The 165,457-nt window shown below is 74.7% G+C and carries 110 protein-coding genes, 1 tRNA gene, 1 pseudogene and 1 riboswitch; of the genes and pseudogenes, 44 read left to right on the top strand and 68 right to left on the bottom strand.

Annotated elements, in window-relative coordinates; translation table 11 throughout:
* Positions 1 to 165: 165 nt before the first annotated feature.
* The gene (locus tag ACZ4UB_RS11130) at positions 166 to 1,560 is read right to left on the bottom strand and encodes a DUF1996 domain-containing protein (protein ID WP_468069803.1); all 1,395 of its coding nucleotides are present in this window, start codon (positions 1,558 to 1,560) and stop codon (positions 166 to 168) included.
* Positions 1,561 to 1,574: 14 nt separating this feature from the next.
* Positions 1,575 to 2,303, bottom strand: a complete 729-nt coding sequence (locus tag ACZ4UB_RS11125; protein WP_468069801.1) for a DUF4142 domain-containing protein — start codon at positions 2,301 to 2,303, stop codon at positions 1,575 to 1,577.
* Between the two features lie 273 nt (positions 2,304 to 2,576).
* Here ACZ4UB_RS11125 and ACZ4UB_RS11120 point away from each other — a divergent pair, with 273 nt between their 5' ends.
* The gene (locus tag ACZ4UB_RS11120; protein ID WP_468069800.1) at positions 2,577 to 3,209 is read left to right on the top strand and encodes a hypothetical protein; all 633 of its coding nucleotides are present in this window, start codon (positions 2,577 to 2,579) and stop codon (positions 3,207 to 3,209) included.
* A 79-nt stretch (positions 3,210 to 3,288) separates the two neighbouring features.
* Positions 3,289 to 3,963, top strand: coding sequence for a DUF6445 family protein (locus ACZ4UB_RS11115; RefSeq protein WP_468069799.1), 675 nt, complete (start codon positions 3,289 to 3,291; stop codon positions 3,961 to 3,963).
* A 49-nt stretch (positions 3,964 to 4,012) separates the two neighbouring features.
* Here the strand turns inward: ACZ4UB_RS11115 and ACZ4UB_RS11110 are convergent, their stop codons facing one another.
* Together ACZ4UB_RS11110 and ACZ4UB_RS11105 are read right to left on the bottom strand one after the other, a co-directional pair.
* Positions 4,013 to 6,283 carry a HelD family protein gene (locus ACZ4UB_RS11110; RefSeq protein WP_468069798.1) on the bottom strand — a complete coding sequence of 757 codons (2,271 nt, stop codon included), beginning with the start codon at positions 6,281 to 6,283 and terminating at the stop codon, positions 4,013 to 4,015.
* 180 nt (positions 6,284 to 6,463) lie between these two features.
* The gene (locus tag ACZ4UB_RS11105) at positions 6,464 to 6,898 is read right to left on the bottom strand and encodes an SH3 domain-containing protein (RefSeq protein ID WP_468069796.1); all 435 of its coding nucleotides are present in this window, start codon (positions 6,896 to 6,898) and stop codon (positions 6,464 to 6,466) included.
* A gap of 194 nt (positions 6,899 to 7,092) precedes the next feature.
* Between ACZ4UB_RS11105 and ACZ4UB_RS11100 the strand changes: the two genes are divergently transcribed.
* A complete protein-coding gene (locus ACZ4UB_RS11100; RefSeq protein ID WP_468069794.1) occupies positions 7,093 to 8,799 on the top strand; it encodes an aspartate:alanine exchanger family transporter in 1,707 nt (568 codons plus the stop codon).
* A 15-nt stretch (positions 8,800 to 8,814) separates the two neighbouring features.
* Here the strand turns inward: ACZ4UB_RS11100 and ACZ4UB_RS11095 are convergent, their stop codons facing one another.
* Positions 8,815 to 10,080: a Gfo/Idh/MocA family protein gene (locus ACZ4UB_RS11095; protein WP_468069793.1), complete on the bottom strand. Its 1,266-nt coding sequence runs from the start codon at positions 10,078 to 10,080 to the stop codon at positions 8,815 to 8,817.
* Between the two features lie 442 nt (positions 10,081 to 10,522).
* Between ACZ4UB_RS11095 and ACZ4UB_RS11090 the strand changes: the two genes are divergently transcribed.
* Complete coding sequence (locus ACZ4UB_RS11090) at positions 10,523 to 11,215, top strand: NADPH-dependent FMN reductase (RefSeq protein WP_468069950.1); 693 nt, start codon at positions 10,523 to 10,525, stop codon at positions 11,213 to 11,215.
* Positions 11,216 to 11,499: 284 nt separating this feature from the next.
* Positions 11,500 to 14,928, top strand: coding sequence for an endo-alpha-N-acetylgalactosaminidase family protein (locus ACZ4UB_RS11085; RefSeq protein ID WP_468069791.1), 3,429 nt, complete (start codon positions 11,500 to 11,502; stop codon positions 14,926 to 14,928).
* A gap of 18 nt (positions 14,929 to 14,946) precedes the next feature.
* Here the strand turns inward: ACZ4UB_RS11085 and ACZ4UB_RS11080 are convergent, their stop codons facing one another.
* The 3 genes from ACZ4UB_RS11080 to ACZ4UB_RS11070 all read right to left on the bottom strand — a co-directional run bounded on the left by ACZ4UB_RS11080 (position 14,947) and on the right by ACZ4UB_RS11070 (position 17,971).
* Entirely contained in the window at positions 14,947 to 15,825 is an 879-nt protein-coding gene (locus ACZ4UB_RS11080; protein ID WP_468069790.1) for a helix-turn-helix domain-containing protein, read from the bottom strand.
* An 83-nt stretch (positions 15,826 to 15,908) separates the two neighbouring features.
* Positions 15,909 to 16,874, bottom strand: coding sequence for an isopenicillin N synthase family dioxygenase (locus ACZ4UB_RS11075; RefSeq protein ID WP_468069789.1), 966 nt, complete (start codon positions 16,872 to 16,874; stop codon positions 15,909 to 15,911).
* A gap of 59 nt (positions 16,875 to 16,933) precedes the next feature.
* On the bottom strand, positions 16,934 to 17,971 hold the full coding sequence (locus ACZ4UB_RS11070; protein ID WP_468069788.1) for a PHP domain-containing protein: 1,038 nt from the start codon (positions 17,969 to 17,971) through the stop codon (positions 16,934 to 16,936).
* 148 nt (positions 17,972 to 18,119) lie between these two features.
* Here ACZ4UB_RS11070 and ACZ4UB_RS11065 point away from each other — a divergent pair, with 148 nt between their 5' ends.
* On the top strand, positions 18,120 to 18,491 hold the full coding sequence (locus ACZ4UB_RS11065) for a cupin domain-containing protein (protein ID WP_468069786.1): 372 nt from the start codon (positions 18,120 to 18,122) through the stop codon (positions 18,489 to 18,491).
* Here the strand turns inward: ACZ4UB_RS11065 and ACZ4UB_RS11060 are convergent.
* Positions 18,473 to 18,895, bottom strand: coding sequence for a PaaI family thioesterase (locus ACZ4UB_RS11060; protein ID WP_468069784.1), 423 nt, complete (start codon positions 18,893 to 18,895; stop codon positions 18,473 to 18,475). The two genes, ACZ4UB_RS11065 and ACZ4UB_RS11060, sit on opposite strands and share 19 nt — an antisense overlap.
* A gap of 58 nt (positions 18,896 to 18,953) precedes the next feature.
* A complete protein-coding gene (locus ACZ4UB_RS11055) occupies positions 18,954 to 20,969 on the bottom strand; it encodes an NADPH-dependent 2,4-dienoyl-CoA reductase (RefSeq protein WP_468069782.1) in 2,016 nt (671 codons plus the stop codon).
* 179 nt (positions 20,970 to 21,148) lie between these two features.
* Here ACZ4UB_RS11055 and ACZ4UB_RS11050 point away from each other — a divergent pair, with 179 nt between their 5' ends.
* The gene (locus ACZ4UB_RS11050) at positions 21,149 to 22,267 is read left to right on the top strand and encodes a L,D-transpeptidase (protein ID WP_468069781.1); all 1,119 of its coding nucleotides are present in this window, start codon (positions 21,149 to 21,151) and stop codon (positions 22,265 to 22,267) included.
* Positions 22,268 to 22,363: 96 nt separating this feature from the next.
* Here ACZ4UB_RS11050 and ACZ4UB_RS11045 read toward each other — a convergent pair whose 3' ends face one another.
* The 7 genes and pseudogenes from ACZ4UB_RS11045 to ACZ4UB_RS11015 form a co-directional block, all read right to left on the bottom strand.
* Complete coding sequence (locus tag ACZ4UB_RS11045) at positions 22,364 to 25,390, bottom strand: alpha-mannosidase (protein ID WP_468069780.1); 3,027 nt, start codon at positions 25,388 to 25,390, stop codon at positions 22,364 to 22,366.
* 65 nt (positions 25,391 to 25,455) lie between these two features.
* Positions 25,456 to 26,400, bottom strand: a complete 945-nt coding sequence (locus tag ACZ4UB_RS11040; protein WP_468069779.1) for a carbohydrate ABC transporter permease — start codon at positions 26,398 to 26,400, stop codon at positions 25,456 to 25,458.
* On the bottom strand, positions 26,397 to 27,356 hold the full coding sequence (locus ACZ4UB_RS11035) for a carbohydrate ABC transporter permease (RefSeq protein ID WP_468069777.1): 960 nt from the start codon (positions 27,354 to 27,356) through the stop codon (positions 26,397 to 26,399). Before ACZ4UB_RS11035 ends, ACZ4UB_RS11040 begins: the two co-directional genes overlap by 4 nt.
* 32 nt (positions 27,357 to 27,388) lie before the next feature.
* Entirely contained in the window at positions 27,389 to 28,687 is a 1,299-nt protein-coding gene (locus tag ACZ4UB_RS11030) for an ABC transporter substrate-binding protein (protein WP_468069775.1), read from the bottom strand.
* Between the two features lie 383 nt (positions 28,688 to 29,070).
* Positions 29,071 to 29,991 carry a serine/threonine dehydratase gene (locus tag ACZ4UB_RS11025; protein WP_468069774.1) on the bottom strand — a complete coding sequence of 307 codons (921 nt, stop codon included), beginning with the start codon at positions 29,989 to 29,991 and terminating at the stop codon, positions 29,071 to 29,073.
* A gap of 101 nt (positions 29,992 to 30,092) precedes the next feature.
* Positions 30,093 to 30,740, bottom strand: a complete 648-nt coding sequence (locus tag ACZ4UB_RS11020) for a TetR/AcrR family transcriptional regulator (protein ID WP_468069772.1) — start codon at positions 30,738 to 30,740, stop codon at positions 30,093 to 30,095.
* Positions 30,741 to 30,782: 42 nt separating this feature from the next.
* Positions 30,783 to 31,214, bottom strand: a pseudogene (locus tag ACZ4UB_RS11015) (LysR substrate-binding domain-containing protein); the annotation flags it as partial.
* Positions 31,215 to 31,497: 283 nt separating this feature from the next.
* Here ACZ4UB_RS11015 and ACZ4UB_RS11010 point away from each other — a divergent pair.
* The 9 genes from ACZ4UB_RS11010 to ACZ4UB_RS10970 all read left to right on the top strand — a co-directional run bounded on the left by ACZ4UB_RS11010 (position 31,498) and on the right by ACZ4UB_RS10970 (position 40,883).
* Positions 31,498 to 33,204, top strand: coding sequence for a ricin-type beta-trefoil lectin domain protein (locus ACZ4UB_RS11010; protein WP_468069771.1), 1,707 nt, complete (start codon positions 31,498 to 31,500; stop codon positions 33,202 to 33,204).
* A gap of 276 nt (positions 33,205 to 33,480) precedes the next feature.
* Entirely contained in the window at positions 33,481 to 33,801 is a 321-nt protein-coding gene (locus tag ACZ4UB_RS11005; RefSeq protein ID WP_467957669.1) for a hypothetical protein, read from the top strand.
* Complete coding sequence (locus ACZ4UB_RS11000) at positions 33,794 to 34,825, top strand: polyprenyl synthetase family protein (RefSeq protein WP_468069770.1); 1,032 nt, start codon at positions 33,794 to 33,796, stop codon at positions 34,823 to 34,825. Before ACZ4UB_RS11005 ends, ACZ4UB_RS11000 begins: the two co-directional genes overlap by 8 nt.
* 82 nt (positions 34,826 to 34,907) lie before the next feature.
* Complete coding sequence (locus tag ACZ4UB_RS10995; RefSeq protein ID WP_468069769.1) at positions 34,908 to 36,098, top strand: oxygenase MpaB family protein; 1,191 nt, start codon at positions 34,908 to 34,910, stop codon at positions 36,096 to 36,098.
* 71 nt (positions 36,099 to 36,169) lie between these two features.
* Entirely contained in the window at positions 36,170 to 36,742 is a 573-nt protein-coding gene (sigK, locus tag ACZ4UB_RS10990) for an ECF RNA polymerase sigma factor SigK (protein WP_468069768.1), read from the top strand.
* Positions 36,739 to 37,536 (top strand): anti-sigma factor, encoded by a 798-nt coding sequence (locus ACZ4UB_RS10985; protein WP_468069767.1) that lies wholly within the window; start codon positions 36,739 to 36,741, stop codon positions 37,534 to 37,536. Before sigK ends, ACZ4UB_RS10985 begins: the two co-directional genes overlap by 4 nt.
* A 53-nt stretch (positions 37,537 to 37,589) precedes the next feature.
* Complete coding sequence (locus ACZ4UB_RS10980) at positions 37,590 to 39,194, top strand: molybdopterin-dependent oxidoreductase (RefSeq protein ID WP_468069765.1); 1,605 nt, start codon at positions 37,590 to 37,592, stop codon at positions 39,192 to 39,194.
* Positions 39,195 to 39,333: 139 nt separating this feature from the next.
* Positions 39,334 to 40,401, top strand: coding sequence for an alpha/beta hydrolase (locus ACZ4UB_RS10975; protein ID WP_468069764.1), 1,068 nt, complete (start codon positions 39,334 to 39,336; stop codon positions 40,399 to 40,401).
* A 131-nt stretch (positions 40,402 to 40,532) separates the two neighbouring features.
* The gene (locus tag ACZ4UB_RS10970; RefSeq protein WP_468069762.1) at positions 40,533 to 40,883 is read left to right on the top strand and encodes a hypothetical protein; all 351 of its coding nucleotides are present in this window, start codon (positions 40,533 to 40,535) and stop codon (positions 40,881 to 40,883) included.
* 66 nt (positions 40,884 to 40,949) lie between these two features.
* Here ACZ4UB_RS10970 and ACZ4UB_RS10965 read toward each other — a convergent pair whose 3' ends face one another.
* Both ACZ4UB_RS10965 and ACZ4UB_RS10960 read right to left on the bottom strand, forming a co-directional pair.
* Complete coding sequence (locus tag ACZ4UB_RS10965; RefSeq protein ID WP_468069760.1) at positions 40,950 to 42,176, bottom strand: putative Ig domain-containing protein; 1,227 nt, start codon at positions 42,174 to 42,176, stop codon at positions 40,950 to 40,952.
* A 109-nt stretch (positions 42,177 to 42,285) separates the two neighbouring features.
* On the bottom strand, positions 42,286 to 43,179 hold the full coding sequence (locus ACZ4UB_RS10960; RefSeq protein WP_468069759.1) for a LysR family transcriptional regulator: 894 nt from the start codon (positions 43,177 to 43,179) through the stop codon (positions 42,286 to 42,288).
* Between the two features lie 630 nt (positions 43,180 to 43,809).
* On the opposite strand from ACZ4UB_RS10960, the gene ACZ4UB_RS10955 reads away from it, so the two are divergent.
* The 9 genes from ACZ4UB_RS10955 to ACZ4UB_RS10915 are packed head-to-tail and all read left to right on the top strand — an operon-like array spanning position 43,810 to position 63,406.
* Complete coding sequence (locus ACZ4UB_RS10955; RefSeq protein ID WP_468069758.1) at positions 43,810 to 50,727, top strand: SDR family NAD(P)-dependent oxidoreductase; 6,918 nt, start codon at positions 43,810 to 43,812, stop codon at positions 50,725 to 50,727.
* A gap of 43 nt (positions 50,728 to 50,770) precedes the next feature.
* Positions 50,771 to 55,423 carry a beta-ketoacyl synthase N-terminal-like domain-containing protein gene (locus ACZ4UB_RS10950; protein ID WP_468069949.1) on the top strand — a complete coding sequence of 1,551 codons (4,653 nt, stop codon included), beginning with the start codon at positions 50,771 to 50,773 and terminating at the stop codon, positions 55,421 to 55,423.
* Positions 55,413 to 55,808: an acyl carrier protein gene (locus tag ACZ4UB_RS10945; RefSeq protein WP_468069757.1), complete on the top strand. Its 396-nt coding sequence runs from the start codon at positions 55,413 to 55,415 to the stop codon at positions 55,806 to 55,808. The genes ACZ4UB_RS10950 and ACZ4UB_RS10945 overlap by 11 nt, the downstream gene beginning before the upstream one ends.
* Positions 55,809 to 55,815: 7 nt before the next feature.
* Positions 55,816 to 56,637: an alpha/beta fold hydrolase gene (locus ACZ4UB_RS10940; RefSeq protein ID WP_468069755.1), complete on the top strand. Its 822-nt coding sequence runs from the start codon at positions 55,816 to 55,818 to the stop codon at positions 56,635 to 56,637.
* On the top strand, positions 56,634 to 57,899 hold the full coding sequence (locus tag ACZ4UB_RS10935) for a glycosyltransferase (protein WP_468069754.1): 1,266 nt from the start codon (positions 56,634 to 56,636) through the stop codon (positions 57,897 to 57,899). The genes ACZ4UB_RS10940 and ACZ4UB_RS10935 overlap by 4 nt, the downstream gene beginning before the upstream one ends.
* Complete coding sequence (locus ACZ4UB_RS10930) at positions 57,896 to 59,815, top strand: methyltransferase domain-containing protein (RefSeq protein ID WP_468069753.1); 1,920 nt, start codon at positions 57,896 to 57,898, stop codon at positions 59,813 to 59,815. Before ACZ4UB_RS10935 ends, ACZ4UB_RS10930 begins: the two co-directional genes overlap by 4 nt.
* Positions 59,812 to 60,732: a galactokinase gene (locus ACZ4UB_RS10925; protein WP_468069752.1), complete on the top strand. Its 921-nt coding sequence runs from the start codon at positions 59,812 to 59,814 to the stop codon at positions 60,730 to 60,732. The genes ACZ4UB_RS10930 and ACZ4UB_RS10925 overlap by 4 nt, the downstream gene beginning before the upstream one ends.
* Before the next feature lie 53 nt (positions 60,733 to 60,785).
* Complete coding sequence (locus ACZ4UB_RS10920) at positions 60,786 to 62,075, top strand: alkaline phosphatase family protein (protein WP_468069750.1); 1,290 nt, start codon at positions 60,786 to 60,788, stop codon at positions 62,073 to 62,075.
* Between the two features lie 11 nt (positions 62,076 to 62,086).
* Positions 62,087 to 63,406, top strand: coding sequence for an MFS transporter (locus tag ACZ4UB_RS10915; RefSeq protein WP_468069748.1), 1,320 nt, complete (start codon positions 62,087 to 62,089; stop codon positions 63,404 to 63,406).
* Here ACZ4UB_RS10915 and ACZ4UB_RS10910 read toward each other — a convergent pair.
* Positions 63,391 to 64,170 (bottom strand): hypothetical protein, encoded by a 780-nt coding sequence (locus ACZ4UB_RS10910; protein ID WP_468069746.1) that lies wholly within the window; start codon positions 64,168 to 64,170, stop codon positions 63,391 to 63,393. The two genes, ACZ4UB_RS10915 and ACZ4UB_RS10910, sit on opposite strands and share 16 nt — an antisense overlap.
* Positions 64,171 to 64,289: 119 nt before the next feature.
* Between ACZ4UB_RS10910 and ACZ4UB_RS10905 the strand changes: the two genes are divergently transcribed.
* From ACZ4UB_RS10905 to ACZ4UB_RS10895, 3 genes are all read left to right on the top strand, one after another.
* Positions 64,290 to 64,733: a MarR family winged helix-turn-helix transcriptional regulator gene (locus ACZ4UB_RS10905; protein WP_468069744.1), complete on the top strand. Its 444-nt coding sequence runs from the start codon at positions 64,290 to 64,292 to the stop codon at positions 64,731 to 64,733.
* Positions 64,734 to 64,797: 64 nt separating this feature from the next.
* Entirely contained in the window at positions 64,798 to 65,373 is a 576-nt protein-coding gene (locus ACZ4UB_RS10900) for a hydrolase (RefSeq protein ID WP_468069742.1), read from the top strand.
* Positions 65,374 to 65,450: 77 nt separating this feature from the next.
* A complete protein-coding gene (locus ACZ4UB_RS10895) occupies positions 65,451 to 66,386 on the top strand; it encodes an SDR family oxidoreductase (protein WP_468069741.1) in 936 nt (311 codons plus the stop codon).
* Between the two features lie 10 nt (positions 66,387 to 66,396).
* Here the strand turns inward: ACZ4UB_RS10895 and ACZ4UB_RS10890 are convergent, their stop codons facing one another.
* Both ACZ4UB_RS10890 and ACZ4UB_RS10885 read right to left on the bottom strand, forming a co-directional pair.
* Positions 66,397 to 67,449: an enoyl-CoA hydratase/isomerase family protein gene (locus ACZ4UB_RS10890; RefSeq protein WP_468069740.1), complete on the bottom strand. Its 1,053-nt coding sequence runs from the start codon at positions 67,447 to 67,449 to the stop codon at positions 66,397 to 66,399.
* A 115-nt stretch (positions 67,450 to 67,564) separates the two neighbouring features.
* Positions 67,565 to 67,921: a hypothetical protein gene (locus ACZ4UB_RS10885; RefSeq protein ID WP_468069739.1), complete on the bottom strand. Its 357-nt coding sequence runs from the start codon at positions 67,919 to 67,921 to the stop codon at positions 67,565 to 67,567.
* A gap of 339 nt (positions 67,922 to 68,260) precedes the next feature.
* On the opposite strand from ACZ4UB_RS10885, the gene ACZ4UB_RS10880 reads away from it, so the two are divergent.
* Positions 68,261 to 69,814 carry an alpha/beta fold hydrolase gene (locus ACZ4UB_RS10880; RefSeq protein WP_468069738.1) on the top strand — a complete coding sequence of 518 codons (1,554 nt, stop codon included), beginning with the start codon at positions 68,261 to 68,263 and terminating at the stop codon, positions 69,812 to 69,814.
* Positions 69,815 to 69,854: 40 nt separating this feature from the next.
* On the opposite strand, the gene ACZ4UB_RS10875 is transcribed toward ACZ4UB_RS10880, so the two are convergent.
* The 4 genes from ACZ4UB_RS10875 to ACZ4UB_RS10860 form a co-directional block, all read right to left on the bottom strand.
* Positions 69,855 to 70,646 (bottom strand): N-acetyltransferase, encoded by a 792-nt coding sequence (locus ACZ4UB_RS10875; protein ID WP_468069737.1) that lies wholly within the window; start codon positions 70,644 to 70,646, stop codon positions 69,855 to 69,857.
* 160 nt (positions 70,647 to 70,806) lie between these two features.
* The gene (locus ACZ4UB_RS10870) at positions 70,807 to 70,929 is read right to left on the bottom strand and encodes an ALQxL family class IV lanthipeptide (protein WP_467957720.1); all 123 of its coding nucleotides are present in this window, start codon (positions 70,927 to 70,929) and stop codon (positions 70,807 to 70,809) included.
* Between the two features lie 73 nt (positions 70,930 to 71,002).
* Positions 71,003 to 73,882, bottom strand: coding sequence for a class IV lanthionine synthetase LanL (lanL, locus tag ACZ4UB_RS10865; protein WP_468069736.1), 2,880 nt, complete (start codon positions 73,880 to 73,882; stop codon positions 71,003 to 71,005).
* Between the two features lie 74 nt (positions 73,883 to 73,956).
* Complete coding sequence (locus tag ACZ4UB_RS10860) at positions 73,957 to 74,148, bottom strand: hypothetical protein (protein ID WP_468069735.1); 192 nt, start codon at positions 74,146 to 74,148, stop codon at positions 73,957 to 73,959.
* A 325-nt stretch (positions 74,149 to 74,473) separates the two neighbouring features.
* Here ACZ4UB_RS10860 and ACZ4UB_RS10855 point away from each other — a divergent pair, with 325 nt between their 5' ends.
* Positions 74,474 to 75,421: a helix-turn-helix transcriptional regulator gene (locus ACZ4UB_RS10855; RefSeq protein WP_468069734.1), complete on the top strand. Its 948-nt coding sequence runs from the start codon at positions 74,474 to 74,476 to the stop codon at positions 75,419 to 75,421.
* A 39-nt stretch (positions 75,422 to 75,460) separates the two neighbouring features.
* Here the strand turns inward: ACZ4UB_RS10855 and ACZ4UB_RS10850 are convergent, their stop codons facing one another.
* From ACZ4UB_RS10850 to ACZ4UB_RS10750, 21 genes are all read right to left on the bottom strand, one after another.
* Positions 75,461 to 76,363, bottom strand: coding sequence for a hypothetical protein (locus tag ACZ4UB_RS10850; RefSeq protein WP_468069733.1), 903 nt, complete (start codon positions 76,361 to 76,363; stop codon positions 75,461 to 75,463).
* Between the two features lie 119 nt (positions 76,364 to 76,482).
* Positions 76,483 to 77,442: a GNAT family N-acetyltransferase gene (locus ACZ4UB_RS10845; protein WP_468069732.1), complete on the bottom strand. Its 960-nt coding sequence runs from the start codon at positions 77,440 to 77,442 to the stop codon at positions 76,483 to 76,485.
* A gap of 116 nt (positions 77,443 to 77,558) precedes the next feature.
* A complete protein-coding gene (locus tag ACZ4UB_RS10840; protein ID WP_468069730.1) occupies positions 77,559 to 78,965 on the bottom strand; it encodes an MFS transporter in 1,407 nt (468 codons plus the stop codon).
* 271 nt (positions 78,966 to 79,236) lie between these two features.
* Entirely contained in the window at positions 79,237 to 89,745 is a 10,509-nt protein-coding gene (locus tag ACZ4UB_RS10835; RefSeq protein ID WP_468069729.1) for a non-ribosomal peptide synthetase, read from the bottom strand.
* 100 nt (positions 89,746 to 89,845) lie between these two features.
* Entirely contained in the window at positions 89,846 to 90,877 is a 1,032-nt protein-coding gene (gene gntD / locus ACZ4UB_RS10830; RefSeq protein WP_467965431.1) for a guanitoxin biosynthesis L-enduracididine beta-hydroxylase GntD, read from the bottom strand.
* Positions 90,878 to 90,933: 56 nt separating this feature from the next.
* Positions 90,934 to 92,043, bottom strand: coding sequence for a capreomycidine synthase (vioD, locus tag ACZ4UB_RS10825; RefSeq protein ID WP_468069728.1), 1,110 nt, complete (start codon positions 92,041 to 92,043; stop codon positions 90,934 to 90,936).
* Positions 92,044 to 92,175: 132 nt separating this feature from the next.
* A complete protein-coding gene (locus ACZ4UB_RS10820; protein ID WP_468069726.1) occupies positions 92,176 to 98,586 on the bottom strand; it encodes an amino acid adenylation domain-containing protein in 6,411 nt (2,136 codons plus the stop codon).
* A 77-nt stretch (positions 98,587 to 98,663) separates the two neighbouring features.
* Positions 98,664 to 103,232, bottom strand: coding sequence for a non-ribosomal peptide synthetase (locus ACZ4UB_RS10815; protein WP_468069725.1), 4,569 nt, complete (start codon positions 103,230 to 103,232; stop codon positions 98,664 to 98,666).
* A gap of 36 nt (positions 103,233 to 103,268) precedes the next feature.
* Entirely contained in the window at positions 103,269 to 104,633 is a 1,365-nt protein-coding gene (locus ACZ4UB_RS10810; protein ID WP_468069723.1) for a serine hydroxymethyltransferase, read from the bottom strand.
* Positions 104,630 to 107,971: a non-ribosomal peptide synthetase gene (locus ACZ4UB_RS10805; protein WP_468069722.1), complete on the bottom strand. Its 3,342-nt coding sequence runs from the start codon at positions 107,969 to 107,971 to the stop codon at positions 104,630 to 104,632. The genes ACZ4UB_RS10810 and ACZ4UB_RS10805 overlap by 4 nt, the downstream gene beginning before the upstream one ends.
* Positions 107,968 to 109,323, bottom strand: coding sequence for a cysteate synthase (locus tag ACZ4UB_RS10800; protein WP_468069721.1), 1,356 nt, complete (start codon positions 109,321 to 109,323; stop codon positions 107,968 to 107,970). The genes ACZ4UB_RS10805 and ACZ4UB_RS10800 overlap by 4 nt, the downstream gene beginning before the upstream one ends.
* On the bottom strand, positions 109,320 to 114,701 hold the full coding sequence (locus tag ACZ4UB_RS10795) for an amino acid adenylation domain-containing protein (RefSeq protein ID WP_468069719.1): 5,382 nt from the start codon (positions 114,699 to 114,701) through the stop codon (positions 109,320 to 109,322). The genes ACZ4UB_RS10800 and ACZ4UB_RS10795 overlap by 4 nt, the downstream gene beginning before the upstream one ends.
* 96 nt (positions 114,702 to 114,797) lie before the next feature.
* Positions 114,798 to 115,034 carry an MbtH family protein gene (locus ACZ4UB_RS10790; protein ID WP_467965447.1) on the bottom strand — a complete coding sequence of 79 codons (237 nt, stop codon included), beginning with the start codon at positions 115,032 to 115,034 and terminating at the stop codon, positions 114,798 to 114,800.
* Between the two features lie 229 nt (positions 115,035 to 115,263).
* A complete protein-coding gene (locus ACZ4UB_RS10785) occupies positions 115,264 to 116,523 on the bottom strand; it encodes a tryptophan 2,3-dioxygenase (protein WP_468069717.1) in 1,260 nt (419 codons plus the stop codon).
* A gap of 244 nt (positions 116,524 to 116,767) precedes the next feature.
* Complete coding sequence (locus ACZ4UB_RS10780) at positions 116,768 to 117,793, bottom strand: TauD/TfdA family dioxygenase (protein ID WP_468069948.1); 1,026 nt, start codon at positions 117,791 to 117,793, stop codon at positions 116,768 to 116,770.
* A gap of 30 nt (positions 117,794 to 117,823) precedes the next feature.
* On the bottom strand, positions 117,824 to 118,093 hold the full coding sequence (locus ACZ4UB_RS10775; protein ID WP_467965451.1) for a phosphopantetheine-binding protein: 270 nt from the start codon (positions 118,091 to 118,093) through the stop codon (positions 117,824 to 117,826).
* A 5-nt stretch (positions 118,094 to 118,098) separates the two neighbouring features.
* A complete protein-coding gene (locus ACZ4UB_RS10770) occupies positions 118,099 to 119,523 on the bottom strand; it encodes a type III PLP-dependent enzyme domain-containing protein (protein WP_468069716.1) in 1,425 nt (474 codons plus the stop codon).
* Positions 119,513 to 121,075: an AMP-binding protein gene (locus tag ACZ4UB_RS10765; protein ID WP_468069715.1), complete on the bottom strand. Its 1,563-nt coding sequence runs from the start codon at positions 121,073 to 121,075 to the stop codon at positions 119,513 to 119,515. The genes ACZ4UB_RS10770 and ACZ4UB_RS10765 overlap by 11 nt, the downstream gene beginning before the upstream one ends.
* On the bottom strand, positions 121,072 to 122,130 hold the full coding sequence (locus tag ACZ4UB_RS10760; protein WP_468069714.1) for a ketoacyl-ACP synthase III family protein: 1,059 nt from the start codon (positions 122,128 to 122,130) through the stop codon (positions 121,072 to 121,074). Before ACZ4UB_RS10760 ends, ACZ4UB_RS10765 begins: the two co-directional genes overlap by 4 nt.
* A gap of 394 nt (positions 122,131 to 122,524) precedes the next feature.
* On the bottom strand, positions 122,525 to 125,281 hold the full coding sequence (locus ACZ4UB_RS10755) for a penicillin acylase family protein (protein ID WP_468069713.1): 2,757 nt from the start codon (positions 125,279 to 125,281) through the stop codon (positions 122,525 to 122,527).
* Between the two features lie 199 nt (positions 125,282 to 125,480).
* Positions 125,481 to 126,461: an AfsR/SARP family transcriptional regulator gene (locus ACZ4UB_RS10750; RefSeq protein ID WP_468069712.1), complete on the bottom strand. Its 981-nt coding sequence runs from the start codon at positions 126,459 to 126,461 to the stop codon at positions 125,481 to 125,483.
* A gap of 357 nt (positions 126,462 to 126,818) precedes the next feature.
* On the opposite strand from ACZ4UB_RS10750, the gene ACZ4UB_RS10745 reads away from it, so the two are divergent.
* Positions 126,819 to 126,998 carry a hypothetical protein gene (locus ACZ4UB_RS10745; RefSeq protein ID WP_468069710.1) on the top strand — a complete coding sequence of 60 codons (180 nt, stop codon included), beginning with the start codon at positions 126,819 to 126,821 and terminating at the stop codon, positions 126,996 to 126,998.
* 82 nt (positions 126,999 to 127,080) lie between these two features.
* On the opposite strand, the gene ACZ4UB_RS10740 is transcribed toward ACZ4UB_RS10745, so the two are convergent.
* Positions 127,081 to 130,089: an AfsR/SARP family transcriptional regulator gene (locus ACZ4UB_RS10740; RefSeq protein ID WP_468069709.1), complete on the bottom strand. Its 3,009-nt coding sequence runs from the start codon at positions 130,087 to 130,089 to the stop codon at positions 127,081 to 127,083.
* Between the two features lie 323 nt (positions 130,090 to 130,412).
* A tRNA-Pro gene (locus tag ACZ4UB_RS10735) sits at positions 130,413 to 130,486 on the bottom strand.
* A 107-nt stretch (positions 130,487 to 130,593) separates the two neighbouring features.
* On the opposite strand from ACZ4UB_RS10735, the gene ACZ4UB_RS10730 reads away from it, so the two are divergent.
* Positions 130,594 to 131,070, top strand: coding sequence for a DUF309 domain-containing protein (locus ACZ4UB_RS10730; RefSeq protein ID WP_468069708.1), 477 nt, complete (start codon positions 130,594 to 130,596; stop codon positions 131,068 to 131,070).
* A 555-nt stretch (positions 131,071 to 131,625) separates the two neighbouring features.
* On the opposite strand, the gene ACZ4UB_RS10725 is transcribed toward ACZ4UB_RS10730, so the two are convergent.
* From ACZ4UB_RS10725 to ACZ4UB_RS10710, 4 genes are read right to left on the bottom strand one after another with little or no spacing between them, the layout of a single operon-like run.
* Positions 131,626 to 132,018, bottom strand: a complete 393-nt coding sequence (locus ACZ4UB_RS10725; protein WP_354380973.1) for a VOC family protein — start codon at positions 132,016 to 132,018, stop codon at positions 131,626 to 131,628.
* A 5-nt stretch (positions 132,019 to 132,023) separates the two neighbouring features.
* Positions 132,024 to 132,656: a LutC/YkgG family protein gene (locus tag ACZ4UB_RS10720; RefSeq protein ID WP_468069706.1), complete on the bottom strand. Its 633-nt coding sequence runs from the start codon at positions 132,654 to 132,656 to the stop codon at positions 132,024 to 132,026.
* Complete coding sequence (locus ACZ4UB_RS10715) at positions 132,653 to 134,173, bottom strand: lactate utilization protein B (protein ID WP_468069947.1); 1,521 nt, start codon at positions 134,171 to 134,173, stop codon at positions 132,653 to 132,655. Before ACZ4UB_RS10715 ends, ACZ4UB_RS10720 begins: the two co-directional genes overlap by 4 nt.
* 35 nt (positions 134,174 to 134,208) lie before the next feature.
* Positions 134,209 to 134,964, bottom strand: coding sequence for a (Fe-S)-binding protein (locus ACZ4UB_RS10710; RefSeq protein ID WP_468069704.1), 756 nt, complete (start codon positions 134,962 to 134,964; stop codon positions 134,209 to 134,211).
* A 33-nt stretch (positions 134,965 to 134,997) separates the two neighbouring features.
* On the opposite strand from ACZ4UB_RS10710, the gene cobF reads away from it, so the two are divergent.
* Entirely contained in the window at positions 134,998 to 135,750 is a 753-nt protein-coding gene (cobF, locus tag ACZ4UB_RS10705) for a precorrin-6A synthase (deacetylating) (RefSeq protein WP_385784913.1), read from the top strand.
* Positions 135,751 to 135,811: 61 nt separating this feature from the next.
* On the opposite strand, the gene ACZ4UB_RS10700 is transcribed toward cobF, so the two are convergent.
* From ACZ4UB_RS10700 to ACZ4UB_RS10685, 4 genes are all read right to left on the bottom strand, one after another.
* Complete coding sequence (locus ACZ4UB_RS10700; protein ID WP_468069703.1) at positions 135,812 to 136,963, bottom strand: aminotransferase class V-fold PLP-dependent enzyme; 1,152 nt, start codon at positions 136,961 to 136,963, stop codon at positions 135,812 to 135,814.
* Between the two features lie 93 nt (positions 136,964 to 137,056).
* Positions 137,057 to 137,656 carry an anaerobic ribonucleoside-triphosphate reductase activating protein gene (locus ACZ4UB_RS10695; RefSeq protein ID WP_468069702.1) on the bottom strand — a complete coding sequence of 200 codons (600 nt, stop codon included), beginning with the start codon at positions 137,654 to 137,656 and terminating at the stop codon, positions 137,057 to 137,059.
* Positions 137,653 to 139,488: a ribonucleoside triphosphate reductase gene (locus tag ACZ4UB_RS10690; RefSeq protein WP_468069701.1), complete on the bottom strand. Its 1,836-nt coding sequence runs from the start codon at positions 139,486 to 139,488 to the stop codon at positions 137,653 to 137,655. Before ACZ4UB_RS10690 ends, ACZ4UB_RS10695 begins: the two co-directional genes overlap by 4 nt.
* Positions 139,489 to 139,517: 29 nt before the next feature.
* Positions 139,518 to 139,700, bottom strand: a riboswitch (cobalamin riboswitch).
* A gap of 89 nt (positions 139,701 to 139,789) precedes the next feature.
* Positions 139,790 to 141,463 (bottom strand): glycoside hydrolase family 71 protein, encoded by a 1,674-nt coding sequence (locus tag ACZ4UB_RS10685; RefSeq protein ID WP_468069700.1) that lies wholly within the window; start codon positions 141,461 to 141,463, stop codon positions 139,790 to 139,792.
* Positions 141,464 to 141,748: 285 nt separating this feature from the next.
* On the opposite strand from ACZ4UB_RS10685, the gene ACZ4UB_RS10680 reads away from it, so the two are divergent.
* Positions 141,749 to 142,225, top strand: a complete 477-nt coding sequence (locus ACZ4UB_RS10680) for a hypothetical protein (RefSeq protein WP_468069698.1) — start codon at positions 141,749 to 141,751, stop codon at positions 142,223 to 142,225.
* Between the two features lie 26 nt (positions 142,226 to 142,251).
* Here ACZ4UB_RS10680 and ACZ4UB_RS10675 read toward each other — a convergent pair whose 3' ends face one another.
* The 3 genes from ACZ4UB_RS10675 to ACZ4UB_RS10665 form a co-directional block, all read right to left on the bottom strand.
* On the bottom strand, positions 142,252 to 142,818 hold the full coding sequence (locus ACZ4UB_RS10675; RefSeq protein ID WP_468069697.1) for a GNAT family N-acetyltransferase: 567 nt from the start codon (positions 142,816 to 142,818) through the stop codon (positions 142,252 to 142,254).
* Positions 142,819 to 142,942: 124 nt separating this feature from the next.
* Entirely contained in the window at positions 142,943 to 145,162 is a 2,220-nt protein-coding gene (locus tag ACZ4UB_RS10670) for an NADP-dependent isocitrate dehydrogenase (protein ID WP_468069695.1), read from the bottom strand.
* 227 nt (positions 145,163 to 145,389) lie between these two features.
* Positions 145,390 to 145,740 carry a DUF805 domain-containing protein gene (locus tag ACZ4UB_RS10665; RefSeq protein ID WP_354380961.1) on the bottom strand — a complete coding sequence of 117 codons (351 nt, stop codon included), beginning with the start codon at positions 145,738 to 145,740 and terminating at the stop codon, positions 145,390 to 145,392.
* Between the two features lie 169 nt (positions 145,741 to 145,909).
* On the opposite strand from ACZ4UB_RS10665, the gene ACZ4UB_RS10660 reads away from it, so the two are divergent.
* Positions 145,910 to 146,974, top strand: a complete 1,065-nt coding sequence (locus ACZ4UB_RS10660; protein ID WP_468069694.1) for an NAD-dependent epimerase/dehydratase family protein — start codon at positions 145,910 to 145,912, stop codon at positions 146,972 to 146,974.
* A 261-nt stretch (positions 146,975 to 147,235) separates the two neighbouring features.
* Here ACZ4UB_RS10660 and ACZ4UB_RS10655 read toward each other — a convergent pair whose 3' ends face one another.
* Together ACZ4UB_RS10655 and ACZ4UB_RS10650 are read right to left on the bottom strand one after the other, a co-directional pair.
* Positions 147,236 to 148,366, bottom strand: coding sequence for a sensor histidine kinase (locus tag ACZ4UB_RS10655; protein ID WP_468069693.1), 1,131 nt, complete (start codon positions 148,364 to 148,366; stop codon positions 147,236 to 147,238).
* Positions 148,363 to 149,091 (bottom strand): response regulator transcription factor, encoded by a 729-nt coding sequence (locus tag ACZ4UB_RS10650; RefSeq protein ID WP_468069692.1) that lies wholly within the window; start codon positions 149,089 to 149,091, stop codon positions 148,363 to 148,365. Before ACZ4UB_RS10650 ends, ACZ4UB_RS10655 begins: the two co-directional genes overlap by 4 nt.
* Positions 149,092 to 149,205: 114 nt before the next feature.
* Between ACZ4UB_RS10650 and ACZ4UB_RS10645 the strand changes: the two genes are divergently transcribed.
* From ACZ4UB_RS10645 to ACZ4UB_RS10630, 4 genes are all read left to right on the top strand, one after another.
* Positions 149,206 to 149,955, top strand: coding sequence for a glycosyltransferase family 2 protein (locus tag ACZ4UB_RS10645; RefSeq protein ID WP_468069691.1), 750 nt, complete (start codon positions 149,206 to 149,208; stop codon positions 149,953 to 149,955).
* Entirely contained in the window at positions 149,952 to 150,632 is a 681-nt protein-coding gene (locus tag ACZ4UB_RS10640; RefSeq protein ID WP_468069689.1) for a TIGR04282 family arsenosugar biosynthesis glycosyltransferase, read from the top strand. Before ACZ4UB_RS10645 ends, ACZ4UB_RS10640 begins: the two co-directional genes overlap by 4 nt.
* A complete protein-coding gene (locus ACZ4UB_RS10635; protein ID WP_468069687.1) occupies positions 150,629 to 151,351 on the top strand; it encodes a class I SAM-dependent methyltransferase in 723 nt (240 codons plus the stop codon). The genes ACZ4UB_RS10640 and ACZ4UB_RS10635 overlap by 4 nt, the downstream gene beginning before the upstream one ends.
* 72 nt (positions 151,352 to 151,423) lie before the next feature.
* A complete protein-coding gene (locus ACZ4UB_RS10630; RefSeq protein ID WP_468069686.1) occupies positions 151,424 to 153,091 on the top strand; it encodes a GMC oxidoreductase in 1,668 nt (555 codons plus the stop codon).
* Between the two features lie 115 nt (positions 153,092 to 153,206).
* Here ACZ4UB_RS10630 and ACZ4UB_RS10625 read toward each other — a convergent pair whose 3' ends face one another.
* The 4 genes from ACZ4UB_RS10625 to ACZ4UB_RS10610 form a co-directional block, all read right to left on the bottom strand.
* Positions 153,207 to 153,686: a carboxymuconolactone decarboxylase family protein gene (locus ACZ4UB_RS10625; RefSeq protein WP_468069946.1), complete on the bottom strand. Its 480-nt coding sequence runs from the start codon at positions 153,684 to 153,686 to the stop codon at positions 153,207 to 153,209.
* Between the two features lie 68 nt (positions 153,687 to 153,754).
* Positions 153,755 to 154,834, bottom strand: a complete 1,080-nt coding sequence (locus tag ACZ4UB_RS10620) for an NAD(P)H-dependent amine dehydrogenase family protein (protein WP_468069685.1) — start codon at positions 154,832 to 154,834, stop codon at positions 153,755 to 153,757.
* A gap of 65 nt (positions 154,835 to 154,899) precedes the next feature.
* Positions 154,900 to 155,409 (bottom strand): hypothetical protein, encoded by a 510-nt coding sequence (locus ACZ4UB_RS10615; protein ID WP_468069684.1) that lies wholly within the window; start codon positions 155,407 to 155,409, stop codon positions 154,900 to 154,902.
* Positions 155,409 to 156,569 carry a molybdopterin-dependent oxidoreductase gene (locus ACZ4UB_RS10610; protein WP_468069682.1) on the bottom strand — a complete coding sequence of 387 codons (1,161 nt, stop codon included), beginning with the start codon at positions 156,567 to 156,569 and terminating at the stop codon, positions 155,409 to 155,411. The genes ACZ4UB_RS10615 and ACZ4UB_RS10610 overlap by 1 nt, the downstream gene beginning before the upstream one ends.
* Positions 156,570 to 156,681: 112 nt before the next feature.
* Between ACZ4UB_RS10610 and ACZ4UB_RS10605 the strand changes: the two genes are divergently transcribed.
* Entirely contained in the window at positions 156,682 to 158,181 is a 1,500-nt protein-coding gene (locus ACZ4UB_RS10605) for a glycosyltransferase 87 family protein (protein WP_468069680.1), read from the top strand.
* Here ACZ4UB_RS10605 and ACZ4UB_RS10600 read toward each other — a convergent pair.
* Positions 158,103 to 159,185, bottom strand: coding sequence for a magnesium and cobalt transport protein CorA (locus ACZ4UB_RS10600; protein ID WP_468069945.1), 1,083 nt, complete (start codon positions 159,183 to 159,185; stop codon positions 158,103 to 158,105). The genes ACZ4UB_RS10605 and ACZ4UB_RS10600 overlap by 79 nt on opposite strands.
* Before the next feature lie 201 nt (positions 159,186 to 159,386).
* On the opposite strand from ACZ4UB_RS10600, the gene ACZ4UB_RS10595 reads away from it, so the two are divergent.
* Together ACZ4UB_RS10595 and ACZ4UB_RS10590 are read left to right on the top strand one after the other, a co-directional pair.
* Positions 159,387 to 159,866, top strand: a complete 480-nt coding sequence (locus tag ACZ4UB_RS10595; protein ID WP_468069679.1) for a peroxiredoxin — start codon at positions 159,387 to 159,389, stop codon at positions 159,864 to 159,866.
* A gap of 131 nt (positions 159,867 to 159,997) precedes the next feature.
* Positions 159,998 to 161,845: a serine/threonine-protein kinase gene (locus ACZ4UB_RS10590; RefSeq protein ID WP_468069677.1), complete on the top strand. Its 1,848-nt coding sequence runs from the start codon at positions 159,998 to 160,000 to the stop codon at positions 161,843 to 161,845.
* A gap of 14 nt (positions 161,846 to 161,859) precedes the next feature.
* On the opposite strand, the gene ACZ4UB_RS10585 is transcribed toward ACZ4UB_RS10590, so the two are convergent.
* Complete coding sequence (locus tag ACZ4UB_RS10585) at positions 161,860 to 163,383, bottom strand: MFS transporter (protein ID WP_468069676.1); 1,524 nt, start codon at positions 163,381 to 163,383, stop codon at positions 161,860 to 161,862.
* A 212-nt stretch (positions 163,384 to 163,595) separates the two neighbouring features.
* Here ACZ4UB_RS10585 and ACZ4UB_RS10580 point away from each other — a divergent pair, with 212 nt between their 5' ends.
* Both ACZ4UB_RS10580 and ACZ4UB_RS10575 read left to right on the top strand, forming a co-directional pair.
* On the top strand, positions 163,596 to 164,768 hold the full coding sequence (locus tag ACZ4UB_RS10580) for a copper resistance D family protein (RefSeq protein ID WP_468069675.1): 1,173 nt from the start codon (positions 163,596 to 163,598) through the stop codon (positions 164,766 to 164,768).
* A 166-nt stretch (positions 164,769 to 164,934) separates the two neighbouring features.
* On the top strand, positions 164,935 to 165,351 hold the full coding sequence (locus ACZ4UB_RS10575; RefSeq protein WP_468069674.1) for a TOBE domain-containing protein: 417 nt from the start codon (positions 164,935 to 164,937) through the stop codon (positions 165,349 to 165,351).
* Positions 165,352 to 165,457: the final 106 nt, after the last annotated feature.

The following is a 165,457-nucleotide window of genomic DNA, read 5'->3' as shown; positions in this document are numbered from 1 at the left end:
CGGCCCTCCCCCCCCCCCCCCCCCCCCCCCCCCCCCCCCTCCCCCCCCCCCCCCCCCCACCCCCCCCCCCCCCCCCCCCCGGAGCCGTACTCGCGACGGCGCTGGGGAGGTGGAGGGGGACGCCGCCCCGAGGGTCTGGTGCCCCCGGGACCCGGGGGCCGGGCGTCACCGGCAGGAGCGCCCGTCGTTGATACAGCGCACCGCGTTCGCCATGAGCCCGTTCGACATCACGTTGATGAAGTCGCCGTGGTCGGTGACCGGCTTGTGCAGCTGCTCCGGGAAGCTGTCCACCGCGAACCGCGAGCCGGCCGGCACCCCGTAGACGATCCGCTGGACCAGCTGCGGGATCGCCTTGAACCCCGCGGGGCAGGACCCGTTCGCCGCGGCGAAGGCCACGTGGGTGCGGTGGTTGGCGCTGTCGGTGTTGCGGCCGTCCCAGCAGCTCTGGAAGGTGAAGGTCCGCACGACGTCGCTGCCCTTGGGGCAGATCGGGTACTTGTCCTTGAGCTGGCGGTTCTCGAATCCGGTGCAGCTCCAGGACGCGTTGGCGTTGGCGACGCCGTTGGTGAAGGCCTTGGCGTCACCGGTGATGATCCGCAGGAACCGCGGCATGGCCGTGACCTTGGCGGCCGGGCTGCCCTTGAAGTCGGTCGTCACCTGCTTCGGCTTCAAGATCGTGCCCACATTGGCGTCCTGGCCGCCACCGGGCGCCTGCGCGTCGCGTTCCGCGCGGCCGTCGCGCAGCCGCAGCACCGGCCAGTAGTAGGTGGACTGGTCGCCGTTGGTACAGGTGGTCCCGGCCGCGGCCAGGCTCTGGTTGGTCGAGAAGGCGTCCGTGGTCTTGTTGCCGACGTAGTCGTGCATGTGGTGGGCGCCGTTGCCGACACCGGGCGCGACGATCACGTTGTCGGGGTTCAGGTGGCGGTTCTCGTTGCGGCCGCAGTTCACGGCGAGGGACCCCGTCGAGGCGCGGGAGGAGGGGGCGGGGGTGCGCACGTTCGGACGGACGGTGTTGATCGCGACGAAGTCGCCGCGCGCCGGGCCCCCGCTCCCCGCACCGCCCTTGCGGGCCGCGTCCTGGGCGCCGTCTCCGGCGGCCGCGGCGGCCTTGGGCTCGTCCGCCGGGTCCGCGGCCTCGGCCTGCTTCATCACGCAGGATCCGAGCGCCTCCAGCCCTTCGGGACGGGCGGAGGCCCGGCCGAGCGCGTCGGTGAGCCGGCCGATGGTCGCAGCGCGCTGCTGCTTCAGCGTGCCGAGCAGGGCGTCGCCGCGGGCGCGGCCCGAGGCCAGCTTCGTGTAGGCGTCGGCGACCTGGGCGTCGAGCTGTGCGAGGTTGTCGTCGACCTCGGCGCGGGCCTGCTCGGGGACGGTGCGCAGCTTGTCGCCGACGTCGGGGCAGTCGATGGTGGCGGTCACCGGGGCGCTGCGGGTCGCGTCCTGGCCCGCGGAGGCCTGCTGGGTGACGATCACGACTCCCCCGCCGCCCAGGGCGAGGGCGGCGGCGAGGGCGAGGGCCTTGTGCGTCGGCCTCAGACGGCGTTTGTGGCCGTTCTTGCTCATGCGATCACTTCACTTCACTTCGTCGGTCGGGGGACCTGGGAGGGGGAAGGGGTGGGGGCGGGGGTGGCATCGGCGAGCCCGTCGAAATCGACCAGCCCGCTGGCTTCGAGGACCGAGATGTGGTCCAGCACCGTGGTGTTGGCGTCCGTGGCCAGCTGGCGGACCATGGAGTTGCGGGTCTGCGCGCGGATCTGGGCCACCAGGGCGAAGACCTTGCCGTGCGCCCGACGCAGCAGCTGGACGAAGAGCCGTTCGTACTCCGCGCCCTGGGCGCGGTCCAGTTGGCCGAGCCAGCCCTGCTGCTGGTCGCTGGGGCGGTCGGGCAGGTCGATTCCGAGGGCCTCGCCCACCTCCAGGACGCGGCGGTCGAGTTCGGTGTGGCCTTCGACCAGGTGCTCCCCGGCGGTGCGCACGGCGGGCCGGGTGCCGCGCTGTTGGGCCTGGCGTCCCGCGGGCAGTTCCCAGAGTCCGGCGAGCCGCACCTTGCGGACGAAGTCCCGGTCCTGGGGGCTCAGTGGGCCGAAGGCCGTGCTCAGGGTCCCGGCGCCGTCGTCGTCCGCGGCCGGCGCTTTGGCGGCCGCGGCCGCGGCCGCCGTGGCGGCGTTCTTCCCGCCGAACTTCTGCACCGGGATCAGCAGGGCGACCAGGGTGAAGGCGAGGGCTCCGATGACCACGCCCGTGCCGATCACCTGGCGCGAAGCGCGCGACATGCCGGCGAGGGACGAGCGGCGGAATGACAGCACTGTGCCTCCTTGTGCGGGTCCGGGAAGCCGCGCCGTGTCTGCCCGCGGCGCGGTGCTCCCGGGTGCCAAGGGACGCTAGGCGAGTTGGGGGGCCGCGAAGGAAGGGCCATCACGAACGGACAAAGATCCGGGCGGCCCCCCGGGCGGATGGTACGGTTCCGCCCGGCCGTCCCCGGATCGCCCGGGCAATCCACCCGTTCGCAACTCCTGTGTCACGAGGCGTGGTTGAGTGGCATCGAGCCATGTGGAAGCCCTCGTGACAGGAGACGCGCGATGCGCCGGTACGGACCCGCCCGCCCCGCCCTCACGGCCCTGACGACCCTCGCGCTCGCCCTCGTCGTGACGGGCTGCAGCGGTGACGACGGCGCGTCGAAGGAGGTCTCGCAGGAGGGCAAGGGGGGCTATCCGTGGGTGGCCACCGACGAGATCTGCAACGCCCTGCCCTACGAGAGGCTGACCGACCTCCTCGGCGCCCGCGAGGAGGTCGCCGATCGGGCCAAACGGACCAAGGGCGGCTCCCCCGGCTTCACCTGCACCCAACCGCTGGTGGAGCGCGGCGGGGTCGCGTACGGGGGCGTGAAGGTCGAGGTGGGGTTCAGCTTCACGGAGGGCGTCGACTTCGCCAAGCAGGTCTTCGCCACCGGCCGCAAGAACACCCCCACCACCGTGCCGGACGGCCATCTGGTGGACGTCCCGGGCGTCGGCCGGGAGGCCATCCGGTTCGGCTACGACAAGCCGACCGACCTGCACCAGGTCCGGGAACTCCAGCTCAGGGACAGCAACTTGCTGCTGACCGTGGTGCTCACCGCGGACGCCCGCCAGCAGCCGACGCCCGAGAGCCTGGGGAAGCTGGACGCGGCCGTCGACTCCTTCGCCCGGGGCGTCCTCGACGCCGTCGCGAAATGACCGTACATGAACAACCCTTGACGCAAGGTTGACGCTCCCTTCGACCGCCCCGGCCGCCCCGGCCGTTACGGTCCCTCCCATGTCCACACGACCGACCGCCCTCCCGGTCCTCCCCTACCGCAAGCCCACCCGGGGCCGCGACTACTGGGTCCTGGACGACGTGCTCCCCGACCCGGACGCGGTCCGGGAGCGGGCGCTGGCCAGGGACGACTGGACCGAGGGGTACCCCCACAAGCCCGAGAGCTGGCCCGGGCTGCGCGTCATGCCGGGGCTGGACCCGGGCGAGCTGGAGCGGGTGGAGCGCCTGGTCCGCAAGGCGACCGGCGCCCGCGAGCTCTGGGCCGAACGGCCCGCCGGCGGCGGCACCTTCAACCACAACTGCGTGCAGGTCGTCGGCGCGGGCGAGTGCGAGCCCCGCCCGCACACCGACTCGCGCAGCCTGTGCCGCTACGCCGCCGTGCTGTACCTCAACCCCCGCGTGCCCAAGGGGTGCGGGACCAGCTTCTACCGCCAGAGCCTGCCCGGCGGGGTGCTCGGCGGCAACCAGGTGATCGCCCCGCACAACACCCTGGTCGACGCCCTGGGCACGCGGTTCGTCGCGCCGGACTCCTTCGTCCCCGACGTCGAGGTCCCGCACCGCGCCAACCGGCTGCTGCTCTACTCGGCGAACATGATCCACAGCGCCACCGACTACTGCGGCACCACCCTGGAGGACAAGCGGATGACCGCCGTCTTCTTCTGGAAGGCGACCTGACCCCGCCGCCCGCACGGGTGCGGGCGGCGACGGTCACCACGAGGGCGTCTCAGCCCAGCCCGGCCGGGAGCCGGCCCGTGTGCAGCACGCCCACCGCCTGCGTGGCGCGCGTCAGCGCCACGTACAGGTCGCTGGACGACAGGTCCGCGGGCTCGACCACGACGACCGTGTCGAACTCCAGCCCCTTGGCCTGGCGCGGGTCGAGCAGGACGACCGGCCGGGTCAGGTCCGGCTCCTCCCCCAGCTGTACGTCCACGTCCGTGGCGGCCAACGCCGCCGCCAGCGCCGCGTGCAGCGGCCGGGGCGCGATCACCGCGAGCCTGCCCCGCGCCCCGCGGTGCTCGGCGACGGCTCCGGCGACCGCACCCGGCAGGTCGTCGGCCTCCCGGACCCAGGGCGCGACCCCGGTGGAGCGCACCGAGCGGGGCGGTTCGAAGTCGGGGTGGTGGGCCCGCAGCACGGCCGCCGCGAGCTCCATCACCTCGGCGGGCGTACGGTAGTTGACCCCGAGCCGGGCCAACTCCCAGCGCTCGCCGACGTACGGCTCCAGGATCCGCTCCCAGGAGCCGCAGCCGGCCTCGTCGCCCGTCTGCGCCGGGTCGCCGACCAGGGTCATCGAGCGGGTGGGGCAGCGGCGCATCAGCAACCGCCAGGCCATTTCGGACAGTTCCTGGGCCTCGTCGACGATGACGTGTCCGAAGGCCCAGGTCCGGTCGGCCGCGGCGCGCTCGGCCGCACTGCGGTGGTCCTCCTCCTCCTGGCGCTCGGCCATCCGCTCGGCGTCGATGAGGTCGTGGGCCGCGAGGAACTCGCTCTCCTCGTCCTCGAACTCGTAGGACTCCGAGCCCTGCGAGAGGTCGAGCACGCCCTGCGCGTACGCGACGCGCCGCTGGCGGTCGCGCTCCTCGGCGGCGCGCAGCGCGCTGTCGTCGGTGCCGAGCAGCTCGGCGGCCTCGTCCAGCAGCGCGACGTCCGCCGGGGTCCACGCGCCGTCGGTGCGCCGGACCAGGTCGGCCTCCTCGGGTGCCAGGTGCGTGGGATCGGCGAGGAAGTCGGTGATCAGCCGCTCCGGGGTGAGGGAGGGCCACAGGACGTCGATGGCGGCGTGCACCGCGCCGCTGGTCGCGATCTCCTTGCCCAGTTGGGCGATGTCGTCGGGGCCGAGCAGGTTGGGGCCGCCGTAGGGGTCGGCGCCGAGCCGGTCGGCGAGCTGCTCGGTGAGCGCGTCGATGATCCGGAAGGCGAAGTAGGGGCGGGCGAGGTTGTGCGGCAGGCCGGTGGCGCGGGCCCGGTCGCGGGCCTCGTGCGCCATCGTGCGGTGCAGCAGCAGGGTCCCGTAGTCGTCGTGGTCGATCTCCAGCGCGGCCTCGGGGACGGTGTCCGTGTCCTCGCCGAGCCCCGCGGGCACGTGCTCCGGCAGCGTCTGGCGGTCGCTGACGACCCGGGCCAGTACGTCGGCCATCGCGGCGCGGCCCTTGACGGCCGCGGCGCCGGGCCGGTCGGTGGCGGTGGCGTGCACCCCGGGGAAGAGCTCGCCGAGGGTGGCGAGCAGCACGCCCGTCTCCCCCAGGGCGGGCAGCACCTGGCCGATGTAGCCGAGGAACGCGGGCCCCGGGCCGACGATCAGGACCCCGCGCTTGGCGAGCAGCTCGCGGTGCGCGTAGAGCAGGTACGCCGCGCGGTGCAGGGCGACGGCCGTCTTGCCGGTGCCGGGGCCGCCCTCGACGACCAGCACTCCGCGGTGCGGCGAGCGGATGATGCGGTCCTGCGCGGCCTGGATGGTGCGCACGATGTCGTGCATGCGGCCGGTGCGGGCGGCGTCGAGCGCGGCGAGCAGTACGGCGTCCGCGTCGGCGCCCTCGTGACCGGTGCGCTCGGCGTCGGTGAGGTCGAGGATCTCGTCGTGCAGGGCGGTGACCCGCCGGCCGCGGGTGGTCAGGTGGCGCCGCCGGCGCAGCCCCATGGGGTGGTGGCCGGTGGCGAGGTAGAAGGGGCGCGCCACCTCGGCCCGCCAGTCCAGGACGAGGGGGGTGCGGTCCGCGTCGTCCTGGCGGATTCCGATGCGGCCGATGTGGTGGTCACGGCCGTCGGAAAACTCCAGTCGGCCGAAACACAGGCCGTTCTCGCCCGCGTTCAGGGCGGAGAGCAGCCCGGATTGTTCGGCGACCATGACGTCGCGCTCCAAGCGGGCCTGGAAACCGGTCCCGATGTCGCGCAGGGCGCCCCGTACGGTGCGTTCGGCCTGTTCGCGCAGGTCGTCGAGGCGGTCGTACAGCTCAGTGATGAATTGCTGCTCATTCTCGAATTCCGCGGTTGACAATTCCACTCCCGACGCGATACAGTGTTCCCATAAGCTTGTTCATGGCTTCCGCATGCCCCTTGAGGCCGGGAAGTCGTGAATCATCAAATATACGCAGAGAAATACCCCGGTCGTCAATCCGACCGGGGTATTTCTCTTATGCGGAACCCAGACGCTTCAGGCCTTCGGGGGCGCGAACGCTCAGAGCCGGCACCACTTCACCGGGGTCAGGTCCTTGACGTAGCGCGCGGCGACCCACGCCTCCACCTCGGTGTCGAGGCGGTACCAGAGGTGGTTGCCCCCGACCTTCTCGCCGCGCTCCTTGCAGAGGATCTCCAGCTTCTGGTGCGGGTACACCCGGCCCAGGTCGCGCGAGTGGGTGGTCGGCCCGCTGCGGACGGTCAGCGGGCCCTTCGAGACGACCTTGCCGAGCGCGTACTCGTACTGCGGGTCCTTCTCGGGCTTCGGCACGGCGCCCGGGTGACGCGCCGCCCACTGCTCGTTGGACATGATCTGCGTCGCCGGACCCTCGTCCGCCACCGCGGTGCCCGCACCGCTCAGACCGAGCAACAGAGCGCCCGCGGCGAGGGCGAGGACCGTCCTGGTGGGCTTCGACGTGATCGAGGTGATCGACATGTGCGGCTCCCGTGCGAAGACTTGCGGCGACCCGTCCGGTCGCCCGGGACGACTATGGCCCCGCTCCCCCGCCGGCCCCGGGCCGCCGCGCGCGTCCGATCGGGTGGACCCGGCCGGCGGGCGGGGCTCCGAAGCGGCCGCGGCCGCGGGGCACACGGAGGATGGGCGGACGCGGACCGGGGAGGCGGACGTCCATGGACTGGCTGCGCGCGCACGTCTTCGAGCCGTACCCGGAGCTCCTGGTCTTCCTCACCGTCGCCGTCGGCTTCCAGATCGGCCGGATCCGCTACCGGACCTTCGCGGTCGGGGCGGTGACCGGCTGCCTGGTCGCCGGGCTGCTCATCGGTTCGCGGACCCACGTGGAGATCACCGGACCGATCAAGTCCGTCTTCTTCCTGATGTTCCTCTTCGCCCTCGGCTACGACGTGGGGCCGAAGTTCTTCCGCTCCCTGCGCAAGGACGCCGCCCCGCAGGTCCTGCTCACCGTCGTCGTCTGCGTCAGCGGCCTCGCCGTCTGCTGGGGCCTGGCCCACCTGCTCGGCTACGGGCCCGGGCTGGCCGCCGGGCTGCTGGGCGGGGCCCTCACCCAGTCCTCCGTCATCGGGGTCGCCGCCGACACCATCGGCCAGCTGCCGGGCCTGGACACCGCCGCGGCACAGGAGCAGGCGCACCTCGTCGCCGTCGCCTACGCCGTCACCTATCCGCTGGGCACCGTACTGCCCGCGATCCTGCTGCCCACCGTGTTCCCGCGGCTGCTGCGCCGGGACCTGGCCGTCGAGAGCGCGCTGCTCGGCGCCGAGCTCGAGAGCAGTGGGCCGGATCCGGACCTGGACGCCGGCAAGGGCTACTACCAGCACGTGCTGCGCGCCTACGACGTGGACGTGGAGGGGTTCGCGGGCCGCGGCATCGGCGAGTTCGAGGCGGAGCAGCGGGAGTTGGACCGGCGGATCTACATCACCCGGGTGCGGCGGGACGGGAAGGTCATCGACCACGACCCGCTGACCCTGCTGCGGCTCGGGGACACCGTCGCGGTGAGCGCCGTGCGCGGGGACCTGGTGGCCTTCGACGCACGGACGCACATCGGCATGGAGTCCGACGACATGGAGCTGCTGGGCTACCGGACGGAGACCCTGCACATCGTGCTCACCGACCGCGCCTACGAGGGCACCACGATCCGGACCCTGCGCCACGCGCACTTCATGACCGGGGTGTTCATCGTCAGCCAGGAGCGCGCGGGGGCCGAGCTGCCGATGGGGCGGGGCAACGCGCTGCGCCGCGGTGACACGCTGGTGATCACCGGACCGCAGCCACTCGTGGAGACGGCCGCCGCGCACCTGGGTACGGCGGTGCCGACCACCTTCGCGACCGACATGGTGTGGATCGCCAGCGGGCTGTTCATCGGCGGGTGCATCGGGATTCCGGCCCTGCACGCGGCGGGCGCCCCGCTGTCGCTGTCCACCTCGACCGGGGCCCTGTTGATGGGGCTGGTCTTCGGTCACGTCCGCAGCAAGCGGCCGACGTACGGGAACCTGCCGTCGGCGGCGCAGTGGCTGCTCGGCACGCTGGGGCTGTGCATGTTCGTGACCATCGTCGGGCTCAACGCCGGACCGAGCTTCGTGAGCGGGCTGGTCCGGGCGGGGTGGCCGCTGCTGGTCGGCGGGGCGGTGGCGACCTCGGTGCCGCTGCTGGTCGGGTTCCTCTTCGGCCACTTCGTGCAGCGCATGCCGCTCCCGCTGCTGATGGGCGCGCTGTCCGGGGCGCAGACCACGACGGCGGCGATCGGCGCGCTGAACGAGCGGGCGCGCAGCCAGATCCCGGGGCTGGGGTGCACCGTCCCGTACGCGCTCGGCAACGTGCTGCTGACCCTGTGGGGGTCGGCCGTCGTGCTGCTGACGGGCTGAGCCGCGCGGGCGCGCTCACCGCGGTACGTCGACGGGCGCGCCGAGGGCGCGGGCGCGCTCGGCGGCCCACACCAGGCGGTGCGTGGCCAGGCTGGTGCGGGGTCCGGAGAGCAGCAGGTCCGCGTCGCCGGTCGCCACCGCGGCCAGGAACGCCTCGGTCAGGGCCAGGTCCCCGCCGCCGTGGCCGCCCTGCGGCGCCCCTCCGTCCGGTGCGACCAGCTCCTCGCGGCCGGTGCGGAAGTCGGTGACGCGCAGGGTGGCGCCGTCGCCCTCGATGTGGCCGTGGGTGCCGAAGAGCCGGGTGCGGCGGTCGCTCATGGGCGTGAAGGCGCTGACGGTGAAGGTGGCGGTGGCGCCGTCGTCGAATTCCATCGCGACGACCTGGTGGTCGGCCGCGTCGTTGTCACAGGCGTACACGCAGCGGCCGTACGGCCCGGTGCGCAGTGCTTCGCGCACGGCGGCCCCGGTCGGTTCGGGCGTCACCGCGGACAGCGGCCAGAACTCGCGGCGCGGATCCCCGAGGCAGTCGAGGTAGAGGCGGGGCGCGGAGTAGGGGCAGTCGGGCTCGACGGAGCAGTCGGTGCAGCGGGCCGCGGCGCCGGGCGGGGCGCCCTCGGGCCGGAAGTGGGTGCGGCGGCCGTAGGACATGACGGTCGCCGGTACCCGGCCGAAGAGGTGCACGAGCCAGTCGAGGTCGTGGCAGGCCTTGGTGAGCAGGAGGGGGCCCGAGGTGTCGGAGCGGCGCCAGTTGCCCCGGACGAAGGAGTGCGCGAAGTGCCACCAGCCGACGGGCTCCAGGTGCTCGGCGCCGACGAGGCGGCCGATCCGGCCTTCGTCGAGGAGGGCCTTGAGGGTGCGGGTGTAGGGCGTGTAGCGCAGCACGTGGCAGACGGCGAGGAGGACGCCGTGGCGCTCCGCGGCGACGGCGATCCGTTCGGCCTCGGGCTCCTCGGCGGCCATCGGCTTCTCCACCAGGAGGTGGTGGCCGGTGGCCGCCAGGGCGACGGCGGGGGCGGTGTGCATCCGGTCCTGGGTGGCGATGATCGCGGCGTCGGCGTGGCGGCCGGCGGCGGCCAGGTCCTGCCAGTGGGGGTGGACGCGGTCGGGCGGGACGCCGAACTCGGCCGCGGCGGCGGCGCGGCGGGTGGGGTCGGGCTCCGCGAGGGTGGTGACGCGGCCGGCGCCGGTCGCGTGCGCGTGCCGGGCGTAGGTCAGGCCGCGCAGGCCTGCGCCGACCAGGGCCAGGGTCACTGGCGTGGGGTGGGGGTGCGTGGTCGTCATGCGGGGCTCCTGTGTCGGGGGTACGGGGTGGTCGGCTGCGGGGTGGTCGGGCCGGTGCGGCTCGTGGGGCCTCCGGCGGCGCCTCAAACGCCGGCGGGGCTGGAATCGCGGCGGCCCGAGGGGGCTGCGGTGGCGGGGCGTTCGGGCCGGTGCGGCCCATGGGGCCTCCGGCGGCGGGGCTGGAATCGCGGCGGCCCGAGGGGGCTGCGGTGGTGGGGTGGTCGGGCCGGTGCGGCTCGTGGGGCCTCCGGCTGCGCCTCAAACGCCGGCGGGGCTGATTCGCGGGGCATGGGGGTGCTCTGCCCTGGGTGGGGGGTGCTGAAGCGTGGGGTCGGCGCGGTGGGGGTCTGGGGTGGGGGCGTCGCCGTATTGTCGGCGCGGGGAGGGTCCGGGGTCGTCCGGCCACGGGATCACGCAGCGGCAAGGAGCAGCAGTGGCGCCGATCGAGCCCTCCACCTTCCCCAAGGACCCCGGCGGTCCCGAGGTCCTGGGCCGCGAGCCCCTGCACGTGTTCGTGCTGTCCGGCTCCTCCCGCACGGGCTCGGTCAACGCCCGCCTCGCGGCGCTGGTCGCGCAGCTCGTCGTGCGCGCGGGCGCGACCGCGGACCTCGCGCACATCGGTGACTTCCTGATGCCCCCGTACGACGGGGACGACGAGGCCGACCAGGGTCCGCCCGCCGCTGCCGGCGCGCTGCGCGACCGGCTGGACGCGTCCCAGGCCCTGGTGATCGCGTCCCCGGAGTACAACGCGTCGGTGCCCGGGGTGCTGAAGAACGCGGTCGACTGGGTCTCGCGGCTGCGCCCGCAGCCCTTCAAGGACAAGCAGGCCCTGCTGGTCTCGGCCTCCCCGTCGCTGGTCGGCGGCAACCGCGGCCTGTGGGCGCTGCGCGTCCCGCTGGAGCACCTCGGGGCGCGGGTGTACCCGGACATGTTCAGCCTGGCCATGGCCCACCAGGCGTTCGGCGAGGACGGCGCGCTGACCGACGCGGGGCTGGGCGAGCGGCTCGCCTCGACGGTGGACTCGTTCCTCGCCCTGGTCGAGGCCGACACGCGCTACCTGGGCCTCCAGCGCCGCTGGTACGAGTTCCTGGGCGACCGCAGCGACGCGACGATCACGGCCCGCGCGCAGGACTAGGTCCTGTCGTCAAAGTGCCGTCGTCGCCCGAAGGGCCGCCCCGCGGCGTCTGGTGCGTGCTCTCGCCGTGCCGGGCGGAAGCCCGCGTACTGGACGTACTTGGCTTTCGCCCGGTGCGGCGCGAGCACGTGCCAGGCGTCGCGAGGCAGACGGCACTTTGACGACAGGGCCTAGGGCGCGCCGGCGCCGTAAGTCCATGACGGGACGCGGGTTTGTCCATGGGCCTGCCGCGGCGGCGGTCCGCAAGCTGACGTGATCAGCGAGCGCCGACTCCCGGAGGTCCGATGCGCACCCCCCTCTGGCCGGCCGCAGCCGCGGTGGCCGGCCTCGTCGCCACCCTGGTCGTGGCCGTGCCCACCGCGATGGCGGCGACGCCCGTGACCCTGACCTCGCCCGAGCTGTCCGTGAGCGTGGACCCCGCCTTCCCGCGGGTGATCAGTTACACCCGACGGGCGACGGGTGACGTGCTGAACGGCAACGAGGACCCGCTCTCCACGGTGGTGGTCAACGGGACCACCTACACCCCGACGGTGACCTCCACCGCGGGGGCGTCGGGGATCGACTACGTCATGTCGTTCTCCGGCGTCACCGTCACGTCCTCGCTGTCGGTGACCGGTTCGGTGGTGGACTTCAAGGTCACCTCGATCCAGGACACGGCCGCGCTGCGCGTGCGCAGTTTCTCGATACCCGACCACACCCTCGTCAGCGTGCGCAGCGACCAGCCGGGCGCCGCCCTGTCCACGGCCTCGATGCACACGGCCACCACCGGTACGGGCGACGCCTTCACCCCGGTCACGGCGAGCACGCCGGTGGACGCGGCCGCCAGGACGGTGATGTACGGGCTGGTGAACACCGGGAAGCTGGCCGCCGCCATGGACACCAACGCCCAGTACGACCAGCCGTCCGGCGCCACCGCCCGCGAGAACGGGCGGATCAGCGAGCGGGTCACCGACAAGGGGTCCTACCGTCGGGCGGGCCTGTGGAGCGGGGACTGGTTGTACCGGCCGAGCGGCGCTCCGCTCGACGATCCCGAGCCGCTGCCGTACGCGCGCGTGGCGATCACCGCCGACCGCAACGCGGACGCGGTGGTGGACTGGCAGGACGCGGCGATCGCCTACCGGGACGTCTGGACCCCGCCGACGGGGTGGCAGCAGACCGCGGACCGGGTGGTGCAGCGGATCCCGTTCAACTTCGCCTCGGCGGCCACCCATCCCTTCTCGCAGACGCTCGACGAGACCAAGCGGGTGGCCAGGGCCACCGACGGCCTCGGCCAGTTCGTGCTGCTCAAGGGGTACGCGTCGGAGGGGCACGACTCGGCGCACATGGACTACAAGAACATCGGGTCGAAGCTGGGCGGCGCCGCCGGGCTCAACTCCCTGATCACGGCCGGGCACGCCTACAACGCCGACTTCGGCGTGCACATCAACGCGACCGAGGAGTACCCGGTCTCGGCCACCTTCGACCCGGCGCACCAGAGCGGCGGGCTCGGCTGGGACTGGCTGGACCAGTCGTACTACGTGGACACCCGCAAGGACGGCCAGTCGGGCGACCGGTTGAAGCGCCTCCAGGACCTCAAGGCCGCCGCTCCCGGGCTGGACTTCCTCTACGTGGACGTCTGGTACGGCGACGGGTACGTGTCGCGGAAGCTGGAGCGGGAGATCGGTTCGCTCGGCTACCAGTTGGCCACGGAGTTCCCCAACACGCTGACCGAGCAGTCCCTGTGGCACCACTGGGCGACGGACGTCGACTACGGCGGAAGCGACCTCAAGGGCATCAACTCGACCATCACCCGCTTCATCGCGAACCACGCCAAGGACGACTGGATCGCCCGCGATCCGCTGCTCGGCGGCGCCGAGGTCACCGCCTACGAGGGTTGGCAGGGCAAGAAGGACTACACCGCCTTCCTGAACACGACCTTCGCCACCAACCTGCCGACGAAGTACCTCCAGGAATCGCCGATCGTGAAGTGGACGGCCGACACGGTCACCCTCGCGAACGGCACCTCGGTCACGAAGGCCGGCGGCTCCCGGAAGATCACCACGGCCGGCCGCACGGTCCTGGACGGCTCCGCGTACCTGCTGCCGCGCGACGGGAAGCTCTACCACTGGAACGACAAGGCCGCCGCGACGACCTGGACCCTGCCGGCGGGCTGGAGCGCGCCCAAGCTGTACCAACTGACCGATTCGGGCCGCCGGTTCGTCAAGGACCTGCCGGTCACGGGAGGCCGGGTGACCATCGACGCCGCGGCCCGCACCCCGTACGTCGTCACCGACGGGGCCGCCCCGGCGCAGGGCGACCCGCAGTGGGGCGAGGGCGCCCCGGTCAAGGACCCCTCCTTCTACTCCGGCGACCTGGCCGCCTGGAACGTCACCGGGGCCGGCGCCGCGGTGACGCGCAACGCCCAGGGGCAGAACGAGCTGACCCTGGCCGCGGGCACCGCGCCCACCGTGTCGCAGCAGCTCACCGGCCTGGCCCCGGGGACCTACGCCGCCTCGGTGTGGGTGTCCACCCCCACCGGGCGGGCCGCCACCTTGAAGGTGTCCCCCACCGGGGGCGCGGCCGCCTCCGTGTACGCCGACTCCTCGCCGCTGGTGAACAACCTCGGCGGCAGCGAGAAGAACGGCACGAGGATGCAGCGGATGAAGGTGTTCTTCGACGTGCCGGCGGGCCAGTCCACCGCGACCCTCCAGCTGTCGGCCGCCTCGGGTGCGGGCACCGTCGTCCTGGACGACGTCCGCGTGGTGCGCGGTGCGCGGACCCCGCTCGCCGGGCACTGGTTCACCGAGGACTTCGAGAACGTCGACGCGGGCTGGGGGCCCTTCGCCTTCGGTGGCGCGGGCGGCTCGGCGACCGACCCGCGCACGCACCTCGCGCAGCGCAACGCCCCCTACACACAGGCGGGTTGGAACGGGAAGCTGGTCGACGACGTGATCGGCGGCCAGAATTCGCTCAAGTCGCACGAGGAGCGCACCGGCCTGGTCTACCGCACGCTGCCGCAGACCCTGCGGCTGGTTCCGGGGCGCTCGTACAAGGTGAGCTTCGCCTACGAGAACGGCTTCGCGGGCGACTACCAGTTCGTCACCGGTGCCGGGAGCACGGAGAGCGCCACCGCGCTGGGCCAGGCCCGGACCGCGACCACCTTCACCAAGACCTTCACGGCCGGGGCGGACGCCTGGATCGGGATCCGCAAGGTCAGCGCCGAGGACTCGCACAACGAGGCCGACTTCGTGCTCGACGACCTGGCGGTGGACGACCTGGGGCCCGCGGGCGGCGGTGAACTCCTGGTGCCGCAGGCGCAGATGAGCGTGAAGGCGGTGGACAGCGAGGAGACGGCGGGCGAGAACGGCCGGGCGGTCAACGTCCTCGACGGGGACCCGGCCTCGATCTGGCACACCCAGTGGTACCGGGCCACCGCGCCGATGCCGCACGAGATCGTCCTGGACCTGGGCGCGACGTACGCCGTCTCGGCGCTGCACGTGCTGCCGCGACAGTCCCAGAGCAACGGCCGGATCGCCGACTACCAGGTCCTCACCTCCCCCGACGGGGTCAACTGGACCGCGGCGGCCGCCGGGACCTTCCCCGACACCACGGCGCAACAGGACGTGGGCTTCGCACCCCGCTCCGCGCGCTACGTCAAGCTCAGGGCGACGCGGGAGGTCGCGGGCAACCCCTGGACCTCGGTCGCCGAGCTGAACGTCGGCTACGCGCCGTGAGTCCCGGGCCCGGTCGGTTCAGCGGACCTGGCCCGGCAGCGACTGCTGCTCGCGGAAGCGGCCGGGGGCCACTCCCACCCGGCGGCTGAACAGGCGGCTGAAGTAGGCCGCGTCCTCGTAGCCGACCCGCCGGGCGACCCCGGCGACCGGCAGGTCGGTGCGGGCGAGGAGTTCCTTGGCGCGGCTCAGCCGGATCCCGAGGAGGTACTCCTTGACCCCCTCGCCGGTGCTGCGCCGCACCGCGCCGCGCAGTTCGTGCAGCCCCATCCCCAGGCGCGCGGCGTGCTCCGCCACCGAGATCGGCAGGAGCGCGTCGCGCGCGAGGGTGTCCATCACGGCGTCCCCGTGCCGGGAGACCTCCGCCCGGGCGTAGCGCAGGGCGACGAAGAGGCCGTGGACGGCGGCCGCGGCCTCCACGTCGAGCAGCGGGCCGCCGCGCCGGGCCGCCCGGACGATCCCGTCGATGACGTGGCGCACCTCGGCCGTCTCGGTCAGCGGGACCACCGGCCGGTCCGGGGTGATGTAGCCGAGGTCGGTGTACGCCTCGACGCTGCGGCCCGCGAAGTCGACGAAGCCCTCGTCCCAGCCGGTGCCGGGGTCGGGCCCGTAGTGGTGCACGACCCCGGGCATCAGCCACAGCAGGGCGGGCGCGACCACCTCCTGCGGCGCCCTGCCGCCGTGGCTGAACCAGCCGCGGCCCGCCGTGACGACCACGGCGACGTGGTGGTCGAGGACCCGTGGCCCGACGACGGGCAGCGCGCCCCGCTGGAGGCCGACGCCGAGGCAGACCAGGCCGAGGCGGCGGTGGTTGGCGGTGGGGGCGAAGTACCGCATCCAGCTGCTGTAGGGCGGCGGATCGGACGGCGCCGGCGTGAGTTCGGGCGTGGGGGCGGACATCTGCGGATTGTGATCCACGACCGTGCGCGCCCTCAAGGGGTCCGCTCCCGCCACCGACGCGGGACCGGCGGGGCCCGACCGGGTCAGGTGACGGTGATCGCGTCGAGTTTCGCGCGCAAGTAGTGGTGGGAGTCGACCGGTTCGTGGACCACCCGGCCGGTGGGGGCGGGCAGGGATTCCACCCGGGTGTGCGGGTCGCACTCGTAGAAGTAGACGAGGGAGACCAGCTCCTCCGCGGGCGCCTCGGCGGGCGGCGGCAGCACGCGGTGGCGGCCCGCGCGCCAGCGGTCTCCGGTCCAGCGGGCCATCAGGTCACCGATGTTGACGGTGAGGGCGGCCGGGTCCCAGGGCGCGTCCTGCCAGCCGCCCGCGTCGGTGTGGATCTGGAGCCCGCCCGCGCCCCGTTCGCGGTCCAGGACGGTCACGGTGCCGAAGTCGGTGTGCGCGCCGATGCGGAACTGGCCCGGCAGGGGCGGTCCGGTGTGCTCGGCGCCCGGGTACCAGTTGACGTTGAAGCCCCAGGTGGGGTGGCCCGTGTGGCGGGTGAAGAGGTCCGGGGCGGCGCCGAGGGCGAGTGCGAGCAGTTCCAGCAGTTCGTCGCAGAGGGCGCGCATCCGGCCGAGGTACTCCGTGACCAGGGCGTGCAGTTCGGGGACTTCCGCGGGCCAGACGTTGGGGCGGAACCACTCGGCGTCCACGGCCGGTCGGCCGGTGGGTTCGTCGGCCGCCCAGGACCAGGACTCCTTGAGGTCGGGCGGGGAGGGGGCGCCCTCGGCGTAGCTGTTGGCCTCGGCGCCGGGACCGAGCCAGCCGCGATCGCCCACGGCCACGGCGTAGGGCTGCTTGGCGGTGGCGGGCAACCGGAAGAAGGTGCGGGCGGCCGCGCGGATCCGGGCGGGCAGGGCGGGGTCGATGCCGTGCCCGGTGATCAGCAGGAAGCCGGCCTCCTGGAGCGCCCGGTCGACGCGACCCGCGGTACGGGCGCGGGCGTCCGGGCCGTCGGAGCGCCAGGGGCCGAGGTCGATCACGGGGACGGGCGAACGCGTCATCTGCGGCCTGCTTTCCGGTCGGTGCCCGGGTCCGGTCGGTGCCGGGCGACGGGAGGGCGTCACGGGGGACGGCGGGTGCGGGTCCATGTTCGCAAGCCTTGTGCCGTCCAGGTGTTGACGACGCGCTCGGCGCTCACCCCGCATTCCACGGCCCGTTCGCAGCCGAGCGGCTGCCAGTCCAGCTGGCCGGGCGCGTGGGCGTCGGTGTCGATCGCGAAGAGCGTGCCGGCGGACACGGCGCGGCGCAGCAGTCCGCGGGGCGGGTCCAGGCGTTCCGGCCGGCTGTTGATCTCCACGGCGGTGCCGGATTCGGCGCAGGCGGCGAAGACGGCGTCCGCGTCGAAGGTGGACTCGGGGCGGGTCCGGCCCGTCACCAGGCGTCCGGTGCAGTGGCCGAGGACGTCGACGAGGGGGTTGCGGACGGCCGCGAGGAGGCGCCGGGTCATGGCGGCCGATTCCATCCGGAGCTGGGAGTGCACGGAGGCGACGACGAGGTCGAGGGCGTCCAGCAGCTCCGGTTCCTGGTCCAGGCTCCCGTCGGCGAGGATGTCGCACTCGATGCCGGTGAGGAGTTCGAACGGCGCCCAGGTGGCGTTGAGTTCGGCCACCACCGCCAGCTGCTCGCGCAACCGCTCCGGGGAGAGTCCGCGGGCGACGGTCAGCCGCGGCGAGTGGTCGGTGAGGACCGCCCACGCGTGGCCGATCTCCGCGGCGGCCCGCCCCATGTCCTCGATGGGGCTGCCGCCGTCGGACCATTCGGAGTGCAGGTGGCAGTCGCCGCGCAGGGCGGCGCGCAGGGCCGCGGCCGCGGGGCTGGGCGGCGGTTCGCCCTCGGGATGGGCGGCGATCTCGTCCTCCAGCGTCCGGAGGTAGGCGGGGACCGTTCCGGCGAGGGCCTCCTCGATGACCCGGGCGGTCTTGGGCCCGATGCCCTTGACCGCCTCCAGGGTGCCCGCGGCGGCCCGCTCGGCCGTCTCCCGCGGGCCCATCGTGGTGAGGGTCGCGGCGGCGCCGCGGAAGGCGCGCACCCGGTAGGTGGGGGCCTGTGCGCGCTCCAGCAGGAACGCGATCCGGCTCAGCGCCGCCACCGGGTCCATGCCCCACCTCCTGCTCGCCGTGCGGGAGCCCGTACCCCCAGAGCCCGTACCCCCCCCCCAGTCTGGCAAGGCACGCGCGGTGGAGCACCCCGACCGCGCGTAGGCTGGGACGTGGACTCGGGTGCGTTCCGCCGGGAGGCGGTGGATCATGACCGGACTGGTGTCCCGGAGCTTTGACTCCGCGGACGAGACGAGGCCGTTCGAGGACGGCAAGGGCAGGCTCGACCTGCTGCAGACGGACGGCGGCCCGGTGGGCCGCGCCGTGTTCGAGCCCGGCTGGCGCTGGTCGCAGCACGTCAAGCCACTGGCGGGCACGGAGAGCTGCGAGTCGGCGCACACCGGCTACATCGTGAGCGGCCGCATGAACATCGCGATGGACAGCGGTGAGAGCGGCGAGGTCGGCCCGGGCGATTTCATTCAGATCGCGCCCGGGCACGATGCCTGGGTGCTGGGTGACGAGCCGTGCGTGGCCTTGGACTGGACGGGTTACGGAAACTACGCTCAGCCCAGCAGCGCGTAGACCGTGGAGGCGGTCGCCGCGGGTTCCGTGGCGCCCTCGGGGGTCATGGTGACGTCCGCGAAGGCCATCCGCTTGCCGAGCTTGGTGACGCGGACGCTGACCAGGACGTCCGCGCCGACCACCGGGCGCTGGAAGGTGCTGGACTGCTGGACCGTGGTCATCGGGCCGTAGGCGCCGCGCGCCGCGGAGATGGCGATGACGGTGGCGGTGTCGGCCGCGGCCATCAGGGCTTGGCCGCTGAGGCCGCCGCCGTCCCGGGCGAGCCGCTCCGACCAGGGCAGGCGCAGCACGGTCCGGGCCGGGCCGGTCTCCTGGACGACGAGGCCGAGGTCGAGCACCCAGGGCGCGAAGTTCTCGGCGAGGATCTTCTCGCCGTCGGCCGGGGTGAGGGGTGTCTGTGTCACAGGGTGATTGTGGCGGCCGGGACCGGCCGCCACAACACCCGGGTGGGCGGGCGAACCGTCAGAGCGTGGCGGCGAGTTCGGTGCCCTGGCGGATGGCGCGCTTGGCGTCGAGTTCGGCGGCCACGTCGGCGCCGCCGATGAGGTGGGCGTCGACGCCGGCCGCGATCAGCTCGTCGAACAGGCCCCGGCGCGGCTCCTGTCCGGTGCACAGGACCACGGTGTCGGCGGGGATCAGGCGCTGTTCGCCGCCGACGGTGATGTGCAGGCCCTCGTCGTCGATGCGGTCGTAGGCGGCTCCGGCCACCGAGACGACGCCGCGGTGCTTGAGTTCGGCGCGGTGGATCCACCCGGTGGTGGTGCCGAGGCCGGCGCCGACCTTGGTCTCCTTGCGCTGGAGCAGGTGGACCTGGCGCGGGGAGGCCGGGCGGTCGGGGGCGGCGAGCCCGCCGGGGCCGCTGTACGTCGTGTCCACGCCCCAGTGCCGGAAGTAGACGGCGGGGTCCTGGCCGGCGCCCTCGCCGCTGTCGGTGAGGTACTCGGCGACGTCGAAGCCGATGCCGCCCGCGCCGACGACGGCGACGCGCTCGCCGACGGGCGCGCCGTCGCGCAGCACGTCGAGGTAGCTGACGACCGAGGGGTGGTCCACGCCCTCGATGTCGGGGGTGCGGGGGGTGACGCCGGTGGCGACGACGACCTCGTCGTATCCGCCCAGGGCGGCGACGTCGGCGCGGGTGTCGAGGCGGACCTCGACGGCGAGGCGCTCCAGCTGGGTGGCGTAGTAGCGGATGGTCTCCTCGAACTCCTCCTTGCCCGGGATGCGGCGGGCGATGTCGAGCTGGCCGCCGATGTGGCCGGAGGCCTCGTAGAGGGTGACGGCGTGGCCGCGCTCGGCCGCGGAGACGGCGCAGGCGAGTCCGGCCGGCCCGGCGCCGACGACGGCGACGCGCTTCTTCGACCGGGTCGGGGAGAGGACCAGCTCGGTCTCGTGGCAGGCGCGCGGGTTGACCAGGCAGCTGGTGATCTTGCCGCTGAAGGTGTGGTCGAGGCAGGCCTGGTTGCAGCCGATGCAGGTGTTGATGTCCTCGGGGCGTCCGGCGGCGGCCTTGGCGACGAACGCGGCGTCGGCGAGGAAGGGGCGGGCCAGCGAGACCAGGTCGGCGCGGCCGTCGGCGAGCACCTCCTCGGCGATCTCGGGGGTGTTGATGCGGTTGCTGGTGACCAGCGGCACCGAGACCGCGCCCATCAGCCGCTTGGTGACCCAGGTGTAGGCGGCGCGCGGGACGGAGGTGGCGATGGTGGGGATGCGGGCCTCGTGCCAGCCGATGCCGGTGTTGATGATGGTGGCGCCGGCCGCCTCGATCTCCTTGGCGAGCTGGACGACCTCGTCGAGGGTGGAGCCGCCGGGGATCAGGTCCAGCATGGAGAGCCGGTAGATCAGGATGAACTCCGCGCCGACGGCCTCGCGGGCGCGGCGGACGATCTCCAGCGGGAAGCGGACGCGGTTCTCGTAGGAACCGCCCCAGCGGTCGGTGCGCCGGTTGGTGGCGGCAGCGGTGAACTCATTGATCAGGTAGCCCTCGGAGCCCATGATCTCGACGCCGTCGTAGCCCGCGAGCTGCGCGAGGCGGGCGGCGCGGACGAAGTCCTCGACGGTCTCCTCGACCTCGTCCTCGCTCAGCTCGTTCGGGACGAAGGGGCTGATGGGGGCCTGGAGGGCGCTGGGGGCGACCAGGTCGGCGTGGTAGGCGTAGCGGCCGAAGTGGAGGATCTGCATCGCGATCTTCCCGCCTTCGGCGTGCACCGCGTCGGTGATCACCCGGTGCTCGGCGGCCTCGGCCTCGGTGGTGAGGCGGGCGCCGCCCTCGAAGGGGCGGCCCTTGTCGTTGGGGGCTATGCCGCCGGTGACGATGAGGCCCGCGCCGCCGCGGGCGCGCTCGGCGTAGAAGGCGGCGAGGCGCTCGAAGCCGCGCTCGTGCTCCTCCAGGCCGGTGTGCATCGAGCCCATGATCACGCGGTTCGGCAGGGTGGTGAAGCCGAGGTCCAGCGGGCTCATCAGGTGCGGGTACTGGCTCATGCGGGGGCGCCTCCTCGCGCGGGGGTGATGACCCTGTTGTAGCGAGCCGCAGGACCTTTTGCAACTAGGTGCATAACAACGCCGGGGGGTCGTACGTCCCGACATCGCGGGCCTTTCGGCCCCGCCCGGTGGGACTTGTGGCGGACCTCACGCCCCAAGGAATGGCAAAAAATGAGGGAATGCCCGCTCTTCCAGCCCCCGGCGCCGGCCACCGCGGCCCCGCCCACAGCCCCGCCGACAGCCCGGCCGACAGCCCGGCCCGCACCCGCTCCCGCGGGCTGCGCACCGCCGTCGCGGCCACCGCCACCGTCCTCACCGCCGCGCTGATCGGCTCCTGCGGCGCCGAGCGGTCGGACAGCGACCGCATCGCGGAGAAGGCCGCCGCGGCCGCCGACACCGGCTCGACGCCGCCCTCCCCCACGGCGCCCCCCGACCCCACCCGGGCGCCCGCTCCCCCGGCCCAGCTGCTCCCCGGCGCGGCGAGGACGGTACGGCCCTCACTGGCCCCCGAGAACGGCGAGACCGTGGGCGTCGGACAGCCGGTCTCCCTGGTCTTCAAGGGGCAGCGGGTGGACCCCGCGCTGCGCGCGGGCATCGAGGGCCGGATGCGGCTCACCACCTCCACCGCGGTGGTGGGCGCCTGGCACTGGGCCGAGGCCAAGGGGGACACCCACCTGCACTTCCGGCCCCGGGAGTACTGGCCCGCGGGGACGAAGGTCTCGCTGAAGGCGCCGTTGCAGGGGGTGCGGCTCGACGCGCGCACCGCCGCGTCCGGGGACCGCACGCTGGACTTCACCGTCGGGGCCTCGATGGTCAACAAGGTCGACCTCGCGGCGCACACCCTGACCGTGGTCAAGGACGGTACGCCGCTGCGCACGATCCCGGTCAGCGGCGGCGAGGCGAAGTACCGGACCCGCGAGGGCGTCAAGACCATCCTCAGCAAGGACGGCACCGTGCTGATGGACTCGCGCACCATCGGCATCCCGCGCGAACACCCGGACGGCTTCTACGGGCGCTACGAGTGGAGCATGCGCGAGACGATCAGCGGCGAGTACGTCCACGCGGCGCCCGACAACGCCGGGTCCTTCGGCCGCGCCAACGTCAGCCACGGCTGCGTCGGCATGTCGACCGCCGACGCGAAGTGGCTCTACGGGCAGAGCCGCAAGGGGGACGTCGTCGAGGTCACCGGCACCACGGGCAAGCCGATGGACCACTTCGGCAACGGCTACGGCGACTGGAACCTCGACTGGGACGCCTGGTTGGAGGGCAGCGCCCTGGGCGCCTTCAAGACGACCTGAGGCCCCGCCGGGCCCCGCCCCGATCGGGTGTCGAGGAGGCGGGGGGCGGCGGGGCGGGGCTGCGGGGCGGGGCGGCGCAGCCCCGGCCGGTGCGGTTCAGGCCCGGCGCAGGCGGACCGTGAGGATCTGGAACGGGCGCAGCGCGAGGGTGACCGCGCCGCCCGGCCCCGGCCCGGTGACCGCCGCGGACCCGGGCAGCGGGCGCTCCAGCAGATCGCTCTCGACCGCGGCCGAGACGGCGAAGCCCGGGGTCAAGATGGCCCGCGCGCGACCGCCGCGGGACTCGTAGAGACGGACGATCACGTCGCCGCCGCGGTCCTCGGCCAGCTTGACCGCCTCGACGACCACCGCGTCGTCGTCCACCACGACCAGCGGGGCCACCGGGGCCGCGCCCGTACGGGTGCGCTCGGGCAGGTTCAGCCAGTGCCCCTCGCGCACCGCGTCCCCGACCGCCGCGCCCGGGGCGAGCGAGTAGCGCAGCGTGTGCTCGCCCTGGTCGGTCTCCGGGTCGGGGTAGCGCGGTGCGCGCAGCAGGGACAGCCGGACCGTGGTGGTCTGGCCGCCGTCCGCGCGCACGTCACGGGTGACGTCGTGGCCGTAGGTGGAGTCGTTGAGGAGGGCGACGCCCCAGCCGGGCTCCTCCGCGTGGATCCAGCGGTGGGCGCAGATCTCGAACTTCGCCGCCTCCCATGAGGTGTTGGTGTGGGTGGCCCGGTAGACGTGCCCGAACTGGGTTTCGGAGGCGGTGCGTTCGGCCTTCACGTCGAGCGGGAAGGCGACCTTGAGGAACTTCTCGGTCTCGTGCCAGTCCACCTCGGTGACGATGTCGACGGTCTTGGCACCGGCCCGCAGGGTCAGGGACTGGACCGCCTTCGAGGCGCCGAAGGAGCGCGTGACCCGGACCGTCACGGCCCGCGGCGTATCCTCGCGCAGCTCCATCGAGTCCAGGTCGACGAGGTCGGTGACGTTGTTGCGGTAGAAGGCGTCGATGTCCCAGGCGTCCCACATGTTGGGGAAGTCGGGGTGGATCTGGAGCAGGTTCGCGGCCGCGCCCGGCGCCAGCGACTCGCGGCCCGCCTCGACGTCGTACGCCGAGACGATCAGTCCCCGGGCGTCGACGGCGACCCGCAACCGCCCGTTGTCGAGGACGTGGCCGCCGCCCTCCCGGTCGCGTGCGCTCACCGGCGCGGGCGCCTCGACGGCGGGCGCGGCGCCGCCGGCCGGGACGCCGCCCCGGGCGTGCGGGGCGCAGTTGAAGACCAGCTCGGCGCTCCCCTCGCCGGCCAGGGCGCGCTGGGCCGCGTCGGTGATCGCCTCCAGTTCCGCCCGTACCTTCGCGTAGGTCGCGCGGGCCTCGCGGTGCACCCAGGCGATGGAGGACCCGGGCAGGATGTCGTGGAACTGGTGGAGCAGCACGACCTTCCAGATCCGCTCCAGGTCCGCGTGCGGGTAGGCGAATCCGGGGACCCGGACGGCGGCGGTGGCCGCCCACAACTCCGCCTCGCGCAGCAGGGATTCGCTGCGCCGGTTGCCCTGCTTGGTCTTGGCCTGCGAGGTGTAGGTGCCGCGGTGCAGTTCCAGGTACAGCTCGCCGGCCCAGACGGGCGCGTCCGCGTACTCGGCGTGCGCCTTCTCGAAGAAGGCGTCGGGGCGCTCGATCTCGACCCGGGGCGAGCCCTCCAGATCGCGCTGGCGCCGGGCGCGGGCGAGCTGTTCGCGGGTGGGGCCGCCGCCGCCGTCGCCCCAGCCGAAGGGCGCCAGGGAGCGGGAACCGCGGCCCTTCTCCTGGTAGTTGCGGGCGGCGTGGGCCAACTGCTCCCCGCCCAGGTCGCTGTTGTAGGTGTCGACGGGCGGGAAGTGCGTGAAGACGCGGGTGCCGTCGATGCCCTCCCACCAGAAGGTGTGGTGGGGGAACTTGTTCACCTGGGACCAGGAGATCTTCTGGGTCAGGAACCACTTCGAGCCGGAGAGCTTGACGATCTGCGGCATGGCCGCGGTGTAGCCGAAGGAGTCGGGCAGCCAGACGTTCTGGGTCTCGATGCCGAACTCGTCCAGGAAGAACTTCTTCCCGTAGAGGAACTGCCGCGCCATGGCTTCGCCGCCGACCATGTTGGTGTCGGACTCCACCCACATGCCGCCGACGGGCACGAACTGACCGTCCGCGATCTTCTTCTTGATCCGCTCGAAGAGTTCGGGCCGGTGGGTCTTGATCCAGTCGAGTTGCTGGGCCTGCGACATCGCGAAGAGGAACTCGGGGTGCTCGTCCATCAGGCCGAGCATGTTGGAGGTGGTCCGGGAGACCTTGCGGACGGTCTCGCGCAGCGGCCACAGCCATGCCGAGTCGATGTGCGCGTGCCCGATCGCGCTGATCCGGTGCGCCGAGGCGTTGGCGGGGGCGGCGAGGACCCGGGCGAGCCGGGCGCGGGCGGCGCCCGCGGAGCCGGGGACGTCGGCGAGGTCGACGGCGTCCAGGGCGGCGTCGATGGCGCGCAGGATCTCGTACCGGCGGGCGTCGCCCTCGGAGAGCTCCACCATCAGGTGGTGGAGGACTTCGAGGTCCTGGACCAGCTCCCAGACCTCCGTCTCGAAGACGGCGAGGTCCATCCGGGCGAGCCGGTAGAGGGGTTGGTCGCCGCTGGTCCGCAGGTCGCCCTCGTAGGTGACGCTGTGGTCGACCAGGACGGGGTTGGAGGCTCCCTCCACGTACCACTCGACGCGCTCGCCGCCCTCGGCGCGGTCGGCGAAGCGCACCCAGTCGTTGTAGGGGTTGAGCGCCTTGACCTCGGCGCCGTCCGCCGTGTGGACCAGGCCCTCGCACTGGAAGCCGGGCATCATCCGGTCGAATCCGAGGTCGAGCACGGCCTCGACGGTGCGCCCGGCCCATTCGGCCGGGACCGTCCCGGTGAGCCGGAACCAGGTGGTGCCCCAGGCCGGCCCCCACGCGTCCCCGACCGCGCAGGGCCCGTACGGCGCGGCCAGCCCCTCGGCCACGGGGACGGGCTCGCCCGGGGCCTCCCAGCGCTCCACGGTCAGCGGGACGGAGCGGGAGCGGACGGCGGGCTTGATGCGCTCCTTGAGGACGCGGCGGAGGCGGTGTTCGGTGATGCTGCGGTCGTCGTGCATGACGGCTGCTCCAGGTGAGGGGGGGGCGGCGGTGGTGTGGGAGGGGCGCGGTGGTGGGGCGCCGCTCAGGTCTTGACGGCTCCCTCGCCGACGCCCTTGAAGAAGAAGCGCTGGAGGGCGAAGAAGAGCAGCATCATCGGGATGAGCGCGGCCATCGCACCGGCCGCGATGATCCGCTGGTCGTTGACGGTGGTGGCGCCGGCCAGGGACTTCAGGCCGAGTTGGAGGGTGTAGTGGTCGCTGTTGGTGAGGACCAACAGGGGCCACAGGAAGTCGTCCCAGGCACCCATGAAACTGGTGATGCAGACGACGGCGAGCGCGCCCTTGGCGGCGGGGAGGAAGACCCGGGTGAAGCGGGTCCATTCGTTGGCGCCGTCCAGGACGGCGGCTTCCTCGACCTCCTTGGGCACGGAGAGGAAGGACGCCCGCATGATCATGATGTTCAGGACGGAGACCGCGCCGGGCAGCCAGACCCCGACGAGGGTGTCCACCAGACCCATCTCGCGGACCGTGAGGAACATCGAGATCATCACGGACTCGAAGGGGAACATCAAGGTCGCCACGAGCACCGTGAAGACGGCCTTGCGGCCCTTCCAGCCGGCCCGGGAGAGGGCGTAGCCGCCCATCGCCGCGAAGAGCATGTTCGAGGTGATCGCGAGGACCGCGACGGTGAGCGTGTTGCCGACGTACTGCAGGAGCGGGAAGGAGTCCGCGACCCGGACGTAGTTGTCGAGCGTGGGCTGCGAGGGCAGGACGCCGTCGTACACGTTCTCGGTGCGGCCGCGGATCGAGGTGAGGAACTGCCAGACGATCGGGCCGAGCATGACGACGAGCATCAGGACCAGCGTCAGGTAGCGGGCGGTCAGGCCGAGCAGGTGACGGGTCCGGTCGCGGCCGACGCGCTTGACGGCTTTGACGCGCCCGGCGCGCGGGGGACGCCCGGCGCGCCCGGTGCGTTCGGGGCGCTCGGCGGGCTCGGCGCTCCTGAGGGGGGCCGGGGCGGCGCTCAACTCTCGTCTCCCTTCGACAGACGGCGGCCCAGCAGGCTGAAGACCAGCGTCAGGAGGAACAACAGGATGGAGATGGCGGCCGCGTAGCCGGTCTCGCCGGAGAACCCGAGGCCCACCTGCCGGATGAGGAAGGGCAGGGTGCGGGCGCCGCCGCCGGGACCGCCGCTCTCGCCGCCGAGGATGTAGATCTCGGTGAAGACGCGCAGCGCGGAGATCGCGGAGAGCGTGCCGACCAGCAGCATCATGGGCTTCACCTGGGGGACGGTGATGCTGAAGAAGCGCCGGACCGCCCCCGCGCCGTCGATCGCGGCCGCCTCGTAGAGGGAGGTGGAGACGTTCCCCAGGGCCGCGAGGTAGAAGACCATGTAGTAGCCGAGGCCCTTCCACACGGTCACGATCATCGCGGAGACCAGCAGCATGGTGCTGTCGGTCAGGAACGGGATCGGCCCGGATATCACGCCGATCTCCTGGAAGACCGTGTTGACCAGGCCGTCGCTGCGCAGCACCCACTGCCAGATCAGGCCGACGACCACGGCCGAGGCGATCACCGGGGTGTAGAAGGCCGACCGGAAGAAGCCGATGCCGGGGATCTTCGTCTGGACCAGGACGGCGAGGGCGAGCGGCAGGAGGACGAGGCAGGGGACGACGACCACGAGGTACAGCACGCTGTTGCCCGTGGCGACCCAGAAGTCGGGGTCGGCGAAGGCCCGGCCGTAGTTGTCGAAGCCGACGAAGGAGCCGCCGCGCAGGATCTGGGCGTCCGTGAAGGAGAGGATCACGGTGTTGACGAAGGGCCAGAGGCTGAAGAGCACGACCATGACCAGGCCGGGGGCGAGGAAGAGGTACGGGGTCCACCACGCGCGGTGGCCGAGGCCCGGGTCGGCGCCGGCGTCCGCTCTCGCCCTCTTGCGCGGCCGGGCCGGCCCCCGCGTCCGCGTCGCCGGCGGCGTCGGCATCGGCGGCGTCCCCGTCGTCCGCGTTGGCGCCGTCATTTGCGTGCCGTCTTGGCCAGCAGCGCGTTGGCTTCCTCCTGCGCCTTCTTCACCGCGGTACGGGCGTCCTGCTCCCCGTTGATCGCCTTCTGCACCTCGCGGACCACGGCGTCGCCGACCTGGTTGGTCCACTGGACGGGCGTGTTGGCGTCGAGCTGGGCGGTCTTCAGGGATTCGGCGCCGATCGCGCGGGCCGTCGTCTCGGCGTCCGTGCCGTCGCCCCGGTCCGAGAAGTACGGGTCGGCGAGCCCCTTGGCGTTGGACGGGTAGATGGTGGCGTTCTTCGAGAAGGCGACCTGGTTGGGCCCGTTGGTGACCCACTTGGCGAACTCGGTCGCCGCGTCGAGGTGCTCGGTGTCCTTCTTGATGCCGAGGGACTGGGCGTAGATGCCGATGTGGCCGAGGGTGCCGGTCACCGTCCCGGCGACCTGGGTGTGCGCGTAGACCTGCGGGGAGTTCTGCTTGACGTCCTTGATGAAACCCGGGGAGCCGGGGCCGAAGACCAACTTGCCCGCGCCGTAGAGCTGGTTGATGTCGTCCGACTTCAGCAGGGACTCCTTGGGCATCGCCCCCTTGGCGTACAGGTCCTTCATCCGCTCCACCCAGGCGACGGCCTTGTCCGTGTCGAAGACGAAGGCGTCCTGCTTCTCGCTCAGGATCGGGACGCCCATCTTCTGCCAGTCGCCGGGCAGTCGGCCCTTGGGGTCGGCCATGAAGGCGGAGTACTGACCGCCCGACGTCGTGGCTATCTTCTCCGCGTAGTCGAAGAACTGCTCGACGGTCGTGGGTGGCTTGGCCGGATCCAGTCCGGCCTTGACGAAGAGGTCCTTGTTGTAGGTGAGGATCTCGGGCGTCACGTACCAGGGGTAGGCGAACACGCCGTCGCCCTTGCCCGGGAGTTTGAACTGCTCCCAGGCGCCCGGCACGTAGTCCTTGGCCACCTCGCCGTCGAGCTTCGCCACGTCGGCGAGCATCCCGCGGTCGCCGAGGAGCTGGAAGGAGTCGGTGGACAGGTTCACCACGTCCGGGAGGGCCCCGGCCTGGGCGTCCGCGACGAGCTTCTCGTTGTACCCGTCGCCCGGGACGTCCTCCCACTTGACCTTGGCGTCCGGGTACTTCTTCTCGAAGGCGTCGATGACGCCTTGGACGTACCCCGTGAACTTCGGCTTCAACTGGAGGGTCCGGAAGGTGATCTCACCGGCCACCTTGCCCGTCTTCTCCGCCTCCTTCACGTCCGCCCCGCCGCTCAGGCCGCACCCGGAGAGGGCGCCGGCCAGAGCCACGGCAATGGCCATACGGGTCAGGTTCGATCGGGTCATCGTCGCCGCCTTCGGGGAGTCCCGGCCTCGCTGCCGGTGAGCGATGCCCACGGTCGTCCGAAATCAAGATCGCGTCAATGTGCCCAAGGTCCCGAAGGCCGGATGTCAGCACATCCCGAATCATGACGACCCGGTCCCATACAACGCGAAAGTCCCGCAATCAATAGGGCACTGACCTGGACTGATGCGCTTTAGTTGGCAAGCTCCTCACCGTGGTATCGATTCGATAACGAACCTGTCCCGGCGTCAGCACCGGACGCCTTTAGGACAGTTCCGGGAGGGTTGCACTAATGCGCTTTACCTACCCACCCGCAAAACCGCTTTACCGTCGTGGTCCTGCGCGACCACGACGGGTGCCGTCAGAGGTCCCCGGGGTCGGTGTTCGCCCCGCACAGGACGACGGCGACCCGCTCGCCCGGCGGGTCCGGCAGGACGCGCAGCGCCGCGAGCGCGGTCGCCGCGCCCGCTTCGACCACGATCCGGTGTTCCTCCCACAGGGCCCGGCGGGCGGCGGTGATCCCCGCGTCGGGGACCAGGACGGAGGTGACGTCCGGGTGCCGGGCCGCGGCCAAGGCGTCCACGGAGGCGCGCGTGGCGCCCAGCGAGTCGGCGGCCACCGACTCCACGGGCACGTCCACCACGTGACCCGCCGTCAGGGCGGCGTTCAGGGCACGGGAGTTCTCCGGTTCGGCCGCGATCACCCGTACGCCGTGCTCGCGCGCGGCGGTGGCGACCCCGGCGAAGAGCCCGCCGCCGCCGACCGCGACGACCACCGCGTCCAACCCCGGCAGGGCGGCCCGGATCTCGTCGAGGAGGGTGCCCGCGCCCGCCGCGATGAGCGGGTGGTCGTAGGCGTGGCTGCTCAGCGCGCCGGTGGCCGCGGCGAACTCCTGGCAGGCGGCCAGCGCTTCGGCGTACCGGTCGCCGACGAGCCGGACCTCGGCCCCGTAGCCGCGCAACCGCTCGACCTTGACGCGCGGGGCCGTCTCCGGGAGGAAGACGGTGGCCCGTACGCCCTGGGCCCGGGCCGCCCAGGCGCAGGCCAGGCCGGCGTTGCCGCCGGAGGCTATGGTCACGCCGGCCTCCGGCAGGGTGCCCGCGGCGGCGTGGGCGGCGAGGAAGTTGCGGGCGCCGCGCGCCTTGAAGGAGCCCGTGTGCTGGAGGTACTCCAGGGCGAACCAGAGCCCTTCGGCCGCGGGGACGACGGCGGCGGGGCGGACGGCCCCGGCGATCCGGTCCGCGGCGGCCCGGACGGCGGCGTAGTCGAGCTGCGATTCCATGCGGGTGGCGCTCCGATCAGGTGGGACCGTTCAGGGTGGAGCCGTGCGAGGTGTACGAGCCGTGCGGGGCGGGCGGGGCGGGCGGGTGTTGCCGTCGCGGCCTACGGGCGGCGGGTGGGGTCCGCCGCCTCGATGAGCTGGCGCAGGGCGCCGTAGTACACCTCGTGGTCGGTGAGCGGGGGCAGTACGTCGGCCACCGCGCCGCTCAGCGCGGGGAAGCGGGCCGGGTCGAGGGCGGCCAGCGCGGCCCGGGACGCCTGGGTCGCCCCGACCGGGTCGCGGTGGTCGACGAAGGCGGCGCTGCCGAGGGTCAGCAGGTACATCCGGCGGTAGCAGGTCATCGCCTCGGCGGCGGTCATGCCGGCCGCGATGCTGTCGGCGATGGCCGGTTCGACCAGCCGGGCCAGCAACTGCCGGCCCAGCCACGGGCGGCCGCCGCGCAGCACGAGCAGCCCCGGATGGGCGGTGAGCAGTTGGTAGAAGCGGGTGAAGCGCAGCTCGGCGGCCTCGGCCCAGCCGGTCCCCTCCGGCACTTGCGGCAGCTGGCCCGCGAGGTGTTCGGTGCACAGGTCGAGCAGGCCCGCGAGGTCGTTGCAGCGGCGCTGGACCGTGGCGTGCGAGACGCCGAGCCGGTCGCCGAGGGCGCGGAAGCTCAGGGCCGCCGGCCCCTCGTCGTCGAGGATCCGCAGCGCGGCCACGGCGATGGCATCGGGTGTGGCGCGGTCCAGGGCCATCGATCGTCTCGGCATGAGATACACCGTAACATACGTCGTATCCCACTACGCGGGCTCCTACCCCGGGACGGACCCGACCGGAAGGTCGCGGAGATCGAGGTCGAGGTCGAGGTCGAGGAGGTCGACGAAGGCGGTCGCGGCGGGCGAGCGGCCGGCGCGGCTCCGGACCAGGTACTCGACGCGGGTCGGCGCATCGGTGACCTCGACGGACGTGACGCCGGCGAGCTGGGCCGCGTAGGCCGCGGGGAGCAGGGCGATGCCCAGGCCCTGGCCGACCAACCGGGCCAGGACGTCCGCGTTGGTGACCTCGAAGGCGACATCGCGGGTGAGGCCGGCGGCCGCGAACGCCTGGTCGGACTGGACGCGTCCGGCCGTCCCGGCCGGCAGGTCGACGAACACCTCGCGGGAGAGCCCGCACAGGTCGGCCTTCGGTTCCTGGGCGAGGGGGCGGTCCGGGGCGACGACGGCGACGAGCCGCCCCCGGGCGAGTCCAACTCCTGGGCTTCGGGGCCGCGCTCGCCGCGCTCGCCGCGGGACAGCCGCCCGTGCCCGCCCGCGCGCCGAGGCCCGCCCCGGCCCGCGGTCGCGGCCGGGCCTGATCGCGGGCGCCCCGGACACCCGGCGCCGGCGGGACCCCGGGCACTTTGGGGATCTACACCCATATTGCTGGTAATCCACCTTCACACATCGACATATGTTGACACTGGGTAGCCACCCCGCTGCACTGGGCGCACGACAGCCCCTGTCGTACGCCCCACGTCAAGGAGTCTCCGTGCCGCCTCGCCTGCGTGCGTCGCTCCCCTGTCTCATCGCGGCCGCCCTGCTCGCGCTCCCGCTCGCGTCCGGTCCCGCCGCGGCCGAGCCCACCGCGACCTGGGACACCCCGCTCGCGCTCACTCCGCCCATGGGGTGGAACAACTGGGCGCACTACATGTGCGCCATCGACGAGAAGACCGTCGTCGCCAACGCCGACGCCCTCGTCAGGACCGGACTCGCCGCCAAGGGCTACGACACGGTCACCGTCGACGACTGCTGGATGACCAAGGCCCGGGACGAGAACGGCGACCTGGTCACCGACCGGGCCAAGTTCCCGCACGGCATGGCCTGGCTCGGCGAGTACCTGCACGGCAAGGGACTCAAGTTCGGCATCTACGAGGACGCCGGGTACCTCACCTGCGAGCGCTACCCCGGCAGCGGCACGCCCAACGGCGGTGGCCGGGACCACTTCGCGCAGGACGCCGAGTTGTTCGCGTCCTGGAAGGTCGACTACGTGAAGATGGACGGCTGCAACCTCTACGTGCCGCCCGGCACGACGAAGGAACAGGCCTACCGCGACGCCTACGCGGCGGCCGCCCGCGCCCTCAGGGCCAGCGGCCGCGCCATGGTGCTCTCCGCCTCCGCCCCGGCCTACTTCCAGAAGGGCGAGTGGGGCAGCGCCGACTGGCACAAGGTGCTCGGCTGGGTCGGCGAGAGCGGGCAGCTGTGGCGCGAGGGCAAGGACATCCAGGTCTACAAGCCCGCCGCGCCGACCGCCTCGCGCTGGGCCTCGGTCCTCGGCAACTACGGCTACAACCGCTGGCTGGACCGCTACGCGAGCCCCGGCAACTGGAACGACCCGGACTTCCTGCTCGCCGGGGCGCCCGGCCTGACCGACGCGGAGGGGCGCAGCCAGGTGGCCCTGTGGGCCATGATGGCGGCGCCGTTCATCCTCTCCTCGGACGTGTCGCAGCTGACGCGGGGCGGACTCGAAGCCCTCGGCAACGAGCGGCTGATCGAGCTGGACCAGGACCCGATGGGCCGTCAGGGCGCCGTCGTGGCCTCCAGCGGCGGGTACGACGTCCTGGTGCGGCCGCTGGAGGGCGGTGACCGCGCCGTCGCCGTGCTCAACCGCTCGGGCAGTGCGCGGGAGGTGTCGCTGCCGCTCGCCGACCTCGGGCTCGCCGACCGCGGGATCGCCCGCTGCACGGTGTCCGCGCGCGACCTGTGGTCGGGCGCGCGGGGGGACGTGGTGCACGGCCTGACCGCCACGGTCGACGCGCACGACACGGCGCTCTGGCGGCTCACCCCGAGCGCCGGCTGCGCCGATCCCCTGCCCACCGGGCAGATCACCGGCGACGGCGCGCGGTGCCTGGACGGGATGAACACGGTGGGCACGGACGCGGTCGTCCTGTCCGCCTGCACCGGCGCCGACGACCAGCGCTGGGTGCTGCGCCAGGACGCGACCGTGCGGCTCGGGGGCAAGTGCCTGACCGCGACGAGCGCCGACGGGCCGGTGACGCTGGACGCCTGCCCGGCCGGGGACACCGGGACGACGGCGCGCAGCAGCCGGCACTGGATGGCACAGCGCGACGGCTCGCTGGTCGAGAGCGGCACCGGCAAGTGCCTCCAGGCACCGGGCGCGGCCGACGCCACCGGGCAGCTGCGGCTGGCCGACTGCGTCGACCACCGGATCGACCAGACCTGGGCGTTGCCGGTCTGACCCGGGCGTTGCCGGTCCGAATCCGGCACGCCGGCGCCATTCGCCTACACCACCACCACTGTGGTGATCCGGTCATACGGTGATCATCACCCTCCCGTGGGAATCTCGGAACCCGTGCGGGGGAGAGGGGCGCATCCGGTTGGCCCCGCGGGCGGCCGTACGGGTTCACTGGCACGGAAGCGATCAGGGGCGGTCGTCGGACACATCCGGCGGCCGCCCCTTGTGACGCCCGTGCATCCCACTACGCCACCATCTGGCCACAGGAGTGAACGCATCATGTCCGAGACCGAGCAGGAGCGGACGGCGCCGACGGATCCGGCCGCCGACGGGGTCCGGGGGCCCGCGGCGGCCCTGGAACTGCTGACCTTCCTCGCCGCCGGAGTCGCCGACCTGGCGCTCGACCAGTTACGCCAGTCCAGCGAGCGGGCCCAGGACGTGATGCGCCGCTCCGATCTGCGCGAGCTGCTCACCGACGGCGTCGTCGAGCTGCGCAAGCGCGGCGAGTTGGCCACGCAGCGCGCGACCACGGGCTCCGAGAACTACTTGGAGACCATGGCCCGCCGGGCCGCCGAGCGGGCCGGTCACCCGCGTGCATGACCAGACCGGCTTCAAGGTGCGCATCGACGAGGTGCTCGGCCGGCTCGCCGACGAGGAGGAGGCCGCGCTCCTCGGGCTGAACGTCGAACTCTCGCCGCTCTCGGAGCAGTTGCGCCGCGCCTTGGCCCGGGGCAAGCGGATCCGGGCCGCGTTCCTGTACTGGGGGTGGCGGGCGGCGGGGCAGCCCGACTGCGAAGGCGTGATCCGGGCCGCGGCGGCGATGGAGCTGGTGCACGCCGCGGCCTGCACCCACGACGACATCATCGACGACAGCAGGATGCGGCACGGCCAACTCACCGCGCACGCCGCCTTCGCCGCGTCCGGACAGCGGTCCACCGCCCTCGCGATGATCCTCGGCGATCTCCTGATGGGGTACGCGGGGCACGTCTTCACCTCGTGCGGACTCCCCGGCGCCTACCTCGCCCGCACCGGACCGCTCTGGTCGGCCCTGCTGCGCGAGACGATGGCGGGCGAGTTCCTGGAGGTCCTGCGCACCGACGCGCCCGCCCGCCCGCTCCAGGTCGCCGAATCCCTGGAGGTGGCCCGGTACAAGACGGCCAAGTACACGGTGGAACGGCCGCTGCACCTGGGCGCCACGCTCGCGGGCGGATCGCGGGCCCTGCTGGACGCCTTCTCGGCCTACGGGCTCCCCCTCGGCGAGGCGTTCCAGCTGCGCGACGACCTGCTCGGCACCTTCGGCGACCCGGCCGAGACCGGCAAGTCGAACCTGGACGACCTGCGGGACGGCAAACCGACCGCGCTGCTCGCCCTCACGGCGGCGGCCGTCGCCGAGGACGACCGCAGACTGCTCGCCAAGCTCGTCGGCAATCCCGCCCTCGGCGAGGAAGAGGCGGCGAGCGTGCGGGAGTTGATGGAGCGCTGCGGCGCCCGGCACCAGGTCGAGTCGATGATCGCCGAACGCATCGCCCGGGCCGTGGGCGCGCTGGACGCCGTACCGATGCCCGCCGAGGCCCGCTCCGCGCTGCGCGGACTGGCCGACGCGGCGGCGCTGCGGACGATCTGACCCCGGCCCGCGGATCCGGCGTCCCCGCGCGTCCCGCCCCGCCCCATCCCCCGTACCGAAGAGAAGGACTCAAAGGACTCACGTGAACGCGAACACCACCGCTCCACCCCGCGCCCGTTACGACGACGCCGTCCTCGACGCCCTGCGCGAGCAGGGGGACCCGCTCGCCGACGAGACCGTCGCCGCGATGTTCGAGCGCAAGGAGGTGGGGGACCTCAACACGCTGATGCGCTTCTTCTCCACCACCGGGGACAAGCTGCCCGAGAAGCTCCCGGCCGCCGCCGCAGCGTACTTCGAGGCGACCGCCATGCCGCCCAGCTGGGTGGACTGGGACGTCATGGAGCAGGCGCGGCTGTTCTTCATGGACAACGCGGCCCACATCAACACCGGCCTGTCCTTCGCGGCGATGCCCGCCACCTACGCGATCCCCCGGCTGTCGCGGCTGCTGTCCTCGACGCACTCGCTCTCCTACCCCTCCCGGCGGATGGCGAACACGGGCCAGTTCGTCACCTACCTCATGCAGACCAACTCCTTCGCCGAGGGGAGCAAGTTCATCCCGGCCGCCCAGAAGGTGCGGCTGCTGCACGCGGCGATCCGCCACCACCTGCGCAGCGGCGGCCACTGGGACGTCGCCCGGGACGGCCTGCCCATCTGCCAGGAGGACATGATCGGGGGTCAGATCTGCTTCTCGATCCTGGTCCTGGACGCCATGCACCGGCTCGGGGTGCACATGAGCGAGGACGGCGCCGACGCCTACTTCTACGCCTGGCGGGTCGTGGCGTACATGCTCGGCTGCGACATGGCGTCCGTCCCGGAGAACCTCACCGAGGCCCGCGCCTACTGCGACCTGTACCTGCTGCGCAACCTCGGCCCCTCCCCCGAGGGCGTCGCGCTCAACGCCCAGCTGATGCGGATGTACGAGGACGTGGTGCCGGGCACCCTCTTCGACCCGATGGTGCCGGCCACCATCCGGTTCCTGGTCGGGGACACCATCGCCGACTGGTTGGAGATCCCGCGCAGCGGCTGGGACACGGCGGCGAAGGCCGTGCCCGTCGTCCTCGGACTGCTGGAGACCATCGAGGACAGCAGCCCGTACGCGGAGTGGGCGCTCGACAAGGCGGGCTCCCTGCTCGCCGGCTTCGAACTGACCTCGCTGACCCGGGGCCGCGTCATGCACCACGCGATCCCGGCGGAGCTGAAGACCGAGTACGACGTGCGGCCGCCGCGCACCGGCCGCTGGGTCCCGCCGCCGCCGACCTCCGTCGGCCTGTAGCGGGCGACTCCCGGCCGATCGCCGGGCGGCGTCGACGGGTACGGCCCGCCAGGCGGTGGCAGGATCGCCCCGTGGAAGACGCGCTGCGTTGCGACGGGGCCCTGTCCGCCCTCCTCGGCCGGGTCGCCGAGGGGGACGAGGCCGCCTTCGTCTCGCTCTACGAGGCGGTCGGCGGCTCCGTCCTGGGCCTGGCGCGCGCGGTGCTGCGCGACCGGGCCCAGGCCGAGGAAGTGGCCCAGGAGGTGCTGGTCGAGGTCTGGCGCACCGCCGGGCGCTACCGCGGCGACCGGGGCGGCGCGATGGCCTGGATCCTTACGATGGCCCACCACCGGGCCGTGGACCGGGTCCGCTCCGCGCAGGCCGCCGCCGACCGGGACCGCCGGGCGGCCCGCCTGGAGGCCGCGCTGCCGGCCTTCGACGAGGTCAGCGAGGCGGTGGAGGACCGGCTGGAGCGGGACCGGGTGCGCCGCTGCCTGGCCGCGCTCACCGAGTTGCAGCGCCAGTCGATCGCCCTGGCCTACTACCGCGGGCTCACCTGCCGCGAGGTGTCCGACGCGCTGTCGGTGCCCTTGGGTACCGTCAAGACACGGCTGCGCGACGGACTGCTGCGGCTGCGGGGCTGCCTGGGGGTGAGCGGGGAATGAGCACGGACGGAACCGCCTCGGGCCGCGCGGACGCGGCCGGGCACGCGGACCCGCACGGGGCGACCGGCGCGTACGTCCTGCACGCGCTCGACCCGGTGGAGCGCGCCGCCTTCGAGGCGCACCTGGAGACCTGCCCGAGCTGCGGGCGAGAGGTGCGGGAGCTGTCCGGGGCGGCGGCCCGGCTCGCCCTCGCGGTCGCCGTCCCCCCGCCCCCGGAGCTGCGCGACGCCGTGCTGGAGCGCATCCGGGCCGAGGGTCCCCCCGTACGGACCCCCGCACCCGGACCCGCGCACCGCGCGCCCGGCCGATCGGGCAGGTGGACCCGGTGGGCGCTGGCCGCGTGCCTCGCGGCGGCGGCCGGGCTCGGCGGGCTGGCGCTGTGGCAGTACCAGCGGGCGGACGACGCCGCGCGGGCGGCCCGGACCGCGCGGGCCCGGGCCGCCGACCTGGTCGGGATCCTGTCCGCACCGGACGCCCGGCTGGCCACGGGCCGGCTCGCCACCGGCGGCGCCACCGGGACGGTGGTGCTCTCGCGGGAGCGGGACCGGGCGGCCTTCGTCGCCGCGGGCATGGTGGCCCCGCCCGCGGGCCGGGTCTACCAGCTGTGGTTCGCCGATCCGGCCGGGTCGATGCGCCCGGCGGGGTTGATGGACCCGGCCCGGCCCGACGCCCCGGCCCTGCTGGCGGGCCCGGTGGGCGCGGCCACGGGGATCGGTGTCACCCTGGAACCGGCGGGCGGTTCGCCCGCCCCGACCTCGCCGCCCCTGATGGTGCTGGCCTTCCCCACCGCCTGAGCGGTCGTCGGGTGTGCGGCGGTCGCACCGAACCGGGCGGGCGGTGGCTCCGAATGACCCGTGTGAAGGCGGTCGGACAGCGACGGCAACGCGTCTACGGCGCCCTCGGCGGTGTGGTCGCCGGCTGCGCGGGCCTGAGCCTGTCGGAACTGGCCGCGGCGGCCGTGCGACCCGAATCGGGCCCGGTCACCGCGGTCGGGGGCGCGCTGGTCGACCGCACTCCGGCCGCCGTCAAGGACTGGGCGGTCCGCCAGTTCGGCACCGCGGACAAGACGGTGCTGCTGCTGGGGGTGCTCGTGGTCCTGGCGCTGGTGGCCGCCGCGGCCGGGGTCCTCGCGCTGCGGCGGCGCGCCGCCGGGGTCGCCCTCGTGTGCGGCTTCGCCGCCGTCGGGGCGGTGGCCGCGCTGAGCCGACCCGAGGCGACCTGGCAGGACGCGCTGCCTTCGCTGGCGGGCGGGGCCGGCGCGATGGGGGCGCTGTACCTGCTGACCGGCGCGCTGACCGCGCCGCCGGGCGCCCCGCGGGCGCCCGGCTCCGGCGCGGACGGGGAGCCGGCGCGGGGACCGGACCGGCGGGGCTTCGGCCGGATCGCCGCCGCCGCGCTGGCCGGGTCCGCCGCGGCCGGGTACGCGGGCCGGCGGCTGACCGCCCACGGCTCGGCCGGCGCGACCGCCTCCCGGGCCGGGCTGCGGCTGCCGCCGCCCGCACGGCCCGCGCCGCCGGTGCCGGCCGGCGCCGACGTGGGCGTCCCCGGGGTGTCGGCGTTCCTCACCCCCGTGGCCGACTTCTACCGGGTGGACACCGCCCTGGTGGTCCCCCGGATCGACGCGGACGGCTGGCGGCTGGACGTCCACGGGGACGGGGTCACCCGGCCCCTCAGCCTCGACCTGCGGGAGCTGCTGGCCCGACCGCTGGTCGAGCACGACGTCACGCTCACGTGCGTGTCCAACGAGGTCGGCGGACCGTACGCGGGAAACGCCCGCTGGCTCGGCGTGCGCCTCGCCGACCTGCTGCGCGAGGCCGGGGTCCGGCCGCCCTCCCGGGGCGGGCCGGCCGACCAGCTAGTGGCCCGTTCCGTGGACGGGATGACCCTCGGCACCCCCGTCGAGACCGTCATGGACGGCCGGGAGGCCTTGCTGGCCGTCGGGATGAACGGCGCGCCGCTCCCCTTCCGGCACGGGTTCCCCGTGCGGATGGTCGTACCGGGCCTGTACGGGTACGTCTCGGCCTGCAAGTGGCTGCGCGAGCTGTGGCTGACCACCTTCGACGCCTACGACGCGTACTGGGTGCGCCGCTCCTGGGCGGCCCGGGCCCCGGTCAAGACCCAGTCGCGCATCGACACCCCGCGCCCCTCGGCCGAGCCCCGCGCGGGCCGGGTGCCGGTGGCCGGGGTGGCGTGGGCGCAGCACCGCGGGATCGCGCGGGTCGAGGTGCGGGTCGACGGCGGAGCGTGGCAGGAGGCCCGGCTCGGGGCCGAGGACGGCACCGACACCTGGCGCCAGTGGGTGTGGGAGTGGCCGGCCGCCGCCGGCCGCCACACCGTGGAGGTCCGCGCGACGGACGGGACGGGCGCCGTCCAGCCGGGGCTGCGCTCCGACACCGTCCCGGACGGGGCGACCGGCTGGCACGCGGTGACGGTCCGGGTGCGCCCCGCCTGAGCGCTGTCCGCACCCCGCGGACGACCACCCGGCTCCCGCGCGCCCGCCGCGCCGGGGGCGCCCGCCCGTCGTAGATTGGCGGGACAGGGGCGTCGCACCGGGGCCGGCGGGCGCGTCACGCACGTCAGGAGCCGATGCCGTGGAGCTGACCAGCACGTCGTTCCTCGTCACGCTGGTCGTCGTCACGGCGCTCGCGATGCTGGCCGCGCTGGTGCTGTGGAACCGCGTCCCCGGCCCGGCCTGGGTGCGGTGGCCCGCGCGGTTGCTGATGCTGGGGCTCTGCCAGCTGACCGCCATCTGCGTGGTGGCCACCTGGATCAACGGCAGCTACGGGCTCTACGCCTCCTGGGACGACCTGCTCGGCACCGAGAACGGCCAGGGCTCCTCCGTGATGACCGGGCCGCCGCCGGGGCGCGCCAGGTTCACCCTGGGCGGGGACGGCACCCGCAGCACGTACTTCCGGGGCAGCCATTCCAAGCTCGCCGGTCAGGTGATCGTGTGGACTCCCCCGGAGTACGACGCCCCCGGCGCGGAGAAGACCCGCTTCCCGGTGCTGACGCTGCTGCACGGGTACCCCGGATCGCCCCGGTCCTGGCTGGAGCTGGGGTCCATGCCGGGCGCGCTGGAACAGCTGGTGCAGCTCGGCGCGGCGCACCCCTTCATCCTGGTGATGCCGGAGATCTACCCGGGCGGGGTGAACACGGACTGTAGCGACACCCCGGGGCACGAGGTCGCCACCTGGCTCGCGGATGACGTCCCGGAGCTGGTCGCGCGCAACTTCCGGACCCTGCCCGAGCCCAAGGGGTGGGGCCTGATGGGCGTCTCGACGGGCGCGTTCTGCGCCGCGAAGCTGCCCTTGCAGTATCCGAAGGTCTTCGCGGCGGGCGTCGCGCTGGACCCGGACCCGCTGACCGGGGACGCGGAGGTGCTCGCGGACCCCGTGCTGCGGGAGCGCAACAGCCCGATGTGGCTCGTACGGCACGCGCGGAAGGCGGACGTCGGGCTCTTTCTCGCCACCTCGGCGCAGGACAAGGACAGTCCGCCGCAGCAGCTGGACGTCTTCGTCAAGGCGGCGGCGGGCACCGGTGTCCGGGTCAAGACACTGGTCCGCCCGGAGGGCGGTCACAACTTCCAGACCTGGGCCGGGATGTATCCGGACGCCCTCGGCTGGCTGAGCACGGAGCTCTCCCCGCCGGGCGGTGGTTGAACCGCGGTTCGACGATCGCCGGAACTGATCGCTGCACTTGTTCCAACTCCCTTGATACCCGATCCCGTTCGGTTAGCGTTCTGCCGCGGCTGCCGCCCGGCGGCCGAACGTCGAAACGGGAGACCCCCCACATGTCGTTCATACGCAAGGCCGCCGTCGTGGCCGCTTCCATGATCGCCGCCTCGGCGGCCGCCGTGATGCCGGCGAGCGCCGCGGGCCCCGGCCAGGTGTCGGTCATCACGCCCGCCAACGCGGCGGCCGCGGGATGCGAGGTGCAGATCGCCTCCAACCAGCACTTCGCGCAGACCAGGTGTTACGACGTGAGTGGAGCGAACTACTACGCCGTCCGGGTCACGGTCTGCGACGGGCGGGCCTGCGCCGAGCGCACGGGCCCCTGGAGGAAGATGAACAGCGGGGATTGGTCCACCCTCTCGGACAACGCCACCTGGATCCTGAACGGCAGCACCGTGTTCGGCAACTAGCGCCCGGATCCATCGGCCGCGGCACCGGGATTCCGGCGGATCCCGGTGCCGCGGCCGCGTTCCGCCTCAGAACCAGGTGACGGTGAGGGGGAAGGTGGTGGTGGCGCTGGTGGGGGTGGTGTCGGTGGCGGTGACGGTGATCCGGGTGGTTCCGCTGCTCCAGGGCTTGCCGGTGATGCGGCCGGTGGCGGCGTCGAGGGTGAGGCCGAGGGGCAGGCCCGTGGCGCTCCAACGGATCGGGGCGCGGCCGCCGGTGGCGGTCAGTTGGAGGGTGCAGGTCTGGTTGAACTTGCAGGTCTGCGGGCCGGGGTCGGTGACCTTGAGGTCACCCGAGGTCGGGGTGGGGGTCGGCGTCGGCGTCGGGGTCGGCGTGGCGGCGCAGCCCGGGGCGGCTTCGGGCGGGAGCGGGACGCGCCAGATCTGGGGATCGTTCTCCGAACCCACGAGCAGGGTCGAGCAGTCGGCGTACGTCACGGTCTCGCCCTGCGACTGCGCGGGGAGCGGGACGTCCGCGAGCTTGGCCCCCGAGGAGGCGTCGTACACGGAGGCGGTGTTGGCGCCCAACGGCCCGCCGCTGCGCAGTGCGTAGGTGGTGCCGGAGGGTGAGAACGCGCCATCCGTGGCGAACACGGGGCCGGGCCGTACGGGGGTGAGGGTGTTCACCTGACCGGGCCGGGGCGGCAGGGGCGCCTTGTACAACTGGCCCGCGGCTCCGATGAGTTTGCTGGCGACGTACAACTGCCCGGTGAGCGGGTCGGCCAGCAGGGACTCCGCGTCGTGCTTGCCGTCGGAGTAGGCGAAGCGATAACTGACCGGTGTGACGGCGGCGTTCACGAGTTGGTCGGGTTCGGGGAAGCTGTGGACGGTGATCTCCGCCCGGCCGGCGAAGTTGTCCCCGATGTCACCGACGAGGAGCACGGTGGCGCCCGTCGCGTCCTTGCCGAGGGCCAGGGCCTCCCAGTCGGTGTTGGGCACCCCGGAGACGGTCAAGGTGGCCTTGAGCTGCCCGGTGGCCGTGGAGCAGTCGACGGCGAAGACCTGGTTGGTGTTCCCGCTGTCGTTGACGGCGTAGAGGATGCCGGGGTGCTTGTGGCTGGCGGCGAGGCCGCTCAGTTCGGTGAGCCCGCCCGGCATGGCGCACTTCTTCTCGGGCGCGGACGCCGGCGCCGCGGCGGGGGCGGCGGACGGGACGGGGCGGTCGCCGCCGGCCGCCCGGGCCACTGCGGGCAGGGCCGTCGCGAGGGCCGCCGTCACCAGCGCGGCCACCCAGGGGGAGGTGAGGAGTCGAGGCATGCGCACAATGTGACGGCCCGTCATCCAGTGGACCAGGGCGGTCCGCCCCCTGTTTGAGCATGGTTCGATGCCGGGCGGGCATGGCGCGCCCGGGTGCGCGGACCCGGGGTCAGCGGGCCGGCTCCCGGACCGGCGCGTTGTGTCGCGCGTGCGCGATGAACGCGCGGGCCGCCCGGCTGAGCGGCCGCCGCGCGTGCGCGATGCTGACGGGCCGCAGCAGCGGCGGCGTGAAGGACCGGACCTCGGCCCGGTGCCCGAAGGCCCGCGCCACCACGTCCCGGTACCAGATCAGGGAGCCGCGCCCGTCCGTCACGCCGGTCACCCAGGCCAGCCGCTCGTCGACCTCCAGGCAGGGCACGGGACGGACGCCGAGGCAGCTGAACATGGCCTCCATCTCGGTGCGCCGGCCCGTCCCCGGCGACGGCAGGACCATCTCCAGCCCGTCGAGCACCCGGAACGGCAGCGGATCGGGGAGTCGGGAGCCCTGCGGGGAGATCAGGACCACCTCGCGCTCCTGGATGTGGTGGGTCGTCAGCTCCTTGTCCACCGGCAGGTCGACCAGGGCCAGCTCGGCCCGCCCTTCGAGGAGTTCCCGGGTCAGCACCTCGCGGCTGTCGTACTGCTGGAGCCGCACGTCGATGCCCGGATGCCGTTCGGTGAAGGCGGGGACCAGGTCGGCGGCCAGGTCCAGGGCCAGCGTGGGGGTGGCGACGACGACGAGGGTGGCCCGGGCGCCGCCGGTGGTGGCGGCGCCGATGTCGTCGATCGCTTCGACGGCGTCGAGCACGGTCCGGGCGAGCCGCACGACCCGGGCCCCTTCGGGAGTGAGGTCCACCCCCCGCCCCCGGCGGGCCAGCAACTCCACTCCCAGGTCCCGTTCCATGGCCTGGACGGCCCGGGAGAGCGCGGACTGGGCGACGAAGACCGAGGCCGCGGCGCTGGTGATGGAACGGCAGTCCGCGACGGCGACCAAGTAGCGAAGCTGCGCGAGTGTGGGGGTCATGACCGGACGGTAACCGCGCGATGACCCAGGTGTAAGGGGATGCGGGGTGAACAACTTCCCGCCCCCGGGCGGCTGTCATGCCCGGTCGGCGACAAGACGTACCGCCACGGCATGACTCGCTCCGGGCCGGCGGGCCGAACCGCGCACCGCCGGGTCCCGCCCCCCCGCGGACGAACCTGCAGGCCAGCCCGCTGCCAGCGGCCGGATCCGGGCCCGCCGGCGGGCTCCGGCGCGGCGGTCCGGAAATCGACGGGTGCGAAAGCCCCTCCTCCGCATGCCCGTTGACAGTGCAGGACGCCGACCGCACGATGCATCGCGGCGTCAGGGAATGCGACCACCGTTCAAGCCCGCCGGGTCCGTGGCGGGTCGCCCGCAACCGCGTACGTCCGAACCCCGTACGTCCGCACCGCGGACACCCGAACCGCGGACGCCCGAACCGTGGCCGGCACGGCCCGCCCCGTGCCCCGCCACCCCGGTGGCCCCGGTCCGTGACCCCGGTCCGTGTCGCCGTCCGGGCGTCCCGGCCGCCCGATGCCGAACGCACTGCCGCGCCGCGTCACTCCAGCATCACCACGCACCGCGACATGTCACACAGCACTGATTCTGCCCCCCACCGGAAGAGGAACGCCCGTGACCCCCCAGGCCGCTCCGTCCGCCGCCACCCGTGACCTGGTGGTCGCGCTCAGCCCCTTCGAGGAGCCCAACCAGCGGATCGTGACCGCCGCCGAGCGGGCCGGGGCGCTCGGCCTCCTCGACCTCGGCCGGGACCCCGCCGCGGCCCGGCGCGCCTTCACCGAGCTGGCCCGGCTGCTGGGTCGCCCGTACGGGGTCCGGGTGCCCCACGGCTGCCCGCTCGGCCCCGCCGACCTGCCCGCCGAGGTGGACACCGTGCTGCTGGCGGACCCGCGGACGGCGCCGGACCACTGGGCCGGGGCCGGGCGGCGGGTCTGGGCGGAGGTCACCGGACGCGACGAGGCCGTCGCCGCGGTCGCCGCGGGGGCGGTCGCGCTCGTGGCCCGGGGGCACGAATCGGGCGGCCGGGTCGGCGACTCCACCACCTTCGTACTGCTCCAGCAACTGCTCGGCGACCCGCGGATCGCGGTGCCCGTACTGGCCTGCGGCGGGATCGGCCCGCACACCGCGGCCGCCGCCGTCGCGGGCGGGGCCGCCGGGGTGGTGCTCGACGCGCAACTCGCCCTGACCACCGAGGGCGAGGCCGCGCTGCCCGCCGAAGTGGGCGACGCGCTGCGGGGGATGGACGCCTCGCAGACCAGGCTCACCGACGGCCACCGGGTGTACGCGCGACCCGACCTGCCGCTGCCCGAGGGGCCTGCCGCGCTCCTGCTCGGGGCCCGCGACCTCGCGCGGCAGCTGCTGCCCGTCGGCCAGGACGGAGCCTTCGCCGCCCGGCTCGCGGCGCGCCACCGCACCACGGGCGGGGTGCTCCAGGCCGTCCGGACCACCGTCGTGGAGCGGCCGGGGGCGGCGGCGCGCTGCGCTCCCCTGCGCCCGCGCCCCGACCGCCCCCACCTCCCCGTCGCCCAGGGGCCGATGACCCGGGTCAGCGACCAGGCGACCTTCGCCGAGGCCGTGGCGGACGGGGGCGGGGTGCCGTACCTGGCGCTCGCGGTGATGCCGGGCGCGGACGTGCGTCGGCTGCTGGCCGAGACCGCCGACCGGCTGGCCGGTCGCCCCTGGGGGGTCGGGCTGCTCGGCTTCGCCCCGCCCGAGCTGCGCCGGGAGCAACTGGCCGCGGTGGCCGACGTACGCCCCCCGTACGCGATCGTCGCCGGCGGCAGTCCGGCGCAGGCCGCGCCCCTGGAGGCGGCGGGGATCGCCACCCACCTGCACGTGCCCTCGCCCGCGCTGCTGGAGCGCTACCTCGCCGAGGGCGCGCGGCGCTTCGTCTTCGAGGGGCTGGAGTGCGGCGGGCACGTGGGGCCGCGCGCCTCCTTCCCGCTGTGGGAGGAGCAGGTGGAGCTGCTGCTCGCGGACGGCGAACCGGGCTCCCTGGACGTGCTGTTCGCGGGCGGCATCCATGACGCCCGGTCCGCGGCGATGGCGGCCGCCGCCGCGGCGCCGCTCGTGGAGCGCGGCGCCCGGTTCGGGGTGCTGATGGGCACGGCGTACCTGTTCACCGAGGAGGCCGTCGCGGCGGGCGCGGTCCTGCCCGGTTTCCAGCGGGCCGCCCTGGAGTGCACGGACACCGTCCTGCTGCACACCGCGCCGGGACACGCCACGCGCTGCGCGCCCACCCCGTACGCCGGGGCCTTCGCGAGCACCCGGGGGCGCCTGGAGCGGGAGGGGGTCGAGCCGCGCCGGATGTGGGAGGAGCTGGAACGGCTCAACCTCGGGCGGCTGCGGATCGCCAGCAAGGGGCTGGGGCACCCGGTGGGCGGGACGGCTCCGGAGCCGGTCGGCGAGGAACGACAGCGGGCCGAGGGCCTGTTCATGCTCGGCCAGGCGGCGACGCTGCGCAGCGGCACCACGACGGTGGCCGCGCTGCACCGCGAGGTGACCACGGGCGCCTCGGAGTTGCTCCAGGAGCGGGCCCGGGACTTCGCGCGGGCCGCGGAGTCGGGCGGGGACGACGGGGCGGGCGATCCGCTGGACATCGCGATCGTGGGCATGGCCTGCGCCTATCCGGGCGCGCCCGACCTCGACGCCTACTGGGCCCAGGTCCTCGCCGGGACGGACGCGGTGACGGAGGTCCCGGCCGGGCGTTGGGACCCGGAGCTGTACTACGACGCCGACCCCGCCCGGGCCGGGGAGCGCACGCCGTCCCGCTGGGGCGGGTTCCTGCCGGCGCTGCCCTTCGACGCGCTCGCGCACGGCATCGCGCCCTCCTCCCTGTCCGGGATCGAGCCGGTGCAGCTGCTGGCCCTGGAGATCTCCGCCCGGGCCCTGGCGGACGCGGGCTACGGCGCGGGGCGCGCCTTCGACCGTGCGCGCACCTCGGTGGTCTTCGGCGCGGAGGCCGGTACGGAGCTGGCGGGGGCCTACGGGTTGCGCGCCCTGCACCCCGCGTACCTGGGCGCGCTGCCGCCCGCGCTGGACGAGCAGCTGCCGCGGCTGACGGAGGACTCCTTCCCGGGCGTCCTCGCCAACGTGATCGCGGGGCGGGTCGCGAACCGGCTCGACCTCGGAGGCGCGAACTGCACGGTCGACGCCGCCTGCGCCTCCTCGCTCGCCGCCCTCGACCTCGCTTGCCGCCAACTGCGGGACGGGGACAGCGAGATGGTGCTGTGCGGCGGGGCGGACGTGCACAACGGGATCAACGACTACCTGATGTTCGCCTCCGTGCGGGCGCTCTCCCCCGGCGGGCGCTGCCGGCCCTTCGACGCGGGCGCCGACGGGATCGCGCTCGGCGAGGGCGTCGGCGCGCTGGTGCTCAAGCGGCTGGCGGACGCGGAGCGGGACGGCGACCGGGTGTACGCCGTGATCAAGTCGGTGGGCGCGTCCAGCGACGGCCGCTCCCTCGGCCTGACCGCGCCCCGCCCGGAGGGGCAGCGCCGGGCCCTGGAGCGGGCCTACGCGCGGGCCGGCGTCACCCCGGCCGAGGTGGGGCTCGTGGAGGCGCACGGCACCGGCACGGTGGTGGGCGACAGTACCGAACTGACCGTGCTCAGCGAGGTGTTCGCCGACGCGGGAGCGCGGGCCGGCGGGTGCACCCTGGGGTCGGTCAAATCGCAGATCGGGCACACCAAGTGCGCGGCGGGGCTGGCCGGGCTGATCAAGGCCGCCTGGGCGGTGCACACGGGCGTGCGGCCGCCGACCGCGCTCCTGAGCACGCCGAACCCGGCCTGGCAGGGCGCGTCGAGCCCGTTCCGCTTCGACACCGAGGCCCGGCCGTGGCCGGTGCCGGTGGGGCGGCGGTTCGCGGGGGTCAGCGCCTTCGGCTTCGGGGGAACCAACTACCACGCGGTGCTGGCCGGTTACGCGGGGGCGCGGGAGCCGCGGCACGCGGTGGCGGCCTGGCCCGTGGAGCTGTTCTGCTTCCGGGGCGCGGACCGCCGGGCCGCCGGGCGGGCGATGGCCGCCCTCGCCGCCCGGCTGGAGGAGAACGAGGGCGCCGGGCGGCCGTGGGCGCTGCGGGACCTGGCGGCGGAGGCGGCGCGCGGCTCCGGTCCGGTGCGGGTGGCCGTGCTCGCGAGCGGGCCGCGGGAGCTGGCGGACCGGCTGGAGCGGGCGCGCGCCTTCGCCTCGGGCGAGGGGGTGTACGTCCGGCCGGAGGGGGCCGACCCCGGGCGGGTCGCCTTCCTCTTCCCCGGCCAGGGCAGTCAGCGGCCGGGCATGCTGGGCGACCTCTTCGTGGCGTTCCCGGCGCTGCGCGGGCTGCTGGACCGGGCTCCCGCGGCGGTCACGTCGGCGATGTTCCCGCCGACCGCCTTCACCGGGCCCGAGCGCACCGGCCTGCGGGACGCGGTGACCGACACCCGGATCGCACAGCCCGCCCTCGGGCTGGCCGGGGCGGCGGCGCACCTGCTGCTCGCGGAGTTCGGCGTACGGCCCGACTGCGTGGCGGGGCACTCGTACGGCGAAGTGACGGCCCTGTGGGCGGCCGGCGCCTACGACACGGACGGCCTGTTGCGACTGAGCGCGCGCCGGGCCCGGGCGATCCTCGACGCGGCCGGGGCTGATCCCGGGGCGATGGCCGCCGTGACGGGCGCGCCCGAGGAGGTCCGGGCGATCGCGGAGCGGGCGGGCTGCGTGGTGGCCAACCACAACGCGCCCCGCCAGTGCGTGGTGTCGGGCCCGACGGCCGCGGTGGACACGGCGGTGCGGGAGCTGCGGGGCGCCGGGCTCTCGGCCCAACCGCTGCCGGTGGCCTGCGCCTTCCACAGCCCGGTGGTCGCCGGGGCGGCCGACGCCCTCGCCGCCGAACTGGCCGCCGTGGAGGTGGCCGACCCCGTCGTGCCGGTCTGGTCGAACGCCACCGCGCGCCCGTATCCGCCGGGGGCCGACGCGGTGCGGGAGGAGCTGGCGCGTCAAGTGGCCCGTCCCGTGCGGTTCGTGGAGCAGATCGAGGCGATGTACGCGTCGGGCGTGCGGACCTTCGTGGAGGCCGGGCCCGGGCGGGTGCTCAGCGCTCTGGTGGAGAAGATCCTCGGTCCCGAACGGCCGTGCGCGGTCGTCCCGTTGGAGGTGCCGGGCGAGCCCGGACTGGTCCGGCTGGTGACCGCGCTGGCGGAGCTCGTCGCCGCGGGCGTACCGGTGGCGCCGGAGGCGCTGTGGCGGGGGCGGACCGCCGCCCTGCCGGAGCGGGCTCCGCGCCGGCCGGGCTGGCTGGTGGACGGCCACCTGGTCCGCACCGCCGACGGCGAACCGGTGGCGGGCGGCCTGCGGCCGGCGCGCCGGGTGACTCCTGCCCCGGCGGTCGAGGTGCCCGGGCCGGCGGGGAGCGACGCCGGCGCCCGGGAAGCGGCGGTACTGGCGTACCTGGACGGCACCCGGGAACTGGTCGCGGCCCAGCGGGACGTGCTGCTCGGCTTCCTGGGCGCGGGGGCCAGTGCCAGTGCGGGCGCGGGCTCGGCTACCGGCGCGGTGGTCCCCGCGGCCCGGGCCGCCACCACCACCGCACCGGAAGTCGTGGCCGCCGCGGCCGTGCCGACGGCCGTGGCGGACCGGGCCGCCCCCGCCGTCGTGACGGCCGCCGAGGTGATGGAGGTGGTCCTCGACATCGTCCACCGGCGGACCGGCTACCCGCTGGACATGCTGGACCCGGAACTCGACCTGGAGGCGGACCTGTCCGTGGACTCCATCAAGCGCGTCGAGATCATCGGCGCCCTGGCCGACCGGATCGGACTCCCCCGCACCGCCGACGGCTCGGCGGAGTCCGCGGTGGAGGAGCTGGCCCGGATCAAGACCCTGCGCGGCATCGTGGAATGGATCACGACCCGCCGGGCCGCGGACCCCGACCCGGCACCGACCGGGGAGGGCGGCCCCGCCCGGGGCGCACCGCAGGAGCGGTCGACGCGGACCCAGGACCGACCGCCGGAGCCCGTACGGGACCGGGTCCGCGTGCGACGGATGACGCCGGCCGTGGTGCCCGCCGAGCCGACCCGGCCCGCGGGCGACGACCTGACCGGACAGCGCTACGGCATCGTCGGAGACGGCCAGGGCGTGGCCCTGGCGCTGACCGCCCTCCTGCGCGCCCGCGGCGCGGAGGTCCACGGCCTGCCCGACCGCCCGGAGGCACCGGCCTCGGTGACCCCGACGGGTGGGTCGGACGGGCCGGGCGGCTTCGACGGGCTGGTGGATCTCAGTGCCTTGCGGGGCGGGGCCGAGGCGGTGCTGCCCGGGAGGTTCGCGGCGATCCGGCGGGCGCTGATCGGCGGGGTGCCGCGGCTGTTGTTGGTCAGCGGGGGCGGGGGGAGGTTCGGGCACCGCGCGGGCGGCGGCGCCGATCCGACCCCCGGGGCGGGGCTGCACGGCTTCGCGCGCAGTGCGGCCCTGGAGTACCCCGGCGTGCTGCTGCGCGCGGTGGACGTCGACCCGAAGGACCGGCCCGACCGGCTCGCGGCCCGGTTGCTCGCCGAACTCGACGTCCCCGGCGGTCCGGTGTCCGTGGGGTACGGCACCGACGGGGTCCGGGTGTGCCTGCGCACGGTCCCGGCGGACGTCGACCCCGCCACCGATCCCGACCGGTTGCCGCTGGGCCCGGACCACGTGGTGCTGTTGACCGGCGGCGCCCGCGGGATCACGGCGCGCGCGGCCCTCGCGCTGGCCCGTACCACCGGCTGCCACGTCGAGCTGCTCGGGCGCAGCGCCGAACCGGGGTCCGAGGAGGCCGCGTTCGCCCAGGCGCACGACCGGGTCGCGCTCCGCGCGGCGCTGATCTCCGCCGGGCTGCGCAGGCCCGCCGAGATCGAGGCGGCCGCCTCGCGCATCCTCGCCGAGCGCGAGATCCGCGCCACGCTGCGCGCCCTCGCCGGGTGCGCCGCCTCGGTGCGCTACCACCGCGCGGACGTCACCGACGAGAGCGCGGTGCGGGCCGTCGTGGCCGACGTACGAGCCCGGCACGGCCGGCTCGACGGCATCGTCCACGGCGCCGGCAGGCTGCGCGACGCGCTGCTGGCCGACAAGGATCCGGCCGCCTTCGCCGAGGTGTTCACGACGAAGGTGGCCGGGGCCCGGCACCTGGCGGCCGCGGCCGCCGAGCACGGCTCGACCCCGCCCCCCTCGTTCCTCGTCCTGTTCGCCAGTGTCGCCGGCGCCTTCGGCAGCCGCGGCCAGTGCGACTACGCCGCCGCGAACGACGCCCTGGACGGCTTCGCGCACGCCTGGGCGGACACCTTCCCCGGCCGGGTGCTGGCGATCGACTGGGGGCCGTGGGCCGCCGAGTCGGGCGGCATGGTCACGCCCGAGCTGGAGCGCGACTACGCCCGGCGCGGCATCCCGCTGATCGGCCCGCAGGAGGGGGCACGGGCCTTCCTCGCCGAGGTCGCGCGCCTCACCGCGCCGGCCGGACGGGCGGACGCGGAGCGGGAGGCGCAGGTGGTCCTGATGGCCGCCGCGGAGCCGGACGGGGTGGCCGGCCGTGACTGACCCGCGCCGCGGACCCCGCCCGACGGACGCCGCGATCGTCGGCATGGGCGCCGTCTTCCCCGGCTCCGCCGACCTGTCCGCCTACCGCCGCAACCTGTTCGCCGGTACGGACGCCATCGGCGACGTGCCCCCGGACCGCTGGGACCCGGAGGTCTACTACGACCCGTCGGGTGCCGAGGGGCCCGCGGTCGGCGACCGGTTCTACTGCCGCCGGGGCGGCTTCGTGGACGGGCTGGCGACCTTCGACCCGACCCGGTTCGGCATCATGCCGGCAGCCGTCGAGGGCGCCGAGCCCGACCAGTTGCTCGCCCTGCACGCGACGGCCGAGGCGATCGCGGACGCGGGCGGGGACGACCGGCTGCCCGCCGACCGGTCCCGGATCGGGATGGTGCTCGGGCGCGGCGGCTTCATGGGGGTCGCCACCGCCCGGCTCGACCAACGCGTGCGCACCGCCCACCAGTTGGCGCAGACCCTGCGCGAGCTGGCGCCCGATCTCGGTGAGCGGCGGATCGCCGAGGTGCGCGCCGCCTTCCAGGACGCCCTGGGCCCGGAGCGCCCGGACGCCTCCATCGGGCTCGTGCCGAGCTTCACCGCGGCGCGGACGGCGAACCGGCTGGACTTCCGCGGCCCCGCCTACACCCTGGACGCCGCCTGCGCCTCCTCGCTGCTGGCGGTGGACCAGGCCGTGGCGCTGTTGGCGGGCGGGCGGTGCGACCTGGTGGTCGCGGGCGCCGCCCACCACTGCCACATCGCCACGCTGTGGAGCGTGTTCACCCAGCTGCGCGCGCTCAGCCCGAGCGAGCGGATCCGCCCCTTCGACCGCCGGGCGGACGGCACCCTGCTGTCGGAGGGCACCGGGGTGGTCGTGCTCAAGCGGCTCGCGGACGCGGAGCGGGACGGCGACCGGATCTACGCCGTGGTCCGCGGCACCGGGGTGGCCGGGGACGGCCGGGCGGCGAGCCTGATGAGCCCCCTGGTCGAGGGGCAGGTACGGGCGTTGGAGCGGGCCTGGCGGGAGGCCGGCCTGGACCCGCTGGCCGCCGACGCGCTCGGCCTGCTGGAGGCGCACGGCACCGGCACCCCGGTGGGGGACGCCGCGGAAATCGACACGCTGGCCCGGGTGTTCGGACCGCCCGGGGCCGGGCGCCGGCCGGTGGGGCTCGGCTCGGTGAAGTCGATGCTCGGGCACACGATGCAGTCCTCGGGCATGGCGGGCCTGATCAAGGCGGCGCTCGCGGTGCACGAGGGGGTGCTGCCGCCGACCCTGCACCTGGAGGAGCCGCACGAGGCCCTCGCGCGCACCCGGATGCGCCCGGTGACGGCGGCCGAGCCGTGGGAGCGGGGCGCGGCGCCCCGGCGGGCGGGCGTGAACGCCTTCGGCTTCGGCGGGATCAACGCGCACGTGGTGCTGGAGGAGGCGCCGGGGGCGGCGGCCACCCGGCGCGCGGTTCCCGGGCGCCGGTTCCTGCCGCTCGGCGCGGGCCCCGCCGCGGGGGGATCGGCCGGCCGGGGGTCGGCGGACGCCCCGGCCGCCGGTGACCGCGGCGGGCGGGACGGCGTACTCCTGCTGGGCGCGGGCACCCCGGAGCGGCTGGCGGAGCTGCTCGCGGCGGCGACCCGGTCCGGCCCGGCCCCGGACGGGGCCGCGGGACGGGCCGCGGGCCCGGCTGCGGGCTGGGATGCGGGCCCGGCTGCGGACGCCGGCGCGGACCAGGGGGGTCCGTACCGCCTCGCCGTGCTCGGGCCGACCCCGCAGCGGCTCGCGCTGGCCGCGAAGGTGCTGGCGCGGGGTCGGGCCTGGCGCGGTCGCGGGGACGTGTGGTTCACCCCCGAGCCGCTGCTGGCCGGGGCCCGCGACGGCGCGCCCCGCGGCCGGGTGGCCTTCCTCTTCCCGGGCCTGGAACCGGAGTTCACGCCCGTCCTCGACGACGTGGCGGACCGCTTCGCGCTGGAGCGGCCCCGGCTCGGCCGGGGCGGCGAACTGATCGAACGGGCCCTCGACGCCCTCGCCACCGGCCGCTTCTTCGCCCGCGTACTGCCGGAACTGGGCATCGAGGCCGATGTGTTGGCGGGTCACAGCCTGGGCGAATGGGCGGCGATGGTGGCCGCCGGGATGTATCCGCAGCGGGCGGTGGACGACTTCCTCGGCTCGCTGCGGCCCGGCTCGCTCACCGTCCCCGACCTCGTGTACGCCGCCCTCGGCTGCGGGGCGCAGCGGGCCGGGGCGGCCCTGCGCGGTGCGGACCGGGTGGTGGTCAGCCACGACAACTGCCCGCACCAGTCGGTGATCTGCGGTGAACCGGCGCAGGTCGCCGCGGTGCTGGAGCGACTGGCCCGGGAAGGGGTGCTCGGTCAGGAGCTGCCGTTCCGGTCCGGTTTCCACACCCCGATGTGGGAGCGGTACCTCGGCCAGGTGCGTGCCGCCTTCGACCGGCTCCCGGTGACGCCCGCCACCGTGCCGGTGTGGTCGGCGACCACCGGGGCCCCCTTCCCGCACGCGCCGGGCGAGGTGCGCGAGTTGGTGGTGCGACACCTCTTGGAACCGGTCGATTTCCGGACCCTGACCCTGCGGCTGTACGAGGAGGCGGGCGTGCGGGCCTTCGTGGCCATGGGCCCCGGCAGCCTGCCCGGGTTCGTGGAGGACACCCTGCGCGACCGGCCCCACCTGGCGGTCGCTACCTCGGCCCCGCGGCTGACGGGCACGGCGGCGCTGCGCCGCACGGCCGCCGCGCTCTGGGCGGAGGGCTTGTCCCCGCGCTGGGAACGACTCGCCGAGCCGGCGACGGAGCCACGCGGGGAACGGCCCGCTCCGCCACCCGCCACCGCGCGGGCGGCGCCGCTGGACCTCGGTTCGCCGCTGGTCCGGCTCGGCGGCTCGGCCCGCGGGCTACTGGCCCCGGTGGCCGGCGCGGGGGCCGCCCGCGCGGCGGACCCGGCCCCGCCCGGGCCCGTGCGCCCCTCGACGGATCCGACACCCGCCCCGGCCCTGCTGTCCGCCCTGGACGCGGTCCTCGACGAGGCCCGCGCCGCCGCCCGGTCGGTCACCGAGGCCTGGCGCCCACCGGCGCCCGGGCCGCAGCCGCAGCCGGCCGCCTCCCTCACGCTCTCCCTGGAGACACTGCCGTACGTCCGGGACCACTGCGTCTACGAGCAGCCCGCCGGCTGGCCCGAGGACTCCGACCGCTTCCCCGTCGTTCCCATGACCACCATGCTGGAGCTCGCGGCCGACGCCGCCCTGCGCACCGCGCCCGCCGGCAGCGTGGTGCTCGGCTACGAGGACGTGCGGGCCCTGCGCTGGCTGGCCGTCGAGCCCGCCGTCCGGATCGAGGTCGGCGTGCGCTCGGACGGGCCCGGCCGGGTCCGCGTCACCCTCGGCGACGGCGCCGTGCTGACCGTGCTGCTCGGCACGCGGTACGACGGCCCGCCCGCCCCGCGGGAGTCCGGCGGGCCCCGGCCGCTCACCGGCGAGCAGCCGGCCCCGGTGAGCGCGCGGGCGCTCTACCGCGACCGGTGGATGTTCCACGGGCCGGGGTTCGCCGGGGTGCACGAGGTCGGTGCGGTGGCCGCGGACGGCATCCGGGGCGTGCTGCGCGCGCTCCCCGCCCCCGGTGCGTTGCTCGACGCCGCCGGACAGCTCTTCGGTCACTGGATGCAACTGCGCCTCCCGGTGGACCGGTTGGTCTTCCCCGCCACCATCGAGCGGATCCGCTTCTACGGCCCCCCGCCCGCCCCCGGCACGCTCGTCGAGGCGGTCGCCCGGGTCCGTGAGGTCCGCGACCTGACCGTGCTCGGCGACGTCGAGCTGCGCTGCCCGCCCCCCGACGCCGCGGGCGGCCGGGCCGGGGGCGCGACCCGCGGCGCCCTGTGGGCCCGGATCGAGGGGTGGACGTACCGCCGCTTCGCCGCCGACGAGCGGGTGTGGCCGATGAAGTTCACCCCGGAGGTATGTGGGATCGGCGAACCCCAGCCCGGCGGCTGGTGCGCGGCCCGGCGTCGCTGGACCGACCCCGCCTCGCGGGAACTGGTCATGCGCCGCTACCTCGGCGCGGCCGAACGCGCCGTCTACGAGGGGCTCGCGCCGCGGGCCCGCGCCCCCTGGCTGCTGGGGCGGATCGCCGCCAAGGACGCGCTGCGCCAGCTCTTGTGGGACGGCGGGGCGGGTCCCGTGTTCCCGGTCGAGGTGCCCGTCGGCAACGACACGCGCGGGCGGCCGGTGCCCGGGGGCCCGCTCGCCGCCGGAGTGCACCTCTCGCTCGCGCACAAGGACCGGCTCGCCGTCGCCCTCGCGCACCCCACCGGCCCCGTCGGCATCGACGTGGAGACGGTGAGCACCGACCCCGCCGCCCTGCTCCGGATCGCGTTCGGGCCCGAAGAGGAGTCGCTGGCGCGGCAGTTGGCGGATCGGGACGGCGTCGGTGCGGATAGCGCGCTCACCGCGCTGTGGTGCGCCAAGGAGGCCGCGGCCAAGGCGGCGGGCACCGGGCTGGCCGGCCGGCCACGCGCGTGGCGGGTGACCTCGCTGGAGCCCGACGGGCTGCGGGTGCTGGCCCCGGACGGGCGCGCCCGGCTCGTACGGACCGCGGTACTGCCCGCCCCGAGCGGCCCGCCCCTCGATCACATCGTGGCGTGGACCGCGCCCCCGACCGGATCCCCCCGTCCCCCCGCCCACCCTACGGAGTTCAGCCATGGCATCTGACGCCCCCGTCCCCGGCCACACCCTCCCTCCCGCTCCCGGTCACGCATCCGGCGCGGCCCGTGCCCACGCCCAGATCCTCGCCGAGATCACCGGCATGCTCGTGGAGATCGTCGGCGACGAGTTCCTGCTGGCGGAAGAGGTCTCGATGGGCACCACCTTCAACGACGACCTGGCCCTGGAGAGCATCGAGTTCGTCGCCCTCGCCGAGCAGCTCCACGAGCGCTACGGCGCCGACGTCGACCTGATGGGCTTCCTCGCCGAGAAGGACATGGAGGCCATCCTCGCCATGTCCCTGGGCGACCTCGTCACACACATCGGCCGCGTCGCGCACCGCTCGCCCGCCGGATCCGGCGGAGCCGCCGCGCGCCCCGTCACGGCCGGCTGAGGCCGCCGTGGCACACGTCCTCGCCGACGCCGTCGACTTCCACGTTCAGCGACTGCCCGCCGCCGCGGGCGCCGACGCCGCGGACCGGCCCGTGGTCGTCTTCCTGCACGGGCTGGTCGTCGACAACCTCTCCTCCTTCTACTGCCCGCTCGCCGTGCCCGTCGCCCGCTCCGGCCACGAGGTGGTCCTCTACGACCTGCGCGGCCACGGCCGCACCGGGCGGCCGCCCTCGGGGTACGACAGCGGTACGGCCGTGCGCGACCTGGTCGCCCTGCTCGGCGCCCTCGGTCTGGCGCACCGATCCGTCCACCTGGTCGGCAACAGTTACGGCGGCACGCTCGCCGTGCACGCCGCGCTCGCCCGGCCCGACCTCGTCGCGGGTCTCACCCTGCTCGAACCGCCACTGAGCGGCGCCTGGGTGGAGAACATGGTGGACACGCTGTCGGCCGCCGCGCTGAGCCTGGAGGACAGCGCGGTGCCCGCCCAACTGCGCGCGCTGCGGCTGCGCAAGGCGGCCGCCCTGACCTCGATCGCCGATGGACTCCTCAACCGCACCACGCTGATCGACGACGTCGCGGCGGGGCGGGTGTTCACCCCGGCCGACTACGCGCGGCTGCGCTGCCCGGTGCTCGCGGTCTGCGGCGAGCACTCCGAACTGGTGCCGGGAGTACTGGAGTTGGCCGAACACGCGACGGGCCCCTGCCGCGTGGAGATCCTGCCGGGCCTCGGGCACGACGTGCTCAAGGAGAGCAGCGGGGCCCTGCGCAAGTCCGTACTCGCCCACCTCGACGAGGTCGCGGCGCTCCGGACGGGAGCGCTGGTCCGATGAGGGTGCTCTTCGTGGTCCCGCCGCTGGCGGGGCACGTCAATCCGACGGCCGCCGTCGGCGCGGAGCTCGCGGCCCGCGGGCACGAGGTCGCCTGGACGGGGCCGGGCGCGGCACTGGCCGCCCTGTTGCCCGAGCGCGCCCGCGTCCTGCCCGCCGGGGACGCGGCCGCGTCCGGGTCGGGCTCCGCGGGCGGTGGCGGGTACGCCGATCTGCACGAGCGCTGGCGCGACCTGCGCGGGGTCGGCGCGCTGCGCTTCCTCTGGGAGGAGGCCCTGGTGCCGTTGGCCCGGGCGATGGCGCCGGGGGTGGAGCGGGCGGTCCGCGACTTCCGGCCGGACCTGCTGGTCGCCGATCAACAGGCCCTGGCCGGGCCGGTGGTGGCGCGCCGCCTGGGCGTGCCCTGGGTCACCTCGGCCAGTACGTCGGCCGAGTTCGCCCGCCCCTTCGAGGGGTTCCCGCGGGTCGGGGAGTGGGTGGCGCGGCAGATCGCGGGCCTGCTGGCCGAGGTGGGGGCCGACCCCGCGACGGGCGGGGGCGCCCGCGGCGGCGACGGGGCGGCGGGCTGGGACCCGCGCTTCTCGGACCGGCTCGTCCTGGTCTTCTCCACACCGGAACTCATCGGCGCGCAGGGCGGTTTCCCCGGCCACTACGCGTTCGTCGGGCCGGCCTTCGGGGCGCGCCCGGCCGGGCCCGACTTCCCCTGGCGGCGACTCGATCCGGACCGGCGGCGCGTCCTGGTGTCCCTCGGGACGCTCAACGGCGCGGCGGGCGCCCGCTTCTACGCCGCCGTGCTGGGCGCGGCCGAACGGCTGGGCGACTCGGTGCAGCTGGTCCTGGCCGCGCCCGCCGAGCTGGTGGGGCGGCTGCCCGGGCAGCCGCGGCCACACGCTCCCGGCGGGGCGCCACCGTTCGACACCGTGCTGCTCCAGGAGCGCGTGCCGCAGCTGGAGTTGCTGCCGCACCTGGACGCGGTGGTCTGCCACGCGGGCCACAACACCGTGTGCGAGGCCCTCGCGCACGGGCTGCCCCTGGTGGTCGCGCCGATCCGGGACGACCAGCCGATCGTGGCCCGCCAGGTCACCGACGCGGGCGCCGGGGTGCGGGTGCGGTTCGGCCGGGCCCGGGCCGAAGAGGTGCGCGACGCGCTGACGGCCGTGCTGGACGAACCCGGCCCCCGCCGGGCCGCCCGACGCATCCAGGCCTCCTTCGCCGCGGCGGGCGGAGCCGCCGCCGCGGCCGACCGGTTGGAGAAGACGCTGTGAAGCCGATCGTCACGCCCCGCTCCGCGGCCCGCGCGCCCTGGGCCCCCGTGCTGCTGATCGCGGCCCTCGGCGCGGGCACCGTGCGCGCCCGCCGCCGGCTCGGATCCCTCCCCGTCCTGGCCGGCGGCCCGGCCGCGGTCGGGGTGCCGCGGCCCGCCGGGTGGCGGCTGTTCACGGCGCGCGGGGTCGAGCCCGACTCCGCCACCTTCCTCAGCGCCTGCGCCCACGCCGAGCGGGAGGGGCTGCGCGTCCTGGACCTGCTCCCGGCCGACCTGGGCGCCGAATCCGCCCTGGGCCTCCTACGGCTGGTGGACCCGGCCGGGTACCGGGGCGACCGGCTCGCCCAGGGGCGCGGGGCCGGCTACGCCGTCCTGGTCGCCGAGGAGGTGCTCGCCCGGGCCGGGCTCGACCTCGACCCGGCGGCGGGGACCGACCCGGCACGGCTGGTCGCCCTCGTCCGCACGCTGAAGGAGTACGCCCCGGACGCCACCTCGATGGCGGTCGCCCCGGGCCTGTCCTGCGGTCCGGGGCCACGGCGGGCCGGCGCCGCCGAGCTGCGCGCCCACGGGCTGGCGCCGGGACCGCTGGCCGCGGCGCAGTTCGCCGGGCTGGCCCTGCTCGCCTGGGCGTCGCTGCGCCGGGGTCCGTGGGGCAAGGTGGCGGCGGGGCTGTACTGGCTCCAGCCCTACGCCGTCCTGGGCGGCCCGGCCGGACCCCTGCGGCCCGCCGCGCTGGCCCGGGACACCGCCGCCCGTCCCCTGCGCTCGCTCGACGCCGCCCTGCGCACCGCCCTCGCCGCCGCGACCACCGGCGAGGCCGACGCGCACGGGATCCGGGACGCCGACCACCACGCCCGCAGCGACCACTACGGGCGCGAACTCGCCGCCGGGACCGACCGGTTCCTCGAAGCGCGCCGCGCCGACTGCCCCTGGTGCGGGTCGGGGCGGCTCACCGTCCGGGTCACGGTGCCCGACCTGCTCCAGGGCAAGCCGGGCCGGTTCGTCCTGGAGCAGTGCGGGGACTGCGGTCACGTCTTCCAGAATCCCCGACTCACCCCGGAGGGGCTGGAGTTCTACTACCGGGACTTCTACGACGGCCGGGGCGGCGAGGGCGCGGGCACGGTCTTCGGCAGCATGGGAGGCACCTACCGGGACCGCGCCGACATGCTGCGCCCGCACGTCGGGCCGGCCGGTCCCGGCTCCTGGCTCGACGTCGGCACCGGGCACGGCCACTTCTGCAACGCGGCGCGGTCCGTCTGGCCGCGGACCCGGTTCGACGGGCTGGACATGGGTGACGGGGTCCGCGAGGCGGAGCGCCGCGGGTGGGTGGACGTCGGGTTCCAGGGCCAGTTCCCGGAGTTCGCGGCGAAACTGGCGGGCCAGTACGAGGTGGTCAGCATGTACCACTACCTGGAGCACACCCGGGACCCCTACGCCGAGCTGGACACCGCCCGCGATGTCCTCGCGCCCGGCGGGCACCTGGCCATCGAACTGCCGGACCCCACCTCCCGGATGGCACGGCTGCTCGGCCCGGCCTGGCTGCCCTGGTTCCAGCCCCAGCACCAGCACCTGATCCCGGCGGCGAACCTGCGCGGGGCACTGGCCGAGCGGGGGTTCACCGTGCTGGCCGAGGAGCACGGGCCGGCGCACCAGGGCAACGACTTCCTGGGCGTGGTGGCGCTCACGGTGACCCGGCTCGCCCCGGATCCCGACAGCCCCTGGTCGCCGGCCGTCCCACGGGGCCGCCGGGCCCTGCGCCACGTGGTCCGGGCGGCCGCGCTGCCCTGCTTCGCCGGCGCGGCGGTGCTCGACGCGGTCCGCAGCGCCGCCGCCCGCCGCGGCGACGGCGGCAACGCCTACCGGATGCTGGCGCGCAAGGACCACCCCGCGCCCGACGCCCCGGGAGCCGGGCGATGACCGGCGTGGCGGGCGGGCCGGACCTGGCCCGCAGCGCCACCGCCGACCCGCTGTTCCGCCTCGTCGCCTACGCCCTGGAGGCGGCGCACGGCAGGCCGCCCACCGCCGTGTGGAGCGCCCCGCACGCCTTCCGTCTCGGTGCGTCGGGACTGGTCGCGGCGGCCGGGTGGCCGGTGGCCGCCGCGGCGGCGCCCCGCGAGGACGGCGTCGTACGGCTCAGCTCACTGAGCCATCCCGCGCACGGCTGCGATCTGCCACTGGCCCTGTCGGGGGCACCGGCCACCGCTCCGGCCTGGGCCGAGCGGCCCTACGCCCTGCTGCGGGCCCTGGCCCTCGCGGGGTACGGGCGCGGCGGGACCGACCTGCACGTGCAGGGCTCGCTCACGGCGGCCGCCGGCCTGGCCGTCGCGGAACCGGCGGACTGCGCGGTCGCGCTGGCGGTGGCCGACGCGCACCTGCGGGCCGACCCGACCGCGGAGCCGCCGCGGGCGGGCCTCGGCCGGCTGCTGGCGCGGGCGCTGCCGGACGGGGACGACGCGCTGCGCCGGGCCGTGCTCTTCGCCCGGCCGGGCCACGCCCTGCGGCCCGCCGCCGGGCCGGACGCCGACGGGCCCCCGCGCCACGTCGCCTTCGACCCCGCCGGGTCGGGGAGCCGGCTGGTGCTGGTCGCCCTGCGCGGGGCGCCCGCCGATCGGGCGGCGGACCGGGACCGGGCCGCGGCCGGCGCGCGGCGGGCCGGGGCCCTGGACGTCTGGCAGCCGGGCGCCCGCCCGGGGCGGGCGGTGCTGCTGCGGCTGCCCGAGGAGCGCGTGGCGCACGTACGGGCGGCGGTGGCGGCGGAGTTCCGCGCGCGCGACCGGCCCGCGCCGCGGTTCCTGAACATCGCCGTGGCCGGTGCGGCCCGGCGCGAGGAATGACCGGAGCACGAGAGTCGCCCGTCGCCACCACCACTCACGAAGGAGACCCGTCCATGCCCGAAACCGTCACCACCCCCAGACGTTCACCGAGCGTCGTGCCCCGACCCGGGGTCCGGACCTCGCGGGCCCGCTGGTCCGGGCTCGGCGCGGCGCTCGCCGCGCTCGGCCTGCTCGGAGCGTTCACCGTGGCCAACTCACAGGCCGCCGAGGTGGGTTCCGCCGCCGCTGCCGCGCTCCCCGCCTACGACCACGTGGTGGTCGTCGTCTTCGAGAACAAGCAGTACGGCGACATCATCGGCAACTCCGGCGCGCCCTACATCAACCAGCTGGCGAACGGCGGCGCGAGCCTGACCGGCATGAAGGCGCTGACCCACCCCAGCCAACCGAACTACTTCAACCTCTTCTCCGGGGCCACCCAGGGCATCACCGGCGACGGCTGCTACACCGCGCAGTCCATGACCGCGGCCAATCTGGGCCAGGAGGTCATCGCGGCGGGGAAGACCTTCGCGACGTACAACGAGGACCTGCCCGCCGAGGGGTCCACCACCTGTTCGAGCGGGAAGTACGCGCAGAAGCACAACCCGTGGTTCGCGTTCAAGAACGTACCGCTGAACACCGGGAAGACCTGGGCCCAGTTCCCCAAGGGGAACTACGGCGCGCTGCCGCGGCTGTCCTTCGTCGTGCCCAACCTGTGCAACGACATGCACGACTGCGCGGTCGGTACGGGCGACACCTGGACGAAGAACGGGCTGGACGGCTACGCGCAGTGGGCGAAGGCCAACAACAGCCTGCTGGTGCTGACCTGGGACGAGGACAACTACCTCGGCTCGAACCAGATCGCGACCGTCTTCTACGGCGCCCAGGTGAAGGCGGGCCGGTACGCCACCGCCTACAGCCACCACCACCTCCTGCGCACCCTGGAGGACCTGGCGGGGAGCACCACCCACGCGGGGAACTCCGCCAACGTCCAGCCGATCAGCGAGGTCTTCGCGGCGGGCACCGACCCCACGCCCACGCCGACCCCGACGCCGACTCCCACCCCGACCCCTTCCCCTACCCCGACCCCCACCCCGACCTCGGGTGACCTCAAGGTCACCGACCCCGGCCCGCAGACCTGCAAGTTCAACCAGACCTGCACCCTCCAACTGACCGCCACCGGCGGCCGCGCCCCGATCCGCTGGAGCGCCACCGGCCTGCCCCTCGGCCTCACCCTCGACACCACCACCGGCCGCATCACCGGCAAACCCTGGAGCAGCGGAACCACCCGGATCACCGCCACCGCCACCGACACCACCCCCACCAGCGCCACCACCACCTTCCCCCTCACCGTCAACTGGTTCTAGGGAGCCCCCGCGTGTACCTGTCGACCGGCCGCGCCGCGGACGCCGCCCGGGGCCTGCCCGCACCCGCGGCGACCCGGCGGCGGCCCGTGCCCGCCACCGTCCTCGCGCTCGGTCTGGTCAGCATGGTCACGGACGTCTCCGCGGAGATGGTCACCGCCGTCCTGCCGCTGTACCTGGTGGCCGGGCTCGGCATGTCCCCGCTGGCCTTCGGCGCCCTGGACGGCCTGAACCAGGGCGCCACCGCCCTGTTCCGGCTGGCCGGGGGCCGGATCGCCGACCGCACCCGGCGCCGCAAGCTCGTCGCGGGCGCCGGGTACGCCCTCTCCGCCCTGTGCAAGGCGGCCCTGCTCGCCGTCACCACCCCGTGGCAGGTGGCGGCGGTGCTGGCCGCCGACCGCACGGGCAAGGGGGTGCGCACGGCTCCGCGCGACGCGCTGATCTCGCTGTCCTGTGCGCCGCGGGAACAGGGCCGGGCCTTCGGCGTGCACCGGGCCATGGACACCGCGGGGGCGCTGCTCGGGCCACTGGTGGCGTTCGGGGTGCTGTGGCTGGCCGCGGACGGCTACGGGGCCGTCTTCACCGTCAGTTTCTGCGCCGCCGCGCTGGGCGTCGTCCTGCTCGCGCTGTTCGTGCGCGAGAGCCCGGATCCGGCGCCGCGGCTCCCCGCCGGCGCTCCCCCGGCCGCGCTGCGGAGCCTGCTGCGGATCCCGGGGCTGCGCCGCCTGTGCGCCGCGGCCGCCCTGCTCGGCCTGTTCACGGTCGGCGACGCCTTCGTGTACCTCCTGCTCCAGCGCCGCCTCGAACTCCCCTACACCTCCTTCCCCTTGCTCGCGGCGGGTACCGCGGTCGCCTTCCTGCTCGGCGCGCTGCCGATGGGGCGCCTCGCCGACCGCGTCGGGCGCCACCGGGTCTTCCTCGGCGGGCACGTGCTGCTGGCGGGGGCCTGTCTGCTCCTGCTCGCGCCCGCGCCGGCGGGGTCACCGGTCGCCGTGGCCGCGCTCGTCGCGGGCGTGCTCGCGCTGGTCGGCCTGTTCTACGCGGCGACCGACGGCGTGCTCATGGCCGCCGCGGGCCCCCTCCTGCCGGAGGAGGCCCGTACCACCGGGCTCGCGGCGCTCCAGACCGTGCAGGCCCTGGCGCGCTTCGCGGGATCCCTGCTCTTCGGCGGGGTCTGGACCCTGTGGGGACCCGGCCCCGCCGTCGCCGCGGCGGCCGCCGCCCTCCTGCTGTCCGTGGTCGCGCTCGGCACCCTCGCCGCGCTCCCCCGCCCCCGCTCGGGGCCCCGCGGGGCGCCCGGCTCCGGCTCCGGCCCCGGTCAGCGTCCGACGTAGAGCCGGGAGTGGTACCAGCCCTCGCTCTCCTTGCCCGTCGGGTCCTCGCCGAGCGCCGTGACGGTATCGACCGCGCGCCGCTGCTCGCCCTCGTCCGTGAAGCGACGTTGCGGGTAGGTCGCGTCGCTGCGCTCGACGCTCAGCCCGTGCTCCTCCAGCCGGGCGACGACGCCCCCGAAGTCGCAGGTGCGCAGCACGAAGGCGGCCACCGGCACTGGGTGGCCGACGGCGGAGAGAAGCCGGCCGAAGGTCCGCTCGGTGAGGAAGGCGACCCCGCCGGTGACGGTGATCAGACCGACCCCACCGGCGGCCCGGCTCAACTCCTCGCCCGGCTCGCCCCTCTCCAGGTCCTCGCAGTAGCCCTCGTCGAGGAGCCCGACGGCGAGCGCGTACGCCACGGCGGGCCGCGACACGTCGATGCCGATGGATCCGACGGCTTCGGGCAGCCGTCGGGAGGCGTAGAACTCGCGGTCCCACTCGATGAGTTCGCCGGTGCTGAGCTCGGCGGCCTTGGTGGAGGTGTAGCGCTGGTAGAGCTCGTCGAGGGTCACGTCGTGGTTGACCAGTGCCGCGTTGATCCCGTAGGAGCAACAGATGTCGAGCATCACCCGTTCCTGTGGCGGTAGTTCACCGATCAGTTCTCGAAAGACCCGTTGCCCGTGGTGCGGCGCGCGGTAGTCGTACGGGCCCAGTTGGGCGAAGTACCCGCGCGGGTCCGGCAGTCCGTAGACCTCGTCGAAGCTCGTCATGTCCGATGCCGTCATGGCCGCAGGTCTATCCGGCGCACGCCGGGCGCGGAAAGACAGCCGTTCCGGCCACCCGACCGGCATGCGATCGACAGGCAAACTTGTCAGTTTACCTGTCGATCACCTACGGTTGCGGCATGGCTGACGAACAGCGGGAGCCGCGGGAACTGCGGGAGACCGCCGAGGACCTCCAGCTCGCCGTGCGCATGGTGGTGCGTCAGATGCGGGTCGCCGCCTCCGAAGGCTTGTCGTTGTCGCAGGTGGCGGCGCTCAAACAGCTCGACCGTCACGGCCCCGCGACCGCCGCCGAGCTGGCCCGGGCCGAACGGATCCGACCGCAGTCGATGATCGCCACGGTCAATGCGCTGCGCGCGGCCGGCTACGTCGAGCGCAGCGCCGACCCCACCGACGGACGGCGGCAGATCATCGCGCTGACCGAGAGCGGCCGTGACACCGTCCGTGAGCGCGGGAAAGCCGGGTACGAACGCCTCGCCGAACTGCTGGCCGAGCGCCTCAGCGAAGCCGAGCGCGCGACCCTGCGCGAGGCGATCGGCCTGCTCAAACGGCTCGCCGAAGGCTGAGCGCCGTCGGCCACCCGATCGATCCCCGACCGATCCCCGACCACGAGAAGGAACCGAGATCCTCATGAGCGACCTGTTGCTGGACGCGCACACCGCCCTCGTCCTGATCGACCTCCAGCAGGGCATCCTGGCCCTGCCGACCGCACGCCCCGGCGACGAGGTCCTCGCCAAGTCCGTCGAACTCGCCCGGGCCTTCCGCGCCCAGCGGCTCCCGGTGGTCCTGGTCAACGTCGCCTGGTCCGCCGACGGCGGCGATCTGCCGGTCGCCGCGACCGACCGGCCCGGTCCGCTCGCCGCCCCGCCCGCCGCCTTCAGCGAGATCTCGCCCGCGCTCGCCGCCGAGGGCGACATCCGCATCACCAAGCGCCACTGGGGCGCCTTCACCGGCACCGAGCTGGACCTCCAACTGCGCCGTCGCGGGATCACCCGGATCGTCCTCGCGGGCATCTCCACCAGCATCGGTGTCGAATCCACGGCCCGCGCGGCCTGGGAGAACAGCTACGCCGTGGTCTTCGCCGAGGACGCCACCACCGACACGGACGCGGACTCGCACGCGCATTCCTTCGGCAAGATCTTCCCGCGCCTGGGCCGGGTCAGCTCCACCGCCGAGATCATCGAGGCCCTCGGCGCCGGCGCCTGAGGCTCCGTACGCGCCCCCTGCCCTTCGCGCGGCCGAGCCGGCCGCCCGGCGGCGGCGCGGCGCCGTAGGCTCCCGGCATGACGCAATCACTGGCATCGGTGCCCGGGTCGCTGGCGGGAAGGGTCGCCCTCGTCGCGGGGGCGACCCGGGGCGCGGGTCGTGGCATCGCCGTGGAACTGGGCGCGCGCGGCGCCACCGTGTACGTGACGGGGCGCAGCACCCGGGGCAGGCGTTCGGAGTACGACCGGCCCGAGACCATCGAGGAGACCGCCGAGCTGGTCACGGCGGCCGGTGGGAAGGGCATCGCGATCGTCGCGGACCACCTGGTGCCCGAGCAGGTCGAGGCGGTGGTCGGCCGGATCGACGCCGAGCAGGGCCGCCTCGACGTGCTCGTCAACGACATCTGGGGCGCGGAGCGGCTCTTCGAGTGGGAGAGCCCGGTGTGGGAGCACGATCTGGACAAGGGGCTGCGGCTGCTGCGGCTCGCGGTCGAGACCCACGCCGTCACCAGCCACTTCGCGGTGCCGTTGCTGCTGCGCGAGCCGGGCGGCCTGGTGGTGGAGATGACGGACGGCACGACGGAGTACAACGCGAGCCGCTACCGGGTCTCCTTCTTCTACGACCTGGCCAAGTCGTCCGTGCTGCGGATGGCGTTCGCGCTCGGGCACGAGCTGGGGCCGCGCGGGGCGAGCGCGGTGGCGCTCACCCCGGGCTGGATGCGCTCGGAGATCATGCTCGACGCCTTCGAGGTGACGGAGGCGAACTGGCGGGACGCCCTGGCGAAACAGCCCCACTTCGCGATCTCGGAGACCCCGTCGTACGTGGGCCGGGCGGTGGCGGCGCTGGCCGGCGACCCCGAGCGGGCGCGCTGGAACGGACAGTCGCTCTCCAGCGGCCAGTTGGCCGGGGTGTACGGCTTCACGGACCTCGACGGGAGCCGCCCCGACGCCTGGCGGTACATGGTCGAGGTACAGGACCCGGGGCGCCCGGCCGACGTCACCGGCTACCGCTGATCGGTACGGCTCACTCCGCGTCCAGGCGCAGTTCGCGGTCGGCGCCGAGCGGGGCGAAGTACCGCTCCACCTCCGCGTCGGACACCCCGGCCAGCTCGGCCGGGGACCAGCGGGGCGTGCGGTCCTTGTCGATGACCTGGGCCCGGATGCCCTCCACCAGGTCGGGCGAGCGCAGGGCGGCGGCGGACACGCGGAACTCCTGCTCCAGCACCCGCTCCAGCGAGCCGAGGGCGCGGGCCCGGCGGACGGCCGCCAGGGTGACCTTGAGCGCGGTCGGGGACTTGGCCAGGATCGTCTCGGCGGTCTGCTTCGCCTCCGGGTCGCCGTGCCGGGACAGCCGCTCGACGATCGCCTCGACCGTGTCCGCGGCGTAGCAGTGGTCGATCCACTCCCGCTGCCGCGCCAGTTCGCCCTCCGGGGCGGGGACGGCGTACCGGGGCAGTACGTCGGCCACGGGCGCGGCGGCGAGGGCCTCGGCCATCTCCGGCAAGAGGCGGGCGGGCACGAAGTGGTCGGCGAGCCCGCACAGCAGCGCGTCGGCCGCGCCGACCGCCGCGCCGGTGAGCGCGAGGTGGGTGCCCAGTTCTCCCGGGGCCCGGGCCAGCAGGTGGGTACCGCCGACGTCGGGGACGAAGCCGATGCCGGTCTCGGGCATGGCCACGCGCGAGCGTTCGGTGACGATGCGGACGCTGCCGTGGGCGGAGATCCCGACCCCGCCGCCCATCACGATGCCGTCCATGAGGGCGACGTACGGCTTGGGGTAGCGGGCGATCCGGGCGTTGAGCCGGTACTCGTCGCGCCAGAAGTCGAGCGAGGCCGTGCCGCCCGCGCGGGCGTCGGCGTGGATCGCCCGGATGTCGCCGCCCGCGCACAGGCCGCGCTCCCCCGCGCCGACGACGAGGATCTGGGTGACCCGCGGGTCGTGCTCCCAGGCGGTGAGCGCGGCGGAGATCCGCAGCACCATGGGGCGGGTGAGGGAGTTGAGGGCTCCGGGTCGGTTGAGGGTGATCCGGCCGGTGCGGCCCTCGGTGGTCACCAGGACCGTGTCGTCCCCGTCGCTCATCGGCGTTCCTTCCCTCATGATCCGGACCGACATTATGTCCGGAACGGGAACGGGAACGGGAGCCGGCCCCGCCCCCGCCGCGGGCGGGCGACGGTGGGAGCGGGGCCGGAGCGGGTCAGCTCGGGCGGCCGTGGAAGTACACGGAGCGGACCTTCAGGTTCTCGGTGGCCGGCTTGCCGTGGGCGCGCAGGTTCCACTGCGGGCCGGTGCAGTCGGCGCCCTTGAAGACGGTCACCAGCTCGTCCGTGGCGTTGTGCGGCGTGTGGCCCGCCTCGACCCACTCGCTGCCGACGTAGGGCAGGTTGACGCACTCCTCGCTGCGCGGGTCGTGCAGGGCGACGGTCAGCACCTGGTCGCGGTCGTCGGTGAAGGTGTAGCTGAAGTCGCCGGTCGCGGCGAAGGCTGAGCCCGGGACGGCAAGGGCGAGCACCAGCCCGGCCAGGCCGGCGGTGACGGCGCTGCGAAGCTTCACTGAAGGTCTCCTCAAGATCGGCGAGGGGTCACAGCGGACCGTATGTCGACGCCCAGCGGCGAATCGGTTCTTCCCGCGCCGACCGCCCCGGGTTCCACCGGGACGGGTGAAACCGCACGGCGACGACGGGTGGCGCACCGTCCCGGGCGGCCCGAGCTGGTAGTCCGGGAGGCACCACCCCCCTGGTCACCCCACCAACCGCCGCCGGATTCCGGCCGATTGTCCAGATCCGAGCTCGTCCGCACGGTGGATACGGACCGACGCTCCGGGATGATTCGCCCGCTCGGCCCGTCCGCGAAGGTGGCAGGGAACCGACTCCTCCGAAAGGAACGGCTCCTCGTGCGCACCCCACGCATCGCGCCCCTGCTCGCCGCCGCCGGACTCCTCGCCACCACCGTCCCGCTCCTGTCCGCGACCGGAGCGAGCGCCGCCGACCTGCCGCCCGCCCCTCTCGCCTGGCACCGCTGCGCCGCGGACCGCCCGGCCGCCTACGAGTGCGCCACCCTCAAGGTCCCGCTCGACCACGCGCGTCCCAGGGGCCCGTCCCTCGACCTCGCGATCTCCCGGGTCAGGAGCGAGAAGCCCGCCGCGCGGCGCGGCGTCCTGCTGATCAACCCGGGCGGACCGGGCGATTCCGGGCTGGGTCTGCCGCTGGACCTGCACGAGGTCCTGCCCCGGGAGGCCCGCGACCAGTACGACCTGATCGGCTTCGACCCGCGCGGCGTCGGGGCGAGCAGCCCGGTCACCTGCGGGCTGGGCGTCGCCGAGCAGGTCATCGACCGGCCGTACCACCCGGAGACCTTCGCCTCCGACGTCGCCTGGGCGCGTACGGTCGCCGACAAGTGCCGGGAGAAGGCGGGGGCGGTCCTGCCGTACCTCACCACCCGCAACACCGCCCGCGACATGGACGCGATCCGCTCGGCGCTGGGCGAGCGGAAGATCTCCTACCTGGGGTACTCGTACGGGACCTACCTCGGCGCGGTGTACACGCAGCTCTTCCCGGCCCGCACCGACCGCTTCGTCCTGGACAGCGGGGTGGACCCGCAGCGCGTGTGGCGGGGCGCGCTGCGGACCTGGGCGACCGAGGCCGAGCCCGCCTTCGCCCGGTGGACCCGGTGGACGGCCGAGCGCGACGCCGCGTACCACTTGGGCGCATCGCCGGCCGCGGTCTCCCGGACGTTCTGGGACCTGGTGGCGCGGGCCGACCGCGACCCCATCGAGTTCCAGGGCGAGAGGCTGACCGGTGACACGATCCGGTCCGCCCGCGCGCTGTTCTTCTCCCCGGCGCGGGCGGCCCCCCTGGTCGCCGCGGTCAAGGCGGCGGCCGACGGGACGCCGCCGCCCGCGTCCGTCCCCTCCCTGCGGGACGCGCTCGCCGGCGCGCGGTCGGCGGCGGGCGAGCCGGCCTCCGACAACGGCATCTCCGTCTTCTGGTCGGTGATCTGCGGGGACGGCGGCAGTTGGCCGCGCGACCCCGAGCAGTACCGGCGCGACGCGGTCCGGGACAAGGCCGCGTACCCGCTGTACGGCGACTTCTCGTCCAACATCAAGCCGTGCGCCTTCTGGCAGCGGCCCCGGGAGGCCGTGACCCCGATGCGGACCCGGGCGAACGTGCTGACCGTGCAGAACGAGTGGGACTCCCAGACCCCGCTGGTCAGCGGCGAGGGGCTGCACCGGGCGTTGAAGGGCTCGCGGATGGCGCTGGCGCTGGGCGGCGAGGGCCACGGCGTGTACCTGGCCGATCCCGACTCCTGCGTGACCGCGACCGTGACCGGTTACCTGGCCACGGGCCGGCTCCCGGCCCAGGACGTCCGCTGCCGGGCCACCACGCCGCCGCGGGACGGGCGTCGGGCCGCGCCGCTGCCCCCGCTGCCGGCCACGGACCGCTTCTGACCCCGGGCGGGGTGGGACCCGTACGCGGGTCGGTGGCGCGTCAGGTGCCGTCGGCCGCAGCGGGTCCCGCGCCGTGCCGGATCCACACGTTGGGCTCGACGTAGACCGCGTACCCGTGCGCGGCGTCGCAGCGCAGCGGGACGAGCGCGCCGGGCACCTCCACCGCGCCGTCCGCTTCGAGGGGGAGGCCGGTCCAGGTGCGCCACTGGTCCAAGGAGCCGCTGACCGTCATCGACGCCGGGGCGATCCGTTCGATGACGCCGCCCGCGCGCACGTGCACGCGCAGCCACGGGTCCTGCGGCAGTCCGTCCTCGCGCACGAGCCGTACGTACTGCGCCATGGGCAGGTGCGGCCGCAGGTGTTTGGCGGTCGGGCGGACCGGGGCGAGGAAGTCCCGGTGGCCCTGGGCCCCGGCCGCGCCGCGCAGGGCCGCCAGCATGCGGTAGGAGAGTCCGCGGCCGAGGTACGCGCGGTCCACGGTGATCTCCAGCGCGCTGGCCGCGGTCACGGCGGCGCCGCCGCGCCGGTCGCGCATCGCCCACACCAGGACCCGGTCCCACCCCTGGTCCGGCATCTCCTCACGCCCGTCCGACGCCGCGTCGAAGGGCACGCCGAAACCCCGGGCCACGACGCGGTCGCCGTCGGTGGCCACGACGCAGTACTGCGGGAACTCGGCGGGAACCCGGCTCAGCAGGGCTCCGGCGACCGGCTCGTGCGGGATGAAAGCGGGCCAGTCGTCGGCGATCTCGTAGAGCCGGTCGGTCAGTTCCGGGCGCTCGGCGAGGGTGCTGATCTCCAGGCCGTCGGCGGGGGAGGTTTCATGGGGTGTCACCTGTCGAACCTGTCACAGCCGCATGATCTTGGCCAGCGGATTCCTCCGCGCCTCGGGAGGGCGGCAGCGGACCGTACGGCACCGAGGAGGGGACCAGCCCCCCGGGCTGGTCCCCTCCTTGTGCGCGGGCTCGGGGCCCGCCCTTCAGTCGTTACCGACTTCAGCAGCCGCTGAAGTGGATGCGGCAGGCGGTGATGAGCGCGGCCGCGTGCTCCTCGCCCAGGTCCTCGGTGGCCAGGTCGGCGGGGAGGACCTGCAGGGCGTCGATGTCGTGCTCCATCATGAGGGGCTCCTTCTGTTGGGAGGTGTACCGGTCCGTACGGACCGGCTACCGGTGGCCGGCGGCCACCGGAAGTTCAGAGGTGGGTGCGCGCACCCTCGGGCAGCCAGGCGCGCGGCCCGCCGGAGCGCATCCGCAGCAGCAGCGAGAGGCTCCCGGCCAATCCGGTGGCGTACTCGGCGAGCACGCCCTTGCGGTTGTCGTCGGGCACCAGCAGCCGGCCGTCGCGCAGGACCGCCTGCGCCGCCAGGTGTTCGACCAGCAGTTCCGCGCCCGCCCGGTGCTCCTCGTCGCCCGTCAGCTCGGCGGCGTCGAGCAGGAACTCGGCGTTGCCGGCCAGCCCGTGGCACGCGGCGGGCGAGTCCCCGAACCGCCCGGCCCGCACCGCGAGGGCCGCGCCCTCGACCAGGTCGCGGGTGACGTCGTCGGTCCCGCCGGTCGCCGACCAGAGCCGGACCAGGAAGGTGGCGACCCCGGAGGAGCCGTTGCACCAGTGCCGGGCGAGGTCGGGCGATCCGGCGAGGTGCCGGGCCCGGTCCACCGGCCACATGGTGCCGGCCGGCCCCTTGCGGGCGGCGGTCGTCACGGTGGTCCCCGCCTCGACGGCCGCCTTCAGGAAGCGGTCCTCACCGGTGGCTTCGGCGGCGAGGAGCAGGAAGGTGGCGACTCCGGCGACGCCGTGGGCGAAGCCGTAGTGCCAGGCTCCCGCCAGCCCGGAGTCGAAGTCCTCCGGCACCGGCCAGAAGACGCCCTCGGGGGTGTGCCGGGCCGCGGTGAGCAGTGCCTCGGCGACCTGGGCGGTCCGCTCCAGGAAGCGCGGGTCGCCGGTGGTGCGCCAGAAGTGCAGCTGGGCCAGGCCGGATCCGGCGGCGCCGTGGCAGACGTCGGGATTGGGCCACTCGACGGGCAGCTTGAGGGCGAGCGCGGACGCCCGTCCGGCCAGGGCCGGGTCGTCCAGCGCCTCCGCGGCGTCGAGCAGCGCCCAGGCCGTGCCGGAGCGGCCGAAGTGCAGGCCGGGGAGGATCCAGGGCAGTGCCTCCTGCCGGTCGGCCGTCCACAGCGCGGCGGTGCGCAGCCCCTCGCGCAGGGTCTCCCGGGTGAGGGCGCCCGGCCCGTCCGGCGCACCGGCGAAGTGGTCGTCCCAGCCGTTCAGGGCCCGGGCGAGTACGGCCACCCCACCGGCCGAGCCGTGTTGCACGGCGACCGGGTCGCAGGTCACGCCGAAGGTGTCGGAGGGCCAGAGCCGGTCGGCGTCCTGCGGGCCGGCGGTGGCCAGGAGGTGGGCGACGCCGTCGCGCACCAGGCGGGCCCGGACGTCCTCGACGGGGGCGCCGGCAGGTGAGCCGCCGCGCACCCCGGCCGGGCGCGCGCCGGGCCGGTCCGCCGGGCGGAACGCACGGGCGGCCTCCAGCGTCCAGCGCGCGCCGGGCTCGTCCCGCATCAGGCCGAGGACCAGCGGGGCGAAGCGGCGCACTGCGCTCTGTTCCCGGGCGAGCAACTCCACGAGGTGGGCGAGGCGTTCCTCGTCGGGCCGGGCGTCCGCCGCGGGGCGGTCCGTCGCGAACAGCGGGTCGGCTCCGCTCAGCGCGTGCAGGACGGTCGCGCCCAGGGCGTACAGGTCGACGGCGGGGCCCATCGCGGGCGCCACCTGGGGGGCGGCGCGCAGTTCGGGGGCGGTGTAGCCGGGGGTGGCCCCCAGGACCCAGCGCTCGCCCTCGCGGGCCGCCATCTCCAGGTCGATCAGCACGAGCCGGCCGTCCGGGGTGACCATGACGTTGTTCGGGTTGAAGTCGTGCAGGGTGACGCCCAGTTCGTGGGCGGCGGCGACCAGTTCGATCAGCTGCCGGACCAGCGCGTCGGCCGTGGCCCCGTCCGGGCAGGCCGCGCCGGTCTGCACCAGGCGCTCGGCGACCGTGCGGCGCAGCGTGGCGCCGGGGACGGTCCCCGCCGCCAGGAACACGCTGCCCTGCTGCTCGAACACCTCGGCCAGCCGCGGGACCCGGTCCGGGAAGGCCTTGCCGAACCGCTCCAACAGGGTCGCCTCCCGGCGCAGCAGGTCCCGTACGTCGAGCCCCTCCAGGCCGGCGGCCACGTGGGGCCGGGCCTGCTTGACGACGACCTGCGCACCGGTCTCGGTGTCCTCGGCCCGGTACACGCCGCCCTTGTTGGAGTGTTGGATGGCGCCGCGCACCAGGTACCGGCCGCCGAGCAGGACCGGCTTGGCGGTGGCGGCGCTGCGGACGGGGGCCGCCGTACGCTCGGGGAAGGGGTCGCCCGCCCAAGCGGGCGGGCTGAACCAGGCGTTGCGCTCATCGGCCACCCGGCGCCCCTCGGGGTCGGTCAGGAGGGTGGCGAAGCAGCCGTCGGCGGTGAGTTCCTGGACTCCGGCGAAGACCCCGAAGCGGTAGGAGACCTGACTGTCCGGCAGGTAGCGGCGGTCGGAGAGGACAGCGGGACCGGGCAACCCCAGGGTGGCGCGGTGGAGTTCCTCGGCGAGTACGCGGAACTGGTCGTCGTCCGAGGGGTACACGGTGATGAACTTGCCGCCCCCGCCCCGCGCGAAGCGCCCCGACACCAGGGCCGCGACCCGGGCCGGCGTTCCGGCGAACTTGAAGGCGGCGCGGTGGGCCACCAGCACCTCGGCGGCGCGGGCCAGGGCCAGCGGCGCGGCGAGCGGGGTGGCCGAGACGTGCAGCTTCCACCCCTGGGTGCGCCGGACCGGCGCGCCCGGCATCACGTGGCACCAGAACTCGCCCGGGGTCACGGTCCAGTCGACCGTCTCCGCACCCTCGCCGTCGGACCCCGCCGAACCACCCTCACCCCGCCGCGCCCGCGCCGCGGACCGGGCGATCACGGCGCGCACCAGGTCGGGCAGGAGCGCGAGGTCCGCCGGACTCTCGACCCCTTCTCGGGGCCCGTGTCCGGACCGGGAGGGGGTCACAGGCAGGGATGACACGTTCTGGGGCCTTTCACTTCGGGTCGGACGGGACGGGGGGACGAAGGCTCCTGCCCGGTTCTCACGCGAGGTACCTAGTGCTGCGGCGCGATGTAGCCGTCGCCCCAACTGGTGTCCAGGGGCGTGGCCGCGAGCGTGTTCACCACGGCGGATCCGTCCTGGTGCCCCGCGGCGCCGGGTCCGAGCCCGTCGCCCACGGTGAGCGCGGACGCACCGCACGCCAGCAGGACCGTGAGGGCGAGGAAGCATCGGCTGGCTGCGGGCATGGTGCGACTCCTGAGTCGGGAGGTGGGTGCATGGGCCGCGAACACCACCGGTGGGGGATTCGCCATGCGATGTCCGCCTGAGGGGGTTTGTGTGGCGGACACCCGAATCTCCTCATGCCACGCCCCGCGGGTCCAGCGCTCCGATCTGGCAATACCCTGCAGGGCACGGAAGTAGCAGGGCCGCATAGGGGGTATGAGCATCGATACCGGGACAGAATTCATCGACTTGCCGCGACTGGACGCGGCTGCCGTGGCCGTTTTCGAACACGTCCTGGCTCGGGGGGCCCTCCCGCGGCACCCGCTCGACGTCCCCTCTGACCTCGGCTTGAGCACGGAGGAGGCGGAGCGGGCGTGCCACACCCTGCTCCGGCTGAGGCTCCTGCGCACGGTTCCGGGAAGCCCCGACGAGCTGATGGCGGTCAGTCCGGACGCCGCCGCGGCGGAGGCGGTCGGGCCGCTGGAGGCGCGGCTCGCGCGCAGCGCCGCGCACGCCCAGTCCGTCCGGGACGACCTGCGGTCCCTGATGCCGCGCTACCGGGCGACCCGGCACGAGCAGGCCCGCCGCGAGGGCATCGACTCGCTGCCCGACCTGGCCGCCGTATCGGCCCTGCTCGCCCAGCACTCGGCGCGGTGCCGGGAGGAGGTCTTCACCATCCAGCCGGGCGGCGGGCGGCCGCCGCACCGGCTCGGCGACGCCATCGAGCGGGACCTGGCGATGCTCGACCGGGGCGTGCGCATGCGCACGCTCTACCAGCACCCGGCCCGCTCCAACCTGGCCACCCAGGGGTACGTGGAGACGCTCACCGCGGCCGGCGCGGAGTACCGCACGGCCGCCGAACTGCCCGACCGGGCGATCGTGTTCGACCGCAGCGTGGCCTTCCTGCCCCGGCGCTCGGACGGCGGGAGCGGCGAGGGGGCCGTCTTGGTCCGCGACCCCGACGTGGTGGCCTACCTGTGCCGGGTCTTCGAGCAGCACTGGTCCGCCGCGGACCCCTTCCTGGGCAGCAGCGGAGCCGCGTACAAGGAGGTCGGTCACAGCCTGCGGCGGACCCTGGTGCGGCTGCTGGTGGAGGGCGCCAAGGACGAGGTGATCGCACGGCGGATGGGCATGTCGCTGCGCACCTGCCGCCGCCACATCGCGGAGCTGCTGGAGGAGTTGGGCGCCGAGAGCCGCTTCCAGGGCGGCGCGCTGGCCGAACGGGCGGGCCTGGCCGCGCCGGACGCGCCCGCCGCGGAAGCCGGGGCCCAGGAGGTCCTCGTCCCGGACGCCTGACCTGCCGCGCGGGCGGCGCTCCGGCCGGCGCCGGCGGTGCTACTTCGCCGACAGCACGATCCGGACCAGGTACGGCAGCACCTCGGTGACCCGGTCGTCGTGGTCCAGCAGCACCGCGACCGGGCTGTGGCCCTCGGAGCGCAGGGCGTCCAACGGGCTCGACCACTGGGCGCAGGGGGCCGGGCCGGGGGCGTCGTCCTCGCGCTCCCGGCCGACGGCGGGGAAGGCCCGCGGGACCGGGTGGCCGGCCTCGTGGGCCCGGCGGCGCGACAGCGCGCGCTCCACCGCGGTACGGGCCGCGTCGGCCAGGGTCGCGCCCGTCGCGATGACGGTCTCGCACGCGTCCCCGCGGTGCTCGCCCCCGGGGCGCGGGGCGAGCGCGACGGCGCAGGCGGGCAGGGAGAGCAGTTCGGTCAGGTCGTGCGCGACGGGCTCCCCCGCGGCGTGCGCCTCGCGCAGCAGCGCGCGGGGCACCTCGACTCCCCCGTCGCCGAGGCGCAGCCGGGGCACCCGGGTCCCGGGGGCCTCCAGGCGGCGCGCGAGGAGGGCCGCGCAGTGCTGGGCGAGACCTTCTTCGAGCGCGCCCACCCAGGTCAGTCCCGCCGCGACGCCCACCGGGGAGCCGGACCCGGCGACGCGTACCCGGCGCAGCCCGCCCGTGGCCAGATCGAGGCCCCAGGCCGTGGGGTGCGCGGACCCGGCGGGGCCGGCGGCCGCCGGGTGCGTCGCCGCGCGGGCGGCGAGGTGGCCCAGTACCGCCTCGATGTCCGTGGTGGCGGCGTCGACCGTGCCGGGCAACAGTTCCGGAGCCCGCTCCAGCACCGTGCGCGCGCCGACCGCCGGGCCGCCGGCCCGGGACAGGAAGGCGGCCCGGGCCTCGGCTTCGGTCGCGGCGGCGGCCTGGGCCGCGGGCCGGTCGGCGGTCAACTCTTCGGTGCTCATCTTCGGTCGTCCCTCTCCACGGCGTTCTTCACGGGGCCCATGGAAGCGAGGGAGGATATTCACCGGATAGACGCACGATCTCGGCCACCCGCTCGCACGGCGGCGGCCGGGCCCGCGTCTCAGTGCGCGGACAGCACCAGGCGGCGGGCGTCGTTGCGGTAGCCCACCCGCTCGAAGGCCGCGGCCATCGGCACGTTCGTCAGGTCGGTGTCGGCCCGGACCTTCTCCGGATCGGTTTCGACCACCAGGATCCGGGTGATCTCGGCGAGGATCTCGTCGGCGTACCCACGCCCCCGGTGCTCGGGGACCACGCCCAGGTATCCGACCACCGGGAAGGCGTGGTTGCGGGAGGGGAGACCGAAGCCGACGGGCTCGCCCGCGGGCGTACGGGCCACCCGCCACCAGGAGCGCTCCCCCGGCATGGTGTCGCGGTAGAACGCGACGTCCCCGCGGGCCTGGGCCTCCGCGCCCATGCTCGCGGCCTCCTTCGTGGAGTCCGTGTCCAGACTGTCCGTCAGGACCCGGCGGAACAGGTCGACGAAGACCTCGTCGTCGGGCTCGGCGGCGAAGACCAGGCGCCCGCGGGGCTCCGGAAGACCGGACCGCGGCGTCCATTCGTAGCGCAGCCGCTCCAGCGACACCGGGAGCCCCGCCCGCCGGGCCGCTTCCCGACGCCAGGTCACGGCCTCCACCACGTCCGGCCGTTCGCGCCAGTCCCCCGGGAGCGAGAGGTGGTAGTCGGGCGCGGCCTCCGCACCGGCGGCGGCGTAGGCCGTGTGCGCCGCGGCGAGCAACTCAGCCGCCAGTGCGGTGCGTTCGACGGTGGACCCGGTCGGCTCGGGGACGAAGAGGCCGTCCAGGGCGTTCGGCAGGGCGTCGTCCGGGCCGCCCCACCACACCGCGAGGGCGAGCGGTGCGCCGCCCGCGCCGTCTTCGGCCAGCCAGGTCCATTCGGGGCGGTACTCCCCCGCGGCGAGCCGGGTCGTGTACGTGTCGGCGGTCATCCCGCCCGCCGCGTCGGTGACGATGAGCGGGAGGAGGCGGTCGAGGTCGCTGGCGTGGGTGGGGCGGAAGATCACAGTGGCTCCGGATCGGTGTGAGGCAGAGGTGAGGGAGATCGGTGGAGGAGGATCGCCGACCCCGAGCGTAGGCGGATCGGGCCCTCGGGACGGGGCGGCGGGCCAGCCGGAGGCGCTCAGGGGCGGGCCGCAGGGCCCGTGGCGACCGGGGGACCGGCCCCGTCCGACGCGCCGTCCGGCGCGGTGGGTGACGGGCCCCGCGCGGCTGACGCGGTCCCGGTGGGTTTCGCGCCCTCGTCCGGTGGCGCCGGCAGGGCGGTGATGGTGTGGCGGCGCCCGATCAGGGCGGTGAGGGCCAGGATCAGTCCGGTACAGCAGAGGAGCAGGGCGCTGCCGCGGTCGCGGGTCGAGCCGAGCAGCCGGCCCAGCGTGGCGGCGAGCGGTCCGCCGGGGTCCACCAAGGGGCCGAAGACCTGTGAGGCGAGCGGTCCGGCCACCAAGTAGCCGAGCAGGATGCCACCTTGGGTGAACATGCGGCGCAGGGCGAAGACCCGCCCCTGGGCCTCGGCGGCCACCGCGGACTGCCAGAGCACCTGCGCACAGCTGCTCACCACCGGTAGGCCGAGGAAGAAGGTGAAGGCAGCCGCCGCCAAGGGGACGGGGCGCGGGAAGAACCCGGCTTGGAGCACCGCGAGGCCGCTCACGAGGGTGGCCGCGGTGACCCAGGCCAACGGCCGGCGCGGGGTTCCCCAGATGGACATGGCGATGCTGCTGATCGCGAGGCCGAGCCCGCCTGCGGTGCTGACCATGGCCACCGCGGCGTTCTGGTCCGCCTCGGGGGTGGCCGCCAGGACCAGGGGGAGCAGCAGGGCGGTGGCGGTGGCCTCGGCCGCGTTGAGGACCGTGACCAGGCGGAGCAGGTACTTCAGTCCGGGTTGACTGGTGAGCAGCCGGCGTCCTTCGGTCAACTCCGCGCGCCAGCCCGGGCCTTCCTCGTGCGGGCCGGCGCGTTTCGGTGAGCCGGGCGGTTCGGGGAAGCGTGCGACCAACAGGGTGAGCACTCCCAGCGCGAAGGAGATGACGTCGACCACCAGGACGGCGCGGAGCCCGCCCGCGCCGAGGAGTACGGCGGCGAGCATCGGACCCAACAACTGGGCTCCGGCCAGGGCGGTTTGGGTCATCGCGCTGGCCCGGCCGCGCTGTTCGGGTCGGACCATGCCGGTGACGGCGGCGGCGAGCGCGGGCCATTGGAAGGCCGCGCAACAGGATTCGACGACGATCACCGCGTACACCTGCCAGACGGCGAGGTGCCCGGTCGCCTGGGCGGTGGCCAGGGCCACCGCACCGAGCATGGCCACCGCGTCGGCGCAGAGCAGGACGATGCGGCGCCGGTGCCGGTCCACCAGCACCCCGGCGACCGGGGCGGCCAGCATCCCCGGGGCGAAGGCGAGCAACAGGCCGGTGGCGAACTGCGTGACGGAGCCGGTCTGTTGGTAGATCCACAGGCCGAGGGCGAAGCCGGAGATGCTGGACCCGAGTGCGGTGACCAGGCGGCCCGCCCAGACGAGCGCGAAGGTGGTCATGGCAGGCCCACCAGGGGCGGGGCGAGGGACAGGGGCAGGGGCACGGGTGAGCTCCGTTCGGAGGCCGCGGCGGGACGGGACGTCATGGGGCCGGGCGGGAGGGGCGTTACCGAGGGCCGGGCAGGGGAAGGCACGTCCGGGCAGGACGAAGCGGGACACGGCGGGGCGCGGCAGAGCAGGACGAGACAGGGCGGGGTGGGGTGGCACGCCCGGCGCCGGTGCGTCGGACACCGGACACCGGGCGCCGGACGCGTCACCCCCGGACGGCGGGTCAGCGCAGGTGGGCGGCGAGCACCGGGCCGATCTGGGCGAGGGCCTCGGGGGTGGTGAAGCGGCTGTGCGGGACGTCCAGCGGGTGGTTCTCCACCGGGCCGTCCACGTGCGCGGCCCACAGCTCGGCCAGCGGGGTGCCGTCGGCGCCCCGGCCCGGCAGGGCTTCGAAGAAGAGCACGGGACCCCGGTAGCGGCCCGGCTCCTCGCCCTGGGCCAGCGCGATGTTGTTGGCCGTCACCCGCACCAGCCGACCCAGCGCCGCCGGGTCCAGGCCGCCCAGCACGCTGCCGCGCTCCCGCAGCAGCTCCAGCACGGCCGTGGCGCCGGGCAGACCGTCGCCCAGGGCCTCCTCGCCGTCCGCCGGGGCGGGGGCGGCGAGGACGTCCAGCTCGTCGAGGTCGAGTCCGTCCAGCGCGAGGGAGAGGATCTCCTGGGCGCTGGGCCGGCCGGCGTGCCGGAAGCGGCCCGTCGGGTGCGAGTCGAGCATCGCCAGCAGCGCGACCTCCTCGCCCGCCTCCTGGAGCTGGCGCGCCAGCTCGTGCGCGACGGTACCGCCGAAGGACCAGCCGAGCAGGTGGTACGGACCCTCCGGCTGGACCTCGCGGATCAGCCGCAGGTAGTCGGCCGCCATCTCCGGTACGGAGCCGGGCAGTTCGCCCGTCCCGTCGAGACCCCGGGCCTGGAGGGCGAAGAGCGGCCGGTCGCGGTCCAGGTGGCGGGCCAGGCCCGAGTAGCACCAGCCGAGTCCGCCGCCGGGGTGCACGGCGAAGAGCGGGGCGCGGGTGCCGCCGGTGCGCAGCGGCAGCAACTGCCCCAGGCCGTCGGAGGATCCGCCGGCGCCGTCGGCGCCGATCCGCTCGGCCAGCAGGGCGACGGTGGGGGTCTCGAAGAGGGCCCGCAGGCCGATCTCGACGCCGAGTTCCTCACGGACCCGGGCGGTGAGGCGGGCGGCGAGCAGGGAGTGGCCGCCGAGGTCGAAGAAGTTGTCGTCGATGCCGACGTGGTCGACGGCGAGGGTGGTGGCGAAGAGGCCGCAGAGGACTTCCTCGCGCGGGGTGCGCGGGGCCCTGGTGGAGGCGGCGGTCGTGGTGGGGGCGGGCAGGGCCCGGCGGTCGAGCTTGCCGTTGGGGGTCAGCGGCAGGGTGTCGAGCAGGACCACGGCGGAGGGCACCAGGTAGGCCGGCAGGTGCGCGGCGGCGTACGCCCGCAGCTCGGCCGGATCCGGGACCGCGCCCGCGTCGGTGGCGGGGACGAGATAGGCGACCAGGCGCTGATCGCCCGGGTTGTCCTCGCGCAGCAGCACCGCCGCCTGCGCGATGTCCCCGCGGCCCGTGAAGTGCGCCTCGATCTCGGCCGGTTCGATCCGGAAACCGCGCAGCTTGATCTGGTCGTCGGTCCGGCCCAGGAACTCCAGCCGCCCCTCGCCCCGCTCATCGGCCTGCCAACGCCCCAGGTCACCCGTGCGGTACATCCGCGCACCCGGCTCACCGAAGGGATCCGGCAGGAACCGCTCCGCCGTCAACCCCGGACGCCCCAGATAGCCCCGGGTCACCAGGTCGCCGGCGATGAAGAGCTCGCCGCCGACCCCGACCGGAAGCGCCCGGAAGGACTCGTCCAGCACGTACATCCGGGTGTTCCAGATCGGGCGCCCGATGGTGATCACGCCGGAGGGCGCGGTGTCACCGGGCTCGATGCGGAACTCGGTGCAGCCCACCGTGGTCTCGGTCGGTCCGTACTCGTTGATCACGGTGGCGCCGGGGTGGTGGCGCCGCCACTCGTCCAGCACCTCGCCCATCAGCGATTCCCCGCCGAGCACGAGCTGCTCGCTGGGCGAGAAGCGCTCGGGCAGCGCGGTCAGCAGGGCCAGGTGGCTCGGCGTGGCCTTGACGAAGGTCGGGCGCTCCCACTCCCCCGCCGTGGCCGCGCGCTCGTCCAGCTCGATGAGCTGTACGGCGCCCCCACTGGTCAGCGGGGCGAAGAGGCCGGTCACGGTGAGGTCGAAGGAGACCGGCGAGTGGACCAGGGCCCGGCCGGCGACGCCGGCGTACGCCTCACGGGCCCAGGCGAGGTAGGCGTCCAGGGAGTGGTGCTCGACCACGACGCCCTTGGGGCGTCCGGTGGAGCCCGAGGTGTAGATCACGTAGGCCGGGTTGCGCAGCGACAGCGGGGCGGACCGGTCCTCGTCGGTGAGGTCGTGCGCGGGCAGGGCTGCCAGCGCGGCGGCCGTGTCCGGCGCGTCGAGCAGCAGGAGCGGGTGCTCGGTGACGGGCAGCTGTTCGGCCGCCCCGACGGTGGTGAGGACGCACAGCGGTCGGGCGTCGGCCAGGGTGTAGGCGATCCGCTCGCCGGGGTGGGTGAGGTCGATCGGCAGGTACGCCGCCCCGGACTTGAGCACCGCCAGTACGGAGACCAGGGTCTCCACCGAGCGCGGCACGGCCAGCGCGACCAGGCGCTCCGGCCCCGCCCCCCGGGCCACCAGGTGGCGGGCCAGGCGGTTGGCGGCGGTGTCGAGCTGGGCGTAGCTGAGGGTGCCGCTCTCGCAGACGACGGCGGTGGCGTCGGGGGTCCGGGCGACCTGGGCGGCGAACAGCTCCGGCAGGGTGCGGCCGGGGAGGGCGCGCGAGGGGCCGTTCCAGTCGGTGAAGAGGGCCCGGCGCTCGTGCTCGGCGAGCAGGTCGATGTCGTGGAGGCGGGTGTCGGGGTGTTCGGCGGCGGCGCGCAGGATGCGCTGGAACTGGTCCGCCAGCCGGGCGATGGTGGCCGGCTCGAAGAGGTCGGTCGCGTACTCGATGGTCACCGTCAGACCGGCCGCGGCGCCCTCGGCGTCGTGGTGCTCGGTCACCGTGAACGACAGGTCGAACTTGGCCGCGCCCTCGGACGCGACGTCGCTCTCGCCCTGGTCGTCGGCGGTCCCGGTGGCGCTGTTGAAGGTGAGGACGGTCTGGAAGAGGGGGTGCCGGTGCGGGGCGCGGCCCGGGTTCAGGGCCTCGACCAGCCGCTCGAAGGGCAGGTCCTGGTGCGAGAGCGCCGCGAGGTTCGCCTCACGCGTGCGCCCCACCAACTCGGTGTGCGTCGGATTGCCGCTCGTGTCCGTGCGCAGCACCAGCGTGTTCACGAAGAACCCGATCAGACCATCCAGATCACGGTGTCCGCGCCCGGCCGTCGGCGTACCGATCGGCACGTCCACACCCGCGCCGTTGCGGGTCAACAACACCGCCAGAGCCGCGTGCACCGCGTGGAACACGGTCGCCCGCTCACCCCGCGCGTGCGCCGCCAGCTTCCCGTGCACCGCACGATCCGTGAAACCGGTGTGCACCCGCGCCCGGAGCGAGGGACGCGCCGGACGGGAGCGATCCACCGGAAGCGCGATCTCCTCCGGCAATCCCGCCAACGCGCCGCTCCAGAAGGCCAACTGCTCGTTCAGCACCGTTCCCGGCACCTGCGGATCCCCCAGGTGACGGTGCTGCCACAGCGCGAAGTCCGCGTACTGCACCGGCAACGGCGACCACCCAGGAGCCTCACCCCGCACCCGGGCCCGATACGCGTCCGTCACGTCCCGCGTCAACGGACCCATCGACAACCCGTCACCCGCGATGTGGTGCAGCACCACCACCAACACGTGCTCCCGCGCACCCAGGACGAACAACGCGGCACGCATCGGGAGCTCGCTCGACAGGTCGAACGGCCGCGCCGAGAGCTCCGCGATCCGCTCCCGCGCACCCGCCTCGTCCGTCGCCACCACGTCCAAGGGCACCAGGCCCGCACCCGCCGGCAACACCACCTGGCACGGCTCGCCGTCCGACTCCGGGAACACCGTCCGCAGGGTCTCGTGCCGCTCCACCACGTCGTCCAGCGCGGCCTGCAACGCCACCGCGTCCACCGCCTCCGCCAACCGCAGCACCACCGGGATGTTGTACGAGGCCCGCTCGGTCTCCTCCATCCGGTTGAGGAACCAGAGCCGGGCCTGTGCGTAGGAGAGCGGGACGGTTTCCGGGCGGGGCTCGACGCGTGCCAGCGGCGGCAGCGCGGTGGCGGCGTCGGCGTCACCGATCAGCTCGGCCAGCCCGGCCACCGTCGGCGCCTCGAACACGTCGCGGACACCCACCTCGGCCCCGAACTCGCCCCGCACCGCGGCCACCAACCGCATCGCCAGCAGGGAGTGGCCGCCGAGGTCGAAGAAGTTGTCGTCGATGCCGACGTGGTCGACGGCGAGGGTGGTGGCGAAGAGGCCGCAGAGGACTTCCTCGCGCGGGGTGCGCGGGGCCCTGGTGGAGGCGGCGGTCGTGGTGGGGGCGGGCAGGGCCCGGCGGTCGAGCTTGCCGTTGGGGGTCAGCGGCAGGGTGTCCAGCAGGACCACGGCGGAGGGCACCAGGTAGGCCGGCAGGTGCGCGGCGGCGTACGCCCGCAGCTCGGCCGGATCCGGGACGGCGCCCGCGTCGGTGGCGGGGACGAGATAGGCGACCAGGCGCTGATCGCCCGGGTTGTCCTCGCGCAGCAGCACCGCCGCCTGCGCGATGTCCCCGCGGCCCGTGAAGTGCGCCTCGATCTCGGCCGGTTCGATCCGGAAACCGCGCAGCTTGATCTGGTCGTCGGTCCGGCCCAGGAACTCCAGCCGCCCCTCGCCCCGCTCATCGGCCTGCCAACGCCCCAGGTCACCCGTGCGGTACATCCGCGCACCCGGCTCACCGAAGGGATCCGGCAGGAACCGCTCCGCCGTCAACCCCGGACGCCCCAGATAGCCCCGGGCGAGTCCGGCGCCGGCGATGTACAGCTCGCCCGGCGCGCCGGGCGGTGCCTGCCGCAGGGTCGGGTCCAGCACCTGGACGCGCATGTTGTCCAGCGGTCGGCCGATCGGCACGGTGGCGCCGAGCGGGTCCCCGGCGGTGATCGAGTGCCGGGTCGCGAAGACGGTGGTCTCGGTCGGGCCGTAGCCGTCGACCACCCGCAGCCCGGGGTGAAGGGAGAGCACGCGGCGCACGGCGGCGGCCGGGACCACGTCGCCTCCGGTCATCACCTCGCGCACGCCGGCCAGGCTCTGCGGTGCGTCCTCGGCGAGCAGCCGGAAGAGGCCCGCGGTCAGCCAGAGCGCCGTGACCCGGTGCTCGGCGACCAGTCGCCCGATCCGCTCGGCGTCCAGTTCACCGGCGGGCGCGACGACGACCTGCCCGCCGCTCAGCAGCGGCACCCACAACTCGTAGGTGGAGGCGTCGAAGGCCTGCGGGGAGTGGAACAGCACCCGCTCGTGGTGGCCGTGCCGCTGCCACCAGCGGTCGGCGGCCAGCGCGGCGACGTCCGCGTGGGTGACGGCGACGCCCTTGGGGGTGCCGGTGGATCCGGAGGTGTACATGACGTAGGCGAGGCGCTCGGGCTGGACGGCGGGAACGGAACGGGCGGGGGCCTCCGGCAGCGGGGCGCTGACGTCCACGACCCGCATCCCGGCCGCGGCCAGGGCGCGTACGAAGGGCAGGTCGCGGGTGGTCGCGTCCACGAGCAGCAGGTCGGCGCCGGTGTCCGCGAGCACGAAGGCCATCCGCTCGTCGGGCCAGCTCTCGGACAGCGGTACGTACGCGCTGCCCGCCCGCACCACGGCGAGCGTGCTGACCACGAGCTCCGCCGAGCGCTGCAGGAGCAGGGCGACCCGGCGTTCCGCACCCGCCCCGAGGGCGGTCAGGTGGCGGGCCAGCCGGTCGGTGGCCGTGTCGAGCCGGGCGTAGCTGAGGGTGCCGCTCGCGCTGACGACGGCGGTGGCGTCGGGGGTGCGGGCGACCTGGGCGGCGAACAGCTCCGGCAGGGCGGCGGCGGGCAGCGGGTGCACGTCTCCGGTGGCCAGGGCGGCCAGTTCGGCGCGGCCCTCCTCGCCCAGCAGGTCGATGTCGTGGAGGCGGGTGTCGGGGTGTTCGGCGGCGGCGCGCAGGATCCGCTGGAACTGGTCCGCCAGTCGGGCGATGGTGGCCGCCTCGAAGAGGTCGGTCGCGTACTCGATGGTCACCGTCAGACCGGCCGCGGCGCCCTCGGCGTCGTGGTGCTCGGTCACCGTGAACGACAGGTCGAACTTGGCCGCGCTCTCGAAGTCGGCCTGCTCGACGGAGTCCGCGACCGCGTCGTCCGTCGCGCCGTTGAAGGTGAGGACGGTCTGGAAGAGGGGGTGCCGGTGCGGGGCGCGCGCCGGGTTCAGGGCCTCGACCAGCCGCTCGAAGGGCAGGTCCTGGTGCGAGAGCGCCCCGAGATTCACCTCGCGCGCCCGCCCCAGCAACTCGCCCAGTGACGGGTTGCCGCTCGTGTCCGTCCGCAGCACCAGCGTGTTCACGAAGAACCCGATCAGACCGTCCACCTCGCGGTGTCCGCGCCCGGCCGTCGGCGTACCGATCGGCACGTCCGTCCCCGCGCCGTTGCGGGTCAACAGCACCGCCAGCGCCGCGTGCACCGCGTGGAACACGGTCGCCCGCTCGCCCCGCGCACGCGCCGCCAGCTTCCCGTGCACCACACCGTCCACGAATCCGGAGTGCACCCGCGCCCGATGCGAGGGACGCACCGGCCGCGAACGATCCACCGGAAGGGCGATCTCCTCCGGCAGCCCCGCCAACTCCGCCTCCCAGTACGCCAACTGCTCGTGCAGCACCGTGCCCGGAACGTCCGGGTCCCCCAGCTCGCGGTGCTGCCACAGCGCGAAGTCCGCGTACTGCACCGGCAACGGCGACCACCCAGGAGCCTCACCCCGCACCCGGGCCGCGTACGCGAAGGTCAGGTCCTGCGTCAACGGACGCATCGACAGCCCGTCACCCGCGATGTGGTGCAGGACCACCACCAACAGGTGCTCCTGCGGGGCGAGCGCGAACAACGCGGCGCGCACCGGGAGTTCGGACGACAGGTCGAAGGGCAGCGCCGACAGTTCGGCGATCCGCTCGCGCGCACCCGCCTCGTCCGTGGCCACCACGTCCAAGGGCACCAGCCCGGCGGCCGCCGGCAGCACCACCTGGCACGGCTCGCCACCCGACTCCGGGAACACCGTCCGCAGGGTCTCGTGCCGCTCCACCACGTCGTCCAGCGCGGCCTGCAACGCCACCGCGTCCACCGCCCGCGCCAACCGCAGCACCACGGGCATCGCGTAGGCGCTGGCCTCGCCCTCCAGGGTGTTGAGGAAGCGGAGTCGACGCTGGGCGAAGGAGAGCGGCAGGACCTCCGGGCGCTCCGCCCGGACGAGGGGCGCCAGGGCGGTGGCGGAGCCGGCCCCACCGATCAGCTCGGCCAGCCGGACCACCGTCGGCGCCTCGAACACGTCACGGACACCCACCTCGGCCCCCAACTCCGCGCGCACCGCGGCCACCAACCGCATCGCCAGCAGCGAATGCCCGCCGATGTCGAAGAAGCTCTCGTCGATCCCCGGCTCGCGCTCGGTGCCCAGCACCTCGGCGAAGATCCGGCACAGGGCGGCCTCGCGCTCGTCGCGCGGGGGACGCCCGGCGGCGGCCTCCTGGCGTGCGGGGGCGGGCAGGGCGCGGCGGTCCAGCTTGTTGTGCGCGGTGAGCGGCAGCGCGTCGAGGACGACCAGCGCGGACGGCACCATGTAGCCGGGCAGCGCCTTCGACAACTCGGCGCGCAGCGCTGCTGGTTCGAGGGCGATGCCGGGCTGCGGGACGACGTAGCCGACGAGCTGGCGGTCGCCCGGCCGGTCCTCGCGGACCACCGCGGCCGACGCGGCCACGGGCGCCAGGGCGGCCAGCGCCGCCTCCACCTCGCCCAGCTCGATCCGGAAGCCGCGGATCTTGACCTGGTCGTCCAGCCGGCCGAGGAACTCGATCTCGCCCTGCGGCAGTCGGCGGGTCAGGTCGCCGGTCCGGTACATCCGGGCGCCGGGGGCGCCGGCCGGGTCGGGCACGAACCGCTCGGCGGTCAGGCCCGGGCGGCCCAGGTAGCCGCGGGTGACCTGGGCGCCGCCGATGAAGAGCTCGCCCGGCACTCCGACCGGGACCGGCTCGCCCCGCTCGTCCAGTACGTACGCCCGGACGTTGCCCAGCGGCCGGCCGATCGGCACGGTCGGGGAGCCGGCGAGTTCGGCGGCGCGCGGGCGGTGGGTGGTCACGCCGACCGTCGTCTCGGTGGGCCCGTAGTGGTTGAGGACCGCGCACTCGGCCCGCTCCAGCAGTTCGCCCACGAAGGCGCTGGTCGAGCCCTCGCCGCCGAGGATCAGGCCGCGCCGGGGCAGGACCCGGTGGGCGCCGCCCGGACCCTCCAGCGCCGCGAGGTGGGAGGGGCTGATCTTCAGGTAGTCGATCGCGTGCTCGGCGAAGTAGGCGGCCAGCAGCCGGCCGTCGGAGGCGGTGTCGGCGTCCACCATGTGCAGCGTGCCGCCGCCCAGGAGCGCGGAGGCCAGGACCGTGACGCAGGAGTCGAAGGTGAACGGCTGGACCATCGCGTATCCGGCGGGCTCCAGGCCCAGCGCGGACCCGACCGCGGTGTGGTAGTTGAGCACCTGGCGGTGCTCCACGACCACGCCCTTGGGCCGACCGGTGGAACCGGAGGTGAAGAGCACGTAGGCGGCCTGGCCGGGGTCCACGGCCACCGCGGGGGCGGTGTCGGGGGCCGCGTCGAGGGTCAGTTCCTCCACCACGACCGCACGCACGCCCGGGGGGAGCCGGTCGGCGAGGGCGCGCCGGGTGATCACCACGGGTGCGGCGGTGTCGGCGAGCATCATCGCCATCCGCTCCTGCGGCTGGGCCGGGTCGACCGGCACGTAGCAGCCGCCCGCCTTGAGCACGGCGAGCAGGGCGACGACCGTCCGGGCACCGCGTTCGAGGCAGATGCCGACGGGGGTCTCGGCGGTGACGCCGAGGCCGGTCAGGTGGTGGGCGAGGCGGTTGGCCAGCCGGTCCAGTTCGCGGTAGGTGTGGGTGGCGTCGGCTCCGACCACCGCGACGGCGTGCGGGGTGCGGGCGGCCTGTTCGGCGAAGCGTCCGTGGAAGGTCCCGGCGGGCACGTCGAGGGCGGTGGCGTTCCAGGTGTCGAGCAGCAGCGTGCGCTCGTCCTCGGCCAGGAGCGGGAGGTGGGCGACCGGGCGGTGCGGGTCGGCGCAGACCTCGCGCAGCAGGGTGGCGTAGTGGTCGAGCAGTCGCCGGGCGGAGCGCTCCTCGTAGCGGTCGGCGCGGTGGACGAGGGTCAGCGTCAGCGTGTCGCCGGTCTCCGAGACGGTGAAGGTCACATCCCGCTTGGCGTCGGCCGGGCCGGTCCCGTCCAGCGGGCGCAGGACCAGTTCACCGGCGTCGGCGGTGTCCGGGGCGGCCTGCGGGGCGCCCTGGTCGAGTACGAGCATGGTGCGCGCCAGTCCGTCCGGCGAGCCGGCCCGCAGCTCGGCGGCCAGCTGCTCGAAGGGGACTTCCTGGTGCTGGAAGTCGCGTCGGGTGGCTTCGGCGGCCCGGTCCAGCACCGCGGCGAAGGTCGGCCGGCCGGAGAGGTCGCCGCGCAGCAGCAGGGTGTTGACGAAGCAGCCGATCAGCCCTTCCAGTTCGCTGCGCCCGCGCCCGCCGACCGGGGTGGCGATCACCGGGTCGGCGCCGCCGCCGTAGCGGTGCAGGAGGACCTGGAGGGCTGCCAGGGACACCGTGAAGAGGGTGGTGCGGTGCCGGGCGGCCAGGTCGCGCAGGCCGGTCGCGACCTCGGCGGACAGCTCCAGGGTGTGCGTTCCGGCCGCGGCGGCGCCCTCGGGGCGGCCCGTGGCGGTGGCGCGCGGCGGGGTGTCCGTCAGGCCGGCCAGCCGCTGTCGCCAGTAGCCGAGGCTCTCCTGGTGGGCGGCTCCGTCGAGGCGGCCGCGCTGCCAGGTGGCGAAGTCGGCGTACTGCACGGGCAGCGGGGGCAGCGCCGCGGCGGCCGCGTCCGCCAGCCGGTAGGCCGCCCCGGCCTCGGCGAGGAGCACGTTCACCGACCAGGCGTCGGCGGCGATGTGGTGGATCGTCAGGAGCAGGACGTGCTCCTGCTCGCCGGTGCGCAGCAGCGCGGCCCGCAGCAGCGGTCCGGCCGCCAGGTCGAAGGGGGTGTTCGCCTCCTCGGTGAGCCGGGCGCGCACCCGCGCCTCCCGCTCGTCCGCCGTCAGGGCCCGCAGGTCCGTCACCGGGAGGACGAACCCGGCCGCCCGGTGCACGTGTTGGACGGGCAGGCCGTCGGCGCCGGGGGCGAAGGTGGTGCGCAGCACCTCGTGCCGGTCGATCACCGTGGCGAAGGCCCGGGCGAGGCGTTCGACGTCGAGGGGGCCGGTGCAGGTCAGCGCCATCGGCACGTTGTACGCGGCCGATCGCGGGGCGAGCTGCTGGGCCAGCCAGATCTGCTCCTGGGTGAGGGAGAGCGGCGCCGGCGCCCCTTCGGGGCGGCGCGGCACACCCGTGGGCGCCGCCGGGCGGCCGGCCGACCGCTCGCGCAGACGGGCCTCCAGCCGGGCCCGCAGCTCGGGCGACAGCTCGGCGATGCGGCGGGCGGTGTCGGCGGTGGTGACGTCGGCGGCGATCTGGGTGGTGCTCACGGTTCTCTCCCCGGAGAAGGTCAGGCGGGCCCTCGGGCCCCTCGGGCCGTGGGTGGTGTGTGGAGTGCTGTCGGCGGCGGACGGGGCCGGCGGGTCCCGGTCAGAACAGGACGCGGGAGGCGGCGGTGGCCCGCGCGTCGCGGGACTTGCGCAGGTCGCGGGCGACGTTGACGCGCTTGAGCCAGCGGTCGGTGCCGTCGAAGCGGGCCGCGAAGGAGCTGCGTCCGTGCACGGCGCGGTAGTTGTCGACGAAGACGATCTCGCCGGTGGCGAGCGCCGCGCCGCCGAGGCGGCGGTCGATCTCGTCGGAGAGCCGCTGGAGGGCGCCGCGGGCCTGCGGGTCCAGCCGGTCCAGGTCCATGAAGTACGGGTCCAGGCACAGGTACGGGTCGGTCTCCGAGCCGAACAGCACGGGGACCGGCGCCGCGTCGTCGCGCATCTGCTTCAGGCGCTCGTAGGCCGCGTCCAGCAGCCGCGTACCGCCCTCCAGGGGGCGGCCGGGGCCGGCGTCGAGCATCTGCAGGTGCGAGTTGTCGGGCAGCATGTAGAAGCGCGGTTCGGCCAGCACCCGCCGGTCCTCGGCGGAGATCTCCAGGTCCTGGACCCCGACGAAGGTGGTCGGCACCCGGTCCGGGTTGCGCAGGCAGAGCAGGCCCACGTAGTCGCCCCGGTAGGGGTGGAAGGCGTCCTCGACGTGCCAGAAGATGGTCTGGTTGCTGCCGGTGCCGATCTGCTCGTCCTCGTGGCCCTTGACCGGCAGGACGTCGTGCACCAGGTAGCCGTCCTGCTGGGTGGCCCAGGCCACCGGTTCGCCGAGCAGCGCCCCGCACAGCAGCAGGAAGATCTCCTCGCGCAGTGCCGGGGAGACCCCGGTGCGGTGCTGCCAGTGCGCGGGCGTGGCGCCGATGCGGTCCTGGTCGACGCGGTAGCCGGAGACCACGCAGGCTCCGGCGGGCTCGTGCAGTCGGAAGTCGGTCAGGAAGCGGCGCAGTGCGAGCGGCAACCGGTGGGACTGGAGGGTCAGTTCGTCCTGGAGCGCCTGGTCCTCGACGCTGTCGTGGCGCTCGGCGAGTTCGTCGAGGAGGGCGCTGATCGCGTCGGCGTCGACGGGGTCGAGCGTGAGGGCGTGCATGGGGTGGGTCACCTCGGGAATCGGGTCTGCGGAGTGCGGGTGCGGGTGCGGGGTGCTCAGCGCGGGTCGGGCAGCAGGGCGGCGAGCCGGTCGAGTCCGGCGGTCAGCTCGTCGGCGGGTCCGCCGAAGCCGAGTCGGATGTGCCGCGGCGCGCCGAAGCAGGCGCCGGGGACGACCAGCACGCCGTGCTCGCGGTCGAGCCGGTCGGCGAAGGCGCTCACGTCGGCCACGGTGGTCAGCTCGGGGAAGGCGGTGACCCCGCCGGCCGGGAGGTCGGCGCGGACCCGGTCGCGGTGCGCGGCCAGCCAGTCGGCCAGCACGGCCCGGTTGGCGGTGGCCTGGGCGAGGCGGGGGCGCATCAGGTCGTCGGCGTGCCGGACGGCGTGCGTGGCCACCGCTTCGACGAGCGGCGACAGGGCCAGGCTGGTGTAGTCGCGACGGCGCACGCAGCCCGCCAGGACCTCCGGCGCGGCCAGGGCCCAGCCGACCCGTAGGCCCGGGAGTCCGTAGGCCTTGGAGAGGGTGCCGAAGGAGATCGCCCGGGGGTAGCGGGCGGTCGGGTCGGGCAGCGGCCGGCGGTCGTACACCAGGTGCTGGAAGGCGTTGTCCCAGGCGAGCCAGGTGTCGTGGCGGGCGCAGGTCTCGATGATCGCGGCCTGCTGGTCCTCGGTGACGGTGGCGCCGGTCGGGTTGTGCGGGAAGTTGACCACGACCATGGCGGTGTCCGGGCCGATCAGGGAGAGGAGTTCGTCCTCGTTGGTGACCACGCCGTCCTCGGTGCGCATCGCCCAGGGCACGAGCCGGCAGCCCAGCGAGGCGGCCACCTCGACCAGCGCGTGGTAGGCGGGGGTCTGCACCACGACCTCGTCGCCGGCCTTGAGCAGGGCGTGCATGACCAGGTAGATGGCCTCGCTGGAGCCCTGCGTGGCGATCACCGAGCCGGGGTCGGTGCCGTGCCGCTCGGCGAGCGCGGCGCGCAGCGGCTCCCCGCCCAGCGAGTGGCTGTCGCGGAACATGATCCCGCCGAGGGAGGCGGCGGTGGTCCCGGCCAGGGCGAGCACCTGGTCGACGGTGTAGTTCTCGACGCCGCTGCTGCTGATGTCGTAGGTGGTGGTGAAGTACCGCTCGCGGAGCCAGTCCTCCAGCAGGGCCGGGGCGATGGGCATGGGTTCCTCCAGTGGCCGGAGCGGCCGGGGTCGCGGGGCTCCGGGGTGGGTGGGGCGGGGCGGGGCCGCCCGGCGGGTGGGCGGCCCCGGACGGGGCGGGTGGTGCGGGTGGTGCGGTGGGTGCTGCTGGGCTCAAGCGGTGGGGAGGCCTTCCTCGGCCTCCAGCTCGGCGAGCAGCCGCAGCAGCTCCTCCGGGTCGCTCTCCTCGGCCTGGAGCTGGACGACCCGAAGGGCCAACTCGGCCACGGTGGGGGCCTCGTAGAAGACCCGCAGGGGCACCTCGACCCGGCAGGTCTCGCGGACCCGGGCGGCGAAGCGGGCGGCCAGCAGCGAGTGCAGGCCCAGGTCGAAGAGGTCGTCGTGGACGCCGACGGCCGGCAGGCCGAGCAGTTCTCCGGCCAGCTCCGCGATCTCCGTCTCCATGGGGGTGCGCGGGGCCACCGCGGCGGCGCCGGTCAGCTCGGCCCGGCCGGGCCGGGGCAGCGCGCCGCGGTCGAGCTTGCCGTTGCCGTTCAGCGGCAGCTCGGGCAGCAGCACGATCGAGGCCGGTACCAGGTACTCGGGCAGCCGCTCGCGCAGCGCGGCGCGCAGCTCGAAGACGTCCGGTGCGGTGCCGGGGGCGGCCACCACGTAGCCGACCAGGCGCTTCTCGCCCGGCTCGTCCTCGCGGACCACCACCGCGGCGGCGCCGACCTCGGGCCGTTCGGCGAGCCGCGCCTCCACCTCGCCGGGCTCGATCCGGTGTCCGCGGATCTTCACCTGCTGGTCCGCGCGGCCGATGAACTCCACGGCTCCGTCGGCCCGGTGGCGGGCCAGGTCGCCGGTGCGGTAGAGCCGGGATCCGGGCGGGCCGTACGGGTCCGGGACGAAGCGTTCGGCGGTCAGGCCGGGGCGGCCCAGGTAGCCGCGGGCCAGGCCGGCGCCGCCCAGGTGGAGTTCGCCCGGTGAGCCGATCGGTACCGGCGCCGCGGCCGGGTCCAGCAGGTAGACGGTGGTGTTGGCCAGCGGGTGCCCGATCGGCAGTCCGTCGCCGTCCACCGCCTCGGCGCCGACGTGCAGGGTGGTCGAGGTGCAGGTGACCTCGGTCAGCCCGTACACGTGCACCAGCTCCACCCCGAGCCGCTGCCAGGCGGCGAGCCGGTCCCGGCGCACCCGCTCGCCGCCCATCGCGACGAACCGCAGGTCGGCGGGGAGCGCGGCGCCGGTGCGCTCCAGCTCGGCGGCCCAGTCGTGCCAGTAGGCGGTGGTCAGTTCCAGGCCGGTGATCCGGTGCTCGGCCAGGTAGCCGGTCAGGTCCACGCCGGCGGCCAGCAGCCGCGCACCGGGCAGCACCACGGTGGCACCGGCGGCCAGCGCCGGGAAGAGCTCCTCCAGCAGCACGTCGAAGCCGGTGGAGGCCAGTTGCAGGAAGCGGTCGCCGGGGGCCAGGCGGAACTCCTCGGCCATGGCGAGGGTGAAGTTGACCAGGCCCTCGTGGGTGAACATCGAGCCCTTGGGGGCGCCGGTGGTGCCGGAGGTGAAGAAGACGCAGGCCAGCGTGGCGGGTTCGGTCACGGCGCCGGTCGCCGGCGCGCTCCCGCCCGGCGCGGCCGGCGCCTCGATCGGTGCCACCGGGACGGTGTCCAGGAGGGCGCCGCGGGCGTCGCCGTCGCTCAGCACCAGCTGGGCGCCGGACAGGTCCAGCAGCAGCCGCAGCCGCTCCTCGGGCAGGGACGGGTCGAGCGTGGTGAACGCCGCGCCCGCCTTCAGGACTCCGAGCAGGGCGGTGACCAGCCGGGGCGTCGGGGCCGCGTGGACGGCGACGACGCTCTCCGCTCCGATGCCGAGGTCGCGCAGTCGGGCGGCGCACCGCTCGGCGTCGGCCTCCAGCTCGGCGTAGCTGGTCGTACGGCCCTCGTGCTCCAGTGCGGGGGCGTCGGGGGTCCGGGCGGCGGCGGCCGCCACCAGGTCGTGCAGGCCGCCGGTGGGCAGCGGGCGGGCGGTGGCGTTCCAGTCGGTGAGCGCCGTGCGGCGCTCCTCGGCGTCCAGCAGCGGGAGTCGGGACAGGGCGGTGCCTGGGGCGTCGGCGGCGGCCTCCAGCAGCAGGCCGAAGCGGTGGGCCAGGCGGGCGATGCTCGGCGCGTCGAAGAGGTCCGTCGCGTACTCCACCGTGAAGGCGGTGGCCCCGTCGCGCTCCGCGGCGGTGAACATCAGGTCCATCAGGCAGGAGCCGGTCTGCGCCTCCACGGGCTCGACGCGCAGGCCCTCGAACCCGGCCCGCGGCGGGCGGGCGCTCTGCAGGGTCAGCATGGTCTGGAACACCGGGTGCCGGGCGGGGTCGCGCTCGGCGCCGACGGTGTCCAGCACCCGCTCGAAGGGGACGTCCTGGCCGTCGAAGTCGGCGAGGACGCGGTCGCGGGTGCGCTCCAGCAGCTCGGCGAAGGCGGGGTCGCCGGACAGGTCGCCGCGCAGCGCGAGACTGTTGACGAAGCAGCCGACCAGGCCGTCCAGTTCGCGCTGGCCGCGGCCCGCGACGGGGGTGCCGACGACCACGTCGGCGGCGCCGGAGAGCCGCCCCAGCAGGGTCTGGTAGCCGGCGAGCAGCACCATGAACAGGGTGGCGCCGTGCCGGGCGCCGAGGGCGCGCAGCCGTTCGGTCAGCTCGGCGGACAGCGTGAACTCGTGGACCGCGCCGGCCAGGCTCGGGGTGGCCGGGCGGGGCCGGTCGGTGGGCAGTTCCAGGACCGGCAGCGGTCCGGCGAGCCGGCCGCGCCAGTGCTCCAGCTGCGCGTCCCAGCGGCCCTCGGCGGCCCGGTCGGCCTGCCAGCGGGCGTAGTCGGCGTACTGGACGGGCAGCGGCGCCAGGGCGTGGCCGTCGTAGAGCGCGGCCAGGTCCTCGACCAGGACGCCCATCGACCAGCCGTCGAGCGCGATGTGGTGGATCACCAGGACCAGCAGGTGCTCGGTCGGGCCGGTGCGCAGCAGCAGGGCGCGCAGCGGTGCTTCGGCCGCGAGGTCGAAGGGGCGGGTGACGAAGGCGTCGACCAGGTCGGTGACCCGCTCGCCGGCGGCGATCTCGCGGACGGTCAGCGGGGCCTCGCCGGGCGGCAGGACCCGCTGGACGGGGGCGCCGTCGCTCTCCCGCACGACCGTGCGCAGCACCTCGTGCCGGGCCATCAGGGCACGCAGGGCGGCGGCCAGGGCCACCGGGTCCAGCGGGCCGTCGATCCGTACCGCGGTGGGCACGTGGTAGGCCGGGTTGCCGGGGGCGAAGCGGTCGAAGAGCCACATCCGCTGCTGGGCGAAGGAGAGCGGCAGGGGGCGGGAGCGGTCCGCCGGGGTGACCGGCGGCAGCGGGGCCGGGGCGGGGTCGCCCTCGGCGGAGCGCAGCCGTCCGATCAGCTCGGCCTGCGCGGCCACCGTGGGGGCGGCGAAGACCTCGCGCAGCCGCACCTCGACGGCGAACTCGGCGCGCAGCGCGCTGACCAGCCGGTTGGCCAGCAGCGAGTGGCCGCCGAGGGCGAAGAAGTCGTCCAGCACGCCGACCTCGGGCAGCTCCAGCAGCCGCTGCCAGATCGCGGCGACGGCGGCCTCGTCGGGGGTGCGGGGGGCGAGGCGGTCCGCGGTGTCGGGCGCCGCCGTCGGCGCGGGCAGCGCGGTCCGGTCCACCTTGCCGTTGGGCGAGAGCGGCAGGGCCGCCAGCTCGGTCCACAGCGCGGGGACCAGGTGGGCCGGGAGCCGCTCGCGCAGCCAGGCGGCCAGCTCGGCCCCGCTCGCGGGGGCGGTGTCCGGTCGGGCCGCGGGCACCCAGTAGGCGGCCAGGCGGCGCTCGCCCGGTCCGCTGCCGCGGGCGACCACGACCGCGTCGGCCACGGCGGGGTGTCCGAGCAGGACGGCGCTCACCTCGCCCGGCTCGACCCGGAAGCCGCGGATCTTGACCTGGTTGTCGGAGCGGCCGAGCAGTTCCAGCTCGCCGTCGGCCCGGCGGCGGGCGAGGTCGCCGGTGCGGTAGAGGCGCTCGCCCGGGACCCGGCCGTGCGGGTGCGGCACGAAGCGCTCGGCGGTCAGGCCGGGGCGGCCCAGGTAGCCGCGGGCCAGGCCCTCGCCCGCCACGCACAGCTCGCCGGGGACGCCGACCGGGACGGGCCGCAGCAGGGCGTCCAGCACCAGCAGCCGCTGGTTGAGCAGCGGGCGGCCGTAGTGCACCGGCCCGGCTCCGGCCTCCTCGGGGACCAGGTACTCGTTGTTGCAGAAGGCGGCTTCGGCCACGCCGGCCGAGTTGACCACCCGGCAGCCGGGGGCGGCGGCGCGCAGTCGCGGGGGCAGCGCGGGCGGCAGGACGTCCCCGCCGATCATCGCGGTGCGCAGGCTCTCCAGGTCCAGGCCGTGCTCCTCGGCGGCGGCCAGCATGGCCTCGGTGCCGGCGGGTCCCATCGACCACACGGTCACCCGGTGCCGGGCGACCAGCTCGGCCCAGTGCCGCGGGTCGCGGTTCGCGCCCTGCGCGGGGAAGACGGCGGTGGCTCCGACGACGAGGGGGGCCAGGCAGTCGTGCACGGCCGGGTCGAAGCTCGGCGAGTGCAGCGCGATCATCCGGTCCCCGGGGCCGAAGCCGTGCGAACGGGCCAGTCCGGCGAAGGTGTTGACGATGGCGCGGTGGGTGACGGCGACGCCCTTGGGGCGTCCGGTGGAGCCGGAGGTGTACACGAGGTAGGCGAGGTTGGTCTCGCCCGCCGTCGTCGACTCCCCCACCGGTGCGCCGGGTTCGTCGGCGTGACGACCGAACTCGGGTCCGTCGTCGGCGATGTCGTCCAGGAGCAGCACCGGGGTGCCGGTGGGCAGCACGCCGGCGGTGGACCGGTGGGCCAGCACCACGGCCGGGGCCGCGTCGGCGAGCATGTAGGCCAGCCGGTCGGCCGGGTAGGAGGGGTCGAGCCCGAGGAAGGCGCCGCCCGCGCGCAGGGTGCCCAGCATGGCGGCGCTGAGTCCCGCCCCGCGCTCCAGGCAGAGCGCCACGGGCACGTCGGGGCCGACGCCGGCCGCCCGCAGCCGGTGGGCGATCCGCGCGGCCCACGCGTCCAGGGCCCGGTAGGACAGGGCGCCGGCCGCGTCGATGACCGCGGCCGCGTCGGGGGTCCGGGCCGCCTGGCGGGCGAAGAGCTGGTCCACGCGCAGCCCGGCGGGCAGCTCGCCGTCGGTGTCGTTCCAGGTGTGCAGTTCCCGCTCCAGCTCGGCCGCGGTGAGCATCGGCAGTTCGGACAGCCGGGTGCCGGGCGCACGGACGGCGGCGCCGAGCAGGGTGGTCCAGTGGCCGAGCAGGCGGACCACCGAGGGTGCGTCGAACAGGTCGAGGGCGAACTCGGCGAAGCCGGTGAAGCAGCCGTCCTCTTCGGTGAGTTGGAGGTCGAGGTCCATGTGCGCGCTGTCGCGGGTGACGGGCACCGTCTCGACGGCCAGGCCGGTGAGTTCGGGGGTGGTGGCGGGGGCGTTCTGGAGCACGAAGCCGACCTGGGCCAGCGGGTTGCGCGACAGGTCGCGGCTGGGCGCCAGCTCCTCGACCAGCCGGTCGAAGGGCAGCTCCTGGTGGTCGAAGGCGTCCAGCGCGGTGCCGCGCACCCGCTCGACGAGTTCGGTGTAGGTGGGGTCGCCGGCCAGCGAGGTGCGCAGCAGCACCGTGTTGACCAGAGAGCCGACGAGCAGTTCGGCGCCCGGCGCCCGGGTGGCGGGCCCGGTGGCCACGACCACCTCAGTGGAGCCCGCGTGCCGGGCCAGTACGGCCTGGAAGGCGGCGAGCAGCACCATGAAGGGGGTGGCGCCCGCGCTCTTGGCCAGGTCGCGCACGGCCCGGGAGGCGGCCGCGTCGAGCCGCACCGGCACGCTCGCACCGCGGAAGCTGCGCACCGGCGGTCGGGGCCGGTCGGTGGGGAGCTCCAACGCTTCGGGGGTGCCGGCGAGTTGAGCGCGCCAGTAGCCGAGGAGCCGGTCGCCGAGGTCGCCGTCGAGGAGGGCCTGGCGGCCGGCGACGTGGTCGGCGTAGCGCACCGGCAGCTCGGGCAGCCGCGGATCCCGCCGCTCGGCCCGGGCGGCGTAGGCCTCGGAGAGTTCGGACATCAGCAGGCCGAAGGACCAGCGGTCCACCACGATGTGGTGCAGGACCACGACGAGCAGGTGCTCCGCGGGCCCGAGGGTGATCAGTTCGGCCCGCATCAGCGGCCCCTTGGCCAGGTCGAAGGGCTGCTCGGCGAGCCGGCCGGCCAGCGCGCGGACCTCGTCCTCGCCCGCTCCGGTGGCCTCCGTCAGACCCAGCTCGAAGGCGCGGCGCGGCAGGACCAGCTGGACGGGGGCGCCGTCGCGGGCCGGGAACACCGTGCGCAGGGCCTCGTGCCGGTCGACGAGGAGCTGGAAGGCCTGGCGCAGGTGCTCGGTGTCCAGCGGTCCGCGCAGCCGCAGGGCGGCGGCGGTGTTGTAGACGCCGCTGGGCCCTTCCAGCCGGTCGACCAGCCAGAACCGGCGCTGGGCGGCGGAGGTCGCGAGCACCTCGACGGTGCGGGGGGTGGTGGCCACGGGGTGCTCCTGCACGGGGGTGGGGTCGGGGTTCGGGGCGGACGCGGGGTCCGTTGCGCGGGTCAGGTCGGGGGCGCTCACAGCTCCCCGCCCATCAGCGCGGCCAGTTCCTCGGCGGACAGGTCGTCGAAGCCGGCGTCGGCGGCCGGTACGGCCTCGCGCACCGGTGCGACCGGCTCGGCGGGGACGTCGGCGACCGGGGCGCGGCGCACCGTCTCGGCGTACTCGCCGAGGACCGGCGCCTCGAAGAGCGCCCGTACGGTCAGCTCGCGGCCCAGTGCCTCGCGGACGGCGGCGGTCACCTGGACGGCGAGCAGCGAGTGGCCGCCGAGGTCGAAGAAGTCGTCGGCGAGGCCGATCCGGGCAACGCCGAGGACGGCGCTCCAGATCTCGGCGAGGGCCCGTTCGGTGTCGTCGCGCGGGGCGAGCAGGGTGGAGGACCCGGTGGACCAGTCCGGTGCGGGGAGCGCGGCCCGGTCGAGCTTGCCGTTGGCCGTCAGCGGGAGCCCGTCCAGGGTGACGAAGGCCTCCGGAACCATGTACTCCGGCAGTCGTTCCCGCAGGTGGGTGCGGAGCCGGGGGACCAGGCCGCGGGCGGCGCGGCCGCGGTGCGGGTCGTTGGCCCAGTGCGGCCACGGCAGGCCCGCGCTGTCCCCGGCGGGCGCCGCGGCGCTCTCCGGGGCGGTCCCGGCGGGGCGGAAGGCGGCGTCGAAGCGGCCGAGCGGGTCGCCGGCCGCCCAGCTCAGGTCGACGGCGAGACCGAGCGCGTCGGCCAGCTCGCGCAGTTCCTGCGGGTCGAGGGCGGTGGGGTCCTCGGCCGTGGCCTCGCTCTCGCCCTCGGCCGTGCCGGTGATGCGGGCGGCGGTACGGGCGTCCGCGTGCACCCGGGCGTTGGGGATGCCGGTGACCACGAGCGGGGAGCCGTCCAGCAGGGCCCGCGGGTCGCCGCCGGTCCACGCCACCGTGCGGGCCGGGGCGGTGGGTTCGGGCGCGGTGTCCAGGTGCAGCACCACGTCGTAGCGGTAGCGGGTCATCTCGTTGGGGTCGCGGCCGGGCTTGAGCGTCACCTCGACGCGGCCGATCCGCGGGATCTCCCGGCGCAGCGCCTCGAAGAAGCGCGGGTCCAGGAGCAGCTCGTCCTCCTGCCGCACGGCGAGGCGCACCTGGCGGGCCAACTCCGACTCGGCGGCCCCGGCGGGCAGGCCCGGCCGCAGGACCGAGACCTGGAAGGCGTCGAGGAGGGCCAGGTGGCGCACGTCGCCGACCACGATGCGCCCGCCCGGGGCGAGCACGGCGGCGGCCTTGGTGAGCACCTCGACCAGGTAGCCGGCGCTCGGCAGGTACTGCGCCACCGAGTTGACGATCACGGTGTCGAACCGCTCGTCCGCGAGGTCGTCCACCTCGTGCCCGGCCCGGCGCAGCAGCCGTACGTGCTCCCAGTCCGCGGGGAGGTGGCGGCGGACGTGGGCGACCGCGGTCTCGGAGAGGTCCAGGCCCGTGTACTGCTCGCAGGCGCCCGCCAGCCGGAAGAGGAGCAGGCCGGTGCCGCTGCCGATCTCCAGGACCCGGCGCGGGCCGGTGCGGCGGACCAGCTCGACGGTGTCCTCGACCCAGCGCCGCATCTCCTCGGCGGGGATCGGCTCGCCGGTGTAACTGCTGCTCCAGCCGCGGATGTTGAAGGTGGGGTCGGCGCCGCCGACCTGCTCGTACTGGTCGTATGCGGTGTCGAAGACCGTGCGCCACTGGGCGACCTGGGCGGTGTCGGCCGCGCGGACCTCGTCCCGCTCCGGCCGCGCTGCCGCCTCCTGGTCGGGGACCAGGTAGGCGACGAGTCCGGTGGCGCCGTCCGGGGCCCGGCTGGGCAGCACGGCGACGTGCCGTACGTCCGGGTGGGCGCCCAGCTCGGCTTCGATCTCGCCGAGTTCGACCCGGTGGCCGCGGACCTTGACCTGCTGGTCGATGCGTCCCAGGTACTCCAGCGTGCCGTCGGGCAGCCGCCGGGCCAGGTCGCCGCTGCGGTACAGGCGCGCGCCGTCGCCGAGCGGGGAGGGGACGAAGCGTTCGGCGGTCAGGCCGGGGCGGCCGAGGTAGCCGCGGGCCAGGCCCGGCCCCCCGACGCACAGCTCGCCGGGGACCCCGGGCGGCACGGGCTCGCCGCGCCGGTCCAGCAGGTGCACCGCGAGGTCGGCGAGCGGGCGGCCGATCACGCTGCCGGGGGCGGTCAGGTCGGCCGCGCCGAGGGTGTGCGCGGTGACGTGCACGGTGGTCTCGGTGATGCCGTACATGTTCACCAGGCGCGGTCCGTCGGGGTGCCGGGCGGCCCAGTCGCGCAGCGTGCCCGGTTCCAGGGCCTCGCCGCCGAACACCACGTGCCGCAGTGCGAGCGGGCCGGTGTCGCGGGCGCCGGCCGCGGCGTCGGCGTCCGCGAACTGGCGGAAGGCGGTGGGCGTCTGGCTGAGCACGGTGACGCCTTCGGCGCGCACCAGAGCGTGGCAGGCGGCGGGGGTGCGGCGGGCCTCCTGCGGCACCACGGCGATCCGGCCGCCGTGCAGCAGCGCGCCCCAGATCTCCCAGACCGAGAAGTCGAAGGCGGCCGAGTGGTAGAGGGACCAGACGTCGTCCGGGCCGAAGGACACGTCCCCGGCGGCCGCGTCGAACAGCCGCAGCACGTTGGCGTGGGTGAGCAGCGCGCCCTTGGGCCGGCCGGTGGTGCCGGAGGTGTAGATCACGTACGCGAGGTGGTCCGGACCCAGCGGGGCCGGCTCCAGCGACTGCGCGGAGGGCGGCTGGTCGACGTCCAGGGTCGGGATGCCGTCGGCGAGCGCGGCGTGCTCCGGGTCGGCGACCAGGGCCGCGGCGCCGCAGTCGCCGAGGGTGAAGGCCAGTCGGTCGGCCGGGTGGCGCGGGTCGAGCGGGACGTAGGCGGCGCCGCTCTTGAGGATGCCGAGGATCCCGGTGACCAGGCGCACCGACGGTTCGACGCAGATCGCCACGCGGCTCTCCGGGCCCGCCCCCAGCTCGCGCAGCCGGCGGGCCAGCGCGTCCGAGCGGCGGTCCAGCTCGGCGTAGGTCAGCCGCTCCTCGCCGCAGCCGACCGCGATCGCGTCGGGTCGCAGCCGGGCCTGGGCGGCGAAGGCCGCGGGCAGGCTGGCGGGCTGCGCCGCGGCGGTCCGCCGGGCCGCTCCGGCACCGAGCTCGGCGCGGCGCTCGGCGGCGGTCAGCAGCGCCAGCGCGTCCAGGCGGGTGTCCGGGGCGTCGACCGCGGCCGCCAGCAGGCACAGCCACTGGTCGATGAACCGGCGCACGGTGGCCTCGTCGTACAGCTCGGTGCTGTAGTCGGCCAGGCCGGTCAGGCCCTCGGGGGTTTCGGTGACCTGGAGGTGCAGGTCGAACTTGGCGGTGCCGGTGTCCACCGCGGCCACGTCCATCCGCAGCCCGGGCAGCTCGATCCGGGTCTCCGGGGTGTTCTGGAGGACCAGCAGCAGGTTGGCGAAGGGGGTGCGGCCGCCCGCGTCGCGGTCCGGGCGGGTCTCCTCGACGATCCGCTCGAAGGGCACGTCCTGGTGGGCGTAGGCGGCGAGCGCCGACTCCCGTACCCGGGCGGTCAGTTCGCGGAAGGTCGGGTTGCCGGACAGGTCCGCGCGCAGCGGCAGCATGTTGACGAAGAAGCCGATCAGGCCCTCGGTCTGGGGGTGGTTGCGGTTGGCGATCGGCGAGCCGATGACCAGGTCCTCCTGCCCGCTCCAGCGGTGGGCCACGGCCGTGAAGCCGGCGAGCAGGACCATGTAGAGGGTGGCGTCGTGCTCGCGGGCGAGCGCGGTCAGCCGGGTGGCCAGGTCACCGTCCAGCCGCCACGGGAAGCAGGCGCCCGCGAAGCCCTGGCGGGCGGTGCGCGGTCGGTCGGTGGGCAGGTCCACGGTGCTGGGCGCGCCCGCCAGTCGCTCGCGCCAGTGGGCCAGTTGGTTCTCCAGCGTCGCGCCGGAGCGCTCGTGCTGCCAGAGCGCGAAGTCGGCGTACTGTACGGGCAGTTCGGGCAGTTCGACGGCGTCCGCCCGGTAGTGGTGGGCCAGTTCGCGCACCAGGACGTCCAGCGACCAGCCGTCCGCCACGATGTGGTGGACGGTGAGCACCAGGACGTGCTCCTCCTCGGCCAGCCGGACCAGCACGGCCCTCAGCAGCGGACCGGTGGCCAGGTCGAAGGGGCGGCGGCTCTCCCGCTCGGTCAGCTCGGCGAGCGCGTCCCGCCGCGCGTCCCCGGTCAGCTCGGACAGGTCGGTGAGCGGCAGCGCGATCCCGGCCGGGGCGAGGACGACCTGCTCGGGGCGGCCGTCCTCGACCCGGAAGGTGGTGCGCAGCGCCTCGTGCCGGGCCACCACCCGGCCCAGGGCCCCCTCGAGCGCGGCGGCGTCCAGCCGTCCGGTCAGCCGGACGGTGCAGGCGATGCTGTAGAGCGGGCTCGGACCGGCGAACTGCTCGACGAACCAGAGGCGCTGCTGGGCGAAGGACAGCGGCAGCCGGGCCCCTTCGGGGCGCCGGGCGATCAGGTCGGCGGCGCCGGCGCGGGCGATGCCCTGCTGCTGGAGCAGCTTGGCGAGCAGCCGGCGCTTGTCGGAGGAGAGCGCGGTGCGCTGGGGTGACTGGCTCATTGGGTGGTCCCGGGAGGGTCGGTGGCGGGAAGTGGGTCAGGCCGGCAGGTGGTGCGGCAGCGGGAACTCCCGGCAGAGCCGGGTGACTTCGCCCCGCACCTCGGCGCGCACGGCGTCGTCGAGGGTGAACTCGCGCTCGCCGTGGGGCACCACGGCGGTGAGCACCCGGTCGATCAGCGCGGCGCAGCGGCGCATCTCGACGGGGCCCATGGCCCGCAGCGCGAGGGTGTTGGTGCCGAAGCGGATGCCGCTGGTGATCCGGGGGCCGTGGGGGTCGTCCGGTATCCGGTTGCGGTTGACGACGATCCCGCAGTCGGCCAGCGCGGATTCGGCGATCGCGCCGGTCAGGCCGCGGGGGCCGAGGTTCAGGAGCACCATGTGGTTGTCGGTGCCGCCGGTGACCAGGGTGTGGCCGAGCCCGGTGAAGGCGTCCGCGAGTTCGCGGGCGTCGCAGACCACGCGCTCGGCGAGGGCGCGGAACTCCGGCTGGGCGGCGATGTCGAAGGCGCGGGCCTTGGCCGCGACCGCGCCCAGGTCCGGGGTGCCCTGGAGGAAGGGGAAGGTGCCGTGCGAGATGGCCTGGGCCAGGGTGCGCCGGGTGCCGGGCACGGGCAGGTCGGCGTCGCGGCCGAGCAGGATCAGGCCGCCGCGGGGCCCGTACAGCTGCTTGTAGGTGCTGGTGGTGGTGGCGTGCGCGTGGTCCACCGGGCTGGGGTGCAGTCCGGCCGCGACCAGGCCGGCTATGTGGGAGATGTCGGCGAGCAGGAAGGCGCCGACCTCGTCGGCGATCTGCCGGAACCGGGGGAAGTCCACGGTGCGCGGGTAGGCGCTGGCGCCGCAGACGATCACCTTGGGGCGGTGCTCCCGGGCCAGTGCGGCGACCTGCTCGTAGTCGAGCATGCCGTCGGCGTCGGTGCCGTAGCCGACCGCGTGGAAGAAGCGGCCCGAGACCGAGGCCGGGGAGCCGTGGGTGAGGTGCCCGCCGGCGCTCAGCTCCATGCCGAGCAGGGTGTCGCCCGGCTTCATCAGGGTGCACAGGACGATCTGGTTGGCGGTGCTGCCCGAGTGCGGCTGTACGTTGGCGTACCGGGCCCCGAACAGCGAGCGGGCCCGGGCCACCGCCAACCGCTCGACCTCGTCGACCAGTTCGCAGCCGGCGTGGTAGCGGGCGCCGGGGTAGCCCTCGGTGGTGACGTTGGAGATGCTCGCTCCGGCGCAGGCCAGGACCGAGGGGTCGGCGCTGCTGGAGGCGGCCACCATGGCCAGGGTGTCGTTCTGCCGTGCGTGTTCGCGCTCCAGCAGGTCGCTGAGCAGCGGGTCGGCGGCGGCCAGGCGCTGCGCGCCGAGGCCCGCGTAGTCGGCGAGGACCCCGGTGCCCGCGGTCGTGGTGGTGGTGCTCATGCCATGCTCTCCTCGTGTTCGGCGAGCAGCCCGAGGGCCTCCTCGTCGGTCATCTCCAGCAGTCCGGCCGCGATGTGGGCCACGGCCGCGACGTCCGTTCCGCCCTCGTGGCCCCGGGCGACGAGGCGCCGCGCCTGCTCGGCGAGGGTGGACGCCTCGAAGAGGTCGCGCAGGGGCAGTTCGACGCCGAAGGTCTCCAGCAGCGCCGAGGCGAGCCGGGTGGCGAGCAGCGAGTGGCCGCCGAGCGCGAAGAAGTCGTCCTCGGCGCCGACCCGGTCGGTGTCCAGTAGCTCGGCCCAGAGCGCGGCGAGCACCAGTTCGACGTCGTCGCGGGGGGCCACGTACGCGGCGCTCGCGCGCTCGGCCAGGCCGTCGGGCTCGGGCAGCGCGCTACGGTCCACCTTGCCGTTGGGCGACAGGGGCAGCGCGTCCAGCGTGACGAAGGCGGTCGGGACCATGTGCTCGGGCAGCTCCGCGCCCAGCAGCGCGCGCAGTGCGGCGGCCGACGGGACCGCGGCGGCGTCCCCGGCGGGCACCAGGTAGCCGATCAGGCGCCGGTCCTCACCGCTGCCGTGGGCGCTGACCACGGCCCGGTCGATGTCGGGGTGGCGGCGCAACACGGCCTCGATCTCGCCGAGTTCGATGCGCAGGCCGCGCAGTTTGACCTGGTGGTCGAGGCGCCCGATCAGTTCGATCACCCCGTCGGCGCGGGTGCGGGCGAGGTCGCCGGTGCGGTACAGCCGCGCTCCGCTCGGCACCGGGCCGGTGCCGGCGCCCGGGTGCGGGCGGTAGCGGTCGGCGGTCAGGGCGGGGCGGTTCAGGTAGCCGCGGGTCAATCCGGTGCCGGCGAGGCAGAGTTCGCCCGGCACCCCGATCGGCGCCGGTGCCAGACCGGGGGTCAGGACGACGGCCTGCTGGTTCACCATGGGGCGGCCGTAGGGGATGCTCGTCCACGCCGGGTCGGTTTCGATCACCGGGTAGGTGATCGAGTGGATGGACGCCTCGGTGGCGCCGCCGAGCGCGATGAAGGCCAGGTCCGGCGCGAGGCGGCGCAGCCGCGCGGGCAGCCCCACCGGGATCCAGTCGCCGCCGAAGAAGGCCGCCTTGAGCCGGGGCAGTCGGACCCCCCGCTCCTCCCCCGCCCGGACGAAGGCGTCCGCCAGGGCCGGGGCCGAGTTCCACACCGTCACCTTGTGCCGGCGCACCAGGTCCACCCAGTGGTGCGGGTCGCGGGCCCGGTCCGGGTGCGGCATGACGACCGCGCCGCCGGCCGCCAGGATGCCGAGCGTCTCGTAGACGAACATGTCGAAGCTGGGGGACGACAGGCCGAGCACCCGGTCGCCGGCCTCGATGCCGTAGGTGTCGTTGAGGTCGAGCAGGTTGTTGACCACGCCGCGGTGCGGGACGGCGATCCCCTTGGGGGTGCCGGTGGAGCCCGAGGTGTAGATGACGTAGGCGAGGTGGTCCGGGGCCAGCGCGGCCGGGCGCCGCCGGGTGTCGGGCCACTGCTCGGCGTCCTCCACCTCCAGCACCTCGGCCCCGACGGCCGGCAGCAGCTCGGCCAGGGCCCGCTCGGTGAGGACCACCGGCGGGGCCGCGTCCCGGAGCATGAAGGCCAGGCGCTGCGCCGGGTAGGCCGGGTCCAGCGGCAGGTAGGCGCCGCCCGCCTTCAGCACGCCGAGCACGGCCGCCACCAGCGCGGGGCCCTTGGACAGGCAGAGTCCGACGGTGGTGTCCGGGCCCACGCCCAGCTCGGTCAGGCGTCCGGCGATCCGCTCGGCGAGCGCGTCGAGCCCGGCGTAGGTCAGCTCGCCGCCGGGGCCGACGACGGCCGCTGCCTGCGGGTCCGCGGCCTCGCGCCGCTCGAAGAGCTCGTGCAGCAGGGCTCCGCCCTGCGGGTAGGCGTGGGCCGTGTCGTTCCACTCCACCAGGGCCTGGTGCCGCTCGGCCGGGGTGAGGACCGGGAGCGCCGTCAGCCGGGTGCCGGGCTCGGCGACCGCGGCGGCCAGCAGGGTCTGCCAGTGGCCGATCAGGCGGTGGACCGTGGCCGCGTCGAACAGGTCGCTCGCGAACTCGACGGTACCGGTGAACGCGCCGTCCACCTCGCGCAGTTGGAGGTTGAGGTCGGTCTGCGCGCCGCCGCGCGGAACTTCCCGCACGGTGACCGAGAGGCCGGGCAGTTCCGGCGGCGCCAGCGGCGCGTTCTGCACCAGCAGCAGCGACTGCACCAGCGGGTTGTGGCTGAGCGCGGGGGCCGCCGGCCGCTCCGGGAGCATCCGCTCGAAGGGCAGCTCCTGGTGCTCGAAGGCGCCCAGCGCGGCCGCACGGACGCGGCCCAGCAGCTCCTCGAAGGTCGGGTCACCGGCCAGCGAGGTGCGCAGCGGCAGGATGTTGATGAAGCAGCCGATCAGCGTCTCGGCCTCGGGCGGGCGCACCGCCGCGCCGGTGCCGACGACGATGTCCTCGCTGCCGCTGTGCAGGGCCAGTACCGCTTGGAAGGCGGCCAGCAGCGCCATGAAGGGGGTCACCCCGGCCCGCCGGCACAGGGCCCGCACCCCGGCGGACAGCTCTGCCGGGACCTCCACCGCGAGCGTGTCCCCGCGCAGCGACTGCACGGCCGGGCGGGGCCGGTCGCCGGGAAGTTCCAGCAGGTCGGGGGCGCCGGCGAGCGCCCGGTGCCAGTAGGCCAGGCCCGTCTCGTCGACGGCGGCCCGCGCCTCGGCCTCCCAGACGGCGAAGTCGCCGTACTGGATCGGCAGTTCGGGCAGCTCGCCGGCGCGGCCGGCGTAGCCCTGGGCCAGTTCGGCCAGCAGGATGCCGATCGACCACATGTCGGCCACGAGGTGGTGCACGGTGATCGCCAGCACGTGGCGCTCCGGCGCCAGCCGGTGCAGGGTCGCGCGCAGCAGCGGGCCGCGGGTCAGGTCGAAGGGGCGTGCGGCGTCGGCGGCCAGTACGCGCTCCAGCTCGGCGTCCGCGGTCTCCCGCCGCTCCAGGGCGAACGTGGCTCGCTCGTCGACCAGTTGGACCAGTTCGCCGTCCGCCTGCTCGAAGCAGGTGCGCAGCGACTCGTGCCGGTGGACCAGCCCGGTCAGCGCGCCCTCCAGGGCGGCCGTCTCGAGGGGGCCGTCCAGGTGCAGGGCGAAGGGCAGGTGGTAGGCGCTGGTCCCGGGGATCAGCCGCTCCACCAGCCAGATCCGGCGCTGGGCCGAGGTGGCGGGAAAGGCGAACTGTTGCATGGTCTGCTCTGCTTTCTGCCGACCGGAGGGGACGGGGACGACGTCAGGGGGGATCTCGGGATCGGGAAGGTGCTCGGCGGCGCGGGGCGGGGTCGTCATGCGCCGGTCACCAGGTAGGCGGCGGCCTCGGCGCCCAGCCCGGCCGGTATCCGCAGGTCGGGCTGGACCGGGACCGGCGGGTGGGTGCGCGCGCGGCGGGCCCGGCCGCCGCCGGTCACGTGCAGCAGTACGGTCTCCTCGGGCCGGATCCGGCCGGCGGCGACCGCCCGGCACAGCCCGGACACGGCGACCGCCGCGGCGGGTTCGATGTCGATGCCTTCGGCCGCCGCGAACAGCCGCCCGGCGGCCGCCGCTTCGGCGTTGTCCACCGCCAACAGCTCGCCGCCGCTCTCGGTGACGATCTCGCGCACCCCGCCCGCCACCGCGTACGGCGGCTTGCGCGTGGTCAGCTCCGGGGCGTGTACGGCGGCCACCGCGGCCCGCACCTCGGGGCCGTCGCCGATGACCGGCGCGTCCAGTCCCTCTTCCCACGCCCGGACCATCGGCGCGAAGGGCGCGTTCTGGCAGAGCGTCAGCCGCGGCAGTCCGCCCGCCGCGGCGCCCGGGCGCCGGGCCGCCGGGAAGCCGGCCGCCAGCAGCCGCCGGGCCGCCTGGTGGGCGGCGATCGCGCCGGCCCCGCTGCCCACCGCTTGCACGTAGTGGTCCGGCAGGCGACCGATGGTCTCGGCGGCGGCGAGCAGCGCGGTCCCCAGGCCGTCGCGGCGGGCCACGTTGCGGGTGCCGCCCTCGGCCTGGTATCCGGGCCGGGCGCAGATCGCGTCGGCCAGGTCGATCGCGTCGGTGTAGTCGCCCGCGACGGTCACCAGGCGGACGCAGTCGGCGCGTTCGCCCGCGGCGCCGAGCGCGGGCAGCGCCGCCTCCGGCACCACGAGCAGGCAGTCCACGCGCTGCCGCGAGCAGGCCCGCAGGAAGGCCGCGGCGGTGTTCCCGGCCGAGGCGACGACCAGGACCGGCGGGCGCTCGGGCAGCCGGGCCAGCACCACCTGCGCCTCCAGCTCCTTGAAGCTGCCGGTCTCCAGCGCCGCGCCGCGCTCGGGCCAGTAGCCGCTGAAGGCGACCCACAGCTCGGGCAGTCCCAGCTCGCGGCCCAGGGCCTCGGCCCGGTAGGTGGCGCCGATGGCGCCCTCGGGCAGCTCCCGGCCGGCGGTCGGCAGCCAGCAGGCGTAGCGGAACGGGCCGGTGCCGGGCCCGGGGGTGAACGGGCGGGCGTACTCGGTGGCGAGCAGGCCGGGCCGGTGCGCCTCGGCGCAGTCCAGCCGCAGGCCGTCGTCCTCGTGGCTCTCGCGGCAGACCGGACATCGCAGCAGGTACGAGCGGTCCACCGGGGAGCCGCCGGGGCCGGCGTGCGGCCGCTCGGCCCGCTCGGCCGGAAGGAAGGGGACGGAGGTCATCGCGCTTCCCCCTCGGCGACCGCGCCGGTGAGCACCGGGCGCAGCGCGCCGTCGGCACCGCGGCTGACGGCGTAGCGGCCGCGGTCCACCCGAACCGGCGCCGGCCGCGTCGCCGGGACGGACCCGGGGCCGCGGTCCGCGGCTTCTTCGACCAGGGCGGCCACGGCGGCCACGGTGGGCCGGTCGAAGAGCAGGTGCAGGGCCGGCGCGGCGCCGAACTCGGCCCGCAGGCGCTCGGCGAAGCGGGCCAGCAGCAGCGAGTGCGCGCCGCGGTCGAAGAGGTCCTCGTGGCGTCCGATCCGCTCGGCTCCGAGCAGTTCGGCGAGCATCGCGGCGATCCGCCGCTCGGTCGCCCCGACCGGCTCCTCCACGTCGCCCGACGGGCGGGCGGTCTCCGGCTCGGGCAGGGCCCGCCGGTCCACCTTGGCGTTCGCGGTCAGCGGGAGTTCGTCCAGCGTCACCAGCAGCGAGGGGACCGCGTAGCCGGGCAGGGTGCGCCGCAGTTCCTCGCGCAGTGCGGCGGGGGTCGCGGGGGTGCCGTGCTGTTCCAGGTAGCCGACCAGCCGGGCCCGCGCGCCCTCGCCGTCCACGACGACCGCGGCGCGGCGCACCGCGGGCAGCCGCTCCAACGCGGTCTCGATCTCGCCGAGTTCGATGCGGTGCCCGTGCAGCTTGATCTGGGTGTCGGAGCGGCCGACGAAGAGCAGCTCGCCGCCGGGGCCGCGCCGCACGAGGTCGCCGGTGCGGTAGAGCCGGGCGCCCGGGACCGCGCCGAAGGCGTCGGGGACGAAGCGTTCCGCGGTCAGGCCGGGGCGGGCCAGGTAGCCGTGGGCCAGGCCGTCGCCGCCGATCAACAGCTCGCCGGTGACCCCGTCCGGGACCGGCTGGAGGAGCGGATCGACCAGGTAGAGCCGGGTGTTGGCGACCGGGGTGCCCAGGGGCAGTTCCCCGTCGGCCGCGGTCAGTTCACCGCGCGCCGACCACACCGTGGTCTCGGTCGGCCCGTAGACCTGCCAGAGCCGTGCGCCGCGGGCCAGCAGCTGCGCGGCCTGCTCCACGGGCAGCCGCTCGCCGCCGCACAGCGCCGTCAGCCCGGGGGTGCCCGCCCAGCCGGCGTCGAGCAGCAACTGCCAGGTGACCGGGGTGGCCTGGAGGTGGCTGATCCCACCGGTCTCCAGGCAGGCCCGCAGCCGGGAGCCGTCGCCCGCCGTGGCCGTGTCGGCCAGGTGCACGGTCGCGCCGTGGACCAGCGGCAGGAAGTACTCCAGCGCGGCGATGTCGAAGGCCGGGGTGGTGACGGAGAGCCAGCCCGCGCCGGGGGCGAGCCCGAGGTCGCGCTGGAAGGAGGACAGCAGGTTCGCCAGGGCCCGGTGCGGGACCACCACGCCCTTGGGGCGACCGGTCGAGCCGGAGGTGTGCAGGACGTACGCCGGCGACTGCGGCGCGATCGTGGTGTCGGCGTCGCGCTCCGCCTCGGCGATGGTGTCGAGCGCCAGCAGGGTCCAGTCCCCGGCGGGCACCCGGTCGGCGGGCAGGTCGCTCAGCACCGCCGCGGCCGCGCCGTCGGCGAGCACCAGAGCCAGCCGGTCGGCCGGGTGACCCGGGTCGAGCGGCAGGTAGGCCGCGCCGGACTTGAGCACGCCGAGCAGGGCGGCGAGCAGCCGCGGGGTTCGCGGCAGCAGGACGGCCACCGTGCGGCCGGGGCCGATGCCCAGGGTGCGCAGCCGGGCGGCGACGCCGTCGGCCAGCCGGTCCAGGGTCCGGTAGTCCAGCTCCTCGCCGCCCTCGGGGCCGGCGGCGCGGACCGCCACGGCGTGCGGGGTGCGGGCGGCCTGGGCCTCGAAGCGGCGCACCACCCCGTCGGCGGGGTCGTAGGCGAGGGCGGTGTCGTTGCCCGCGGCGAGGACGGCGGCCCGCTCGGCCGGAGCCAGCAGGGGCAGTTCGCCCGCCGGGCGGCCGGCGTCGGCCGCGATCTCCGCCAGCAGGGTGGTGAAGTGGGCGGCGAAGCGCCGGGCGGTCGCCGGCAGGTAGCGGTCGGTGTCGTAGCGGACCGCGCCGGCCAGGCCGCCCGCCGCCTCGCCCAGGGTCAGTTGGAGGTCGAACTGGCTGCCGCCGACCGGCAGCGCCAGCGTCGAGCAGTCCATGGCGCCGAGGGCGAAGGGCACGCCGCCCTGACCGGTGGCCATCGCCACCAGGGCCTCGGCGTGCTCGCCGGGCGCCTGCTGGAGGCTGAACAGGCTGCGCACCAGCGGGCGGCCGCCCTGGTCGCGGTCCGGGCGGATCAGCTCGACCAGTGCCGGGAAGGGCACCTCGGCGCCGTCCAGCGCGAGCCGGGCGCTCTCCCGCACCCGGGCCAGCAGGGCCGTGAACGGCTCGGCGGCCTCGATCCGGACGCGCAGCGGCACGGTGTTGACCAGGCTGCCGACCGTACGGGCGAAGGCGGCGTCGTCCCGGCCGTGCGTCGGGGTGCCGACGACCACGTCCTGCTCGCCGGTGCTGCGGGCCAGCAGGAGCTGGAAGGCCGCCAGCAGCACCGTGTACAGGGTGCTGCCCTCGCGCCGGGCCAGTGCGGTCAGCGCCTCGGTGGTGGCGGCGTCCACCTCCAGCGGCAGCGCGGCGCCGCGCATCCGCTGGCGCCGGGGCGGCGTCAGGTCGGCGGGGAGGGAGGTGCCGGCGCGGACCCCGGCCAGGGCCGTGCGCCAGCCGTCCAGGCGGCGCTGCCCGGCCGCGGTGTCGACCAGGGCGATCTGGCGACGGGCGTGCGCCGCGAAGGGGGCGGCCGGAGCGGCGGCCACAGCCGGGTCGCCGACGGCCAGTTCGTCCAGCAGCAGGGACAGCGACCACAGGTCGGCCACCAGGTGGTGGGCGGTCAGGACCAGGTGGTGACCACCCTCGGCCCCGCTGAAGAGCCGGGCCCGCAGCAGCGGTCCGACCTCCAGGTCGAAGGGCTGCTCGGCGGCCTCGGTCAGGCGGGCTGCCAGCTCGGTCGCGCTCCAGCCGGAGGCGTCGACCCGCTCGAAGGCGGGCGGAAGTTCGGCGTGCACCCGCTGGACGGGTCCGGAGTCGGTCCGGGGGAAGGTGCTGCGCAGCACCGCGTGCCGCCGGGTCAGGCCGGCCAGGGCGTCGCTCAGGGCGGTCGGGTCGAGCGCGCCGTGCACGCGGAAGGCGGTGGAGACCAGGTAGGCGGGGCTCTCCGGGGCGACCTGGTGCAGCAGCCACAGGGCGGCCTGGTTCGGCGAGAGCGGGTGGTCCCCGGGCTCGGTGGGGGCGGTGGGCTCCTGCGCGCCGGCCGGTCCGGACGCGGCGCCCGCTTCCTCGAAGCGCTCGGCGAGCAGGGCGGCCAGTCCGGCCAGGTCCAGCGCGAGCGCCTCGGTCAGCGTCAGGTCCACGCCCAGGGCGGTGTGCAGTTCGTGCCGCAGCCGGACCGCGCCGAGCGAGTCCAGACCCAGTTCGGCGAGCCGGTGCTCGGGGGCGAGGTCCGCCGCGTCCAGTCCGAGCCGGGCCGCGAGCAGGGAGCGCAGGGCGGCCAGCAGCACCGCGGGGCGTTCGGCCGGCTCGGCGCCGCGCAGCGCGGCGGCGTCCAGGGTGGACGCCCGCTCCACGGAGGCGCCCTGCGGGCGGCCGCTGTGGGCCAGCGCGGTGAGGTCGCCCTCGCGGTAGGAGGCGGCGCACACGTGGCGCTGCACCTTGCCGCTGGAGGTGCGCGGCAGCGTCGCGGCGCGGATCAGCACCACCGCGGCCGGTCGTATCCCGTGCGCCTCCGCGACGGCCTCGCGCACCGCGCGGGCCAGCGCCGTCAGGTCACCGTCCTGGTGGTCCCGGGACACTTCCTGGACGATCACCAGCTCGGCGGTGCCGGCCAGTTCGACCTGGACGGCGGCGCCGCAGTTGGCGCGCAGCGCGGGGTGGACGGCGGACACGCTCTGTTCGATGTCCTGCGGGTAGTGGTTGCGGCCGCGGACGATGATCAGGTCCTTGAGGCGGCCGGTGACGTACAGCTCGCCCTCGTGGAGCAGGCCGAGGTCGCCGGTGCGCAGGAAGGCGGGGTCCTCGTCGGTGGCCCCGGCGTGGGCGAGGCGGGCGCCGAAGGTGGCCGCGGTGTGCTCGGGCCGGTTCCAGTAGCCCTGGGCCACGCTCGGACCGGCGAGCCAGATCTCGCCGATCTCCCCGGCGGGCAGCACCCGTCGGGTGACCGGGTCGACGATCTCCAGCCGCTGCGAATCGTCCGGGCGGCCGCTGCTGACCAGCTCGGTGGTCGCCCCGGTCGCCCCGGTGGCGGCCTCGGTGACCGGCTCGTCCGCCGCCCCGCCGGTTCCGGCGAGCAGGGCGTTCGGGGCCGAGAAGCGGGCCGGGGCCGTGCCGTGCGGCTTGCAGGAGACGATCAGGGTGGCCTCGGCCAGCCCGTAGCAGGGGGTGAAGGCCTCGGCCCGGAAGCCCGCCGGGGCGTACGCCTCGGCGAACCGCCGGAAGGTCTCGGCGCGCACCGGTTCGGCGCCGTTGAACGCCACTTCCCAGCTGCTCAGGTCGAGTCCGGCCAGCACCTCGGGGGTGGCCAGGTCGGCGCACAGGTCGTAGGCGAAGTTGGGGCCGCCGCTGACCGTGGCCCCGCTGCGGCTGATCTCGCGCAGCCAGCGCAGCGGGTCCTGGGCGAAGGAGGTGGGGGACATCAGCGAGCAGGAGCCCTGGTAGTACAGCGGCTGGAGCATGCCGCCGATGAGTCCCATGTCGTGGAAGAGCGGCAGCCAGGACATGCCGCGGGTGGCGCCGGTGGTGCGGAAGGCGCGCTGGATCAGGGCCGAGTTGTGCAGCAGGTTCCCGTGCGTCAGGACCACGCCGCGCGGCGCCGAGGTGGAGCCGGAGGTGTACTGGAGGAAGGCGACGGTGTCGGGGCCGACCCGCGGGTGGTGCCACTCCCCCGCTTCCTCTTCCGGCACCCGGTCGGTCGCCAGCAGGCGCAGTACGTCCATCACCGCGCCGTCCGGGTCGTCGGGCAGCAGCCGGTCGCGGACGGCGGCGGTGGTCAGCGCCACCGTCGCCCCGCAGTCCGCGACGATGTCGACGAGCCGCTCCAGGGAGCGCGGCCGACGGTTGGGCGGGTAGACCGGCACCGCGACGGCCCGGGCGTACAGGCACCCGATGAAGGAGACGACGTAGTCCAGACCCGGCGGCTGGAGCAGCAGGACCGGGCGGTCGGTCAGACCGAGGCGCTGCAACCGGGCGGCGACGGCGCGGGCCCGCCGGTCGAGCTGTCCGTAGCTGAGCCGCTCGACCGGTGCGTCCTCCTTTCCGGAGAACTCGAAGGCCGTGCGGTCCGGATCGGCCGCCGCGGTGGCGGAGATGGCCGAGATCCAGTCCTGATGCTCAAGTCGCGGGTCCACGCGTTGTTCCCTCACCGTTCGGTGTCCGATGCCCTGTTCCTGCTGCCGCCGTCGGCGACCGTTCGCCCTCGGGCGACGCTCGTGCTCAGCCCGTGCTCAGCCGGCGGTCGCCGGCGCGGCGGCCTCGGCGGCCTGCCGCTCCATGGCGACGCGCAGGCTCAGCGGCCGCATGTCGGTCCACACCTCGTCGATGTGGGCCAGGCACTGGGCCTTCTCGCCCTGCGGGCCCTCGGCGCGCCACCCGGCCGGCAGTTCCCGGTCGGCCGGCCAGATCGAGTACTGCTCCTCGTCGTTGACGACGACCTGGTAGACGGTGCTGTCCTCGCTGCTCATCACTGCGCTCCGATTTCGCTGGTGGGTTGGTGTCGGCGGGCCCGTGCAGCCGCCCGGTGCGGTGCTGACCGTGCGGGCCGGCCGTTCTGTCTTCGATGCTGTCGCCCGGCCCTGATCGGGATCTGGGCCCGCCCTGGCCGGGCGCGGACGTTCTTCCGGCGGCTCCCGGGCGCCGGTCCGGCGCCCGGCCGGCGGTGCGGTGACCGGTGCCCGGCGGCTCACTGACGGCTCACTGAACGCCGACTGAAGGCCGCGCGGCTGGGCCGAGGGCGGGGAAGAGTCGGGCCTCGGCCGCGTCGCGGAGGTAGGAGGCTCCGGCGGTGCCGCCGGTCCCGCGCACCTTGCCGATCACCTTCATCGTGATGCCCCAGTGGGTCCGCTTCATCGCCCCCCAGGAATCGTCCAACTCCCGCATAGTGGTGAGCAGTTCACCCTCGGCGAGCGGACCGCGCAGCAGGGCGCGGTGCAGCTCCGGCGAGGACCGCTCGACGGTCCGGTAGGCGGTGGACTGCACCGCGCTGCGGCCGTCGGTGTTGGCGCGGATCACCGCGAAGGCGTCCTTGGGCATGGTGGTCAGCACCCGGAACACCCCGGAGGTCCCGGTGACCTGTCGCGTCGCGTCCGTCAACAGCTCCCGGGCCAGGTCGGCCCGGCCGGTGGCCACCGCGTCGGTGGCGGCCCCTATGGACCGGGCGACGGCCGCGAAGACCGCCTCGAAGACCTGGATGATCCGGATGAACATCTGCTCGTCGTGGCAGCGGGTGGTCGGGGTCAGCGTCAGTTCCACCGCCCGCAGCACGTCGGCAGGCAGCGCGTCCCGCGCCGCCGCGACCGCGTCGGCGCAGGCCCGTACCAGCTCGGCCGGATCGTCCGGCGCCGCCTGCGGCCCGGCGGCGTCCGCGCGGCCGGTCGGGAGCCCGGCCGCGGCCGTGAGGGCGCGCAGGGCGGCCCGGGTACGGGCCCGCCCGGCCGGGGCTCCGACCAGCGTGGCGGCCTCGACGGCGACCACGTCGGCCAGCAGGGCGGTGATCACCTGCTCCGTGCGGGCGCAGGAGCCCGACGCGGCCAGCGAGGTGTAGACCGGGGTGCCGAGGTAGCTGTCGTAGTCGCCCTGCGCCCCGTCCACCACCTGCGGCAGCCAGTCCGCGAGCAGCCGCGCGGCGACCCCGCCCGGCGCCGCCGGTACGACGGCGCGCAGTGCGTCCAGCAGCTCCGCCCCGACCTCGTTCTTGCCGACGGCCCGGTAGTGGCCGAGGACCGCGCGGTAGGGGAAGCGGGCGGCGTCCCGGCCGTCGGCTTGCCAGTGCGCGAGTGCGCGCAGCGCGCGGTGCGGGTCCAGATCGGCCGGGTCGGGCCGGGCGGCGGCCAGGCTGGGGCCGCCGACACCGGGCGCCCGGGTCGGGTCCACGGCCGGTGCGGGGGCCGGGGCGGTGGCGGGAGCGGTGGAGACGGCCCCGGCGGCGGGGGCCGGGGAGAGGGCGGTGGTCACGGGTGGCTCCGATCGGTGGACGGCCGGGCCGGGAACGGCCCGGTGGGCGGCGGCTGCGGGGCAGCGGCCTGCCGGTGGGTGCGTGGGCGCCGCGCACGGCATCGCCGTACGGGCGCGGGGGCATGCGGGCGCACGGGCGTACGGGCGTACGGGTGCGGCGGCGTACGGGCGTACGCGGGCGTGACGGCGCAGCCTGGCCGGGGCCCAGGAAGGGCCGCCCCGGCCAGGCTGCGGAGGTGGTGGATCAGGCGGGGTGCGCGGTGTGTCCGGTCGGGTCGGCCAGCACGTAGCCGTCGCCCGCCCGGTGGGCGCGCGAGCGGCGCAGGTCGGCGAGGACGAAGGTGCGCTGGAGCCAGCGGTCGGTGCCGTCGAAGCGCGGGCTGAAGGCGGTGCGCCCGTGCACGGTGATCCGGTTGTCGACGACGGCGAGGTCGCCGGGCTCCAGCCGGGCGGTCCTGGCGGTGCGTTCGAAGAGGAGTTGGAGCTCGGCCAGCGCGGCCGCGGCCCGTTCGGTGAGCGGTTCGGTGGCCGCCATGTCCACGCGCAGGTCCGGGTCCTCGTACGCCCCGGTGAGCACCGCGTGCGGTGCGGCGGGGCCGTCGCTGCCGCCGAAGGACGGCGGCGGCGCGGTGCGGAACTCCGGTCGGTGCAGCGCCGATCGGGTCTGCGCGTCCAGCAGCGGCAGTACCTCGCGCACGCAGGAGGTCCGCAGTCCGGCCAGCCCCTCCGGGTCGGCGCGCAGGCACAGCAGCATGACGAAGTCCGGCCGGTGCGGGTGGAAGGCGTTCTCGTTGTGGAAGGTGAGCAGCACGGAGCCCGCGTTGCCCTGGAACTCCTCGCGTCCCGGCACCGGGACGACGTCCTGCACGAGGGCTCCGGTCTTCTCGGGCCGGAAGGCGGCGGGGTCGCCGAGCCCGCAGGCGACGAGCATCAGCACCGACGCCGGTACGGTCGCGCCGCGCTGCACCGAGCCGTCGCTCAGCGGCGTGGCGCCGAGCTCGGACCCGGCGACCGGCAGCCCGCGCACGAGCAGGGCGCCGCCGGGTCCGGGCGCCCGGCGGAAGGCCCGCAGGGCCCGGCGCAGACGGGTCGGCAGTTCCTCCCAGTGCTCACGGGCCGAGTCCACCCAGGCGGGGTCGTCGACCAGGGTGCCTTCCGGCCGGTCGCGGAGCAGTGCGGCGACCCGTGCGGTGGCGGCCGTCTCGGCCCCGGTGAGCACCAGGTCCGGTGCTGATATTTCGATGTCCAGTGATACCGGCACGGATGCCAGCCTTTCTCTCAGCGGTGGTGTGCGTGCCGGTCAGCGCGGTACGGCCGGGTCCAGCCGCCCGGAGACGACCTCCCACAGGCTGCCGACGGTCTCGAAGGCCTCGGGGCCCAACTCCTCGTCCGGGATGGACACCTGATAGGCCTCCTCCAGCCGCACCAGCAGCTCGACGATGGCCATCGAGTCCAGCCCGGCGCCGCGCAGCCCGGCCTCGGCGGACAGCGGCCGCTCCTCGGCGAGCCGCGGCAGCAGCTCGGCCAGGACGTCCTCGTACCGGCCGTCCCAAAGGGGTGGTGTGGTCATGCTGTTCAGCTCCTTGCGGTGTGACCGACGAGGTCGCGTCGGTCGTTCTGGTGGTGGTCGTCCTGGTCGCGGTCGTTCTGGTCGCGGTCGGGGCGACCGTGGTCCGGCCGGTCGGGTTCGGTCAGCGGCCGGCGGGTCAGGGTCAGCCGGTCGGCGCTGACCACGCGGCCGTCCCGGACGGTGATCTCCGCCGGGGCCGGGCGGCCGAGGAAGCCGAGCAGGCTCGCGGTGGCCCCGTACGCGCCGACGTTCGGCACGGCCAGCAGGGCGCCGGGCCGCGGCACGACGGCCTCGGCGGCCCGGCTGATCACGTCGGCGGGGGTGCACAGCGGCCCCACCAGGGCCACCCGGCGGGTCGCGGGGCCTTCCGCCGCCGGGTCGGCGTCCGGGTCGGGGTCGGCGTCCGGGTCGGTGAGGTGCAGCGGTTCGGCGCGCAGCGAGGGCAGTCGGCCCACCCCCGAGAGGCCGCCCAGGTGGTTGATCCCGCTGTCCAGCACGCCGTAGGTGGTGCCGCGGCTCTCCTTCACCTCGGTGACGGTGCAGACCAGGCGTCCGCTGTCGCCGACGAGGTAGCGGCCGGACTCGAAGGCCAGCTCCAACCGCCCCCGCCAACCGGGCAGGTGCTCGTCCAGCGCGGCCTCCAGCGGTGCGCGCAGCACGTCGTAGCGCGGTCGCTCGCCCGGCGCCGCGTACGGGCAGGCGAAGCCGCCGCCGAGGTCGAGCATCCGCAGCGGACGGCCCCAGTGGGCCTCCAGCGCGGCGGCGGTGCGGATCGAGGCGACGGCCTCCGCGAGCAGCCCCTGCGGGTCGACGGCATTGGTCAGCGGGAAGAAGTGCAGCCCCCACAACTCGGTGCTCTCGACCGTGAGTTCCGCGAGGTCGGGCAGACCGTCCGCGATGTCGTGGCCGAACTGCGAGGCGCCGCCGGTCATCCGCAGGCCCACGCCCGCTCCGGCGCCCGAGCCGTTGATCCGCAGCAGGCAGCGCGCCGTCACGCCCCGGGCGCGGGCGGCGGCGCCGACCCGGCGCAGGTCCGCGGGCGACTCGACCGAGAAGGTGCGCACACCCGCGGCCAGGGCCTCGCCCAGCTCGGCGGCGGTCTTGCCCGGGCCGCCGTAGAGGCAGTCGGCTCCGTCGAATCCCGCGGCCAGGGCGGCGGCGAGTTCGCCGGTGGAGCAGATCTCCGGGCGGCAGCCGGCCAGCCGCAGGGTGCGGACCAGCTCGGGGTGCGGGTTCGCCTTGAGGGAGTAGTACAGGTGGGAGCGCTCGGGCAGGGCGGCGCGCAGGTCCGCCGCGGCCCGCTCGACCCGGGTCAGGTCGTACACGTACAGCGGGCTGCCGTAGCGCAGCGCCAGCTCGGCGGCCAACAGGTCCTCGGCACGCGGTGGCGTGGTGGTGGGTGGGGTCGTCGCGGGTGGGTCAGTGCGCATCGCTCTCCAGCGCCTTCCGGTCGGTCTTGCCGTTGGGGGTGAGGGGCATCCGGGCGACGACCCGGCAGTCGGCGGGCACCTTCGCCGCCTCCAGTCGTTCTTCGAGCCCCTCGATCACCCGGCGCGCGGTGAGCCCGTCCGCGCCGGTGACGACCAGGCGCAGGTCGAGCCCGTCCCGGGGCGGCAGCGCAGCGGCGGCCCGTACGCCGGGCACGTCCAGCGCGGCCGCCTCGATCTCCGTGGTGCTCATGCGGACGCCGCGCCTCTTGAACTGGTCGTCGACGCGCCCGCTGATGTAGAGGTGGCCGTCCGCGTCCAGTCGGCCGTGGTCACCGGTGTGCAGGCGGGTCCGCCCGGTGCGCGGGTCCGGTCGGTAGCGGCCGGCGGTCGATCCGGGCGCGTTCCAGTACCCGGTCATCACGTGCGGGCCGCCGACGACGATCTCGCCGACCTCGCCCGGCGGGAGGGGTCGGCCCCGCCCGTCGAGCACCTCGACCGTGGTGCCGTCCAGGGGCAGGCCCACCGACCCGGGGCGTTCGCGGTCGACGTCCGGTTCCGCGATGGTGACCCGCTTGCACTCGGTGATGCCGTACATCGCCACCACGGCCGCACCCGGGAAGCCGGAGCGCAGCGCCTCGATGGTGGAACCGGGCAGTGCTGCGCCGGTGTTGGTGAACAGGCGGACGTGCTCCGGCGGCGCGCCGCGGGCCGCGAGGCGGCACAGCATCTCGGCGAGCGAGGGCACCACCGGCACCACGGTGGCCCGGTGCGCGCGCAGCAGCGTCAGGACGCGGACCGGCGCGGCGGCGTCCGCCAGCACCACCTCGGAGCCGCCGATCGCGGCCAGCAGGAGCTGGTAGAGCCCGTAGTCGAAGGAGAGCGGCAGCGAGGCGAGCACGACGTCCCGCGGTCCGTAGTCGAGCCGACGGGCGATCGCGCGGGCGGCGAAGACCACTTGGCGGTGGGTGCAGACCACGCCCTTGGGGGCGGAGGTGCTGCCGGAGGTGTAGATCAGTTGGGCGATCGCGTCGACCGTCGGCCGGCCGGCGGGCGCGCGGGCCGCCCCGCCCTCGGGTTCCGCGTCCGGGGCGGGGCCCCGCAGGAGTGCGTCGGGCGTGGCCGTACGGGCGCCGCTGGCGGCGACCGCCGCGCGGACCGGTTCCGTCTCGGCGGGGTCGAGCACGACCACCGCGGGAGCAGCGTCCGTCAGCACCCCGCTCAGCACGAAGGGCTTCAACTCCGGGTTCAGCGGCACCGCGACGGCGCCGGCGCGCAGGACGCCGTAGTACAGCGCGACGAACTCCCGCCGGTTGCCGAGCCGCAGGACCACCCGGTCGCCGGGCACGACGCCGGCCCCGTCGCGCAGCCGGGCGGCCACCGTGCGGCTGGCCGCGGCCAGTTCGGCGTAGCTCCAGGCGCCGGAGGCGTCGCGGACGGCGGTCGCGGCGGGACGAGCGGCCGCCGCGGCGTCGAGCAGGTCGACGACGAGCGCGGCGTCGTCCGGATCGGGGGCGGGGGCGTCGGCGCGCGTCCCGAGGACGGTGGCGCTCATACGGACCAGCCCGAGGGGTCGGTGATCTCGACGACCGCGCTGGTGCAGCTGTAGCCGGTGCCGCCGCCGACCAGCAACACGCGGTCGCCCGCGCCGACTTCGCCGGTCTCCAGCAGTTCGTTCAGTCCGGCGAAGTGGTCGCCCGCGCCCAGGTGGCCGACCTCGCGGCAGAACTCCCAGTTGGAGTACTTCTCCTCGATGCCCAGCTGGTGTTCCAACTGCCAGGTCAGCCGCTGGTGTCCGGTGGCGTTGAGCACCACCCGGTCGATCCGGTCGATCGGCGTGTCGGCATCGGCCAGCGCGGCCCGGATCGAGTCGGCCGCGACCTCGGCGGTGCGCAGCGTCGCCGCCCGCATGTTGCGGTGTGCGCGGAAGTACTCCTCGGCGCGCGCCCCCAGGTCGACCGGCCGGGGCTCGTCCTGCGGCCCGGACCGGAAGCCGGCGCCCCGGGCCAGGCCCTCCAGCGAGTTGTCCACCCGGGTCGCGGTGGCCAGCAGGCGGGCGGTCGCCGCTTCGGGCGAGGAGGTCAGCACCAGCGCGGTGCCGCCGTCGCCGTAGACCATGCCCCGTTCGGCCCGCCACCGGTCGAAGGCCGGGGGCGCGAAGCGGTCGGCCGTGGTCAGCAGCACGGCTTCGTCCTCGCCGACCGGGCGCGAGCGCAGCTGGCGGGCGGCCAGCTCCAGCCCGGCCAGGCCCGCGTTGCACTGCTGCAAGAGGTCGAAGGCGGGCACGGCCGACCCGACCGCGTGCTGCGCGACGTAGGCCGCGGACGGCCACAACTGCGCTCCTTGGAACCACAGGTAGCTGTGGAACACGGCGGCGACCCGCTCCGCGGCCGGGCCCGAGCGGCGCAGCGCGGTGCGGGCCGCGCGGACCGCCATTTCCGGTGCCGACAGGTCGTCCGGCCCGTCCGCCGCGGCCGAGCTGACCGAGTGGATCTGGTTCACGGCGTGTTCCGCGGCGTCGTACGCGCCCGTCGCGACCGCCTCGGCGGCGTTCGTGCGGTCGGCCAGCCAGACACCCGTGCCTGCCAGGTACACCTGCTCCCAGCGCATGTCTCTCCGATCTCCGGCCCCGCGGCAGGGCGCCCGGGGCGACTGTCGGTCCCGATGCTTCCGCCCGCCGCCTGCCGCACGGTTGCCCCGCACTGACGGCCCGGTCGGCGTCGCCCTGACCGCGCACCGGCCGCGTACTGGCCGGGCATTGACCGCGTGCTGACCGCGTGCTGACCGCGTACTGGCCGTGGGCCGACCGTGTGCCGACCTCGCGCTGGTCGGGCACGGGCGAGGGAGTGAAGGGGTACCGGCGCGGCGCCGGTCGCGCGCTGACGGGCCGCTGACGCACGACGGGCCGTCGACGGTGACACCGCCGACGGCCCGCGTGTGCCGGACCGGAGTCCGACGGAAGCCCTGCTGATCCGCTACTGAAGCCCTACTGAATCCCGGCGCCCTACGAGGGGGCGACCGCGGGGGTGAGGCGCAGGCGGTCGCGCGCCGCCGCGTCCACGGCCGCCGCTCCGTAGGGCCACGGCAGGCTGCCGCCCTCGGCCCACCGGCCGATCTGGTCGGTGTAGGTGTCCGCCCCGGCGTGGCCCGACGCACCGGTCAGGTTGATCCAGCGGGAGCGCTCGAAGTCCGCGAGGTCCACCACCATCCGCATCGACGGCACCCAGATCACCTCGAAGCCCTTCTGCGGGTCCCAGCCGTTGGCCAGCACCGAGTCGGTACCGCCGCCCACGCCGACCGGGTCGGCGTTCAGCAGCCACTGGAGCGGCGCCGGACCGCCGGCGCCCAGGGTCGGGTTCTCCAGCGTCAGGGTGTGCAGGGCCCCCCACTTCCACTTCTTCGGATCGGCGCCGAGCCGCCCCCGCAGCTCCTTGGCGGCCTCCTCCATCGCCTTGCCCAGCATGGCGTCCCGGCCGTGCACGGCGGGGTCGGTGGCGCTGGTCCACCAGATGCTGTCGGGCCGCTCCAGCAGGCCGCGCACCACGTCGAACCAGCGACCGCCGCCGTCCGGGTAGGCGTAGCCCTTGACCCCGGCCTTGGCGAGCCGGTCCGTGAAGGCGCTCTTGAGCAGCTCGCGCCAGACCGCGTTGAAATAGGCGGCCGGCGCCGAGTCGGCGCCCTGGGAGAAGTCCCAGCCGCGCAGCAGGTCCTGGGCGGGCTTGGCGTCCGCGCCCACCTCGGCCTGGAGCAGCCGCGGCACCAGGGTGGCGGCGTTGCCGTTCCAGCTGTCCTGGGTGATCCGCTCCATGGCCGCGACGTCCAGCTTGCCGCCCCGCTCGATGAGCTGGGCGATCCGCTGGCTGCGGTAGCCGGTGCCCCAGCTGCTGCCGATCAGGTGCGGGTAACCGGGGCCGACCACCGCGTTGTTGGCGGTGACGATGTAGCCCTCGGGCGGATTGAAGCTGGTGGGCAGCTGGTCGAAGGGCAGGTATCCGGTCCAGTCGTAGGCCCCGGTCCAGCCCGGTACCGGGTGGCGGCTGTCACCCGCCTTGCGGACGGGTATGCGGCCCGGGGTCTGGTAGCCGATGTTCCCGGCCGTGTCCGCGTAGATCATGTTCTGCACGGGCGAGGCGAAGACGGCGGCGGCCGCGCGGAACTCGTCCCAGTTCTTGGCCCGGTCCAGGGCGAAGAGGGCGTCCATGGTGGGGGCCGGGTCCAGCGCCGTCCACTGCATCGCGACCGCGTAGTCCTCCTGCGGGCCGCGCGGCGGTACGTCGGGCTCCTTGCCGTCGTCGGCCACTTCGTCGGCGGACTTCAGCACGTCGGAGATCAGCGGGCCGTGCAGGGTCGAGCGGACGGTCAGGTCGACGGCGGGGGCGCCGGCCACCTTGATCTGCTCCTGGCGGACGACCAACGGCTTCTGCTCGCCCTGGTGTTCGTAGCTGGAGCCCTTGACCTTCTCCACGAAGAGGTCCGAGTCCGCGGCGCCCAGGTCGGTGAAGCCCCAGGAGATGTCGGCGTTGTGGCCGATCACCACGCCCGGCATCCCCGCGAAGGTGAAGCCGGTGACGTCGTAGGGGCACTCGGGGCCCACCCGGTTGCAGTGCAGGCCGACTTGATACCAGATGCCCGGGAGGGAGGGGGTCAGGTGCGGGTCGTTCTCCAGCAGCGGCTTGCCGGTGGTGGTGCGACTGCCGGACACCACCCAGGAGTTGGAGCCGATGCCGATGCCCTGCGGGCCGAGGACAGCGGCGAGCACTTGGCGCACCCCGGCGCTGTCGGCCAGCGCGGTCGAGGCCCCGGCGGGAACGACGGGCGCCGCTCCGGCGGCGGGCGCGGACGGCGCGGCGGACGGGGTCGCGGCCACCGGTGCGTTCGCGGGCGCGGGAGCGTTCGCCGGGGCGGGCGCGCGGTCGGGGACGATCGGTGACCAGCGCGTGAAGTCGTAGCCCGGGAAGAGGTCGTCGGCCGTACCGGCGGGCAGCTTCGCCGCCAGCATCGCCTGCTGGAACTGGTCGATCATGCCGGTGTTGAGGTTCCAGGCCATGGTCTTCAGCCAGGACACCGAGTCGGCGGGGGTCCACGGCTCGGGCCGGTAGTCGCCGGCGACGAATCCGAGCACCGGGTACTCGACCGACAGCTCGGCGCCCTTGTGCTGGGCGAGGTAGGCGTTCACCCCGTCGGAGAAGGCCCTCAGGTACGCCTGCGTCTGCGGTGACAGCATGGCCACCTCCTGCTCGGCCACCCGGTACCAGCCGAAGGTGCGCGCCACCTTGTCGGTCTGCACCTGGCTCGGGCCGAACATCTCGGCGAGCCGGCCCGCGGTGACGTGCCGCTGGGTGTCCATCTGCCAGAAGCGGTCCTGGGCCTGCGCGTAGCCCTCGGCCACGAACAGGTCGTGCGCGGTGTCGGCGTAGATCTGGGGGATCCCGGAGGCGTCCCGCACGATCTTGGCCTCGCCCTTCAGGCCGGGGACGCTGGTGCTGCCGGCGAGCTGGGGCAGCGAGCGCTGGACCGTCCACTGCACGTACCCGGCCAGGCCGGCGACCGTCAGCACCAGCAGCGCGGTGAACGCCACGGCGGTGCGCAGGAGGATCCGCCGCAGACGACGGCGGCGGGCGGGACGCGCGGGGGGCGCGGCGTCCTGGTCGGGGGTCCCGGGGTCGGCCGGTGTCACGGCGGCCCCGGGGCCGGGGGCCGGACCGGAACCGTCCGGCGGGGCCGTGTCGGCGGAGTCGGCCGTTTCGGGCTGGACTGTCATGGGGTGGCGCTTCCTTGTCTCGGCGGATCTACGGATCTACGGATCTGCGGGTCTGCGGGTCTGCGGATCTACGGGTCTGCGGCCATGGCGAACACCGCCGTGCGCGGGCCACGGGCGCGGCGCACGGCGGTGGGGCGACGGACGGGGTCGGGAGGTAGGTAGGTAGGTAGGTAGGTAGGTAGGTAGGTAGGGGGTGGCCTCAGCGGGCCAGCCGGGCCGTGCCTTCGGCCCACGGGCCGCGGGGGGCGGCGGGGGCCGACCCGACCAGGGTCAGGTGGGGGCGACCGGTCTCGGACCCCGCGCCGGCGAGGGCCGGTTCCCCGGCCGCCGCGGCCGGGGCGAGGCGCGCGAAGGGGTCGGGGCGACGCGCGAGGATCGCCTCCTCGATGCCGCGCAGTTCGGGCCCGGGCAACAGCCCGAGGTTCTCCATCAGGGTGTGCCGGGCCCGCTGGTAGGCGGCCAGCGCGTCGGCCTGACGGCTGCCCCGGTAGAGCGCGACCATGAGCAGGGCCCAGAGGCGTTCGCGGTAGGGGTGTTCGGACGTGAGGACCAGCAGGTGGGGCACGAGACGGGCGTGGCCGCCGAGTTCGAGCGCCAGCTCGGTGTGCTCCTCGACGACCGCCAGGCGCAGCTCCGCGAGCCGGGTGCGTTCGACGTCGAGCAGCGGTCCGCTCACGCCCGTGAGCGCGGGACCGGGCCAGGCGGCCAGGGCGGTGGCCAGCGTGCGCTCGGCCGCCTCGGGTTGGCCGACGGACCGCAGCGCCCGGGCCTCGGCCACGGCCTGCTCGAAGCGCCCCAGGTCGCACTGCTGGGGGCCGATGGAGAGCCGGTAGGAGGCGCCGACCCGGGTGAGGACGCCCCCGGCGGTGCGCGGCGCCCGGTCGGGCTCGACGAGCTTGCGCAGCTTGGACACGTACGCCTGGACGAGGTTGGCGCCGTCGAGCACGGCGGCGTCGCCCCAGATCCCGTCGATCAGGTGGTCGCGGCCGACGGGCGAGCCCGCGCGGAGCAACAGGACGGCCAGCAGGGCCCGCTGACGGGGAGCACCGAGCGGGAGTTCGACGCCGTTCCGCCATCCCCTTACCTCGCCCAGCAGTTCGAAGCTGAGGTCGGCCGGGTGCGCGGTAGAGGTCGCGGCAGAGGTGGGGTGCGCGGTCGAAGGAGACAGAAGGGCAGTCATGGCAACCTCCGCTGGCCCGGGTCCATCGTGTGGCGGTTCGGGTGCAGCTGTGGGGAGTACGGTGCGTGGTCGGGGTCGGCCGGGGCCGGGGTGCGGTGCGCGGTCCGGACGGACCGGGTGGGTCCGGCGCGAGGCACCGGCCCAGTGGCCGACCACCGCACGGTTGGAATGGTGCACCTGGCGCATATACGGAGGATCCTCGGGCGCGCAGACAACGGACGCGGCAGCGGTTATCGCGCATATATCCGTCATAGAGCGGCCTGGATCACTCTTGTTCCAGAGCAGCCGGAACCGACACGGTGTGACCGGCTCTCCCCACATACGCAGGCATCGATCCACGAAGCGGACGGCAACCCCATGAAGCGCTCCATCACCACCCTGGCCCTGCGCAAGACCGCGATCGTCCTGACCGTCGGCTGCGCCGCCGCGCTGTTCTCGGTGACGGTCTCCCACGAGGACGCCCCCGCCCCGGGCCACGCGGTGACCGTCGTCGCCGGCGGCCCGGTCACCCCGACCGAGTGGAACAGCCAGGGCTGATCCGCGGCCCCGCCGCACGCCCCGTCCAGCCCGTCGAGCCGCTCGCGCTCACGGGCCGACGGCGTTCACGGGCCGGCCGTGCTCACGGGGCGGCCGCCAGCTCCAACGACCGGGCCAGCTCATCGGCCTGGTCCACGTCCGGCAGCCCGAGGAGGGCGTAGACGTCACGGGCCTGTTGGGCCCGGGCCGACGCCCCCGCGGTGTCCCCGGTCTCGGCCAGGGCGCGGGCCAGGGCCAGCAGGCAGTGTCCGCGCTGCTGTTGGGAGCCCAGCTCCTCGCTCAGCGCCAGGGCCCGCCCGGCCTCCGCGAGGGCCTCCTCGTAGCGACCCAGGTCCCGCAGGCTGCCCGAGAGCATGAACCTCGCCTGGGTCTCCCGTCCCCGCAGCCGGGCCGCCGCGCACACCTCCAGGCAGGCCGTGTAGCTGACGACGGCGTCGGCGTACCGCCCCAACTCGTGCAGCGCCATGCCGTGCACGTACCAGGCGTACGAGGTCACGTGCGGGTCCCGCTCGGTGCGCAGCCGGTCCAGCGCGGCCTCGCACACCTCCACCGCGTCGACGGGGCGGCCGCTGCGCACCCGGGCCTGGGCCGCGTTCAGTTCGGTGGTCAGCTCCCCCGAGCGGTGTCCCAGCCTCCGGGCGAGCTCCACCGCCCGGTCGTAGAACATCGCCGCGTCCGTGAAGCGCCGCTGCCACTGCGCGATCAGCCCGCGGTCGTTGAGGATCTGCCGCAGGATGACCTCGTCCCCGGCCCGCGTACAGGCCTCGGTCGCCAGCCGGGTGTGCAGTTCGGCCTCGGCCAGCCGGGTGTACTGCAGGGCGGCGTTGCCGCACACGAAGCGCGCCCGCGCCTCGGCGTGGTCGTCGCCGCGCGCCGCCGCCGCGTCGGCCACCTTGCGGGCGGCGGTGGCCAGTTGGAGGTACGGGATGTCCTGCCCGAAGGGGCTCATCGCGACCAACAGGTCGGCCGCGGCGCGCAGGGTGCGGGATTCACCGCCCGCGGGGCCCTGCGCGGCCAGGGCGGCCGCGTTGGCGGCGCAGTCGAACTCCTGCGTCACCCAGGCGCGGGCGTCGGCGAGGGTGGCGAAACGCGGCCCGGCCTCGGGCCGGCCGCCGAGGATCGCGCCGACCGGGTCGCCCGGCACCATCGTCTGGAAGGCGGCGCACGAACCGTCCAGCAGGAAGTCGAGGAGCCGGCCCAGCGCCGCCGCCCCGTCGTCGCCGTCCGCCTCGTCGGGCCCCGGCTGCTCGGGCCCGACGAGCTGGAGCGCGAAGGAGCGCACCAGGTCGTGGTAGCGGTAGACCCCGGGCCGCGGCGCCTCCAGCATGGCCGCGTCGACCAGTGCCTCCAGCAGTTCCTCGGCGTCGTACACGTCCATGCCCAGGGTCGCCGCGGCGGCGGCCGTCCCGATGCCCTGCCGGGTGACCGGCGCGAGCAGCCGGAACGCCCGCGCCTGGGCGCGGGTCAGCTGGCGGTAGCCGAGCTCGAAGACGGCCGCGACGGCCAGGTCACCGGCGCGCAGCTCGCCGATGCGCAGCCGTTCGTCGGCGAGGCGGCCGGTCATCGTCGCCACCCGCCAGCGGGGCCGGGCCGCGAGCCGCGCCGCCACGATGCGCACCGCGAGCGGGAGGTGCCCGCACAGGGTGACCAGCTCGACGGCGGCCTCCGGCTCCTCGTCTATGCGGCCGGCCCCGACGACCGCGCGCAGCAGGGCGATCGCCTCGGCGGTGTCGAAGACGTCGAGGTCGCTCTGCAGGGCGGTGGAGAGCCCGGCGAGCACGGCCCGGCTGGTGACGATGACCCCGCAGTCGGCGGAGCCGGGGAGCAGCGGTCGGATCTGCGCGGGGTCGCGGGCGTTGTCCAGTACGACCAGGATGCGGCGTCCGTCGAGGGTCGTGCGGAAGAGCAGCGCCCGGTCCTCGGTCGAGGCGGGCATCCCGTGGCCGGGGACGCCCAGCGCGGTCAGGAAGCTGCCCAGGACGGCTCCCGGGTCCGCGGGCTCCAGGCCGTTGCCGCGCAGGTCGGCGTAGAGCTGGCCGCCACCGAATTCCGGTTTGGCCTGGTGGGCGACCTGGAGGGCGAGGGTGCTCTTGCCGATCCCGCCCATGCCGGTGACGGACACCACCGCGAGGGAGGGGCGCGCCGGGTCGGTCAGTGCCCGGTACAGGCCCTGGACCTGCTCCTCCCGGCCGGTGAAGTCGGAGATGTCGGCGGGCAGCTGGGCGGGCCGGGTGGGCGCGGGCGCCTCCTTGGACGCTTCGGCCGTCAGTTCCGGTTCGGGTCCGCCGGCATCGGCCGGCTGGTCCCGGCCCCGGGCCGGCTGGCCCATCAGGAGCGGGTCGTTCGCGAGGATCCGCTCGTGCAGCGCGCTCAGTTCGGGACCGGGATCGATGCCCAGTTCGTCGGCCAGGACCCGCCGGGCCCGGCCGAAGACGGCGAGCGCGTCGGCCTGGCGCCCCATCGCGTACAGCGCGCGCATCAGGAACCCGTACGGCCGTTCCTGGAGCGGGTGTTCGTGGGTGAAGGCGATGAGGTCGGGGATGACGAGCCCGTGCCGCCCTTGCCGGAGGTCGTGTTCGAAGCGCTCCTCGACCAGTGCGAGCCGCAGCGCCGTGAGGCGCGAGCGCTGTTGCTCGGCGAACGGCCCCGGCACGCCCGCCAGGGGCTCGCCGCTCCACAGGGCGAGGGCCTCGGCGAGCAGCCTGCCGCACTCCTCCTCCTGCCCGGTCGCCCGGGCGCGCGCGGCGCCGGCCGCCAGCTCCTCGGCGTAGAGCGCGTCCACCGAGCGGGGCGGCACCAGCAGCTGGTAGCCGTCGCGCAGCGATACGAGGACCTTGGGCGCGGAGCGGTCCTCCTCCACGATCTGGCGCAGCCGCCAGGCGTGGGTGCGCAGGCTCGACAGCGCCGAATCGGGCGCTTCCTCGCCCCAGATCGAGGCGAGCAACTCGTGCGCGGGCGTGGCCCGGCCCGCGCGCAGCAGCAGCGCCGTCAGCAGGGCCTGTTGCTGTGGCGATCCGGTGGTCAGGGCGCACCCGTCCCGAACGACCCGCACGGCTCCGAGCACGGTGAACCGGATGCCGGCTTCCCCCATGAGTCCCGATTTCCTTCCCCACTGGTCACGTGAGCTCGCGGTGCAGCGCCCCCCGGCAACTCCACCGATTCAACCTGGTCGTCACACCATAAAGTGAGACGAATCCATCGTCTCAGAGCCGTCCGGGCGAACGGGTGGCCAGTACACGGCATCCACCCGAGGAGACGGGAAACGGCCGTTCCGGGTTCCTCCGGAACGGCCCGGCCGCCGCCTGACCCGTTCTGACCGTCTTGGTCCCCAACCGGTCCCCGACAACGACCAAGGGGCCGTTTCAGATTTCTCTGAAACGGCCCCTGATCTGCGACTACGAGGCGAACCTCTAGTCGGGACGACAGGATTTGAACCTGCGACCCCTTGACCCCCAGTCAAGTGCGCTACCAAGCTGCGCCACGTCCCGGTGCCCCTGTCACCTGGGGTTTCCCCCGGGCGGCGGTGCATGGGAAACATTACCCCACGTCGGGGGGTGTGCACGCACCGGCGGCCGGCCGGGGGGAGGATGGGGGCGTGGACGCGGGAGCGAGGGACCGGGACGGTGAGGGACGGGCGCGCAGCGCGCGGCCCCGTGACGGGCTGGGGCGACCCCTGCCGTACGGGGCGGCGGGAGTCGAGCGGCAGCCCGAGGGCGTGGTGCGGACCCCGCGGGAGACGGTGCGCGAGGCGCAGCGGCTGCTGGACGCGGGGATGCCGTTCCACGCGCACGAGGTGTTCGAGGACGCCTGGAAGTCGGGCCCGGCGGAACAGGCCCCGCTGTGGCGGGGGCTCGCGCAGCTCGCCGTCGGACTGACCCACGCGGCGCGCGGCAACGCGGTGGGCGGCGCCCGGCTGTTGCGACGCGGCGCGGCCTCCCTCGCCGGGGTGGAGGGCGCGCACGGCATCGACGTACCGGGGCTGGTCCGGTGGGCCGACGAGCTGGCCCACCGGGTGGCGACCGGCCCGGCCGTCGACGCCACGCGCGAGGCGCCGCGGCTGGGGGGTGCCTGACGGGTGCCCGTGGGGCCGCGGATCAGTCGTCGTGACGAGGGCCGCGCGCGGCCCGCATCGCCCTCGGGTCCGGCAGCTCCGTCGTGGCCGTTCGCCCCGGCGGGCCCGCGCTCACCGGGGTCTCCCTTCGGGCCGGCCGGGCCCGCCGCGTCGGGGGCGCCCGGGGCGCCCGGTGCTCCGTCGCGGCCGTCGGTGCCAGCGGCACCCGGTGTGCCGGGCTCTCCCTGCGCGCCGGGTGCGCCGTCGCGGCCGTCGCGTCTGTCCCGTCCGTCGGTTCCGGGGCGCCGTCGCGTCCGTCGGCTCCGGCCCGGCCGGGCAGCCCGTCACGGCCCGCGCCGCTCTTGGGTCCCTGCCGGCCGCGCTCGCCCTGAGCACCCTGGGGTCCCGTAGGTCCGGCTTCGCCCCGGTCCCCCTCGGCCCCGTTCGTACTGGGCCCGCCCTTCGCTCCGGCCGGGCCGGGCGCACCGTAGCGGCCCCGCTCACCCGGCGCTCCGGCGGGCTCGGGGGTGCCCTGAGCCCGTCGCTTGGGCGCGGCCGGGCCCGGACGGCCATCCTCTAGGCGGCGGGCTGGAGCAGGTCCCAGCGGTTTCCGTAGAGGTCCTCGAAGACGGCGACGGAGCCGTACGGCTCGTGGCGCGGCTCCTCCAGGAAGCGGACGCCCTCGGCGGTCATCCGGGCGTGGTCGCCCGCGAAGTCGTCGGTGTACAGGAAGAATCCGACGCGGCCACCGGTCTGGTCGCCGACGCGCGAGCGCTGGGCCTCGTCCTTGGCACGGGCCAGGAGCAGAGCGCCCTCGGTGGCGCCCGGCGGGCGGACCACGACCCAGCGCGAGCCGTCGGGGCGGGCGGTGTCCTCGACCAGCTCGAAGCCGAGGGCGCGGGTGTAGAAGTCGAGGGCCTCGTCGTAGTCGTGGACCACGAGGGCGGTGAGGGCGATGTAGGCGGACATGGGCCCTATTGTGCGCCGAGCAGGACGACCTCCAGGGTGCGGGGGCCGTGCACGCCCTCCACCCGGTCCAACTCGATGTCGCTGGTGGCCGAGGGGCCGGAGATCCAGGTCAGCGGGCGGGTGGGGTCGAGCAGGGCGACCGCCTGCGGGACCGAGTCCACCACCTGGTCCGGGACCCGCACCACGCAGACGTGGTGGTCCGGGACCAGGGTGATCCGGCGCCGCCCCTGGCCGGGGCCGCCGTCGAGGACGATCGTGCCCGTCTCCGCCACGGCCAGGGCGCAGCCGGTCACCACGCTGTCCACGGCGTCCAGCTCGTACGGGGTGGACGCCGCGCGGTCCTGGACGCGGACCTGATCCGCCGCCGCCAGCCAGCGCGGGGGCAGCCCGGCCGGCACGAGGACCGACCGCGCGCCGCGCGCCGCGAGGAGGCGCCCCAGCAGCGCGGCGATGCCGTCCTCGTCGGTCCGGTGTACGCGCGCCCGGTACTCGGTGAGGTGGGCGGCGAGGAGGTCCGCCGTCGCGGCCGGGGTGCGGTCGCCGTGGACCCGGAGGTAGTCGCGGGGGACGACCGGGTCGGGGGCGCCCTGGGCGAGCGCCCGGCCGATGCGTCCCAGGACGCGGTCCCTGCTGCTCATGCCCGGCCTCCCCGGTCCGCCCGCCGGCCCCGCTCCCGTTCGCGTTCCCACCAGTCCCGGAACGGCTGCGCCGGGAGCCGCGGCAGCGCGCGGCTGTCCGTCCAGGCCCGCCCGGGCCCCGGCAGCCGGCGCGGCCGCAGCCGGCGGGCCCGGGCCAGGAGCCGCTCCCCCGCCCGCAGCGCGTGCGGGTGGTCGAGCAGCAGCCGGGCGGCCCGCATCGCGGCCCGCTCGGCGGCGTGCCCGCGCGCGGGGCGGATCCGCACCCGGATGCCCTCGCGGGTCACCGGGCCGCCCTGGGCCACCCGTTCGCGCAGGTGGACCAGGACCTCGGGGATGTCGATGGCCACCGGGCACACCTCGTAGCAGGCCCCGCAGAGCGTGGACGCGTAGGGCAGCGAGGCGTCGATCGCGCTCCCGGTGCCGCGGAGTTGGGGGCTGAGGATGGCGCCGATCGGGCCCGGGTAGACGCTGCCGTAGGCGTGGCCGCCCGCGCGCTCGTAGACCGGGCAGACGTTGAGGCAGGCGGAACAGCGGATGCAGCGCAGGGCCTGGCGGCCGACCTCGTCGGCGAGGGTGTCGGTGCGCCCGTTGTCGAGCAGGACGAGGTGGAAGGCGCGGGGGCCGTCGCCCTGCGCCCCCCGCGATGGCCCCAGCCCCGTCCACATCGTCGTGTACGGGTTCATCCGCTCGGCCGTCGAGGAGCGCGGCAGCGTCTGGAGGAAGACCTCCAGGTCGCGGAAGGTCGGTACGACCTTCTCGATGCCCACGACCGAGATCAGGGTCTCGGGCAGGGTCAGGCACATGCGGCCGTTGCCCTCGGACTCGAAGACGACCATCGTGCCCGTCTCGGCGACCATGAAGTTGGCCCCGGACACGGCGACCTTGGCGCGCAGGAACTTCTCCCTCAGGTGCAGTCGCGCCGCCTCCGCGAGGGCGCGCGGGTCGTCGTCGAGGCCGTCGGGCGCGGGCCGGCCCCACCGGCCCATCTCCGCGGCGAAGACGTCCCGGATCTCGCCGCGGTTGCGGTGGATGGCCGGGACCAGGATGTGGGAGGGGCGGTCGTGGCCGAGCTGCACGATGAGTTCGGCGAGGTCGGTCTCGTACGCGGCGATCCCGGCCGCCTCCAGGGCTTCGTTCAGGCCGATCTCCTGCGTGGCCATGGACTTCACCTTGACCACCTCGCGCTCGCCGGTGGCGCGGACCAGGTCGGTGACGATCCGGTTGGCCTCCGCCGCGTCCACCGCCCAGTGGACCGTGCCGCCCGCCGCCGTGACGGCGGCCTCCAGCTGGATCAGGTACCGGTCGAGGTGGCGCAGGGTGTGGTCCTTGATGGCCTTCCCGGCCGCGCGCAGCCGCTCCCAGTCGGCGAGTTCCGCGACGGCCCGGGCGCGGCGGTCGCGGATGGTGTGGGTGGCGCGGCGGAGGTTGGCGCGCAGCGTGTCGTCCCGCACGGCCTCGCGGGCGGCGTCGGGGAAGGACGGGAAGGCGGGGGCCGGGGCGGGCGGGAAGGCGGGCATGCCCAGGTCCGTGGGGGTGGAGCGGCCCGTACCGGTCATCGCGCGGGTTCCTCCTCGGTCGCGGCCAGGATCTCGGCGAGGTGCAGGGCGCGCAGCGGCGCGCCGGCGCGGCGCAGGGTCCCGTCGAGGTGGGCGAGGCAGGAGTTGTCGGCCCCGCACAGCACCTCGGCGCCGGTGGCGCGGGCGCTGCGGATCTTGTCGGTGCCCATCGCCGCGGACACGTCGGGGTTCTTCAGGGCGAAGGTGCCGCCGAAGCCGCAGCACTCCTCGGCCCCGGGGAGTTCGAGGAGTTCCAGTCCCCGGACCGCGGCGAGCAGCCGGCGCGGCCGGTCACCGAGCCCGAGGGAGCGCAGGCTGTGGCAGGACGGGTGGTAGGTGACCTTGTGCGGGAAGTACGCCCCGACATCGCTCACCCCGAGCACGTCCACGAGGAACTCGGTCAGCTCGTACACCCGCGGGGCCAGCTCCGCCGCCAGTTCCGCGAGCGCGCCGCCGCGCCCCTCGTCGGCGGCCCTGCGCCCGATCCGCGGGTAGTGCTCGCGGAGCATCGCGGCGCAGGATCCGGAGGGCGTGACGACGTGCTCGTACCCGGCGAAGGCCGCCGCGGTGCGCCGCAACAGGGGCTCGGTTTCCCGCCGGTAGCCGGTGTTGTAGGAGGGCTGGCCGCAGCAGCTCTGGCCCGCGGGGAAGTCCACCTCGACCCCGAGCCGCTCCAGCAGCCGTACGACGGCGATCCCCGTCGAGGGGTACAACGCGTCATTGACGCAGGTGACGAACAGGGCGACCCGCATGACCCGCACAATAGCGGGGTGCAGAATGGCCCGGTGAAGAAGTTCTCAGTGATCGGCATAGGCGCGGGCGACCCGGACCACCTCACCCTCCAGGCGGTGAAGGCGATCGGCGCCGCGCACGCGTTCCTCATCCTGGAGAAGGGCGAGGAGAAGGCGGACCTGACCGGGCTGCGGCGCGCGATGCTCGACGCCCACGCCCGCCCGGACCACCGGCTCGTGGAGGGCCGCGACCCGGACCGGGACCGCACTCCGGCGGAGTACGCCCCGACGGTGGACGGCTGGCGCAGTGCGCGGGCCGAGTTGTTCGAGCGGTTCATCGCGCAGGACCTCGCCGAGGGCGAGACGGGCGCGTTCCTGGTGTGGGGCGACCCCTCCTTGTACGACTCCACGCTGGCGATCCTCGACGAGGTGCTGGAGCGGGGCCGGGTGGAGTTCGAGCACGAGGTGGTCCCCGGCATCAGCAGCGTCTCCGCGCTGCTGGCCCGCCACCGCACCAACCTCAACCGGGTCGGCCGCCCCGTCCAGATCACCACCGGGCGTCGGCTGGCCGAGGGCTGGCCCGCGGACGTGGACGACGTGGTGGTGATGCTGGACGCCCGGCACGCCTTCACGCACCACCTCGACCAGGACCTCTTCATCTACTGGGGCGCCTACGTCGGCACCGAGGACGAGATCCTGGTCTCGGGGAAGCTGGCCGAGGTGGCCGGGCGGATCGAGGAGCTGCGCACCGAGGCCCGGGCCCGCAAGGGCTGGATCATGGACACGTACCTGCTCCGCCGGAACTGACCGCCGGGTGCCGCCGCGGGCGCGGGTGCGGGCGGGGGCCCGCCCCGTGCCCGCGCCCGGCTCAGCCCAGGAGCGCGGGGAGTTCGGCCGCGAGGCGCTCGTACTCCTCGGGCCGGTTGTAGATCTGGCCGGAGAGGCGGATGCCGCCCCCGCCCTGCCAGGGCCAGATCAGGACCCGGATGCGCAGCCGCGCCGCGATCTCCTCGCGCAGGGCCCGGGCTTCCTCAGGGGTCCGCGCGGTGCCCGGCGGCAGCCGGAGCGCGCGGATGGCGAGCCCCTCGGTGTGCGGCAGCGGGACCACCCCGGGCAGCTGGGCGAGCAGGGCGCTCCCGTAGTCGACCAGAGCGCTGTTGTGCGCCCGTACCTTGGTGGCGTCGAGCCCGGCCAGCAGGTCCAGGCCGTCCGGGGAGGCGAGCCAGCCGGTGTAGTCGACGGTGGCCCGACCCTCCAGGGCGCGCGGGTAGCCCAGGTGGTCCTCCCAGGACGGGACCAGGGGCCGGATCCGCTCCCGGTGCGCCGGGTCCGCGATCGAGAGGATCGCGCTGCCCGAGGGCGCGTAGCCCCACTTGTGCAGGTTGCCGAACCAGAAGTCGGCCCGGCCGGCGAGCGGCTCGGCGAGCATGCCGAGGGCGTGCGCGCCGTCCACGACGGTGGTGATCCCGCGCTCGGCGAGGTCGGCGAGCAGCTGCGGGGAGGCGATGAGCCGGGCGGTGGGCGAGCTGATGTGGTCGAGGACGGCGACCTTGGTGCGCGGCGTGAGGCCGGCCAGTACGGCTTCGCGCACGGCGTCCTCGTCGGGCAGGTACGGGTCGAGGGCGACGCGGTTCAGCGGGGCGCGGCGGGCTGCGGCCTCGACGACGGTGCCGTAGCCGTGGTCGGTGACCAGGATCTCCTCGCCGTCGGCGAGCCGCAGGGCGTCCAGGGCCAGGTTGGCGCCCTCGGTGGCGTTGGAGATGAAGGACATGCCCTCCGGGTCGGCGGCCGGGTCGAGGTGGGCGGCGATCCTGGCCCGGGCCGCGGCCACCCGGTCGCCCACGCCGACGAAGAAGGTGTCGGGGTCGGCGTGCATCTCCTCGCGCAGGGCCTGCTGGGCCTCCTGGACGGGTATCGGCACGGCGCCGAAGGAACCGTGGTTCAGGTGGGCGATGTCCGGGTCCAGGCGGAAGAGTCCGGCCCCACCGGGGAAGGCCGACGGGGTGAGGGGCTCGGTCACGGGTGCCTCCGGGAGGTGCGGCGCGGCGGGCGGCAGCGGTGGTGCTGCCCCAACGGATCATGCGGGGGCGACCGCATGATCCGGTAGGGCCAATTACGCCACGGCGGACGGCCGCATCACCTGGCGGACCGGACTCCCGGCGCCGAGTCCCGCCAACCAGCCGTCGAGATCCGCCAGGGCCCGCGCGTCCAGGTGCGCCGGATCGACGGTGGTGCGCAGTTGGTGCGGGACGCCGGAGGCGAGCAGGAGGCGCAGGCTCGCCTCGGCCGAGGCCGCCGCGTGGCCGATGCCGGTCACCCGCTCGTACCGGCCGGGCGGGGCCTTCACGTCGAAGCCGACCCAGTCCAGCAGACCCTCGTCGAGCAGCCGGGCGAAGCGGCGCGGGAAGGCCCCGCCGGTGTGCAGGCCCACCTGGTGGCCCAGCGCGCGGGCCTCGCGGATCGCCTCGGCCAGGTCGCGCTGGAGCAGGGGTTCGCCGCCGGAGAAGACCACGCCGTCGAGCAGGCCGGTGCGCCGCGCGAGGTGGCGCAGCACCTCGTCCCAGCTCACGGCGGCGGGTGCGAGCGGAGGGAGCAGGTCGGGGTTGTGGCAGTACCCGCACCGCCAGGGGCAGCCCTGGCAGAAGACGGTGCTGGTCAGCCGGCCCGGCCAGTCGCAGGTGGAGAGTCGCGACCAGCCGCCGATCCGGATCACGCCCCGGCTCCCGCGCCCGTACCCTCGCCAGGATCCGCGTCCGCTCCCGGCGCCTGCTCGACGTGCCGGAAGGGGACGCGCTCGGCGTGCTCGCCCTTCTTGCCGATGTTGAAGGAGGACACCGGCCGGTGGTAGCCCATGACCCGCGTCCACACCTCGCAATCGGCCCCGCACCGCGGGCAGTTCGGCCGCTCGCCCGTGAGGTAGCCGTGATCGGCGCAGATCGAGAAGGTCGGGGTGACCGTGAGGTAGGGCAGCCGGAACCGCTCCAGGGAGCGGCGCACCAGGGACCGACAGGCCTCGGCGGTGGGGATCCGCTCCGCCAGGTAGAGGTGCAGGACCGTGCCGCCGGTGTACTTGGCCTGGAGTTCGTCCTGCCGCTCCAGCGCCTCGAAGGGGTCGTCGGTCCAACCGACGGGCAGTTGTGAGGAGTTGGTGTAGTAGGGGTGGGCGTCGGTGCCCGCCTGGAGGATGCCGGGGTAGCGAAGCCGGTCCTCCTTGGCGAAGCGGTACGTCGTCCCTTCGGCCGGGGTGGCCTCCAGGTTGTAGAGGTTCCCGGTGCGCTCCTGGAACTCCACCATGCGGGCGCGGACGCGGTCCAACAAGCGGACGGCCAGCGCGTGCCCGGCCCCGGTGGTGATGTCGTCCGCGTCCCCGGAGAAGTTGCGGATCATCTCGTTGATGCCGTTGACCCCGATGGTCGAGAAGTGGTTGCGCAGGGTGCCCAAGTAGCGCTTGGTGTACGGGAACAGCCCGCCGTCGATCAGGTCCTGGACGGTGATCCGCTTCAGCTCCAGGCTGTCCTTGGCCAGCTCGCACAGCCGGTCCACGGCGGCCATCAGGGCGTCCTCGTCGCCCGCGTGGAGGTGGCCGAGGCGGGCGCAGTTGAGCGTGACCACGCCGAGGGAGCCGGTCTGTTCGGCGCTGCCGAAGAGGCCGTTGCCGCGCCGGAGCAGTTCGGTGAGGTCGAGCTGGAGCCGGCAGCACATGGAGCGGATCATGTGCGGGGACAGCTCGGAGTTGATGAAGTTCTGGAAGTACGGGAGCCCGTACTTCGCGGTCATCGCGAAGAGCCGCTCGGCGTTCTCGCTCTCCCAGGGGAAGTCCCGGGTGATGTTGTAGGTCGGGATCGGGAAGGTGAAGACCCGGCCGGTGGCGTCGCCCTCGGTCATGACCTCGATGTAGGCCCGGTTGATCAGGTCCATCTCGCTCTGGAGCTCGCCGTAGGTGAAGTCCACCTCGGCGCCACCGATCACGGGGACCTGGTCCCGCAGGTCCTCGGGGCAGGTCCAGTCGAAGGTGAGGTTGGTGAAGGGGGTCTGGGTGCCCCAGCGCGAGGGCACGTTCAGATTGTGCACCAGCTCCTGGACGCACTGCCTGACCTGGGCGTACGTCATCGCGTCGAGGCGGACGTAGGGGGCGAGGCAGGTGTCGAAGGAGGAGAAGGCCTGGGCGCCCGCCCATTCGTTCTGGAGGGTGCCGAGGAAGTTGACGATCTGGCCGACGGCCGAGGACAGGTGCCGGGGCGGGCCGGAGTCGATCTGACCGGGGACCCCGTTGAACCCCTCGGTCAGCAGGGTGCGCAGGGACCAGCCCGCGCAGTAGCCGGAGAGCATGTCCAGGTCGTGGATGTGGAGGTCGCCCTCGCGGTGGGCGCCGGCGATCTCGGCCGGATAGACGCGCTCCAGCCAGTAGTTCGCCGTCACCTTGCCCGCCGCGTTCAGGATCAGGCCGCCGAGCGAGTAGCCCTGGTTGGCGTTGGCGTTGACCCTCCAGTCCCGGCGTTCCAGATATTCGGTCACGGTCTCCACGGCGTCTACGGCAGCGGTCACGGCAGCCCTCCCACGAGGCTCGGCACGGAAGTGTGGTGCGTTCGCCGGCAGGTGTCGGACTCGCGCGGCGCCCCGTCCCGTCGGGGGGAAGGGCGTGCGCTCACCGTTGCGGGGCAGTCCCGGATTCGCATCGGGTTCCCTGTTGCCTCGGTCGGGGCGGACATGAGCGAGCATGAGCGTGACCCCGCCGAACCGGCAGGGCCAACACTACATATGGATATGACCGCCCAGTGCGACCACTAGATAGTGGGTGACCTTCGTCCCGGGATAGGGTCCCAAAGTCCCTCCCGCGCCGGCGCCGCTACGACGCGCGACCGCTGGTGGCCCCGTAGTACTGGAGGTCCTGGACCGCGACCTCGCGGTCCACCGGGTACGACAGCTCCACCGCGGTCGAGGTGACCCCGTCGCGGACCGCCCGGGCGGAGCTGGTGCCGGAGCGCAGCTCCAGCAGGTGCGACCGGACTCCGGCGGGGGCCTCGTAGGCGTCCGCGTCCTTGCCGGTCACGGTACGGACGGTGGCCGGCGCGGTCAGGAAGCTGAGCACCTCCACCGCGTCCCGGGGCGCGGCGCTGCCCTTGCGCAGGGACATCACCAGGGACTGGGTCCCGGTCGGGTCGGCCGCGGCGAACTGGGTGCGCGAGGTCAGGTAGAGCGTGTCCCGGACGATCCGCGGCCAGGCGCCCGTCTTGAACCGGGTCAGGTAGTAGGAGGAGATGTCCAGGTAGGTGTGGCCGTTGTGCAGGGAGGGGGCGAACTGGCTGCCCTCCGAGTAGTCGTTCCAGGTGGTCAGCTGCACCCAGTCGGCGCCGTCGTCGATGGCGTGCGTCCAAGTGGAGCGCAGGGTGGCGGTGTTCCCCGCCTCGTCGTAGATCCCCTGATTGGGGCGGGCGTCCTGGACGGAGACCGGTTGCATCCAGATCTTGCCCGCCTCGTGCGCGCGCCGCACGTCGCCGGCCGCGCCGTCCTGGCCGACGTAACTCCGGCTGCCCCACTCGGAGAAGCCGTAGCTGATGGGCGCGAACCGCGCGCCGTGCGCGCCGAAGTCGAGGAAGAGCGGGACGAACGCGGTGCGGATGCCGTGCTTCGACTTCAGCAGGTCCAGCATCCGGGTCCACCAGCCGACGTCCTTCTCCTCCGCCTTGAAGGGGGAGACGACCAGCCGTCCGTCGTCCAGTCGGTGCGCGGCGGGCGCCGCGGCGAGCGCGGCGAGCGCGGTCGCGAGCACAGCCGGGTCGTCGGTCTTGAGGGAGGTCATGTCCGGCATCAGCATGACCTTGAAGTCGGGATCGACCGAACGGGCCGCCTCCATCAGGAGGTTGGCGCGGTCCCAGTTGGGGCCGGAGAGGGAGAGCAGGTCGAGGGTGAAGCCGTCGATCCCGGCGGCGCGGGCCGTGCGCACCTCCTGGCGGAGGTTGGCCAGCTCCCAGTTGCCCTGTCGGGGCGGCACGGGCGACGGTCGGTCGCGCAGCAGCCCGCCGTAGCGCTCGTGCTTGCCGTTCTCCCCCGCCGGGGCGAGGTAGTTGCGGGTGTAGTAGTCGCCGTCCGCGCTCGCGTTGTCGAGGGAGAGCGGGTAGGGGGTGAAGTAGTGGGCGAAGACCAGCTTCTTGCCGGCGCGCAGCGCGGTGGCGTCCGGCAGGTCGAAGGGCAGGGCGCCGGCGGGCCGCCCGCCGCCGCCCGCCGCGCCGGCGGCGTCGCCCGCGTCCGCGCTCCCCGACGCGGAGGGGTCCGGGCTCGCGTCGGGGGCGCCGGCGGAACCGCCGTGGTCGCCGGGGCCGGTGGACCAGGGCGCTCCGATGTCCGGCGCCGAGCGGTCGCGGCGGGAGCCGGCGGAGAAGGGGTCCCCGGCGAGGCCCGTCGCGGCGAACACCCCGACGAGGAGGAAGCCCGAGACGAGCGCGGCCAGCAGCATCCGGCCGCCGCGCGAGCCCGGGCGGCGCCGGTGCGATGAGGGCCGTCCCTGTCGCTGCGCACTCATCCGTCTCCCCTTCCGGAACGTGCCCGTGTCCGGGGCTGCACAGCAGTAGAGCCGATTCCCGACATCCGGACAACCATTCCCCCTCCGGTCGGGCCGGGCACGTACGTCACGGGGACCACGCCGACTACGCAGAGCGTCTCGACGGCCGGGGGACGGTCAACACCCGGTACGGAATGCGAAATTCCCCTGGCCTCACGGCACAACTGGCGCATAATCGACCGCACGCGGCTCGAATCAACCCTGGCGCCGCGCTGGGCCACGCATGCAATGGGGGGCATCGTGCCGATGGGGGATCCGAACGGGAGACAGGAACGGCCACCGGGGTGCACGGGGACGCTGCCGGCGACCTCCGCCGAGTTGTCCCGGCTGCTCACCGCCGTCCGGCGGGGGCGGGTGCTGACGGTGACGGGAGGGTTCGGCGCCCCGCGGAGCCTGCTGGTGCGGGAGATGGCCCGGCGCCTGACCTCCAACTTCTGCGACGGGGTGGCCGTCGTCACCCTCGAATACGCCTCCGGGGTCCGCGAGTTGGTGGGTGCGCTGGGCACCGTACCGGGGATCCCCTACCTGCCGCGCGGGTCGGCCAATGCCGCCTCGTGGCTCGCGGAGCGGGACATGCTGCTCGTCCTGGACGGCTCCGACCGGCTCACCCCCGAGGCCCTGAACTGGCTCCGGGCCCTCCTCGCCCGCGCGCCGGGGCTGCGGATCCTGGCCGCCGGGCGCTACCCGCTCGCACTGGAACAGGAGCGGGTCCACCGCCTCTGATCCGGACCGGGCGGTCCCGCACGCACTCATCCAGCGCTTGCGGACGGAGCGCTCGGCAGCTGGAGCCCGGGCCATTCCTCGGCGAGCAGTCCGAGGACCACCTCGTCGATGAAGGCGCCGTTCGCCCAACCGGACTTGCGCAGGGTGCCTTCGAGGGTGAAGCCGGCCGCCTCGGCGGCGCGGATCATCGCGGCGTTGTCGGCGAGGGTCTCCAACTGGAGGCGGTTGAAGCCGCGCACGGTGAATCCGTAGTGGCACAGGAGCAGGACCGTCTCCAGCCCCAACCCTCGCCCGCGGCTGCCGGGCCGCAGCGACAGCCCGACGTGCGCGAAGCGGTTGTGCGTGTCGATGCCCCAGAGCACCGCCTCGCCCGCGAGCTCCCCGGTGGCCAGCTCCACCACCGAGAAGCAGGCCGCCGCCTCCGAGGCCCCGGTGGGTTCGTACGGGGAGTGCCCGCCCGCGACGGGCAGGGGGCGCCAGGGCCGGGTGTCGGCCCGGGAGTGCATGGGCACGTCGTCGTACAGCTCGGCGTGCAGGACGGCAACGTCATCGGGGTGTCGGGCGCGCAGCCCGGCCAGGTGTCCATTGATCACCCGATATTACTAGCCGCCGCCGGTCCCGGCCCACAACCGGATTACGTCCGCACGCGCGACCGCCCCGGCCGCGGGGTCGCGGGCCGGGGCGGAGCGCCCGCGTGCGCGGGCACGCGGGGGTGGATCAGCCCAGGAGCGTGAGCGCCTGGTTCAGCGTCGCGGACGGACGCATGACGGCCGCGGCCTTGGCGACGTCGGGCTGGAAGTAGCCGCCGATGTCGGCCGGGGAGCCCTGGACCGCGATCAGCTCGGCGACGATGGTCGCCTCCTGCTCGCCGAGGGTCTTCGCGAGGGCCTCGAAGGAGGCCGCCAGCTCGGTGTCCTCGGTCTGGCGGGCCAGCTCCTGCGCCCAGTACAGGGCGAGGTAGAAGTGGCTGCCGCGGTTGTCGATGCCGCCGAGGCGACGGCTCGGCGACTTGTCCTCGTCCAGGAACGTGCCGGTGGCGCGGTCCAGGGTGTCGGCCAGCACCTGGGCGCGGGCGTTGCCGGTGGTCTGCGCGAGGTGCTCGAAGGAGACGGCCAGCGCGAGGAACTCACCGAGGCTGTCCCAGCGGAGGTAGTTCTCCTTGACGAGCTGCTGCACGTGCTTGGGGGCGGAACCGCCGGCGCCGGTCTCGAAGAGGCCGCCGCCGTTCATCAGCGGGACGACCGACAGCATCTTGGCGCTGGTGCCCAGCTCCAGGATGGGGAACAGGTCCGTCAGGTAGTCGCGCAGCACGTTGCCGGTCACCGAGATGGTGTCCTCGCCGCGGCGGATGCGCTCCAGCGAGTAGGCGGTGGCCTTCTCCGGCGACAGGATCTCGATGGTCAGGCCATCGGTGTCGTGGTCGGCGAGGTAGGTCTTCACCTTCGTGATCAGCTGGGCGTCGTGCGCGCGGGTCTCGTCCAGCCAGAAGACGGCCGGGGAGCCGGTGGCGCGGGCGCGGGTGACGGCGAGCTTGACCCAGTCCTGGATCGGCAGGTCCTTGGTCTGGCAGGCGCGGAAGATGTCACCGGCGGCGACCTCCTGCTCCAGGACCGTGGTGCCCGCGGCGTCGACGAGGCGGACGGTGCCCGCGGCGGCGATCTCGAAGGTCTTGTCGTGGCTGCCGTACTCCTCGGCCTTCTGGGCCATGAGGCCGACGTTCGGCACCGAGCCCATCGTGGACGGGTCGTACGCGCCGTGCGCGCGGCAGTCGTCGATGACGACCTGGTAGACACCGGCGTAGCTGCTGTCCGGGAGGACCGCGAGGGTGTCGGCCTCGGCGCCGTCCGGGCCCCACATGTGGCCGGAGGTGCGGATCATCGCCGGCATGGAGGCGTCGACGATGACGTCGCTCGGGACGTGCAGGTTGGTGATGCCCTTGTCCGAGTCGACCATCGCGAGGGCCGGGCCCTCGGCGATCTCGGCATCGAAGGAGGCCTTGATCGCGTCGCCGTCGGGCAGCGCGCCCAGGCCGTTCAGGATGGTGCCGAGGCCGTCGTTCGGGGACAGGCCGGCGGCGGCGAGGGTCTCGCCGTAGCGCGCGAAGGTCTTCGGGAAGAAGGCGCGGACCACGTGGCCGAAGACGATCGGGTCGGAGACCTTCATCATCGTGGCCTTGAGGTGCACGGAGAACAGCACGCCCTCGGCCTTGGCACGCTCGATCTGGTCGTTGAGGAAGGTGCGCAGCGCGTCGACGTGCAGCACGGAGGCGTCGACGACCTCGCCGGCGAGTACCGGTACGGACTCGCGCAGCACGGTGGTCGCACCGTCCTGGGCGACGAACTCGATGCGCAGCGTGCCGGGCTCGGCGATCACGGCGGACTTCTCGGTGGAGCGGAAGTCGTCGGCGCCCATGGTGGCGACGTTGGTCTTGGACTCGGGGGTCCAGGCGCCCATGCGGTGCGGGTGGGCCTTGGCGTACTTCTTGACCGAGGCGGGGGCGCGGCGGTCGGAGTTGCCCTCGCGCAGGACCGGGTTGACGGCGCTGCCCTTGATCTTGTCGTAGCGGGCGCGGGTCTCGCGCTCCTCGTCGGTCTTCGGGTCGTCCGGGTAGTCCGGCAGCGCGTAGCCCTGGCCCTGCAGCTCGACGATCGCGGCCTTGAGCTGCGGGATCGAAGCCGAGATGTTGGGCAGCTTGATGATGTTCGCGCCGGGCGTCTTGGCCAGCTCGCCCAGCTCGGCGAGGGCGTCCTCGATGCGCTGGTCGGCTTCGAGACGCTCGGGGAAGCTCGCGATGATCCGGCCGGCCAGCGAGATGTCCCGCGTCTCCACGCGCACGCCGGCGGTCGAGGCGTACGCCTGGATCACGGGCAGGAACGAATGGGTGGCCAGGGCCGGGGCCTCGTCAGTGTGCGTGTAGATGATGGTCGAGTCAGTCACCGGATGCTCCGCTCCACAGTCTGCGTCTCTCGTCTGCAACATTGCTCGACATCAAGATATCTCGTGATCGGCCCTGCTCCGACAGCCCCCCGCCCCGGCGTCCGCGAGACGCGCGTCACCCCGGCCTCCGCCGGCCCGCCGGGTACGGCGAGAGCGCCGCGCCCGACGGGTACGTCGGACGCGGCGCTCTCGGTGTGCGGGCGGTACGGGTGGGGTCGGGGCGGGCCTCAGCCCGCGAGCTTCGGGTTCGGCCCGTACTGGTTGGGCTGCGCATGGCCCTCGGTGGCCATGAGCACGATCAGCCAGATGCCGCCGACGAAGGGGATCAGGCCGATGAGCAGCCACCAGCCGGACTTGCCGGTGTCGTGCAGGCGGCGGACGGCGAGGCCCAGGCCCGGGAGCAGGACGGCCAGCGCGTACAGGACGTAGAGCAGCGGGAAGGTACCGATCACGTTGTCGACGATCGCCACGACGAGCACCGCGGCGAGGTTGCACAGGAAGAACATCCAGTACTCCTGACGGCGCGAGCGGCCGTCGAAGTCGATGTACCGCTTGAGCACATCCGTGTACCAGTGCATGTATCCCCCCAGAGGACGGACCACGGCGGACCGCCCTGATGGAGCGGGCCGGAAGGAATTTATGCCCTCCTTATGTCGCGTTCAAGCCATCTCGGCTCGCGGGTGACGGAAGTCTTACGTCGGGCGCGCGCGGCCCCGATCGCACCCGGGACTGCGTAGCGTCCGGGCCATGCGAGTACTCGTCACAGGCGGAGCCGGTTTCATCGGCTCGCACGTCGTCGGGGCGCTGCGGCGCCGTGGACACGATCCGGTGGTGCTGGACGCCCTCCTGCCCGCCGCGCACCCCGGTCCGCCGGAGCTGCCCGACGCGGAGTTCCTACGGGCCGACGTACGGGACGCCCCGGCCGTCCGGGAGGCACTGCGCGGGGTGGACGCGGTATGTCACCAGGCGGCGATGGTGGGGCTCGGCAAGGACTTCGCGGACGCGCCCGCGTACGTCGGCTGCAACGACCTGGGGACCGCGGTGCTGCTGGCGGAGATGGCCGCGGCGGGCGTGGGCGCCCTGGTGCTGGCCGGTTCGATGGTGGTCTACGGCGAGGGGCGCTACGACTGCCCCGCGCACGGCACGGTCCGCCCCGCCCCGCGCACGGCGGTGGACCTGCGGGCGGGCCGCTTCGAACCGCACTGCCCGGCCTGTGGTGCGCGGTTGGCGCCGGGCCTGGTCGACGAGGACGCCCCGGCGGACCCGCGCAACGTGTACGCGACGACCAAGCTCGCCCAGGAGCACCTGGCGGCGTCCTGGGCCCGCTGCACGGACGGCCGTTCGGTGGCGCTGCGCTACCACAACGTGTACGGGCCGGGCATGCCCCGCGACACCCCGTACGCGGGGGTGGCCTCCTTCTTCCGCTCGTCGCTGGCCCGCGGCGAGGCGCCCCGGGTCTACGAGGACGGGGCCCAGCGGCGGGACTTCGTCCACGTGCGGGACGTCGCGGAGGCGAACGTGGCGGCTCTGGAAGCGGTGGGCTCCCGGCCCGCGGGCACGGCGGTCGCGTACAACACCGGCAGCGGGGACCCGCACACGGTGGGCGAGATGGCCACGGCCCTCGCCCGCGCACACGGCGGCCCGGCCCCGGTCGTCACGGGCGAATTCCGACTCGGCGACGTCCGCCACATCACCGCGGACTCCGCCCGCCTGCGCCACGACCTGTCCTGGCACCCCGAAATCCCCTTCACCACAGGCATGACCGAATTCGCCCAAGCCCCCCAACGCCCCACAGCCCCCCACCCTTCCTAACCCCAGCCCCAGCCGACCCCAACAGCCCCCATCCCAGCCCAGCCGACCCCAATCCAGCCCCGCCGGCGTTTGAGGCGCGGGGGCCGGGGGGCGGAGCCCCCAATCAGCCCCGCCGGCGTTTGAGGCGCAGGAGACCCGAGGGGGCAGACCCCGCGAAGGCCCCCATTCCAGCCCCGCCGGCGTTTGAGGCGCGGGGGCCGGGGGGCGGAGCCCCCGATGGCCCAGGGGGGCCGCCCCCACCTCCCCCACCGCAGCCCAGCGCTAGCGCACGGGCAACGTCACCTCGAACCGACACCCCCCCGGCACATTGCGGACCTCGGTCCGCCCCGCATGCGCCTCCACGATCCCCCGCACGATCGCCAACCCCAACCCGGCCCCCGCCGGCGGCACCGGCCCCGCCCCCGAAGGCGGCGTCCGCGCCGCCGTCCCCCGCCACCCCGTGTCGAAGACCCGCGACAGGTCGTCCGCCGGAATCCCCCCGCACCCGTCGGTGACCGACAACACCACCCCGTCGCCCCGCCGCTCCGCGGCCACCGCGACCGTCCCGTCGGCCGGCGTGTGCCGGATCGCGTTGATCAGCAGGTTCGCCAGCACCCGGGTCATCTCCTTGCCGTCCACCTCGACCGGCACGCGCTCCACGGCCTCCCCCACCAGCCGCACCCCGTGCTCCCGCGCCAGCGGGTCCACCCCCGACAGCGCGTCCCCCACCAGGTCGTAGGCCGACATCCGGCTGGGGGTCAGGCTGAGCGCCCCGGCATGGATCCGGGACAGTTCGAAGAGGTCGCCGACCATGGAGTTCAGCCGCTCCACCTCGGTCCGGATCTGCCGGTGGTAGCGCCCCGGGTCGGCGGCCATGCCGTCCTCCAGCGCCTCCGACATGGCCCGCAGCCCGGCCAGCGGGGTCCGCAGGTCGTGCGAGATCCAGGCGACCAGCTCCCGCCGGGAGGTCTCGAGCGCCCGTTCCCGCTCCCGCGAGACGGCCAGTTTGGCGCTCGTCGCCGCCAGCTCGCGCGAGAGTGCGGCCAACTCCGCGGTCGCCTGGCCGGGCGGCGCCGCGAAGCTGCCCCCGTCGCCGAAGTCCCGCGCCGCGAGGGAGAGTTCCCGACTGCGGGCGACCACCCAGCGGCCCAGTATGAGCGCCGTGGCCAGCGAGACCACCGCGGCCATGGCGGCGACCAGGGTGACCACGCCCAGGTCGTGCCGGGACAGGAACATCGCCTGCGCGACCGCGAGCGTACCGGCGAGCATCGCGGTGACGGTGACGGCGCCCACCACGGCCAGGGACACCGTCACCGAGCGGTGGCGGACCAGCCGCAGGACGGCGGCGCCGAGGATCCCGGCGCAGGCCGCCCCGCCGAGGGCGAAGAGCGCGATCAGCGCGATGTCCTTCACAGCGTGCCCTCCGGTCCGGCGTCGAAGCGGTACCCGACGCCCCAGACGGTCTGGATGAGCCGGGGGTTGCCCGGATCGTCCTCGATCTTCGCGCGCAGCCGCCGCACGTGCACGGTGACGGTGGACAGGTCCCCGAAGTCCCAGCCCCACACCTCCCGCATCAGGTCCTCGCGGCCGATCGCCCGCCCGGGGTGGCGCAGGAAGTGCGCCAGCAGGTCGAACTCGCGCAGGGTCAGCGCCAGTTCGGCGCCGCGCTTCGTGGCCCGGTGGGTCGCCGGATCGAGCGCGAGCCCGGCGCCGGCGAGCACGGGCGGGGCGGCGGCCGGGGCCGCCTCCCGCTCGGCCGCGCGGCTGCGCCGCAGGACCGAGGTGACCCGCAGGACGAGTTCGCGGGGGCTGAAGGGCTTGGTCACGTAGTCGTCCGCGCCGACCTCCAGCCCGGCGATCCGTTCGTCCTCGTCGCCGCGCGCGGTCAGCATGATCACCGGGACGGGGCCGGCGGCGCGCAGCCGGCGGCACACCTCCAGCCCGTCGATCCCGGGCAGCATCAGGTCCAGGACGACCAGGTCGGGCCGGTTGCGTTCGGCGCGGGCCAGGGCGGCGGGGCCGTCCGCGGCCTGCTCGACGGCGTAACCGGCGCGGTGCAGGTAGCCGCTGACGACCTCGGCGACGGTCGGATCGTCGTCCACGACGAGGATCCGCGCGGGCGGGGGTTCCATGCTCATGCGCCCAGCCTCCCACCAGCGGTCCGGCGGCGGGACCGCCGAAGTGCCCGGCCGGGGTGACGTCCGCGTTTCGTAAGGAGTGGATGGCCCTTTCCCGGCCCTGTCGTTCCTACGGTGAAACGCGTGACAGCAGACTCAGCAATCCACGATCCCGTACGCCCGGATTCCCCGTCCGTCGACGTCGTCCTGCCCTGCCTGAACGAGGCCGAGGCGCTGCCCTGGGTCCTGGCCCGCATCCCGACCGGGTGGCGGGCCCTGGTCGTGGACAACGGTTCCACCGACGGTTCCGCCGAGATCGCCCGCGCGCTCGGCGCCACGGTGGTGACCGAGTCCCGGCGCGGTTTCGGCGCCGCCTGCCACGCCGGGCTGCTGGCCGCGCGGGCGGACGTCGTCTGCTTCTGCGACTGCGACGCCTCCCTCGATCCGGGGCTGTTGGCGGAGTTCGTCGCCACCGTCGCGGCCGGCCGGGCGGACCTGGTGCTCGGGCGGCGCCGCCCGAGCCGCGGCGCCTGGCCGCTGCACGCGCGGGCCGGGAACCTGGCGCTGGCCCGGCTGCTGCGCCGGCGGACCGGGCTGGACCTGCGCGACCTGGGGCCCATGCGGGCCGCACGGCGGGCGGACCTGCTCGCTCTGGAGCTGAGCGACCGGCGCAGCGGCTACCCGCTGCAGATGGTGGTCCGGGCGGCCGACGCGGGCTGGCGGGTCCGGGAGGTGGACGTGCCGTACCTGACGCGCGCGGGGAAGTCGAAGGTGACCGGGACCTGGCGGGGCACCTGGCAGGCGGTGCACGACATGAGCCGCGTCCTGGCGCAGCCGCCGCTCACCACCACTGCGGCCGGCGCTGCGGCCGGGGGTGCACGATGACCGGGCGGACCGGAGGGACCGGGCAGTCCGCGACCACCCTGCTCGTGATCGCCAAGGAGCCGCTGCCGGGGCGGGTGAAGACCCGGCTCACCCCGCCGTTCAGCCCCGCCGGGGCCGCCTGCCTCGCCGAGGCCGCGCTCGCCGACACCCTGGACGTCGTGGCCAGGGCCCCGGCCGCGCGGCGGGTGCTGGTGCTGGACGGGCGGCCGGGGCCGTGGCTGCCGGCCGGTTTCGAGGTGGTCGCGCAGTGCGCCGGGACGCTGGACGAGCGGCTCGCGGCCGCCTTCGCGGGATGCGCCGGTCCCGCGCTGCTGATCGGCATGGACACGCCCCAGGTCACGCCGGAGCTGCTGGCCCGCGCGAGCGGTCCGCGGGCCTGGGCGACGTACGACGCCTGGTTCGGACCGGCGCTCGACGGCGGCTTCTGGGCCCTCGGGCTGGCCGTACCGGATCCGCGGCTGCTGCGCGGCGTCCCGATGTCCGTTCCCGAGACGGGCGCCGCGCAGTACGAGCGGTTGCGCGCGGCCGGGCTGCGGGTGGGGCTGCTGCCCGAGCTGCGCGACGTGGACGACGCCGAGGACGCCCGGCTGGTGGCGGCCGCCGCGCCGCGGGGTCGGTTCGCCGCCGCGCACGAGGAACTGACCGCGACGACGCCGGCCCCGGCGGTCCGGCGGTGAGCGCCGTCGACACCGCGGCCACGGGCACCGCCCCGGCGGCCACCTGGACCGCGGACCCCTATACCCGCGCCCTGCGCAGCGGCCGCGGCCCGCTCTTCCTGCGGCGCGGGGACGGCTGGCTGCTGCCGCTGGACGTGGAGCGCTGGTGCGAGGGCCCCGATCCGGCGGACCGGACGGTGCTGGACCGCTGTCGCGGCTCGGCCCTGGACATCGGCTGCGGGCCGGGCCGGCTCGTCGCGGCGCTCGCCGCACGGGGCCACCGGGCGCTGGGCATCGACGTGAGCCCGGAGGCGGTGGCCCGGACCAACCGCTCGGGCGGGGCGGCGCTGCACCGCTCGGTCTTCGAGCCGCTGCCCGGGGAGGGTCGTTGGGACACGGCCCTGCTCATCGACGGGAACATCGGCATCGGCGGCGATCCGGCCGCGCTGCTGGGGCGCCTCGCGCGGGTGACCGCCCCCGGTGGCGCGCTGATCGTCGAGTGCGCGGCGGGCGCCGGGCCGGCGCCGGACGCGCTCGACGAGCGGTACGTGGTGCGGGTCGACGACGGCCGGGGCGCGGTCGGCGCGCCGTTCCCGTGGGCCCGGGTCGGCGCCGCGGCACTGGGCGCGCACGCCCGGGCGACGGGCTGGGTCGTGGCGGAGCGGTGGACGGCCGACGCCCGGACCTTCGTGCGGCTGCGGCCGGGGCTCCAGGGGGTCCATCGACCGCAAGTTACTTAGACGTATCTAGTGACTCTTCACGCAAGCGACAGTAGAACTTGTTCTCACTCCGCCGAGAGTGAGGAAGATCACATGAGCGATTCCGCCATGCCCGACAAGGGGTCCAAGGGCTTTTCACGCCGCGGGTTCATCGCAGGAACAGGTTCTATTCTAGGGGCGATGGCCGTAGCCGGTCGAGCCAACGCGGCGCAGGTGCGCGGCGCCGCGTCGAACGCCTCCACCGCGACGGTCTCCGCCGCCCCGATCGCCGACGGGGCCCACGTCCCCGCCCTGGTGATCGGCACCGGCTACGGCGGCTCCGTCGCCGCGCTGCGGCTCGCCCAAGCGGGCGTCGACGTACAGATGATCGAGATGGGCATGGCCTGGGACACCCCCGGGCCGGACGGCAAGATCTTCTGCAACACGCTCAGCCCCGACCAGCGTTCGTACTGGCTGCGCACCAGGACCAAGGCGCCGCTGAACTACTTCCTCGGGTTCCCCATCGACAAGGACATCCCCAAGTACACCGGCATCCTGGACGCCGAGGACTTCGCGGGGATCACGGTCTACCAGGGCCGCGGCGTCGGCGGCGGGTCGCTGGTCAACGGCGGCATGGCGGTCACGCCCAAGCGCGAGAACTTCGGCGCCGTGCTCCCGTCGGTGGACGCCGACGAGATGTACAACACCTACTACCCGCGCGCCAACGCCGGTCTCGGGGTGGGCCTGGTGGACCCGGCCTGGTTCGACACCGTGGACTGCTACCAGTTCGCCCGGGTCGGCCGCAAGCACGCCCAGCGCTCCAACTTCCCCTTCGTCTTCGTGCCCGACGTGTACGACTGGGACTACATGAAGAAGGAGGCGGCCGGGACCGCCACCAAGTCGGCGCTGGACGGGGAGATCCTCTACGGCAACAACAACGGCAAGAAGTCCCTCCAGAAGACCTACATCGCGGCCGCGAAGGCCACCGGCAAGGTCTCCATCACCCCGCTCCACAAGGTCACCACCGTCTCCCCCTCGGCCGGTGGCGGCTACACCGTCGTCATGCAGCAGCTCAACACCACCGGCGACGCCGTCGCCACCAAGAGCGTGACCGCGGACAAGGTCTTCTTCGCCGCGGGCAGCGTCGGCACCAGCAAGCTGCTCGTCAAGCTCAAGGCCACCGGCCTGCTGCCGAACCTCAACGACGAGATCGGCAAGGGCTGGGGCGACAACGGCAACGTCATGTGCGGCCGCGCCAACCACATGTGGGACCCGACGGGCAAGCTCCAGGCCACCATCCCCTGCGGCGGCATCGACAACTGGGCCGCGGGCGGGGCGTTCGCCGAGGTGGCGCCGCTGCCGACGGGCATCGAGACGTACGCCTCCTTCTACCTGTCCATCACCAAGAACCCCCACCGCGCCCAGTTCACGTACAACGCGGGCACCGGGAACGTGGACCTGGACTGGCAGACGGCCTGGAAGCAGCCGGCCATCGACATGGCCAAGACCATCTTCGACAAGATCAACTCGAAGGAGGGGACGATCTACCGGACCGACCTCTTCGGCACCTACAAGATCTGGGGCGACCACCTCACGTACCACCCGCTCGGCGGGGCCATCCTGAACAAGGCCACCGACAACTACGGGCGGTTGCACGGGCACCCGGGCCTGTACGTCATCGACGGAGCGCTGATCCCCGGCAACACCAGCGTCAACCCGTTCGTGACGATCACCGCGCTCGCCGAGCGCAACATCGAGAAGATCATCGCCACGGACCTGTGACCTGGGCGGACGCGCAACGGGTGCGGGGCCGACCGGACGCCACCGGTCGGCCCCGCACCTCGTGCGCGTCACGGTCGGTTCGACTTCCGCGTCACGGTCGGCTCGGCTTCCGGCGTCACTGACCGGGCAGCATGCAGACGCTGTCGAGCCCGAGCACGTGGTTGAGCCGGCCGAAGGCCAACCACGAACCGATGCTCATGCTCAGCTCCACGATCTCGACCTGGGTGTACCGCGCCTTCATCCGGACCCAGAACTCCTCGTCGAGCCCGTGGTGGTCGAGGGTGTAGCGCTCGGCGTACTCGGCGGCCAGCCGGGTCCGCTCGTCGAAGGCGTCCGTCGTGCGCCACTCGGCGACCGCGTCGGGGAACGCGTCCTCGACCTTCTCGCCGTCCCGGTCGGTCCGCCAGTCGAGGCAGAAGACGCAGCCGTTGATCTGCGCCACGCGCAGCCGGGCCGCCTCGAACTCCCGTAGTCCCAGGGTGGTGTGGGCGTAGACCGAGAGCGAGAAGTTCGCGGCGGCCATCCCGATGCCGGGGACCATGTCGCCCCAGACGTACTCGATCGGGTGCTGGCCCGCGGGGATGTCGATCCGCAGGCCGGTCATGGACCCGGTGGAGGCCGGGTCGTCCGTGGTGTTCGCCTCGTCGGTGGTGTCGGTGGCGGTCATGGGTGCTTCCTTCCGAGTTTGCCGACTGCCGGGCGCAGCGGCACGTCGAGCGCGTCGTAGAGGCCGGGTTCGGCGGCGGCGAGCCAGTCGATGGCGCCCACCAGCCGTCCCACGGCGGTGGCGTTGCCTCCCGCCGAGCGGTTGTCGCCCTCGTCGGTGCATTCGACCGTGACCTCGATGCGGGGGCGGCCCTCGATGACCACGCGGTGGGCTCCGGAGCCGTCGGGGGGCGTGGGCCAGTCCGGGGCGCAGGACGCGTGGATCCGGGTGACGTGCTCGATGACGATGCGGGCCTCGCCCTCGACGATCCCCTGCACCTCGAAGCGGATGGCGCCCTGGGTGCCCGCCTCGAACTCCCCCATCGTGGCGGTCCGTACGGTCTCGTCGAGCGCGCGGCGCTCGGAGGTCTCGCGGATCTCGTCGAGTTCGACGCCGAGGGCGCGGGCCATCATGCGGATCTGCCCGCCCCACACCATGGTGGGGATCGACGGCATGAGCATCATCGGCTCGAAGTCCATGGGGTGGCCCATGCCGATGAGGTGGCGGACCGAGTCCGGCTGGTCGTAGGTGGAGTAGTCGAATATCTCCTGGCAGCGGATCACGTCGACGGTGGAGCCGAGTCCGCTGATCAGCAGGGGCAGTACGTCGTTGCCCCAGCCGGGGTCGACGCCCGAGGCGAAGAGCGAGCCGCCGCCCTCGGCGATCGCGGCGAGCACCGGATCGCGGAACTCGGGCGGGGCGCCGCGGTGGTCGTACAGCGGGTAGAGGGCGGGGCTGACGACGACCGCGCCCGAGCGGACCGCCCGGACGATGTCGTCGAGCGCCTCGTCGGGGCGGACGTCGCCGGAGGCCGCGTACACGACGGCCCGGTGCCCGGCGGCCAGGACCGACGCGATGTCGTCGGTCGCCGGGACGCCCAAGGCGTAGGTGAGCCCGGCCAGTTCGCCCGCGTCGCGGCCGACCTTGTCGGGGTTGTGGACGAGTACTGCGGCGAGTTCGAGGGCCGGGTGGGCCTCGACGGCACGGATGGCCGCGCGGCCGACGTTGCCGGTACCCCAGACAACCGTGGAAATCATGCGCGGAGGGTAGCGAGCGGGCCTGCAGGTTCCTAGTGCCACGACCCCGAAAACTAGAACCGGGTTCAGTCCTGGGGTGTCGTGTCCTCCCGTGGTGGTGTCGCGTCCTTGCGCCGCGCTGTCGTTTCCGTGCGCGGGGGCGGCGGGTCGCCCCCGCGCGCGCGACCCGCCGCCATCAGACCCACCAGGGCGGCTGCAGCGAGGACCAGCACGGCGCCGAGCACGATCAGCAGGTTGCGCCCGTACGGCAGCGGCAGCGCCGACGGGTTGGGCGGCGCGCCGGGGCGCAGCAACAGCGGCAGGGTGACGAGGACGAGCGCTCCCCCGGTCAACAGGGCGGCCCGTACGAGCCCCCGCGCGCCGGCGGACCATCGCGCGGCCCGGGCCCCGGCGGCCAGGAGCAGCCCGATCGCGAGGACGAGCGGGGCGATGACCGCGTCGTGCAGGACGAGGCCGCCGCCGAGCCAGACCAGCACGTCCCAGGGGTCGGGCAGGGCGAAGACCTGCCGGACCCCGACGGCGACGAGCAGCAGCCCGACCCCTCCGAGCACGTACCGCGGCGCGTTCCGGGGCATCACAGCACCTCCAAGCGGGCGACCCACTTGGTCTGGAGCACACCGGGCCGGTTCGGCGCGATGATCCGGGCCGGGAAGCCGTGATCGGGCGAGAGCGGCTCCCCGCCCAGGGTCAGGGCCAGCAGGGTCAGCGGGTCCCGGGCGTAGGTCCGTCCCATCTCCATGACCCGGTACGCGCCGCCCGTCTCCAGCGAGGTGACCCGTACGGCGGCGCCGGGCGGGGCCCCGGCCCGGTCCAACAGGTCCCGGATCCGCACGCCGCCCCAGAGCGCCTCCACGCTCCAGCCCTCGACGCAGGCGATCGGCAGCCGGGCCTCGACCTGGGGCAGGGCCAGGAGTTGGGCGTGCGTCAGGCTGTAGGGGAGGGGCCCGAGCACCTCCAGCCGCCAGTCGCGCAGCGCCGCCTCCCCCACCCCGGCGGCCGCCGCCGTGCGGTTGACCGGCAGCCCCTGCGGCCCGTGCCGGGGGTGGCGGGGGGCGAGCAGGTCCAGGCGCGCGAGCGGGGTGACGGACTGCCCCACGGTGGTCAGGGTGACCGCGCCGACCGCCGCGCCGAGCCCGAGCATCAGCGCGCGCCGGTCGGGGCCGTCCTGCGCGGGCAGTGCGAGGGTCCCGGGCGAGCGGCGGCCCCAATGGGCCCTGATCTCGGGCGCCTTGACGGCGACGTGCAGCAGGATCGAGCCGGCGGCCACCCAGGCGACGGCGAAGTGCACCGGTACGAACGAGAACGGCCAGGGGTACCACTCGGCGATGTTGAGCAGCCCGCTGAAGACCTCGAAGACGGCGGAGGCGACGAGCAGCGCCACCGAGAGCCGCTCCAGCGCGTGCCGCACCGAACGCACCGGCGGCCAGACGAACAACCGCGGGTAGACCGCCCACAGTTTGACGAGCAGCAGCACGATCGCCGCGATCCCCGTGCCCACGTGCAGGCCCTGGCCGACCCGGTACCCCCACACCGGACGGCTCGGCAGCGCGTCCGCCGCCCAGGACGGCGGGTGCTGGAGGTAGTGGCTGATCAGCCCGGTCACGAAGCACACGGCGAAGGCCGCGCCCAACCAGCGCCCGACGGCGGTGGCGGTGCGGGCGTCGTGCAGTCGGCCGGAGAAGGAGGGCGGTCGCGGGAGCGCCGGAAGGAGCCGGCGCCGGGTCGGTGCGGTCATGCCCCCATCACAGCGGCCGAGAGGGCCGCGCGGGGCTTTCGACACCTTACGAAACGCGGACGCCCCGCCCGCCGACCCCCGCCCCGGCCTCCCGCACTGCCAGGCTGGCCGCATGCTCAGCCCCCGCGCCTCCACCGTCCACGAGCCACCGCGACCCGCCCGGCGACCCGCCCGGCCCCACGCCCTCGCCGCCGCCCTGCGCACCACCCTCCCCACCGCGCTCCTGGTCGCGCTCGTGGCGACGCTGGTGGCCACCGTCCGCGAGGACGGCTTCTTCACCGACCAGGCCGCCCTGACCGCCTGGTACGCCGCCGCGTGGGCGCTCTTCGCGGTGGCCGTGGCGGCGCTGCGCGCGGCGCCCGTCCGCGCCGTCGTCCCCCTGCTGCTGGTCGGCGCGGTCGCCGTGGCCGCCACCGGGCTGGTCGCGCCGCCGCGCACCAGTACCGACTCCTTCCGCTACGCCTGGGACGGCCGGGTGCAGGCCACCGGCACCTCCCCCTACGACCACGCCCCGGCCGATCCCGCGCTCCTGCGGCTGCGCGACGACTGGCTGTTCCCGCAGGGCGCCGCCGCGTGCGCCGGGCCGGACCGGGCGGCGCTCTCCGACGGGGTGTGCACGCGCATCAACAGGCCCCGGGTGCACACCATTTACCCGCCGGTGGCGGAGGGCTACTTCCTGCTCGTGCACGCCCTGTCCCCGCCCGGCGTGCGCCACAAGGCCCTCCAGGTGGGCGGTGCCCTGCTGTCCGTCGCCGTGACGGCCTTCCTCCTGCTGATCCTGCGCCGCCGGGGCGCGGACCCGCGCCGCGCCGCCTACTGGGCCTGGTGCCCGGCGGTCCCCGTCGAGGCGGTGAACAACGCGCACGTCGACGTCCTCGCGGTGCTCCTGTCGGTGGCGGCCCTGGGCCTGGTCACCCGCCGCCGGGCGCTGGGCGGAGCCCTGTTCGGCCTGGCCGTGGCGGCGAAGATGCTGCCCGCCGTGCTGCTGCCGGGCGCGCTGTCCGGCGTACGCCGCCCGCGCGAGGCGGCGGCCCTGCTGCTCCCCGCCGCCGCGGTGGTGGCGCTGACGTACCTGCCGTACGTCCTGACCTCCAGCTCCTCCGTCTTCGGCTACCTGGGCGGGTACGCCCGGGAGGAGGGCTACGACGATCCCGCCGCCAAGGGGCGCTACGCCCTGCTGCGGCTGGTCCTCCCGGACTCCTGGTCCCTGCCCGCGGTGGCCGTCGTGCTGCTCGCGGTCGCCGTCCACGTCTGGCGCCGGGGCGACCCGGCCCGCCCCTGGCACGGCTCGCTGCTCCTGACGGGCACGGCGTTCCTGCTGCTCACCCCGGGGTACTCCTGGTACGCGCTGCTACTGATCGCCCTCGTGGCCCTGGACGGCCGCTGGGAATGGCTGCCGACCGCCCTGGCGGGCGCGGCGTCGTACGTCGCCTCCTCCCCCGCGGCCCTCGGCCCCGACACCCCTACCGTGTCCTACGCCCTGGCCGCGGCCACGGCCCTGGTGGTCACGGCGGTGCGGTGGCGGGCGGGGGGTCAGAGCCAGCCGTTGCGGCGGAAGCCCCGGTGGATGACGAAGCAGGACACGGCCATGAGCAGCAGGACCGCCGGGTAGCCGTACGTCCAGTGCAGCTCCGGCATGTGGTCGAAGTTCATGCCGTAGATCCCGCAGACCATGGTGGGCACGGCGACGATCGCCGCCCACGCCGTGATCTTGCGCATGTCCTCGTTCTGGGCGACGGTCACCTGGGCCAGGTGGGCCTGGAGGATCGAGTCGAGCAGGGCCTCGTAGGAGGCGATCTGGTCGGTGGTCCGGGCCAGGTTGTCGGCGGCGTCGCGGAAGTACGGGCGCACCTCGGCCGGGACGGCCGGCATCGGCTCGGTGCCGAGGCGGTGCAGCGGCCGGCCCAACGGGGCCACCGCCCGGCGCAGTTCCAGCAGTTCGCGCTTGAGCTGGTAGATCCGGCCGGCGTCGCCGCGCCCGCTGTGGTCGCTGAACACCGTGCTCTCGACGGAGTCGATGTCGCTCTGGACCGCGTCGGTGACGCAGAGGTAGTCCTCGACCACGTGGTCCACCATGGCGTGCAGCACGGTCGCCGGGCCCAGCGCCAGCTGGTCGGGGTCGCGCTCCAGGGCCTCGCGCAACGGACCGAGGGAGCCGTGGCCGCCGTGCCGCACGGTGATCACGAAGTCGGCGCCGACGAAGGCCATCAGCTCGCCCGTGTCGACCACCTCGCTGGTCTCGGTCAGCCGCTCGTGCTCGACGTAGCGGACCGTCTTGAGGACGGCGAAGAGCGTGTCGTCGTAACGCTGCACCTTGGGCCGGTGGTGCGCGTGGACGGCGTCCTCGACGGCGAGCGGGTGCAGGTCGAAGAGCGCGGCGAGGCCCACGAGTTCCTCCTGGTCCGGCTCGTGCAGGCCGATCCACACGAATCCGTCGCCGTTCTTGCGGACCCGGCGCAGCGCCTCCTCGGCGTCGGCGCAGTCCTCCTGGCGCACGCCGCCCCGGTAGACCACGCAGTTCACCACCGCGGTCCCGAGCGGGGACCTGGCCGGGTGGCTGAGGTCCACGGCGCGCCGGTAGCCACGGCGCACGGCCTTGCGCAGGCTGCTGAACATCGACACGGTACGCACTCCTCTTCGGCGGATCGCCAGATAGTGTCGCATCAGCGCTCCCACCCGCCGACCAGCCCTCTTCCGCGCCCGGGGGCGGTGGCCTTGGGGCTCCTGCCGGCGTCCGCGCGGGGCCGCGTACCGTTGCGCCCGCGGACGACGACGTGGCCGTGCGCGACGTGGCGGGACGATCCGGAGGAGACGGTTGTGGCGGCAGGACCGGAAGTGGGAGCGGTGGTGGGCGACTTCACGCTGCCCGGCGGCGAGCTGGTGGGCGACTCCTTCGAGCGGCGCGACTTCACGCTGAGCGAGCGGCGCGGCGGGCCGGTGGTCCTGGCGTTCTACCCGGGCGACAACACCGCCGTGTGCACGAAGCAGCTGTGCTCCTACTCCAGCGGCTTCGAGGAGTTCGCCGAACTCGGCGCCACGGTCTGGGGGATCAGCCCGCAGGACGTCGACAGCCACGAGGGGTTCGCGCGGCGGCACGGGCTGCGGATGCCGCTGCTCGCGGACGCGGGGCGCGAGATCGCGCGGGCCTTCGGGGTGAGCGCTCCGGGGATCGGGCTGCGCCGGTCGGTCTTCCTGATCGCTCCGGACGGCACTCTGCACTGGAAGCACGTGGCGCTGCTGGGCGCCACGTTCCAGAGCGCCTCGACGCTCGCCCGGCAGCTGGCCGCGTTCGCGTAGTCGGGCGGGGAGCGGGCGGAACCGGGGGCCCGGCCGGGGGAAGGTCGTCCGTCCCGGCGAAACGGCCCCCGCCCGGGCGGTAGCGTGCCCCCTGCGCGTGATGGTGACCGACCGTGGGGGATGGATCCGCTGTGCCTGCCGTACCCGCCGTGCCCGCTCCGGCCACCGCCGTGATGGGACCGCTGCTGCCCGGCGATCCGCCGGCCATCGCCTCGTACCGCCTCGTGGGACGGCTCGGCACGGGCGGCATGGGCGTCGTCTACGCGGCCCTGGACGGCGGCGGCCGCAGGGTCGCGCTCAAGACGGTGCATCCCCAACTCGCCGCCGATCCGCAGTTCCGGGCCCGGTTCCACCGCGAGGTGGGGGTGCTGCGGCGGGTCACCGGGCCGTGCCTGGTCCCCCTCGTCGACGCGGATCCGGACGCCGCCGCGCCGTGGCTGGTCACGACGTACGTACCGGGGCCCACCCTGCACCAGTACGTCGCCGCGCACGGGCCGCTCACGGGGGCCCGGCTGCACCTCCTGGCGGCCGGTACGGCGGCCGCGCTGGCCGCCGTGCACGCGGCCGGCGTGGTGCACCGGGACCTCAAGCCGGCCAACGTGATCCTGTCCCCGGACGGCCCCCGGGTGCTCGACTTCGGCATCGCCCACGTCACGGACGGCACCGCGGTCACCCGTACCGGCGTCATGACCGGAACTCCCGGCTGGATCAGCCCCGAGCAGTACCGCGACGGGTCGGCGGACAGCCGCGGCGACGTCTTCGCCTGGGGCGCGCTCATCGCCGCCGCGGCCACCGGCAGGCCCGTCTTCGGCAGCGGGGCCCCGGACGCGGTGGCCTACCGCGTGCTGCGCGAGGAGCCCGACCTGGCGGGCGTGCCCGAGGAACTGCACGGCGTCCTGGTCGCCTGCCTGGCCAAGGAACCCGGCGAACGGCCGAGGTCCCGGGCCCTGGCGGTGGTCACCGCGCGGCTGTTGGACGGCGCGGCCACGGAGGTGCTGCCGGTGGGCCGCCCCGCCACCACCGCGCCGGCCACCACCGCGCCGGCCACCACTACGCCCGCCCCGGTCGACGACGCCCCGATCGACGACGCGCTGGTCGACGACGCGCTGATCGCGGCCCGTTGGGACGTTCCCTCGATCGAGGACCCCTCCTGGGGCGCGGTCCCGCCCGCCGGCACCGAAGCCGTATCCGCCGCCGGGCGCGGGGTGTGGGTGCGCCGGGGCCTGTTCGTCGCGGCCGCCGCCGCCCTCGGCGGCGTCGTCGGGCTGGGCCTGAGCCTGCTCCCGTCCGGACCGGACGAGCGCGACGACCGCGCCGGGCGGGACACCGCGGCCTCCTCCTCGCGCTCCCCCGACGACGGGCGCGGTACGACGTCGGGCGCCCCCGCGACCTCGCCGCGGAGCCCGGCCGGAACGCCGCCGGCGAGCAGCCCTCCCCCGTCGACCGCCGCTGACCCCGATACCGGCCGTACGGCCGTCCACACCATCGCCCCCTGGTCGGTGGCCGGCGGGGAACCGGCCGAGGGGGTCACGATCACCGCGGAGACCACCGGGTCCTGCTGGACGGTCTCCAGCAAGACCCCGCGCTCCGACGCGTGGCGCTGCATGTCCGCGAGCACCATCCTGGACCCCTGCTTCGCGCCGGGCGACGGGGCCGCCGACGTCCTGCTGTGCCTGGACGGCAACGCCCGTCGCATGCAGCGGCTGATCCTGACGCAGCCGCTCCCGGCGGACTCCTTCCGCCCGCCGGGCAGCCCGGCCCCGACCACCCTGATCATCGAGCTGGCCAACGGCAAGGTCTGCGGCTTCGCCTCCGGCGCCACCTCCGACCTCGCCGGTCGGCGCCTCAACTACTTCTGCGAGGACGGCGGAACGGTCTACGGCGACCCGGACCGCTCCCGCCCGCTCTGGACGGCCGATTACCGCAAGGACCAGAGCCCGACGACGGAGAGCGTCCCGATCAGGGCCGCCTACCAGTAGCCCGGCCGCTCCTTCTAGTGGTTCTCGGTGGGCCGCAGGTCCCGCGGGATCAGCTTCCAGGTGGTGACCGCGGCGATCACCGCGAGGCCGCCGGCCAGGAGGAACGCCGGGGTGATGGCCAGGGTGTAGGCCCGTGAGGCGGCGTCGAGCAGGGCCTGCCCGGCGCTGCCCCCGATCCGCTCCGCGGCGTGCGCGGCCTCGCCCACGGAGGCCCGTACGGCGCTGAGCGTCGAGCCGTCCAGGTCCAGCGCGGGAAGGTTCCCGCGGTAGAGCGCGGCGGCCGTGGAGCCGAGGATGGCCACGCCCATGGCCGAGCCGAGTTCGTAGCAGGTCTCCTCGATGGCGGCCGCGCTGGAGACCTCGTCGGCGGGTGCCGACGACATCAGGGTCACCGAGGCGACCGTGGTGGCGAGGCCCGCGCCCAGACCCATGACGGTCAGGGCCGCGGCGAAGGCGGGGTAGCCGAGGTCCGTGAACTGCTGGAGGCCCCACGGCAGGGCCATGCCCGCGGCCAGCACCACCAGTGCGGCGCCGAGGACGTGCCGGATCGCGAAGCGCTGCATGAGGGCCGGGGCCACCATCGAGGCGCAGATCAGGGCGAGCGGCGCGGGCAGCAGGCGCAGCCCCGCCTCCAGGGGCGTGTAGCCCTGGCCGTACTGGAACCACTGGGTGACCAGGAAGAGGATCGCGCCCATGCCCACCATCGGCAGGAAGATCGCGGTGGCGGCCACGCTGAAGGCCGGCTTGGCGAAGAGCCGGACCTGGAGCAGCGGGTGCTCCACGCGCAGCTGGCGGCGTACGAAGACGGTCAGCGATACGGCGGCGAGGGCGAGCAGCGCCCAGGGCAACGGCTCCGCGACACCGCTCTTGCCCAGCTGCTTGATGCCGCCCGCGAGGGCGAGCATGCCGACGATCGACTGGCCGACGCCCCACCAGTCCCATCGTCCGGCGGCCCGGGGAGAGCGCGATTCGGGCAGGTAGCGCAGTCCGGCCGCGACGATGACCGCGGCGACGGGCAGGTTCAGGAGGAAGGCGGAGTGCCAACCGAAGTCCTGCACGAGCAGGCCGCCGACGACCGGCCCGAAGGCCATGCCGCCGCCGAAGACCGCCGCCCAGACGGCGAGGGCGAAGGCGCGCTCCTTGGCGTCGGTGAAGACGCTGCGCAGGATCGACAGGGTGGACGGCATGATCGCCGCGCCCCCTACGCCGAGCAGCGCGCGGGCGGCGATGACGTGCCAGGCCTCGGTGGAGAAGACGGCGATGAGCGAGGCGACGGCGAAGATGCCGAAGCCCACCATGAGGAGCCGCTTGCGCCCCCACCGGTCGCCGAGGGCGCCCGCGGTGACCAGGAGTCCGGACAGGGCGAGCGCGTAGACGTCGATGATCCACAGCTGCTGGACGGCACCCGGCTGGAGGTCGCCGACGAGCGAGGGGAAGGCCACGTTGAGGATCGTGGTGTCCATCGAGATGAGCAGGAGACTGCCGGAGAGGATCGCGAGCACGATCCAGCGGCGCGGGTCCTGCGTGCGGGTGCGCATGGGGATTCCGTTCACGGTGGTGCGGGGTGGTGGTGGGCAGCGATGGGCCAATCGAGCCCTTCTCGTCCCAAACGATACAAAAATGTCTCATTTGAAGCAAGCGCGACCCATAAGGAACCCCGGAACCCTCCCCTCCGCCAGATAGGTAAAGATTCAACCATGTCCCATTTGCCCCAGGGGCGCACTTGCGAGGTTAGGTTAGCCTTCCCTTTATGCAGCTCCTACAGATGGCCGCCTCGGCCGGCTACACCACGCCTCCGCTCTGGCGCGTCCTCACCAAGGCCGGGTACTTCATCGGCCTGACGGGAGCCATCGGCACCACCGTCACCTACGCCACCTCCGTGCGCCCCGCGCTCCGCGCGCCCTCGACCCGGGGCGGTGACGCGCAGGTCATGGGACGAAGAACCGCGGGATACCTCGCCTGGGCCGGGGTCGTCCTGCTCGTCGCGGGCTACTTCCAGCTCGCCGCACGCCTCGCCCGGGCCGGAAAGGGCATGCCCTTCGGCGACGCCCTCTCACCGGCGCGGATCGCCGACTTCCTCGGCGCACCGGCGGCCAAGGGCGCGTGGGTCGCCCAGGGCGCGATCTACACCGCGCAGAACGTCCTCCTGGCCTTGGCCTCCGCGACCTTGATGGTGCTGTTCCTCCCCCGGGCCCGCCGGCACCTGAACGCGCTGGCCCTGACCGCCCTGCCCCTGAGCCTCGCGGTGACGCTCGTGGGGGCCGTGCCGGCCACCGCGCCCAAGAACTCGGACAAGGTGCTCGACCTCGTCTTCGGCCAGGTCCACATCGTCAGCGGCGTGGTCTGGGTCGGCGGCCTGGCCTTCCTCGCGGCCCTCGCCACCACCCGCGGCCGACTCGGCGAGGGCGCGGGCCCGATGTGGGCGGACGTCTGGCGCCGCTTCTCGCTGGTCGCCCTCGTCTGCGTCGGCGCCGTCCTCACCTCGGGCCTGTGGATGAGCTGGAAGCACGTCGGCGCCATCAGCCAGCTGTGGACGACGACCTACGGCCTCTTCCTCCTGGTCAAGATCCTGCTGGTGCTCGGCATGGTCGCGGCCGGCGGCCTCAACCAGTTCTGGCTGATGCCCCGCATCGCCAAGGCCCGCGCGACGGACGACACCTCCTCGCTCCTGCACCTGACCCTGCGGCACTTCCCCAAGGTCGTCTGGGGCGAGGCCGCCCTCGGGGCCGCCGTCCTGGCCGTGGTCCCCTTCCTCAGCGGCTCCGCCCGCTCCGAGGCGGGCAGCCCGCCCGCCGTCTCGACCGGCAGCATCTTCACCGTGGGCCTGCTGCTCGTCCTCACTCTGGTGGCATCCCTCTACATCACGGCGCGCACCTCAGACGCCTTGGCCCGCCGCACCCCCTCCGCCCCCGCCTCCGCCTGACCCGCAAACAAAGGCCAGCCTCGCCTGACCCATGGGGCGGGGCACGACTCCTGCATGGCCCCGCCAGGGTTCCGCATGGAACGGGGCTTCTCTGGCTAGCGTGATGTCCGTGGCGACCCACGGGGTCGCTTCCCCCATCGACCAGTCAGAGCGAGGCGTTGACTCCATGAGCCTGAGCATCCGCAACCAGATCCCCGGCACCATCACCTCCGTCACGACCGGCGAGGCGATGTCGACGGTGAAGGTGCGCCTGGCCGGCGGGCAGGACATCACCGCCGCGATCACCACCGACGCGGTCAAGGAGCTCGGCTTCGCCGCGGGCACCGCCGTCAGGGCGCTCGTGAAGTCCACCGAGGTCTCCCTCGCCACCGGGCCCGTCGAGGGCATCTCCATCCGCAACCAGATCCCGGGCACCGTCACCGACGTCGCGACCGGTGGCGCCATGGGCTCCGTCAAGGTCTCCGTCGAGGGCGGCGAGCTCACCGCCGCGATCACCAAGGACGCCGTCGAGGCCCTCGGCCTGACCGCCGGCACCTCCGTCGTCGCCCTGATCAAGTCGACCGAGATCTCCCTCTCCGTCTGATCGCACGGCGACGGCACCGGGGGGGGGGGGGGGGGGGGGGGGGGGGGGGGGGGGGGGTCGGGGGGGGGGGGGGGGGGAGGAGGGGGGGGGGGGGGGGGCGCTCTAG

The sequence above is a fragment of the Streptomyces sp. NPDC028419 genome, from assembly GCF_055565515.1.
The sequence above is the reverse complement of the archived record's forward strand: the minus strand, read 5'-3'. Positions and strand labels throughout refer to the sequence as shown.

Bases quoted from the DNA above. Each gene is read 5' to 3' on its own strand.
- ACZ4UB_RS10710 (WP_468069704.1), bottom strand. From the start codon at position 134,964: ATGCGGGTCGCCCTGTTCGTCACCTGCGTCAATGACGCGTTGTACCCC.
- ACZ4UB_RS11080 (WP_468069790.1), bottom strand. From the start codon at position 15,825: ATGTCCGCCCCCACGCCCGAACTCACGCCGGCGCCGTCCGATCCGCCG.
- ACZ4UB_RS10715 (WP_468069947.1), bottom strand. From the start codon at position 134,173: ATGCCCGCCTTCCCGCCCGCCCCGGCCCCCGCCTTCCCGTCCTTCCCC.
- ACZ4UB_RS10850 (WP_468069733.1), bottom strand. From the start codon at position 76,363: ATGAGCACCGAAGAGTTGACCGCCGACCGGCCCGCGGCCCAGGCCGCC.
- ACZ4UB_RS10605 (WP_468069680.1), top strand. From the start codon at position 156,682: ATGCTCAGCCCCCGCGCCTCCACCGTCCACGAGCCACCGCGACCCGCC.
- ACZ4UB_RS10610 (WP_468069682.1), bottom strand. From the start codon at position 156,569: ATGACCGCACCGACCCGGCGCCGGCTCCTTCCGGCGCTCCCGCGACCG.
- ACZ4UB_RS10800 (WP_468069721.1), bottom strand. From the start codon at position 109,323: ATGACCTCCGTCCCCTTCCTTCCGGCCGAGCGGGCCGAGCGGCCGCAC.
- ACZ4UB_RS10685 (WP_468069700.1), bottom strand. From the start codon at position 141,463: ATGAGTGCGCAGCGACAGGGACGGCCCTCATCGCACCGGCGCCGCCCG.
- ACZ4UB_RS10630 (WP_468069686.1), top strand. From the start codon at position 151,424: ATGAGCGATTCCGCCATGCCCGACAAGGGGTCCAAGGGCTTTTCACGC.
- ACZ4UB_RS10895 (WP_468069741.1), top strand. From the start codon at position 65,451: ATGACGCAATCACTGGCATCGGTGCCCGGGTCGCTGGCGGGAAGGGTC.
- ACZ4UB_RS10805 (WP_468069722.1), bottom strand. From the start codon at position 107,971: ATGACGACCCCGCCCCGCGCCGCCGAGCACCTTCCCGATCCCGAGATC.
- ACZ4UB_RS11030 (WP_468069775.1), bottom strand. From the start codon at position 28,687: ATGGCCATTGCCGTGGCTCTGGCCGGCGCCCTCTCCGGGTGCGGCCTG.
- ACZ4UB_RS10980 (WP_468069765.1), top strand. From the start codon at position 37,590: ATGACCCGTGTGAAGGCGGTCGGACAGCGACGGCAACGCGTCTACGGC.
- ACZ4UB_RS10840 (WP_468069730.1), bottom strand. From the start codon at position 78,965: ATGACCACCTTCGCGCTCGTCTGGGCGGGCCGCCTGGTCACCGCACTC.
- ACZ4UB_RS11100 (WP_468069794.1), top strand. From the start codon at position 7,093: ATGGACTGGCTGCGCGCGCACGTCTTCGAGCCGTACCCGGAGCTCCTG.
- ACZ4UB_RS10750 (WP_468069712.1), bottom strand. From the start codon at position 126,461: ATGACTGCCCTTCTGTCTCCTTCGACCGCGCACCCCACCTCTGCCGCG.
- ACZ4UB_RS10890 (WP_468069740.1), bottom strand. From the start codon at position 67,449: ATGAGCGACGGGGACGACACGGTCCTGGTGACCACCGAGGGCCGCACC.
- ACZ4UB_RS11065 (WP_468069786.1), top strand. From the start codon at position 18,120: ATGACCGGACTGGTGTCCCGGAGCTTTGACTCCGCGGACGAGACGAGG.
- ACZ4UB_RS10600 (WP_468069945.1), bottom strand. From the start codon at position 159,185: ATGTTCAGCAGCCTGCGCAAGGCCGTGCGCCGTGGCTACCGGCGCGCC.
- ACZ4UB_RS11035 (WP_468069777.1), bottom strand. From the start codon at position 27,356: ATGCCGACGCCGCCGGCGACGCGGACGCGGGGGCCGGCCCGGCCGCGC.
- ACZ4UB_RS10725 (WP_354380973.1), bottom strand. From the start codon at position 132,018: ATGTCCGCCTACATCGCCCTCACCGCCCTCGTGGTCCACGACTACGAC.
- ACZ4UB_RS11005 (WP_467957669.1), top strand. From the start codon at position 33,481: ATGTCCGAGACCGAGCAGGAGCGGACGGCGCCGACGGATCCGGCCGCC.
- ACZ4UB_RS10870 (WP_467957720.1), bottom strand. From the start codon at position 70,929: ATGATGGAGCACGACATCGACGCCCTGCAGGTCCTCCCCGCCGACCTG.
- ACZ4UB_RS11115 (WP_468069799.1), top strand. From the start codon at position 3,289: ATGTCCACACGACCGACCGCCCTCCCGGTCCTCCCCTACCGCAAGCCC.
- ACZ4UB_RS10745 (WP_468069710.1), top strand. From the start codon at position 126,819: ATGAAGCGCTCCATCACCACCCTGGCCCTGCGCAAGACCGCGATCGTC.
- ACZ4UB_RS11025 (WP_468069774.1), bottom strand. From the start codon at position 29,991: ATGGAATCGCAGCTCGACTACGCCGCCGTCCGGGCCGCCGCGGACCGG.
- ACZ4UB_RS10665 (WP_354380961.1), bottom strand. From the start codon at position 145,740: ATGCACTGGTACACGGATGTGCTCAAGCGGTACATCGACTTCGACGGC.
- ACZ4UB_RS10575 (WP_468069674.1), top strand. From the start codon at position 164,935: ATGAGCCTGAGCATCCGCAACCAGATCCCCGGCACCATCACCTCCGTC.
- ACZ4UB_RS10965 (WP_468069760.1), bottom strand. From the start codon at position 42,176: ATGCCTCGACTCCTCACCTCCCCCTGGGTGGCCGCGCTGGTGACGGCG.
- ACZ4UB_RS10740 (WP_468069709.1), bottom strand. From the start codon at position 130,089: ATGGGGGAAGCCGGCATCCGGTTCACCGTGCTCGGAGCCGTGCGGGTC.
- ACZ4UB_RS11050 (WP_468069781.1), top strand. From the start codon at position 21,149: ATGCCCGCTCTTCCAGCCCCCGGCGCCGGCCACCGCGGCCCCGCCCAC.
- ACZ4UB_RS10760 (WP_468069714.1), bottom strand. From the start codon at position 122,130: ATGCGCTGGGAGCAGGTGTACCTGGCAGGCACGGGTGTCTGGCTGGCC.
- ACZ4UB_RS11085 (WP_468069791.1), top strand. From the start codon at position 11,500: ATGCGCACCCCCCTCTGGCCGGCCGCAGCCGCGGTGGCCGGCCTCGTC.
- ACZ4UB_RS10925 (WP_468069752.1), top strand. From the start codon at position 59,812: ATGACCGGCGTGGCGGGCGGGCCGGACCTGGCCCGCAGCGCCACCGCC.
- ACZ4UB_RS11075 (WP_468069789.1), bottom strand. From the start codon at position 16,874: ATGACGCGTTCGCCCGTCCCCGTGATCGACCTCGGCCCCTGGCGCTCC.
- ACZ4UB_RS10615 (WP_468069684.1), bottom strand. From the start codon at position 155,409: ATGCCCCGGAACGCGCCGCGGTACGTGCTCGGAGGGGTCGGGCTGCTG.
- ACZ4UB_RS10860 (WP_468069735.1), bottom strand. From the start codon at position 74,148: ATGCCCGCAGCCAGCCGATGCTTCCTCGCCCTCACGGTCCTGCTGGCG.
- ACZ4UB_RS10900 (WP_468069742.1), top strand. From the start codon at position 64,798: ATGAGCGACCTGTTGCTGGACGCGCACACCGCCCTCGTCCTGATCGAC.
- ACZ4UB_RS10755 (WP_468069713.1), bottom strand. From the start codon at position 125,281: ATGACAGTCCAGCCCGAAACGGCCGACTCCGCCGACACGGCCCCGCCG.
- ACZ4UB_RS11070 (WP_468069788.1), bottom strand. From the start codon at position 17,971: ATGGACCCGGTGGCGGCGCTGAGCCGGATCGCGTTCCTGCTGGAGCGC.
- ACZ4UB_RS10765 (WP_468069715.1), bottom strand. From the start codon at position 121,075: ATGAGCGCCACCGTCCTCGGGACGCGCGCCGACGCCCCCGCCCCCGAT.
- ACZ4UB_RS10905 (WP_468069744.1), top strand. From the start codon at position 64,290: ATGGCTGACGAACAGCGGGAGCCGCGGGAACTGCGGGAGACCGCCGAG.
- ACZ4UB_RS10910 (WP_468069746.1), bottom strand. From the start codon at position 64,170: ATGACGGCATCGGACATGACGAGCTTCGACGAGGTCTACGGACTGCCG.
- ACZ4UB_RS11095 (WP_468069793.1), bottom strand. From the start codon at position 10,080: ATGACGACCACGCACCCCCACCCCACGCCAGTGACCCTGGCCCTGGTC.
- ACZ4UB_RS10620 (WP_468069685.1), bottom strand. From the start codon at position 154,834: ATGATTTCCACGGTTGTCTGGGGTACCGGCAACGTCGGCCGCGCGGCC.
- ACZ4UB_RS10640 (WP_468069689.1), top strand. From the start codon at position 149,952: ATGACCGGGCGGACCGGAGGGACCGGGCAGTCCGCGACCACCCTGCTC.
- ACZ4UB_RS10720 (WP_468069706.1), bottom strand. From the start codon at position 132,656: ATGAGCAGCAGGGACCGCGTCCTGGGACGCATCGGCCGGGCGCTCGCC.
- ACZ4UB_RS10815 (WP_468069725.1), bottom strand. From the start codon at position 103,232: ATGAGCCAGTCACCCCAGCGCACCGCGCTCTCCTCCGACAAGCGCCGG.
- vioD (WP_468069728.1), bottom strand. From the start codon at position 92,043: ATGCCCATCGCCCCGGCCCTGCTGGAGGACTGGCTCCGCGAGCGGTAC.
- ACZ4UB_RS10970 (WP_468069762.1), top strand. From the start codon at position 40,533: ATGTCGTTCATACGCAAGGCCGCCGTCGTGGCCGCTTCCATGATCGCC.
- gntD (WP_467965431.1), bottom strand. From the start codon at position 90,877: ATGCACGCCCTCACGCTCGACCCCGTCGACGCCGACGCGATCAGCGCC.
- ACZ4UB_RS11120 (WP_468069800.1), top strand. From the start codon at position 2,577: ATGCGCCGGTACGGACCCGCCCGCCCCGCCCTCACGGCCCTGACGACC.
- ACZ4UB_RS10775 (WP_467965451.1), bottom strand. From the start codon at position 118,093: ATGACCACACCACCCCTTTGGGACGGCCGGTACGAGGACGTCCTGGCC.
- ACZ4UB_RS10770 (WP_468069716.1), bottom strand. From the start codon at position 119,523: ATGCGCACTGACCCACCCGCGACGACCCCACCCACCACCACGCCACCG.
- ACZ4UB_RS11020 (WP_468069772.1), bottom strand. From the start codon at position 30,740: ATGCCGAGACGATCGATGGCCCTGGACCGCGCCACACCCGATGCCATC.
- ACZ4UB_RS10945 (WP_468069757.1), top strand. From the start codon at position 55,413: ATGGCATCTGACGCCCCCGTCCCCGGCCACACCCTCCCTCCCGCTCCC.
- ACZ4UB_RS10935 (WP_468069754.1), top strand. From the start codon at position 56,634: ATGAGGGTGCTCTTCGTGGTCCCGCCGCTGGCGGGGCACGTCAATCCG.
- ACZ4UB_RS11055 (WP_468069782.1), bottom strand. From the start codon at position 20,969: ATGAGCCAGTACCCGCACCTGATGAGCCCGCTGGACCTCGGCTTCACC.
- ACZ4UB_RS11045 (WP_468069780.1), bottom strand. From the start codon at position 25,390: ATGCACGACGACCGCAGCATCACCGAACACCGCCTCCGCCGCGTCCTC.
- ACZ4UB_RS10950 (WP_468069949.1), top strand. From the start codon at position 50,771: ATGGGCGCCGTCTTCCCCGGCTCCGCCGACCTGTCCGCCTACCGCCGC.
- ACZ4UB_RS10960 (WP_468069759.1), bottom strand. From the start codon at position 43,179: ATGACCCCCACACTCGCGCAGCTTCGCTACTTGGTCGCCGTCGCGGAC.
- ACZ4UB_RS10660 (WP_468069694.1), top strand. From the start codon at position 145,910: ATGCGAGTACTCGTCACAGGCGGAGCCGGTTTCATCGGCTCGCACGTC.
- ACZ4UB_RS10650 (WP_468069692.1), bottom strand. From the start codon at position 149,091: ATGAGCATGGAACCCCCGCCCGCGCGGATCCTCGTCGTGGACGACGAT.
- ACZ4UB_RS11105 (WP_468069796.1), bottom strand. From the start codon at position 6,898: ATGTCGATCACCTCGATCACGTCGAAGCCCACCAGGACGGTCCTCGCC.
- ACZ4UB_RS10810 (WP_468069723.1), bottom strand. From the start codon at position 104,633: ATGAGCACCACCACCACGACCGCGGGCACCGGGGTCCTCGCCGACTAC.
- ACZ4UB_RS10920 (WP_468069750.1), top strand. From the start codon at position 60,786: ATGCCCGAAACCGTCACCACCCCCAGACGTTCACCGAGCGTCGTGCCC.
- ACZ4UB_RS10985 (WP_468069767.1), top strand. From the start codon at position 36,739: ATGAGCACGGACGGAACCGCCTCGGGCCGCGCGGACGCGGCCGGGCAC.
- ACZ4UB_RS10585 (WP_468069676.1), bottom strand. From the start codon at position 163,383: ATGCGCACCCGCACGCAGGACCCGCGCCGCTGGATCGTGCTCGCGATC.
- ACZ4UB_RS11130 (WP_468069803.1), bottom strand. From the start codon at position 1,560: ATGAGCAAGAACGGCCACAAACGCCGTCTGAGGCCGACGCACAAGGCC.
- ACZ4UB_RS10580 (WP_468069675.1), top strand. From the start codon at position 163,596: ATGCAGCTCCTACAGATGGCCGCCTCGGCCGGCTACACCACGCCTCCG.
- ACZ4UB_RS10790 (WP_467965447.1), bottom strand. From the start codon at position 115,034: ATGAGCAGCGAGGACAGCACCGTCTACCAGGTCGTCGTCAACGACGAG.
- ACZ4UB_RS10680 (WP_468069698.1), top strand. From the start codon at position 141,749: ATGGGGGATCCGAACGGGAGACAGGAACGGCCACCGGGGTGCACGGGG.